Source organism: Rhizobium leguminosarum, assembly GCF_001679785.1.
Classification (GTDB): Bacteria; Pseudomonadota; Alphaproteobacteria; order Rhizobiales; family Rhizobiaceae; genus Rhizobium; species Rhizobium leguminosarum_R.
Genome location: NZ_CP016286.1, coordinates 3,590,001 through 3,814,012, shown reverse-complemented (window position 1 = coordinate 3,814,012; position 224,012 = coordinate 3,590,001). Strand labels below are relative to the sequence as shown.

Genomic DNA, 224,012 nt, shown 5'->3' with positions numbered 1-224,012 from the left:
CCGGAATGGTCAGCGGCAGCACGAGGATCGAGACCAGCAGGCCGCCGCGGGGCAGCGCCACGGCAACGGCAGCACCCACGGCGCCGATGAAGGTGATGGCGGGCGAGCCGACCAGCAGCGTCAGCATGGTCGCGCCGATCGCCGTCTCGTCCATGTTCATGAAGAGGCCGAGCAGCGGCGAGGCGATGACCAGCGGCAGGCTGGTGGCCGTCCAATGGGCGAAGCATTTGACCAGCACGGTGAGGACGAGCGGCGATTCCTGTATCAGCATCAAGTCGAGCGATCCGTCGTCGCGCTCGGCCTGGAACAGCCGGTCGAGGCCGAGAAGGGCGGCAAGCAGCGCGCCGATCCAGACGATGGCGGGGCCGATGCGCGACAGCAGTTTGAGATCGGGACCGACGCCGAAGGGAATGACGGCGACGATGGTCAGGAAGAACAGAACGCCGATCAGCGCACCGCCGCCGGTGCGAATCGAGAGTTTCAGGTCGCGGAGGAAGAGGGCGGTCATGCGGGGCGGCTCTCTGCATGTGCGGTGGACGAGGCACCCCCTCTGCCCTGCCGGGCATCTCCCCCACAAGGGGGGAGATCGGCTGGATGCTCTCGCTTCCCCAAGCAATCGGCCATCCAAATCGGCAATCCGGTTGCGAGGCGGGAAAGCTAAGCAGCTTGTGATCTCCCCCCTGTGGGGGAGATGCCCGGCAGGGCAGAGGGGGGTAGCCACACCGAGATACATCACCCCCACACCCCCGCATCGACTCCGGCAAAGCCCGTCATCTTCAATTCCTGCGCATTCCTCAGCCCCAAGGGCTGATGCGTTGCCGCCAGCACGATGCCGCCCTTTTCCAGATGCGTCATGATCAAATCGGCAAACAGCCGGTCGGCGCTGGCGTCGAGTGCGGCGGTCGGTTCGTCGAGGATCCAGACGGGGCGGTGGGCGACGAGCAGTTTGGCGAAAGCTATCCGGCGCTGCTGGCCGGCGGAGAGATAACCGAAGGGAAGGTGGGTGATGCCGGAAAGACCGACGGCGTCAGTGGCGTCCTCGACGGAGAGGGCGGCGGAGCCTGTATTGCCGAGAAAGGTGCGCCAGAAATCGAGATTTTCTGCAACCGTAAGTTCATTCTTCATCGCATTTCGGTGGCCAAGGTAGTGGCTGACCTCGCCGGGGTGCCTGCCTCCCGGGCTCTCTTCGCCGTGAAATATGACAGTGCCTTTTTCCGGCCTGAGGAGGCCGGCGACGACACGCAGCAAAGTGGACTTTCCCGATCCATTTTTTCCGGTCAGGACAAGCGCCTCGCCGGCCGCCAAGTGAAAGGAAATGTTAACGAAAATGAGATCCTCACCGCGCCTTGCAGCCAGATTTTCGGCGGTGAGATGCATGCGTCGGCTCTTTCTTGGTTTCGGCTTGCGGCGGGGTCAAAAAATGTCCGATTTTGACTGTGCTCGGGTATGGCAAGTTTTTAGGAAATTATCTATAAGACCTGCAACCACGCCAGCGGTCGGCGTGAATTTCATCCTTGCGCCGAACTTGGAGCGTCTGTTCCACGTGCGGACAGCGGAAATGGCCGTACCCGCATCCTGATGTGCATTAAGTGCATAGGCGTTCGCACGACTGTGTTGGCTATCAGAAACGGGGTATCTCGTGTCTAAATCTCTTGACAGTTTCAATTGTCGTTCCACGCTTTCCGTCAACGGGAAGGACTATGTCTATTACAGCCTGCCCAAGGCTGAGGCAAACGGTCTGGCCGGCGTGTCGAAGCTTCCCTATTCGATGAAGGTGCTGCTCGAAAACCTGCTGCGCTTCGAAGACGGCCAGTCGGTCACCAAGGAGCACATCCTGGCCGTTGCCGAATGGCTGAACAATAAGGGTGCGGTCGAAAACGAAATCGCCTATCGCCCGGCGCGCGTGCTGATGCAGGACTTCACCGGCGTTCCCGCCGTCGTCGATCTTGCCGCGATGCGCGACGCGATGGTGTCGCTCGGCGGCGATCCGGAGAAGATCAACCCGCTCGTTCCCGTCGACCTCGTCATCGACCACTCCGTCATCGTCGACGAATTCGGCACGCCGCAGGCTTTCGCCAGGAATGTGGAGCTGGAATACCAGCGCAACGGCGAGCGCTACCGCTTCCTGAAGTGGGGCCAGCAGGCTTTCAAGAATTTCCGCGTCGTGCCTCCCGGCACCGGCATCTGTCATCAGGTCAATCTCGAATATCTCGGCCAGACCGTCTGGACCAAGGAAGAGGACGGCGAGACGATCGCCTATCCGGATACCTGCGTCGGCACCGACAGCCACACGACGATGATCAACGGTCTCGGCGTTCTCGGCTGGGGTGTGGGCGGTATCGAAGCGGAAGCTGCGATGCTCGGCCAGCCGGTCTCGATGCTGCTTCCCGAAGTCATCGGCTTCAAGCTGACCGGTAAGCTCAAGGAAGGCGTCACGGCGACCGACCTCGTTCTCACCGTCGTGCAGATGCTGCGCAAGAAGGGCGTCGTTTCGAAGTTCGTCGAATTCTTCGGCCCCGGCATGGACAACATGCCGCTCGCCGACCGCGCGACGATCGGCAACATGGGTCCGGAATATGGCGCGACCTGCGGCTTCTTCCCGGTCGACGGCGAAACCATCAATTACCTCACCATGTCCGGCCGCACGCATGACCGGATCGCGCTCGTCGAAGCCTATTCGAAGGCGCAAGGCATGTGGCGCGAGGGCGATGGTTCCGAGCTCGTCTTCACCGACACGCTGGAACTCGATCTTAACGACGTCGTGCCGTCAATGGCCGGCCCGAAGCGTCCGGAAGGCCGCATTTCGCTCGAGAACATCGCGACCGGCTTCGCCGGCTCGATGGATGCCGACTACAAGAAGCCCGGCCAGCTGAACAATCGCTATGCGGTTGAAGGCACCGACTTCGATCTCGGCCACGGCGACGTGGCGATCGCTGCCATCACGTCGTGCACCAACACCTCCAACCCGTCAGTGCTGATCGCCGCCGGCCTTCTTGCCCGCAACGCTGTTGCCAAGGGCCTGAAGACGAAGCCGTGGGTGAAGACCTCGCTGGCACCGGGAAGCCAAGTCGTCGGCGAATATCTCGCCAAATCGGGCCTGCAGGCCGATCTCGACAAGCTCGGCTTCAACCTCGTCGGCTTCGGCTGCACCACCTGCATCGGCAATTCCGGCCCGCTGCCGGCGCCGATCTCGAAGACGATCAACGACAAGGGCCTTATCGTTTCCGGCGTTCTCTCCGGCAACCGTAACTTCGAAGGCCGCATCTCGCCCGACGTGCAGGCGAACTACCTCGCATCTCCGCCGCTCGTCGTCGCTTATGCGCTTGCCGGTACGGTGCAGATGGATCTGACCAAGGAGCCGATCGGCGAGGACCCGAGCGGCAATCCTGTTTATCTCAAGGACATCTGGCCGACCTCTAAGGAAGTCCAGGAATTCATCCTGAAATACGTGACCCGCGAACTCTACGAAAGCAAATATGCCGATGTCTTCAAGGGCGACGTCAACTGGCAGGCCGTTCAGGTCCCGCCGGGCCAGACCTATGCCTGGGACGACAATTCGACCTATGTGCAGAACCCGCCCTACTTCGTCGGCATGGGCAAGAAGGGCACCGGCGTCTCCGACATCAAGAGCGCCCGCGTTCTCGGCCTGTTCGGCGACAAGATCACCACCGACCACATCTCGCCGGCTGGTTCGATCAAGGCGGCATCGCCGGCCGGCGCCTACCTCATCGGCCATGACGTTGCCGTTGCCGACTTCAACCAGTACGGCACGCGCCGCGGTAACCATGAAGTGATGATGCGCGGCACCTTCGCCAATATCCGCATCCGCAACCACATGCTCGGCCCGAACGGCAAGGAAGGTGGCTACACCATCCATTATCCGTCGAAGGAAGAGACCTCGATCTACGACGCCGCGATGCAGTACAAGCAGGAAGGCGTGCCGCTCGTCATCTTCGCCGGTGTCGAATACGGCAACGGCTCCTCGCGCGACTGGGCTGCCAAGGGCACCAACCTGCTCGGCGTCAAGGCGGTGGTCGCCCAGTCCTTCGAGCGCATCCATCGCTCGAATTTGGTCGGCATGGGCATCATTCCCTTCGTCTTCGAAGAGGGCACGACCTGGCAGAGCCTCGGCCTCAAGGGCGACGAACTCGTCACCATCGAAGGTCTGGAAAAAATCAAGCCGCGCGAGAGGAAGATTGCCAGGATCACCTATGGCGACGGCACCGTGAAAGAGGTTCCGCTGCTGTCGCGCGTCGATACGCTCGACGAGGTGATCTACCTCAACAATGGCGGCATCCTGCAGACGGTTCTGCGCGATCTCGCCGCCTGATTTTTAAGAAACTCGCATGATAATGGCCGCCGGAGAGCAGTTTCCGGCGGCTTTTTCTTTGCGGCGGCAGTATTCAAACGGGGCTCACGATGATTTGTTTCACGCAAGTTCCTGTCGAGCTTCGTCTCACCCGTTCGTGACTTTTCGTTTGGACCTGGAAGGATTATTCGTACGTTCATATGTCAGGGCCGCCGGTTCAAACATGCCGTCGGCGCTGAAAAAGAGGTGCAGGTGAATGTCCCCCCGTTTTTTGCTTCCGCTAATCGCCAGCGTTGTTCTGTCGGGCCCGCTGCAGGCCGACGACGGCACGCCGAAAGGTGTTGTCGAACTCTTCACGTCGCAGGGCTGCTCCTCCTGTCCTCCCGCTGATGCCGCTTTTCGCAAGCTGGTGAACCAGGGCGATGTCATCGCGCTCGCCTATCATGTCGATTACTGGAACTATCTCGGCTGGGCCGATACGCTGAGCTCCAAGGAAAATACCGAGCGACAGTATGGCTATGCCAAGACGATGGGCCGCAGCAACGTCTACACGCCGCAAGCCATCGTCAACGGACGTGACCATTTGGCCGGCGCCGATCTGAATGGCATCAACAGCAAGATCGATACCTATAGCAGCGAAGGCAACGGGCTGACCGTTCCGATCAGTGCCGCGATGCGCGGCGACGAGTTGGAGATCAAGATCGGCGCGGGACAGGGCAGAGCCAATGTCGTGATGGTCTATTTCGATAAGGAAAAGACGATCGACGTCGAAAAGGGCGAGAACAGCGGCCAGAAGATCTCCTATCTGCACAGCGTCACCAATGTCGAAACCGTCGGCATGTGGGACGGTAAGGCAACCAGTCTGACGCTGCCGGCCAGCGTCCTGCAGCGGCCGCAGCTCGAGGGCTGCGCCATCCTGCTGCAATCGGCAACCGCAGACGGCGATCCGGCTGCGATCCTTGGCGCGACCGTGGTGATGGCTGGCAAAAATATATGAGATTCCATCCGGTTCCGGATGAAGTGCCGGGCGGCCCGGCCGAGCGTATTCGGGGCTGGGGTTAAGGTCGATACGCTCCGCCGGGCCCTTTGGCGCGCTGGCGCCAAACCGGAATTCATAAATCTCCTGCAAATGAGGCGCTGTTTTGACTGAAATGCGGCGCTGCGGAGAAAGCGTGGACCTGTCCAACGTATCATGCTTTCCGAAAATCGAACCCAACTTTCGGAAGGCATGATGCACTAACTCAAAGTGCTACAGCGTCCTTGCGCGAGAGACGTGCGGCGCTGCAGTGCGGCGGAATGTGACGGCTGGCACTCTTGCAATTTGCGGCGGCTCGGGCAAACTGTCACCCTCCTGTCACAAGCGGAGGCCTCGGGAGACTGATGACAGATCAGCCGGATTTGCGACACGGCGAAAGCCGCTCCGTCGACAATAGTTCCTCAGTCGTCGTCGATCTCAGGGAATACAAACAAAGCAAGGACCCGCTTCCGGTGACCTTCCACCGGCGCGAACTGGACGCGATCCTCTGGATCTACGGCCGCATGGTCGGTGACGGTGAGTGGCGCGACTACGCCATCGATCACCTGAAGGACAGGGCGGTCTTTTCCGTTTTCAAGCGTTCCGGCGAAATGCCGCTCTTCCGCATCGAGAAAAACCCGAAGCTCGCCGCCAAGCAGGGCGCCTATTCCGTGATCAGCGTCAACGGCACGATCCTGAAGCGCGGTCACGAGCTGAACCAGGTGCTGAAGGTCTTCGACAAGGCCCTGAAGCTCGTCGACAGATAAGCCATATCAGCCGTTAAACAGCACGCCGGGATAGGTCGACGGGTCCGGATCGGTGCTCATGCCGTCACCGAGGGCGCGCTGCATGAACATCGTATCCAGCCAGCGGCCGTGCTTGTAGCCGGTGCCCTTCATCAGTCCGACCTCCTCGAAGCCGGCCGTGCGATGGAGCGCGATCGATGCGGGGCTGGCGCCGCCGATGACGGCCGCCATCTGCCGAAAGCCGAGGGTGGTGCAACGGATGATCAGTTCGGCGAGCAGCGCCTTGCCGATGCCGCGGCCACGGGCTTCAGGCGCCAGATAGATCGAATCCTCGACCAGCCAGCGATAGGCGGGACGCGTGCGGAAGGCCGAGGCATAGGCGTAGCCGAGGAGAGTCCCGTCCGCGCCGATGGCTGCGATATAGGGATATTGCTGGCCGACGATCGCCGAAAAACGCAGTGCCATCTCGGCCTCGGAGGGCGGGACGATCTCATAGCTCGCTACGCCGTTCAGGACCGATTCGCGATAGATATCGGCAATGGCGGGAATATCGGCATTCGAAGCATCGCGCAGGAGGAAGGACATTTCAGCAGCAGATCCATAAGGGCGGCAAGGTTTTTTTAAAACCATTCCGTGGAAGCCTACGCAACAAAAAAGGCGGCCGAAGCCGCCTTTTCGATCTCAGTCGGTCCTGCTTATTTACGGTTGCCCATGAACTGCAGCAGGAACATGAAGAGGTTGATGAAGTCGAGATAGAGCGTCAGCGCACCCATGATCGCCTTGCGGCCGGCGACGGCGACGTCATCGGCTTCCAGGTACAATTCCTTGATCCGCTGCGTATCGTAGGCGGTGAGGCCTGCGAAGATCAGCACGCCGAGTACCGAGATCGCGAACTGCACGGCGGACGACGCCAGGAAGATGTTGACCAGCGAAGCGATGATCAGGCCGAAGACACCCATCATCAGGAACGAGCCCATCGCCGACAGGTCACGCTTCGTCGTGTAGCCGTAAAGCGACAGCGCGCCGAAGGAGGCGGCGGTGACGAAGAAGGTCTGAACGACGCTCTGGCCCGTGTAGATCAGGAAGATCGACGAGAGCGACAGGCCGACGAGCGCGGCGTAGACCGCAAAGGTCGTCTGGGCGGCGGCCACCGTCATGGTATTGATCCGGAAGCTCAGGAAGAACACCAGAGCCAGCGGCGCCAGAATGACCACCCACTTCAGCGGGCTGACATAGATCGCCTGACCGAAAGCGGTCAGCTCGCCATTGGCGAAGGCGAATTGGAACGACAGATATGCGGCCACACCGGTGATCGCCAGGCCCAGCGCCATCAGGTTGTAGACCTTGAGCATATAAGTGCGCAGGCCTTGATCAATCATCTCGCCGGTCTGAGCGCGGCTTTGATAGTTACGAAGATCAGCCATAGTTTCCTCTTACAAGCTCCGATGGAAATACGGTGTCGGGGTTTTCGACCCGGGCGCCGCTGCGGAGCTCCAGCATGCCTGCGGATAATATGAGGCTTTCGCCCTTTGCAAACAAGAGGCTTGCATAGGCTCGGTCGGTTAAATCGCCGTAAGGTGAAGGGTTTGGGTGCCGCTGCCCGGTCAAAGCTCGCGCAAGACGGGGGCTGCCTTCTGCCCAAGTATGCGCCAGGTGCCGATGAGGCCGATGCCGACGGTCAGGACGAGCGCGGTCACAAGCGTCAGTCCCGCCACGTCGGGCAGAAAGGCCGAGGGCAGACGCATGATGCGGGCGACGATGAACCAGGCGGCGGCGCTGCCAGCGATCAGCGCGAAGATCGCAGTCGCGAGGCCGAGGATCAGATATTCGTAGCTGAAGGCGCGGATCAGCATGGCGCGCGTGGCACCGAGCGTCTTCAGCACCACCGCGTCGTGGGTGCGCGCCCGGTTTCCGGCGGCAAGCGCGCCGGCAAGGACGAGGATCGAGGCGATCAGGGCGACCGAGGCCGCAGCGCGGATTGCGGTCGCCAGCTGTGCGACCAGCTGGTTGACGATATCGATCGCGTCCTTGACGCGCACACTGGTGATCGTCGGATAGGTGTTGGTGACCGATTTCAGGATCGCCGCATCTTCGGCCGGTGTCGAGGAGGGATCGGTCAGCGTCGCCAGCCACGCATGTGGGGCGCCGCGGAAGGTATTCGGCGAGAAAACCATGACGAAATTGATCGACAGCGATTCCCACTCGACGCGGCGCAGATTGGCGATCTTCGCCGTGATGTTGCGGCCGAGCACGTTGACGGTCACCTTATCGCCGATCTTGAGGCCGAGTTCATGCGCCTCTTCCGAGGAGAAGGAGACGAGCGGCTCGCCGCTGTAATCCGTGCCCCACCATTTGCCTTCGGTGAGGGCAGCGTTCTCCGGCAGGGTTTCGGCATAGGTGATGCCGCGATCGCCGTTCAGCACCCAGCGGCCGGCCGCCGGCACGTTCATCTTGGTGACGTCCTCGCCGTTGAAGGCGATGATCCGGCCGCGCAGCATCGGCACTTCGACGAGTTTGCCCTTCGGTGCCTGGCCTTGGACGAGATTGCGGAAGGCGCCGACCTCGGCGCTCTGGATATCGACGAAGAAGAAGTTCGGCGCACCCTCGTTCATGCGGCCGGTCAGCTGCTGGCGCAGGTTCCCGTCGATCAAGGTCAGCGTCACCAGCAATGCCAGGCCAAGGCCGAGCGAGAGCACGACCGAGGGCGTCAGTGCGCCGGGACGATGGATGTTGCCGATCGCAAGCCGCAATGCCGGCGAATTGACGCGTGGGCTGCGGCGCGCGAGCCAGGCGATCAGCGCGGCGACCAGGCGCAGGACGACGAAGGCGAAGACGATCGCGCCGACGAAGACGACGGCGATAAAGCGGTCATAGGCGGTGAGAATGGCAAGCCCGGCAAGGGCGGCCATGAAGAGCGCGGCAAGCAGGATATAGGGCCAGGAGGGCAGGTGGCGGGCCTCGAAGCCTTGCTCGCGGAAGAGTGCGGTCGCCGGCACTTCGCGGGCATGGCCGAGCGGCAGGATGGCGAAGGCGAGCGTCGTCAGGATGCCGAAGAGCGTGGCGAGCAGCAGGGCGCCGGGATAGAGGGTCGGCGCGGTCGAGACCGGCAGGAATTGCGCCAGGAACTGCGCGGCAAGCATCGGCGACAGGGCGCCGATGACGAGGCCGATCAGGATGCCGCCGAGAGCGATGATGGCGATCTGGAAGAGATAGATCAGAACGACGACCTGCGCCGGCGCGCCGAGACATTTGAAGGTGGCGATGGTGGTGCGCTTGGAATCGAGGAAGGCGCGCACCGCATTGGCGACGCCGACGCCGCCGACGATCAGCGCGGTGAGGCCGACCAGCGTCAGGAACTGCGAGAAGCGGGTGATGTTTTCGGTGAGCGAGGGCGCGGCGCGGTCGCTTGTGCGGATCGCCCAGCCGGCGGAGGGGAACTCCTTGGAGGCGCGCGCCTGGATGCCCGACATCGCGCCCTTGTCGTCCAGCCGGATCTTGTAGGCATGCTCGACCAGGCTTCCGGTCTGGATCAGCCCGGAGGCTTGGAGCGCCTGGCGGCTGAGCAGCAGACGCGGCGCAAAGCCGAAACCTTCCGACAGCGCATCCGGCTCGGTTTTCACCGTGCCGGTGATGCTGAGCTTGACGTTGCCGAGCAGCAATTCGTCGCCGACCGCAAGCCCGAGCCGATCGAGAAGCAGTGGCGCTGCGACCGCGCCATAGGTGCCGCCTTGGCCCGAAAGCAGTGCTGCAAGCGGATAGTCCGGCTCGGCCACGAACTTGCCGAAGAGTGGGTAGGCGTCGTCGACGGCCTTGACCTCGACCAGCGCCTGATCGGAACCGTCAGGCTTGCGGGCCATCGAGCGCAGGCCTGTCGACACCGAAACGGTGCCGAGGCCTTCGAGGAAACCGATTTCCTGAGGCGTGGCTTCGCGGTTGTTGAGTTCGAAGCGGACGTCGCCGGCCAGCAGTTCCTGCCCCTGCGAGGCGATCGTGTCGGTGATCGACTGCGACACGGAATTGACGGCGGCAATCGCGCCGGTGCCGAGCGCGATGCAGGCAAGGAAGATGTAGAAGCCGCGGACGCCGCCGCGCAGCTCGCGCAACGCCAGGCGAAAAGCGAGCGAGACGCGTGGGGTGATGATCCTCATGCGATCGCCGCTTCGCTGCGGCGGGCGGCGCTGTCGCCTTCGATCCGGCCGGAGCGGACGCGAATCTGGCGCGAGCATCGGTTTGCGAGCGAGACGTCATGGGTGACGAGAAGCAGGGTCGTGCCACGTTCGGCCTGCTTGGAGAACAGAAGGTCGGCGATCTGGCGGCCTGTCTCGGTGTCGAGATTGCCGGTCGGCTCGTCGGCGATCAGCAGGGCGGGCGAGGGGGCGAGCGCCCTGGCGATCGCCACGCGCTGCTGTTCACCGCCGGAAAGCTGACCGGGATAGTGGTTCAGCCGTTCGCCGAGGCCGACCGATTTCAGCTCGCGATGAGCGATCTCGAAGGCGTTGCCGACATTGGCGAGTTCGAGCGGCACGGCGACGTTTTCCAGCGCCGTCATGTTGGCGATCAGATGGAAGGACTGGAAGACGATGCCGATGTTGCGGCCGCGGAAATCGGCGACCTGGTCCTCGGTGAGGCTGTGGAGCGGCGTGTCATTGATGTTGATCTCGCCGCTATCGAGCTTCTCCAGCCCGGCAAGCACCATCAGCAGGGTGGATTTGCCGGAACCGGAAGGGCCGACGATGCCGACGGATTCGCCGGCCGCGATATCGAGATCGATGCCCTTCAGCACATGGACGGAGGCGGCTGCGCTGCCGAGGGTCAGATCGGCGCCCTTCAACTCGATAATGGTTTTTGCCAACAGAAATCGCCCTATATAAGTCGGTAATCGAATGGCCGCATAACGGCACTTCGCCAATCTAGGGAAGCTGGAATGAGATTTAAAGTTGCCGCCCTTCAATTCACCGTCATCGCCGTCTCGCTGATCCTTGCCACTGCAGCCAATGCCCGGACAATCAACCTCGTCGGTTTTGGGGACAGTTTGATGGCGGGTTATCAGTTGCCGCCCGGCGACGGCTTTCCAGAAAAGCTGCAGGCGGCCCTGAAAGCGAAGGGCCTCGACGTAACCATTGCCAATGCCGGGGTCTCCGGCGACACGACGGCAGGGGGCCTTGCGCGCATCGACTGGTCGGTACCCGACGGCACTGATGGCGTCATTCTCGAGCTTGGCGCCAATGATGCGCTGCGCGGTATCCCGCCGGAACAAAGCGAGAAAAATCTCGATCAGATGATTACCCGGCTAAAGGAGCGTGGCATTGCCGTGCTGCTCGCCGGTATCATAGCGCCGCCGAATATGGGGGCGGATTATGCCGCACGATTCAACCCGATCTACCAGAAACTTTCTGAAAAACATGGGCTTCCCCTCTATGCCTTCTTCCTCGACGGCGTTGCGCTGGAGGCGGGGTTGAAGCTCGACGACGGCATGCATCCAAATGCGAGAGGGATCGACGTCATGGTCGAAAAGATGGAGCCTGCTGTCACAAATTTCGTCGAAACGATTTCTTCTGTGAAGAATTAGGGGCTTGCGCGGTTGTTGATTGCATGATTCCGTGTGAGCACCTGCAAAAGATTCGGGGAGTGCTCGTGATGCCGAGACTGTTTACCGCCCTCGAAATTCCGCGCAATGCGGCGATGAGTCTTTCATTGCTGCGCGGTGGCCTCCCCGGAGCACGATGGATCGATGTGGAAAATTACCACATCACTCTGCGCTTCATCGGTGATGTCGACGGCCGGACGGCCGATGAAATCGTTGAACGCCTCGACCGCATCGACCGGCCGGAATTCCAGTTCCGGCTTGAAGGCATCGGTTCGTTCGGCTCGAAGAAACCGCATTCGGTCTGGGCCGGCGTCTCGCAATCGCCTGAAATGCATGCCCTGCAGGGCGAGATAGAGCGCATCTGCCAGCGCATCGGCCTGCCGCCGGATCCCCGCAAATTCATGCCGCATGTGACGCTGGCGCGGCTCAAATCCTCGCGGCTCGACGATGTCGTGCAATATCTGGCCGGACGCGGCAACTTCCACACCGCAACCTTCACCGCACCGCGCTTCGTGCTGCTTTCGTCACGCGAATCGGTCGGCGGCGGGCCTTACCTCACCGAGGAAGTGTTCCCGCTTCACGAGGTGCGCTCGGCGCCCAGCGTTTCGAGCAGCCTGCAGCAGCCGGTCAAGAGCCTGGTGTAGACCAGCTCGAAACCATCAGGGCCGCCATAATAGGGATCGGGAATATCCTCTCCCGTTCCCAGCGCAGCATCACCGAAAAGGTGGATATTCGCCCCATGCGGCGCGCTCTTTTCGAGCGCCGCTAAGTTGTCGCGGTCCATGGTAAGGATCAGATCGAAATCCCCGAAATCTCCCGGGCGGACGCGCCGGGCGCGCTGTCCCGATATGTCGATTCCGTGGCTTTTCGCGGCGGCGATCGAACGCCGGTCTGGCGGCTCGCCCTCATGCCAGCCGCCGGTGCCGGCGGAATCGATCGTAAAATCGCCGGTCAAGCCTGCCTCGGCGACGAGATGGCCAAAAATTCCCTCCGCGAGCGGAGAACGGCATATATTGCCCATGCAAACGAAGAGGATGCTGATGCGTTTCATCGGTAACCTGTCGACAGAGAAGAGGAGCATGGCATGAAACGGGAAAGACTGGAACGGGCGGCGGCCGAGGCGGAACTGGCCGAGCTTGCAGGCTGGGCGCTCAATGATGCGGGCTCTTCGATATCGAAGACGTTCAAGTTCGCAAATTTCATCGAGGCTTTCGGCTTCATGACGCAGGCAGCGCTCGCGGCCGAGAAGCTCAACCACCATCCCGAATGGTTCAATGTCTATTCCAAGGTGGATGTGACGCTGAACACGCATGATGCCGGCGGGCTGACGGAGCTGGATTTCAAGCTCGCCAGAGCCATGGAGAAGGCTGCGGCGCGCCGTATGGATTGAAAGCCGGGCCGATTGAAAGGGGCCGATTGAAAGACTGGGCGCCATCACCATATGTTCGCTTGGACGAAAGGGATGCAGGGATGGACGAGGTCAAATTCGGGGAAATCCTGTTGCCGGGCGACGAGGACACCCAGAGCCGGCGCGAGAAAACCGTAAGGCAGAAATTCTGGCCGACTTTCCGGCGGGCGGTGCGGCAGATCCCGTTCTCGCGCGATGTCGTTGCCGGTTTCTATTGCGCGCTCGATCCGCAGACGCCGACGAAGGTGCGCGGCGTGCTGCTTGCAGCACTCGCCTATTTCGTCATGCCGGTCGACATGATCCCGGACATTTTCGCCGTCATCGGCTTTTCCGACGACATCGCCGTGCTCTCGGCGGCCTTTGCCATGGTGCGCGGCCACATCCGGCCGGGCCACTACGAAGCGGCCGACCGCGTTCTCGCCGATCGGCCGGAAGAAGCAATGAAGACGATCTAAAGCGCGTCCGCTGCACACTTTTGGGCGACATGCGTCAGGCGATTTCGCGTTCCAGCACCTTGCGGAGCTTGCCGAAGGCAAGCCGGATACGTGACTTCACCGTGCCGAGCGGCAGACCGGTCGCTTCGGCGATCTCCGAATGCGATTGACCGAGGAAGAAGGCGGCGCGCAGCATGTCGCGCTGTTCCTCCGGCAATTGGCCGACGGCGGCGCGTATCTTGGCGTCGCGATCGTCATTGGCGATGATTTCTTCCGCGCCGATATCGGCCGGCGGCTGTAGGGCCGGATCAGTCTCATCGAAGATGCGGGTATTGGCGCGGCGCTGGATGTCGATGCGGCGGTTGCGGGCAATACGGAAAAGCCAGGTCGAGAGGGAAGATCGCGTGGCATCGTAGAGCTCTGCCTTGTGCCAGAGCACGATCATGATCTCCTGGACCAGTTCCTCAGCCTCGCCTGATGTCATCCTCTGGCGCATCAGCCAGGCCTTCAGGCGGGGTGCGAAATAGTCGAACAGGATGGAGAAAGCCTGCTGGTCGCGATCGTCCGCGACGGCCTTCGCGAGGGCAGCGAAACGCTGTCTTTCCTCGGCATCCATATCTCCTCACCAGCCCCCTGCGACAATAATTTCGTCCCGGATTTCCAAGTCTTACTGAGGTACAACGGATTTGGGAAAGGTCAAACTCTTGCCTGAATCTTTGTGTCTTAAATTCAGCCGAACGGAGGGCCAGTGCCATTGGGGCACGGTGTCGCGGCCGATACCGTCAAAGGGACGAAAATTGACACCCGAGCTGAAATGACACAGGCAGATACAAATCGCAGCTATTGTTGACCATTTGGTAACCTGAATTAAGTCAAAATAAAGCAGATCGTGATTATGCGGCGCCCGCTATGATCGCTTCGGGCCTTGAATCGCAAGAACCGGCAGGAATCCATGTTTGTAAAAAGTATCGTATCCGCTCTCGCACTCACCCTTGTTATGGCCGGAGTTGCGACAGCGCAGCAGGCCGCGCCGAACCGCATCCAGCAGTTCCAGGCATGGGGCGCCTACTCCTACAAGTCGGGCAACAGCACCGTCTGCTACGTGCTGTCCGTTCCGACGGCAAAGCAGCCGGCAAGCGTCGACCATGGCGACAATTTCTTCATCGTCTCCCAGCGTCCGGGCCAGAACATCTCCTACGAACCGCAGGCGATGATGGGCTACACGGTCAAGGAAAATTCGAAGATCAACGTCGTCATCGACAGCAAGACCTTTGTGATGTTCACCAAGGACAAGGCCGGCTGGGTCGAGAACGCGGCGCAGGAGCCGGCCCTCGTCGCCGCGATGAAGACCGGTCATTCGATGACGGTCAATGCCGTTTCGCGCAAGGGCACCGGCACCTCCTACAGCTATTCGCTCTCGGGTATCTCGGCTGCGCTGAAGCAGATCGAAACCTGCAAGTAAGCGGTCCTTTAGGCCGAAGAATTTCATGGGCCGGCCTTGCGCCGGCCCATGCCGTTTCCATCTATGGTGACGCGCGGGCAAAATGATGCTAAAGCCGGCGCCAACAGCGGACAGATCGCGATTTCAGTCGCCGTTCCGCCATTCAACTTCTGCCGATGTGCTGTCATGCGCCCGCAGGTCTTCCGGCTCACCGCTGAAGTCCACGGGGTTGCGAGGAGCAGCCACATGTTTGAATTCGGGATGAATGCCTATGTCCGTCATGGATGCGATAGATGTGACCAAGCCGCTGATGCGCGCGCCATCCGGCGCCGAGAAGCCGTCGTTGATCGGCATGTCGCGCGAGGAGATGGGGGCGGCACTCCGCGAAAAGGGTGTGGCTGAGAAGCAGATCAAGATGCGCGTCTCGCAGCTCTGGAACTGGATCTATGTGCGCGGGGTCTCCGACTTCGACCATATGACGAATGTTGCCAAGGACATGCGGGAGATGCTGAAGCAGCATTTCACCATCGAACGTCCCGAGATCGTCGAGGAGCAGGTCTCCAACGACGGCACGCGCAAGTGGCTGCTGCGCTTTCCCCCGCGCGGCGCCGGGCGTCCCGTCGAGATCGAGGCCGTCTACATTCCGGAAGAGGGCCGCGGCACGCTGTGTATCTCGAGCCAGGTCGGCTGCACGCTCAACTGTTCCTTCTGTCATACCGGGACACAGCGTCTGGTGCGCAACCTGACTGCGGAGGAAATTCTTTCGCAGTTGCTGCTTGCCCGCGACCGGCTTGGGGACTTCCCGGACCGTGAAGCGCCGCAGGGTACGATCATGCCTGCCGAGGGCCGCAAGGTCAGCAACATCGTCATGATGGGCATGGGTGAGCCGCTTTATAACTTCGATGCCGTCAAGCAGGCATTGCTGATCGCAACGGATGGTGACGGCCTGTCACTGTCTAGGCGCCGCGTGACGCTTTCCACTTCTGGCGTCGTGCCGGAGATCTTCCGCACTGGCGAGGAAATCGGCGTCATGCTGGCGATTTCGCTGCATGCGGTGCGTGACGATCTGCGCGACCTTCTGGTGCCGATCAACAAGAAGTATCCGCTGAAGGAGCTGATCGAGGCCTGCCGGTCCTATCCTGGTCTTTCGAACGCGCGGCGCATCACCTTCGAATATGTGATGCTGAAGGATGTCAACGACAGCCTGGAAGACGCCAAGGGGCTGATCAAGCTCCTGAAGGGCGTGCCGGCGAAGATCAACCTCATTCCGTTCAACCCCTGGCCCGGCACCAATTATCAGTGTTCCGACTGGGAGCAGATCGAGAAGTTCGCCGATTTCATCAATTCGGCAGGTTATGCTTCGCCGATCCGCACGCCGCGCGGCCGCGACATTCTTGCCGCCTGCGGCCAGCTGAAATCGGAATCCGAACGCATGCGCAAGACCGAGCGGCTCGCCTTCGAGGCGATGATGATCGCCAATCACGGCGCCGACGACTGATCAGCAAGTTTGATCCTCGCTACAATTCTCCGCGATTGATTTCAGGGGGCGCTTTTCCTAAAAGTGCCCCCAAAATCATTCAGGAGGATCCCCATGCGCCCGATTTTGCTCGCTCTTGCCGCCAGTTTGGCCCTTTCCCTGCCCGCAAAGGCCGATGACGTCACCGTTGCCGTGACGGCGATCGTCGAACATCCGGCGCTGGATGCGGCGCGCAAGGGTGTTCTCGATGCGCTGACGGCTGCGGGCTACAAGGAAGGCGAGAACCTGAAATTCGTGTTCGAATCGGCGCAGGGCAATCCGGCGACGGCGGCCCAGATCGCCCGCCAGTTCGCCGGCGACGAGCCCAATGTCATCGTGCCGATCTCGACGCCCTCGGCCCAGGCCGTCGTTTCCTCGACGCGTGACATTCCCGTCGTCTTCACGGCCGTGTCCGATCCGCTTGGCGCCCAGCTCGTCAAGAACATGGACAAGCCCGGCGGCAACGTCACCGGCCTCTCCGATATGTCGCCGGTCGCCGAGCACTTGGCGCTGATCAAGGAAATCCTGCCTGATGTGAAAACCATCGGCTATCTCTACAATTCCGGCGAGGCGAATTCCGTTTCGCTGCTCGCCGTGCTGAGGGCCGAAGCCGAAAAGGCTGGCCTGAAGGTAGTCGAATCGGCCGCCACCAAATCGGCCGAGGTCCAGGGAGCTGCACGCGCACTCGTCGGCCGCGCCGATGCGATCTACATTCCGACCGACAACACGATCATTTCCGCGCTTGAAGGCGCTGTCGCGGTTGCCGAGGAGAGCAAGCTGCCGCTCTTTACCGCCGATACGGATTCGGTTTCGCGCGGCTCGATCGCCGCCCTCGGCTTCAACTATTATGATGTCGGCAAGCAGACCGGCGACATTGTCGTTCGTGTGCTGAAGGGCGAGAACCCGGGCGACATCGCCGTCAAGACTGCCGCCGGCAGCGATCTCGTCGTCAACAAGGCGGCGGCCGAGAAGATGGGGGTCACCCTGCCGCAGAGCGTGCTTTCCCGCGCTACCAAAGTCATCGAATAAACAAGGCGACTGCCGTCGCTGATCGAGTTTGCAGCCGCTCCCGTTCCACACGGGAGCGGCTGATGGTATTAAAAGCCTGATGTTTCGCGCAAGGCGCGGAGCGGAAACGGACAGAAGAGGGGCGGAAGCCTTGAGCCAAATCGCATTCTGGGGGGCCGTCGAACTCGGACTGGTCTATTCCTTCGTCGCCCTTGGGGTCTATCTCGCCTTCCGTGTTCTGGATTTCCCCGACCTGACGGTCGATGGCTCCTTTCCGCTTGGCGCGGCGGTGACGGCCGTGCTGATTATTGCCGGCGTCAATGCTTGGCTTGCAGCGCTGATCGCTATGGCGGCCGGTGCCGCCGCAGGCATGGTGACGGCGCTGCTCAACGTGCGCTTCAAGATCCTCAATTTGCTCGCCTCGATCCTGACGATGATCGCACTGTTTTCCGTCAATCTGCGCGTGATGGGCAAACCCAATGTCGCGCTCATCAATGCCGACACGATGATCAGCCCGTTCTTCGGCCATGGCCTTCGCGATTTCTACGTGCGGCCACTCTTCGTCGGTGTTCTCGTCGTCATCGCGCTCATCCTGGTCTGGCGTTTCCTGGAAAGCGATGCCGGGCTGGCAATGCGGGCGACCGGCGCCAATGCAAGGATGGCGCGGGCGCAGGGCGTCGATACCAGCCGGCAGATCTATCTCGGCATGGCGATCTCCAATGCGCTGGTGGCGCTCGGCGGCGCGCTGTTTGCCCAGACGAACGGCTTTGCCGACGTCACCTCAGGCGTCGGCACGATCGTCGTCGGTCTCGCTGCCGTCATCATCGGCGAGACGCTGCTCGGGCGCCGCGGTCTGCTGATCGCGCTTGTTGGATGCGTGCTCGGCTCGATCCTTTATCGCATCGCGATCCAGCTGGCGCTTTCGAGCGACGTCATCGGCCTGCAGGCGTCCGATCTCAATTTCGTGACGGCCGTGCTGGTGACCGTGGCGCTCATCCTTCCCCGTTTGCGTGGAGGTGCCGCGTCGTGATCAACCTCAAGAACATCAAGGTCGTTTTCGGGCGCGGTACGCCGCTGCAGAAGCAGGCGCTTTCGGGTGTCAGCCTGACGATCGAGGAAGGCTCCTTCGTTACCGTCATCGGCTCGAACGGCGCCGGCAAATCGACGCTGCTCGGCGTGCTCGCCGGCGATGTGCTGGCGAGCGAAGGGCAGGTGCTGATCGGCAATGCCGACGTCACACGCAAGACGACGGCGGCGCGCGCCGGGCTCGTCGCCCGTGTCTTTCAGGACCCGCTGACCGGAAGCTGCGGTGCGCTGTCGATCGAGGAGAACCTGGCGCTTGCGGCGCGACGCGGCGAGCGGCGCGGACTTGTTTCGGCGCTTGGCGCAAAACGGCGCGACCATTTTCGCGCGAGGATCGCCGAGCTCAATCTCGGGCTGGAGAACCGCATGAAGGACCGCATGGACCTGCTTTCCGGCGGCCAGCGCCAAGCGGTCTCGCTCGTCATGGCGACGCTGGCCGGCTCGGAGGTGCTGCTGCTCGACGAACATACGGCGGCGCTTGACCCCGGCATGGCAGAATTCATCATGGGCCTGACCCAGAAAATCGTTTCCGAGCGCAAGCTGACGACGCTGATGGTGACGCATTCGATGCGCCAGGCGCTCGATTATGGCCACCGAACGGTGATGCTGCATGGCGGCGAGATCGTGCTCGATGTCGCCGGCGACAGCCGCAAGACATTGCAGGTCGAGGATCTGATCGCAATGTTCCGCAAGATGCGCGGCCAGACGCTGGATGACGATGCGTTGCTGATCGGTTAGCGGACAGCTGATCGTTTCACGACTCCTCAGAGGCCAGGGGGACCGTCATCAAGAGCAGACTTCCACCAGAACGCGATGGCCGTACTGGTTGAGCCATTCCGGCTGGCACTGTTGCGGGTCATAGTCGTCATCGCCGAAGAACAGACGATTTCTATCATGGAAGGCGAAACGGCCGTCGCGGTGTCCGCCAAAATGGCCGGCTCCGCCGAAATAATGCGCTCCGAAGCCGCGATCGGCGAAATTGCCGCCGCCCATATTCGCACCACCGCCGAAGTGGCCGCCGTCACGCGAGAAGCCGCCACCGCCATGGCCTCCGCCGCCGTGAGCTAAGGCAGGTGTTGTCGCTGTAAGGGACGTGGCGGCAAACGTCAGCGCAACAACTCCTGCCGTTATGATATTGCGGAACCTAATCATGGACTTATCATTTCAAGGTAGCTCTTCGTGAGCCGTAAAGGATATGTGGGCAGCGAAGGTGGCGTGGCCTAGCCACAATTGCCGACTTACGATCATATGTTGATCACAAGTAATCGCGCGAAAGGCATGGAATAATTTTGGAAGACGACGAAATTCGCGGTCACCGCCTGCTCCGGCGTGGCGTCCCGCGAATGTTGTGTCGTTGGCGGCGGCGGATCGTTTCACGACCGCGAGCGGATCGATCAACCGACCGCGGGCGGATTGCTGCGCAACCGCGGGATTGCTGCGCAACTGCGGCTATCTCGCCTGGGTGAGCAGGATCTTTGCGGCGAAGACCGAGAAGACGCCGGCGAAGGTGTAGTCCATGCCGCGCAGCACTTTCTTGTTGTTCTGCAGCCATGAGGCCAGCCAGTCGGCGGCAAAGACGACACTGGCATTGACCGGCATGCCGATCAGGATGAAGCAGAAGCCGAAAAAGAGCAGCTTGTGGGTGACGGCTGGATCGCCGGCGCTGACGAATTGCGGCAGGAAGGTCATGAAGAAGATGATGACCTTGGGGTTCAGAAGATTGACCCAGAAGCCTGACGAGATGTTCGAAAGGGCGGTGCCCTTCTGCTCCTCGACCTTGGCGACGGTGAGCTTCGAGCCGAAACGGATCGCCTGTACCGCCAGCCAGAGCAGATAGGCGGCACCCCCGGTCTTCAGGATCAGGAAGGCGGTCGGCGAGGCGGTGATCAGCGCCGAAATGCCGAAAGCGACCAGCATGGTGTGGACGACGATGCCGAGGCTGGTGCCGACGACAACGAAGAGCGCCGCCTTCTTGCCCTGGGCCAGCGCACGGCTGATCGACAGCGTCATATCGGGGCCTGGGGTTGCCGCAAGCAGCAGCGTCGCGGCGGCAAAGGCGAGAAGGGTCGGCAGGCTGGGCAGGAAATCCATGACACACTCTGAAGCCGGGAAAGGATCTGCGGATCTCTTACCCGGCTTTCAGAAAATTACCAATCAAACTTCCAGATTCGAATGATCTTAGGCCTGATCGGCCTAAAACAATTCGAATCCAAGTCAAAGAAGTAGAGCATGATGTCATCCGAAAACCGCGCACACTTTTCGGCATCATGCTCTGGCGCCGATTACTTCTGTTCGAGGAAGGCCTTGAACTTGTCGGCATAATCCTTGTGCCAGCGTGACAGCGGCGGGCGGTTCTCGATGATATCGCCGGCCGCCCAGGCCATGCGGCGTTCGTCGACCGGACGCGCCACATCATTGTCGGGGCAGAGAATATAGAAATCGCCGCGTTCCAGGCTCTCGACCATGAAATCGACGGTCTGTTCCGGCGTCCAGGCGGCAGCCGGTTTTTCCGCGCTGTCGCCCTTGGTGAGGCCGGTGAAGACGAAGCCGGGGATCAGAAGATGGGCGGAGATCTTTCCGCCTTCGGTGTTGCGAAGCTCATGCTGCAAGGCTTCGGTGAAGACTTTCACGCCTGATTTGGAGATGTTGTAGGCGGGGTTGCCGGGCGGCGTGGTGATGCCCTGCTTGGAGCCGGTGTTGATGATCAGGCCGGGCTCGCCATGCGACAGCATCTTCGGGCCGAAGGTGCGCGTGCCGTTGATCACGCCCATCAGGTTGACGGCGAAGATATTGTCCCAGTTCGCCTGCGGGCTGAAGATCGATGTTTCCGGGCCGATGCCGGCATTGTTCATCAGCACGTGCACACGGCCGAAACGCTGGAGCACGGCGCGCTCGAGCGCTTCCAGCGATTCTCTGCTGGCGACGTCGGTCTCGACCGCCATCACATTTTCCTCGCCGGCGATGGCCTTGAGTTCGTTGGCGGCGTCGGCCAGCCGATCGCCGCCGAGATCGGCGATGGCGACGCTCATGCCGCGTCCGGCGAAATATTTCGCCGCGGCAAGGCCGATGCCGGAGGCGCCGCCGGTGATGACGGCAACATTCGATTTCTTGAAAATGTCCTGAATATTCGTCACGGGACTGGCCTCTCTTCGGAGCATTGTTCGGACGCTGCCGAATATGGTAGTTTCGCAGTGCAAGCCAAACCTGCGAGGTACCCGCGCGTGGCCAAGGTCGTGTCCATCAGAATCGATGACCACATGGAGGAATTTATCGGCAATCAACTCGATCAGGGAGCCTATGGCTCCGCAGACGAGGTGATCGACGCCGGCTTGAGGCTTCTGCAGCGCGAGGCAGAGCTTGCGGCAATCGAGGCAGCCATTATCGAAGGTGAGAAATCTGGCAAACCACGGCCTTTTGATTTTGATGCTTTTATCGAGGGAAAGCGAGCGCGACGCGGCCGCCAATGAAAGCGCTTGTTCTCTCGCCAGCCGCTGTCGATGATATCGACAGGATTTATGACTATACCGAAGAGAAATGGGGCCAAGGTCAAGCGGAGGACTATATCGTTGCGCTCCGGGGTTACTGCGAGGCGCTTGCAGCACAGACAAAGCATGGCCGCAAAATCATTGGATTGAGGAGCGGCTACACCGCCCTGGCGTTTCGCTCGCATTTCGTCATTTACGCTGAGACCGAAAAAGTGTTGACGGTTATTCGCATCCTGCATCGGCGCATGAATATCGCGGCTCATCTCTAAACTGGGCTTGTGCGGTCCGGCTTGCCCTTGCGTCACGCGCCAATCTCGCTAAAAGTGCCGCGACACCGGGTTTTGCCGGCCTTTTATGCAACGGACCTCATCATCATGGCATCATACAAAGACGTGAAGAAAGTCGTTCTCGCCTATTCCGGCGGCCTCGACACCTCGATCATCCTGAAGTGGCTGCAGACGGAGCTCGGCGCCGAAGTCGTCACCTTCACCGCCGATCTCGGCCAGGGCGAAGAGCTGGAGCCGGCGCGCAAGAAGGCCGAAATGCTCGGCATCAAGGAGATCTATATCGAGGATGTGCGCGAGGAATTCGTGCGCGATTTCGTCTTCCCGATGTTCCGTGCCAATGCCGTCTACGAGGGCGTCTACCTGCTCGGCACCTCGATTGCCCGTCCGTTGATTTCCAAGCATCTGATCGACATCGCCCGCAAGACGGGTGCTGATGCGATCGCCCACGGCGCGACCGGCAAGGGCAACGACCAAGTCCGTTTCGAACTGTCCGCCTATGCCCTGAACCCCGACATCAAGATCATCGCGCCTTGGCGCGACTGGGCGTTCAAGAGCCGCACCGATCTGCTGGCCTTTGCCGAACAGCATCAGATCCCGGTTGCCAAGGACAAGATGGGCGAGGCGCCATTCTCTGTCGATGCCAACCTTCTGCATTCCTCTTCCGAAGGCAAGGTTCTCGAAGACCCCTCCCAGGAGGCGCCTGAATATGTGCATATGCGCACCATTTCGCCTGAGGCTGCACCCGACAAGGCAACGACCATCAAGGTCGGCTTCGAAAAGGGTGATGCGGTTTCGATCAACGGCGTGCGCATGAGCCCGGCAACACTGCTCGCGACACTCAACAATTACGGCCGCGACAACGGTATCGGCCGTCTCGACCTCGTCGAGAACCGCTTCGTCGGCATGAAGTCGCGCGGCGTCTACGAGACACCAGGCGGCACGATCCTGCTTACGGCGCATCGCGCCATCGAATCGATCACGCTTGACCGCGGTGCTGCCCATCTCAAGGACGACATCATGCCGCGTTACGCCGAGCTGATCTATTACGGCTTCTGGTTCTCGCCGGAGCGCGAGATGCTGCAGGCGCTGATCGACAAGAGCCAGGAGCATGTCGAAGGCGAAGTGACGCTGAAGCTCTACAAGGGCAATGTCATGGTCATCGGCCGCGAAAGCGAAAAGTCGCTCTATTCCGACAAGCTCGTCACCTTCGAGGACGATCAGGGCGCCTACGACCAGAAGGATGCGGCCGGCTTCATCAAGCTCAATGCGCTGCGCCTGCGCACGCTCGCCAAGCGCAACCTCGTGAAATAATCACGGTTCGCCTTCGAACCGGATGTGAGCCCGCCGGCATTGCCGCGCGGGCTTTTTCGTGGAGTGAGGTAGCAAACGCCACCAAACTCTAGAGCGTTCTGGATGGCCGGATTGCAACAACAACGGACGTCGGCTCGGCTTGGATAGACGACCGCTACGGGGCCCGATAGCCGACCGTCCGCGGCGAGGACGCCCGACACAAAAAACGGACATTAGAGTTCTTGCCGCCAAGGTCAGGGTTTGGCCCAAATCGGACGGCGTTTTATAAATTATGAAGGCCCGCAATGACATAACGGGAGGCAAGTTCGAATATCGCGAAACTTGCGGAAATGGACTTGGTCTAAAGCTAGGTTAGTGCCCGTCCACAAACGGTAAACCACTGAAATTATTGGAGGAATAGCGATATTGCGACGGGCAAAGCCCGGCGGTTTCAGGTATACTTTAGATCAAGCCATTGATTCTAAAGACAAACCCGCAACCGCCGGAGCCGACAATGCGCCAAGAACGCACCGTCCAAGCCAATATATTCGATCTTTTCGCCGAACACGAGATCGGCCGCGAGCTGAAAGCCATGTCGCAATGGCTGGATGAGCATCGTGATCTGCTCGGGCTGGTAGCGCAGGACCTGCGCCGCCACGGCGTCAAGGAGACCGGCCGCGAGGGCCTGCCGGCGGAGGCCGTGCTGCGTTGCGCCCTGCTCAAACAACACCGTCAGTTGAGTTATGAGGAGTTGGCCTTTCATCTGGAAGATTCCGCCTCGTTCCGGGCCTTTGCCCGGCTGCCGTGGGGGTGGAACCCGAAGAAGTCGGTCTTGCACAAGACGATCAGCGCGATCCGGGCCGGGACCTTTGAAGCGATCAATCGCGTGCTGTTGACGAGCGCCCGGCAGGACAAGGTGGAACGCGGCAAGGTCGTGCGCATCGACAGCACCGTCACTTCGGCGCTGATGCACGAACCGAGCGACAGTAGTCTTTTGTGGGACTGCGTGCGGGTGATGGTGCGGCTGTTGCAGCAGGCGGCTTCCTTGGGCAGCGCCATCTCATGGCACGATCACTGCCGCGCGGCGAAGAAGCGATCCCGGGCGATCCAATTTACCCGCGGTCGTCCGAAACGAGTTCAGCACTATCGCGCGCTGCTCAGGATCACGCGCACCACCTTGAGCTATCTCGAACAGGCGGCGGCGCAACTGCCCTTGGCGGCGGGCCCGGCGGTCGAACTCTGGCAGGCCCAACTCCGCCACTATAAGCCGCTGATCGAACGGATCATCGCCCAGACCGAGCGGCGGGTCCTGGCCGGCGAGGCGGTGCCGGCTGGCGACAAGCTGGTCAGTTTGTTCGAGCCGCATGCCGACATCATCGTCAAAGGCAGCCGCGACGTCGAGTATGGCCATAAGATCAATTTGACCACCGGCACAAGCGGGCTGATCCTCGACCTCGTCGTCGAAACCGGCAACCCGGCCGACAGCGAGCGCTTGCTGCCGATGCTGGAACGCCACATCGGCATCTGGGGCGAGGCGCCGCGTCAGGCGGCGGCCGACGGCGGCTATGCCAGCCGCGATAATTTGAGCCGAGCCAAAGCCTGGGGCATCTGCGACATGGCCTTCCACAAGAAGTGCGGCCTCAGGATCGAAGACATGGTCAAGAGCCGCTGGGTCTATCGCAAGCTGCGCAACTTCCGCGCCGGCATCGAGGCCGGCATCTCCTGCCTCAAACGCGCCTACGGCTTGGGGCGCTGCACCTGGCGTGGGCTCGACCACTTCAAGGCTTATGTCTGGTCCTCGGTGGTCGCATACAATCTCGCCCTCTTCGCCCGCCTCAGGCCGACCTGACATCCCATGTCGCCAGCCAAAACCGGACCGGCGTGACGCCGGCAGTTGCCAATGCGCGCATGTCCACCAGAAATCCTGGCCGCCGCAATTAGCACCCATGAGCCACACCGCATGGCTTCAAAGCGGCCACCAAGCGGAACCCAAGTGCGCTGCAAGCTCAAGAAAACCAGCGTTTATGGACGGAAACTAGGTTATGCGCCGCTTCGCCGCCCACTCCGGACAGTGGGGCTGCGTTCGACGCCGGCCCTCACATTGCTGCGGTAGGCACACGAACAATCGGGCGGGCATTCCACACCGAGGGACAGCCTGCGGCGTGCAGTGGAAGTGTTGGATGAAACGCGGGTTCCCCTGAAGCGCTGTTGAGGTCGGTCGTTTCATTTACGTGCGACCAGTCCTATAATAGGGCGGGTGAGGCCGAACCAATGGACCGCAAGCTTTCCGCCATCCTCGCTGCTGATGTCGTGGGCTATTCCGCGCTGATGGAGCGCGACGAGGCTGGTACATTCGAGCGCCTTCGTGCGGGACGCAAGGAACTGTTTGAGCCGGATATTGCTCGTCATCACGGCCAGATTTTCAAGCTGATGGGCGACGGGATGCTCGCCGAATTTGGCAGCGTGGTGGACGCGGTGGAATGCGCCGTCTCGCTGCAGCGCGGGCTGGCGGAACGGAATGCCGCCGTTCCCGAGGACCAGCGGATCAGGGTCAGGATCGGGATCAATCTCGGCGAGGTGATCGTTGAGGGCGAGGACCGGTATGGCGAGGGCGTCAACGTCGCGGCCAGGCTTCAGCAGTTGGCAGACCCTGGCGGCATCTGTGTCTCGGGAAAGGTCGCCAGGGAGGTTGAGAAGAAGCTGGCTTTCGGTTTCGAGCCGATGGGCGAGCAGAAGGTGAAGAATATCGCCGAACCGGTACAGGCCTTCCGCGTCCTCCTTGAGGGACAAGCCCCACGCCAACCAGGGCGGTCATCGCCTTCGCGCTGGGTTTGGGCAGCAGCAGCCGTGCCAGTCCTTATTCTGGTCTTGGCCGGGACGGTCTGGCAATTCTGGCCGACCGCGACAGTAAGCGGCAAGCCGTCGGTAGCGGTGCTGCCGTTCGACAACTATGGCGGCGACGAGGCGACCGGACGCCTCGCCGATGGCCTCACTGAGGACATCATCACCGATCTGGCGGGGTTTCCTGAATTCCACGTGATCGCCCGTAACTCGACTGAACAATACCGGGACAAACCAGCCGTGCCGAGTGAAGTGGGTAAGGCGCTCGGTGCGGGATTTGTGGTCGAGGGTTCCATCCAGCGTCAGTCTGACCGCGTTAGAATTACGGCGCAGCTCATCGACGCCAAAACGGGCAAACATCTTTGGACGCAGCGCTGGGACCGGCCGGACGAGAATTTGTTCGCAATCCAGATTGAAATTTCCGAGCAGATTTCGAACCGCCTCGGCGGCGGCGCAGGTTTGGTCCAGGAGGCAGGCCGCATCACCGCCCACCGAAAGCCACCCGAGAATCTCAACGCCTACGAACTTTATCTGCTCGGCACCGAAAAACTCGAGCAAGTCAATCAGGCGGATGTCGAAGAGGCCGTCAGGCTGCTCACCCGGGCGGTTGAACTGGACCCCGGCCTTGCCCGCGCCTGGGTCGAACTTAGCCATTCCCATGGTGTCTTGATCGGTTTTGGGGTTGAAGCCGACAAGAACCGGGCTCTGTCTGCCGAGGCTGCCGAGCGCGCCGTCCAGCTCGACCCGAGCGATGCCGAAGCGCATGCTGTTTATGCCATGATTTTAGGCGATAGAGGCGAATTCGAACGCGCCAAGGCAGAGTTCGACACCGCGCTGCGCCTCGCTCCCGGCCAGTTCGAAGTTCTGACTTTCTATATCGATGGGGCCTCGACCTTCGGCGAGCCAGAGCGCACCGCGGAACTGGTCGACAAGGCGGTCAGTCTCAACCCCGGTTTCCCGATGTGGAGTGCCAGGATTTTCACTCATGCCTATTTCATGGCGGGCCGGTATGAGGATGCCCTGCGGATGCTGGACCGCTTGACGCCGGAAAACTATGGAAGGAAACACTGGGTTATGCGTTCTGGCGCGCTTGCGGCTCTTGGCCGAACTGAAGAGGCGAAGGTCTCGGTAACGGACGCACTCAGGCGGTTTCCCAATTTGACCGTCGAGGGATTTGTCAATATTCCCGGATTCAACGAAGCGGAGCGCCAGCGGTTGATCGAAACCATGCAGCTCGTCGGCTTTCCTGATTGCGCCAAAGCGGAAGAGCTCACGACGCTAAAGAAGCCGTTGCGCCTGCCGGAGTGTGCTTCGCCGCAATCGCGTTGACGAGCAGCCACAGATGACAAACGCTTCGAAGGGTCCGAGACGCGACCTTCGTTTCACCGACCGCGAAAGCCCAGATGCGGCGCTCGGCGCTCGTTGTTCGTTCCGGCCGGTGCAGGTCTGCACCGGAGATGGTAGGGGCTGGCGCGAGGGAAGGCTCCTCGAAACAGAACGTCCCTTTGCATGGCGCTTGTGGGAGTACATGTGGACCCCTGAAAAAGTGGGGCGATATATGCTGCGATGTCGCGCAATCGATGGGGCGGGGTGCGTGCAGCCCGACCTCCAGCGTTCCGACTGCGAGAGCTATGCGGCCAATTGGATCGTTCCAGTGGAGGTTACGGTCGTTCCCGAGCCACATACGTACCAGGAGGAATTCGTGATCTAGAGCCTTTCCGGGTTAGATTGAAGCATTCTGTTGGCTCAAACGGAGTCGGATGGCCGGTCGATCAGCCGGCCCGTTTCAGCCAACCCGAAGGGCCGGGCATCTTTTCGCCAGGACAAAGGCGATCGGCTCGGACGTACCTTGGGGTATGCCCGTCGCCAATCGCCTTTGTCCTGACGAAAATCTGCTCCGGCAGAATGCTTCAATCTAACCCGGAAAGGCTCTAGTCACCCGCATGGGCGGAATGGCGGCTTTTGGCGCAACTGCGAGCCGCGTTGTCACTGCGTCATGTCCGCTTTGCAGCTACAGCGACGGGGTGGCTCGATGACCATTATGAGGCGCATTGCTGCCGTGGTAGAGGTCGCATATCGGCCCAAAGCGCACACGAGGTTGCTCTGTCGTCCCTGCTGGCGGGGCTCGTCCATTCGAATTCTGGACGTCAAACGACCCACCTAGTCTAGTGCCCGTCCACAAACGGTAAACCACTGAAATTATTGGAGGAATAGCGATATTGCGACGGGCAAAGCCCGGCGGTTTCAGGTATACTTTAGATCAAGCCATTGATTCTAAAGACAAACCCGCAACCGCCGGAGCCGACAATGCGCCAAGAACGCACCGTCCAAGCCAATATATTCGATCTTTTCGCCGAACACGAGATCGGCCGCGAGCTGAAAGCCATGTCGCAATGGCTGGATGAGCATCGTGATCTGCTCGGGCTGGTAGCGCAGGACCTGCGCCGCCACGGCGTCAAGGAGACCGGCCGCGAGGGCCTGCCGGCGGAGGCCGTGCTGCGTTGCGCCCTGCTCAAACAACACCGTCAGTTGAGTTATGAGGAGTTGGCCTTTCATCTGGAAGATTCCGCCTCGTTCCGGGCCTTTGCCCGGCTGCCGTGGGGGTGGAACCCGAAGAAGTCGGTCTTGCACAAGACGATCAGCGCGATCCGGGCCGGGACCTTTGAAGCGATCAATCGCGTGCTGTTGACGAGCGCCCGGCAGGACAAGGTGGAACGCGGCAAGGTCGTGCGCATCGACAGCACCGTCACTTCGGCGCTGATGCACGAACCGAGCGACAGTAGTCTTTTGTGGGACTGCGTGCGGGTGATGGTGCGGCTGTTGCAGCAGGCGGCTTCCTTGGGCAGCGCCATCTCATGGCACGATCACTGCCGCGCGGCGAAGAAGCGATCCCGGGCGATCCAATTTACCCGCGGTCGTCCGAAACGAGTTCAGCACTATCGCGCGCTGGTCAGGATCACGCGCACCACCTTGAGCTATCTCGAACAGGCGGCGGCGCAACTGCCCTTGGCGGCGGGCCCGGCGGTCGAACTCTGGCAGGCCCAACTCCGCCACTATAAGCCGCTGATCGAACGGATCATCGCCCAGACCGAGCGGCGGGTCCTGGCCGGCGAGGCGGTGCCGGCTGGCGACAAGCTGGTCAGTTTGTTCGAGCCGCATGCCGACATCATCGTCAAAGGCAGCCGCGACGTCGAGTATGGCCATAAGATCAATTTGACCACCGGCACAAGCGGGCTGATCCTCGACCTCGTCGTCGAAACCGGCAACCCGGCCGACAGCGAGCGCTTGCTGCCGATGCTGGAACGCCACATCGGCATCTGGGGCGAGGCGCCGCGTCAGGCGGCGGCCGACGGCGGCTATGCCAGCCGCGATAATTTGAGCCGAGCCAAAGCCTGGGGCATCTGCGACATGGCCTTCCACAAGAAGTGCGGCCTCAGGATCGAAGACATGGTCAAGAGCCGCTGGGTCTATCGCAAGCTGCGCAACTTCCGCGCCGGCATCGAGGCCGGCATCTCCTGCCTCAAACGCGCCTACGGCTTGGGGCGCTGCACCTGGCGTGGGCTCGACCACTTCAAGGCTTATGTCTGGTCCTCGGTGGTCGCATACAATCTCGCCCTCTTCGCCCGCCTCAGGCCGACCTGACATCCCATGTCGCCAGCCAAAACCGGACCGGCGTGACGCCGGCAGTTGCCAATGCGCGCATGTCCACCAGAAATCCTGGCCGCCGCAATTAGCACCCATGAGCCACACCGCATGGCTTCAAAGCGGCCACCAAGCGGAACCCAAGTGCGCTGCAAGCTCAAGAAAACCAGCGTTTATGGACGGAAACTAGTCTATGATTCCGCGGAGTTCGTCGTTGCGCCAGGCGCTAGAAAATCTTCTCGGTGGGAAGTCCGAGCGCGAATGAACCCGCGTATTGCGCCTGGGCTCCGGGCTGCATCGGATGATAGCGAGCGCCCTGTATGTCACGGAAGCAGCGCTCCAGCCCGTTCTCTCGATAGAATGCCGCGCCGCCTGCGACCTCCATTGCAAGCTCCGTCACCTCGATAGCGTGCCGTGCGACCAAGGAGCGGCCGATCATAACCTCGTTGACGGTTTCCGCGGACGGTTCGTTTCGAGCAACTACCTCTAACATCCAGCGATGCGCGATCTGTGCGGCCCTCAGAGAGGTTTCCATGCGCCCGACCAACCCGATCACATGATCGCTGTTGGCCTTGCTACGGACCATCTTGACTGCGATGTCGCGGGCGCTCTCGGCGACGCCAAGATAGACCGCGTAGATCAGAGGAAACGCGATCATGGCGATGACTTGAAATACTGGATGCCATTGCCCCGCGCTTCTGGAAAATGCGACACTGGCATCCGGCACGAAGAGGTTTTCGATGATGATATCGTTTGACCCGGTTCCCCTCATTCCAAGTGTTCGCCACGTATCTTCTATCGAAACCTCTGGCGATGCCATCGGAACGCCGAAATGAATGACGGAGCGCGCGCCGTCCTGTTCTTCATAAACAGCACCGGTCATCAGGATGTTTCCTGCCGCCGCGCCGGAAGTGAAGCGTTTACGCGCGGTGATCCGGTATCCGCCATCAACTTTCATGGCCTTGCCCGATCCGCCGATCCAGTCCGATCCGCCGCTCGAGAGCAATATGATTTGCTCCGATGCAACACGTCTCAGGAGCGGCTCCACCGCGGCCACCTTTTGATGCCGCCAGCGCCAGGCGGGGATGGCGACTTGATGGGTATGCATGGAAAAGGCAAGCGCAGTGGACCCACATGCACGAGCAATGGATTTGAGCATCTCAGAAAGTTCGGGCACTTCCGCGCCCAGCCCGCCCAATTCGATTGGGACGCCTACCCGCACGAGTCCAGATTCCTTTAGAAGCGCGTAATTCTCGCCGACGAAGGTGTCGCTCTCGTCGATCGATGCGGCGCGTTGCGCGATGGTGGGCAGGACCGAATTGGTTAGTTCGATAATGGTCCGACCGCCGGCAAGGTTCTGTTTTGGTTCTGTAAGCCCGAGCATATCAATGCCTCCTATCTCGTGAGGATTGAGACTCTGCGCTCGTTTCACAATTGCGGCTAGTACACGAACTGTACTGAACCCCGCCGCCGTATGGCCAGGCAAGGAGCATTTGGCGGGCCGGTTGTTTTGCAATATTGTGCCTGATCCAGACCGGTGGAGGTCCTTATGGTAGAGCGTGACGGCTACGGGCAATTCTGTCCAGTATCAATGGCGTCGGAAATCCTCTGCTCGCGGTGGACGACCTTGGTCGTCCGCGAATTCCTTTGCGGATCGACGCGCTTTAATGAGTTGCGTCGCGGTCTACCAAAAATGTCTCCGGCACTCCTATCAAAACGACTGAAAGAACTGGAACAATCGGGCGTCATCACGGTGACAAGGAGTGCGAACGGCATTACCGATTACCAACTCACGGTAGCGGGCGAAGAATTGAGACCTCTGATCATAGGTCTCGGAAATTGGGCTCAACGGTGGATGGAATCGCGACTTTCCTTGAAGAATCTCGACCCTTCTCTGCTCATGTGGGACATGCGGCGGAGCCTCGATACAAGAAGACTTCCGACCCGCCGTTGTACGATACGGTTTCTGTACCCGGAACTTTCGGCCGCGCAAAAGAGCTGGTGGCTTGTGGTCGAAAACGGAAAAGTCGATCTCTGCAACTTCGATCCGGGCTATGATGTAGACCTTCTCGTTGAAGGGTCGCTCCGTTCGATGACCGCAATTTGGATGGGCCTCACGACCATACGTCAGGAAACCGATGCAGAAACGCTGAAACTTGAAGGGGACAGGGTCCTCGCGCGCGACATGCAGGAATGGCTCGGTCTTAGTGTGTTTGCCAAAACCCCCCGGATGAGGGCTTGAACCATCGAAGGCGAGTGGTTCTGACGGATACAGCCCAGCAACGAAGACTCGTCACCCAGCCGGAAAATTGGCACGCACTCCTGCAGAAGCCGATGCCCGCTCTTGGCGCATAGCCGCTCAATCGAACTGCTAAAACCGGAAATGTTTTCCCTAAGAGGCACGGCCCCGCACTCTGTCAAATCTCTGCATGCTCCGCTAGTTCCAACGCATCCTCGATGTCCACACCAAGATACCTGACCGTGTTCTCGATCTTGGTATGTCCGAGCAGGATCCGGATTGCTCGAAGATTGCCCGTCGCTTTGTAGATCATCGCGGCAGCCGCATCCTTCAACAACGAACAGATGTCCGCCTCGGCCCGAAAGCCGCCCCCGGTAGCGTTTGCTACCTGATCCCACTCTTCATGACAGTGCACCACCCTTGACGGATGGCCGTGATCGCCTAGTCTGCAACATCATCCTTCGGAGCATTTCCATGACGCAGTCTTTGCTCTTCGGCGCCTTTCTGGCGGCGCTCTTCTACGTGCTCATTCCAGGACCCGCCTTCCTGCAGCTGCTCGGCATCGGCGCCGGGCAGGGGCGCAAGGCCGGCGCCTTCTTCATGATGGGGCATCTGGTCGGGGACCTCATCTGGTCGTCTCTGGCGCTGATCGCGATCGTCGGGGCAAAGACGATCGGAACCTTCGTCTTCGACCTGCTCGGCCTTGCCTGCGGCTTCTACCTCGCCTGGATCGGCTGGAGCGCCGTCAATGCAAAGCCGAAAGCGGAGGGGCAGGCGCTTGTTATGGTCGAGCGGCCGTTTCGGCGCGGTCTGATCTTCGGCGTCACCAATCCGAAGGGTTATCCGGTGGCGCTCGCCACCTTCACCGCACTCGTTGCGGGCTCGGCCGGCGCGCTCGATTTCGAGGCGTTGCCGGTGCTGCTCGTCGTGTCGTTCGTCGGTTTCGTCACTGCCGACATCATCCTGATCGGCATCATCGGCGCCGGTACGGTGCGGCGCTTCTATCGTGCCCATGAGCGGCTGATCGTGCGCTGCTCTGGTGTGCTTTTCATGGGATTTGCCGCTCAGGCGCTCTGGCACGCAACGCCCGGCCTGCTCGGCTGGCGCAAGGCCTGACCTAGAATTTCGGGCATCATGGTCCGATCAGCCATCCAGAAAATTGACGATCGATTTCAGCGTCTGGACCTCATTGGGTTCGCCGATCGACATGGCGATCTGTAGCTGGTTCTTGTAATAGTCGAGGAAATTGAAGCTGGTGCCGTCGGTGACGCTGGAGAGATCGATGATGTTGCCGAGCGGATCGATCGCATGCATCGGCAGCGGTTCGGAGATCGCGGCATAGGTGTTCTGGTCGATCAGGCCACTGTCGAAACCCTGGCGCGCGTAATTACGCAGTTCTCCAGGGCTGACCGCGGTGAAATCCGGGCCTTCGCCAACATCGTCTTCGATCTGGAACGAGGCCGGGGCGGGAGCTCTGGTCTCGATTTGAATATCAGAGGTCTTCGAACTTTTTGCGTTATTAGGATCGTTTTTAAAAAGAAGACTCTGAGAAGACCGCACAGAAAAAATTTCCATGGCGCATGTCCCCTTACAAGAAGAACATCGGAAAACTAGCGCCTGCGCGTGATTCGCGTCAATCGTTAACGATTGGTTAATTTTCACGTATCAATTGTTGTCCACCAGATTTGGCAGGCGCCCGCAAAATTTGGCAGGCGGGGCAAAAGGTCCTTCCCGGCAACATACCAATTCTACGACAGCCCTCCTATATTGACGATCCATCTGCATGCCAAAAGGAATTCTCCGATGCCTTCTCCACATGATTTCAATCCGGCGCTGGTGACCTGGGACGGTCTTCACGGCCTGCCGCGTTTCGATGCTGTTGATGACGGCGATTTCGCCGCTGCCTTCGAAGCCGCACTTGCCGCGCATGAAAAGGAGATCGACGAAATCGCCGGAAACGGCGATGCGCCGACATTCGACAATACGGTCGTGGCGCTGGAGATTGCCGGTGACGCGCTGTCGCGCGTTTCGGCGCTGTTCTGGAACAAGGCAGGCGCCCATACCAATGACCTGATCCAGGCTCTGGAGCGGGAGATCTCGCCGAAGATGTCGCGCCACTATTCGAAGATCGGGATGAATGCAGCGCTTTTTGCCCGCATCGACACGCTCTGGGAGAACCGCGAGAGCCTTGGCCTGACGCTCGAACAGACACGCGTGCTGGAACGCCACTGGAAAGGCTTCGTCAAATCGGGCGCCAAGCTTGATAAGGCCGAGCAGGAAAAACTCGCCGTGATCGATGAAAAGCTCGCCGGCCTCGGGACGCAGTTCGGCCAGAACGTCCTGGCCGACGAAAAGGCCTGGGCACTGGTCCTTTCTGATAGGGCCGAGCTCGAGGGCCTGCCGGAATTCCTTCGCGACGCGATGGCGGGGGCAGCGCGCGAACGCGGCGAGGAGGGCAAATATGCGGTGACGCTGTCACGCTCGATCATCGAGCCCTTCCTCACATTCTCGGAGCGCCGCGATCTGCGCGAGCAGGCTTTCAAGGCGTGGGTGGCGCGCGGCGAAAATGACGGTGAGACGGACAACCGCGCTGTCATCAAGGAAACGCTGGCGCTGCGCCACCAAGTGGCGACGCTGCTTGGCTACGGCAATTTCGCCGAGCTGAAACTCGACAACACGATGGCGAAGACGGCGGATGCGGTGAACGGCCTGCTGAAGGCCGTCTGGGCGCGGGCGGTGAAACGCGCCGGCGAGGAGGAGATCGATATCGCGGCGCTGATTGCCGAGGAAGGCCGGAACCACGAGGTGATGCCCTGGGACTGGCGCCACTATGCCGAAAAGATTCGGGCGCGGAAGTTCGATTTCTCCGAGGCCGAGCTCAAGCCTTATCTGCAGCTCGAGAAGATCATCGAGGCCTGCTTCGACGTCGCCGGCCGGCTGTTCGGCATTCGGGCCGTCGAGAAGAAGGGCGTGGCCGCCTATCACCCTGACGTTAGGGTGTTCGAAATCAGGGACCGCGAAGACAAGCTCGTCGCCCTCTTCCTCGGCGATTATTTCGCCCGCAGTTCGAAACGATCAGGCGCCTGGATGAGCTCGCTGCAATCGCAGCACAGGCTGAAGCTGAAGAACGGCCGCCACGGCGAATTGCCGATCATCTATAATGTCTGCAACTTCGCCAAGCCGGCGGAAGGCAAGCCGGCGCTGCTGTCGCTCGACGATGCCCGCACGCTATTCCACGAATTCGGCCATGCGCTGCACGGCATGCTTTCGAACGTCACCTATCCCTCGGTTGCGGGAACCGGCGTTTCGCGCGATTTCGTCGAGCTGCCGTCGCAGCTCTATGAGCACTGGCTGACGGTGCCCGATATTCTGAAGCGCTATGCCGTGCATGTCGAAACCGGCGAGCCGATGCCGCAGGCCCTGCTCGACAAGGTGCTTGCCGCCCGCACCTTCAATGCCGGCTTCAATACCGTCGAGTTCACCTCGTCGGCGCTGGTCGACATGGCGTTTCACACGAGAACGGCCGTCGAGGATCCGATGGCGGTGCAGGCCGAGGTGCTGGCCGAAATCGGCATGCCGAAGTCAATCGTCATGCGCCATGCGACGCCGCACTTCCAGCACATCTTTTCCGGCGGCTATTCGGCCGGCTATTACTCCTACATGTGGTCGGAGGTGCTCGACGCCGACGCCTTTGCCGCCTTCGAGGAGACGGGAGACGCCTTCAACAGCGAGATGGCGCGCAAGCTCAAGGACAATATCTATTCCGTCGGCGGTTCGGTCGATCCGGAAGACGCCTACAAGGCCTTCCGCGGCAAGCTGCCGAGCCCGGATGCGATGCTCGTCAAAAAGGGACTTTCGACCTTCGAGGAATTGACAGGCAGCGACGCCTAAGACAATTTGATGACACGCTATGATGCGGCGGGGCGACAGCCTTGCCGCAGCTTTTGCGCGTTCCCCCCCTTTCGCAAACGCAAAAAAAACTGTATGGACGCCCCAAACTAATAGGCGCGTCCTCTAGAGCGTGCGCCCCAGCTTCAGAGATTTCACATATGTCACTTCGCAATATCGCGATCATCGCGCACGTTGACCATGGCAAAACGACCCTGGTGGATGAGCTTCTCAAGCAGTCCGGCTCGTTCCGCGAAAATCAGCGTGTCGCTGAACGCGTGATGGACTCGAACGATCTCGAAAAAGAACGCGGCATCACCATTCTCGCCAAGGCGACCTCGGTGGAATGGAAGGGTGTCCGCATCAACATCGTCGACACCCCCGGCCACGCCGACTTTGGCGGTGAGGTCGAGCGCATTCTCTCGATGGTGGATGGCGCGATCGTTCTCGTCGACTCCTCTGAAGGCCCGATGCCGCAGACGAAGTTCGTTGTCTCCAAGGCGTTGAAGGTCGGTCTTCGTCCGATCGTCGCGATCAACAAGATCGACCGTCCTGATGGCCGCCACGAAGAAGTCATCAACGAAGTCTTCGATCTTTTCGCCAATCTCGACGCGACCGACGAGCAGCTCGACTTCCCGATCCTCTACGGTTCCGGCCGCGACGGCTGGATGAACGTCAATCCGGAAGGTCCGAAGGATCAGGGTCTTACGCCGCTTCTCGACCTGGTGCTGAAGCATGTTCCGGAGCCGACCGTCCACGAAGGTCCGTTCACGATGATCGGCACGATCCTCGAAGCCAACCCCTTCCTCGGCCGCATCATCACCGGTCGTATCAATTCCGGTTCCATCAAGCCGAACCAGGCCGTGAAGGTTCTCCACGCCGACGGCAAGACGATCGAAACCGGCCGTATTTCGAAAATTCTCGCTTTCCGCGGCATCGAGCGCACGGCAATCGACGAAGCGCATCAGGGCGATATTATCGCGATTGCCGGCCTTTCCAAGGGCACGGTCGCCGACACCTTCTGCGATCCTTCGATCACAATACCGCTGCCGGCGCAGCCGATCGATCCGCCGACCGTCACCATGTCCTTCATCGTCAACGATAGCCCGCTGGCCGGCACCGAAGGCGACAAGGTGACTTCACGCGTCATCCGCGACCGTCTCTTCAAGGAAGCAGAAGGCAACGTCGCCCTGAAGATCGAAGAAGCCGAAGGCAAGGATTCGTTCTACGTGTCCGGCCGCGGCGAACTTCAGCTCGCCGTTCTCATCGAAACCATGCGTCGCGAAGGCTTCGAGCTTGCCGTGTCGCGTCCGCGCGTCGTGATGCACAAGGATGAAAACGGCCAGCTTCTGGAGCCGATCGAGGAGGTCGTCGTCGACGTCGACGAAGAACATTCCGGTGTCGTCGTGCAGAAGATGTCCGAGCGCAAAGCCGAAATGGTCGAGTTGCGTCCGTCGGGCGGCAACCGTCTCCGCCTGCGTTTCTACGCGCCGACCCGTGGCCTGATCGGCTACCAGTCGGAGCTACTGACGGATACACGCGGCACGGCGATCATGAACCGCCTGTTCCACGACTACCAGCCCTACAAGGGTGTGATCGGTGGCCGCGTCAACGGCGTGCTGCTCGCCAACGCCCCCGGCGAAGCCGTCGCCTATGCGATGTTCAACTTGGAAGATCGCGGCCCGATGATCATCGAGCCGGGCGAAAAGGTCTATGCCGGCATGATCATCGGCATCCATTCGCGCGACAACGACCTTGAAGTCAACGTCCTGAAGGGCAAGCAACTCACCAACATCCGCGCCGCCGGCAAGGATGAAGCGGTGAAGCTGACACCGCCGATCCGCATGACGCTTGATCGCGCGCTCTCCTGGATCCAGGATGACGAGTTGATGGAAGTGACACCGAAGAATATTCGTCTGCGCAAGATGTATCTCGACGCAAACGATCGCAAGCGTTTCGAAAAGACCAAGGCGGCGCTCTGAGCGCCATTCAAAGTGCTGCAGCGTCTTGGGTCTCTCGAAAAGAGGCGCGGCGCTGGAGAGAAATCCTTCAAAACCCCGGCCCTCGCGCCGGGGTTTTTTATTGTGCGCCGCGTCGATTCCGTCTTGTGACAATCGTTAAAAAAGCGTTAACTTTTGATCGTCGTCCACATATCAAGTCTGTGGGCAATCGATCACAATGCCTCTGTGCATATGGTTAGTTGCCTTCGGCGGGACCAGAGTAAACGTTATGAAGACGTTGTCGATCGATGTCCGGCGGGCCGAGCCGCAAGATGCCCGAGCCATATCGGAAACACACAGACTTGCCTGGCAACACACTTATGCGGGCATCATTCCGCATCGCGCGCTGACGCAGATGATCGAGCGGCGCGGCGAAAGCTGGTGGCGCAAGGCGACGCGCGGACCGGCAACGCTGCTGGTTCTCGATGTTGCCGGAACAGTTGCCGGCTATGCGACGCTCGGCCTCAACCGCGCCCGCGCTCTGCCGCAGGAAGGCGAAATTTACGAGCTCTATCTTCGGCCTGAGTATCAGGGCATCGGCCTCGGCAGGATGCTGTTCGGCGAAGCGCGCCGGCTCTTGAAGTCGCTCGGCTGCAACGGGCTGGTCGTCTGGTGCCTCGAGGATAACGAGACCGCCAGCCACTTCTACCGCAATCATGGCGGCGTCGATTTCTGCGAAGGCATGGAAAGTTTCGACCACAGGCAATTGAAGAAGATCGGCTTCATCTGGAGCTGAACGGCCGTTCAAGGTGCCACAGTGCGCTCGGCGTCTGAAAAGACGCCGCGGCGCTGGAGTCGATGTTCGCCTATCTCCTATTGGAAACTTTTGATGTGAATGTGGGCCGGTGCAGTCAAGCATTGGCGCTGTGCGATGTTGCGTTGCCACATGAAACTGATTATCTGGCTGCCAGCACATTCAACCTCGCGGGAGTTTCTTATGCGCATCGACGCCATTTCAATCGGCAACAATCCACCTGAGGACGTCAACGTTATCGTTGAGGTTCCGGTCGGCGGTCATCCCATCAAGTATGAGATGGACAAGGAAGCCGGCACGCTGGTGGTCGACCGTTTCCTCTATACGCCGATGACCTATCCGGGCAATTATGGTTTCGTGCCGCACACGCTGTCGGAAGATGGCGACCCGATCGACGTGCTGATCGCCAGCACCCGCCCGCTGGTTCCAGGCTGCGTCATCAACGTGCGCCCGATCGGCGTCCTGAAGATGGAAGACAATTCCGGCAAGGACGAGAAGATCATCGCCGTGCCGTCGCCGAAGCTGACGCTGCGCTATGAGAAGGTGAAGGACTACACCGATCTTCCCGAGATCACGCTGAAGCAGATCGAGCACTTCTTCGAGCACTACAAGGATCTGGAACCCGGCAAGTGGGTGAAGATCTTCGGCTGGGGCGACTCCAAGGAAGCAGGCGAACTCATCCTCGAAGCCGTCGAGCGCGCCAAGAAGAAAGGCTGATCGCTCAGCCTAAAAATATCTCGAGCTTTTTTACCAAATCCTCCGAATCGCCGTCGATCCGGAGGATTTTTTTGCACGCGGTCTCACCCGAGACGAGGCTGACGCTGGATTTGGGAATGCGCAGGGATTTTGCGATCAAAAGGATGAGTGCCTTGTTGGCCTTGCCTTTCTCGGGCACGGCAGCGACGCGTGCCTTCAGGAAGGCTTCACCTTCGCCGTCGGCCTCGATGCCATCGATCGCGTCACGCCCGCCATTCGGCGTCAGCCGGACGGCGAGGCGCAGATGGTCATCGAAAAGGCTCCAGGGACGGCTCAAGCGACCAGCGGGTACAGCGTGGTCCAAAGCAGGGTGCGCAGGAAGAAGATGATCAGCAGCAGGATGATCGGCGAAATGTCGATGCCGCCAAGGTTCGGCAGCCGGCTGCGGATCGGCTTCAGCACCGGTTCGGTGACATTATAAAGGAATGTGCCGACCGAATTGACGAACTGATTGCTGGAATTGATAACATTGAAGGCATAGAGCCAGGAAAAAATGGCACTGGCAATCAGGATCCAGGTGTAAATATTCAAAGCCAAATCAATGGTTTGAAACAGCGCAAACATCATCGTCTCCAATTCGTTGTTGACAGACATGTAGACATTGGCGACTAAACGGGCAAGTGCCGTGTGGAAACGCACGGTGAATCATGTTTAACGGGCGGCTTTGCCGCTATTCCGGCGCCCGTCTCCTCGGAAAACATCCATGTCGTTTTCGCCCACCGGAGACCGTTTTGCCGCGTTCCGGCATTCGTCCTACACGCGGTTCTTCTTCGCACGCTTCCTGCTTTCCTTCTCCCAGCAGATCGTCAGCGTCGCGGTCGGCTGGCAGATGTACGACCAAACGGGCAGCGCGATCTATCTCGGCTTGATCGGTCTCGTGCAGTTCCTGCCGTCGCTGCTGCTCATCCTCGTCACCGGTTCGGTGGCCGACCGATACAATCGCCGGGCGATCGCCGCCCTCTGCTCGCTGGTGAGCGCGCTCTGCACGCTGGCGCTGCTTGTCATGACTTTGATGGGAAGCTTTACGCCGCTGCCTGTCTTCGCGGTGCTTTTGATCTTCGGCATCGAGCGCGCCTTCATGTCGCCGGCAGTGCAGTCGCTGGCGCCCAATCTCGTGCCGGAGGAGGCACTCTCCAACGCCATCGCTTGGAATTCGTCGTCCTGGCAGCTCGCAGCAATTACCGGGCCGGTGTTCGGCGGCCTGCTCTACGGTGTCAGTGCGCCGACTGCCTATACGGTGGCGGTGATCTTTTCCGTGCTCGGTGCCGCCCTTCTCTACATGATCCCGAAACCGGTGCAGAAGACGACGGGCGAGACCAAGAGCTGGGCGATGATCCTCGGCGGCTTCAGTTTCATCCGCACCGAAAAGGTGGTGCTCGGGGCGATCTCGCTCGATCTCTTCGCCGTGCTGCTCGGCGGGGCCACGGCGCTGATGCCGATCTTCGCACGTGATATCCTCACCCTCGGTCCCTGGGGCCTCGGATTGCTGCGCGCCGCACCGGGACTTGGCGCCATCGTCATGGCGATCTTCCTTGCCGCCTATCCGCTCAGACATCGCGCCGGCATCTACATGTTCATCGGTGTCGCCCTGTTCGGCGTCGGAACGATCATCTTCGGCGTCTCGACCAACACCGAGGTCTCGATCGCGGCGCTGGCGCTGATGGGGGCGGCCGACATGGTGTCGGTCTATGTGCGCGAGAGCCTGATTGCGCTCTGGACGCCGGATCATCTGCGCGGCCGCGTCAATGCGGTCAACATGGTCTTCGTCGGCGCTTCGAACGAACTCGGGGAATTCAGGGCGGGCACGATGGCCGCGCTCTTCGGCGCGGTGCCGGCGGTCGTCATCGGCGGAGTCGGGACGCTTGTCGTGGCGGCGATCTGGGCGTCGAGTTTCCCCAAACTGCGTGGGATCGATACGCTCGACGCGCCTACCCCAGCGCAATCGATTTAGGGATTAAGCGCGAAGAGCGATGGAAGACGTCGCCTTCGCCGTCTTTCCCTCAAAGACGATGTCGAGAAATTCGGTCAGCCAGGCTTTCAGCGGCGCGTCGAACAGCATGCGGCCTTCGAGATGTTCGCGGCCCTGCTGGGCGTTCGGCAGGATGAAGCGATGGGCGCCATGCACGACCCAGCGATGCATCATCACCCGGGTCAGTTCGGCATGGAACTGCAGGCCCCAGGCGTTGCCCTCGTAGCGGAAGGCCTGGTTCGGATAGGCATCGCCTTCGGCCAGCAGGTCGGCGCCGTGCGGCAGCTCGAATCCCTCGCGGTGGAAATGATAGACCATCTTCGGCCAGTGCATCAGCAGGCGGCCCTTCTCGGTCGGGTGCAGCGGATACCAGCCGATCTCCGTCGAGCCGTCGGCATTCGACTGCACCTTGCCGCCGAGATGACGCACCAGCATCTGCGCGCCGAGGCAGATACCGAGGTAGGGGCGTTTTTCCCGGAGCGGAATGTCGATCCAGTCGATCTCCTTCTTGACGAAGTCATCGGGATCATTGGCGCTCATCGGCCCGCCGAAGACGACGGCGCCGGCATGGTCTTCAAGTGTTGTCGGAAGCGGCTTGCCGAGAACCGGGCGACGGATATCGAGACGGTAGCCCTTTTCGACGAGCAATTGGCCGACACGGCCGGGGCTCGACCGCTCCTGATGCAGGACGATGAGGATCGGGCGGCCGTCGCGGTTCGGGTTTTGCTCAGTCGGCATCATCTTGCGCAACCTGGACATCTGTCACCCTGGCGGCGGCCTCCTGCCGCTTCTGGATGCGCTCGCGCGAGGAGACGCCGAGCAGATCGGCGATACGCCAGATCACATGGTCTTCCATCTCGCTGCGTTCGCCATCCGCATAGACGATGTCCCAGAGGATGCCGATCAGCTCCAGCCGTTGCTCGGTATTGAGATGGCGCTTCAGGTCGGCGGTGAAGCGATAATAGTCGACGGCGGAGCTTTCGGCCTCGAGACCGGCGGCCATCAAAGCATCGAGCTGCTTGCCGTCGAGCGCATACTGCTCCTTCAGAAGCTTGCGGAGCCGCTTCTTCTCGCTGGCTTTGATCTGACCGTCGGCCTCCATGACTTGCATGCAGAGCGCTGCCACTGTGATGCGAGGATCATCAGGGGCGAAACCTTTCTTCGAGTTGTCGGCGGTGAGCTTCTGGAAGAATGCCTGAAAGCGTTCGAACATGCGGGTTTCGTTCCATTTCAGAAAAGGCGGAGCCGTGTCTTGGGTTCCGGTTCCACCCTGGGATCGCGAACGCCGGGATCATCAGGCAGTCCGCCAAAGAAAGGCTTCGCCTCGCTCGGCGCCGGCGCTTTGTCGCTCACGGGTTCGGCGGGTTTCGGTTTTGCTGGTGCCGGCGTGGGGCGCACAGCCTCGGCAATCGTCGCGGCGCGTTCCAGCTCAATGATGCGATGATCGTTGACCGGGCTTTCCGGCCTGACGTCACGCAGCGGCGGCAATGTCTTCAAAGCCGTTTCGATCGAGGCCGGGGCCGAACCATCTTCGAGCGCACCCTCGATCTGGCCGAAGGGCGCCTTCCATTCGAAGGCGTCGAGACGGCCGGTCACGGGCGATACCGGCAGCCATTTGTCCGACACGAAGCCGTCTGCCACCCAGGCCGGATCGCGCGGCGCCTTGAGCGCCTGGGCCAGCCAGTGGCGCACGCGGCCCTGGTCTCCGGTCTCGGCTTCTTCGATGTCGGCCAGCAGCAGGTAGGCGGCTTCACGCGGCTGCATGCGGGCCGCTGCTTCCGCTTTGGCGCGAGCCTTGGCGAATTCCTGCGCGTCGAGGGCTGCCTGGGCGACGACGAGAAGGGATTCGACGTTGTTCGGGCGCTGCCCTTCCAGCCGCTCGGCGCGCTTCAGCCGGTCGAGCGTCGAATCGCCGCTGCGAGCCCTGACATAGGCTTGGCCGATCTCGGGATGAGGTGCCGATTTCCACGCCTGTTCAAGGATCGAGGCGGCCTTGCGGACGCCGCCTTCGCGGAACAGCGCCTTTGCGGCGATGAGGGCTGCCGGAATGAAATCGGCGGCAAGCTTCAACGCCTGCAGGGCGTCGTCGCGGGCACCCGTCGGGTTGCTTTCCAGCTTCTCGCCGGCGCGCGCCGTCAGAAGGACGGCGTGCAGACGGTTGGCTTCGGCCTTTTCGACGACGCGGGCGGCCTTTTGCTGTTCGAGCAGGCGAATTGCATCATCCCAGCGGCCGGCCTGGCTGCGATATTCGAGCGTCGCCTGTGCGGCCCAGGGCAGATATGGCGCGTTGTCGGCAGCCTTTTCGGCATATTGGCGGGCGGCCTCGTTGGCCCCGAGACGGCGGGCTTCCAGATAGAGGCCGCGCAGACCGAGCTCGCGCGTCTCGGGATCGTTGGCCATGGCCTCGAACTTGGCGCGCGCCTCATCATGGCGACCTTCGATCAGGGCGGCCTGGGCCTCGAGCAGGTTGATCAGCGGTTCCTGATCGGCGCGGATCAGACCACGCGAGCGGGCGGCCATCTTGCGGGCAAGCAGCGCATTGCCGGCGCCGGCGGCGATCAGGCCGGTCGACAGCGCCTGATAACCGCGGTCCCGCTTGCGGGCGCGGAAATAACGCGTCACCGAATGCGGCGAGGTCCACACCAGGCGGACGAACCACCAGGCGATCATCACGGCGGCGACCAGCGCGATGATCGCGCTGGCGGCGACGATCAGCTTCGTCTGGTAGATCTGGCCCTCCCAGATCAGCGAGAGGTCACCGGGACGGTCGGCGAGCCAGGAGAAGCCATAGGCAAGAAGCAGCACGAAGAGGGCGAAGACGACAAGGCGGATCAGCATGGTCTCATCCTTCCTTGCCGGTGCCGGAGACCGCTTTCGACAGCGCCCCGCCGACCAGTTCCTCGACGCGAATGCGGGCTTCGAGCGATTGCTTGAAGGCGGCGGACGCCTGTTTGCCGAGGGCGGGCAGGCTGTTCCATTCGGCGGAAGCGCCGGGCAGGTCGCCGTTCTTCACCTTTTCCTCAATGCGGGCGGCGATGGCTTCGACGCTTTCACCCTCGATATTGCCGACGGGACGAACGGTCACCAGCGATTTGGCGCTCGACATCAGCCGGTCAGACCAGCTCTGGTTCGGATCCGGCTGGTTGACGGCTTCGACGATCGCGGTGGCGACATCGGGAACCTCGCCCACCAGCTCGGTGCGTGAGGGAATGCCGGTCTCGGCAAAGGCTCTAAGGTCGGCGACGGCTGGATCGTCGGGGGCGACGCCGGCGAAGGTGTCGAGTTCGGCCAGGAACGGGCCACCGCGATCGATCGCCGCCTTCAGGGCGGCAGCGGCGATCGCCCGGGCAACGGCGACGTCCTCGCGCGGCTCGTTCAGCTTCTTTTCGGCCTCTTCGAGGCGCTTGGCGATATCGGCGCGGTTCGTCGTTTGCTGCTCGGATGACTGGGCAAGCGTCGAGCGCAGCTGGTCGACCTGACTGGTCAGTTCCGCAATCTTCTGGTTGAGTGCCTCGACGTTACCAGAATCCGTCGGTGCGGCGACTGCGGGGGCCTTGGCAGCCGTTTCCAGCGCAGCGACGCGTTTCGCAAGCTCGCCGTCATCCGCGCTTGCCGGATTGGCAGCAAGGTTGGCGACGGCCTGTTTCAGGCCGTCGATCTCACCGGCAAGATCGGCCGTCTCCGGTGAGGTCTGCGGCGTGGAGGAGCCAGGGAGGTAACCCGCATACTGGATGGCGCCGGCGCCAAGCAGCGCTACGAGGCCGCCGAAGATGCCGGCGGCAATGAGACCGGAGGTGCCGGCGCTCTTCGGCGCAGGCTGTTCGGGAGGAGGGGTGAAGGAAGGTTCTGGAGCTGCCGGATCCTCCTCCGGCGCATCCATCAGAGGCTTCTCTTCATCTTCGGCATGCGACGCAGTCTCGGTTTCGGGCGGCAGGTCGACATCGGCAGCGGCGGTGCCGTCGGCGTCGGCAGTTTCATTGTCTACCGGTTTTTCTGTGTCTGCTGCAGCGGCGAATTCCTGTGCATCGAGGTCGATCGTGACCGGCTCGTCGGCGCTCTTCGAATGGCGTGGCGGGTTTCCCGATACCATGAGGTCCTCTTTATTCTGCATTGCAACGAAACTAGACAGTGATGCCAGTTAAGGGAAGAGGTTAGATCAAATTTGGGCGGTTAGAGCCTTCAAAGGAGCGACAAAAGGCTTTTCTCATCCGGCATCGGCGAAATCACTACGCTTTTTCGGAGTGCCGCCGGAACGCCCTCCGTCACCGCCTCGCTGAGGCAGAAAAGGCGGATTTCGCTGTGTTCCGGCACAGCGGATCGCAGTTCCCGCACGCGAAAGAAATCCTCGGCCGTCTGCCGGGAATAGAAGAGAATGGCCTCAGGGCGAGAGCTAGAGAAAATCGCTTCGATCTCAGCCGGGCCGGGAACGACCGGCTGCATACGATAACATTCGACGACGGAAAAATGGATGCCGAGTTCGCGCAATCTTGCTTCAAAAGTCTCGGCGCGCGGGGTGCCAGCGAGGTAGAGCAGCATGCCCGGTTTGTCCGCCGCGACGAGATCGGCGAGATGACGGCCGTTGCCATGGGATGAGGCGACCGATCGGAAGCCGAGGCTGCGCGCCTCTTCCGCCGTCGTTTCGCCGACCGCAAAAAGCGGACGGGCAAGATGCGGGGGAAGTTTCTCGCCGAGCGCGGAGAGGACCCTGATGGCTTCGGCGCTGGTCACCGCGATTGCGCCACTGGTGATGGCGAGCGCGTCTGCGGCGGCATTGCTGTCGTGCAGCGGCTGACGCAGCGGGAGCAGTAGGGGCTCGTGGCCCATATCGCGCAGACGTTGTGCGGTTCTAGTCGCCGAATGCGCGGGGCGGGTGACGAGCACGCGCATGGCCGCTTCAGCGCCAGTCGTCGAAAAAGGCGCTGCCGGCCCTGGCGCGTACGTCCTGGCCGGCGCGGGTGCCGAGGGCCGCGGCATCCCGGCGGTGGCCGTCGGTCGTCACCGCATGCTGGCTGCGGCCGTCGGGGGTGATGATGAGGCCGGAGAACCGGATCAGGTCGCCTTCGCAGACGGCATAACCGCCGATCGGCGTGCGGCAGGAGCCGTCGAGCGCGGCGAGGAAGGCACGTTCGCAGGAGACGGTGTCGAAGGTCGGGCCATCGTTAACAGGCGCCAGCAGATCGTCGACCCGGGCGTCGCCGATGCGGCTTTCGATGCAGATTGCTCCTTGCGCCGGCGCCGGCGGGAAGGTGTCGGGGTCGAGGATATCGGTCAGAACGTCGACCTTGCCGAGACGCTTCAGGCCGGCAAGCGCCAGCAGGGTCGCATCCACCTCGCCCGCTTCGAGCTTGCGCAGGCGCGTTTCGACGAGGCCGCGGAAGGTGACGACGTTGATATCCGGCCGCATGCGGCGGATCAGCGCCTGGCGGCGGAGCGACGAGGAACCGACGGTGGCGCCATGCGGCAGGTCGATCAGCTTTCGGGCGGTGCGGCCGATGACGGCGTCGCGGATATCCTCGCGCGGCAGGTAGGCGGAGAGATAAAGCCCCTCGGGCAGCTTCGTCGCCATGTCCTTGGCGGAATGCACGGCGAAATCCAGCTCGCCGGCGGCAAGCTTCTGTTCGAGCTCTTCGGTGAACAGGCCCTTGCCGCCGATCTCGGCCAGCGACCGGTCGGTGATGCGGTCGCCCTTGGTGGTCAGCACGACGATCTCGAACATGTCCTCGGGCAGATGATGCGCCGCCATCAGCCTGTCGCGGGCCTCATGCGCCTGGGCAAGCGCCAGCGGGCTGCCCCGAGTGCCGATCCGGAAAGGTTTTGTTTGCATCCGCTCTATTCCGTTGTTACCGGAGTTCTCGTAAACGGGTTTCCATCCCATCGCAATCAACGAACAGGCTTCATGGTTCCCTTTCTGCGCATCCTTGGCATCGAAACGAGCTGCGACGAGACCGCCGCCGCGGTCGTCGAGCGCGATGCGGAGGGGCATTCCAACGTGCTGTCGGACGTGGTGCTTTCCCAGCTCGACGAACATAGCGCCTATGGCGGCGTGGTGCCAGAGATTGCCGCACGCGCCCATGTCGAAGCGCTGGACGAGCTGATCGAGGAAGCGCTGAAGCGCGCCAATGTGTCGCTCGACGATGTCGACGCCATCGCCGCCACGTCGGGGCCGGGGCTGATCGGCGGGCTGCTGGTGGGCTTGATGACCGGCAAGGCGATCGCGAGAGCCGCCGGCAAGCCGCTCTATGCGATCAACCATCTCGAAGGCCATGCGCTGACTGCGCGGCTGACGGACGGGCTTTCCTTTCCCTATCTGATGCTGCTTGTCTCCGGCGGCCATACCCAGCTCATCCTGGTGCGTGGTGTCGGGCAGTACGAACGCTGGGGCACCACGATCGACGATGCGCTGGGCGAAGCCTTCGACAAGACGGCAAAGCTGCTCGGCCTGCCCTATCCCGGCGGCCCGGCGGTCGAGCGGATGGCGCGGGACGGCAATCCCGATCGCTTCGATTTTCCGCGGCCGCTGGTCGGCGAGGCAAGGCTCGATTTTTCCTTCTCCGGCCTGAAGACGGCGGTGCGGCAGGCGGCGCAGGATATCGCGCCGCTTAGCGATCAGGACGTGGCGGATATCTGCGCCTCGTTCCAGAAGGCGGTTTCGCGGACGCTGAGGGACCGTATCGGCCGCGGCCTGCAGCGGTTCAAGACGGAATTTCCGGCGCCATTCCCTGCTACTGGCCCAGCGACTGGCGAAAAGCCGGCGCTCGTCGTAGCCGGCGGTGTCGCCGCCAATCTCGAACTGCGCGGCACGCTGCAGGCACTGTGCGACAAGAACGGCTTCCGCTTCGTCGCGCCGCCGCTCAGACTCTGCACCGACAATGCCGTGATGATCGCCTGGGCGGGACTGGAGCGGATGGCGACCGGCGCTGCGCCGGATGCGCTCGACGTGCAGCCACGCTCGCGCTGGCCGCTCGATTCCAATGCGGAAACGCTGATCGGTTTCGGAAAACGAGGGGCCAAGGCATGAGCGAAAACATCGCCGTCGTCGGATCGGGGGCTTTCGGCACGGCGCTTGCCGCCGTTATCGCGCTTGCCGGCCGCAGCACTGTGACACTCGTCGGGCGTGATCCGTCACTGATTGCCGATCTGAAGGCCGAACGGCTGCATGATGCGGTGCTGCCCGGCATTCTCCTGCCCGATACGCTGGAATTTTCCGCCGAGGCGGATGCGATCACCGGTGCCTCCATCGTGCTGTTTGCGATGCCGTCGCAGGCGCAGGCCGATGCGGCGCGGCAATACGGCCCTTATCTCTCCAAGGATGCTGTGGTCGTCACCTGCGCCAAGGGCATCGAACGGGCGACCGGCAATCTTTTGACCGACATGCTGGAACGGGAACTGCCGGACCATTCCGTCGCCGTGCTCTCCGGTCCCGGTTTTGCCGCCGATATCGCCAAGGGCCTGCCGACCGCGATGGCGATTGCTGCAGCCGACATGGAGACCGCGGAGCGGCTCGCTCAGGCCATATCGGGTCGAACCTTCCGGCTCTACGCCTCCAACGACCGGATCGGCGTGCAGCTCGGCGGCGCTCTGAAGAATGTGCTGGCGATCGCCTGCGGCATCGTCGAAGGCGGTGGCATCGGCGATTCCGCGCGTGCGGCGCTGATTGCGCGCGGGCTTGCCGAAATGTCGCGTTTCGTCGTCGCCCAGGGCGGGCAGGCGGATACGGTGCGTGGGCTTTCCGGCCTCGGCGATCTGGTGCTGACGGCAACGAGCCATCAATCGCGAAACCTGCGCTTCGGCATCGCGCTCGGGCGCGGCGAAAAGACCGATCCCCTGCAGGGTGCGCTGGTGGAAGGCGCGTTTGCCGCCTCTGTCGCCTCGCGGCTTGCAGCAGAGTTGAAGGTCAGCATGCCGATCACCGATGCCATTTCCGCCATCATCGATGGCAAGCTCGATATATCAGAGGCGATAGAGCAGCTGATGACGCGTCCGATCACCACCGAATAGGAGACAGACATGCTTTTCGCCCTTCTCTGCAAGGACAAACCGGGACATCTGAACGTGCGCATGGAGACGCGTCCGACGCATATCGAGCATCTGAACAAGCTGAATGCCGAGGGCACGCTGAAGATCGCCGGGCCGTTTCTCGATGACGACGGCAAGCCCTGCGGCAGCCTGATCATCGTCGAAGCGGAATCGAAAGAGGCGGCGCGTGCGCTTGCCGATGCCGATCCCTATGCCAAGGCCGGACTATTCGAAAGCGTCGACGTCAAGGCCTACAACTGGGTCTTCAACAAACCGGAGGCGTGAGCATGGCGCATTGGCTCTATAAATCCGAACCCGCTTCCTGGTCCTGGGAGCAGCAGAAGGCTGCCGGCGAAAAGGGTACGGAATGGACCGGTGTCCGCAACTATCTGGCGCGCAACAACATGCGGGCGATGCAGATCGGCGACAAAGGCTTCTTCTATCATTCCAATGACGGGCTGGAGATCGTCGGCATCGTCGAAGTCTGCGCCCTGTCGCATCCCGATTCTTCCGCCAAGGGCGATCCGAAGTGGGATTGCGTCGATATCCGCGCCGTCATGGACGTGCCGAAGCCGGTGACGCTGAAGGCTGTCAAGGCGAGCGAGAAGCTCGCCAAGATGGCGCTCGTCACCTCGATGCGGCTTTCGGTGCAGCCGGTGACCGAGGAAGAATATCTCGAAGTCTGCCGGATGGGCGGATTGGACAATCCGCCGCGTTGAAGACCGATCCACAAGCCTTCATCCGAGCCAATACCAGCCTGATGCCGCCGCCGCATGTGCCGGAGATTTCTCTCCATCTGGCGAGCGAGGCGCATGAGCTCTGGCTGAAGACCGAGGAGGAGCTGGAAGCAATCGGCCTGCCGCCGCCCTTCTGGGCTTTTGCCTGGGCAGGCGGGCAGGGACTGGCGCGCTACGTTCTCGATCATCCGGAAACGGTGCGCGGCAAGCGCGTGCTTGATTTCGCCAGCGGTTCCGGCCTTGTCGGCATTGCGGCGATGATCGCCGGTGCCCGGGAAGTCACGGCCGCCGATATCGATCCCTGGGCGGAAGCCGCAGTCCGGCTGAATGCCGAGGCCAACCGCGTTTCGCTCGGATTTACCGGCGCCGATCTGATCGGGCAAGCCGTCGATGCGGATATCGTGCTTGCCGGCGACGTCTTCTACGACCGCGCTTTCGCCGACGCGCTCGTTCCCTGGTTCGCCAAGCTGGCAGCCGACGGCAAGCCGGTGCTGGTCGGCGATCCCGGGCGCAGCTATCTGCCTCGGGATCGGCTGGAATTCTGCGCGGTTTATGAGGTGCCGGTAACGCGGGCGCTGGAGGACAGCGAAATCAAGAAGACGACAGTGTGGCGCTTCGGTTCCTAGGTCGGATCGACTTCAGGACTCGATCATTCGCGATCACGACCCTTCTCAAGTAAAGCAAGGCATGCTGTGGCCTCAGCCGGAAGCGACCGGGTGAGCCCGCATGATCATGATATTGAGTTCTAACATGTTGCCCTCTTTGTCATTGCTATGACCAAGAGTATGTTCGGCCTTTCTCGGGTTCAGTCGGTAAAGCAACGGCTTCGATCAGGAAGCGTTATGTTGCCATATCAGATCGTTATGCTGCGTCACTTGCCACGCAACTGTCCCAAATTAACCCATTAATTAGCATTCACTTGCATGCGCGGACTGCGATGCTACCGTCGCCGGCATCGTGGGGGATCGCGTATGACGATTGAAGAGCTGATCGATCTGCAGGAAGCGGGCTCAAGGGCGCGGGTGCTCGGCCTGAAGGCTCACGAAAACCCATTCCTCGCCGCCCATAGGATGCCTACTGGTGATACCAGCGCCCTCGGGGATTGGCTTGCGCGTCACGACGCGTGGAAGTTCGGTTGGGAAGCGGAGGACGCTAGCCGCGAAGGTAGGATTGCTGCGCACTTCAAGGAACTGATCTCGATTGCCAAAAGAGGTGCGCTCGATGCCTAACGTTATTGATGGTGGTTCGCTAGCGACGAGCTCGGTTTTCTTGCCCCGTCACGGCGAAGGATCGGCACCTCTTTCACCATCAGATTGCCAGCGTTCAGGCCTTTTCGAAGAGCGGCGAGATCACCATTTCCGGCACCAGCACCAGGCCCTTGTCGGTTATCCGGATTTCCGGGATGACTGATAGCGGAATAAGGTTGAAGCCCATATAGGCGATGGTGCAGCCTGCCTTTTCCCATTCGAGCTTCAAGGCCTTTACCTCGTCCGCGACCTGGTGCACGCGCTTGTCGGACAAAAGCCCGGCGACCGGCAGTGGCACCATGGCCGTCACCTTGCCGTCCATGACGACACAGACGCCACCCTGCTTTTCCTCGATCGCGTCGAGCGCCACCTGCATGTCCGCGGCGTTCGTGCCGGCGACGATGACGTTGTGGCTGTCGTGGCCGACCGAGGATGCGACAGCGCCTTGTCTGAGCCCGAAGCCGTTGAGCAGTCCGTGGGCGACATTGCCGGCAGACTTGCCGTGGCGTTCCACCACCGTCACGAAGCAGAGGTCGTGCTTGTCGAAATGGGCTTGCCAGTCATTGGCCGGCTCCAGCGTGACGGTGACATGGCCGAGGGTAATGCCAGGCAGCTCTGTCTTGATCGTATGAGCGACGACCGTCTCCGTCGGCAGGTCCGGTGTCAGCTTGAGATTTTTTGGCAGCTTGACCGTGTGGTAGGCGGCATCCGGATAGCGGTACGGTTTCGACAGGGCTTCGTCGAGGATCGGCGTGATCTTCTTGCCGTCGACGACGAGTTCGCCGCCATACCAGGTGCTGACCGGCGTAAGGTCGTCGCTGAGAAGCACCAGGTCGGCGCGCCGTCCGCCGCCCAGACCGCCGATTTCGCCTTCCATGCCGAACCGCGTCGCGCCGTGCAGCGAACCCATCGCCCAGGCCTCTTCCGGCCTCATGCCGTATTTCACGGCTTCGCGCGTTACCCAGTCCAGGCCGAAGGCGAGCAGATCTTCCGCATCACGGTCGTCGGTGCAGACGGCGACGCGCTTGTGGGAAGCGCCGAGTTCGGTGATCGTCTTGATCGCCTGCGGCAGCGAATGCCAGGGTGTCGTCGGCGGGCCGCCGCGCAGGAAGATCCACACGCCGGCTTCCAGCAGGTCGTCGGCAATGTCGCGGTCGATGGCCTCATGCGTGTCGGTAACGCCGGATGCGGCATAGGCGGCAACGAACTCTCGTCCGTAGACATGGCCCGACACCGGCCTGCCACGCCCGAGCGCCGCAGCCAGGATCGCATGGCTGCGCTCGTCGCCCATCGCAACGGGGACAAAATCCATTTTCTCACCGAGAGCCACGGCTTCCGGCCATTTGTCGAACAGGGCGGCGATCTTGTCCGGCGTCAGGTCGCCGCCGGCTGTTTCCAGATCCGGCGTCGTCGCCGGCACGGTGCTCGGCACGGTCAGGAAGATCGACAGTGGCGCCTGCCGTGCATCCCCGAGCATGGCCTCGACGCCGGCGACGTCCATGACATTGCCGATCTCGTGGCTGTCGCAGAAGATCGTCGTCGTGCCGTTGAGGAGCGCCGCTTCGGCATAGGCGCAGGCCGTCACCATCGAGGATTCGATATGGATATGCGGATCGACCAAGCCCGGGGCGATGATGCCGCCCCTTGCGTCGTAGAGCTTGGCGTTCCCGCCTCTGTAGCTGCCGGCCGGCTTCACGGCTGCAATGCGGCCCCCCGAAATCCAGACTTCGCGTCCGTCGAGAAGGCGCTCCGAATAGGTGGACAAGACGCGTGCGCCCTGGATAACCAGGTCGGGTTCGCGACGAGCGGAGGCGACATCCGCAAGACGGCGAGTCATGGTCGAGAGCGGCTGAACGGAGAAGCGGGTAAGCGTGCTCATGTAAACCTCATTTCCAAGGCTCGGGGGAGGACTGGCGAGATTGTAGGGAACGCCGTCGGGGGAAGGAAGCACGAATAGTTGTTGTCTCTGGCGCAGGGCGACAGGCGCGTTCCGATCATTCGCGATCGCCCGGACCAGAAGACGTCAGCCGGCGATCAAAGCGGCTTCATACACCATCGTCGCGGCGGCAAGATCAGCCAATGCGGTTCCGACGGCCTTGTAGAGAGTGATCTCATCGTTGGACGTCCGCGCTGGAACATCCCGACGACACAGCTCGTCAAGTGTCGCACGCACCGCATCTGTAGAAATGACGCCGGCCCTGATCGGCTGAACCAGATCGCCTGCTTCGTGAAGGGCTTCGTGGGTGTCGATATAGACCGAGGAACGCCGAAGCGCCTCGTCATCGGCCTCGCGCATCGCCGGTGTGAAGCCGCCGATCAGATCGACATGGGTGCCCGGCCGCAGCCATTCGCCGCGGATAAGCGGTGCTGTCGCCAGCGTCGCTGCGCTGACGATATCGGCTTGCCGCACCGCGGCTTCCAGATCCGTGACGGCAGCGGCCTGGAGCCCCTGTTGCCGGAGGCTCTGCGCCAGCCGTTCGGCGCTGGCTGGATCGATATCCCAGATATCGACATGCGCGATCGGCCGGACGGCGCGGTAGGCATCGGGTATGAGGCTCGCGACGCGGCCTGCGCCGATCACCAGCAGACGGCGTGCGTCTTCTCGAGCAAGATAATCCGCGGCAAGGGCCGATGCCGCTACCGTACGGCGCGCTGTGATCGTGTTTCCGTCAAGGAGCGCAAGCTGCATCCCGGTCCGACCATCATAGAGCATGTAAGTCGAGGTCAAACCGGGAATGCCGCGCAGCGTGTTGCCGGGAAAGACGGTAACGATCTTGATACCAAGGTAGCGCTCCGACCGGTGCGTTTCATGCCAGGCCGGCATCAGAAGCAGCGTCGCATCTGGTTCGCCGCTATTGGCTATCGTGTGGTGATGCCGTACCGGCACGACACAGCCTTCGGCAAATGCTTGCCGCAGGGTCGCGACCAGCGGGCCGAAAGGGAGGAGCTCGCCCGTTGTCCGGGCATCGAGAATACGGATTTGTGTGTCGGTCATTGAAGCGATCTCTCAGTAAGGTCTGACTGCTGGATAAAGCGAATTCTCTGTGATTGAACGAGAGCCGCGTCGCCGCTGCGTGGCGCACCAGCTTTTCAACCGGCATCGGCCCTTTGGACACTTCGTTGCGATCGGAATGCGGAGCATTGAGCACCGCTCAGCCAAACGCCGCTTTCTTCTCCAGAAATCTGGCGTATTGCGTCAGCGGATAGCACAGGGCGAAGAAGATCACCGCGACGAGACCGTAGACCTTGAAAGGTTCGAAGGTCGCGTTGTTGATGGCGTTCGCGGTTTTCAGCAGTTCGTCGAAGCCGAGGATCGAGGCCAGTGCGGTGCTCTTGATCAACTGGACCAAGAACCCGACAGTTGGCGCGCGCGTGATCCGGAAAGCCTGCGGCAGGATGATAAGGCGAAGTTCGAGGAGACGATGCAAGCCCAGGCTGGATGCGGCGTCCCATTGCCCGCGCGGCACCGCCTCGACGCCGCTCCGCCAGATTTCGGCAAGATAAGCGCTGGCGTAGAACGTCAGGCCGCAGACGGCGGCGGTCCATGACCCGATCCGGAAGCCGAGCATCGGCAGGCCGAAGAACATCAGAAATAGCTGCATCAGGAGCGGCGTTCCCTGAAACAGGGCAATGTAGCCGGACGCGAAGCTGCGCGGCCAGCGCGTTTTCGATATCCGCGCAGACAGGATCGCCAGGCCAACGATGGCGCCGCCGGCAAAAGCTGCGAGCGAAAGCAGCAGGGTCCAGCGTGTCGCGAAGACAAGATTGCGCAGAATGTCCCAGAAGGTGAACTCAATCATGCCAGACCGGCTCCCAGAAAACGGCGTTTCCCGGCGAAAAGGAGCCGGCGAAGTGCGGCGGACATCGAAAGGTAGATCAACGTCGCCACCAGATAGGTCTCGAAGGAGCGGAAGGTGCGTGATTGAAGCAGATCGGCCTCCTGCGCCAGCTCGCGGACGGATATTTGCGAAACCACCGCCGATTCCAGCATCATGATGATGATCTGGCTCGTCAGCGCCGGAAAAATGATGGCGATCGCTTGCGGCAGGATGATCTTGAAGAACACCAGCCGAGGCCTGAGGCCGAGTGCCTGCGCCGCCTCTTTCTGGCCTCTCGGTATGGCATCGAGCCCGGCCCCGACCACCTCGATCGTGTAGGCCGCCATGTTGAGGGTCATGGCAAGGACGGCGGCAGTGATCGGATCGAGGCGAATGCCGAGGCTAGGCAAGCCAAAGAAGATGAAGAACAGCTGCACCAGGAATGGCGTGTTGCGCATGATTTCCACATACAGGCCGACGACCTTGCGCAACCATGGATAAGGTCCCCGGCGCGCAGCCGCGCCGAGAATGCTGAGAACGATCCCGAGGACCGATGTGGAGACCGTCAGTGCAAGCGTCGTGCCTGCGCCATAAGCCAGAGCTCCCATTCCGTCCCAAAGCCAATTGAAATCGAGGCTGTATCTCATCGCTTGTCCTTTGGAGCCGGATGAGCCGGGCCGGGTCGCCCCGAAATCCCGATCCGCCTCTCAACCAAAGAATTGAAGCATGATGCCACTGCAATCGCCTGCAGTTTTCGGCATCACGCTCAGGTGAGTGGGAGGCCGCCCTCGTCAGTCCTTCAGGTTTTCAGGGTTGAGCGGCGCTTTCAGCCAGCTCTTCGAGCTAGCGTCGAGCGAACCATCGGCGATCATTGCGGCGACGCTGTCGTTGACAACCTTCTTCAGGCCTTCCTCGCCCTTGCGGAGCGCGATGTGCGAAGGGGAGCTGAGGAGCTGGAACTTCTGCTCCGGCTTCAGCTCGTCCTGTCGTGCCAGAACCTGCGCACCGACATCGTTGCCGACGACCATCAACTGGGTCTGGCCGGATATGAAGGCCTGGATGACCGAATTATAGTTCTCGAAACGCTGGATCGCAGCCGAGCCGGGGGCGACTGCCGTCAGCGACGTGTCTTCGAGCGTCCCACGATTGACGGCAACGGTCTTGTCGGCGAGGTCTTCCTTGCCTCTCACCTTCAGCGCAGCCGGACCGATGACGGCGATATAGTAGGGGGCGTACGGGGCGGCAAAATCGATAACCTCGGCGCGCTCCTTCGAATAGCCGACGCTCATCAGCAGGTCGACGCGGTCGTCGTTCAGGTAGGCGATCCTGTTCTGGCCAGTAACGCTGACGAGATTGAGTTTCACGCCGAGCCCGTCGGCGATCTTCTGGGCGACGTCTACGTCATAGCCCTTGATGCTCATATCGGCGCTTGCCGAAGAGAAGGGCGGGAAATCGGAGAAGATGCCAATGTTGATCTCGCCTGCGGCTTTGATATCGGCAAGTTCGTCGGCCTGCGCGGCCCCTGCCAGGATGCCGAATACGGCAATTGCCGCGGTGGCAGTGTAGCGTAATTTCATAAGAGCAGTCATGTCGTTCCCCTTTTTGAGACGTGTTGTGCGACAGGTGATGGATGGCAGCGGGCACGAGGCACGCTGCCGTTGTGGAGCTGGTTCTCAGGTCAGCTTTGTCCTGACCGCGGGACTGAACATCGCGAGGCACAGGAGTTCGAACAGGACCTGCGCGGCGATCTGCGCGGTGTTGGTGGTGTTGTCGTATTGCGGCGCGATTTCCACGACGTCGCCGCCGACGAGGTTGATGCCCTTGAAGCCGCGCAGCAGGGTCAGGGCCTCCCTCGGCTGAAGCCCGCCGACTTCCGGCGTGCCGGTTCCCGGGGCGAAGGCCGGATCGAGGCTGTCCACGTCGAAACTGAGATAGGTCGGACCGGCGCCGACGACCTCCAGAGCCTTTGCGATCACGGCCTTGAGGCCCATCTCCGCCACCTCTTCGGCGTGAATGACGGTCATGCCGGAGGCAACGGAGAACTCCCAGAGATATTCGCCGCCGCCGCGGATGCCGATCTGGATCGTACGCTTCGGATCGAGCACGCCCGCCAGAACCGCCTCGCGGAAGGGCGCGCCGTGATGGAACTTCGAGCCCTCATACGGACCGGCGGTGTCGCAATGAGCGTCGATGTGGATCATGCCTACCGGCTGGCTGGCCGCCAGGCCCTTGAGGATGGCGCCGGAGATCGAATGGTCACCGCCGACCGACAGCGGGATAACCCCGGTTGCCGCGATCATCCGGTAGCAGGCCTCGATGTCGGCATGGCACTCGGCCAGGCCGAACCGGCTGCGCATCGGCACGTCGCCGACATCGGCGACCGTTAGCCCTCCCATCGGCGCGACACGCAGAACATGTTCGTAGGGACCGATACGCTCGATCGCCCGGACGGCCCGCGGCCCCAGCCGCGCGCCGGCGCGATTTGTGACGCCGAGATCCATCGGCACGCCGATCAGAGCCACGTCAAGCGCCTCAAGCACCTCGTGCCGCAAGCCGTTCTCGATGAAACGGGCGTCCAGAAAGGTCGCAGGATCGGCGAAGGGCCATTTGCGGCTGTCGCCGTCCTTGAATACGCTCGCCGCCACGGCGCGGAAGTGCGGATCTTCCATCTCCCCGCCTGCAGCGCTGCCGAAGCGCTTTCTCAAGTCCTCCAGAAAATCCTGGTCAATGGTCAAGGCAGGCTCCCACGGTATTGATGCTGCCATCATCATCGGCGCCGCCCGCTTTTCTTGGAACCGCGAAAATTCGAGAGGGGATATAACGATTCTTGATAGCTTGGATCCGCCGATGCTCCGCGATGCGGGTGGTGCGTCCATCGGTATGTTCAGAAAACTTTATAACTCGGCGAGAATTTTCGAGATCTGCGTGAGGCCGGAAAGCGTCGAGATATCGTCCGACGCTCCGGGTGTCGGAGCCATGCCCGGACGGGTTGCCGACGTCGTGACACTCGGTGCCTTCAGGCATGTCGTTCTGACCATCGCCAGTGGCGACCGGATAATCTCGGCTTGCCCGAACCGCCCAGACATAGCCTTCGTTCGTGGGCAGGAGATCAGCGTTTCCATTCCGCCCGAGGCATGCGTTCTGTTCGCGCGATAAGCTGGCATTGACGTGGCGCAGCTTGTATTGCGCCCCGGCTAAGGATCGCCAGTTGCGGGAAGAACATGGTTCGTCCAGTATCCGCTTAGAGGCAGAGAGGCCCTCGGCTCTCGAGCGCCACAAAGTATGGAATGCGGCTTCTGATGCTTGATCTTGATTCCTATCTGCTTCGTGCATTTCTGACCGTCGCGGAGATCGGCACCGTCAATGGGGCAGCCGTCAAGCTGAACAGAACGCAGGCGGCCGTGAGCATGCAGATCCGCAAGCTGGAGGAGCTTGTCGGCGTTACGCTGTTTTCGCGTTCGTCAAAAGGCCTCGAGTTGACGAGCCATGGGCAGATCATGCTGGCCTATGCCCGTGAAATGGTCGCCCTCAGCGACGAGGTCGGGAAAAGGCTGACAGGCAAGATGATCGAGGACCGCATTCGCCTCGGCGTCGTTGAGGACTTCGCAGCCGGCCACCTGATCGACATTCTTAGTGCCTTCAGAGCCCAGAACCCGAAGGTCGAGATCGACATCATTGTCGAACCGAATCGCCGCCTCGCCAAACTGTTTGAAGACAGGAAGCTGGATCTCGTGGTTTGCGACATCACCTGCCTCTCGCGAAAACCGACCCTGATCTGGACCGAATATTTGATGTGGACGGTCAGATCCGACTTTGTGGCGGATACGGGAAAACCGCTTCCGATCATCATGTTCGAGGAGGAGTGTCCCTGGACGCTCCCGACGATTGCGGCTCTGTCCCAGCGGAACGTCAAATGGAAGACGGCGTGTGTCGCATCGACCCTGGTCGCTATGGCGACCGCGGTTCGCGTCGGTATCGGTATCGCGCCAATGATGCTCACCACGAAACCGGAGGGCTGCCGGACGCTTGACAGATCGGCGGATCTGCCCGGTCCGGTGCGCATCGAGATCGGTCTCTATGCTCAGTCCGAGACGGCCGAAGGCGCGCGCTACCTTGTGGACTTTATTTCGCGGCATACGGCCATATTGTCCAGCTAGAACATGATGGCGAAAAGCGTGATCGGTTTTCGGACGACATCATGCTCCAACTCTCTAATGTAGAACAGGATTCAGACTTTAGGCCGACCGGACCTAAAATCTGAATCCTGTTCTAGGAGCGTTCAGCTTCCATTATATCGGGTCAATTTAATTCCCTCTACCGGAATGGCGAGCGAAGCCCCACAGTGATCCATGAAGGGTCGACGGCCCAATCTCAAGCATTCATGGAAGTCTGCGAATACGATGATGGGGCAAGCCAAAGTTGACGAAACTCTCCTTGCGGATGCCGCCTATCTGCCCGGCCAGGTCGCAAACCTCACGAGGGGAGCGAGCGTGATGGCGCAAACCAACGAAATACTGGAGCGCATCGATGACATGCTGCTGCGCGAAGGTACCGACAAGTCAGAGATCATTCTCGCCAACATCTGGCTCAGGGACCTTGCCTCATTCGAGGAAATGAACAGAGCCTGGGATGCTTGGATGCCGGAGAGCGGAACGCCACGGCGGGCGACGTTTGAGGACAAGAGTCTCCCGCCGATGTGCGCCATCCGTATTGACGTAGCAGCGTCGCGAAAGAGTAGGGCCGGGCACATTTGAGCCGCCTGCGTTCGTCATCCTGCTCTAAAGCGCGTCGCGATCTTTCAGATTCGCTCCTGGCGCTTTAGGCCTTTGTTTTTTACGCATGTCGTTGTCGCAAAACCGCGGCACAGTTTTGCGCGACATGCTTTAAGGCCGGATGACGCAGACATTGGCCTCATAGGCGCAGGGATCGTCCTGCACTGCAATATCGATGACTTTCGCTTTCGGGGCCAGCGGCTCATGCCGTGCGCGGGGATAGAAGCCATAGCCGTCGCCGCCGACATAGGTTCCGCCATCGGCCTGATAGACGTAAGACGTGCCGGCATAGGTGTCGCCGACGTCACGCTGCGCCTGGGGTACGACGACAACGATATTGTTGCGGATGACGCGGTTGGTCGTCGGCGAGGAAAACTGTTTCAGGAACGGCATCCGTTCTTTGCGGTTCCGAGATCGATAAGCGTTGTCGAAACGGATGCCGCGATCGCGCCAGGTCACACGTTCGCCGAGAAGCAGTCCGCCATGAAAAGCATGGCGGTGGTCGGAAAAGCGACGATCATGACGGCGGTCGCCGGCTTCGGCGGGAAGTGCAGCAAGTGCGGACAGGGCAATCAGGGCGACTGCGGACAGACTGCGAAACATGGGTGGCCGGCCTCCGGAATTCCGATCCCTAACAAATCGTTAACGCCAGATTGCGCCAAAAGCCGGAGCTTGTCCATTCAGGTCGGACAACCGGCACAAAATTTGAGCGGAAAAAACCAGTTTCCTTAGCCTGCAAACTTCCCGGTAACGCGAATCGATTAAATTAAAAGCAGACAGCGATTGTGCTTGTCGTCGGCGGTTCCGGTGATTAAACGTCGCAATTGATGCAACGCACACAGAGAATTTTGTCATTCGTGTGGTTGACTGAGCATGCTCCGAAATCCGGGAGCGCAGAGAAGCCGCCGCGAGGTTCTGATGGCGAACGTGACAAATAACCGGCCCCTATCGCCGCATCTGCAAATCTACAAACCTATTCCCACCATGGTCATGTCCATCGTTCACCGTATTACCGGTAGCGCGCTTTACGTCGGCACGCTGCTCGTCGCCTGGTGGCTGATCGCGGCGGCAAGCGGCCAGGGCTCCTATGACTGGGCCAACTGGGTGCTCGGCAGCCTTCTCGGCAAGCTCGTGCTTCTCGGCTACACCTGGGCGCTGCTGCACCATATGCTCGGCGGCTTCCGCCACTTCATGTGGGATCTCGGCTATGGCTTCGGGAAAGAGTTCTCGACCAAGCTCGCCATCGCCAACATCATCGGGTCGCTCTGTCTGACCGCGCTGGTCTGGGTGATCGGCTTCCTCATTCGCTTCTGAAGGTCCTCTCATGGATATGCGCACCCCCCTCGGCAAGGTTCGCGGGCTCGGCTCCGCCAAGGACGGCACGGATCATTTCTGGCGTCAGCGGCTAACGGCCGTCGCCAATGTTCCGCTCATCCTGTTCTTCGTCATCTTCATGCTCGCCTATGCCGGCGCGCCCTATGCGGATGTGGTCCGCGCGCTGTCGAATCCCTTCGTCGCCGTCGTCATGGGCCTGATGGTGATCTCGGGTGTCATTCACATGAAGCTCGGCATGCAGGTCATCATCGAGGATTACGTGCACGGCGAATTCGGCAAGATCGCTCTCCTGATGCTGAACACGTTCTTTGCGATCCTGATTGCCGGCCTCTGTCTCTTCGCCATTCTGAAAATCGCATTCGTAGGATAAGCTGATATGGCACCGACTTCACCCGCCCAGAATGGCAAAGCCTACAAGTATGTCGATCACTCCTACGACGTGATCGTCGTCGGCGCCGGTGGCGCCGGGCTGCGCGCCACGCTCGGCATGGCCGAGCAGGGCTTCCGCACGGCCTGCATCACCAAGGTATTCCCGACCCGCTCGCATACGGTCGCGGCCCAGGGCGGCATCGCCGCCTCGCTGCGGAACATGACGCCGGATAGCTGGCAGTGGCACCTCTACGACACCGTCAAGGGTTCCGACTGGCTCGGCGACGTCGACGCCATGCAGTATCTCACCATGGAAGCGCCGAAGGCGGTCTATGAGCTCGAGCACTACGGCGTGCCGTTCTCGCGCAACGAGGAAGGCAAGATCTATCAGCGCCCGTTCGGCGGCCACATGCAGAATTACGGCGAAGGCCCGCCGGTACAGCGCACCTGCGCCGTTGCCGACCGTACCGGCCACGCCATCCTGCACACACTCTACGGCCAGTCGCTGCGCAACAATGCCGAATTCTTCATCGAATACTTTGCGCTTGACCTGATCATGTCGGAAGACGGCAGCCGCTGCACCGGCGTCGTCGCCTGGTGCCTCGATGACGGCACGATCCATCGCTTCGCCGCCAAGATGGTGGTGCTGGCGACCGGCGGCTACGGCCGCGCCTATTTCTCGGCAACATCTGCCCATACCTGCACCGGCGACGGCGGCGGCATGGTGGCGCGTGCCGGCCTGCCGCTGCAGGACATGGAATTCGTCCAGTTTCACCCGACCGGCATCTACGGTTCGGGCTGTCTGATCACCGAAGGCGCGCGCGGCGAAGGCGGCTATCTCGTCAACTCCGAGGGCGAGCGCTTCATGGAGCGTTATGCGCCTTCGGCCAAGGACCTTGCCTCGCGCGACGTCGTTTCGCGCTGCATGACGCTGGAAATCCGTGAGGGCCGCGGTGTCGGCAAGGCGAAGGACCACATTTTCCTGCATCTCGACCACCTCGATCCGGCCGTTCTGCATGAGCGCCTACCGGGGATTTCCGAGAGCGCCAAGATCTTCGCCGGCGTCGACGTCACGCGCGAGCCGATCCCGGTTCTGCCGACCGTTCATTACAATATGGGCGGTATTCCCACGAATTATTGGGGTGAAGTGCTGAACGCCGACGGTGCCAATCCGGAACGGATCATCCCCGGCCTGATGGCTGTCGGTGAAGCCGGCTGTGCCTCGGTGCACGGCGCCAACCGCCTCGGCTCCAACTCGCTGATCGACCTCGTGGTCTTCGGCCGGGCCGCTGCGATCCGCGCCGGCGAGGTCATCGACCGCGCAGCGCCGATCCCGCATCTCAATGTCGCAGCCTGTGACAAGATCATGGACCGCTTCGACGGTCTGCGTCATGCCAGCGGCGGCACGCCGACAGCGGAACTGCGCGAGAAGATGCAGCGCGCAATGCAGGAAGACGCCGCCGTCTTCCGCACGCAGGAATCGCTGGAATCCGGTTGCCGGCGCATCTCGGCAATCTGGGGCGAGATGAAGGACATCAAGGTCACCGACCGCTCGATGATCTGGAACTCGGACCTGGTCGAGACGCTGGAGCTGCAGAACCTGATGGCCAACGCCATCACGACGATCTACGGCGCCGAGGCCCGCAAGGAGAGCCGCGGTTCGCATGCACGCGAGGATTATACCGAGGGTGCATTCGCCGGCCGCGACGACGTCAACTGGCGCAAACACACGCTCGCCTGGGTCAACGAGGCCGGCGACGTCAAGCTCGACTACCGGCCGGTTCACACCGAGCTCATTGCCGAAGGCATCGATCCGCATAAGATCGAGCCGAAGGCTCGCGTGTACTGATCTCAAGAGGAACCGGACATGGTTGAACTCGCTCTCCCCAAGAATTCTCAGATGCGCGAAGGCAAGGTCTGGCCGAAGCCGGCGGGTGCCAAGAACACCCGTGAATTCCGCGTCTACCGCTGGAGCCCGGATGATGGTCAGAACCCGTCGATCGATACCTTCTATATCGATGTCGACGATTGCGGACCGATGGTGCTAGACGGTCTGCTCTACATCAAGAACAAGATCGATCCGACGCTGACGCTGCGCCGCTCCTGTCGCGAGGGCATCTGCGGCTCCTGCGCGATGAATATCGACGGCACGAACACGCTCGCCTGCACCAAGGGCCTCGACGATATCAAGGGCGCGGTGAAGATCTATCCGCTGCCGCATCTGCCCGTCGTCAAGGATCTGGTTCCCGACCTCACCAATTTCTATGCCCAGCATCGTTCGATCGAGCCATGGCTGAAGACGGTGTCGCCGGCGCCGGCCAAGGAATGGAAGCAGAGCCACGAGGACCGGCAGAAGCTCGACGGCCTCTATGAGTGCATCCTTTGCGCCTGCTGCTCGACCTCCTGTCCGAGCTACTGGTGGAACGGCGACCGCTATCTCGGTCCGGCCGTTCTGCTGCAGGCCTATCGCTGGCTAATCGATTCCAGAGACGAGGCGACCGGCGAGCGCCTTGACAATCTCGAGGACCCGTTCCGCCTCTACCGCTGTCACACGATCATGAACTGTGCGCAGACCTGCCCGAAGGGCCTCAATCCGGCCAAGGCGATCGCCGAAATCAAGAAGATGATGGTCGAGCGCCGGGTTTGATCAGCCTCGGTACCGATGGCGGAATAGACGGCTTCGATCCCGAAGCCGTCACCGAGATCAGGTCGCGGCTTACCTCGGTGCGCGAACAGGGCCTCCGCATCGGTGCTGGTGCAATCCTTCTGCGGGGTTCGCCGGAGCGCTGTTCCGAGACATTGCGCGCGTTCGACAGGGATCCTGACAGAGATGAACGCGCGCAACACCTTGCTGACAAATTCTATGTGCAGGAAGTTTTGCAGCGGGACAGTTGAACTGTATCGTTTTTCGGTTAGTTGTTGTCACGGGCAATTTATGCTGCCCGACTTGATTAACCAAAGCGAATTACGATAATCGGACTTGCCTCACGCCCGTTTCTCTACGGCGATGGCCGAATTCAGGAGTATGATGATGCAGTTGCGATATGCGATGACAGGTCTGGTGGTGGTTCTGTCGCTAGCCGGTTGTCAGCGTACGGCATATGATTATAGCTCCAACGCCAGTGCCGGCCCGGCGCCGTTGACGGCGCAGCCGGTTCCCTCGGTACAGGGTGGGCAGCTTCCGCCGCCGACCGGCAGCTCGCAGTTTCCGGCCGCGCCGACGACGACGGCGCCGATGCCGGGCGCTGAGCCTGGTGCAATGGCCGCGAATGCGCTCGATATCACCAAGGAATCGATGGTCGGAAGCTGGCGTGTCAACGGCAGCTGCGACATGTTCCTGACGTTGACCAATCTCGGCAGCGGTTCGCGCGGCGGAACGCGTGGCTGCGTCGGCGAACTGACGGCGATGGGCTCCTGGGAGGTCGCCGGCAAGCAGGTGCTGCTCAAGGACCGCTCGGGCAACCAGCTCGGCAGCGTCTACAAGACGGCCGACAACCGCTTCCAGGGACAGACGAGCACAGGCCAGTCGATCAGTCTCAGCCGGTAAATGTTCCGGCGGGTCTCCGCCGTTGACTGACAGGCGGATATGCCCTCATGCAACCAATGCCGGATTATGCGCTCAGCGTCTGCGAACAGCTTAAAGCGCTGACCGCATCGGGTGCGCTTCAGGTCGATTCCGCCCAGATGGACGTGGCAAAGAGCCTCGACCGGGTGCTTGCCGGGCTGAAGCAGCGGCGGCCGGCGGCAAAGTCGAGCGCGCTCGGCTGGCTGTTTGCCGCCAAGAAGAAATCCGGCGACGGCATCAAGGGGCTTTATATCCACGGCAGCGTCGGGCGCGGCAAGACCATGCTGATGGACATGTTTTTCGCGATGGCGCCGTGCCGGAAGAAACGCCGGGCGCATTTCCACGAATTCATGGCGGATGTGCATAATCGCATCGCGGCGCATCGGCTGAAGCTCAAGAACGGCGACACGAGACAGGCCGATCCGATGCCGCCGGTCGCCGCAGCGCTCTACGACGAGGCAGAACTGCTCTGCTTCGATGAGTTCACGGTCACCGACATCGCCGATGCGATGATCCTGTCGCGGCTGTTCTCCGAGCTTTTCGCGCGTGGATGCGTGCTGGTCGCGACCTCGAACGTCGAGCCCGACAATCTCTACACCGATGGTCTCAATCGCGGCCTGTTCCTGCCCTTCGTTGCTTTGCTCAAGCAGCATGTCGATGTCGTCACCCTGGATTCGTCGACCGACTACCGGATGGAGAAGCTGAGCAGCCAGCCGGTCTATCTGGTGCCGATCAACGAGCATAACGACATGGCGATGGATGCGTCCTGGACGCAGGCGCTGCATGGGCGCAAGGCTCAGCCGCTGGATATTCCGATGAAGGGGCGCCACATCCATGTGCCGCTCGCCGTCGACCGCATGGCGCGGTTCTCTTTCGCCGATCTCTGCGAAAAGCCGCTCGGGGCGGTCGACTTCCTGGCGATCGCCGAACGTTTCGATACGGTCTTCGTCGATCACATTCCCTTGCTCGGGCCGGAAAAGCGGAACCAGATCAAGCGTTTCATCATTCTGGTCGATACGTTTTACGATCATGCCGTGCGGCTTTACATTTCCGCGGCGGCCATGCCGGAGGAACTGCTGCTGCATCGCCGGGGCACCGAGGGCTTCGAATTCGACCGCACGGCATCGCGCCTGTTCGAGATGCGCAGTGCGGAATATCTTGCGCTGCACCATGAAAAACGCGCCGCAGAGTAACAATTTGGTGACAGAATACCTTACGTTTACGTAAGATTTTTTGTATCTAAACGATTGAAAACGCTGCATCAAAATTAATGGATTGCCATTTTTGGGCTTTGGGTCTATGCGATTGCGTCATTGGGCGGTGCCTTGCGCGTCCGTCGACGAATTTGATCGCAAAGGAAACAGCGAAAATGGCGCGTAACAAGATCGCACTCATTGGTTCTGGCATGATTGGTGGCACGCTGGCGCACCTCGCCGGCCTGAAGGAACTGGGCGACATCGTTCTCTTCGACATCGCGGACGGCATTCCCCAGGGCAAGGGTCTCGATATTTCCCAATCGTCGCCGGTCGAAGGCTTCGACGTCAATCTGACGGGCGCCAGCGACTATTCCGCGATCGAAGGCGCGGACGTCTGCATCGTCACGGCGGGCGTCGCCCGCAAGCCCGGCATGAGCCGCGATGACCTTCTCGGCATCAACCTCAAGGTCATGGAGCAGGTCGGCGCCGGCATCAAGAAATATGCCCCCAACGCCTTCGTGATCTGCATCACCAATCCGCTCGACGCCATGGTCTGGGCGCTGCAGAAGTTTTCCGGCCTCCCCGCCAACAAGGTCGTCGGCATGGCCGGCGTTCTCGACTCCTCGCGCTTCCGTCTTTTCCTCGCCAAGGAATTCAACGTGTCCGTCCAGGACGTCACGGCCTTCGTTCTCGGCGGCCACGGCGACACGATGGTGCCGCTCGCCCGCTACTCGACGGTTGGCGGCATTCCGCTCACCGATCTCGTCACCATGGGCTGGGTTACCAAGGAGCGCCTCGAAGAGATCATCCAGCGCACCCGTGATGGCGGCGCCGAAATCGTCGGCCTGCTGAAGACCGGCTCGGCTTATTACGCGCCGGCCGCCTCGGCGATCGAGATGGCCGAATCCTACCTCAAGGACAAGAAGCGCGTTCTGCCCTGCGCGGCCCACCTCTCCGGTCAGTACGGCGTCAAGGACATGTATGTCGGCGTTCCCACCGTCATCGGCGCCGGCGGCGTCGAGCGCATCATCGAGATCGATCTCAACAAGACCGAGAAGGAAGCCTTCGACAAGTCCGTCGGCGCCGTCGCCGGTCTCTGCGAAGCCTGCATCAACATCGCGCCTGCCCTCAAGTAGTCGATGGGCTGAAGTAATCGAAACAGGGATACACCCATGAACATTCATGAATATCAGGCCAAGGCTCTGCTGAAGGGCTATGGCGCGCCGGTTGCCGAAGGTGTGGCTATTCTCAAGGTTGAAGAAGCCGAGGCTGCCGCCAAGTCGCTTCCCGGTCCGCTTTACGTGGTCAAGAGCCAGATCCATGCCGGCGGCCGCGGCAAGGGCAAGTTCAAGGAACTGTCGCCGGAAGCCAAGGGCGGCGTGCGTCTCGCCAAGTCGATCGACGAAGTGGTCGCCCACGCCAAGGAAATGCTCGGCAACACGCTGGTGACGGCGCAGACCGGCGAAGCCGGCAAGCAGGTCAACCGCCTTTACATCGAAGACGGCGCCGACATCGCTCGCGAGCTCTATTGCTCGCTGCTGGTCGACCGCTCGGTTGGTCGCGTGGCTTTCGTGGTCTCCACCGAAGGCGGCATGGACATCGAAGCTGTCGCCCACGACACGCCTGAGAAGATCCAGACGATCGCCATCGATCCGCAAGCCGGCGTGACGGCTGCCGACGTTGCTGCGATCTCCAAGGCTTTTGAGCTCGAGGGTGCTGCCGCCGACGACGCCAAGACGCTTTTCCCGATGCTCTACAAGGCCTTCGGCGAGAAGGACATGGCTCTGCTGGAGATCAATCCGCTGATCGTCATGAAGGACGGCCACCTGCGCGTCCTCGATGCCAAGATGTCTTTCGATGGCAATGCGCTCTTCCGTCACGACGACGTCAAGGTGCTGCGCGACGAGACCGAAGAAGACGCCAAGGAAATCGAGGCCTCGAAGTGGGACCTCGCCTATGTCGCGCTCGACGGCAATATCGGCTGCATGGTCAACGGTGCAGGCCTTGCCATGGCGACGATGGACATCATCAAGCTTTACGGCAAGGAGCCGGCTAACTTCTGTGACGTCGGCGGCGGCGCCGGCAAGGAGAAGGTTGCTGCGGCTTTCAAGATCATCACCGCAGACCCCAAGGTCGAAGGCATTCTCGTCAACATTTTCGGCGGCATCATGAAGTGCGACGTCATTGCCGAGGGCGTGATTGCCGCGGTCAAGGAAGTCGGCCTCAAGGTTCCGCTCGTCGTGCGCCTTGAAGGCACCAATGTCGAGCTCGGCAAGAAGATCCTGAACGAGTCGGGTCTGGCGATCACGGCGGCTGACGACTTGGACGATGCGGCCAAGAAGATCGTCGCGGCGATCAACGGCTAATTTTGAAGGATCTGAAAGAATGTCTATTCTCGTCAATAAAGACACCAAGGTCCTCGTTCAGGGTCTGACCGGCAAGACCGGCACGTTCCACACCGAACAGGCGCTTGCTTACTACGGCACCCAGATGGTCGGCGGTATCCATCCGAAGAAGGGTGGCGAAACCTGGACCGGCGCCAAGGGCGAAAGCCTGCCGATCTTTGCAACCGTTGCCGAGGGCAAGGAAAAGACCGGCGCCAACGCGACCGTCATTTATGTTCCGCCGGCAGGAGCCGCCGATGCGATCATCGAGGCGATCGACGCCGAGATCCCGTTCATCACCTGCATCACCGAAGGCATCCCGGTCATGGACATGGTGCGGGTCAAGGCTCGCCTCGACCGCTCCAAGTCGCGCCTGCTCGGTCCGAACTGCCCGGGTATCATGACGCCGGAAGAATGCAAGATCGGCATCATGCCGGGCTCGATCTTCCGCAAGGGTTCGGTCGGTATCGTTTCCCGCTCGGGCACGCTGACCTATGAAGCCGTGTTCCAGACCTCCAACGAAGGTCTCGGCCAGACGACGGCCGTCGGCATCGGCGGCGACCCGGTCAAGGGCACCGAGTTCATCGACGTCCTGGAAATGTTCCTGGCCGACGAAGCCACCCAGTCGATCATCATGATCGGCGAAATCGGTGGTGCGGCTGAAGAAGACGCAGCCCAGTTCCTCAAGGACGAAGCCAAGAAGGGCCGCAAGAAGCCGATGGCTGGCTTCATTGCCGGCCGTACGGCGCCAAAGGGCCGCACCATGGGCCATGCCGGCGCTGTGGTTTCCGGCGGCAAGGGCGATGCGGAATCGAAGATCGCGGCGATGGAATCGGCGGGCATCAAGGTATCGCCCTCTCCGGCCCGCCTCGGCAAGACGCTGGTTGAAGTCCTCAAGGGCTAAGCCACCTATAGACCGGGCGGAGGAACGGCATCTGCGCCTTCCGCCCGGCCTCGACAACACGAGACCAGCAGATGCGCCGCGGACAGGCGGCAATCGGAATGCGGCAGCCGGCCATCAAGCCGGCAATTCATCAAAGTCAGGAGGCGGACGGAAGCGTCCGCATATCACCATGGCACGGCAAGAAGCCAACGAGCAGTTTCAGATCACCTCGTTTCTGGATGGCGCCAACGCTGCCTATATCGAGCAGCTCTACGCGCGGTACGAAGAAGATCCGGCATCGGTCGACGATCAGTGGCGGTCCTTCTTCAAGGCGCTGGAGGAGGATCCCAGCGATGTGAAAAGGGCAGCCAAGGGCGCTTCCTGGCGCAAGAAGAACTGGCCGCTTCAGGCAAGCGGCGATCTGGTATCGGCTCTCGATGGCGACTGGGGCATCGTCGAGAAGGTGATCGAGACCAAGGTCAAGGCCAAGGCCGAAGCTCAGGGCAAGCCTGCCGACAGCACCGAAGTGCTGCAGGCGACGCGCGATTCTGTGCGCGCCATCATGATGATCCGCGCCTACCGCATGCGCGGCCACCTGCATGCCAAGCTCGACCCGCTCGGCATCGCCGCTTCCGTCGACGACTATCACGAACTCTCGGCGGAGAATTACGGTTTCACGGCCGCTGATTACGATCGCAAGATCTTCATCGACAACGTGCTCGGCCTCGAATACGCGACGATCCGCGAGATGATCGAAATCCTCGAGCGCACCTATTGCTCGACGCTCGGCGTCGAATTTATGCATATCTCCAATCCGGAGGAGAAGGCGTGGATCCAGGAGCGCATCGAAGGACCGGACAAGGGTGTGGCCTTCACGCCGGAAGGCAAAAAGGCGATCCTTGCCAAGCTCGTCGAAGCCGAAGGCTACGAACAGTTTCTCGACGTCAAGTTCAAGGGCACGAAGCGTTTCGGTCTCGACGGCGGCGAATCGCTGATCCCGGCGCTAGAGCAGATCCTCAAGCGCGGCGGCCATCTTGGCCTCAAGGAAGCCGTGTTCGGCATGGCCCATCGCGGCCGCCTGAACGTGCTCTCCCAGGTCATGGGCAAGCCGCACCGGGCGATCTTCCACGAGTTCAAGGGCGGCTCGGCCGCTCCTGACGAGGTCGAGGGCTCGGGTGACGTCAAGTACCATCTCGGCGCCTCCTCCGACCGCGAATTCGACGGCAACAAGATCCACGTTTCGCTGACGGCGAACCCGTCGCATCTCGAAATCGTCGATCCCGTCGTCATGGGCAAGGCCCGCGCCAAGCAGGATATGAACGCCACCGTCTGGGACGGCGACATCATCCCGCTTTCCGAACGCGCCAAGGTTCTGCCGCTGCTGATCCACGGCGACGCGGCCTTTGCCGGCCAGGGTGTCATTGCCGAAATCCTCGGCCTTTCCGGTCTGCGCGGCCACCGCGTCGCCGGCACCATGCATGTGATCATCAACAACCAGATCGGCTTCACGACCAACCCGGCCTTCTCGCGCTCGTCGCCTTATCCGTCCGACGTCGCCAAGATGATCGAGGCGCCGATCCTGCACGTCAACGGCGACGATCCGGAAGCGGTGGTCTATGGGGCGAAGATCGCCACCGAATTCCGCATGAAGTTCCACAAGCCTGTGGTGCTCGACCTGTTCTGCTACCGCCGCTACGGCCACAATGAAGGCGACGAACCGTCCTTCACGCAGCCGAAGATGTACAAGGTGATCCGCGCCCACAAGACCGTGCTGCAGCTCTACGCGGCCCGCCTCGTCGCCGAGGGCCTGCTCACCGACGGTGAAGTCGAGAAGATGAAGGCCGATTGGCGCGCCCATCTCGAGCAGGAGTTCGAGGCCGGCCAGCACTACAAGCCGAACAAGGCCGACTGGTTGGACGGCGAGTGGTCGGGCCTGCGCACGGCCGACAATGCCGACGAGCAGCGCCGCGGCAAGACCGCCGTGCCGATGAAGACGCTGAAGGAGATCGGCCGCAAGCTCTCTGAGATCCCGGCGGGCTTCAACGCGCACCGCACGATCCAGCGCTTCATGGAAAACCGCGCCAACATGATCGCCACCGGCGAGGGTATCGACTGGGCGATGGCCGAAGCGCTCTCCTTCGGTGCGCTCTGCGTCGAAGGCAGCAAGATCCGCCTGTCCGGCCAGGATTGTGAACGCGGCACCTTCTCGCAGCGTCACTCGGTTCTCTACGATCAGGAAACCGAAGAGCGTTACATCCCGCTCGCCAATCTTTCGCCGACGCAGGGACGCTACGAAGTCATCAATTCGATGCTTTCGGAAGAGGCCGTGCTCGGTTTCGAATATGGCTATTCGCTCGCCCGCCCGAATGCGCTGACGCTCTGGGAAGCGCAGTTCGGCGATTTCGCCAACGGCGCGCAGGTGGTCTTCGACCAGTTCATCTCGTCGGGCGAACGCAAGTGGCTGCGCATGTCGGGCCTCGTCTGCCTGCTGCCGCACGGCTATGAAGGCCAGGGTCCCGAACACTCCTCGGCCCGCCTCGAGCGTTTCCTGCAGCTTTGCGCGGAAGACAACATGCAGGTCGCCAATGTCACGACGCCGGCGAACTACTTCCACATCCTGCGCCGGCAGCTGAAGCGCGACTTCCGCAAGCCGCTGATCCTGATGACGCCGAAGTCGCTGCTGCGCCACAAGCGGGCGGTCTCGACGCTTGCCGAAATGGCCGGCGAATCCGCCTTCCATCGCCTGCTCTGGGACGATGCCGAGGTGATCAAGGATGGCCCGATCAAGCTGCAGAAGGACAACAAGATCCGCCGCGTCGTTATGTGCTCCGGCAAGGTCTATTACGATCTTCTCGAAGAGCGTGAAAAGCGCGGCATTGACGACATCTATCTCTTACGTGTCGAGCAGCTCTATCCGTTCCCGGCAAAGGCGCTGATCAACGAGCTGTCGCGCTTCCGTAATGCCGAGATGGTCTGGTGTCAGGAAGAGCCGAAGAACATGGGCGCATGGTCGTTCATCGACCCCTTCCTCGAATGGGTGCTCGCCCATATCGACGCGAAGTACCAGCGCGTCCGTTATACCGGCCGTCCGGCCGCCGCCTCGCCGGCGACGGGCCTGATGTCCAAGCATCTGTCGCAGCTCGCCGCATTCCTCGAGGATGCTTTGGGCGGTTAAAACAAGAGGGGCGCAATGGCTTATTTCTTTTTAAGACTGCAGCCGCCGCGCCCCACTTTCCCGCATGACGGGACCGGGGAGGAAATGGCGGCGATGAAACGCCATGCCGAATACTGGCATCGGAACGCTCTTGCGGGATCGGCGATCATCGTCGGCCCCGTCTTCGAGGGTGAAGGCGCCTGGGGCATGGCGATCGTCGAGGTCGAGGATCAGGCAGCGGCGCAGGTTCTTGCCGACGGCGATCCGATCATCGCTTCCGGTTTCGGTTTCCGCTTCGATATCCTGCCGATGCCCTCGATCATCTCGCGGCCACCTGCCGTCTGAAACGCATAAACGAAAACACACGAAATCAGGATCTGAACAATGGCCACAGAAATCCGCGTTCCAACTCTCGGTGAATCCGTCAGCGAGGCAACCGTCGGCACCTGGTTCAAGAAGGTCGGCGACGCCATCAAGGCCGACGAGCCGATTCTCGAGCTTGAAACCGACAAGGTGACCATCGAAGTTCCAGCACCCGCCTCCGGCACGCTTTCGGAAATCGTCGTCGCCGCCGGCGAGACCGTCGGCCTCGGCGCGCTGCTCGGCCAGATCGCCGAAGGTGCTGCCGCTGCTGCCGCGCCTGCTGCTCCTGCACCGGCCGCCGCGCCTGCTGCTCCGGCTCCCGCCCAACCGGCCGCTGCTGCTCCGGCCCAACCGGCGGTTGCCGCCGCTGCTGCGTCGTCCTCGAGCGCCTCCGTCTCCACCATGCCGCCGGCACCGGCAGCTTCGAAGATGCTTGCCGAAAACAACCTTTCCGCCGATCAGGTCGACGGTAGCGGCAAGCGCGGCCAGGTGCTGAAAGGCGACGTCATCGCCGCCGTCGCCAAGGGCATTTCCGCTCCGGCGGCCGCACCGGCGGCGACGCCTGCCGCCGCGCGCGGCCCGTCGACGGTCGAGGATGCCTCGCGCGAAGAGCGCGTGAAGATGACGCGCCTGCGCCAGACGATCGCCAAGCGCCTCAAGGATGCGCAGAATACTGCCGCCATGCTGACCACCTACAATGAGGTGGACATGAAGGCGGTCATGGACCTGCGCAACAAGTACAAGGACATTTTCGAGAAGAAGCACGGCGTCAAGCTTGGCTTCATGGGCTTCTTCACCAAGGCGGTGACGCATGCGCTGAAGGAACTGCCGGCCGTCAACGCCGAAATCGACGGCACCGACGTCATCTACAAGAACTACTGCCATGTCGGCATGGCCGTCGGCACGGACAAAGGTCTTGTCGTTCCCGTCATCCGCGACGCCGACCAGATGTCGATCGCCGAAATCGAGAAGGAGCTCGGCCGTCTTGCCAAGGCGGCGCGCGATGGCTCGCTCTCCATGGCCGACATGCAGGGCGGCACCTTCACCATCACCAATGGCGGCGTCTACGGTTCGCTGATGTCTTCGCCGATCCTCAACGCACCGCAGTCCGGCATTCTCGGCATGCACAAGATCCAGGAGCGGCCGGTTGCGATCGGCGGCCAGGTGGTCATCCGTCCGATGATGTATCTGGCGCTGTCCTACGATCACCGCATGGTCGACGGCAAGGAAGCGGTCACCTTCCTCGTGCGCGTCAAGGAAAGCCTGGAAGATCCGGAACGTCTGGTTCTCGATCTCTAAGGGAGCGCTTTCGATGCGGAACCGGATCATGCGAGCGGCGCGCCTTCTTTTTTGCGCTGCCGCCGCGCATATTCCGGTCGCCGCATCGGCTGCCGGCTGGGACATCAGCAAGGCAAGCAGCAATTTCGAGCTGGTGGCACTCAGCGATGCCCAACTCTCCGGCCGGTCGATCGGCGCGATCCATATGGGCAATGTCGAGCTGACCTCGGGGCGCATCGTTGCCGCCGATCCGCTCGCCCAGCCCGACCGTCCGGCGCTCGCAAGAACGGTTGCGCCGGGCGACTATCCGGTGACGCTCTACCAGGCCTTCGGGCGCATCGCCGCTGCCAGCATGCGGTTTGCCGAGGGCAAGCCGGATCGTTGGGAGCTTGCGGTCCTGCCAGGGCAGGACCCGGCGACGCTGAAGGACGGCGAGATCTTCGGCTACCCCGTCGATGCCGGCCTCGGCTGCTACATGGATGCCGATACGCTTGATCTGATCAGAGAACGCGAAGAGCAGGTGCAAGCGCAGAAACCGAATTCCGACGTCAACTATTACGACGACGTGCTGGCGTCGGACCTCGACGCCAACAAGGGCATCTATGCGCTGCACCGGCCGGTCGCTGGCAGGCGAGGCAATGTCGCGGTGTTCTGGAGCGGCTGGGGCGACGGTTTCTATCCGGTCTTCTGGGGGCTCGACAGGGATGGCCGCGCGCTGGTGCTGCTGACGGATTTCAGCGTTGTCGAGAATGCCGACGGGCGCAAGGAGCCGAAGCTGCAATGAGAGGAAGGATCAGGATCACGGCGAGACGGACAGGCGTGGCTGCAATCGCAGCCGCCGCGTTTTTCGTCGTTCCGGCGTCCACCTTCGCTGCCGCATGCAAGCAGGAACAGGCCGTCTACGCCGATCGCGACGGTGCCTATGAATTGCGCTTTGCACCGCTGAATTCTCCATCGGCTGCCGCCAGCAACCAGTTCAAGGTCAGCGCACTGAAGACACCAGTCGTGATGGACGGTTATGTCATGCCATCGGAAGATCCGGTGCGCGCCATCGGCATCCTGATGTTCAACTGTCCCGAAGGTGATGCGACCGGCGCCGATCTCGATGCCTGCACCGTCTGGCAGGGCGCCGTCTACGGCATGGATGCCGAGGGCGAGATGGACAACCTGCAGCCCGAAGGCGCTGAGGCGGCGGAAAAGCTCGTGCTTCCCGGCCTTGGTCCCGCCATCCGCGAATCCAGCGCCTGGGGCGAGGGCAAGGCCGTGGTGGCACCGTGGGACGTGCTGGTTTTCAAGGAGTGTGCGACATGAGCGATACACCTGTTGTTCTCATTACCGGCGGAAGCCGAGGCATCGGCGCTGCGGCTTCACGGCTCGCAGCGCGCCAGGGCTGGCGTGTCGCGGTGAACTACGCCGCCAACCGTCAAGCCGCGGATGCCGTCGTCGCTGCGATCGTCGAGGATGGCGGCGAGGCCGTGGCGATCCAGGGCGATGTCGGCAAGGCTGCGGATATCGTCTCGATGTTCACGGCAGTCGATCGGCATTTCGGCCGGCTCGACGGGCTCGTCAACAATGCCGGCATCGTCGATTATCCCCAGCGCGTCGACGAGATGTCGGTAGAGCGGATCGAGCGCATGCTGCGCGTCAATGTGACCGGGTCGATACTCTGCGCGGCAGAGGCCATACGCCGCATGTCGAGCCGGCACGGCGGCAAGGGCGGGGCGATCGTCAACATCTCGTCGATGGCGGCGGTCCTCGGTTCTGCGACGCAGTATGTCGACTATGCCGCCTCGAAGGCGGCGATCGACACGTTCACCGTCGGGCTGGCGCGTGAGGTCGCAGCCGAGGGTATCCGCGTGAATGCGATAAGGCCCGGCGTCATCGAAACCGACCTTCATGCCTCCGGCGGCCTGCCGGATCGGCCACGCGAGCTGGCGCCGTCGATCCCGATGCAGCGCGCGGGCACGCCCGAGGAGGTGGCCGATGCGATCCTCTATCTTCTGTCACCTTCGGCCTCCTATATCACCGGCGCGATCCTCAATGTGAGCGGCGGCCGCTAGAACAACGGGCGAAAAACAGCTGCAATATATTATCGAATTCCTCGGCCTGATATCGCGCGGCCGATTAAACAAAAATCCAAAGGGAAAGAAGCAATGTCCTACGATGTGATCATTATCGGAACCGGTCCGGGCGGCTATGTCTGCGCCGTCAAGGCGGCCCAGCTTGGCCTTAAGGTCGCCGTCGTCGAAAGGCGGGCGACCTATGGCGGCACCTGCCTGAACGTCGGCTGCATTCCGTCGAAGGCGCTGCTGCATGCCTCCGAAATGTTCCATCAGGCCGGCCACGGGATGAGCGCCCTCGGTATCGACGTCCCGGCGCCGACGCTCAATCTCGGCAATATGATGGCCCACAAGGATGCGACGGTGAAGTCGAATGTCGATGGCGTCGCCTTCCTCTTCAAGAAGAACAAGATCGATGCCTTCCAGGGCACCGGCAAGATCGTCTCTGCCGGCAAGGTCTCCGTCACCGCCGATGACGGCAACGTGCAGGAAATCGAAGGCAAGAACATCGTCATCGCCACCGGCTCCGACGTCGCCGGCATTCCCGGCGTGCAGGTCGAAATCGACGAAAAGACGATCATCTCGTCCACCGGCGGCATTGCGCTGGAGAAGGTGCCGGAAACGCTGATCGTCGTCGGCGGCGGCGTCATCGGGCTCGAGCTCGGTTCCGTCTGGTCGCGCCTCGGCGCCAAAGTCACCGTCGTCGAATATCTCGATACCATCCTTGGCGGCATGGATGGCGAAGTCTCCAAGCAGTTCCAGCGTATGCTGGCCAAGCAGGGCATCGATTTCAATCTCAGCGCCAAGGTCACCGGCGTCGAAAAGGGCGACAAGGGCGCCAAGGTCACCTTCGAATCGGTCAAGGGCGGCGACAAGGTGACGCTCGACGCGGAGGTCGTGCTGATCGCCACCGGCCGCAAGCCCTATACGGTGGGTCTCGGCCTCGAAGAGGCGGGTGTTACGCTCGACAATCGCGGCCGCGTCGAGATCGACGGTCACTACAAGACCAATGTCGACGGCATCTATGCGATCGGCGATGTGGTCAAGGGTCCGATGCTGGCGCACAAGGCGGAAGACGAGGGCGTGGCGCTTGCCGAAATCCTCGCCGGGCAGCATGGCCATGTGAACTACGAGGTCATTCCGAGCGTCGTCTACACCCAGCCGGAAATCGCTTCCGTCGGCAAGACCGAGGAAGAGCTGAAGGCGGCAGGCGTCGCCTACAAGGTCGGCAAGTTCCCGTTCACGGCGAACGGCCGGGCGCGTGCGATGCTGGCGACGGACGGTTTCGTCAAGATCCTTGCCGACAAGGAAACCGACCGGGTGCTCGGCGGCCATATCGTCGGCTTCGGCGCCGGCGAGATGATCCACGAGATCACCGTGCTGATGGAGTTCGGCGGTTCGTCGGAAGATCTCGGCCGTACCTGCCACGCGCATCCCACAATGTCGGAAGCGGTGAAAGAGGCTGCGCTCGCAACCTTCTTCAAGCCGATCCATATGTGATCTTACCTATTCGTAATAACGCATACAGCCGCTTGCCGTGAGGCAGGCGGCTGTTTTATTGGGTGCGTATCGGCGCTGTTGGAAAGCAGCGTGCCTGGTCGAATGACCGCCGGCGGGCTCAGTTCACCGCAGTGACGGTGAAGCCCTGCTGGCGCAGCAGTTCGATGACGCCGTCCTTGCCGGGCAGATGCAGGGCGCCGACGGCCATGAAGACGTTGCCGCTGTTGAGGATGGGCGCTGCGCGCTCGGCCATCACCTTGTTGCGGTCAAGGATGACGCGCTGCTCGAAGGCGGCATAATCGCTGTTTTCGCCTTCCTCCTCCGGTGTCACGGTTTTCAGTATCGGCATGGTCATGCCGATGTCGCCGGAGAGGTAGAGGTCGGTCATCGTCTCGACGACGTCGCTCATCTTGTCGCCGAGTTCCAGCGTCTGGATCAGCGATTTCAGATGGAATTCGACCGGCAGATCGGCCATGGCCTGGATCTGCTCGGCAAGGGTTTCCAGCCCCTTGACCTGCTTGCCTTCGGCAATGGCATCGGTGGCGATCTTCTGGTCGAGGAATTGCGCGCCTTTTGCCTTGCGGGCGATTTCGCAGGCCGGCAGGGCGACGGCGCTCGAAATCATCCAGGGCCGCATCCGGGAAACGGCGCTGATCGGGATACCGCGCTGCTTGAGGCCGGTTTCGAGACGCTTGTAGTCCTCGGGGGAAAGCAGCTTGTCGATCGTCGTGCCGTCGGTGAACATCGTCAGTTCCGGCTTTGCGAGCAGGGCGGCGGTCGCCTTCCGCTCATCGAGGATCTCGTCGGATTCGATAATGATCGTGTCGGCGGTGTCGTGGGCTGCCTGGGCGCGCGGCGGCAGGGCCAGCACGCGCGGATCGGTGACATGCATGCTGCCGAGCAGCCACGAGGGTGCCAATCCCGGCTTCTCGATCCTCCAGAAGATGCCCTTGCCGTTCGGTGTGGCGTCGGCTTCTTTCAGCGCCTCGGCATAGCGGGCGGGGTCGTTCTGCTGCAGCTCGACCATCAGATTGCGGCCGGTGCAGGCGACGTCTTCGGCCGCTGCCGGCCTTGCCGTCAGGAAGGCGGCAAACAGGGCGGCAAGAAGCAGCATGTGAAAGGCTGCGATCAGCCAGAGCAACAGATTGGCCGGCACTGCGAGGTAAGACGTCCGGCGGCCGATTGATGTCGTCATGATGGGTGTTCCGATCACATGCCTTGTGCGTTCATGCTCTACGCCCGGCTTGCGCATATTCCTTTAAGAGAATGCCTTAACGAAACTTAAAGTGCATTACATCAAATCGGATTCATGGCGATGCACTTTAAGTCAACGCATCGTGCTTTCCAAAAATCGATTCCGATCTCCGGGCCGAATGCGCTAGGCGCGCGGATGCGCCCGATCATACACCTCGAGCAGCCGCGATGCATCGACGCCGGTATAGACCTGCGTTGTGGAAAGGCTGGCATGGCCGAGCAATTCCTGGATGGTCCGCAGATCACCGCCGCCGGCAAGCAGATGGGTGGCGAAGGAGTGGCGCAATGCATGCGGTGTCGCCGTCTCCGGCAGGCCGAAGGCGCTGCGCATCTTCTGCATGGTGCGCTGGATGATCGCCGCTTGCAGCTTGCCGCCGCGGGCGCCGCGAAACAGTGGTTCTGCGCTTTCCAGATGGTATGGGCAGAGCGCTCGGTATCTCTCGACGGCATCGAAGACCACAGACAGCAGCGGCACCAGCCGCGTCTTGTTGCCCTTGCCGGTGATGCGGAGAGTCGTCGCGCCCTTCTGCAGGTCGGCGGGAGTAAGATCCAGCGCTTCGGAGATGCGCAGGCCGCAGCCGTAGAGCAGCGTCATAACCGCCGCATCGCGCGCCGCAATCCAGGGTTCGTCATGGAGCTGGGCGTCGTCGCTGACGACGGTGATCGCCTGGGTGTCCGACAGCGGCTTGGGCAGCGATTTCGGCTGTTTCGGCGAGCGCACCGCAGCAGCACCGGCGGCATTGACCAGGCCCTTCTTTTCGAGATGGCGCAGCAGCGAGCGAAGACCGGCGAGATTGCGGCCGAGCGATCGGGCGCCGGACCCCTGCTTGCGCCGGGCCGCCAGGAAGGCGCGGAAATCGGCGGAGCGCAACTCCCTGATATCGCCAAGCGTCACCGGGCCGGCGAGATGGCCGGTCAGAAAGGTCAGAAACTGGCGGGTATCGCGCTCGTAGGCGTCAAGCGTGTGCTCGGAAAGACGGCGCTCACTGGCGAGGTTTTCGAGCCATGCGGCCCGTTCCGTCATCAGGCGCTGATCGGCGATAACAAGCAGTTCGTTCACGTTGCGGGCCTTGATTTTGCCTTCAAGTCCGCCAATTTGGAGCAGGAACAGTTATGGAATTGCTAATGCCGGCCAAGCCTTTGTCATCCTTCGATCATATTCTATTGCGATAGCTTATACCCCATAGACAGGATCTTTCATGGCACGGCGCGATTCCATGACGGCTTTCGGACAGCTCGCGGAAGCGATCGCTCTCGTTTCACAGGGAAAGCCCGGTCATATCGTCGATACGCTGATTGCCGAACGCGGCCAGAGGATCGTGAAAAATCCGCTCTGGCCGGTCATGCGGCCGTTCCTCTACACGCTGCTGCGTTACAACAAGGCGCTCGAATTTGCCAATGCGGTCGCCAAAATGCCGGGCTTCCAGTCGTTCGAATATCTGAGCGCCGTGCTGAAACTCGATATCGGCATCACCAATGGCGAACGCATTCCCGATACCGGCGGCTTCATCCTCGTCAGCAACCATCCGACCGGCATTGCCGACGGCGTTGCCGTGTTCGATCTCTTGAAAACGCGCCGGCCGGACATGATGTTCTTCGCCAATCGCGATGCCATCCGCGTCAATCCGCGGTTTGCCGAGATGATCATCCCCGTGGAATGGCGGGAGGAGCACAAGAGCAAGCTGAAAGCGCGTGAGACACTGCAGCTGACCAACCATGCGGTGAAGGAAGGCAAGGCGACAGTGCTCTTTCCCTCAGGCCGTATCGCCTATTGGGCGAACGGCCGTCTGAATGAACGTCCGTGGAAGACCTCGGCCGTCGGGCTGGCGCGCAAATACAATCTGCCGATCCTGCCCGTTCATATGACGGCACGCAATTCCGGCCTGTTCTACTGGCTGGCGAAATGGTCGACCGAGCTTCGCGACATGACCGTGTTCCACGAACTGCTGAACAAACGCGGCGACCGCTTCGATTTCATCATCGGCAACCTAATTCCGGCCGAGCAGCTGGACGGCGACCTCAACGAGGTGACGAAAGCGCTGGAGAAACATACGGTGCACGACATGGCTAGGGATGGCGACGCGAGTTTCATGCCGGTCGGCCTGCCGATTGCGGCGACGCGCCGCGAGATTCCGGTTCCTGCAATCTAACCACCGGCATTGCCATGACGATCGATATCCGCCGGATCTGCGATCGGTTGCCGCAGGAGATCGCAGATCTTGAAAGCGAGGCCCGGCGGGAGGGCCATCGCCATGTCGCCCGCCTTATCGACGAATGGTCGACCGGCGCCGTCAGGTTCGATCGTGACGGCGAAAGGCTGCTTGGCGCCTATGCCGATGGGGAGCTCGCCGGCATCGGCGGCATGACCGTCGACCCCGCCATGTCAGGGGCGCTGCGGATGCGGCGTTTCTACATTCGTCCTGCAATGCGCGGGCGCGGCATCGGCCGGATGCTTGCTCTGGCTCTGCTCGACTATGCGTGGTCCTGCTGCACCGTCGTCACCGTTCATGCGGGAAACGATGGTGCGGTGAGGTTCTGGGAGACGCTCGGGTTTCAGCCTGACGAACGAGATGGACATACGCATCTGCTCGCGCTGCAGCACCATAGCGATGATCCAGCGGCTTCGGATTTGCGCCGGCGTGTTACGCACCGATCTCCTTGAGGCGGATGGCCTGGCGCGCCAGCAAGCGCTCGACATCGGCAATATCGAGCGCCGAGAGCTTGGCGCCCGGCTTGCGCAGGGTGGCGGACTTGATCACACCGCGCTTGGCAAGCACATATTTGCGCGAGGCAAGACCGATGCCCTGCTGCTGTTCGTAGCGGGCGAGCGGCAGATAGGCGTCGAAGATCTCATGGGCGCGATCCGCATTTCCGGCTGTATAGGCCTCGACGACGCCGACCATCATCTCAGGATAGCAAAATCCGGTCATTGCGCCATCGGCGCCGCGGCCCATCTCTTCGGGCAGGAAAAGCCCGCCATTGCCGCAAAGGATGGAGATGCGCCGCATGGCGCCCTTGTCGCTGGCGGCGCGAAGTGCCGAGATCTTCGAGAGACCCGGCCAATCTTCATGTTTGAGCATGACGCAGTTCGGTACCTCGTTGACGATGCGCTCGATGACCTTGGGCGCGATCGTCACATTGGTGGTGAGCGGATAATCCTGCAGCACGAAGGGCGTATCGCCCAGGGCCTCGCCGACCGACTGGTAGAAGGCGAAAGCCTGATCGTCGGTCTTGACGGTCCAAGGTGGCGCGACCATGACGCCGGCCGCACCCTCACCCATGACGGCTTCGGCGAGTTCGCTCATCGGCGCAAGCCCCGGCGCCGAAACGCCGACGACGACGGGGAGCCGCCCGTCGAGGCGCTTCAACACCCGTTCGACGACTGTCCGCGATTCCTCGGCGGTCAGCTTCGGAGCCTCGCCGAGCTGACCAAGCACCGTCAGGCCGGTGACGCCGGCGCCTTCGTAGAAATCGACCATGCTGTCGATACTGGCGAGATCGAGGGCGCCGTCATCGGTGAAGGGGGTTACGGCGATCACATAGACGCCCTTGGCATCTTCGGTCAGTCTGGCCATTGGTGCTCTCCAATTCAGCGGCCGAAGAACAGCGCTTCGGCATTTCGAACAAAAAACTTTTCGGCAATCGTGCGATCGTCGATGGCGGCATGCATGGTCTCAACCAGCTCGGCGTCATCGGGCATGCCGTGCGCTTGTGATCGCATACTCCATTTGTGATCGCGTGGTCATCATGCGCAAGGGCGTGACCGTAGAGAGCTGAGGCAAATTCGCCACCACCGTAACCGGGCTCGATCTTCAAATCGTCGCGACGACCCGGAACGTGTCGCTCCGTCTTTGCGGTTCCAATTCCATCGATTTGCGGGCATGGTCTCGCGCGATGAGCACAGATTCGTCCGATCTCTTTGGCGCGCTTTTTGAGGCACCGCCCGCGAACCGAACGGTTCCCGTGCTGGTGCCGATGCCGGCGCCGAAACCCTATTCCTATTCGGTGCCGGATGGCATGGCGGTCGAGCCCGGCTCGGTCGTGCAGGTGCCGCTCGGTCCGCGGCAGGTGATCGGCGTCGTCTGGGACGGCGGCGAGGACGGCATCGATCCGAAGAAGCTTCGGCCGATCAGCCATGTCTTCGACTGCCCGCCGCTTGCCAGGGAGATGCGGGACTTTATCGATTGGGTGGCGACCTATACGCTCTCGCCGCCCGGCCTCGTCGCCCGCATGGCGCTTCGGGCGCCGAACGCCTTCGAGCCGGAACCGATGGTGGAGGGGTTGAAGCTCGTCGGCGGCGAACCGGAGCGGATGACGCCGGCACGCGCCCGGGTGCTCGATACCGCCTCCGACGGCTTTTCCTGGACACGCAGCGGTCTTGCGCATGCGGCAGGTGTCTCGACGAGTGTTGTCGACGGGCTGATCACGCTCGGCATTTTTGAGGCGATATTCCTGCCGCCGCCGCCGGTCGTTGCGATGCCGGATCCGGATTTTGCCGCAGCACGTCTCGAAGGGCCGCAAAAGCAGGCGGCTGAAGAGATCGTTTCCGATGTCCGCAAGGGTGAATTTTCGGTGTCGCTGATCGACGGGGTAACCGGCTCCGGCAAGACGGAGGTTTATTTCGAGGCGATTGCCGAGACTCTGAAACGCGGCAAGCAGGTGCTGATCCTGCTGCCGGAGATCGCGCTGACGGCCAGTTTCATGGAGCGCTTCCAGGACCGTTTCGGGGCAAAGCCTGCCGAATGGCATTCTGATCTTGCGCCGCGCATGCGCGAAAAGGTCTGGCGCCAGGCGGTGACCGGCGAAGTGCGGGTCGTGGCGGGCGCCCGCTCTGCGCTCTTCCTGCCCTTCGAGGATCTCGGCCTGATCATCGTCGACGAAGAACATGATCCCGCCTACAAGCAGGAGGATCGCGTCTTCTACAATGCTCGCGACATGGCCGTCGTGCGCGGCCGCATCGGCGATTTCCCCGTCATCCTGGTGTCGGCGACGCCGTCGGTCGAAAGCCAGGTCAACGGCCAGAGCGGACGCTACAGCACCGTCCACCTGCCGACGCGTTTCGGCGATGCGGCGATGCCGGACCTGCATCTGGTCGATATGCGCCGGCACGCGCCCGAGCGGGGCGGCTTCCTGTCGCCGGTGCTGATCCGGGCGATCGGTAAGACCGTGGAAAAGCGCGAACAGGCGCTGCTCTTTCTCAATCGGCGCGGTTATGCGCCGCTGACGCTCTGCCGGGTTTGCGGCCACCGGTTCCAATGCCCGCAATGTTCGAGCTGGCTGGTGGAGCATCGTTTCCGCAAGCAGCTGCAATGCCACCAATGCGGCCATGCCGAGCGCACGCCGGAGGCGTGCCCGGAATGCGGCACGCTCGACCATCTCGTCGCCTGCGGGCCAGGCGTCGAGCGCATCGCCGAGGAGGTGGAACGGCATTTTCCGGAGGCGCGGACGATCGTTCTCTCCTCGGATATCATGGGCGGAGTGAAGCGGCTGCGGCTGGAGCTGGAAGCGATCGCCAAGGGCGAGGCCGATATCGTCATCGGCACCCAGCTTGTCGCCAAGGGCCACAATTTTCCGCTGATGACGCTGGTCGGCATCGTCGATGCCGATCTCGGCCTTGCCAATGGCGACCCGCGCGCGGCCGAGCGCACCTTCCAGCTGTTGTCGCAGGTGACCGGCCGGGCCGGGCGCACTGGCCTCAAGAGCCATGGGTTGCTGCAGACCTATCAGCCCCAGCATCCTGTCATGCAGGCAATCGTTTCCGGCGATTCTGACGCCTTCTACGAGCGCGAGATCACCGAACGCGAACGCGCCCTATTGCCGCCCTTCGGCAGGCTCGCCTCGATCATCGTTTCGGCTGAAACCCGCCACGACGCCGAAAACCATGCGCGCGGCATGCGCAACGCCGCGCCGCAGGTGTCGGGCATCTCGGTGCTCGGCCCGGCCGAAGCGCCGCTCGCGCTGGTGCGCGGCCGCCACCGTTTCCGTCTTTTGGTGCACGGCCGGCGGAACTCGGACATGCAGGGGTTCCTCCGGGCGATGCTGTCGCAATCGCCCAAAGAGCGCGGATCGGTGCAGGTGCAGCTGGATATCGATCCGCAGAGTTTTCTCTAAATCAAATAAGGCCGCCATTCCCTCCGTTTTCGGCCCATGCCATAAAACACTGATTCATCCGGGTGATTTGGGGCTGAGGCATGGAGTTTTACTTTCCGACCGAGTTTGGCGAGCAGCTTGCCTTTTGCTCCGCCGCTTTCACGGCGCTCGCCGGCTTCATCATGATGTTCGCGCCGGGCCAGACTTTCCGTCTTCTCGGTCTGCAGGCGCAGGAGGGGCGGCCGGAAGGCTTCGGCGAGGGGCGCTCGATGGGCGGTTTCTATCTCGGCTTCGGGCTGTCGGCGATCATGCTCGCCCAGGACTGGATCTATATGGCGCTCGGCGCCTCCTTCGCGATGGCTGCCTTTGCCCGCGTCATCTCGATCCTGTCCGATAAGGGGAGTAATCTCGTCAACTATTTACTCCTGGTTGTGCAAATCGCTTTGGCCGCGCTACCGCTGTTCTATGTCTTCGGCTTCACCCAGACGTGACTCTCGCTCCTGTCAGGTGGCTTCTTTGGCCTGCTTTCAGGCCATTGCGCGATTTTGCAGACAGAAATTCATGTGAAAGGCGTATTCGGGCATTACGCGTGTTGCGAGTCCGAACATCCTATGTTAGACGGACCCCGAATTTCGGAAGAAGCAAGAGGCTTCTCTTGTGATTTCTGGGGGAAATCAAAACGAATTCAAGATCATAGGTTCGGCGCCCGCCGAGAGCCGGATTTTGGGTTGAAATCAGGGAAATTTGTGCCAGTGGCAGACACGTCCCAGCTTACTTCTGGTGTTGCAGAACGCTATGCCTCGTCGCTTTTCGAACTGGCGCTCGAGCAGGGCGCCGTCGACAGCGTCACCGCCGATCTTGACCATTTCCAGGCGATGCTGGATGAGAGCGCCGATCTGAAGCGTTTCGTCGCAAGCCCGGTTTTTTCCGCTGAAGACCAGCTGAAGGCGATCGTCGCCATCAGCGAGAAGGCCGGCATCAGCGGTTTCTTCGCCAATTTCCTGAAGGTCGTGGCGCGTAACCGCCGCCTGTTCGCCCTGCCGGGCATGATCAAGGCCTTCCGCATCATCGCCGCGAACCATCGTGGTGAAATCTCCGCCGAGGTCACCTCGGCGCATGCGCTTTCACAAGCGCAGGAAACCGAATTGAAGGTGGCACTCAAGAGCGTTACCGGCAAGGACGTGACGATTGCCGTCACGGTTGATCCGTCAATTCTTGGTGGTCTGATCGTGAAGGTCGGGTCTCGTCAGATTGATACGTCTCTTCGTACCAAACTCTCTACCCTTAAGCTCGCATTGAAAGAGGTTGGCTGATGGATATCCGCGCCGCGGAAATTTCCGCAATTCTCAAAGACCAGATTAAAAATTTCGGCAAAGAGGCAGAAGTCTCGGAAGTCGGCCAGGTTCTCTCCGTCGGTGACGGTATCGCTCGTGTCTATGGTCTGGACAATGTCCAGGCCGGTGAAATGGTCGAGTTCCCGGGCGGCATCCGCGGCATGGCGCTGAACCTCGAATCCGACAATGTCGGCGTCGTCATCTTCGGCTCCGACCGCGACATCAAGGAAGGCGACATCGTCAAGCGGACCGGCGCCATCGTTGACGTTCCGGTCGGTCCGGAACTGCTCGGCCGCGTCGTCGACGCGCTCGGCAATCCGATCGACGGCAAGGGCCCGATCAACGCGACGCGCCGTTCGCGCGTCGACGTCAAGGCTCCCGGCATCATTCCGCGCAAGTCGGTTCATGAGCCGATGTCGACCGGCCTCAAGGCCATCGACGCGCTGATCCCGGTCGGCCGCGGCCAGCGCGAGCTGGTCATCGGTGACCGCCAGACCGGCAAGACCGCGATCCTTCTCGATGCCTTCCTCAACCAGAAGGCCATTCACGACAACGGTCCGGAAGGCGAAAAGCTTTACTGCGTCTACGTCGCCGTCGGCCAGAAGCGTTCGACCGTTGCCCAGTTCGTCAAAGTGCTCGAAGAGCGCGGCGCGCTGAAGTATTCGATCATCGTTGCCGCCACCGCTTCCGATCCGGCGCCGATGCAGTTCCTGGCTCCGTTTGCCGGCTGCGCCATGGGCGAATATTTCCGCGACAACGGCATGCATGCGCTCATCGGTTACGACGACCTGTCCAAGCAGGCCGTCTCCTACCGCCAGATGTCGCTGCTGCTGCGCCGCCCGCCGGGCCGCGAAGCCTATCCGGGCGACGTTTTCTATCTGCACTCGCGCCTGCTCGAGCGCGCTGCGAAGATGAACGACGACAAGGGCGCCGGTTCGCTGACCGCTCTGCCGGTCATCGAAACGCAGGGCAACGACGTGTCGGCCTTCATTCCGACCAACGTCATCTCGATCACCGACGGCCAGATCTTCCTTGAAACCGACCTGTTCTATCAGGGTATCCGCCCAGCCGTGAACGTCGGTCTGTCGGTTTCCCGCGTCGGCTCGTCGGCACAGATCAAGGCGATGAAGCAGGTTGCCGGCTCGATCAAGGGCGAACTCGCCCAGTATCGCGAAATGGCCGCCTTCGCCCAGTTCGGTTCGGACCTCGACGCTGCGACGCAGCGCCTGCTGAACCGCGGCGCACGCCTGACCGAACTCCTGAAGCAGCCGCAGTTCTCGCCGCTGAAGACGGAAGAGCAGGTCGCCGTGATCTTTGCAGGCGTCAACGGCTATCTCGACAAGCTGCCGGTCGCTTCGGTTGGCAAGTTCGAGCAGGGCTTCCTCTCATATCTGCGTTCGGAAGGCTCCGCCATCCTCGACGCGATCCGCACGGAAAAGGCAATCAGCGACGATACCAAGGGCAAGCTCACCGCTGCTCTCGATAGCTTCGCAAAGTCTTTCTCGTAATCAGGCCCTAAGTTAGGACGGATCACGGATGCCTTCACTTAAGGATCTGAAAAACCGGATCGCCTCCGTCAAGGCGACGCAGAAGATCACCAAGGCGATGAAAATGGTCGCCGCGGCGAAGCTTCGGCGTGCGCAGGAGGCGGCCGAGGCCGCCCGGCCTTATTCGCAGCGCATGGGTGCGGTTCTGGCGAACATCGCCAAGGCCGTCACCGATGCCGACGGCGCACCGACGCTGATGACCGGCACCGGCCAGGACAAGATCCATCTGCTGGTGGTCTGCACGGCCGAACGTGGTCTTTGCGGCGGTTTCAATTCGCAGATCGCACGCTTTGCACGCGAACATGTCCGCAAGCTGCTTGCCGAAGGCAAGACGGTGAAGATCTTCACCGTCGGCAAGAAGGGTCACGACATCCTTCGCCGCGAATTCGCCTCGCTCATCATCGAGCGCAAGGAATTGCGCGACGTCAAGCGCGTCGGCTTCGAGAATGCGGACCAGATCGGCAAGCGCATCATCGAGATGTATGCTGCCGGAGAGTTCGACGTCTGCACGCTGTTCTATTCCGAGTTCAAGTCGGTGATCAGCCAGATCCCGACGGCGCAGCAGCTCATCCCGGCTTCAACGGGAGCTGTGCAGACCGAAGATGCCGCACATGCAGGCGCCGTCTACGAATACGAGCCGGATCCGGCATCGATCCTCGAAGATCTGATCCCGCGCAACATCTCCGTCCAGGTCTTCCGCGCGCTCCTTGAGAACGTCGCGGGCGAGATGGGCGCCAAGATGAGCGCTATGGACAATGCGACGCGTAATGCCGGTGAGATGATCAACAAGCTGACGCTGAGCTACAACCGCCAGCGTCAGGCGCAGATCACCAAGGAACTCATTGAAATCATTTCGGGCGCGGAAGCGCTCTGAGGCTAGGAAAAGAGGGTCAGAAAATGGCTGAGGCAGCTACCCCCAAGATCGGCTCTGTCGGCAGAGTCACCCAGGTTATTGGCGCCGTCGTCGACGTTGCGTTCGAAGGCGAACTGCCGAAGATCCTGAACGCGCTGGAAACCACCAACCACGGCAACCGCCTGGTTCTCGAAGTTGCGCAGCACCTTGGCGAAAACGTCGTCCGTACCATCGCGATGGACTCGAGCGAAGGTCTCGTCCGCGGCCAGGAAGTCGCCGATACCGGCGCTCCGATCATGGTTCCGGTCGGTAACGAGACGCTCGGCCGCATCATGAACGTCATCGGCGAGCCGGTCGACGAAGCCGGTCCGCTGGTCACCGCTCACAAGCGCGCCATCCACCAGGATGCACCGTCCTATGTCGAGCAGTCGACGGAATCGCAGATCCTCGTCACCGGCATCAAGGTCGTCGATCTTCTGGCTCCCTATGCACGCGGCGGCAAGATCGGCCTCTTCGGCGGCGCCGGCGTCGGCAAGACCGTTCTGATCATGGAACTGATCAACAACGTCGCCAAGGCGCATGGTGGTTACTCGGTTTTCGCAGGCGTCGGTGAACGCACCCGCGAAGGCAACGACCTCTACCACGAAATGATCGAATCGAACGTCAACAAGCACGGCGGCGGCGAAGGCTCGAAGGCGGCACTTGTTTACGGTCAGATGAACGAACCGCCGGGCGCCCGCGCCCGCGTCGCCCTGACCGGCCTGACTGTCGCCGAACACTTCCGCGACCAGGGTCAGGACGTTCTGTTCTTCGTCGACAACATCTTCCGCTTCACGCAGGCAGGTTCCGAAGTGTCGGCTCTGCTCGGCCGCATCCCGTCGGCCGTTGGTTATCAGCCGACGCTCGCAACCGACATGGGCCAGATGCAGGAGCGCATCACCACGACGACAACTGGGTCGATCACCTCGGTTCAGGCCATCTACGTTCCGGCCGACGACTTGACCGACCCGGCGCCGGCGACCTCGTTTGCTCACCTTGACGCAACGACGGTTCTGTCGCGCTCGATCGCTGAAAAGGGCATCTACCCGGCGGTCGATCCACTCGACTCGACGTCGCGCATGCTCGACCCGATGGTCGTCGGCGAAGAACATTACGACGTCGCCCGTAAGGTGCAGTCTACGCTGCAGCGCTACAAGGCCCTGCAGGACATCATCGCGATCCTTGGCATGGACGAACTGTCCGAAGAGGACAAGATTGCTGTCGCCCGCGCCCGCAAGATCGAGCGTTTCCTGTCGCAGCCGTTCTTCGTCGCCGAAGTCTTCACCGGCTCGCCGGGCAAGCTGGTTGCTCTCGAAGACACGATCAAGGGCTTCAAGGGCCTCGTCAACGGCGAATACGATCATCTGCCGGAAGCTGCCTTCTACATGGTCGGCTCGATGGAAGAAGCGGTCGAAAAGGCCAAGAAGCTCGCAGCTGCTTAATGAGCGATGCGCTAGACGAGATATTCTGCTGCGACTCCTTGAAAGGGGTCGTGGCGGATCTTCCGGAACCAGCAGCGCCAACCGTCTACCGCGCCGATAATGGCGTGCTGATGATGGTGGTAGGTCTGGTCCAGAGCGAGGAAGGCCTCGGTTATCTCGATCAAGCGATAATGCACTGCCCGTTCTGCGGGACTAAATTGCAAGATGCGAAAGCCATAGCCGAGAAGGTAAGTCACTGATGGCTGACAATTTCAACTTTGAGCTCGTTTCGCCGGAGCGTTTGCTGCTGTCGGAGATGGTGACCGAGGTCGTCATCCCCGCGACTGAAGGCGAGATGACGGTCATGGCAAACCATGCGCCGACGATGACGACGATCAAGCCGGGTGTCGTGAGCGTGCGTTCGGCTTCCGGCAAGAAGCAGGACTACGTGGTGTTCGGCGGTTTTGCCGATATCCTGCCGACCGGCTGCACATTGCTTGCCGAATCCGCGGTTCCGGTCGAGGAACTCCATAAGGACGAACTGACGCGCCGCATCGAGGCCGCCCGCAAGGAACTCGAACACGCCGAACTGCACGAGCACAAGTCGAAGCTCGAGCACTTCATCATGGAACTGACGCATCTGCGCGGCGTCGTTCAACAAGACTGATCGCAACCGGTTGCGACGATGAAAGGCAGCTGCGACAGCCGCCTTTTTTGTGTCTGTTTCTCCGGCTTGAAATGAAATGAAGAAGCGGCCGATAGGCCGCTTTTGTCGACGTGCCGGGTCGTCTCAGAAGCCGGTGCCGCCGCGCAGCTCGATAACGACCGTCTTGAACAGGATCTTCAGGTCGAGCAGCAGGCTGAAATTCCTGACATAATAAATATCGCAGGCAATGCGAGCGCGCGCTTCCAGCGGCCGTGCCGTCGGGCCGCGCCAGCCGCGTGTCTGCGCAAGACCGGTGATGCCGGGGCGCATGATGTGGCGGTGGTGGTAGTCCGGCACCAGCTCCTCGTAGAGCCGGCCGGCCGCCCGCATATTGATGGCGTGGCAGCGCGGGCCGACCAACGACATCTCACCCCTAAGGACGTTGAAAAGCTGCGGCAGCTCGTCGATATTGGTCTTGCGGAGCAGCGCGCCGATGCCGGTCACCCGGCTGTCGCCCTTGACGGTCTGTTGAATGCCGCTGGGATCACACGCTTCCGCGCGCATCGACCGGAACTTGAAGACCGTGATCTTCCGACCGTTCAGCCCCCAGCGGATCTGGCGGAAAAATACCGGACCACCATCGTCGAGTTTGATGAAAAGAGCGATTGCCAGAAAAAGCGGCGCCAGCACGATGAGAGCGCTGACTGAGGCGACGATGTCGATCAACCGCTTTATGCCCAGCCGCACGGCCATTTTTCTTTCGACGAGGGAAAAGCTATCCGGCTGGCGAATGTTGGAGTTCGCTATAACCAGGGTCTTGATCTTGTCCTGACGCTGAGACGGATCGAAGCGTGGATTCGTCTTCGAAGTAAAAGCATTCATTACGCAAGGTCCACAAGCTTAGATGCGATACTGAACAACAAGGAGACAAATACATGGTCACGTATCGTTTGTCATCGGTATAAATAAGAATTTGATAACCCTAAAGACGCCAAAAATGGGAGTATTCCGCGTTAACCTTAATGCGTGTAGTTGCGCTTATGCGTAACTTATACTTTGAAAGGAGTAGCCCGATTGGATTGACGCGATGTCAGCCGGTTTCCGAAATCGATCGCCGGTCTTTCCAGCAGGTGGTAGCTGAGGCTTGCGACCAGAAGGATGAGTGCTGCCGCCAATCCGCAAGACTGCAGCCAGCCGGTGACGACATTTTCCGAGGAAACGCCGAACGAACTCGGATCGAGCCTCTGGATCAATATCAGGATGATCTCCTGCCAGATGTAGATGCCGAAGGAGATCTTCGCGATATAGCGGACCGGAGCATTGTCGAGCAGCCTGCCCAGGTGTTGCGAATGACTGAGCGAAACGAGCGCCGTTGCGACCGCCAGCGGAAAGACCGGAAAACCGTAGGGGATTTCGAGCCAGCCGTAAGCTTCGGCGGAGCCGCCGGGCGATATGACGAGGCGGTAGCCGGCAATGGCGAGGGCCAGGACCGCTGCGGCATCGAACCAGGAGGAGCGCCTTCTTGGGAGCATGACCTCGACGCCGGCGGCAAGCGCGCCGAGCGCGAAGACGGCGAAGAAGCCGATCGGATTATATCTCGGCATCCACTCCTTCGCCCCGCCCTGCAGACCGTACTGCCAGCCGCGTTCGATGTCGTCGAGCGGAAAGAGGGTCAGGATCAGCACATGGGCGAGGAGTACGCCCGTGATGACGCAAAGCCATGCGAAGCGAGCGAGGAACGGGCGACGCCTCAGGAGAGGCAAACGAAACAGCAGGAGAAAGCAGACCGGCAGGAGCACATAGCTGGTGACCTCGAAGGGAATGGACCAGAGCGGCCCGTCGGCTTCGACAGGAAAAAAGGTGCGCCAGTGCCACTGGCTCATGAACAGCAGCCCGGAGACGTAGCGGAGCACAAACTCAGGCGTCAGCGGCAAGGCAAGCAGCGTCACGCTGAGCGCGAAGCCGACGGTGGCGGCGAACCAGAAGCCCGGAGCGATGCGCGCCATCCTGCGGATCGTGTAGTGCCGCAGGCTCGGCATGTCGCTGCCCGCGTCGAGCGCGCGCCAGAAGGGATGGGCAAGAAGAAAGCCGCTGAGCACGAAGAAGACGGCAACGCCGAAATTGCCGAAGCGGAGGACGTTTGCGGTCGGTCCGAGTTCGTCGGGGATTCTGCGCATATCCAGCCGCAGCGCGAAGTGGTGGGCGAGCACCAGCAGACAGGCCGTCGCGCGCAGAAAGTCCGCTCCGGCCAGTCTCTCCTGTTGTCGCATCCTGCCTCCCCACCTTGCCCAGAGCATGATGCCGAAAAGTGTGAGCGGTTTTCGGACGACATCATGCTCTGGGGTCTCGGACTTTGCAGCGGAAAGCCGCGACGGGCAAGGCAGGCGTTGGGCTCAGTCGAGAAGTTCGTTGGTATAATAGGTGGAAAAGTCCGGCTTCTCCTTGAGTGCGGCGCCATTGGCATCGACCAGAATACCGTTCTCCATCAGGAAGCTGCCGAGGGCCTCGGCTTTTGCCGGGTCGAGCTTGCCGATCACACCGGCCTCGGATTTCAGAAAGTGCCCCTCGATCAATGCCTTCTGAGAAGCCTTTACCAGTTCCGTATTCATCAGTGCGCCGTTGCTTTCAGAGATCAGCAGGTCGCAGGCTTCGTCGGGATGGTCGACGGAGTAGGTATAACCCTTTCGTGTCGCCTGGATGAAGGCGCGGGCGTGTTCCCGGCTTGCGGAGAGATAGGCGTCGCTGGAGACGATGACCGTCGTCTGCTCGTCGGGAATGCCATAATCGGAATAGTGGAAGCGGCCGATCTTCCGGTTTTCCAGTTCGGCAGCGATGCCTTCCCAGGTGTAGATCTCCAGCGTGAAATCGATCGAGCCATTGTCCAGCGCCTCGTAAGCGGAGGTGCCGAGGGTGACGGTCTTGACGTCGCCTTTGCCGCCGTCATTGCGGATCATCGCGGAGATCAGCGCGCTCTCCCAGGTGCCGCCAAAGCCGCCATAGGTCTTGCCGTCGAGGTCTTTCGGGCTCTTGATGTCGTCGCGTCCGCCCTTGAAGATCAGGCGTGCGGTTTCCGTCTGGACGACGCCGTAGACCATCTTCACGTCACCGCCGCCAGCGCGCTGCGTCAGGGTCTCGATCTCGCTGCTGATGCCGAAATCGGCAACGCCGTTCGACACCAGCGTTCCGGCGCTGGTATCGGTGAAGGGAAGAATCTCGACATCGAGCCCGGCATCGGCATAAAAGCCCTTCGCCTTGGCGACATAGATGCCGATATGGTTGGTGTTGGGCGTCCAGTCGAGCGCGATGCGAACCTTTGCGGGCGCCGATTGGGCGAAGGCGGGGTGGCCGGCGAGGCTTGCCGCGATGGCGGCGAAGATCGTCTGGCGACGGGTGAGAAGCAGCATGGTGACCTCCTCAGGTCTCTAGAGCAGGATGCCGAAAAGTGTGAGTGGTTTTCGGACGACATCATGCTCTAACTCTTAGAACAGGATTCAGATTTTAGGCCGACCGGCCTAAAATCATCCTGTTCTTGCGGATGAAGCAGGGTTTGCAGGATTTCGGTTTCGATCGCCTGGGCCGCCGGCGAGCCTAGATCGGCAATGCTTCTCGGACGGGGCAGGGGAACGCGGAATTCGCGGATAATACGCGCCGGACGGGCCGAAAGCACGTAGATCCGGTCGGAGAGGAACACGGCCTCGCGAACATCATGGGTGATCAGTAGCGCCGTCCAGCGGTGTTCCGTCCACATGCCCTGCAGCCATTCCTGGATCTGCGTGCGCGTCAGCGCGTCCAGCGCGCCGAAAGGCTCGTCGAGCAGCAGCATGTCCTGGGTCTGGACGACGGTGCGCAGCAGCGCGGCGCGCTGGCGCATGCCGCCTGACAGTTCGGAGGGATAGTGATGCTCGAAGCCTGCGAGGCCGAAGCGCTCGAACAAAGGCGCGACGGCGGCGCGGGCCGCGCGGCGGCTCATGCCGCGCACCTCGAGACCGAGTGCGGCATTGTCGATGATCCGGCGCCAGGGCATCAGCGCATCGCGCTGCGGCATGAAGGCGAAGGAATGTGGCGCCTGTTCCAGCGGCGCGCCGTTGAAAAGCATGGTGCCGGAATCGGGCCGAAGCGCCTGTGTCAGCAATCTCAGTACCGTCGATTTTCCGGAGCCGGATGGGCCGACGATCGAAACGAACTCGCCGTCTGCGACAGCGAGCGAGATGTCGCCCAGCACCTTCATGCCGTCGAAGGACTTCGAGATGTTGCGCAGCTCAATCATTGCATCGCTCATCGGCGCTGCTCCCCGGATTGTTGCCAGGGCATGACGAGGCGCTGGATCATCAGCGTCAGCCCGAAGAGGCAGAGCGTCAGCACGGCGCTGACGACGACGGCGGCGAGTACGAGATCGGGGCGGAAGTTGTTCTTGGCGTTGAGGATATAGATGCCGAGACCGCGGGCGGCGCCGGCATATTCGGCAAAGATCGCGCCGACGACAGCATAGGTGATCGAGATCCGCAGGCCGGCGAAGAAATAGGGCAGCGAGGAGGGAAGCCGTGCCAGACGGAAAATGCGCCAGCGGCTCGCCTTCATCGAATTCAGCAATTCGGCGATGTCGCGGTCGGTCGATTCATAGCCCTGCAGCAGGGCGACGAGCAGCGGGAAGAAGGTGACGAGCGCCACCAGCAGGATCTTCGGCAACAGGCCGAAGCCGAACCAGAGGACGACGAGGGGAGCGATCGCCACCAGCGGCAGGGTCTGGCTGGCGATGAAGATCGGCAGCAATGCCCGGCGCATGAAGGGCACGAAATCCATGAGGATCGAGGCGGCAAAGGCGAAGGCCAGCGACAGGGCGAAACCTCCGAGTGTCGCGCCGAGCGTGGGCCAGGTATTGGCAATCAGTCCCTCGCGGTTCAGCCAGCCCTGGATGACGATGCGCGAAGGCGCCGGCAGGATGGACGGTTTGATGCCGGAGAGATCGACATAGAGCTCCCATGCCGCCAAAAAGGCGCAGCCGGCGAGCAAGGCGGGTATGCCCCGGTAGAGAGCGGTGCGGAGCGCGGCAAGGCGCGATTCCGATGGGTTTGACGGTATCATCAGCGTTCGATTTCAAGCTTTCGTCGGGCACTGCATAATCCCTTAAATCGGAATCGATTTAAGGATAAATTATGCAGCAATTTAAAGTGTTACAGCGTCCTTTGCGCGTCTGAAAAGACGCGCGGCGCTGTATTGGCGGACACCGTGATGTCGAGGGTCACATGTCCCTCGGGGTCGCCGAAGCGAAGGAAGGCCTCACGAATGGTAGCAAAGACGGCACCGGCGTCGCCAGAGAGCCTGCTGCAGAAATTCTTGGCGCGGTCGAAGGTGCCGGAGCGCTTCAGGAAGTCGATGCAGCCGTAGATCTCGTCCATATGGGTACCGGTTCCCATGACGTAGAGCGAGAATTGCGCGGCGGTCGGCTGTCCGGTCTCGGTGGTGATGTCAACGGCGGCAAGTGCGGCTGTTATGCGCTCGGCAAGCGGCTCCGCCTGGCCGAGGGAGGGGTTGATGCCGCAGATGGCGTCGTCGGGCTCGCCGGGGCAGCCGCGTGAAACGGCAGCGGACAGCACGCAATGCTCGCCGGTCTTTGCTGCGGCGACGAAAAGATCATGCATGGCGGCGAAGAGAATGTCAGGCGGGCCGACCAGCAGTGTGGAGATGTCATCGGTCTCGATACGCAGCCGGTCGCGATAGGGATCCAGCGCCTTGACGACATCGAGAATGATGCCGACGAAATTGTCGGACATCGGATAGAGTGACACTTGTGCGCCTGAGAACATCTGAACCTCGCTCCGCTGGCATTACCCAGATCAGCTTTGAAGGGTCCAGAGGCTTGCGCCTCACATCTCAGCCCCGGCAATACGGAGCTCCCCTGTTATTTGCGCGGAAACTATCACCGGGGTTTTCTCCCCGCAACCGCAAAATTGCGAACCCGTCCGTGCGGTCGGAATGAGCAGAACGTGATGGAAAACACCCGGGCGGAGGATTTGCCCGGGTGTGCCCAATGGTTCCGTACCTGCCGGGAACGGAACCGGAGCCATCTGGCTCAGGCGGCTAGCGCATAACCCCGAAAATCGGAATCGATTTTCGGAAAGGACTATGCGCAGATTCAAAGCGATAGAGCGTCCTTAGCGCATCTGAAAAGACGCGCAGCGCTCTATTTCGGCATAGGGACGATTGCTGCGGGCGGTGACGAGCGCCTGCGTCCACCATTCCGCCTCGCCATCATCCGATCGAGCAACCGCATTGTATCGGCGGGATTATCGAGTCGTCCGTCTGGATCGAAGCGGTTCCAAGGTGCGGCAAAGCTCACCGAATCGCGGATGGTGACGGCGTGGAGTTCGGCAAAGACCAGCCGCAGCTGTTCGACGGCGCGCAGGCCGCCGGATATGCCGCCATAGGAAACAAAGGCGACCGGCTTGCCCTGCCAGGGCTCGAAGAAGAAATCGATGATCGACTTCAACGAGGCGGTGAAGCTGTGATTGTATTCCGGCGTGACGGTGATGAAGGCGTCGGCCATGCCAAGCCGGCTGGCGAGCCTGGCGATTTCGGGGTGCGCCATGTCACGGTTGGCCGGCAGCGCGAAATCCAATGGATCGATGATATCGATATCAAATTGCGGGAAGCGGACGAGTTCCTGCGTCAGCCATTTGACCACCCGGTCGCAGATGCGGCCCTCTCTCGTACTTCCATAGATGACAGCCAGCCTGGTGGGTGTTTGCATGCGTCGCTCCTTATTGCGATTGGACTTTACGATTGCAGGAGCAAGGGTTATAAAACCTCAACTAATCTTGAGGTCAAGAGGCGATGGATACAATCCCGGCAGCGCCGCTCGGCAAGCTCCTGACGGTCGGCGAAGTGGCGGAGCGCAGCGGCCTCGCCGTCTCGGCGCTGCATTTTTACGAGACCAAGGGGCTGATCTCGAGCATCCGCTCCCGCGGCAATCAGCGGCGCTATGGGCGCGATGTGCTTCGTCGGCTCGGCATCATCAAGGTGGCGCAGCGTGTCGGCATTCCGCTTTCGGAAATCCAGGCAGCGTTCGAGTCCCTGCCGCAAGGACGCACGCCGACCGTCGCCGACTGGCAGACGCTGTCGGCGCTGTGGAAGGATGATCTCGACGCGCGAATCAGGCGGCTTAGCCTGCTGCGCGACCGTCTGACCGGCTGCATCGGCTGCGGCTGCCTGTCGATCGAAAGCTGTCCGTTGCGCAATCCCTGCGACCGGCTCGGCAAGGAAGGGCCGGGCGCGCGGCTTCTGGAGACCGAAAACTAACCCCGGTCCTCCCCAGGAAAGATCGATACGCGCCTTTCTTTCAGTCGGCGCGCTCATATGTTAAGGGCGAATGACACAACCGGCGGCACTGTCCGCGAGGAGGACGGCTTCGTGTTCCATCCCAGACTGTTCGAAAATCGCAATGTCGTGGTGACCGGCGCCGGACGCGGCATCGGCCTTGAAGTGGCCCGGCAGTTCCTGGACTGCGGCGCGAAGGTGATCGTCCATACCGGGCGCAAGCCGGGACGTGACCTGCCGGATTTCCTGCTGACGGCTGAATCCGAAAGACGGGCGCTGCTGCTTAATGCCGATTTCTCTGCAGTCGGTGGGGCAGCGCAATTCGCCGAGGATGTTCTCGCCTTCTTCGATAAGGTCGATGTGCTCGTCAACAATGCCGGCACCATGCTTGGTCGTTTTCCCGCCACCACGCTCACCGATGCAGAATATGAGGCGGTCGTGCGGCTTAACCAGACATCGGTGGTGGCGCTGACGCGGGCGCTGCTGCCGGCATTGAAGGCCGCTAGTGGTGCTGCCATCGTCAACACCGTTTCGATTTCGGCGCTGACCGGCGGCAGCCCTGGCTCGTCGATTTATTCGGCTTCGAAAGCCTTCGTTGCGACCTATTCCAAGGCGCTTGCCCGTGAGCTTGCACCGGACCGAATCCGCGTCAATTGCGTATCGCCGGGAACGATCGAGACGGATTTCCATGAGCGCTATTCCTCGCGCGAAAAGCTGGAGCAAACGAGGAAATCCATCCCCCTGCAGCGGCTCGGCACGGCGGAGGATTGTGCTCCCGCCTATCTGTTCCTGGCGGCTCCCTCGCTCTCGGGCTACATCACCGGACAGGTGATCGAGATCAATGGAGGTCAGCTTATCTGCTGATTTGTTTGGACCTTTTTTGACATTTCATCACTTTTGACCAATTCGCTTGTGCGAATATGCTATTGTGCTGATCTGCCTCATTGCCTCATTGCCTCATTGCCTCATTGCCTCATTGCCTCATTGCCTCATTGCCTCATTGCCTCATTGCCTCATTGCCTCATTGCCTCATTGCCTCATTGCCTCATTGCCTCATTGCCTCATTGCCTCATTGCCTCCCTTCCGAGATACCGAATGCCGTTGCCCAAACCCGAGCCGGGGATGTCCGGCCAGGAATTGCACAAACTCGCTGGAAAAGCCCATGAAGCGAGCGATCTGCTGAAAGCGTTAGCGCACCAGACCCGACTTCTGATCCTCTGCATATTGGCGAATGAGGAGCGGACGGTGGGTGAGATCGAAAATATCCTCGGCATCCAGCAGGCAATGGTCTCGCAGCAGCTGGCGCGATTAAGGCTAGAAGGCCTGGTCTATACGCGCCGCCAGGGCAGGCTGGTCTATTACAGCATCGGCAATGTCAGCGTGCTTGCCTTCCTCGAATCTCTGTTCGATCTTTTCCCGGCTGCAGAAAACAGTTAGAGCATGATGCCGAAAAGTGTGCGCGGTTTTCGGACGACATCATGCTCTATTTCTTTGATTTAGATCAGGATTCAGATTTTAGGCCGATCGGGCCTAAAACCATCCTGATCTAGAGATCGCCCTTGCGGAGCACGGCTGCTGCGTCAAAGATGAACTGACCCGGATGATGTCACGCCGGATCGGGAGACCGGATGATCGACAAGCTGGAATTCTTCATCGCCCTTGCCAATGAAAAGCATTTTGGCCGTGCCGCGGAGGAGTGCGGGATCTCGCAGCCGACGCTTTCGGCGGCCATCCGGCAGCTCGAAGATCAGCTTGGTGTCATGCTGGTGCAGCGCGGTTCGCGGTTCCAGGGACTGACGCCGGAGGGACAGCGCGTGCTCGAATGGGCCCGGCGCATCGTCGGGGATGCCCGCACCATGCGCGAGGAGATGCGCGCCGCGCGCCGCGGCCTTTCCGGCCACATCCGCCTCGCCGCCATTCCGACCGCGCTTGCCATGTTGTCGCGCATCACCACGCCCTTTCAGGAGCGGCATCCCGGCGTGACTTTCTCGATCGTCTCGCGGAATTCGCTGCAGGTGCTGAGCATGCTCGAAAACCTCGAAATCGATGCAGGCATCACCTATCTCGAAAACGAGCCGCTCGGCCGCGTTACGACCGTTCCCCTTTATGCCGAGCGCTATAATCTGATCACGGCTGCCGGCAGCCCGCTATCCGATCGCGACAACGTGACCTGGCGGGAGATCGGCGACCTTCGGCTTTGTCTATTGACTGCCGACATGCAGAACCGCCGGATCATCAACCGCCACTTGACGGAAGCAGGCGCCACGGCGCATCCGACACTCGAATCCAACTCGATGATCGTGCTGTTCTCGCATGTCAGGACCGGACGCTGGGCGAGCATCATGCCGCGCAACGTCGCCAAATCCTTCGGATTTCCTGTGGAAATCCGCATGATCCCGATCGTTGAGCCGGAGGCGCATCATCTGGTCGGTCTTGTTGCGCCTTATCGTGAGCCGTTCACGCCGCTTGTCTCGGCCTTGCTGCATGAAGCGAGAGTGCTCGTGCAAGATGAAGAGCTTTGATAGAAAAAACCTATCAAGCAACAAGATAGCTTTATTGATCGCCGGCTGCTTCCCTGAGATGGTGATGACGGAATAGCACTCGGCTGGGGAGGCCCGCTATTTCGCAACGAGCAAGCCGCTGGGAGGGCTGCCTTATGACCATTCATATCGCCGAAGGCGATATTGCAGCACGCACCCGAGCCATCGTCGCCGATCTTCGCTTTCTCGAAGGGCCGCTGCTTCCCATTCTGCACGAGGTTCAGCAGGAATTCGGCTATGTGCCGCAGGAAGCCATGCCTGTTATCGCGGAGGAATTGAACCTCTCCCGCGCCGAGGTTCATGGCGTGGTGACCTTCTATCACGATTATCGCGACCATCCCGCCGGCCGGCATGTGCTGAAGCTCTGTCGCGCCGAGGCCTGTCAGTCGATGGGCGGCGATGCGCTGGCCGAACGCGTCAAGGCGCTGCTCGGCATCGATTTTCATCAGACGACGCTCGATGGCGGCGTGACGCTGGAGCCGGTCTACTGTCTGGGGCTCTGCGCCTGCGCGCCGGCGGCGATGCTCGACGGCGAGGTCTATGGCCGGGTCGACGATCAGACGGCGGCGGAACTCGTCGCGGAGGCACGCCGATGACGGTCAGGATATATGTTCCGCGCGATGCCGCAGCGCTGGCGCTCGGAGCCGAAAAGGTGGCAAAGGCGATTGCCCAGGAGATCGCCGCCCGCGGCTTCGATGCCGAGATCGTGCGCAACGGCTCGCGCGGAATGTTCTGGCTGGAGCCGTTGGTCGAGGTCGAGGTTGCCGGCAAGCGCATCGGCTACGGGTCGGTGAAGGCGAAGGATGTGCCTGATCTGTTCGACGCCGGGATGATTGATGGAGGCGAGCATCGGCTCTGTCTCGGGGAGGTTGAAGACCTCCCGTTCCTCAAGGAACAAACCCGCCTGACCTTCGCCCGCTGCGGTGTCACCGATCCGCTTTCGCTTGGCGATTACGAGGCGCATGGCGGTCTTGCCGGCCTTCGTCGCGCCATTTCGATGACACCAGTCGATATCGTCAAGGAAATCACCGATTCCGGCTTGCGCGGCCGCGGCGGTGCCGGCTTTCCCACCGGCATCAAGTGGAAGACCGTTCTCGAGGCCGCCGGCGAACGCAAATATATCGTCTGCAATGCCGATGAGGGCGACAGCGGCACCTTTGCCGACCGGATGATCATGGAGGGTGATCCCTTCGTGTTGATCGAGGGCATGGCGATATCAGGGCTCGCGACCGGGGCGACCAAGGGTTTCATCTATACGCGTTCGGAATATCCGCATGCGATCTCTGTCATGACCGAGGCCGTCGGCATTGCGCGCCAGGCCGGTATTCTCGGACCATCGGTGCTCGGCTCTGGCCGCGCCTTCGATATCGAAGTGCGCACCGGCGCCGGCGCCTATGTCTGCGGCGAGGAGACGGCGCTGCTCAACAGCCTCGAAGGCAAGCGCGGCATCGTGCGTGCCAAGCCGCCGCTGCCGGCGCATAAGGGGCTGTTTAACTGTCCGACCGTCATCAACAATGTGATCTCGCTGGCTTCGGTGCCCGTCATCATGGAAAAGGGCGCGGCCTTCTATCGCGATTTCGGCATGGGCCGCTCACGCGGCACCATCCCGCTGCAGATTGCCGGCAATGTCAGATATGGCGGCCTCTTTGAGACGGCCTTCGGTCTTTCGCTCGGAGATATCGTCGACAGGATCGGTGGCGGTACAGTGACGGGACGGCCGGTCAAGGCCGTGCAGGTCGGCGGACCGCTCGGCGCCTATTTCCCGCGGGCGCTGTTCGACACGCCGTTCGAATATGAATCCTTCGCCGCCAAAGACGGACTGATCGGCCATGCCGGCATCGTCGTCTTCGACGACACGGCCGATATGCTGAAGCAGGCGCGTTTCGCCATGGAATTCTGCGCCGTCGAAAGCTGCGGCAAGTGCACGCCCTGCCGCATCGGCTCGACGCGCGGCGTGGAGACGGCCGACAAGATCGCTCGCGGCATCGAGCCGGAAAAGAACCGGGTGCTGCTTGCCGATCTCTGCAACACGATGAAGTTCGGCTCGCTCTGTGCGCTGGGTGGGTTCACGCCCTATCCTGTGATGAGCGCCATGACGCATTTCCCAGAGGATTTTTCGCCGGCACCTCTGGTGGAGGCGGCGGAATGACGCGTTTTTCATGGAACGCCTGCGCTGACCTCACCATCTCAAGCAAGGAGACCCATCATGTCTCTCATCCATGAAATCGACTACGGTACCCCGGCTTCGAAATCTGAGGCCATTGTGACGCTCACCATCGACGGACAGCAGATCAGCGTGCCGGAGGGCACCTCGATCATGCGCGCCTCGATGGAGGCCGGTATCAAGGTGCCGAAGCTCTGTGCCACAGATATGGTCGATGCTTTCGGCTCCTGCCGGCTCTGCCTCGTCGAGATCGAGGGCCGCAACGGCACGCCCTCCTCCTGCACGACACCGGTGGCGGCAAACATGGTGGTGCACACGCAGACGGGGCGATTGAAGGATATCCGCCGCGGCGTGATGGAACTTTATATCTCCGACCATCCGCTCGACTGTCTCACCTGCGCGGCCAACGGCGATTGCGAATTGCAGGACATGGCGGGTGCCGTCGGCCTGCGCGATGTGCGCTACGGCTATGAGGGCGACAACCACGTCAAGGCGCGCAGCAATGGCGACATCAATCTGAAATGGATGCCGAAGGACGAGTCCAATCCCTATTTCACCTATGATCCCTCGAAATGCATCGTCTGTTCGCGCTGCGTGCGCGCCTGCGAGGAAGTGCAGGGGACCTTCGCGCTGACGATCGAGGGCCGTGGTTTCGGCTCGCGCGTTTCGCCCGGCATGCACGAGCATTTCATCGATTCCGAATGCGTCTCTTGCGGCGCCTGCGTCCAGGCCTGCCCGACGGCGACGCTGACGGAGAAGTCGGTGATCCAGATCGGCCAGCCCGAGCATTCGGCTGTCACCACCTGCGCCTATTGCGGCGTCGGCTGTTCCTTCAAGGCGGAAATGCGCGGCGAGGAACTGGTGCGCATGGTGCCGTGGAAGGACGGCCAGGCCAATCGCGGCCATTCCTGCGTCAAGGGCCGCTTCGCTTACGGCTATTCCACCCACAAGGACCGCATCCTCAATCCGATGATCCGCGAAAAGCTCAGCGATCCCTGGCGGGAAGTGAGCTGGGACGAGGCCTTCGCGCATGTGGCGTTGGAGTTCCGCCGCATCCAGTATCAATACGGCCGCGAGGCGATTGGCGGCATCACCTCGTCGCGCTGCACCAATGAGGAAACGTATCTGGTGCAGAAGCTGATCCGGGCCGGCTTCGGCAACAACAATGTCGATACCTGCGCCCGCGTCTGCCATTCGCCGACCGGCTACGGCCTCGGCCAGACCTTCGGCACGTCGGCGGGCACGCAGGATTTCGACAGCGTCGAGCATTCCGACGTCGTCATCGTCATCGGCGCCAATCCGACCGACGGGCATCCGGTGTTCGGCTCGCGGCTGAAGAAGCGGCTGCGCCAGGGCGCCAAGCTCATCGTCATCGATCCGCGCCGCACCGATATCGTCCGCTCGCCGCATATCGAGGCTTCCTATCACCTGCCGCTGAAGCCCGGCACCAATGTCGCGGTCATGACGGCGCTGGCGCATGTGATCGTCACCGAAGGGCTCTTTGACGAGGCGTTCATCCGCGAGCGTTGCGATTGGTCGGAGTTCGAGGACTGGGCCGCCTTCGTCGCCGAACCGCAGCACAGTCCCGAAGAGACCGAGATCTTCACCGGCGTGTCGGCGGCGGATCTGCGCGGCGCGGCAAGGCTCTATGCCAAGGGCGGCAATGGCGCGATCTATTATGGCCTCGGCGTTACCGAACACAGCCAGGGCTCGACCACGGTCATCGCGATCGCCAACCTGGCGATGGCGACCGGCAATATCGGCCGTCCCGGCGTCGGCGTGAATCCGCTGCGCGGCCAGAACAATGTGCAGGGCTCCTGCGACATGGGTTCCTTCCCGCACGAACTGCCGGGCTACCGGCACATTTCCGACGATGCGACGCGCGATATCTTCGAAAAGCTCTGGGGCGTGAAGCTCAACAACGAGCCGGGCCTGCGTATTCCGAACATGCTGGATGCAGCAGTCGACGGCTCCTTCAAGGGCATCTACATCCAGGGCGAAGACATCCTTCAGTCCGATCCCGATACCAAACATGTCGCGGCCGGGCTTGCGGCGATGGAATCTGTCGTCGTGCAGGATCTGTTCCTCAACGAGACCGCCAATTACGCCCATGTCTTCCTGCCGGGCTCGACCTTCCTCGAGAAGGACGGCACCTTCACCAATGCCGAGCGACGCATCAACCGCGTGCGCAAGGTGATGTCGCCGCGCAACGGCTATGGCGACTGGGAAGTGACGCAGAAGCTTGCCCAGGCGATGGGTCTCGACTGGAATTACACCCATCCGTCGGAGATCATGGACGAGATCGCCGCGACGACGCCGAGTTTCGCGATGGTCTCCTACGACTATCTCGACAAAATGGGCTCGGTGCAGTGGCCCTGCAACGAGAAGAACCCGCTCGGCTCGCCGATCATGCATGTCAACGGCTTCGTGCGCGGCAAGGGCAAGTTCATCCGCACCGAATATGTGGCGACCGACGAGCGCACCGGTCCGCGCTTCCCGCTGCTGCTGACAACCGGCCGCATCCTCAGCCAGTACAATGTCGGGGCGCAGACGCGGCGGACCGAGAATGTCGTCTGGCATGCGGAAGACCGGCTGGAAATCCATCCGCACGATGCCGAGCAGCGCGGCGTTCGCGACGGCGACTGGGTCAGGCTCGGCAGCCGCTCCGGCGACACCACGCTCAGGGCGCTGATCACCGATCGCGTCGCGCCGGGTGTCGTCTATACGACCTTCCATCATCCCACGACGCAGGCGAACGTCATCACCACCGATTTCTCCGACTGGGCGACGAACTGCCCGGAATATAAGGTGACGGCGGTGCAGGTCTCGCCCTCCAACGGGCCGAGCGAATGGCAACTGGAATATGACGAGCAGGCGCGGCAATCGCGCCGCATCGCCAGCAAGCTCGAGGCTGCGGAGTGACGATGCGGGGTCGGTCTGGCGTGGCTTCCCCTTCTCCCCTCGGGGAGAAGGTGCCCGAAGGGTGGATGAGGGGGCGGCTCGGCAAATGCGACCTGGCTTTCGCTCGTTCGTTCGCTCCTATTGTCGCTCACCCCCTCATCTGCCCTGACGGGCATCTTCTCCCCGCTGGGGAGAAGGGGGAGTTTGCATCATGACCTTCACCGTCACCGCCCGTGCGCCCGAAACCGCCCGCCGCAACGGCATCCTCCAAGCCGGTTCGCGCATCGTGCCGGAAGAGGTGCCGATCGCCTTTTCCTATGGCGGCAGTTCGCATGCGGTAATGATGGCAACGCCTGATGATCTCGAGGATTTTGCCGTCGGATTCAGCCTGACCGAAGGGATCATCACCGGGCCGGCAGAGATATCGGGCATCGAGGTCATCGAGGGTGAGCAGGGGATCGATGTGCAGGTGAGCCTGGTCGACGACGTCGCCGATCGGCTGCGGGCACGACGCCGCAGCATGGCGGGACCGGTCGGCTGCGGGCTTTGCGGCATCGAATCGATCGAACAGGCGGTACGGCCGGTGCCTGACGTTTCGACATCGCCGCTGGCGCTGTCGCATGCTGATATCGTCCGCGCCGTTTCGCTTCTGAACGAGGCACAGCCGCTGCATCGTGAGACGCGGGCGGTGCATGGCGCCGGGTTCTATCTTCCCGGCAGGGGGCTGATTGCCGTGCGCGAAGATGTCGGTCGGCACAACGCTCTGGACAAGCTCTGCGGCGCCGTCATCGGCGCCAGTGAAAGAGGCGGGGACGGCGCCGTCGTCGTCACCAGCCGGCTCTCCGTCGAGATGGTGCAGAAGGCAGCGATCCTCGGTAGCCCGGTGCTCATCGCCATATCCGCGCCGACGGCTCTCGCCATCCGAACGGCCGAAGAAGCCGGCATGACGCTCGTCGCGCTGGTGCGTGGCGAGGATTTCGAGATCTTCACCCACCCGCACCGCATCTCGCCCGGAAGCATTGCCGATGTCGCATGATACCAAGACCAAGCTCGTCTATATGGCAAACCAGATCGCCACCTTCTTCAAGAGCCAGCCGCAAAGCGAGGCTGCGCAGGGGGTCGCCACCCATATCAATAAATTCTGGGACCCGCGCATGCGGCGGCAATTGTTTGAAATTCTGGAGAATGAGGAGAATGGCCTGGACGCGCTCGTGCTTCAGGCCGTCCCTCTGATTAGAAAGCCGGAGCCGGTGACACACCGGGTCCCATAGCCAGCATCCAGCATTGGGCCCATGCGGGAGGGGAGGCAGGAACACGCTGCCTGCGTATGTGCCGGTCACACTAAGTCTGAATCAAGCCAGGTCTGAATCAAGAAGGAGTTGTTCATGACAGCAGCGGGAACACGTACAGACGGGGCGTTGGCGGGGGCGGCCTGCTCGATCGTGAAAGGATCGTCGCAAGGCCCGGGTTCAATCGGTGGCTGGTGCCGCCGGCGGCGCTCGCCATTCATCTCTGCATCGGCATGGCTATGGTTTCAGCGTGTTCTGGCTGCCGCTTTCCAAGTCGCTCGGGATCACGGCCTCGACGGCCTGCCCCGATCTGACACTTGCCTCGGCGTTGTTCACCACGACCTGCGACTGGCGCGTTGCCGACCTCGGCTGGATCTATACGCTGTTCTTCGTTCTGCTTGGTTCGTCCGCCGCCATCTGGGGCGGCTGGCTCGAGCGGGCCGGTCCGCGCAAGGCGGGCGTCGTTTCCGCCTGCTGCTGGTGCGGCGGCATCATTCTTGCCGCGATCGGCGTCATCACGCATCAGCTCTGGATGATGTGGCTGGGCGCCGGCGTCATCGGCGGCATCGGTCTCGGCCTCGGTTACATCTCGCCGGTCTCGACGCTGATCAAGTGGTTTCCCGACCGGCGCGGAATGGCGACCGGCATGGCGATCATGGGCTTCGGCGGCGGTGCGATGATCGGCGCCCCATTAGCCAACCTGTTGATGAATACCTTCAAGACCGACAGTTCGGTCGGCGTCTGGCAGACCTTCATCGTCATGGCTGTGATCTATTTCGTCTTCATGATGGGCGGCGCCTTCGGCTATCGCATTCCGCCGGCCGGCTGGCGTCCCGAGGGTTGGACACCGCCTGCAGCCAAGAGCACGATGATCACCACCAAACATGTGCACCTGCGCAATGCCCACAGGACAAAACAGTTCTGGCTGATCTGGGCGGTGCTTTGCCTCAACGTTTCGGCCGGTATCGGCGTTATCGGCATGGCCTCGCCAATGCTACAGGAAATCTTCGCCGGTTCGCTGATCGGTCTGCCGGATGTCGGCTTCGCCCAGCTCGACGCCGGGCAGAAGGCATCGATCGCCACGATCGCCGCCGGTTTCGCCGGTTTGCTGTCGCTCTTCAACATCGGCGGACGGTTCTTCTGGGCGTCGCTGTCCGACAAGATCGGCCGCAAGAATACCTATTATTGCTTCTTCGTCCTCGGCATCGTGCTCTATGCACTGGCGCCCACTTTCGCAGGCATGGGCAACAAGGCGCTGTTCGTTCTCTCCTTCGGCATCATCCTGTCGATGTACGGCGGCGGCTTTGCGACGATCCCGGCCTATCTTGCCGATATTTTCGGTACGCAGTTCGTCGGCGCCATCCACGGCCGGCTGCTGACGGCCTGGGCAACGGCCGGCATCGTCGGGCCCGTCGTCGTCAACTATATCCGCGAAGCACAGATCGCCGCCGGCGTTGCGCCCGGGCCAACCCTCTATACCGGCACCATGTATATCCTCGCCGGCATGCTGGCGCTCGGGCTCATCGCCAATGCGCTGATCAGGCCGCTTTCGGACAAATGGTTCATGTCGGATGACGAGGTCGCTGCGCTGCAGGCGAAGTCGGCGGCCGTCAATGCCGGGCCGACCGGTTCCTTCGGCATCGGCACAGGCGGGCTGGACGCCAAGGCGATGCTTGCCTGGGCCGTCGTCGGCATTCCGCTGCTGTGGGGTGTCTGGGTGACGCTGAGGGCGACTTTCGCGCTGTTCGGATAAGCAAAAGTGCCGCCTCGCGGCGGCACAACCAGTCCAGTGAGGCTGCCGTTTTCCTGCAGCCTGCTGCTTGTTCCGCAATAAAAAACCGCCCGTTGCCGGGCGGTTTTCGAATATCCGAATTGTGCAAATGTCCAGATCATATTGGCCGGATCAGGCGGCCAGTTCGTCCGTTTCGTTTTCCTTGAACATCTTGGCAAGGTTCAGGAAGCAGATCATGCCATTTTCCGAGGCGATGATACCTTCGCAATAGGCGCGGTCGAAGGAGGCGGTCACTTCAGGCACCGGCTGGACCTGGCTGGACGAGATGGTGAGGATATCCGAGACACGGTCGACCAGCATGCCGATGACCATGCTGTGAACCTCGGCGACGACGATAGCGCTGCGCTCGTTGGCGACCGTGCTCTTCATGCCGAGCTTGAAAGCCAGATCGATAATCGGGATCACCGAGCCGCGCAGGTTCATGACACCGATGACATCGGCCGGCGCATGCGGGATCGGCGTCGATGGTGCCCAGCCACGGATTTCGCGGATGGTCGTGGTCTTGACGCAGAATTCCTGATCATGCAGGCGGAAGGCAATAATTTCGAGCGTATCGCCGCTGAAGTTAGTCGAATTGATCGTGGCCATTAGAATTCTTCCCAACTATCGTAAGCCAGGGCAGAAGCGGATGCGCCACCATTGGCGCGGACAAGCTTTGCCTTCATACCACGCGATGGCTTTGCGCTCGGCGAAGCATCGTTACGGTTATCGATGACTTTAGCGAAAGAGTGTTGCCCAAATCTAAATTGAAAGACGAGATTGAGAAGGTTTTTAAGCTCGGATGAAGGCGAGGCGGTTTTGCTGCCGATCTCCTCCAGCCGATATTTTCGCAGTCAGGGTATTCCAGGCTTATTCGGGATACCAAAGAAGAATTGCGCCGATTTACTCAGCTTATCGTCTTTCCAATCTGCGAGACCGCCCAATCGACCTGCTCTCTTGATATGACCAGTGGCGGAGCGAGGCGAATCGTGTGGTCGTGGGTGTCCTTGGCGAGAAGACCGCGCTCCTTCAGCGCATGGCAATATTGCCGTGCGCCGCCGGCTTCGGGTTCCAGCTCGATGGCCATCATCAGGCCGCGGCCGCGCACGTCCCTGACGATGTTCGAGCGGATCGACCTCAAGCCTTCGAGGAAGTAGTCGCCCATAACAGCGGCGTTCTCGACCATGCCCTCTTCCGTCAGCACCTTGAGTGCTGCGCGCGCCACTGCACAGGCGAGCGGATTGCCGCCAAAGGTCGAGCCGTGCTGGCCGGGCTGCAGCACGCCCAGAACTTCGGAATTCGAAAGCACGGCCGACACCGGATAGAAGCCGCCGGACAGCGCCTTGCCGATCAGCGTCACGTCGGCCTCGATGCCTTCGTGCTCCTCGGCCAGCAGTTTGCCGGTACGACCGAGGCCGGTCTGGATTTCGTCGAGGATGAGGGTGACGTTGTTTGCCGTACAAAGCTCGCGGATGCGGGTGAAATAGCCCGCCGGCGGGATGATGACGCCGGCTTCGCCCTGGATCGGCTCGATCAGGGCCGCCACCGTGTTCTCGTTGATTGCGGCGGCGAAAGCCTCGGCATCGCCGAAGGGAATGATACGGAAGCCTGATGTGTAGGGGCCGAAACCGCTGCGGGCATCGGGATCTGTGGAGAAGCTGATGATGCTCAGCGTCCGGCCATGGAAATTATCGGCGCAGACGATGATCTCCGCCTTGCCCTCCGGCACGCCCTTGACCTCATATCCCCATTTGCGCACCGCCTTGATGGCGGTCTCCACCGCTTCGGCACCGGAATTCATCGGCAGGATCTTGTGCGATCCGGTGAGAGCCGCGAGCTCTTCGTAGAGATAGGCGAGCTGATCGTTGCGGAAGGCGCGGGAGGTGAGCGTCAGCCTGCCCGCCTGCTCGACCATGGCGGCGAGGATCTTCGGATGGCAATGGCCCTGGTTGACGGCGGAATAGGCCGAGAGGCAATCGAGATAACGGTTGCCGTCGGTATCCCAGACATAAACACCTTCGCCACGCGTCAGCACCACGTCGAGCGGCTTGTAGTTATGGGCGCCGAGCCGCTGTTCCGTGGCGATCAGTTTTTCCGAAGTGTTCATGGCCGTTCTCCCTCTAATCTTATTTCAACGCATGTCGTTATCGCAAAACCGCTGCACACTTTTGCTCGACATGCTCTTATGCGGCGCGTGTCGGGCGATCGAAGATGCGGCGGCCAAACAGGCTTGCCGTCAGCTCCACCAGGATGCGGGCGCTCTTGCCGCGATCGTCGAGAAACGGATTGAGCTCGACGAGATCGAGCGAAGAGACGAGGCCGCTGTCCGAAAGCATTTCCATGACCAGATGCGCCTCGCGGAAAGTCGCACCGCCAGGCACCGTCGTGCCGACGCCGGGGGCAATCTCGGGATCGAGGAAATCGAGGTCGAGGCTGACATGCAGCAGGCCGTTCGCCTTGGTGATGACATCGAGGATCTCACGCATGATGGCGCCGATGCCCTGCTCGTCGATCGCGCGCATGTCGAAGACGTTGACGCCGTGTTCGTGGATTTCCTCGCGCTCGCGCGCATCGACAGAACGGATGCCGACCTGGAAGACATTCTTCGGATCGACGAACGGACGGTCCTTCGGCAGGATGTCGGCGAACTCAGCCTCGCCGCAGAAGAAGGCGACCGGCATGCCGTGAATATTGCCGGAGGGCGAGGTGGCCGGAGAATTGAAATCGGCATGGGCATCGAGCCAGAGCACGAAGAGCGGGCGGCCCTTGCCGGCGGCATAGCGGGCCATGCCGGAGACGCTGCCCATGGAAAGGCTGTGGTCGCCGCCGAGAATGAGCGGGAAACGGCCGGAGGCGGCGACGTCGTGGACGCTGCTTTCGAGCGCGCGGGTGAAGGCGCCGACGATCCTCAGATTATGGGCCTTCGGGTGGCTCGGCAGATCCATCGCCGGCACGATCCTGAGATCGCCGATATCGGCGACGTCATGGCCGAGCTCGATCAGCGTCTGGTCGACGCCGGCAATGCGCAGGGCCGCGGGGCCCATGGCAGCCCCTCTGCGGCCGGAGCCTTCTTCCAGCGGCGCGCCGATGAGGGTGACAGATCGCGATTGCGCATTCATTTGGGAGGGCTCCGTGTTGAGGCCTGTTTTCGGCCGATAGTGGGATAAAGGGTCGGCGGCAAAAAGATGGAAAAGTGTCAGAAATGGACTATGATTGCTCAAATTGATAAACCTATTTTGACAAAGTGATCAGCGTGGACGATCTCGACACCGAACTTCTGAGCGCACTTCGCCATAACGCCCGGATTTCCGTCTCCTCGCTTGCGGCGATGACCGGTGCATCGCGGGCAACGGTTGCCGCCCGTATCGATCGGCTGGTGGCCAGCGGCACCATCGTCGGCTTCACTATCCGCACCGGCCATGAGACGCGCTCCGCCGGCGTGCGCGCCATCGTCATGATCGAGGTGCTCGGCAAGCTCGCCGACAGGGTGGCCGATCAGTTGAGGGGCCTGCCGCAGGTGCGCGCGCTTCACAGCACCAACGGCAAATGGGATTTCGTCGCCGAACTCGAGGACCGCGACCTTGCCGCCTTCGACGAGACGCTGCGCCGCATCCGGCTGATCAACGGCATCAATTCGACCGAGACCAACATCCTTCTCAAGACCAGCAAAACCGGTTTCTAAACCGGCTTAAAGCCTGTGCATGCTGTCCTCAAACTGCTGCACAGCTTCGAGCGAGATGCATCAGTATTCCCGTTCGTAGACAATGCCGGCTTCGCCCTCACCGTTGCCGCCGGCCCCTCCGCGCAGCTTGACGCCGCGGCCGACATCGAGGTTGATCACAGCCTTGGCGCCGGCCGAGCCGCCCTGCTGCAATTCGAAATAGGTGCGGTCGTTGAGGTAGCGGCCGACGCTGACGCTCGTTTGGCCCTTGGAATCGGTGCTGACGTCGAAATCGTCGACGCCGAGCTGGTTGCGCAGGCCTTCGAAAAGCGAGGTGGAGCGGTTGCCGGCCAGCTGACTGACGGCGTCGGCGAGCTGGGCGATCTGCACTGGCGAGAGCTTCGACATCGACTGGCCGAAGATCAGCTGCGCCAGTACTTCGTCCTGCGGCAGTTCGGGCGAGGAGGAAAAGGTGATCGCGGGGTCGGTGGCGAGGCCGGCGACGTCGACGGTCAGGGTCGTCGAGCCGGAGGCCGAGGTCGCTTCCATATCGAGCGCCGGCGTCAGGTCGCCGACAAAGGTGATCCTGCTCTTATCGGAGAAATCCAGGCGGCGGTTGAGAATTGTCATGCGGCCGCGGCGCATGGTGAAGCCGCCGGTCACGATGGGTGCAGCCGCCGTTCCGCGGATCGTCACCAGGCCGCCGAGTTCGGCGTCGATGCCGCGGCCGCGCACGAAGATATGCGAGGGCGCGTCGATTTCGAGATCCAGCGTGATCACGGAGGACTTCTCGCCGGGTTTGCGCTCGCCGCCATCGCGCAGCTGTGCAAGCACCGCCCGCGGCGCATTCTTATGCCGGATGTCGACTTCTCTCAGCGAAGTCGGCAATTTTGCCGGGACCGTGATCGAGGTCTTGTCCAGCCGAAGCTTGCCGCTCAGCGTCGCATTGGTGATCGGCCCGCGCAGGCCGACCGTGCCATTGACGGTCGAGACGACAAGCGTTCCATCGACATAGACCGCCTTGTCGAGCTTGATCGAAATGTCAGCGGGAAAACCGCCGGCCGGCTGGATGCCGATGGTGCCGCTGGCCGAAATCGTGCCGCCGCCGCCAAGGCTGCCGCTGAGGCGCGATATCACCGCCTGCTTGCCATTGAAGGTCACGGTCGCCGTCAGATTGTTGACGGCCATATTGCGCCGGACGTCGACGAGCTTTGCGCCATTGGTCGAGACAGTGCCGTTGATGACGGGTGCCGCGGCCGTTCCGCCGATCTGAAGATTGACGGTGGCGACGCCGTCCGCGACAAAGCCCTGTTGCGCAAGCGGGGCGCCGAGCACGGCGAAGGGAAGATTGCCTGTGAAGCGCATGTCGATGGCGCGAGCGCCGGTGATGACGACGCTGCCGCCGCCCTTCAGCGACATGCCGGCGTCACCGGCAAGGCTGGTGTCGACCGTCAGCCTGTTTTCGGCAAGTTTGCCTGATGCGCCGATGGTGAGTGGTGAAAGACCAGCGCCTTTCGTCTGGCTCGTCGCGGCGTTCTTCCAGTCGACCTTGAAGTCGACGACGGGCGAGGACAGCGCGCCAGTCGCTTTGGCCGTCGCCGAGATCGTGCCTTCGGTTCCGATACCCGGAACAAAGCCGTTGGCGATGGCAGCCGGAACATTGGCGGCGTTCGCCGTGACGTCGATCGATCGGATCGTTGTGCCTGCGATGGAAAGATTACCGGCGGCTTTCAGCGAAATGCCGCCGCTGCCGCTGAGGTCGGCATCGAAATCCAGCCTGGCGCCAGCGTATTTTCCCGTCGCCGCCAGCGCAAGGCGGGACAGGCCGGCAGCCTTGGTGTGGCTGGTCGCAGCATCCTTCCAGTCGAGCTTGAAATCCACGATCGGATTTGCCGGCGTTCCCGACGTCACGGCGCTTGCCGAAAGCGTGCCTTCGGCACCGAGACCGGGAACGAAGGCATTTGCGATATTTGCCGGCAGTGCCGGGATATCGGCATTGATCGAAAGGTCCCGGATGGCTGTTCCGGCGATCGTCACGCCGCCCGTCGCCTTGGCCAGCACGCCGTCCCTGCCGGCGAGATTGGCATCGAAATCGACCCTGTCATTGGCGAATTTGCCGGAGGCCGCAGCACTCAGGCCCGAAAGGCCGCTGCTCCTGGTCTGGGCGGTCGCGGCGTTCTTCCAGTCGAGCTTGAAATCGACCGCCGGCTTCGGAAGCGCGCCGGAAGCGGATGCCGTTCCCGAGACTGTGCCTTCGGCCGCAAGACCCGGAACGAAGCCGTTGGCGAGGCCTGCCGGGAGGTTGGCGAGATCGGCCTTGACGTCAAGATTGCGGACCGACGTGCCTGAAATCGCGACGTTGCCGGCGGCCTTCAGCGAGAGGCCGTCCTTGCCGGCGAGATTGGCATCGAAATCGAGCCGGTTGTCGGCGAAGCGTCCCGATGCGGCAAGTGCGAGGCCCGAGAGGCGAGCGCTTCTGGTCTGGCTGGTCGCAGCATCCGTCCAGTCGAGCTTGAAGTCGGCTTTCGGTGCGGCGGGTGTTCCGGCGGCGGACACAGTGCCGGATATCGTGCCGCCGGCCGCCAGATCGGGAACGAAGGCATTTGCAAGACTGGCGGGAAGCTTGGCAATCTCGGCATCGACTTTGATGCTGTCGATCGCCCGCCCGGCCAATGCGACATTGCCCGTGGCTTTCAGTGAGAGCTCTTTGTCGCCGCTGACTGCCGCGTTGAAATCAAGCTTGTTTTCGGCAAATTTACCCGACGCGGTCACGCCAAGTGCTGCAAGGCCGGCACGTTTCGTGTGGCTCGTCGCAGCATCTTTCCAATTGAGATCGAAATCGGCGGTGGGGGCGGAAAGCGACCCGGCGGCCGCAATCTTTCCCGAGATCGTGCCTTCGGCGGCGAGATCGGCGACGAAGCTGTTTGCAATGTTTGCCGGGATGTTTGCCAGCGCCGCATCGACCTTGACGTTGCCGAGCGTCGTGCCCGTGATGGCGACATTGCCGTTTGCCGTCAGCGAGAGGCTGTTGGCGCCGACGATCCCCGTGTCGAAATCGAGCTTGTTATCCGCAAATTTACCCGACGCGGTCACGCTGATCGCGGCAAGGCCGGCACGTTTCGTGTGGCTCGTCGCAGCATCTTTCCAAACGAGATCGAAATTGGCAGTGGGGGCGGAAAGCGACCCGGCGGCCGAGATCTTTCCGGAGATCGCGCCTTCGGCGGCGAGATCGGGTACAAAGCTGTTTGCGATATTTGCCGGAACATTCGCCAGTGCGGCGTCGACCGCGACGTTGCCGAGCGCCGTGCCCGTGATGGCGACATTGCCGTTTGCCTTCAGCGAGAGGCTGTTGGCGCCGCCGATCACCGTGTCGAAATCGAGTTTGCTGTCGGCGAATTTTCCTGATGCCTTGACGGCGAGCTCGGCAAGGCCGGCACGCTTCGTCTGGCTCGTCGCAGCGCTTTTCCAATCGAGATCGAAATTGGCGGTGGGATTAGCGAGCGAGCCGGAGGCCGCCAGTTTTCCTGTGATCGTGCCTTCGGCGGCGAGATCGGGAACGAAACCGTTGGCGATGCGGGCAGGCAGATTGAGGATATCGGCGTCGACATCAAGCACCGGCGCTTTCGGGTCAGCGAGCGCGACATTGCCGACAGCCCTGAGCGACAGGCCGTCATTGCTGCCGACCGTCGTGTCGAAATCGAGCTTGTTGTCGGCGAATTTGCCGCCGGCGGTGATGCCGAGCGGTGCCAGACCCGCCCCCTTGGTCTGGCCCGTCGTCGCATCTTTCCAGTCGAGCTTGAAATCGGCAACCGGTGCTGCCGGCGTTCCGGTCACGGCAATGGTTCCGGAGATCGTGCCGCCGGCTGACAGGTTGGGCACGAAACCGTTGGCAAGCGCTGCCGGCAGCTCGCGGATGTCTGCATCGATCTTCAGCGTTTCGCCGGCGGAACCGGTGACGGTCACCGAGCCGGTGCCGGTCTTCAGCGTCACCCCGTTCAGATTGGCGGCGCCGCCGCCGATGGTGACCTGCGTCGGTGCGGCAAGCTCGATCGGGATATTGCGGGGGCTTGCCGAGAAGCGATCGAGGTTCAGGTGCATCGTGCCGCCGGCCGCTTCGATATTGCCGGCCGCCAGAACGGGATTGCCGTCATAGGCAGCATCGAGATCGAAATCGGTATGGTCTTGCTGCTTGGTAAAATCGAGCGAAAGGCCGGCGAGCCTGTTCGTTCCGGCACTCACCTCCTCGGCCTTGACCGTGCCGTTTGCCGCAAGGGCTTTGAGATCGCTGACCGTGACATCGATATCCGGCTTGACGATCGCAAGCGTATCACGGCGGATCGAGCCGCCGGTCGCAAGCAGCTTGAGCGCAATCCTGCCGCCATCGCTGCTGACGCCGAGCGACCCTTTGAGATCGCCTTCGGCCTTCTGTCCGCCGAGTGCGGCGAGCAGGCCGATATTGGGGAAATCGAAGGTCAGCGCGCCTGTCGGCTCAAGGGAAGACGAGAATTCCACATTGCCGGTCAGCCGGTTGCCACCAATATCGGCGGTCAGCGCCGGAATGCTCGTCTTGCCGCCCTGCGAGCGGATGTCGCCGTTGATGCCGATCGGCTGTCCGTCGATCGTGCCGGTGGCGGCGATCCTGCCCTGTGGCGCCTTGGGATCGGCGAGACCCGACAGGTCGATATTGAGGTTGCCGAGCACGCGGTCGGCCATTTCAAGCCTGGGCGCCTTGAGATTGGCCGTGACGGAAATTGCCGGGAGCTCACCTCCCACTCTCAACGCATAACCCGCCCCGCCGCTGGCCCCGGGGATGAGCTTGCCGATGTCAGGCAACCGGCCGGAGAGATCTGCGTTCAAGATCCCGCCGTCGAGCGCGACATTGCCGGCGGCTTCGAGCGTACCGGACTTCAGGACGAGGTTGGACAGCGCGAATTTCGACGGAATGGTGCCGACCACCTGGCTTTCGAGCGAGATCGGTCCGTCGAACCTGTCTGTTGCCGCAGCCGGCAGGGCTGCCGGGTTGATGGTGAGCTTGAGGTTGCCGGTCAGCGCTTGGTCTGCCAGCCGATAGGAGCCGTTGAGGCCGCCGTTGATATTGGCGCTTTCGACGGTGGTGCCGTTGAAGCCGATACCACTGGGCGAGATCTGCAGCGGCGAGGCGATGGTGATCGGGCCTTGGACCGCACGATTGAGGTTCGGCTCGGCAAAGGTCGCGTCGCCGGCAACAAGGCGCAGCTGAACGCTGCCGGAACGGGCGGCGAGATTGAAGGCGTCGCTCTTTGCCGTCAGCTTGATATTGCCGATATTGGCCTGCGGAAGGGTTGCGGTGTCGAGCGAGCCGCTGACGTTCAGTCGGGCGGCCTGCGCATCGCCTGTTAGTGCCAGGTTGAGACCTGATATAAGGAAGCGCGCTTCGCCTTCGGCGAGTGGCCAGCGGAAATCGACAGGCCCCGACGTGCCGAGCAGATTGGCGTTCAGGCTGTTGTTGCCGGCCGGATCGAGGGTGCCCGAGGCGGCGACCACCACGCTGCCGGTGGCGATGTTGCCGGTCTGGATATCGATCTTGCCGTGATTGTCGAAGGTGGTGGCAAGATCGATATTGGTCTGGCCGGCAAAAAGCGGCCGGAATGCCGATGGAAGCAGCGAGCTCAGGTCACCGCCGCCCTTGAGGTCGAGGTGGTGCAGCCCGTCTTCCGTAATCTGATGCCGAGCCTCGATTGCGGCGCGCTGCTGCCCGTCGAGGGCAGCCTGCAATTTGCCTTTCCAATCGGATATCGGCCCCTGGCCATCGAGATCGATGTTGACGGCCGGGCTGTCCGGCAGGCCGAGAAAGCCCGCCAGCAGTCCGCCCTTCGGCTCGGACAGCTGCGCCTTCAAGCGCAGCCGGTTTTCGGTTGGGGCAAAAGCGATGTCGGCGACAAGCCGCGCATCCGGAACCGCGTGACGGCTGACATTGACGACGGCCTCACCACCATCGCTGTTCGCCGAAAGGCTGCCTTCGGCGGCGAGCGCAAAGGCGCGGCCGGCAAGGGGGGCGGCAAGTTTGATATCGGGCAGCGCGATGCGGTCTACATCGACTCTAATCGGAAGGCTGAATCCGCCGGAATTTTCAGCCTCGGGCCGCGAGGGCAGGGTGCGTACCGGCTTGCGCAGCACGTTGATCGCTTCGATCTCGAAGCGTTTGGCATGGAAGGTTCCGGTCAGCAGCGCAAGCGGATTCCAGTCGATCGCGACGCCATGAATTTCCGCAAAGACGCCCCTGGTATCGGAGATCGAGATCTCGGCGGCGCGAAGCCCGCCGGTCAAAAGGCCTTGCGGTTCGCGAACCTCGATCGTCATGTCGCGATTGGAAAGCGTGGAGGCTATCTTTTCGGTGACGATACGGGCGCCAAAACTGGTGAAGCCGAAGATCGCCAGTGCCACGACCGCGAGAATCAAGATAGCGCCGACGACATAGCCGGTGAGCCGTACGACCCAGTTGACGATTTTTGTCAGCGTTTGCATCGGCGCGGACACTACCCCGTTTTCATGACGGCCTACAGATCGGAAAACACGAGCGGAATCGGCAATCCTAGAAGGATTGGCCGATGCCGGCGTAGATTCCGTAATCTGTGCCATCTTCGTACTTGTTCAGCGGCACGGCAAAATCAAGCCGCAGCGGGCCGAAAGGCGTTGCATATCGTATTCCGGCGCCGGCGCCGGCGCGGATATCGGAAAAACCCGGAATGGTGCTGTCCGATACGGTGCCGACGTCGATGAAGGGCACGATGCCGATCGTATCGGTGATCTTGATGCGGGCCTCCAGCGAACCGGTCACATAGGAGCGGCCGCCGGTGGGATCGCCATTGTCGTTATAGGGCGAGATTTCCTGATAGCTGTATCCGCGCACGGAGCCGCCACCACCGGCAAAGAAGCGCTGCGTGGCGGGAATGTCCCCAATGCTGTCGCCGCCGATCAGGACGCCGGCGGCAACCTTGCCGGCAAGCACCACGCCGTCTTCCTGGCCGAACGGCAGATAGCCGGAGATCGAGCCCTCGAATGCTGCATAGGGCGTGGCGTTGAAGATCTCGTAGCCGGGCTTTGCCGAAAGCGTCGCGCGATAACCCTCCGTCGGGTTGAATTTGTCGTCGCGTGCGTCGCGATCATATTGGATCGGCAAGGTGAAGGTCAGATAGTCGTTCGTGCCGAAGGCGTCGTCGTCGCGCTCCCAGCTGACTTCGCCGCTCGCGGAGATCGTGTCCTGGTCGGTCAGTTCGTAGGAAAGGCCGAGCGAGGCGGTGACGAGTGTGGCGTTATAGGCATCCGGATTTTCGGTCTTGGCGACGATGCCGGCCTTCAGGGTGGCGGCGGGGAAGAAGGCGCCGGGCTTGGTGAAGAGGATGCCGGCGGAATAGTCGAGGCTGCCGACATCCGTCGTTTCGCCAAGCCTGGAGACCGATCCCTCGATCCTCAGCGTTTCGGCTTCGCCGAACAGGTTGCGGTGGCCCCAATAGCCCTGAACACCGAAGCCGTCGGTGGTGGAATATTGCGCGCCGACGCCGAAGTAGCGCCTCTTGCCTTCGGAAACCTCGATCGTCATCGGCAGCGTGCCATCGGATGCCAGCGCATCGCCTTGGTGGATGGTGACGCTTGAAAAGACGCCGAGGGCGCGAAGGCGCTCGCCGGCCTTCTTCAGCGTTTCCGGGGAATAGGCCTCGCCTTTGTTCAGCCGGGAATAACGCTGGATGAAAGCCGGCTTGACGGTCTTTTCGCCGGTGACGCCGACTTCGCCGATCGGGGCGACGGGACCGCCCTCGGCAGCAAGGACGATATCGACGGTATCGCTGTTGTGATCGGCAACGACCTTGCGTTCGGTCAACTTCGCGAAGGGCCGGCCTTCGCTCTTCAATTGTTCGACTATTCTGTCGCCGGCCTTGATGATGGCGAGCGAGCCGGCCTCAGCGCCCGGGGCGAGATCGTAATCGGCGGGATTATGGTTTGCGGCATCGCCGCCGAACTGGACCTCCCTGACCTTGAAAACCGGGCCGGGAGCAATGTCGACGGTGACGGGGATCGGCCCTGACCGGTCGAATGTCGGATTGGGCGGCAGGTCGTCGATATTCTTGCCGTCGATGGTGATCGTCACCAGGCCGCCATAACGGGCCTTTTCATACAGAGTGGCGATCAGCCGCTCCCGGTCGTCGCGCGCCTTGACGACGATGCCAAGATCGCCGGAAACCGGCTGCTTCTGGTCGCTGACGAGACGGGAACTGTTTTCCAGCGCTTCTTTGAGGTCGGGATCGGCGGTATCGGATTTGAGATCGACCTGATAGCGCACCGGATCGGGCACCTGTTCGCCTTCGTCTTCCTCTTTGCCGAAAATGGTAATGCCGAAAAGCTTGAAGGCGTAAGCGTCGCCGATCAGGACCGGTGAGAACGCAGCTGCCGCTGCGACCACCATCATGGTGCCTGTTCGCCGATACGCAGTACCTGTTTTCGGACCTGTCCCTCTAATCCGCATCCGCCGCTTTTGGTTACGCCTACTATGAAGCTTCGTTGCCCAGCCGTGAACAGCTTAGCGACAAAATCGCGCGGGGTGTACCATTTTAAATTGCCAACGCACTAATTTAGCACAAAAAATCCCGGAACTGTGTCCGGGATTTCCTGAATCTGCCGGTTCCTGAACGTTCTCAGCGCGGGCAGGTATCGATGTAGCGGCGACCGTAACGATCGCGATAGTAGCACTGGCCGGGCTGTTCGGCGACGCTGCCGATGAGGGCGCCGGACACGCCGCCGATAGCGGCGCCGACTGCCGCGCCACGGACGTTGCCGGTGACTGCGCCGCCGATGACGGCGCCTGATGCAGCGCCGATGCCGGCGCCCTGCTGCGTCGGTGTGCAGCTTGCGATCGACAGGCCGATCAATGCGAGTATGACAACTTTCTTCATCTTTTCTCTCCGAGGTTGTTGCCCAACGGGCAAAGGCCGTCCCTTTTATTTTTTGTCAGGCTAGACCGAAAACTATGTCGGAAGAAAGGGTTGTCCACCGCCGCGCCGATTTTTTTGCGATCAGGCCGTCGTCGCCTTTTGCGCGGTCCGCAAACTCGGCTGCCTTCTGCGGCATCAATTTCGCTGATCGCGGCTCGCATATTTTTTATCTGGAATCATTCAAAAATCTGGGCCTTTTGCCGCAGTTGATGTTAAAGCAAAGGGTAAGCATTGACGCGCGGACGTCCATTCATCAAGAACATCCGCGCGATACTGGAGCATATGATGGATTTCGAAGCGTTTTTCAAAAACGAGCTGAACGGGCTTCATACCGAGGGCCGTTACCGCGTTTTTGCCGATCTCGAACGTCACCGCGGCAATTTCCCCCGCGCGACGCGTTACACCGCGGATGGCCAAAAGGAAGTCACGGTCTGGTGCTCCAACGACTATCTCGGCATGGGCCAGCATCCGAAGGTGATCGAGGCGATGAAGAACGCCATCGACCACTGTGGCGCGGGTGCGGGAGGCACCCGGAATATTTCTGGCACCAACCACCATCACGTCATGCTCGAGCGTGAGCTCGCTGACCTGCATGGCAAGGAAGCAGCGCTGATCTTCACCTCGGGTTATGTTTCCAACTGGGCGGCGCTCGGCACGCTCGGCGCCAAGATCCCCGGCCTGATCATCTTCTCCGACGCACTGAACCATGCCTCGATGATCGAGGGCATCCGTTATGCCAAGTGCGACAAGGTGATCTGGAAGCACAATGACGTGGCCGATCTCGAAGCCAAGCTCAAGGCCGCCGATCCGAAGGCGCCGAAGCTGATCGCCTTCGAAAGCGTCTATTCGATGGATGGCGATATCGCCCCGATCCAGGAGATCTGCGACCTCGCCGACAAATATGGCGCGATGACCTATCTCGACGAAGTGCATGGCGTCGGCATGTACGGCCCGCGCGGCGGCGGCATCGCCGAGCGCGAAGGGCTGATGGATCGGCTGACCGTCATCGAAGGAACGCTCGGCAAGGCTTTCGGGGTGATGGGCGGTTATATCGCCGCTTCGACGGCGCTTTGCGATTTCATCCGCTCGTTTGCCTCCGGCTTCATCTTCACCACGGCGCTGCCGCCGGCACTTGCCGCCGGCGCCGTCGCCTCGATCCAGCACCTGAAGGTCAGCCAGTTCGAGCGCGCCCGCCATCAGGATCGTGTCCGCAAGCTGAGAGCGCTGCTCGATCAGCGTGGCATTCCCCATATGCCCAATCCGAGCCATATCGTGCCGGTGCTGGTCGGCGATGCGGCGAAATGCAAATGGATCTCCGATCTGCTGCTCGACAATTGCGGCGTCTATGTCCAGCCGATCAACTATCCCACTGTACCGAAGAAGACGGAGCGCCTGCGCATCACACCGACACCGCTGCATTCCGACGCCGATATCGCCCATCTGGTCGAGGCGCTGCATTCGCTCTGGTCGCGCTGCGCGCTCGCAAGGCATGTCGCCTGATTTTTCGATGATCGCTCGGTTCGAACCGTAATTCAGGGCCTCCACTGGAGGCTCTGACAGCGATCGGTCCTGCTCCCGCAAGGCGCTCTGCAAACCTCCCTTGCCCGCCCAGGATCATCGGCTCTGCGCTTGGTCCTAGCACCGATGACACATCCCAATCGGCCTGACCGATGCGCATGGATCTTTTCCCTGTGCTTGCCTCCTGCCGCAACTGTGTTGCCGATCCGAGCTTTAGTGTCGCATGAGAAAACCTTTTCTCACTTGACATAAGGATTGGTAAAAGCTTTTCTCAGATCACTTCAGAAGGAGGACGTTCTGAATATCTCGGGAGGAAAAAGAGGCAGGATCACCATCCACGAGGTGGCGGCGGCTGCCGCGGTGAGCATCTCGACGGCGTCGAAGGCTCTCAATGATACCGGCCGGATGGGGTTGGAAACACGCGAACGGGTGAAACGGATAGCCACCGAGATCGGATACCGGCCGAATGCGCTGGCGAGAGGTCTTCTCAGCAAGCGCAGCTTCACCATCGGGCTGCTGACGAACGATACTTACGGCCGTTTCACGCTGCCTGTCATGGCGGGCATCTCGGATGCTCTCGTCGACCACGGCGTTTCGGTCTTCCTGTGCGCCATCGAAGACGATCCGGCGCTCGCCCAGATCCACGTCGACGCGATGCTGGACAAACAGGTCGACGGCATTATCGCGACGGGAAAACGCCTGGATCGGCGCCTGCCTGTCGATCTGTCGAATTTGCATGTGCCTGTCGTCTACGCATTCACGGAGGGGACGCAGAACAGCGTCACCTTCCGGTCGGACGACGAACAGGGTGCGAGACTGGCGGTGGAATGGCTCGTGAAGATCGGACGGCGGCGGATTGCGCACATCACCGGGCCGGAGGAGTTCTTCTCGGTGCGGGAACGTGCCGGCGCCTATCACGAGGTGGCCGGTCACCGCGAGCCGGTGCTCTACGGCGTCTGGGCGGAAAGCTGGGGGCATGAGGCGGTCGATCAGCTTTGGAAGAGACCGGGAGAAAAACCGGATGCGCTCTTCTGCGGCAACGACCAGATCGCCCGCGGTGCGGTGGATGCGTTGCGCGAGCGCGGCGTCAAGGTGCCGCAGGACGTCTCGGTCATCGGCTTCGACAATTGGGAGATTGTCGCGGCCCAGACGCGGCCGCCGCTGACGACGGTGGACATGGAACTGAAGGAGCTCGGGCGGCAAGCCGGATTGACGGTGCTTGCGCTTGCGGAAGGACGGCCTGTCGAACCGGGAGTGAGGAAATTGCCGTGCCGGCTGATCGTCCGGCAGTCATGCGGGGGTAAAGCCCCCAAGGAATGAGACCAAGAGAATGAGCAAAGGCGCGAGGAGATGCGCCATATCGGGAGGAGTGTCATGATCAAGCGTCTATTGGCTGCGACCAGCATCGCTACCTTATGTCTGGTGTCGGCCGCGTCGGCTGCCGAAAATGTCGAAATGTGGGTGCGCACGGGGATCGGCGACGCCTTCAAGAAGGTCGTCGAAGCCTATAATTCCGGTCACGAGAACAAGGTCGTGATGACCGAGGTGCCGTTCTCCGAACTCGTGCAGAAATACGCGACGGCAATCGCCGGCGGACAGGCGCCGGACGCCCTGTCGATGGATCTCATCTATAATCCGGCCTTTGCCGCGGCCGGTCAGCTCGAAGACCTGACGGACTGGGCAAAGTCTCTGCCCTATTTCAACTCGCTTTCGCCATCGCATGTTCGCCTCGGCACCTATCAGGACCGGATCTACGGCCTGCCGCTGTCGGTCGAGACCTCCGTCTTTGCCTGGAACAAGGATCTCTACAAGAAGGCCGGTCTCGACCCGGAAAAGGCACCGGCGAGCTGGGACGAAATTACCGCCAATGCCGAGAAGATCCGGGCGCTGGGTGAGGACACCTACGGCTTTTATTTCTCCGGCGGCGGCTGCGGCGGCTGCATGATCTTCACCTTCACGCCGCTCGTCTGGGGTGCGGGCGCGGATATCCTGTCGGCCGACAGCAAGACGGCGACGCTCGATACGCCTCAGATGCGCAAGGCCGTCGATATCTACCGCAACATGATCAAGAAGGACCTCGTGCCGGCGGGAGCCGCCAGCGACAACGGCGCGAACTTCCTGACCTTCACCAACGGCAAGATCGGCCAGCAGAGCCTTGGCGCCTTTGCCATCGGCACGCTGGTGACCGAGCATCCTGATATCAACTTCGGCGTGACGCTCATTCCTGGCGTCGACGGGAAGCCTTCGTCCTTTGCCGGCGGCGACAACTTCGTCATCACCAAGGGCACGAAGAAGATCGACGCGGTGAAGGAGTTCCTCGAATATGTGTATTCGATGGACGGCCAGAAGATCATGGCGAAGTATGGCAGCCTGCCGACGCGCGGCGATATCGCCGACAAGGTGCTTGAGGGCCTCGATCCACGCATGCAGGTCGGCCTGAAAGCCATCGGTGTGGCCAAGACCCCCTATACGCTGCAATTCAACGACCTGATCAACAGCGCAAACGGGCCATGGGCCAGCTTCACCAACGCCGCGATCTTCGGCGACGACGTCGACGGCGCGTTTTCGAGTGCGCAATCGGAAATGCAATCGATCATCGATAGCGGCCAGTAAACTCTCCCTCGGCCGCGGCCGGGGAGCGGTGGCAGCTTCCCGGCCAATCCCACTCGACAGATGCGGAGCGTTTTGATGACCGGTTCCGGTTCAGAGATTCTATTGCCTCGGCGCAGGCGACGGCGCAGATCGAACTGGCGCGGCCTCGTCTACATCGCGCCGGCCATGGCGCTGGTCATCGTCTTCTTCATCATGCCGGTTCTCTTCACCGGATGGATGAGCCTTCACAACTGGCCGCTGATGGGGGCGTCACGCTGGATCGGCTTCAACAATTATTTCCGCATGGCCAACGATACCCGTTTCATGACGGCGCTGAATTTCACGGCCTATTACACCGTGATGGTCACCATCGCGATCTTCGCGATCGCCTTTCCGCTGGCGATCTTCGTCGAAAAGGAACGGCAGTTCGTCGGCGCCTACCGGACGATCATCTTCCTGCCCGTCGTGGTCGGTCTTGCCACAGCCTCGCTGCTGTGGGTCTGGCTCGCCAATGTCGATAGCGGCTTCATCGGCCCGGCCTTGAAGGCGCTCGGCCTCGTCGAAAAGAGCCCCAATCTGCTTGCGACCTTCGACACCGCCTTTCTGACGATCGTGGTGATGGTCGTCTGGAAGATCGCCGGCTTCACCATGATCATTCTTTTGACCGGGCTTCAGGCCATTCCGTCCGAGCTGACGGAGGCCGCCCGCATCGACGGCGCCGGCCGCTGGCAGCGTTTCCGGCATCTGACGCTGCCGCTGATGCGCAAGACGATCGCGCTGGCGCTGATCGTCTCCGTCACCGGTTCGATCCTCGCCTTCGACCAGTTCTACATCATGACGTCGGGCGGGCCGCAGAACAAGATGATCTCGGTGGTCTATTACATCTTCAATCAGTCCTTCGTGTCGTTCAATCTCGGTTATGGCGCAGCACTCTCGATCGTACTTCTCGCCATCCTGGTGGCGATCAGTATCGTGCAGCTCTGGCTGCTTCGTGTCGGGGAGGAGCGCCCATGACCACCTCAAGGGAACGCCGCGCGCGCAAGGCCATCCGGACGAAGTCGGCCTATCATCTGACCGGCATCGCTATCTCGATCTTCTTTCTCGCCCCCTTCGTGATCACGCTGTTGTCGTCCTTCCGGCATGGCACGGAGGCCAGCCTGCCGCCCTTGCCGCCATGGCCGATATCCGGCGTCAGCATCGATTCCTACGCGCTGCTCGATACGTTCGGCGCCGGCATCTGGCGGCACATGATCAATTCGCTGTTCGTTTCGGTCGCCACCGTGGTGCTCACCGTCGCCGTCAGCCTGCTCGCCGGTTACGGCTTCTCGCGCTATCGATTCCCGATGAAGAATGCGCTCTTCGTGCTGATCATCGCGACGCTGATGATCCCGTTCCAATCGATCCTGACGCCGCTCTTCATCATCCTTGCAAAGCTCGGCCTCAACAATTCGCTGCTTGGGCTGACGCTCGTCTATGTGACGCTGCAACTGCCCTTCTCGGTCTTCATGATGCGCAATGCCTTCGATGCCGTGCCGAAGGAGATCGAAGAGGCCGCGCGCATCGACGGGGCGCGCGACCTCAGGCTCCTGGTCCGCGTTCTCCTGCCGCTGGTGCTTCCGGGCGTCGCCACGGTTGCGATCTTTGCCTTCCTCAATGCCTGGAACGAGTTTCTCGCCGCACTCGTGCTGCTCTCCAGCAATGAGAAATACACCCTGCCGGTGCTGATGACGGCGGTTCGCGCCGGACGGCTCGGCGCCATCAATTGGGGAGCGGTCCAGGCCGGTGTCGTCGTCATGACGATCCCCTGCCTGATCGTCTTCCTGCTCCTGCAACGCTACTACATGCGCGGGCTGATGGCCGGCGCGGTGAAATGATCTTAGAGAAAGTGGACCCCATGAACAAACCAAGCAATGACCGCCAGTTTCGTCCCGTCGCCGTTCCCGATGTGGAGCTCGGCGGCTTTTGGGGCAAATGGCAGGACGCCGTCTGCAATTCCACTGCCGAGACCCTGCTCGACCGCTGCGTCGAGGCCGGCATGCTCAAGGCGATCGACGTCGACCAGCCGAGCCCCGGGGTCGTCATTCCCATTCAGCCATGGGGCGGGACGACGCAGATGTTCTGGGATTCCGACCTCGGCAAGTCGATCGAGACGATCGCCTATTCGCTCTATCGCCGGCCAAACCCGAAGCTTGAGGCGCGCGCCGACGAGATCATCGACATGTATGAGAAGCTGCAGGACGAGGATGGTTATCTGAACGCCTGGTTCCAGCGCGTCGAGCCGAACCGCCGCTGGACCAACCTGCGCGACCATCACGAACTCTATTGCGCGGGCCACTTGATGGAAGCTGCCGTCGCCTATTTTCAGGCGACCGGCAAACGCAAGCTGCTCGACATCATGTGCCGCTATGCCGACTACATGATCAAGATTTTCGGCCATGGCGAAGGCCAGATTTCAGGCTATTGCGGCCATGAGGAAGTCGAGCTGGCGCTGGTCAAGCTCGCCCGCGTGACGGATGAGAAGAAATATCTCGAGCTGTCGAAATACTTCATCGACGAACGCGGCACCGAACCGCATTTCTTCACCGCCGAGGCAAGGCGCGATGGGCGCGATGTCTCCGAGTACCACCAGAAGACCTATGAATATGCGCAGGCGCACCAGCCGGTGCGCGCGCAGACAAAGGTCGTCGGCCACGCCGTGCGCGCCATGTACCTCTATTCGGGCATGGCCGACATCGCCACCGAATACAAGGACGACGGCCTGACGGCAGCGCTGGAAACGCTCTGGGACGATCTGACGACCAAGCAGATGTACATCACCGGCGGCATCGGGCCGGCTGCCTCCAACGAAGGCTTTACCGATTACTTCGATTTGCCGAACGATACCGCTTATGCGGAGACCTGCGCCTCGGTCGGGCTGGTGTTCTGGGCGAGCCGCATGCTCGGCCGCGGTCCGGATCGGCGCTATGCCGACATCATGGAGCAGGCGCTTTACAACGGCGCGCTGCCGGGGCTTTCGACGGACGGCAAGACCTTCTTCTATGATAATCCGCTCGAAAGTGCCGGCAAGCACCACCGGTGGAAGTGGCACCATTGCCCCTGCTGCCCGCCCAACATCGCCCGGCTGGTGACCTCGATCGGCTCCTACATGTACGCCGTTTCGGACAATGAGATCGCCGTGCACCTCTATGGCGAGAGCACCGCGCGGCTGAAGCTTGCCAACGGCGCCGAGGTGGAAGTCGAGCAGACCACCAACTATCCGTGGGAAGGTGCGGTCGCCTTTACCACCAGGCTGGAAAAACCGGCGCGGTTTGCGCTGTCGCTACGCATTCCGGACTGGGCTGAAGGCGCAACCCTCAGCGTCAATGGAGAGATGCTCGATCTCAACGCCAATATGCACGACGGATATGCCAGGATCGATCGTGAGTGGGCCGCAGGCGACCGTGTCGCCCTTTACCTGCCTTTGGCGCTTCGCCCGCAATATGCCAACCCGAAGGTGCGCCAGGATGCCGGCCGCGTCGCATTGATGCGCGGCCCGCTGGTCTATTGTCTGGAAACGACGGACAATGGCGAAGACCTCAATGCCATCGTCCTGCCGCGTGAGCTCTCCACGGGCGAAACTGTCGTGCTGAAGGATCTCAATGATGCCGTCGCCCTCGATCTTAAGGTCGAGCGCGAGGAGACATCGAACTGGGGAACAGCGCTCTACCGCAAGACGCCGGCCGAAAGGCAGGTCGCCACCGCGCGTTTCGTGCCCTATCATCTCTGGGACAACCGCGCGCCCGGAGAGATGCTCGTCTGGGTCCAGTCGGACAGATAGGTCTTTTTGGGGATGACGAACGGTATGGGTAACAAGAGCGTCGTGCTCCAGGGCGTGCGAAAAAGCTATGGCAATCTGCAGGTGGTCCACGGGATCGACCTGACGATCGCGGAGGGTGAATTCGTCGTCTTCGTCGGCCCTTCCGGCTGCGGAAAATCGACGCTTCTGCGCATGATCGCCGGCCTGGAAGACGTGACCGACGGGGAGGTCGAGATCAAGGGACGTGTTGTCACCGATCTCGATCCATCCGAGCGCGGCATCGCCATGGTCTTCCAGTCCTACGCTCTCTATCCGCATATGAGCGTGCGCGACAATCTGGCCTTCGGCTTGAAGATGGCGCGCACCAATGCTGCGGAGATAGAGACGCGCGTCAAGGCCGCCTCCGCAATCCTGAAGATCGACCATCTTCTCGACCGGCGGCCGGGACAGCTTTCCGGCGGCCAGCGGCAACGTGTGGCGATCGGCCGGGCGATCGTGCGCAAGCCTGATGTCTTCCTGTTCGACGAGCCGCTGTCCAATCTCGATGCGGAACTGCGCGTTTCGATGCGCATCGAGATCGCCCGCCTTCACCGCGAACTCGGCAACACGATGATCTATGTCACGCACGACCAGACGGAGGCGATGACGCTCGCCGACAAGATCGTCGTGCTGCGCGACGGCCGCGTCGAACAGGCGGGAACGCCGCGGGAAATCTACGAGAATCCCTCGAATACCTTCGTGGCGGGCTTCATCGGCTCGCCAAGGATGAATCTGCTCAACGCCCGCTGGGGTGAGGGCGTCCTGGTCGAAGTCGCCGGCCGGCAGATCGAAAGCGGCCTGCCGCCGGCGGACAGGCCGGTTGGTGGCGCGGTGACGCTCGGCCTGCGGCCGGAGCATCTGAAGGTGGCATCCGATCTATCGGGCAGCCTGACGGCCAGGGTGGATTTTTCGGAGTATCTCGGGGGAACGCAATATCTCTATTGCCAGCTTGCCGATGGCCAGTCGCTGACCGTCGAGCATCGGTCACCGATCAGTATTGCAGCGGGCGAGCAGGTGAGCCTGCTGTTTGAACCGTCGGATTGCCGGTTGTTCGACGAGGGTGGGAACCGGTTGCGCTAATCGCGGCAGTCACGCTCACAAGCGGACGACCACTCGGCGGCCCGTCCGAACTTCACTCAGCAATCGCTAGTGTCATGAGCTCCGCCGCCCTTTGCCGGGCTTCCCTGTCGGCGGCGAAGACATCGTCCATGCCGGAAGCCGGCGGCAGGCCGGCCAGATCGTCCATGACCCTTTCGGTGACCTCGGCCATGGCGAGGAAGGAGAGCTGCCCTTCGATGAAGGCTTCGAGCGCCACTTCCTTGGCGCCGTTCAGCACCGCGCCCTGGACACCGCCGCGCGTCATCGCCAGGCGCGCGAGCCGCAGCGCCGGAAACCGCACCTCATCCGGCGCCTCGAAATCCAACCTGGCGAGCTTGGCGAAATCCAGCCGCTCGACCGGCAGGTTCGGCCGGCGCGGAAAGGACAGGGCGTAACCGATGGCGGTGCGCATATCGGGCGCGCCGAGCTGCGCCAGCACCGACCCATCTGTATAGCCGACCATAGAGTGGATGATCGATTGCGGATGGAAGATGACCTCGATCTGTTCGGGTCTGAGGCTGAAAAGGTGCCGGGCTTCGATCATCTCCAGCGCCTTGTTGAACATCGAGGCGCTGTCGATCGAGATCTTCAATCCCATCGACCAATTCGGGTGGGCGCGCGCGGTTTCCACCGTCACATTAGCCATGTCACGCAGCGAGGCGGTGCGGAAGGGGCCGCCCGACGCCGTGAGGATGACACGCTCGACGGCGTGGCGCTGGTTCTCTTCCAACACCTGGAAAATCGCGTTGTGTTCGCTGTCGACCGGAAGCAGCTTGCCGCCGCCCGCCCGGATCGCTGCGATAAAGAGATCGCCGGCCGAGACCAGGCATTCCTTGTTGGCAAGGGCGATATCGGCGCCGCGGCGGGCGGCGGCAAGGGTCGGCGCCAGGCCCGCAGTGCCGACGATGGCCGCCATGACCCAGTCGGCTTCGCGGTCGGCGGCTTCCATCAGGCCGGATTTTCCCGAAGCGACCGCGATGCCGCTGCCGGAAAGTTCGCTCTTCAGTGATTCGTAATGGCGGTCATTTGCCGTCACTGCCAGCCGCGCGCCGGATAATTTCGCCTGTCGAGCCAGCAATTCGACATTGCTGTTGCCTGTCAGTACGGAGATTTCGAAGTTCTCCCGTCCGCCCAGGTGATCGACGACATTGAGTGTATTCTGGCCGATGGAACCCGTCGAACCGAAGATGCTGAGGCGCCGCGGCGCGCTTTTGCCGGTTATCATGTGGTATTTCGCGAAAATTTCTCTCGTAGGCTCAGGCTCTACTAGGCTTTGGAGGGGGCGGCAAGTGTGCGGTGCAGCAGATTTCAACCCTTGAGGGGTTTACAGAGCGGCCGCCGGATGTGATCCTTATAACATTGCTGACGGAATCGCTTCCGCTGCGGCCGGTCACGGTCGCATGGCAAGTCGGGGCGCTGTGGCGTCCATCGAAGAACAGGCACTCGGTGCCGCCGGCCTTTGGGCCATACATTAAATCGAGGATGAAACCGGGATGGACGGCTTGGCCGTGATCTCTATCGCGGCTTGGCCGTGATCTCATTGCTGCGTTCGTCGCGAACGCTTTCATATGCGCTGCTGCGTCCACTCCGCGCCGCAGCCCTGTGACAGGTCAAAACGTTCTGAACTTCATGACGACATTCAAATTAGTATGCATCTTTTTCGCCATCCTACCCTCGCTCACAGCCGCAGCGAAGGCGGACGACCTGTTGATCTGGTCGCCTGCCAAGCTTTCGGACCGGTCCTACAAGGCGACGGTGGGTTTTCGCCTGCCGGCGGAATGGGAAACGAGCGCTGGCGCCGACATCGCGCTGGCCTCGACCAAAGGCGGAGCGCTGCTGCCCGATTCCGAACAGGCAATGCTTTGGGGCAGGATCACCAGGACGAGCGTTACCCCGGCAGGCCGGTCAGAGCGGGGTGCCAGCGTCAGCGTCGATACGCTGCGCGGCAGCGGCGCGCTGACCCTCAGCCGCTCGCGCAGCTGGATCCTGTCCGATTCGCTCGACATGCAATCGAGCCGATCCATCAGCGTGCAATATGACGCGGTCGAGGCCCGGCAGGCTTCGGTAACGGCATCGCAGGCGCTGAAGCTGATTCATCCCTGGACGGGAACCGCGCTTTCGGCAGGGACAGGCGTCAGCAATGCGAGCGGCGACTTCTCGAGCACGGTGGGGGTCAGCCAGGCCATTCTGCCGAACCTCAATCTCGATGCGTCGGTGAGCAATCCATTTTCAGGAGGTGAGGCGGGCAGCGTCAATCTCCGCTATCGCGTCAACTGGTAGCGGTGGTGAACCAAAGTCCGCTGAGCAGCGTTTCCTACGAGGTTTTCACGGAGGAACGGATCATGGTTTTCAAGGAGCAGACATTTCACGGGCTCGAACCCGAGATGGAGATCGAGATCGCCAATCGCGCATCGGTCGAAGCGGCCGTTGCCAATGCCCTGGCGATCGCCGGCGGCATCGACGCCTCCGATGTCGAGGTGACGATGGAGAACGATCAGATCGTGTTGAGCGGCACCGTCGGCACGGTAGGCGAAATCGAACGGGCAACTGCGGTCGCCAAGGCGGTCGAGGGTGTGCATGCAGTGCAGAACCGGATCCTGCTCGGCGGATCGTCGCTCGACGGTACGCATTAACCAGCGGCGGGCCGCTCCGAGCCCGGAGCTTGCCGGGCGAGAACTGTTTCCACATTGTCGCCTATAAGCCGCCGATCAACCGGCGAACCGTTCGACGAGGAAGGACGAGCCGGCCAGACGATCCGTTTTCTGCGCCGCGACCGACCCCTGCGGCTGGTAGGCGATGGCGAGCAGCAGGACACTGACGGCGACATAGGCGATTGTCAAAAGAGTCATCTTGAGACGCATGATGAATACTCCTGTTTCGCGGTAAACGCGGCTGATATGGCGAAGTTCCTCATGTCGAAATCAGATGAAAAGTCCGGCCGATCAGCCAGGCTTTTCCTGCATCGATTGCCTTATTGGCAGACCTGGGTTTCCTTGATGACCGTGTGGCCGTGGCGGCGGATCTTTTCCGTCTTGGTGAAGCACTCGCGGGAAACGTGGCGCCCTCATGTGATGGCGGTAGTAGGGCCGTTCCAAATGACGATAATAGGGACGCGCATCATCCGTGGTGATGGTCACACTTGCCGCCTGGGACGGCATTGCGGAAAAGATGGACGCAGCAGCGAGCGTGCAGGCCAGGACAAACCGTTTCATGACGAGCGCCTCTATTTTCTGAGTTGGTCACGGCATCAACTCGCCGGAAGCCGTCGGTTCAATCACATAGGCTTATCGATTATGTCGAAGGCAGAAACCTTTGGTGCGCCGGATCGTTAGCGCAAGGGGATAGCCGGAGGCATCGATCATGGGACCGATTGCAAGGATCATCACCATCGTCGCCGGGCTTGCCGGCGGCGCGGTGTTTTCGCAGGCACCGGAATTTGCGCAGCAATACCGCCAGCGGATCGGAGGCGCGATCGACGAATTGCGCGTTATCGTCGAGGATTTCAACCGCCAAGCCGCCGAGCACCATCTCGATCGCCAGCAGGCGCTGAACACCTATGCGCAATCATCCGACGATTTCCTGCGTGACCGCGGCGTCTCGATGCAGAGTACGATCTCGCGTTACGAAACGCTGCTGTCGCAGCAACTCCACTTCAGCACCGCCGCCCCCGTGGCCAAGCCGTTCGTGCTGCTACGGAATGCGGATGACGTCGTTTTCGCCAATACCTGGCGCGACTTCGTGCCCGGCGTGCCCGTCAGTTTTGCGGGTCTTGTCTGGGGCGCGATTGGTTTTGTCAGTGGCTGGGTCGTGGCGGCGCTGCTGGGATTGGGTGCGCGGCGGGTCACGAGGACGCGGCGAGTCCATCGTCAGGTGCGGTGAACCAATCGGTGGCGAACGTGGTACTGGCCCCGGAACGTAATGATATCAGCCAAGCTTTGCGCTGAAATGACCCCGCCAAACTTCGGCGGGGGTCATCGATCCCCTCAGGGAACCGATCGTCACCAGGAGATGGCGAGGGCAGCAATTGAAGTCGGAGTAGAGCAGCCCGGTAGTTCGCTTGGCTCGTAGCCAAGAGGCCTAAGGTTCAAATCGTCCCTCCGCAACCAACTACAACCCGTCACCTTAACCGGTCGGCGGGGTTTTCCATCTCGCCTCGCTTGTCCTCACGCGGTTGCGCCTCTTATATGCTCCCGAAGAGCGAACAGAGGGCATCTAATGAACGACAACGAAGAGGCGGTAACGGTTCTTAAGCTCGATATCGAACTGAACTTGACCGGCCCAATGCAGGCCTTGGTGAACAAGCAGGCGGCTGCTCTGCTCCGATCCGTGGCTGACCGGCTTGAAAAGGATGACTTCCAGGACGGATTTGAAGAGATCAACGACGAGAACGGCAACCAGATCGGAGAGATCTACGTCGACTACTCGGACATGATCACATACTAGTCGCAATTCAGCACAGGCTGGCCAAAGCGACGGCTCATGACCGGCAAGAACGCTGCGGCCAACCACGCTAATGCTCCTCGCCGTCCATTGGCTTCTCGATTATCCCCTGCAGGGCCAGTTCCTCTCCGACGCCAAACAATCAGGCCCGCTGCGCGTTTATCACCTGATCGCTCACTCCGGCATTCAAGGCGCCGGCGTCGCAGTGGTCACGGGTAACATGTGGCTAGGTCTTCTCGAATGGCTGGCACACACGACGATCGACGAGGCGAAGGTGAGGGGGAAGACGACTTTCGCCCAAGACCAGGCCTTAGACATCACCTGCAAGGCCATCTGGCTCGCCTACCTCATCTTGTTCGCAACGCTCTCGCATGGTGCGTCTATCTCGCTCTGGTGGCGCTAACGTTCGGTCTGGCATCTCTACCAGGATGGTGGCGGTTATGAGCGGGAAGATCGAGCGCGGCACGCTGCTGGTCATTTGCGTCTGCGTTGTACTCGCGATGATATGGATGTTCTGGCCGTGACCTGCCGCCTGACGACATGATCGAAGGAGAGGAGCGCGCATATCAAGTACCGCGCTCTTCATCCTCGCTGGTCATCACTTACAGGCATTTGGAAATCTCAAGGCAAACTCACGCCCACCAACGTGCCGGCCCACTTCAACACTTCGTACCCCTCTTTCAGCTTAGGCATCATGCTGAGAGCATCCCCCAAGCCAGAAACCAGCGATCTTAGTTTGAAAGGGTTCGGCTTCTCTTTCGCCAATTCCGACTGAGCGTCCGCCACAAGCTCCAACACATCGTTGCGCTGCGGGCTATCGTCCTGCGTTGCCAGAGCATGGATCTTTGAGAGGGCTGCAGTGAGGGCTTCCGACGCACCTTGATCAATGTGCTGATTCGCGATGCCAAAGCTACCAGCACCAGTTTGCACAACGCCGACCTGGCCATTGAAAACCATGTTATAACTTTGTTGATCTGGCTTCTCTCGGCCTTGAGAGGCGGCGATCAATGAAATTTCGCCAGCGATCCGTCGAATTTCGAGATCGCCCGCCTCATCGATCTCTTTGAGGAAACTCTCGCTTTGAGCAGAATTCGCGCGCATTGGTGCCGTTATACTGACGACACGCTTCAGCTGCAGCAAACGCTCTTCGGTCCATGCTCGGAGTATCGCTGTTACGGCGTCCTTGTTGCTTTGATCGACCTTGACCCCGTGAGCTGATAGCGTTCTCAAAAGCAGAGTGAAGGCCGTTTGGCAATGCATTGGGATGGTGCCTGCGGCATCTCGAGTAACCTTGATCATTCCGCCAGAGCTATTTAGGTTTCCTCTTGCCGCAAGGAATGAGATCGATGCACGGTGCGCCTCCGCGATGGCTCGGTCTATCTTCGCAGTCTCGACCGCTAGCAGTTCGCGAAAATCATTCAGAGCATTTTCCATGTGTGCCTCCAGCAAAAGGAAGCTGACAGAGGCACAGCTGAGTCGCAACATGATGCATGGAATGTTGCACGGATTGGCCGTGTCCTCAGGGGAGCACCGGGACATGCAGGGAATCCCAATGCAACACGGAGGCACGCAATTAAGTAATTAAAAATATTGGTGATCCCGGCGCGATTCGAACGCGCGACCCCCAGATTAGGAATCTGGTGCTCTATCCTGCTGAGCTACGGGACCACTTGCACGCCATGCATACAAAAGGCTTGGCGGGAAGCCAAGCCTTAATTGTTGTCAGAGGCCGAGGCGCTGTTCGGCGAGGCAGACCCAATAGGAGATGCCGTGGGTGATGGCTTCGTCGTTGAAGTCGTAGGCCGGGTTGTGGAGGCCGGCGCTGTCGCCGTTGCCGATGAAGATGAAGGCGCCGGGCCGGGCGTTCAGCATGTAGGAGAAATCCTCGCCACCCATCATCGGATCGATCTCGGCGTTGACGTTCGCCTCGCCGGCGATGGCGCTGGCGGTGGCGACCGCATGCTCGGTCTCATCGGGGTGGTTGACGGTGACGGGATAGTTGCGATGGAAGCTGATTTCGGCCTCGGCGCCGTGGGCCGCGACCAGACCCTCGATGATCTGCCGGAACCGCGTTTCGGCGAGCGTGCGAACCTCGGGGTCGAGGGTGCGGACCGTGCCGGCGAAGGTCGCATCGTTCGGAATGACGTTATGGGCGAAACCGGCATTGAACTTGGTCACCGAGACGACGACCGAGCGCAGCGGATCGGCGGTGCGCGAGGCGATCATCTGCAGATTGGCGATGATCTGGGCGCCAATGGCGATCGGGTCGATCGTCTTATGCGGCTGGGCGGCGTGGCCGCCGCGGCCCTTGATGGTGACGGTGAATTCGTCGGTCGCCGCCATGATGGCGCCCTTGCGGGTGGCGAACTGGCCGACCGGCAGGCCCGGCAGATTGTGCATGCCGTAGACCTCTTCGATATCGAAGCGCTCCATCATGCCGTCCTTGACCATCAGATTGCCGCCGCCGCCGCCTTCTTCTGCGGGCTGGAAGATGACGGCGACATTGCCGTTGAAGTTGCGGGTCTCGGCCAGGTATTTCGCAGCACCGAGCAGCATGGCGGTGTGGCCGTCATGGCCGCAGGCATGCATCTTGCCCGGCGTCTTCGAAGCCCAGGGCTTGCCGGTGATTTCGGTGAGCGGCAGGGCGTCCATGTCGGCGCGCAGGCCGACCGTGCGGCGGCCTTCGCCCTTGCCCTTGATCAGGCCGACGACACCGGTGCGGCCGATGCCGGTGACGATCTCGTCGACGCCGAATTCCTTGAGCTTTTCGGCGACGAAGGCAGCCGTATTTTCCACCGCGAAGAGGAGTTCCGGCCGGGCGTGGATGTGGCGGCGCCATTCGGCGACCTCGTCCTGCAACTCCGCGGCTCTGTTCAAAATCGGCATATCGGCGTTCCTGTTATGAAATCTCGACAATCTTTCATCGCATCACAAGGGTGTGAGGCTGTGGAAATTACTTAGTCAATGACCTTTGCCATGTCATAGCCATATAGGCTAAATAGGGGAAGATTTCGAGATTTTCCTGATATCCGAAGGACGAACCGTGTCGACGAGCCACTTCCGTTTGTTTGCTGCCTTGCGGCCGCTTTCTTTCGTATCAGCGGCGACTGCCGTTTTCCTGGCCTCGGTTCCGCTCGCCCAGGCCAATCCGCACATTCTCGTCGATGTGCAGACCGGCCGTGTGCTCGAGCATGAAGAAGCCTTCCGCAAATGGTATCCGGCCTCGCTGACCAAACTGATGACCGTCTATACCGTGTTCGACGCGATCCGCGCCGGTCAGATCAGCCTCGATACGCCCATCGTCATCAGCAAACGCGCCGCCGCGCAGCCGGCCGCCAAGATGTATTTCAAGCCGGGCCAGAAACTCACGCTCGACAGCGCATTGAAGATCCTGCTGGTGAAGTCCGCCAACGATGTGACGGTCGCGGTCGCCGAAGCCATCGGCGGCACGCAGGAAGGCTTCGTGACGCGGATGAACGGCGAGGCGTTGAAGCTCGGCATGACGGATTCGCACTTCGTCAATCCGAACGGTCTCCCCGGCAAGGGCCAGTATACGACGGCACGCGACCTTGCGGTGCTGACGGTGGCGCTGCGCCGCGATTTTCCGCAATATGCCGGTTATTTCGCACTGGAGGGCTTTACCACCGGCCAGCAGAACGTGCCGAGCCTCAACATGCTGATCGGCCGTTTCGCCGGTGCAGACGGCATGAAGACCGGCTTCATCTGCGCTTCGGGCTTCAACCAGATCGGGTCAGCGACGCGCAACGGCCGCACGCTGGTCTCCGTCGTGCTCGGCACCGACAGCCTTGCAGCCCGCGCCGATGCGACGGCAAATCTTTTGCAGAAGGGTTTCACCACCCAACCTGCCAGCAACGACACATTAGGTTCGCTGAGACCCTATGGGTCGGGGCAGGACCAGGTGACCGACATCAGCGCCGATATCTGCAGCGCCAAGGGCGCCAAGGTGCGCAGCGAAACGCGCGACGAAGTCGGCCGCATGAAGGTGCAGTCACCCTATATCCAGCCGATGGACCACGATCCGCAATTCGTCTTTGCAGGCCTCATTCCGGGCCAGGATCCGCAGCCGGCCGCGCAGCCCGAAAAAATGGCGCGCGGCGATACGGCAGGCGCGATCGCCAACGTGCCGGTGCCGATGCCGCGCCCGACATCCTTTTAAGCTTTAAGGTAAAATAACATGAGCGCGCTCAACGACAGGATTCCGGTCACCATCCTGACCGGCTTTCTCGGCGCCGGCAAATCGACGCTGCTCAACCGCATCCTCAAAGATCCTGTCATGAAGGATGCGGCCGTCATCATCAACGAGTTCGGCGATGTCGGCATCGATCATCTTCTGGTCGAAAGTTCCGGCGATTCGATCATCGAGCTGTCCGACGGCTGCCTCTGCTGCACCGTGCGCGGCGAGCTTGTCGATACGCTGGCGAACCTGATGGACGCCGTGCAGACGGGCCGCGTCAAACCGGTCAAGCGCGTCGTCATCGAAACGACCGGGCTTGCCGATCCTTCGCCGGTCATGCAGGCGATCATGGGCAATCCCGTCATCGCCACGAATTTCGAACTCGACGGCGTCGTTACCGTCGTCGACGCGGTGAACGGGCTGCAGACGCTCGACAATCACGAGGAAGCGCGCAAGCAGGCGGCGGTCGCAGACCGGCTGATCGTCTCGAAAAAGTCGATGACCGGGGCAACGGACGGGCTGGAAAAGCGGCTGCGGGCGCTCAATCCGCGCGCCGTGATGATGGATGCCGACAGCGCCGAGGCGGGCAGTGCCGCGGTGCTGGCCAACGGGCTCTACGATCCGGCGACGAAGGTCGCCGATGTCGGCCGCTGGCTGCAAGACGAGGATGCACACGAGGCGCATCACCATCACCATGATGATTGTGATCACCACGGTCACCATCATCACAGTCATGATCATGATGGTCACGCGCATCAGGACCCGCACGACGTCAACCGCCACGATGCCTCGATTCGCTCTTTCTCGATCATCGAAGAGAAGCCGATCGATCCGATGGCGCTCGAGATGTTCATCGATCTGCTGCGCTCGGCCCATGGCGAGAAGCTGCTGAGGATGAAGGCGATCGTGTCCGTTTCCGACCGGCCGGATCGGCCGCTGGTGCTGCATGGCGTGCAGAGTATCTTCCACCCGCCGGTGCGGCTTGCCGCCTGGCCGGGGGAAGACCGGCGCACGCGCATGGTGCTGATCACCCGGGATCTGCCGGAAGCCTTCGTGAAGGATCTCCTCGACGCCTTCCTCGGCAAGCCGCGCATCGATATGCCCGATCGCGCGGCGCTGTCGGACAATCCGCTCGCCATTCCCGGCATGCGGATTTAAACCGTTGATTTGTTGTTTACGCGATCTTCTTCAGGTCTTGCGTTTCAGAATGCTTGACATCCACTTGGCCTGCTGGCCGCTGAGAAGGGTGCGATAGCGCTCCTGGCTTGCCGCCAGATGGGCGCGCATGGCGGCGCGGGCGGCTTCCGCGTCACCGGCAGAAATCGCCTTCAAAATCGCCAAATGCTCGCGCTGCAGGCCTTCCTGATACTCACGCGACAGCGTGCTGTCTGTACCCCAAGGCGAGGCAACGTCGCAGGGGATGGCCCGCATGCCAAGCGCATCAAGAACTTCGACATAATATGAATTATTGGTGGCAGCCGCGATTTCTCGGTGGAAAGCGAAGTCGCTCTTGCCGGTTGCTTCGCCGCGCTTGAGCAGCCGGTCGAATTCGAAGAATGCTTCCTGAATCTGCGCTTCCTGAGCCGCATTGCGCCGTAGCGCCGCAAGCCCTGCGCTCTCGATTTCCAGTCCCATGCGCACCTCGATAATGTTGAGCGCATGGGAAACTTTGTTGCCGACATCGGCGCTGATCGAACCGAAGGCTATCGTCGGATGGTTCTTGACGAAGACGCCGGCGCCTTGCCGCGCCTCGACGAGGCCGTCGGCGGCAAGGGTTGCAATCGCCTCACGGACAACGGTGCGGCTGACGCCGAAAAGTTCGCCCATCCGGGTCTCCGTCGGCAGCTTTTGGCCGGGCGCGTACACTCCGGACACGACCTGAGCGCGGATGGCTGAAACGACGCCTTCAGAGAGTTTCGGCCTTCGCTCGACCCTGAAATCTGCGGCTGTGTCGGTCGCCATGTCGCACTCCTATTTGAACACGCTCGGCAGCCACAGCGAGATCGCCGGGATGTAAGTGACCAGCCCGAGCACCACGATGCCCGCACCGTAGAACGGCCAGATCGAGCGCATGGCCTCCCAGACCGAGATCTTGCCGACTGCACAAGCCACGAATTGCACCGCACCGACTGGAGGCGTGTTCAGCCCGATGCCGAAATTCAGGATCATGATCACGCCGAAATGCACCGGGTCGACGCCGTAAGCCTGTGCAACCGGCAGGAAGATCGGCGTGCAGATAATGATGGTCGGCCCCATGTCCATAAAAGTGCCGAGCACAAGCATGAGGACATTGAGCAGGAGCAGCACCGTCAGCGGATCGTCGGCGACGCTCTTCATCCAGATCACCAGCGAGGCAGGCACCTTGAGGAAGGCCATCAACCACGAGAAGGCGGCGGCTGTGCCGATAATCAAAAGCACCATTGCCGTCGTGCGCACGGCGCCCTGCGTGGCGTGAACGAAGTCTCTCCAGCTCATCTGCCGGTAGACCAGGAGGGTTACCAGCAGCGCGTAGAGCACTGCGATGCAAGAGCTTTCCGTCGCCGTGAAGACGCCGGACCTCACCCCGCCGAAGATGATGGCGATCAGCAGCAGCCCGGGGAGTGCGACAGCGAACAAATTTGCCACCATGACAAAGCCGGGAAAGGGCTCCGTCGGATAGCCGCGCGAGCGTGCGACGATGTAGGCGGTCACCATGAGCGCAACCGCGAGCAAAAGTCCGGGCAACACGCCGGCGGTGAACAGGTCGGCGATCGAGATCTTGCCGCCGGCGGAGATCGAATAGATGATCATGTTGTGGGAGGGCGGCAGGAGCAGCGCGATCAGCGCTGCCATTGAAGTGACGTTCACCGCATAATCGGCGCCATAGCCGCGCTGCTTCATCTGCGGGATCATCAGGCCGCCGACGGCTGCGGCTTCTGCCACCGCCGAACCGGAGATGCCGCCGAACAGTGTGGCGGTGACGATGTTGACCTGGCCGAGGCCGCCGCGCACGTGGCCGACCAGGGATGCGGCGAAAGCGACGATGCGGCTGGCGATGCCGCCGCGCACCATCAGGTCGCCGGCGTAGATGAAGAAGGGAATGGCGAGGAGCGAAAATACGCTCATCCCCGAATTCAGCCGCTGGAAGATGACCAGTGGCGGCAGGCCCATGTAGAGCACCGTGGCGAAGCTCGCGACGCCGAGGCAGAAGGCGATCGGCGTGCCTATCAGCATCAAGGTGGTGAAAACACCGAACAGGATCCAGAGTTCCATCGCGCTAGACTTTCAATTTGACGTTCGGATCGGCATTGATGTTTTCGATCTCGACGGCGATTTCCGCCGGCAGAACCTCATCCAGCGCATCGTCGATCGGTTCGCCGGCGAGGCGGAGCACGATGCGCTCCAGCGAGAAGATCACGGCAAGCACGCCGCCGCCTGCAAGCGGCAGATAGTCGAACGCGCCTGAGATACCCAGCGACGGCAAGGTTGTGTTCCAGGTCAGGCTCATGAGCGCGCCGCCGTACCAGACCATGCCGGCGCCAAAGGCGAGAATGACGACGTCCGAGATCATGCGCAGGACGCGCTTGCCGGATTTCGGCAGCACATAAAGCAGCACGTCGAAACCAAGATGATTATTCTCACGGATGCCGACGGCGGCGCCGAGGAAGATGAACCAGCTCATCAGCATGACCGAGCCCGGCTCCGTCCAACTCGGCGAGTCATTCAGCACATAGCGGCAAAATACCTGCCAGGCGACAAAGACCGTCATCAGCACCAAGCCGGTGCCCGCAAGCCAAAGGGCGGCGTTGCTCAGGCGCGTCAGAAAATTGACGACGGGTGTCAGGTTGTTCGACATAGGGACCTCGTCGAATTTGGGCGCTCACTATCCCTTGTCGGGAGGAGAGGAGAAAGGTGTGCATGCACGGTGAACCGGGGTGGAGATAACTTTCCACCCCGATAACCGATGCCGCTTTCGGCGACAAAGAAGGCAGGCAAGGCTACTGCACAGCCTTTACATCCTCGACCATCTTCTTCAGCATGTCGTCTTTCACGTGCTTTTCATAAACCGGGGCCACGGCGTCGATGAACCCCTGCTTGTCCGGCATGGTGATCTGAGCGCCGAGCTTTTCGACATTGGCGCGCGATTCAGCGGCCTTGGCTGACCACAGCTCGCGCTGCTTGGCGACGCTGTCCTTGGCTGCCTGTTTGAAGACCGCCTGATCCTCCGGCGTCAGTTTGTCGAACGCCGCCTTGTTCATGACGAACACTTCCGGCAGGATCGTATGCTCGTCGAGCGAGTAGTTCTTCGCCACTTCGGCGTGCTTGGCGGTGTCGTAGCTCGGAAAGTTGTTCTCCGCGCCGTCGATGACGCCTGTTTCGATCGCCGAATAGACCTCTCCATAGGGCATCGGCGTGGCATTGGCGCCGAGTGCCGCCACCATGTCGACGAAGATGTCGGACTGGATAACGCGGAACTTCAGGCCTTTCATGTCGGCAACCGAATTGATCGGCTTCGTCTTGTTGTAAAACGAGCGCGCGCCGGCATCGTAGAAGGCAAGCACCACGAGACCGGCCGGTTCGAACGCCTTCTTGATCTGGTCGCCGATGGCGCCGTCCATGACCTTGTGCATGTGATCTTCCGAACGGAAGATATAGGGCAGAGCCGGAACGACCGATTCCTTCACAGTGCCGTTGAAGGGCGCCATTGACACACGATTGAGCTCGATTACGCCGGAGCGCACCTGTTCGATCGTGTCTTTCTCCTCGCCGAGCTGGGCGGAATGATAGACTTCGAGGGAATAGCGGCCCTGCGTGCGCTCCTTCAACAGCTCACCGAAATACTTGACGCCCTCGACTGTCGGATAGCCGTCCGGATGGGTATCGGACGATTTCAGCACCGTTTGAGCGCTGGCCGCGCCGCTCATGAATGAAGCGGCAACCATAAGACCGGCCGCCAGTTTAACAAAGTTTTTCATGCTCTCCTCCCGTTTGCATGACGATTAATTCTCAGAGTCGGTATCCCGGCTTTGCGACTTAGAGGAAGGTCCTCTGCGCGCTTTGCCTTCCAGCGATACTTCCAGTACCGGGCACTGCGGGTCCGGCCCGAAAGGTTGCGCGCGTTCGAAGATTTCATAGAGACATACCAACACGGCTCAACGTGCCATCGCGTCCGATGGAGCAGTTGCTTACCTCTGCACGCGCACACTGTCGCTCTTCTCGTGGAAACAGAAGACTTGGGTCGATAGCCTCCTCTATTCTTGCCGTTCCTCCGATCGGCTCACTATGGCTAGAACCTGTAAAGTATAATGTCAACATACAAAAGCTGTGTAGTTGTATGACGAATTTTCGCCGTTGCTTGCTCTCCTATCGACAGCTGTGAAAGCGCGAGAGGCAAGGTCGGAGGCGCGGACGGCAGCCGACGGTGAAGCCTGTCGTACGAACCGTCAGGCTCGTTCAATTACGCTGGTTTTTCCCGACGGTTTGCTGGTCCCATGCTTCGGCAAGATATGCGCCGCAAAGAGCATAGGTCAGATACCCAACCGCGTGGCTCTTTTAGATCTGCTTACTGGTTTGGGAGACGCGCTTCAGCGCTTGCGGATCAGGAAACGGTGGCCGCTTTCGGTCTTTTCCGTTTCGACCAGCTCGTGGCCGTCCTCATTGCAGAAGTGCGGCATATCGATCACGGCTAGCGGATCGGTGGTGTCGACGCGAATGAGCGTGCCGCTCGCCAAGGCGGCGAGCTTCTTGCGTGTCTTGATCACGGGGAGTGGGCATTTCAGGCCGCGAAGATCGTAGAGAACGGGGTTCAAGCCGTTCAGTTCCTCGCCCAGAATTTCCAGAACGGCTTCTTTGCCGTGGCGTCTGCCGTTTCCTGCGGTTCGGGCGCGGTAAAGGCCAGCGGATTCTGCATCGGCACCGGCACGACCGCGGGCGTCGCGGCAGCGACGGCCGTTGCCTGCGGCTGGGCGGGTGCTGCAGGCGTGGCGCCTGGCGCGGTCTTGGCGGCGAGGCCCTGCGCGGTGCGCTTGGCCATCAGGTCTTCGAGTTCGGCGACCTTGACCATGCGGCCGGCTTCCAGAGACGTGCCGGTCGGAGCGTAAGCAAGTTCGCGGCCCTTGCGCAGCTTGGCGACCACGGCCTTACGCTCGGCTTCCGTGGGATCGTACCAGGCCATGCCGTCAAATTTTCTCATCGCCTTGGCATAATCGGCATCGTAGGTCTTGCCGTAGGAGGCGAGAGCTGCCGTCAGTGCCGGCGGCGTCGACATAACAGGGCACTTGCCGGCGGCATTGAAGGCGCCGCCGTCGGTTGCCTGCTGATTGAAGACGTATTTCTTCTCGCAGACATTCACCTCGGGCGGGCGCTTCGTCACTTCGAAATTGTCGTAGCCGACCTTCAGCATCTTCCAGAAGTCGTAATTGCTGTCGAGGCGATGCTTGACCATGTTTTCCGCCGTCATGCGGAAGGGGAAGGCCTGCAGCTGCACGGTCGACTGGCCGCCCTTGAAGGCGTCGCGGGCGAAGGCGTAGATCTCCAGCACCTGCTGGTCGGTCATCGAATAGCAGCCGGAAGACGAGCAGGCGCCGTGGATCATCAGATCGGAGCCGGTACGGCCGTTCGCCGCGTCGTAGCGGTTCGGGAAGCCGGTGTTGATCGCCAGATAATATTTCGAATTGGGGTTCAGGTTGGCGCGCGTCAGGTCGTAGAAACCTTCCGGCGCCTGCCGGTCGCCGGTCTTTACCTTCGGGCCGAGACGGCCGGACCAGGCGCAGATCTTATAGTCGGCGATCTTGTCGAAACGGTTGTCGGTCTTCGCCTTCCAGATCTCCATGGCACCTTCTTCCTTGAAGATGCGGATCATGATCGGCGAATTGCGGTCCATGCCCTTGGCGGACATCTGCGCGAGGATATGGCTGGGAAGCGGCTGCTCGACCTTGTTCTTGACCTTGGAAAGATCGACCTGCGCGGTTTCCAACGCGTCATTGCAGCCGGACAGAGCCAGCGCTATGAGGGAAATATAGGCAAAATGACGTATGCGCATCCCAACTAGCCCATAAAGATAATGCGACCCGGTCCGCCCATGGAGTCCGGCATCAAACGGAATCATAGACGGCTTATACTTTATAAGTCCTTACCAGCCTATGACGTGCCTGGAACATCCCCGCAAGCGCGAATGCTACAGATAACATCAATGTGGCCAAGATTTGGCCCCAATCGGCGAAGAGCCGAATGTCCATTAGAGATTGCGGCCCATGGCGAGGAATTTCTGGCGGCGATCGTTGCGCAGCTGCTCGCCCGAGCGGGACGCCATTTCGGCCAGAGCACTGGCGATCACGTCACCGGTTGCTGCTATCACGCTGTCGGGATCGCGATGTGCGCCGCCGAGCGGCTCGGAAATGATGCCGTCGATGACGCCGAGCGATTTCAGGTCCTCGGCGGTGATCTTCATGTTGGTCGCCGCTTCCCGGGCGCGGGTGGAATCGCGCCAGAGGATGGAGGCGGCCCCTTCCGGCGAGATGACGCTGTAGATCGAATGCTCGAGCATGTAGACCTTGTTGCCGGTGGCGATGGCGATGGCGCCGCCCGAGCCGCCTTCGCCGATGACGACGGAGACCAGTGGAACCTTGACGCCGAGACACATTTCCGTCGAGCGGGCGATCGCCTCGGCCTGGCCGCGCTCTTCGGCGCCGACGCCGGGATAGGCGCCTGCCGTATCCACCAGCGAAATCACCGGCAGGCCGAAACGATCGGCCATTTCAAGGATGCGGATCGCCTTTCGGTAGCCTTCCGGACGGGGGCTGCCGAAATTGTGCTTGATGCGGCTCTTGGTGTCGCTGCCCTTTTCCTGGCCGATGACGGCGACGGGTTGGCCGCGGAAACGGGCAAGGCCCGCCTGGATCGCGGCATCCTCGGAAAATTTGCGGTCGCCGGCAAGCGGCGTGAATTCCTGGAACAGGGTCTTGGCGTAATCGATGAAATGCGGTCGCTGCGGATGGCGGGCGACCTGCGTCTTCTGCCAGGGATTGAGCTTGGAATAGATTTCGACGATCGCGTCGCGGACGCGAACCTCCAGCCTGCCGATCTCATCGGTGGTGTCGATGCTCTCGTCTTCCGTTGCGAGCTTCTTCAGCTCGATGATCTTGCCTTCGAGGTCGGAGATCGGCTTTTCGAAGTCGAGATAATTGTGCATGAGGTGCGTTTCCGTTCCTTGTGCCCGGGGCGTTTTCCTGGCTCCGCCCCTTGTCGCCGGTCCTATTCGTGCTTTTTCGCCTGTTTGGCAAGGGGGTGATGCGTCTGGACAAGCTGCTGCAGCCTCTCTTCGAGGACATGTGTGTAGATCTGTGTGGTCGAAATGTCCGAATGGCCGAGGAGTTCCTGTACGACGCGCAGATCGGCGCCGTTGGCCAGCAGGTGGCTGGCAAAGGCGTGGCGCATGACATGCGGCGAGATCAGCGACGGCGTCAGGCCGGCGCGGATCGCCAGGTTCTTGAGGTCGCGGGCGAAGACCTGCCGGGGCAGGTATCCCTCCTTCGAGGCGGAGGGAAACAGCCATGGGCTTTCCTGCTGTTCCTTCACGGCTGCATTTTCGGCCGCCAGCAGGCGGCCATAGGATTTCAGGGCTGATATCGCCGAATGCGACAGCGGCACCAGCCGCTCCTTGTTGCCCTTGCCGCGGATCATCAGGAAACGGCCTTCCTGATCGAGCACGCGGGCGGGAAGCGAGACGAGTTCGCTGACCCGCATTCCGGTGGCATAGAGCAGTTCCAGCAGTGCCAGCATGCGCAGGCGCTGCAGCTGGCCCGGGCTTGCATCCTCCGCCTCGGCCTCTGCCTGCGAAAGCAGCCTGCCGACCTCTTCGACGCCCATCGTCTTCGGCAGCGGACGGCCCTTCTTCGGCGCGTCGAGTATGCCGGTGGGGTCGTCGGTCCTAAGTCCCTCGGCGTAGAGGAACTTGTAGAATTGCCGCATGGCGGCAAGCCGGCGCGCCTGGGACGAGGGTTTGAAGCCCTTTCGGGCGAGCGAGGAGAGATAGGCGGCGAGATCGGCGGAGGCGGCTTCGGTGAGCCGTATGCTGCGCTCCTTCAGGAAGGTGCGGACGTCGTCGAGATCGCTTTCATAGGATTGCAGCGTATTGGCGGCAGCACCCCGCTCGGCGCTCATCATCTCCAGGAAGGATTCCACATGGACGCGGCCGAGATCCACCATGCCGGTCACTTCCTGGTCGTGTCGATTGCGCCCGTGGCGGGCGGATTGACCCTCTCGGACGGAATGCGGATCGTCACGTCGCGCTGCTGCGGCTCCACGAAGGTAACAAGCGCCAGCATCGCTCCGTAGACCGTCCCGGCGAGGATCGCGCAGACGAACAGGAAACGGAACAGGGTCGGCATCAGGTAACTCCTCCATGCTCGCTTCTGTTATAAGAAGCCTATCTGCAAGTGCAAGAAGCGGTATTCAAGCCATGATTCCCTTGCCTGCGACTTGACGCTACACCTGCATTTGTCGATACGGTTTGCAAACAAAGTGTGAATGGACCGATGAGTGAACCACTGCTGACCGTTGCTGACAGCTTGAAAGACAGAGCTCGCGCCGCGCTCGGTTCACGCAATCTCATCCTTGTCGGCCTGATGGGCGCCGGCAAATCCTCTGTCGGGCGCATCGTCGCCAGCCAGCTCGCCATTCCCTTCATCGACAGTGATCTCGAGATCGAGCGGGTTTCGCGCATGACGATCGCCGAGCTTTTCGCCGCCTATGGCGAGCAGGAGTTCCGGGCGCTGGAAGCGCGGGTGATCAAGCGGCTGCTGAAGAGCGGGCCGCGCGTCGTCTCCACCGGAGGCGGCGCCTTCATCAACGACCGGACGCGCAAGCATATCAAGAAGGGCGGCCTTTCCGTCTGGCTGAAGGCCGATCTCGACGTGCTCTGGGACCGGGTCGCCAAGCGCGATACGCGGCCGCTGCTCAAGACCGAAAATCCGAAGCAGACGCTCGAGGGCCTGATGAATGCGCGTTATCCGATCTATGCGCAGGCCGATCTGACCGTGCTCTCGCGCGACGTGCGCAAGGAAATCATGGCCGACGAGGTCTTAAAGGCCGTGATCGAAGCTCAGAAGGAAAGTGCAGCGTCATGAATGCGATAACCTCCGCCCCCGCCATCCGAACGGTGCATGTGCCGCTCGGCGAGCGCGCCTACGACATCCTGATCGGGCCGGGGTTGATTGCGCGGGCCGGCGCCGAGATCGCCTCCCGGCTAAAGGGCCGCAAGGCGGCTGTCGTCACCGACGAAAATGTCGCTCCGCTTTATCTCAAGGCGCTCGTCGCAAGTCTGGATGAAGCAGGCATCGTCTCGGCTGAGGTCGTCCTGCCGGCCGGCGAGAAGACCAAGAGCTTCGAACATCTGATGACGGCCTGCGACAAGGTGCTCGAAGCCCGCGTCGAGCGCAACGATTACGTCATCGCGCTCGGTGGCGGCGTCATCGGCGATCTTTCGGGATTTGCGGCCGGCATCGTCCGCCGCGGCGTGCGCTTCGTCCAAGTGCCGACCTCGCTTCTGTCGCAGGTCGATTCCTCCGTCGGCGGCAAGACCGGAATCAATTCCCGCCACGGCAAGAATCTGATCGGCGTCTTCCATCAGCCGGACCTGGTTCTGGCCGACACGGATGTGCTGAATTCGCTGAGCGCGCGCGAATTCCGCGCAGGTTACGCCGAGGTCGCGAAATACGGGCTGATCGACAAGCCGGATTTCTTCGCCTGGCTGGAAGCGAACTGGAAGGCGGTTTTTACAGGCGGCTCCGCGCGCATCGAGGCGATTGCCGCAAGCTGCCAGGCGAAGGCCGATGTCGTCGTTGCCGACGAGCGCGAGAATGGTCAGCGGGCGCTGCTCAATCTCGGCCATACCTTCGGCCACGCACTGGAAGCGGCGACCGCCTATGACAGCTCCCGCCTCGTGCATGGCGAGGGCGTTTCGATCGGCATGGTGCTGGCGCATGAATTCTCCGCACGGATGAACCTTGCAAGTCCCGACGATGCGCGGCGCGTCGAGCGGCATCTGAAGGAGGTCGGCCTGCCGACCCGCATGTCCGACATTCCAGGCGACCTGCCGCCGGCCGAAACGCTGATGGACGCGATCGCCCAGGACAAGAAGGTCAAGAGCGGCAAGCTCACCTTCATCCTGACGCGCGGCGTCGGCCAGTCTTTCGTCGCCGACGATGTTCCGGCGTCCGAAGTGATCAGCTTTCTCCGGGAAAAACACGCCTGATGTCGGTCCAAGGCGCTCTGGCATTTCTTTCGACATATTGGCCGGAGATCCTTTCGATCACGGCGCTGGTGCTCATGTCCGCCTTCTTTTCCGGCTCCGAGACCGCGCTGACCGCCGTTTCGCGCAGCCGTATTCATACGCTCGAGGTCAATGGCGACGAACGTGCCGGCTTCGTCCGGCAGTTGATCGAGCGGCGCGACCGGCTGATCGGCGCGCTGCTCATCGGCAACAATCTCGCCAATATCCTGTCCTCCTCGATCGCCACCAGCCTCTTCCTCGGGCTGTTCGGCAGTTCCGGCGTGGCGCTGGCGACGCTGGCGATGACCGTCATCCTGGTCATCTTCGCCGAAGTGCTGCCGAAGAGCTGGGCGATTTCGGCGCCCGAGCGCTTCGCACTCGCCATAGCGCTGCCGGCCAAGCTCTTCGTTGCCGTCGTCGGCCCGGTTTCCTCCTTCGTCAATGCGATCGTGCGGCAGATTCTTTCGCTGATCGGCATCAATCTCTCACGCGAGACATCGATGCTGACGGCGCATGAGGAGCTGCGCGGCGCCGTGGATCTGCTGCACCGCGAGGGATCGGTGGTGAAGGCCGACCGTGACCGCCTCGGCGGCGTGCTCGATCTCAGCGAGCTCGAATTGTCCGACATCATGGTCCACCGCACCGCGATGCGGGCGATCAACGCCGACGATCCGCCGGAAGCGGTGGTGCGCGTCATCCTCGAAAGCCCCTATACGCGCATGCCGTTGTGGCGCGGCACGATCGACAACATCATCGGCGTCGTCCACGCCAAGGATCTGCTGCGGGCGCTCGCCGAGCCGAACATGGAGCCGCGGAACCTCGATATCGTCAAGATCGCGCAGAAGCCGTGGTTCGTGCCCGACAGCACCAATCTCGAGGACCAGCTCAACACTTTCCTGCGCCGCAAGCAGCATTTCGCCGTCGTCGTCGACGAATATGGCGAGGTGCAGGGCATCGTCACGCTGGAGGACATTCTCGAGGAAATCGTCGGCGACATCTCCGACGAGCACGATATCGAGATACAGGGTGTGCGTCAGGAGGCCGACGGTTCCGTCGTCGTCGACGGCGGCGTGCCGATCCGCGACCTGAACCGGGCGCTCGACTGGAACCTGCCCGATGAGGAGGCGACGACGATCGCCGGCCTCGTCATCCACGAATCGATGACCATCCCGGAAGAGCGCCAGGCCTTCACTTTTTATGGCAAGCGTTTCGTCGTCATGAAGCGGGAGAAGAACCGCATCACCAAGCTGCGCATCCGCCCGGCCGGGGAAGACGGCGCAAAGCCAGGCTGATCCCGCTTGGGTTTCAGGCGGCGAATATCCATATAGGCTTCGGTGCCGCTACCAGCGGGTCGGTTCATCAGGTGCAGCCGGTTCGACGGCCAGCGCATGCAGGCCGGCATCGAGCTCCGGTTTCAACAGGTCGGTGATGGCCCGGTGGCGCGCCAGCCGCGACATGCCGGCGAATTTTCCGGAAACGATCCTCACCCGCATATGGGTTTCGCCGGTGCCTGACATATCAGGCTGGTGGCCGGCATGCAGATGGCTTTCGTCGATGACGCTCAGGCGTTCCGGCGCGAAGGCTTCGACAAGTTTTTCTTCGATGCGTGTTCGCAGGGTCATCATCCGGTCTTGCTGGTTCGCGAAAAGGGTTCCTACCAAGCCTGCAACATTCCCATTTGTCAATTCTTGTTGTCGCTTCGCGACAGCCCCATAATTAGCGCCGTCATGAGACTTGATTCCAAATATTTCGATCGCATCCGAACACGCCGCAAACGCGAGCCGGAGACAGAGCAGGCGCCGCCTACCTGTCAATGGGACGGGTGCGACAAGAAGGGGGCGCATCGCGCTCCCGTCGGCCGCAATGCGGAAGGCCAGTTCTTCTTATTCTGCTTCGAGCACGTCAAGGAATACAACAAGGGCTACAATTATTTCTCCGGTCTTTCGGACGGCGAGATCGCGCGTTACCAGAAAGAGGCGATCACCGGCCATCGGCCGACATGGACGGTCGGCGTCAACAAGGCGGCGAAGGACAGTCCGCTGCATTCGGAGATCCGCTCCGGCGCCTATACCCGCGTTCGCGATCCCTTCGGCTTCGTCAAGGAAGGCGGCAAGGGCAGCGGACCGCGTTTTCCCCAGGCGCGCAAGCTGAAATCGCTTGAAACCAAGGCCTTCGAAACGATGGGCCTCGATGCCAATGCGACATCGGCGGAGATCAAGAGCCGCTACAAGGAACTGGTGAAGAAACACCATCCGGATGCCAATGGCGGCGACCGCGGCTCGGAGGAGCGTTTCCGTGCGGTCATCCAGGCCTATCAATTGTTGAAGCAGAACGGTTTTTGTTAATTCCCGTCCTTGCTCTTGGGCTTCAATCGGGTATGGTCCCAATCGGCTGAGGCCGCAGGCAAACGCGGCTCATATTTGTGCGTTTTCCCGACATCGCCTCCGCCGACCTTCCGGACGCGGCGTTTCTTGTCCGGGACTCTTTCAAGAATGCTCGCACGCGGTCATTATCCCGCCGAGGTTTCGTTTCAGTCCCGGAGAAGTATCGCCGACGTTCCGACCTGGACGGGCGCGGAATAAAAAACGCGGCGTCACGGTTGCGACATGGCCTGAGACAGTATGGCCGGGTGGCATCACCCGCCTTGGAGACATGATGAGCAAGATCGACCTTGATATATCAGAACTGCCCGATACCACCGTTTCGGTTCGCGAGGCCTTCGGCATCGATTCCGACATCCGCGTTCCCGCCTACAGCAAGGGCGACGCCTATGTGCCGGATCTCGATACCGACTACCTGTTCGACCGCGACACGACGCTCGCCATTCTCGCAGGCTTCGCCCATAACCGCCGCGTGATGATTTCCGGCTATCACGGCACGGGCAAATCCTCGCATATCGAGCAGGTGGCGGCGCGCCTCAACTGGCCCTGCGTGCGCATCAACCTCGACAGCCATGTCAGCCGTATCGATCTCGTCGGCAAGGATGCGATCGTCGTCAAGGACGGGCTGCAGGTCACCGAATTCAAGGACGGCATCCTGCCCTGGGCGTATCAGCACAATGTTGCGCTCGTCTTCGACGAATATGATGCCGGCCGTCCCGATGTGATGTTCGTCATCCAGCGCGTGCTTGAATCCTCCGGCCGCCTGACGCTGCTCGACCAGAGCCGCGTCATTCGGCCGCACCCGGCCTTCCGTCTGTTTGCGACTGCGAACACGATCGGCCTCGGTGACACGACCGGCCTCTATCACGGCACGCAGCAGATCAACCAGGCGCAGATGGACCGCTGGTCGATCGTCACCACGCTGAACTATCTGCCGCATGATCATGAAGTGAATATCGTTTCCGCCAAGGTGAAGAGCTTCGGCAAGGACAAGGGCGGCCGCGAGACCGTCTCGAAGATGGTGCGCGTCGCCGACCTGACGCGCGCTGCCTTCATGAACGGTGATCTCTCGACCGTCATGAGCCCGCGCACGGTCATCACCTGGGCCGAAAACGCCGAGATCTTCGGCGATCTCGCCTTCGCCTTCCGCGTCACATTCCTCAACAAGTGCGACGAGCTGGAGCGTCCGCTGGTCGCCGAGCACTATCAGCGGGCCTTCGGCGTCGAGCTGAAGGAAAGTGCCGCCAATATCGTTCTCGGAGCTTGAGACCGACCGATCATGGCAGCTCGCGGTGACAATTCGAAAGCAAAGCCCGGCGCGCCTGTCGACGTCGAGCCATTGCGCCGGGCGATAACCGGCTGCGTGCGCTCGATCGCCGGCGATGGCGACGTCGAGGTGACCTTCGCCAATGAACGGCCGGGGATGACCGGCGAGCGCATTCGGCTGCCGGAACTTTCCAAGCGGCCGACGGCGCATGAGCTGGCGGTCACTCGTGGTCTCGGCGATTCGATGGCGCTGCGGCTCGCCTGCCATGACGAGAAGGTGCATGCGACGATGGCGCCACAGGGCTCGGATGCCCGGGCGATCTTCGATGTGGTCGAGCAGGCGCGTGTCGAATCGATCGGCGCGCTGCGCATGGAGGGCATGGCCTCGAACCTGCGCTCCATGACGGATGAGAAATATTCGAAGGCGAATTTTACCGGCATCGAGCGCCAGGAAGACGCGCCGGTCGGCGAAGCGGTTGCGATGATGGTGCGCGAGAAGCTGACCGGCCAGCGCCCGCCGGCCTCCGCCGGCAAGGTGCTCGACCTTTGGCGCGACTTTATCGAGGACAAGGCAGGGTCCGAACTCGACAATCTGTCGAGCGCGATCAACGACCAGCAGGCCTTCGCCAAGGTCATCCGCAACATGCTGTCGGCCATGGAAATGGCCGAGGAATACGGCGACGATGACAGCGACGCCGACAATGACGACCAGTCGGAGCAGGAAGACCAGCCGAGCGGCGACGAACAGGACCAGGACGAGGTCGACGAGGATGCCGGCACCGATGCCGCCCCCGTCGAGGACAGTGAAGTTGCCGACGAGCAGATGGAGGATGGCGAGACCGAAGGCGCCGAAATCTCTGACGACGACATGATGGAAGAAGGTGAGGACGATTCGGAAACGCCGGGCGAGACCCGCCGGCCGAATACGCCTTTCGCCGATTTCAACGAGAAGGTCGATTATCACGTCTTTACCGAAGAGTTCGACGAGATCATCACCGCCGAGGAACTTTGCGACGCCGCCGAGCTGGAGCGCCTGCGCGCCTTCCTCGACAAGCAGCTGGCGCATCTGCAAGGCGCGGTCGGACGTCTCGCCAACCGGCTGCAGCGCCGCCTGATGGCGCAGCAGAACCGCTCCTGGGATTTCGACCTGGAAGAGGGTTATCTCGATCCGGCGCGGCTGCAGCGTATCATCATCGATCCGATGCAGGCGCTCTCCTTCAAGATGGAGCGCGACACCCAGTTCCGCGATACCGTCGTTACCCTGCTCATCGACAATTCCGGCTCGATGCGCGGCCGGCCGATCACGGTTGCCGCCACCTGCGCCGACATTCTCGCCCGCACGCTGGAGCGCTGCGGCGTCAAGGTCGAGATCCTGGGCTTTACGACCAAGGCCTGGAAGGGCGGGCAGGCGCGTGAAAACTGGCTTGCCGGCGGCAAGCCGCAGACGCCAGGCCGTCTCAACGACCTGCGTCATATCATCTACAAGTCGGCCGACGCGCCGTGGCGGCGCGCGCGCGCCAATCTCGGGCTGATGATGCGCGAGGGCCTGCTCAAGGAAAATATCGACGGAGAGGCGCTGATCTGGGCGCATAATCGCCTGCTCGCGCGCCGCGAGCAGCGCCGCATCCTGATGATGATCTCGGACGGCGCGCCGGTGGACGATTCGACGCTCTCGGTCAATCCGGGCAATTATCTCGAGCGGCACCTGCGCGCCGTCATCGAACAGATCGAGACGCGCTCGCCTGTCGAACTGCTGGCGATCGGCATCGGCCACGACGTGACGCGCTATTATCGCCGCGCCGTGACCATCGTCGATGCGGACGAGCTTGCAGGTGCGATGACCGAGCAGCTTGCTTCATTGTTCGAGGACCAATCCGTCCAGCCGCGCGGCGGCCGGATACGCCGTGCCGGCTGACATCGCGGGAAGAATGACGGTCAAGCGCCTCTGCCGTGCGGCGTCGATCGCGCTCTGTATCGCAGCCGGCGCTTCCTCGTCATGGGCCGGCGACGACCTGCCTGTCATTAGCCGGCAAATCTCCGATTTCAGGATCGGCTCTTCGGAGACGCAATTCGGATCGCTGGAATTTCTCGGCGGGCTGGAGATGGTCTCCAGCAGAGCGCTATTCGGCTCGCTCTCCTCCATCCGTTTCCGGCCGGACCAAAAACATTTCGTCGTCGTGCTCGATACCGGCCAGTGGCTGACCGGCAGCATCGCGCGCGACGTCAAGGGCAGGCTTTCCGGCCTTTCGGATGTCGAGATCACGCCGATGAAGAACAGCGCCGGGCGCAGCTTCGAAGGCAAGGGACATATGGATGCCGAGGGACTGGCGCTTGACGGCGACCGGATCCTGGTCTCCTTTGAGCAGGCTCATCGCGTCGATGTCTATCCCGATCCCGGCTTTGCCGGCTCGGGAGCGATCGCCACTTTGCCGATCCTGATCCCGCGAAAGATGCTGGACGACAACCGCGGCATCGAAACCATCACCGTGGCGCCGGCATCCAGCCCGCTGCGGGCGGCGTGGTCATCGTCTCCGAACGCGGTCTCGACAGTGACGGCAATCGGTTGGCGGCCATTCTCAGCGGGCCGCTGAAAGGGCGTTTCTCGGTTAAGCGGGACGGCAGCTTCGACATCACCGACGGTGCCTTCCTGCCGAACGGCGACCTGCTGCTGCTGGAGCGCCGCTTCAACATGGCCGAAGGCATCGGCATGCGTCTTCGGCGCATCAAGGGCGCCGACATCAGGCCCGACGCTGTCGTCGACGGTGAATTGCTGCTGGAAGGCAATTTCAACTCCCAGATCGACAATATGGAAGGGCTCGATGCTTTCCAGGCCGCTGACGGCACGACCCATATCATCCTGGTGTCGGACGACAATCATTCGATCCTGCAGCGCAATCTGATGCTGGAATTTCGGCTTTCTGAAGAGGCCACGTGGTCAGCGCCGAATTTCCGGAAGCTGAATTGATCCTAGCCATCGGCCCGAAAATCGGAATCAATTTTCGGAAAGCACGATGCGTAGATTCAAAACGTTAGAGCGTTGCCATATGCCTCGGCTATCCCCCGCGGCATCGGGAAAGCAGTCTTCGGAGGGAGTTCGTGGTGCACATTCATGTCATGGGCGCGTCCGGTTCCGGCACGACATCACTCGGCCGCGCGCTTGGCGAAAAGCTCGATATCGCCCATCTCGACACCGACGATTTCTTCTGGTTACCGACCGATCCGCCGTTCACGACGCCGAGGGATGCTGACGAGCGCATCGGGCTGCTCCTCGATGAGGTGGCGCGGCATGAAGGCTGGGTCCTCTCCGGATCGGCGCTGAAATGGGGAAGACCGCTCGAGCCGCTTTACGATCTGATCGTGTTCCTCAGGACCGACCCGGAGCTTAGAATGGCGCGCATCCTTGCGCGGGAGATTGCCCGATACGGCAACAGAATCAGGCCGGGCGGCGACATGGCCGTAAAAAGCGGGGAATTCCTGGAATGGGCGGCCAGCTACGATACGGCCGGTCCCGAACGCCGCAGCCTTGCGGCACATGAGCAATGGCTGAAAACACAGACAGCGCCGGTGCTGCGGCTCGATTCATCGCTAGGTATCGACGATCTGACGGCAGAGGTGCTGCTGCATCCGGCCCTCGCCGCCGGTGCGGTCCGGCGGCGTTCGTAACTTCAATTAGCTGGCGCGAGCGGCCTGCATCGGTCGCAGCACGTTCATCAGTGCGCCATAAGGCAGCAGCATGACGAGGCCGACGATCATCTTCACGGCGAAATCACCGATCGCCCAGGAAATCCAGCGTGGAGCCTCGGTGGCGAAGACGCCGAGGACGGGGGCTGCTTCCAGCGCGAAGGGATCGTTCGGGCCGAGGAAGACGAAAAAGGCGGCGAAGGACAGCGAGAAGAACATCACCGTATCGAGCGCCGAGCCGATCAGCGAACCGACCAGCGGCGCGCGCCACCAGGCCTGGCGGCGGAGGCGGTTGAAGACGGCGATATCGAGCAGCTGGCCGGCGAGATAGGCCGAGCCGGAGGCAATGGCGATACGCGGCACCGAGGTGAAGAAGGAGAGCGTCACGCCGACGACGAAGCCGGCAAAGACGACCCTGCGGGCTGCCTGCGGGCCGAACTGGCGGTTGGTCAGATCGGTGATGAGGAAAGCGATCGGATAGGAGAAGGCGCCCCAGGTCAGGATGTCGGCAAGGTTGATGCCGGCGACTTCGGCGTTCAGCGGAAACTGGACGAGGAAGTTGGAGGCGACGACGACGAGCGTCATCAGTGCGACATAGGCGATGGTATAGCGGGTCTTCAGCATTTTTTTATCCTGGGTGATGCCACCAGTTGGAGGAGCAAACCGGCAAAGCAAAAGGCTTGTCCGGTATTATCCGTTCAAGCCTTTTGAAGCCGTATGAAAGAAGGGCAGAAGCTTACGCAGCAGCAGCGGCTTCAGCGGTCTTCTTGGCGATCTGACGGCGCAGCAGGCGAGCGCGCATCGACAGTTCGTTTTCGCTGGCCTTCAGCAGGAAGGCATCGAGGCCGCCACGATGCTCGACGGAGCGAAGAGCAGCAGCCGAAACGCGAAGACGATAACGCTGGTTGAGAGCGTCGGAAATCAGCGTTACCTGGCACAGGTTCGGCAGGAACCGGCGCTTGGTCTTGTTGTTGGCATGGCTGACATTGTTACCAGTCAGGACGGCCTTGCCGGTCAATTCGCACACGCGGGACATGGAACACCTATTCTTGTTTTTCTCGGGCCATCGAATTGCCATTCCCGGCAAAGCCAGGCGCGCAATCCAACGGGCATGATTGGAAAGTTGCGGTTCTATAGTCAGACAGGCTGCTCGCGTCAAGCCAAACCTTGGCCTTTCCCGCAATTCTGTCAAAAAGCTGCTGTTTTCTTCCCTTCGCGGCAGGAGTATAGAGCGCTCAGCAAGGGGCTGCCAGCGCGCAGCAAGACAAGGCTTTTTCCATGGCTCATTCGGGCAGACGGATTTTCATTTCGGCCATCGCCGCACTTCTTGCCATACCGGCATCGGCGGCCGAAATTCAGCATCGGACGGAATACCGGGTGGCGCTCGCCGGCCTGCCGATCGCGCGCGCCGCGTTTCTGACGCAGATCGAGGACGATCACAGCTACAAGATCGCCGGCGACATCAATTCTGCCGGTCTTGCCGATCTCGTCACGACGATTTCGGCCAAGACCAGCGTCACCGGCGTCGTGCGCAATGACAGATTGCAGGCGCAAAAATACTCTCTCTACTACAAGAGCGGCAAGAGGAAGGCCCGCGTCTACGAGGTCAGCTACCGCAACGGCAACATCATCTCGGCGACGACGACACCGATGCCGAAGCGTCCGAAGAACTGGATCGACGTCACGCCGCGCGACATGCGCTCGGTGCTCGATCCGATCTCCGGCCTGGTCTTCACCGGCGATACCAAGGTCTGCTCGCAGACGCTGCCGATCTTCGACGGCGAGACGCGCATGGATCTAGTGCTGTCGCCGAAGGGCGACGAGGATTTTTCCACCAATGGCTTCAAGGGCAAGGCGATCGTCTGCGGTGTGCGCTTCGTGCCGCGCTCGGGTTACAAGAAGGGCCGCAAGGACATCGACTATCTCAGCAAGAGCAACCGCATGGAGATCTGGTTTGCCAAGTCGGACGCGGCAAATGTATACGCTCCTGTCTATGTGCGCATTCCAACCGAATATGGAATGGTGACGATTACTGCCGTCAAATACGGCAGCAACAGCTGACGGGGCTTCTGCCTCCGTGAAGGGGATGACGGGTGAAGCTTCGCGCGACGTTGATCGGTTTTGCGGCCATTCTGATGTGGTCGTTCCTGGCGTTGTTCACGGCCGCCTCCGGCAAGATGCCGCCATTCCAGCTTTCGGCCGTCTGCTTTGCGATCGGCAGCATTCCCGGCCTCGTCGTGCTTACCCTCGATCCCTCGCGGCTGGCGCTGCTGAAGCAGCCGGCCAAGGTCTGGATAACAGGCATTGCGGGGCTGTTCGGCTATCATTTCCTCTATTTTACCGCGCTCCGGAACGCGCCGGCGGTGGAGGCGGGACTGGTCGCCTATCTCTGGCCGCTGTTGATCGTCGTCGGTTCGGCACTGCTGCCGGGCGAACGGCTGCGCTGGTATCATGTGGCAGGTGCGCTTGCCGGACTTTGCGGCACCTTCCTGATCGTCGGCCGCAACGGCATTGATTTCGACGGCGCCTATGCCGTCGGTTACGGTGCTGCCTTTCTCTGCGCCTTCACATGGTCCGGCTATTCGCTGCTGACGCGGCGTTTTGACGCCGTCTCCACGGATGTCGTCACCGGCTTCTGCCTTGCGACCTCCATCCTGTCGCTCTTCTGCCATCTCGGCCTTGAGACGACCGTCTGGCCGGAAACGGTTTTCGAATGGGTCGCCGTTGCCGGGCTCGGGCTCTTTCCGGTCGGTGCCGCCTTCTACGCCTGGGATTACGGCGTGAAGAACGGCGATATCCAGATCCTCGGCGCGGCAAGTTATGCAGCACCTCTGCTTTCGACGCTTATTCTGGTGCTGTTCGGATTTGCCGAGCCGAGCTGGCGCATTGCTCTCGCCTGCCTGCTCGTCACCGGCGGGGCGGTGCTCGCCGCCCAGGACATGTTCCGCCGCAAAACTCCGGCGCAGTCTGCGGCTGTTCTAAATTAGATAGTTGGAGCATGATGTCGCCCGAAAACCGCTCACACTTTTCGGCATCATGCTCTAGCCGCCTGGCTTCCAATCGGGTGGCGCCATCTCGAAGCTCGAAAATTCGAAGCCGGGCGAGACGGTGCAGCCGACCAAGCTGAAATCGCCAAGGGTTTCGGCCGATTGCCACCAATTGGCGGGAATGATTGCCTGCGGCCGCTCGCCGGCAGGGAGATTCGTTCCGAGCGTCAGGGTCTCGCTTGCCGTTCCGTCTTCCGACCGGTGCAGCGAGAGCGGCGCGCCGGCGTAATAATGCCAGACCTCGGCCGCATCATGGACGCGATGCCAGTGCGAACGCTGCCCTCTGGTCAGCAGATAATAGATCGCTGTCGAATGGCCGCGTTCTCCGCCCGCCGTATCGCGGAATGTCTGCACGTACCAGCCACCTTCGGGATGCGGCTGCAGGCCGAGTTCGCGGATGATGTCATCGGGCGACATCAGAAATGGTCCTTGCGCTTGCGGATCTCTGCAAAGACTTCCTCGTTCGTCTTGCCTTCCATCACCAGATTGCGGCGGATCGCCGGATCGGCGGCGCGCAGGAACGGGTTGGTTTCCTTTTCCAGCCCCAATGTCGTCGGGATGGTGAATTTGCCGTCGGCGCGCAAGGTCTCGATCTCGGCGGCACGGCTCTTGAGGCGCTCATTGTCGGGATCAACGGTCAGCGCGAAGCGGGCATTGGACAACGTGTATTCATGGCCGAAATAGACGGCGGTCTCATCGGGCAGCACGGCGAGTTTCTGGAGGGAATGCCACATATCGGCGGCCGGGCGTTCGAACAGCCGGCCGCAGCCGAGCGCAAACAGCGTGTCGGCGGCAAACAGCAGCTTATCGTCGACAAAGTGATAGCAGATGTGGCCGGCGGTGTGGCCGGGCGTTTCGATGACGTTGACCGTGTGATCGCCGAAAAGGAAGCTGTCGCCATCGGCCATCGCCCGATCGAGGCCAGGAATGGCGACGGCCTCGTTGATCGGGCCGATGATCTCGCAGCCGAACTGCTCCTTCAGCGCCAGGTTGGCGGTGACATGGTCGGTGTGATGATGAGTAGTGAAGATATGGGTGATTTTCCAGCCGCGACGTGTCGCCGCTTCCACGATCGGCGCCTCCTCCGGTGCATCGATCGCCGCGGTAAAGCCTGTCTCCGGATCGTGCACGAGAACGCCGAAATTGTCGGTGCGGCAGAGAAAAACGTCTAATTCCAAAGGTTTCATCGTTCAATAATCCCTTATCCCAGGAGTCTCGCGGAAATGTAGAGGTTCCGGCCTTGAAGTCCAACCGCCCGCTGATAACATTTATCGCAATGCACGCCGATATCGTCGACTTACGCCAGTTTTATCATTCCGAGCTCGGACGTCTTGCCGAGCAGTCGATCGCCATGGCGCTGTCCTCGCTCTGGGTGCGGCTGCCGCAGGAGCGTCTGGTCGGCCTCGGTTATGCCGTGCCCTTCCTCGATCGCTTCCAGGCCGATACCGAGCGCACCTTCGCCTTCATGCCGGCCGGGCAGGGCGCGGTGAACTGGCCGATGGGCTCGCTTTCGACGACGGCGCTGATTTTCGACGAGGAACTGCCGCTGCCGGATTCCTCGATCGACCGGGTGCTGATGGTGCATTCGCTGGAATTCGCCGAAAGCCCGCGTGAGACGCTGAAGGAGCTCTGGCGGGTGCTGGCGCCGGGCGGACGGCTGGTCATCGTCGTGCCGAACCGGCGCGGCGTCTGGGCACGCATGGAGCATACGCCCTTCGGTTCGGGCCGGCCCTATTCCCGCGGTCAGTTGACAAATCTGCTGCGCGAGACGAACTTCACGCCGGGCGCGACGGCTGAAGCGCTATTCTTCCCGCCCTCCAAGCTCAGAACCATCCTGCGCCTGCGGCGCGCCTTCGAGCGGATCGGCCGAACGCTTTGGCCGGCCTTCTCGGGCGTCATCATCGTCGAAGCGCAGAAGCGCCTCTATCAGGGGCTGCCGGTTGCGGCACGGGCCTCCCGCCGTGTCTTCGTGCCGGTTCTCGCGCCTCATGGCGTGCCGACCACACGTAGTAGATGACGTCGCTCCCGGTGGTCTCCACTGCTTGTGTCACGCCCATAGCTCTCGACAACAATCGCATTCCGCTTTAATGCCACTTGGTGTTTTTCAGCCCGGATTTCCGGCAATTCCAAGGTCGAACCCATGAGCGTTGAGATGAGCAAGCCCGTTCCGCGTCCCGGTATTCTCGATATCGCAGCCTATGTGCCGGGCAAGGAACATGCGCCGGGCGTCGCCCGCGTCTACAAGCTTTCCTCCAACGAAACGCCGCTCGGCGCCAGCCCGAAGGCAGTCGAGGCCTTCAAGGCGGTTGCCGACAATCTGGGGCGTTATCCCGACGGGCAGGCGATCGAACTGCGCGAGGCGATCGCCGCCGTGCACGGCCTCAATCCGGCAAACATCCTCTGCGGCAACGGTTCCGACGAGTTGCTCGGCCTGCTCTGCCATGTCTATCTCGGCGCCGGCGACGAGGGCATCATCACCGAGCACGGCTTTCTCGTCTACAAGATCCAGATCCTGGGCGCGGGCGCCACGCCTGTCGTCGTCAAGGAGAAAGACTATACCGTCGATGTCGATGCGATCCTTGCCGCGGTGACGGAGAAGACGAAGATCGTCTTCATCGCCAATCCCGGCAATCCCACAGGCACCTATGTTTCCGTCAGCGAAATCCGCCGCCTGCAGGCCGGACTGCCGAAACATGTCGTCCTGGTGCTCGATGCCGCCTATGCAGAATATGTGCGCCGCAACGATTATGAAGCCGGCATCGAGGTCGTGTCCTCCAATGCCAATGTGGTGATGACCCGCACCTTCTCGAAGGCCTATGGTCTCGCGGCGCTGCGCGTCGGCTGGATGTATGCGCCCGCCGAGATCGTCGACGCGCTGAACCGCGTGCGCGCGCCGTTCAACTTGAACGCACCGGCGATCGCCGCTGCCGCCGCCGCCATCCGCGACCAGGCCTTCATCCAGCAGGCGGTCTCCTTCAACCAGATGTGGGTGGAGACGCTGACCCAGGCGCTCGAAGCGATCGGCCTGAAGGTGACGCCGTCCGTCGCCAATTTCGTCCTCATCCATTTCCCCGAGATCGACGGCAAGCGCGCTGCGGATGCCGACGATTTGCTGACGAGCCGAGGCTACATCCTGCGCGCCGTGCGCGGTTATGGCTTCGCCAATGCGCTGCGCATGAGCATCGGGCCTGAGGAGGCCAATCGCGGCGTGATTGCCGCGCTCACCGAATTCATGGGTCATCAGCCATGAGCGTGCAGTTCGATCGTATCGCGCTGATCGGCATCGGCCTGATCGGCTCTTCGCTCGCCTATGACATCAGGCGGCTTGGCCTTGCGAGGGAGATCGTCGTCGCCACACGCAGCCCCGATACGCTGAAACGCGCCGAAGAACTCGGCCTCGGCGATCGCTACACGACGTCGTCGCAGGATGCCGTCAAGGGTGCCGATCTGGTGATCGTCTCGGTGCCGGTCGGCGCTTCGGAAAGTGTGGCGAAGGAGATCTCGGCAAACCTGAAGCCCGGGGCTATCGTTACCGACGTCGGTTCGACAAAGGCCTCGGTCATCGCGCAGATGCTGCCGCATATGCCTGATAATGTGCACTTCATCCCCGGCCATCCGCTGGCAGGTACGGAGAAATCGGGGCCGGATGCCGGCTTTCCCGGCCTTTTCGAAGGCCGCTGGTGCATTTTCACGCCGGTCGCCGGCACCGATGAGGTGGCGTTAAAGCGGCTCCGCAGCTTCTGGGAAGCGCTGGGCTCGAAGGTCGACGAGATGGATGCCGAGCATCACGACAAGGTGCTCGCCATCGTCTCGCACCTGCCGCATATCATCGCCTACAATATCGTCGGTACGGCCGACGATCTGGAGACGGTGACGGAATCGGAAGTCATCAAATATTCCGCCTCGGGCTTTCGCGATTTCACCCGCCTTGCTGCGTCCGACCCGACGATGTGGCGCGACGTCTGCCTGCATAATCGCGATGCGATCCTCGAAATGCTGGCGCGTTTCTCGGAGGATCTCGCCTATCTGCAACGCGCCATCCGCTGGGGTGAGGGCGACAAGATTTTCGAACTCTTCACCCGCACACGCGCCATCCGCCGTTCGATCGTCCAGGCCGGCCAGGATGTCGACGCGCCGGATTTCGGCCGCCACGCGCTGGATAAGAAGTAGCAGCCCGCGATGGTTGAGGTGGCAAGCGCTGGCCAGGCCGATATCGACTGGCTGGTGCGCGAGGATGCCAGCGCCGGTGAAGCGTGGGTATCGCGCTGCGTCGCGCTCGGCGAATATCTGGTTGCCAGGGAGGCCGGCGAGATCGTCGGCTTCCTGCGCTTCTCCCGCTTCTGGGGCAGGGTTCCCTATATGGAAATGATCCGCGTCCTGTCCGGCCACCGCCGGTCGGGCGTCGGAACGGCGCTGTTTCTCGCCTGGGAAGACGCCATGCGCGACGACGGCGCCCGCCTGCTGATGACGTCGAGCGAATGCGACGAAAGCCGGCCTCAGGACTGGCATCGCCGCAACGGATTTTCCGAAACGGGTGCGATCGAACTGCCCGGCCTGCAATCGGTGCCGGAAGTCTTCTTCATCAAGCGCATCGCCTGAAGCGCATCGCGTCGAATGAATCATGCGACGCGCTTCAGGCCTTTTCCATTTCCTATGCATCCCGTTGTCCCAAAACCACTGGACACGTTTGGGCGAGATGCATCAGATCGGCGGAATCCGGCCGAGCGGGATGAAACCGCTGACGGTGGCATTGCCGCGATCGACGACGAGATCGACGGAGACTTTGTCGCCGCCGCCGGCAAGCGCCTTCAAGAGCTTGGTTGCCGTGCTGACGGTCGAGGCGATATCCGGAAAGGCCTGTTTCAGACTGTCCCCCCACGGGCCGAGCTGTTCGATCTCCAGCTTGAATTTTCCCGAGAGGAAGCCCTGCTCGTCGAAGGAGAAGGGGCCGGTGAGCGTCATCACCTTGCCGTCGCCGATGTCGGCGACGATGCGGCGCAGGTCGCCGGTGGCACCATTGAGGCCGTTCCGGTCACTGCCGTCGATCAGGCCGGCCTTGCCGGCGACGGTCAGGTCGATGCTGGCAGACAATTTCGGGAAGATCTGCGGCCAGTCCTTGATCGCCGTATTGGCGTCCTGCACGGAGATCGCTCCGTCGAGATCGGCGCCGTTCTGGCGCAGATGGATTTCGGTGCGAGCGGCGTCGAAGCTCATGGTCTGGCCGCTGTAGGAGGAGACGGCCATCGCCTTCAGACCCTCGATGACGGTCGAGCTGCGGTCGACGCCCTGCAGCCTGGTCGCAAGGCTCGCCTGCAGGTTCGTCCATTGGGCCGAGATCGAAAGGCCGTTGCTGGTGCGGATTTCGGCCGGCGAATCGAGTTCCCAGACAATATCGCCGGGCGCATAGACCTGCGCTGCCGAGCGCAGCGCGCCGAAGGTGGCGGAGACGCCGTTGACATTGTCGTCGACGTCGATCCTGGAGCAGAACAGGCCGATACGGAAGGGATAGCCGCGGAATTCGATATCGGAGCATTCACCGCTGACGCCTGCCTGATCGCGCGGCGCGATCGCCTTCAGCACCGTGGTCTTCAACGCCGACGCCGCATAGAACCAGCCGCCGGTATAAAGCGCGATCGCCAGGAGGACGCCTCCACCCAGCAACCAGAATTTCTTGCCGCTGCCTGATTGGCTGCTGCCGGATCGGCTTGACGCTGCCATGATGTTCTCCAATGGTGAATCGCAAATGTGATTCCGGTCTGGCGTGCGATATGGACGAATTTTGGGTATTTGGCTACGGTTCGCTGATGTGGAATCCGGGCTTCGAGTTCATGGAGCGGGCAGAGGCCCTGGTCTATGGCTACAGGCGTTCGCTCTGCGTCCGCTCCTTTGTCCATCGTGGCACACGCGACAATCCGGGCCTGGTTCTCGGCCTCGACAGGGGTGGTGCCTGCCGCGGCATGGCTTTCCGAATTTCGCCTGAAAAATGGGATGAGGTGATCGATTATCTCCGCGCCCGCGAGCTGGTGACCAATGTCTACCTGGAGCGCCGGGTGCGGCTGCAGCTTGCCGGCCGGCGCCGGGTGGAAGCGGTCGCCTACATCATCGACCGCGAGCATGAGCAATATGCCGGCGCACTCGATGCGCTTGCGGCGGCACGCGTGGTGAACGAAGCAAAAGGCCAGTCTGGTCCGAATGACGCCTATGTCTTCAACACGCTGACGCATCTGAAGCAGATGGGCATTCGCGACCATTGGCTGGAGCAGGTCGTCAACGAAGTGGAGCGGCTCCGCGCCGCCTGATCTCAGCCAGTTGCCGCGTTCAGCTTGCGCAGCTCGACCAGTCTTTCGACGGCCGTCGGCGGGAGCGGCAGATGCGGATTTTGCGCCACGGTTTCGAGCAGAAGCTCGTCGCTTGCTCGCTCCGATACCTCGATCAGATGGGCAAAAAAGGCGCCCGGATCCATTCCGGGCGCGATCGGCGGCAGGATCTTCACCTTGAAATGGCCGGGATAACGACGAATGCTCCGCCGCGGCCAGAAGAGGCCGGGATGCATGGCGACCGGCACGACGGGGAGGTTAAGGTCGCGGTACATGCGGGCGATGCCGTATTTATAGAGCGGTTCTGCGCCCGGCGGGCGGCGAGTACCCTCGGGATAGATGATGAGCTGGCGGCCGGTCGACAGCTCTTCCTTCGTGCGTTTCAACACTTCCACCATCACCTTGCCGCGGGCGCCGCGATCGACCGGGATCATGCGCTGTTTCTTCGCATACCAGCCGAAGAGCGGAATCCACATCAGTTCGCGCTTCAGGATGTAGACCGGATCCTTCAGCCAAGGCAGCAGTGCGTAGGTATCCCAGAAGGACTGATGCTTCGGCGCCAGGATGTAACTGCCATCAGGCAGGTTCTCTAGGCCCTCGATCTCGAAGGTGGTGCCGACGATCACCCGCATCAGCCAGTGGTTGGAACGCGCCCAGTTCTTCGGAATCGCATAGGCGATCTTGCGCGGCACCACGAAATAGTAGGGCGAGAGCACGATCATCCGGATGATGAGGTTGGCATAGAAGATCGTGTTGAAGAGAACGGAACGCAGGGCGATCATGAAACTTTCCCGAGGCATGCTCACGCGACCGGCCTACACGATATTGCCCGTCATAAAAAGCGTTTGATGCTGCCCTGATGTAAAAGCTCAGTCTGTGGCGGATACGCCTGCCGAGCGCAGCCCGGTGTGGCGGCCGAAGCCGGTGATGTTGCGGGCGCCGGTCAGCAGCACTTTCACATATTCGGCCAGCATGACGCGCATCGCATTCGGGTCGGTGAACCAGTTGCGGCTCTTCAAATCCGAGTTGACCACGGGATAAGCGATGAACTCGATGTCGGGATCGACATAAGAGAGCTCGGCGAGGCTTCGCGGCATGTGGTAGTTGTTGGTGACGATCAGAACGCTGCGGTATCCCTTGGCGTGGATCCAGTTCGAAGCTTCCTCGGCATTGCCGATCGTGTCGATCGCATCGTAACCGATATCGACACAGCAGGAGAAGAGATCGGCCGAACCCTGCGTCATCTTGCGGATCTGTGCCGGCGTCGTCGTCGGGTGGGCGCCGGAAATGAGCAAGCGCTTGCCGGCACCCTTCTGCAGCAGCTCCACGGCCTGGTCGATGCGCTGGTAACCACCCGTCAGCACCACGATGGCATCCGCCTTCGGTTCGGCCGGGGGCTTCAGCGTCGTCACGGAATCGGCAAAACGCAAAAACCCCCCGAATACCAAGGCGATTGCCAGCAAGCAGGCAAAGCCGCCCCAGCGCAGCAGGCGGCGGATCGGCCCGCGCCGCGGCAGCAAAGCTGTCGGGCGATCAAGCTCCGGGTCCTGATGAATCGGGTTGGGTGTCGTGTGTCCCATCGTCATGAATCGTGATTATACGCTGATTGCGGCGCGGAACAGACGCTTTCATGGCAAAACGGCACGGTCACGATCAACTTCCGATGCCGTCGGTGCGCGTCGGGTCCGAGCGTAGCGTATCGATTTCGTAGATCGTCCGCATGACGGTCAGCCGCGCGGTGAAGGTGGTCAGGAGCGCGATGACGATCATCGTTGCGAAGATGCCGGCATAACCGAGCACACCGACGGAGAAGGTGCCGAAGAGCGCGGTCGCCTGGTCCGTTTCCGGAGTGGCAAGGGTGCGGCTTTGCCAGAAACCGGCGGTGGCGAAGAAGAGAGCGGCAAGCGCGCTGCCGATCGCCGAGCCTTTGAGGCTGATCTTCAGGAAATGCTTCTGGAATTCAGTGGCGACGAAGGAGCTTTCGGCGCCGACGAAATGCAGCACTTCGACAACGTGACGGTTGCCCGACAACGCGCCGCGCGTGGCGAAGACGACGGTGAGCACCATTGCGGTGAAAACCAGGAGCAGGATGCCGGTGCCGATCATGACCGTCGTGTGCGCCATGGACACCAGCCGGTCGACCCAGGTGCGGTGATCGTCGAGGGTGGCCTGCGGGATACTGTCCTTCAGCAGCGCCCGCATCGAACCGAAATCCGGCGGATTGCTCTCGTCGATGGTGATGATGACGAGACGGGGAACGGGCAGATCCTTGAGATCGAGACCCGGGCCGAGCCACGGTTCGAGCAGGCGAGCGGTCGCCGCCTCGTCGACGATCTGGCCGCTCTTGGTGCCGACGAAGGTCAGCGCCAGGTCGCGCGCCTGGGCCAGCGCCTTTTCCATGTCGAGATTGTCGTCCGGCTTGATCTGAATGGTGATCTCGCGGGAGATCTGGCTCTCCCAGCTTGCCGCCGTCGAGCGCACCATGCTGACGCCGCCGAGCGTCAGGCAGGCGAGAAAGGCCATGATCGATATCACCACCATCAAGGCGCTGCCCTGGATGTTGGAAGGCGGCAGGATCGGCGCGGTCGGGCGCACGCGCAATTCCGGCCGCTTCTGCTGGGTCTTGGCAGACGCCTTCTCGGGGTTTCTGGACGGGGGCTCAGTCATAAATATCGAGATGCCCCTCTGAGAGGATCATGCGGCGGGCTTCCACCTGCTCCATCAGCGCCAGATCATGGGTGGCGATCACGACTGCCGTGCCGAGGCGGTTCAGCTCGAGGAAAAGGTTGAGCAGGCGCCTGGCCATCGGCGGGTCGACATTGCCGGTCGGCTCGTCGGCCAGCAGCACTTCCGGCCGATCCATCAGCGCCCGGGCGATTGCCGCGCGCTGCTTCTCGCCGCCGGAGAGTACGGGCGGCAGCACGTTGATGCGTTCGCCGAGGCCGACCCATTTCAAAAGTTCGAGGACGTCGGTCTTGTAGGAGCTCTCATCCTTGCCACGCACCCGCAAGGGCAAAGCGACATTCTCATAGGTGGTGAGATGGTCAAGGAGGCGGAAATCCTGGAAGACGATGCCGACGCGGCGGCGCAAAAGCGGCAGTTCGGGGCGGGGGATTTCGGAAATGTCGCGCCCGAACATGCGGATCAGGCCGCGCGTCGGCTGCAGCGACATGAAAAGCATCCGCAGCAGCGACGTCTTGCCGGCGCCCGATGGACCCGTCAGGAACTGAAAGGATTTCTTCGGAATGTCAAAAGTCAGGTCCCGGAGGATTTCCGGGCCCATGCCATATCGCAAACCGACATTCTCGAAGTGGATCAACGGGCAGCTCAGTCTGTTGTGGGTTTCACCGCACGACTTGTTAACCAACACCGTTAACAGCCGGTAAATTTTGCTGGAAAGACGCCCGTTTGATGGCGATCTTTGCGAAGCATTAACCATTAAAATTTACGACTGAGCAGGATTCGTTTCAATGCCAGATTTCTCCTGGCAACGAAACCATGTGGACATCTGCGAGGCAGCCACCATGGAAGCATCCTTCTTCAGTCGCCGGACGCCGGGCCAGGCCTATGATTTCCTGCCGCCGGAACCCGCCAACCGCCAGTACCGCCCGGCGCGCCCTGCCGATATCTCCGACGCCGAATTCGTTACCCTCGGCAAAGTGCGGCCCAGGGAATTCAGTGCAAGGACCTATAACGACAACCGCAAGCGCATGGCTGCGACACACGCCGCACCGCCGCCGCGCATGCCGGCAATGGCTGCTTCCGTTCTGCAGACCGTGGAATCCTGGCTGCAGCGCGCGTCGATGCGGAGTTTCGCAGCGCTGGTGCTGGCGCTGGTCGTGCTCGTCTTCGGACTTGCGGGTGGCTTCTCCGGCCTTTCCGGCGAGCGAACCAGTTCCGGAGCGTCGCTGCATTTCACCCATGTCACGGTGACGCCGCGCGATGCGAACGGCATGCGCGTGCTCGTCATCAACGGCATCATCGAAAACGAGAGCGGCACGACGCAGACGGTGCATCCGATCCGTGCCGATCTCGTGACCGACGAACGGCTGACCGCAAGCATCGTCATCAACCCGCCCGCCGATGTGATCTATGGCGGCCAGAGCCGGGGCTTCTCGGCTCGTGTCCAGCATGCCGGCGGAAAAATGCCGGAAGTCCGGCTTTCCTTCCTGCCACAGACGTAACCGGACATGGATTGCCGATTTTCGCGTCGCAGGTCGCGCCAATCGCGTTAATTTCGTAGCCGGCGAGGCTGTTTCAGGCTCGCATATGTGCTAACGGCTTACCCTTCTTTTCATGGAGCAAGCCCTTATGCCTGTCGTGCGCGGAAAAAACATCGAGCCGCTCTTCACTGCCGAGCAGATCGCCGAGCGCAATCATTCGATGGCGCGGGAGATCGCCAATGGTCCGACCAAGGACCTGCTCGTCATCGCCGTGCTGAAGGGTTCCTTCATCTTCGCCGCCGACCTGATTCGCGCCCTGCATGATAGCGGGCTTGCCCCGGAGGTCGAGTTCATCACGCTGTCGAGTTACGGCATCGGCACGGTTTCGCAGGGCGTTCGCATCGTCAAGGACATAGACAGCGACGTGCATGGCCGCGACGTCCTGCTGATCGATGATATCCTCGAATCCGGCCGGACGCTGCTCTTTGCCAAGGAGCTGCTCTTCGAACGTGGCGCGCGCAACGTCACGATCGCCGTGCTGCTCGATAAGCGCGTCAAGCGCAAGGAAAAGCTGGAGGCTGATTATGTCGGCTTCGAATGCCCCGACTATTTTGTCGTCGGCTACGGCATGGATGTCGCCTATGCCTTTCGCGAACTGCCCTTCGTCGGCGTGGTGACCGGGGACGCCTGAGCTGTTGCCTTCGAGACGGGTTGTTAACCATCTCGTCCATCGCTTCCTCATCTTTACCGATCGAAAAGGAAAGTCTGGTGATTTCCGTCGCGGGGCTGATACGGAGCGATGCACATATGGCAAGAATTCTGATTACGGAAGACGAGGACTCCCTGCGGTCCTTCGTAGCCCGGGCCCTGCGGCTTGATGGCCACGAGACCGATGAAGCGGCCGACGGGGCCGAGGGCCTGGAGAAGCTCAAGGACGGGGTCTACGATCTGCTGCTTTCAGATATACGCATGCCCGTGATGGACGGCATTGAGCTTGCCCATCAGGCAAAAGACGCTTTTCCGGGTCTGAAGATCCTGCTGATGACCGGTTATGCCGAACAGCGCGAACGAGCCGACGATCTTGCCGAAAAGATCATCGATGTCGTCGCCAAGCCATTCGCCCTTCCCGATATCCGCAAGGCAGTCGCCCGGGCGCTCGTCGCTTAGAGATGCCGAAAGCTGTGAGCGGTTTTCGGACGACATGCGGCTCATCTTCCTCGATTGAGATCCGGATTTAGACTTTAGGCCGATCCGGCCTAAAGTCATTCTGTTGGAGCGACTGCGATCTATTGTGCGGTGGCGACGCAGGTTAGTGGATGTCCAGCAGCCGCTCGAGATAGCGCCGTTCCATTTCCTGCGGTGGATTGTTGCCGAGTTTCTCGCGAATCGCGTCGAGAATTTCTCGCGCCCGCTGAACGTCGATTTCGTCAGGCACCTTCACGTTATCGCCGAACTCAGGTCCCTGGGTCCGGCGTGGCCGGCCGAGCGGGTCGCGGCCGTTCTGGTCTCCTTGACCCACCTGGCCGTTCGGGCCTTGACCTTGCTGGCCCTGCTGCGCCTGCATCATCTGGTTCATCATGTCGCGGGCGCCCTGGCGAAGCGCTTCCAACGCGCGGCCCTGGCCCTCAACGGCCGGTTGGCCGCGGCCCTGGCCGAGTTCACGGCCGGCGCCTTCCATTTCGCGCTGCGCCTGGCCAAAGCCCGGGCCAGGCTTCATGCCCATCTCGCCAAGGCTCTTCTGCAATTCGCCGAGCTGCTTGCCGAGCGCATCCTGCTGGGCGCGCAGCTGTTTCAGCGCCTCGCGCAGCTGCTCGGCCGTCATCTGGTCGGAGGGCTGCTGGCCTTCCTTGCCTTGCTGGCCCTGCTGCTGGTCCTGTGGCTCGCCGTTCTCTCCGGGATTCATATCGTCGAGCAGCGGATCGTTTTCGCCCATGTCATTCTCGCCGCGCTGCATGCGGTCCCTGAGCTGCTGGTCTAACCGGAAGGTCTGTTCCATCAGCTTCTGCTGGTCGCGCAGGATCTCGCCGAGCTTGTCGATCTGTTTGCGGGCTTCGCTGTTTTCCTGGCCCTGCTGACCGCGCTGCGGGCGGCCCGCCTGCAGGTTGTTCATCATCCGCTGCAATTCCGACAGCATCTGCTGGGCCGCGTCACGATTGCCGGAGCGGGCGAGATTCTCGATCTGGTCCATCATCCGTTCCAGATCCTGCTGACGAAGGATATTCTGCGCATTCTGGTTCGGCTGCATCGGCGCGTTCTGCATGCGCTCTGCAAGCTCGGTCATATAGTCCTGCATCGCCTTGCGCAGCTCGTCCATCAGCTTCTTGATCTCCGCGTCCGGAGCGTTGCGGTCCAACGCGTCGGCAAGCTTCTGCTGAGCTTCGCGCAGCTTGCGCTCGGCGAGCGAAAGATCGCCGTCCTCCATACCGAGGGCGATCTCCCAGAGATATTGGGCCGTATCCTTCAGCGCATCGTCGCCCCTTGCGAGCTTCATGCGCGCCAAGGCGGATTCGAGCAGCAGGTAGTTGGTGAGCTTGGGGATCGTCTCTTCGGGACGGATGGTCAGTGCCTCGTTCAGGGCGATCGCCTGCGGCATCTTGCGGGTATCGAGCGCAAAAACCTGCCGCTCCTCGGCGACGGCCGCGGCAAGCGGCTCGTTGAAGGGCCGCGACGGCAGCACCATCTCATGCGGCGGGCTGCGGCCGGTCTGGCCGGCGGCATCCTTGGCGACCAGCGTGACGCGTACGCGCTTACCGGCAAGCGGATGTTCGGTCAGGTTCCGGCTGGTCACGCCTTTGGCATCGCGGGCGTTGCGGCGGGGGATATCCAGCCGGTACTCCGGCAGCGGATAGAGCGGCGTTGCCGTCGGGTCTATTTCGACGGGAACGATCTCCGCATGCGCCTCTTGGACGCCGTAATCGTCCTTGACGGTGAAACCGATTTCGAGTGCTCCGTTGACGCTGGGCTTCGGCAGGCCGTCGAAGGCAATCTCCGGCGCCTTATCGGGGAGAACGTCGAAGCTCCAGCGGCGGCCGTTGACCTCGAGTGCACCGTTCTCCTGGAGCTTCATCATATGCGTCTGCGCGACGAGAGCCTGGCTGGCCGGTGCCGCCGTCGGCTGCTCACTGCTAGATGCTGCCGTCTGCTGCGGCTTGGTATCGGCCTGCACGGCGATATCCTGCGCCTCGCCGTTCGCCTTGCGGAACACGACTTTTTCCGCCGTCTTTCCGCCGCTGACGCGCACAGTGAGGCCTGAAAACTGCGGAATGCCGATCGGCGCCTGCTCGCTGCCGTCAGCCGTCAGGTAAATCGGGGCGCGGCCGGTATAGGAAGGCGGCGTCACCCAGGCGTCGATGCGCACCGCCGGATCGCTGACCACCTGCTCTGGTGCTGCCTGCAACGCGTCGCGGATCGAGCCGCCGTTGATCGACAGCGAATAACCGAAGGCAGTGACAAGCAGCAGCGCCGGGACGGCGCGCAGCGCGAAACGGTCATGCGGGGCAATATCAGGCCGCGGCAGTCCGGCATCGAGCGCTGCGATCTTTTCGGCCATGCGCGTCTGGTGCTCGCGCCAGAGCGCCCGGCCGAAGGGGGTATCGAAGGCCGGCTCGTCTTCCTGGACGGTGACCGGCTGGTGCGGCAGGCCGTTGCGCTCTTCCAGCATGCGGTCGGCTTCTGCGACCCTCGGCCAGCGAAGGGTGCGGAAGGGGAGGAGCGAGACGAGAAAAGCGGCGGCAAAGGCAATCAGCAGCAGGATGCGCAGCCAGTCCGGCACGCTGCGGAAGAGGCCGAACCAGGAAGCGCAGAGATAAAAGGCGATGACGGATAGGACCGGCATCAAAGGCGGCAGCAGCTGCTCGAAAAAGAGCACGATGCGCGCCAGCAGGCGTTTCGTCGTCACCAGCCGGGCAAGCGAGGGACGGAACGCAAATGCACCTTTCTTCTGCCGAGAGGGGCTTGTCATCGGTCCGGTCTCCGCGATCTGGCGTTCTGGAACAGAGGGCGCTTCCGGCGATTGCAGGGCAATACGCTCATGAACGAAAGGATAACACTCTTTGTGGCGAAGGCGAGGGCGAGCGACCGGTATTACCGGCTTTTCACGTTAATTCGCCAAAAAGTGATGGCTTGTTCAGTCGAGCCAGGCCGGAACGGAGTCAAGGCTGATCAGTTCGGCATAGGTTCTGCGTGGGCGAATCGTATGAAAATCGCTGCCTCTGACCATAACTTCGGCCACCAGCAGGCGGCTGTTATAAGTGCCGGCCTGGACCGCGCCGTAGGCGCCGGCAGTGCTGACGGCCATGAGGTCGCCGGGCTTCGGCATCGCCATCTCGCGGTCAAGTGCCAGATAATCGCCTGTCTCGCAGACGGGGCCGACGACATCGGCGCGGATGCGCGGCGCGTTGGCCGCCGAAATCGTTACCGGGCGGATTTCGTGATAGGCCTCGTAAAGCGTCGGGCGAATGAGATCGTTCATGGCGGCGTCGACGATGACGAAGGTCTTTTCGCCGCCATCCTTCACATAAAGGACTTCGGTCACGAGGATGCCGGCATTGCCGACGATCAGGCGGCCGGGCTCGGTGATGATCTTGCAGTCCAGGCCGCGCAGCTGGTTCTTGACGATTGCCGCATAGGCATCCGGCAGCGGCGGCGGATTGTTGTCGTCCTTGTAGGGGATGCCGAGGCCGCCGCCGATATCGACGTGATGGATGGTGTGGCCGTCGGCGCGCAGCGTCGCGACAAGGTCGTGCAGCAGTTTGAAGGCGTCGTCGAAAGGCTGCAACTCGGTGATCTGGCTGCCGATATGCATGTCGATGCCGGTGACCTCGATGCCCGGCAGCTTGGCGGCATGGGCATAGATGGCGCGGGCGCGCTCCCAGGAGATGCCGAACTTGTTTTCCTTCTTGCCGGTCGAGATCTTGGAATGCGTCTTCGCATCGACATCAGGGTTGATGCGGAAGGAGACCGGCGCTTTCTTGCCCGCGCTGACGGCGCGCTGGTTGAGGATCTCGAGCTCGGGCTCGGATTCGACGTTGAAGCAGTAGATGCCGGCTTCAAGAGCGAAATCCATCTCCGATGGCGTCTTGCCGACACCTGAGAACATGATGCGGTCTGGCGGAATGCCGGCGGCAAGCGCGCGGCGCAGCTCGCCCTCCGAGACGACGTCGATGCCGGCGCCGAGGCGGCCCAGCGTCTTCAGCACCGCCTGGTTCGAATTCGCCTTCATCGCATAGCAGACCATGGAGTCCATGTCGGCGAAAGCTTCCGAAAAGACGCGGTAGTGGCGCTCCAGCGTTGCGGTGGAATAGACGTAGAACGGCGTGCCGACCGCCTTGGCGATCTCGGGAACGGGGACGTTCTCGGCATGAAGGACGCCGTCGCGGTACTCGAAATGGTTCACGGGCTTATGCCTTAAAGAAGGGGATCGAGAAGGAAGGGCTTGTCGACGGTTCCCGGCTGTTTCGTCGGCTTGGAAACGTCGCCTCCCTTGGTTGCCGCAGCGCTCGGCGGATCGAGGTCGCCCTTGCGCCCGCATCCGGCAACGGCAAGGCCGATGACGGCGAGAACCGCCGTCAGGCGGACGAGGTGCGGCAAGCTCTTCTGCATGGATATCCTCTTCTGCGGCATATGGTGGCATCATTCATATCGAACGATGGACATCTTCATAGCGAAGTTTATCCGCCTTGTGCACCCTGATTGTTGGGCGGTCTTTCCGCGCCTACAGGAAGGGCGCGGCGGCCTTTCGCCACGCCTTGTATCTCTTAGTTGCGGGCGCGCCAGAAGGCGATTTGCCTCCGCACTTCGGACGGCGCGGTGCCGCCGAAGCTCTTGCGGCTGGCGACCGAGGCTTCGACCGTCAGCACGTCGTAGACCTTGTCGGTGATGTCGGCATGGATCGCCTGCAGGTCGGAGAGCGGCAGCTCGGCAAGGTCACAGCCCTTGCTTTCGGCGAGTGCTACGGCGCGGCCGGTGACGTGATGGGCGTCGCGGAAGGGGAGGCCCGCTTCGCGCACCAGCCAGTCGGCAAGATCGGTCGCGGTCGAATAGCCGGAGCCGGCCGCCGCCTTCATGCGCGCGGTGTTGACGGTCATGTCGCGCACCATGCCGGTCATGGCGGCAATTGCCAGTTCCAGGCTCTCGGCGGCGTCGAAGACCTGTTCCTTGTCTTCCTGCATGTCCTTGGAATAGGCGAGCGGCAGCCCCTTCATGATCGTCAGCAGCGCCACCAGCGAACCATTGATGCGGCCGGTCTTGGCGCGTACCAGTTCGGCGGCATCCGGGTTCTTCTTCTGGGGCATGATCGATGAGCCGGTCGAGAAGGCGTCGGAGAGGCGCACGAAACCGAATTGCGGGGTTGACCAGATGACGATCTCTTCTGCCAGACGCGACAGGTGCATGCCCGCAATCGCTGCGATCGACAGGAATTCGATGGCGAAATCGCGGTCGGAGACCGTATCGATGGAGTTGCGGGTCGGCTCGCGGAAACCGAGCGCCTTGGCCGTCATGTGGCGGTCGATCGGATAGCCGGTGCCGGCAAGTGCGGCGGCACCGATCGGACTTTCATCCAGATGCTCGATGGCGTGGCGCACGCGCGAGCGATCGCGGCCGAACATTTCGACATAGGCCATGCAGTGATGGCCGAAGGTAACGGGCTGGGCTGTCTGCAGATGGGTGAAGCCCGGCATGACGCTTTCGGCATGTTCTTCGGCGCGGTCGAGGAAAGCCGCGATCAGGCCGGTCAGCATCTGCTCGGTCTTCTGCAGCTCTTCCTTCACCCAGAGACGGAAGTCGAGCGCCACCTGATCGTTGCGCGAGCGGGCGGTGTGCAGCCGGCCGGCCGCCGGGCCGATCAGCGTCGCCAAGCGTGCCTCGATATTCATATGGATGTCTTCGAGCTGACGCGAGAATTCGAAATTGCCGCCTTCGATTTCTGACAGGATCGTGTTTAGCCCGTGAACGATCTTGTCCTTATCGTTCCCGGAAATAATCCCCTGGTGGGCGAGCATCGTCGCATGGGCGATGGAACCGCGGATATCCTGCGCGAATAGCTTCTTGTCGAAACCGATCGAGGCATTTATCTCCTCCATGATCGCGTCCGGGCCGGAGGCGAAGCGGCCGCCCCACATCTGGTTGGAAGATTTGGTGTCCGTGGTGTCGTCGGCCATGAAGGTGCCCGCCTTGAAATGCATGTCCTGGAGAATGAAATGACGACAAGAAAACCCCTCGGGCTGCCATCCCTGAAATGGATCGCGATGGCCGCCGTTGCGGGTGTCGTTGCCGGTGCGGCAGCGGTATACGTGAAGGAGACGGGGATTGGCAATGGCGGCGATGAAACGGCGTCGGCCGAATGCAAGCTCGCCAAAGACCGCATCGCCGGCATTACGCCGCTGATGAAAGGCCAGGTGGCCGCCATGGTCGCCGCCAATGAGCCGCGCAAGCTGACCGCCATTTCTTTCAACGGGCCGGACGGCAAGCCGCTGACGCTCGATCATTTCGCCGGCAAGACCGTGCTTCTCAATCTCTGGGCGACATGGTGCGTCCCCTGCCGCGAGGAGATGCCGGCGCTGAACGCGCTCGAGAAGGAGATGGGCAGCGACCGATTCCAGGTCGTGCCGGTCAATATCGATACCGGCGACGACGAGAAGCCGAGGACCTTCCTCGCGGACACCGGCGTCGATGCGCTGCTGCTCTATCGCGACAATACGATTTCGGTATTCAACAGCCTGAAGAAGGAAGGCCTCGCTTTCGGGCTACCGGTGACGCTGCTGATCGATGACAAGGGATGCCTGATTTCGGCGATGAACGGGCCGGCTGCCTGGGACAGCGAGGATGCCAAGGCGCTGATCAAGGGCGCGATCGGGTCGTAGAGCCGCGAGCGTCTACCGCGTCGGGACCGGTACTTCACCGCGATAGTCATAGAAGCCGCGGCCGGACTTGCGTCCGAGCCAGCCGGCTTCGACATATTTCACCAGCAGCGGGCAAGGACGATATTTCGAGTCCGCCAGGCCGTCATGCAGCACCTGCATGATCGAGAGGCAGGTGTCGAGGCCGATGAAATCGGCAAGCTGCAGCGGTCCCATCGGATGATTGGCGCCGAGCTTCATCGCCGTATCGATGGCGTCGACCGTGCCGACGCCTTCATAGAGCGTGTAGATCGCTTCGTTGATCATCGGCAGCAGGATGCGGTTGACGATGAAGGCCGGGAAATCCTCGGCGACGGTGATGGTCTTTTCCAGCGTGCCGACGAATTCCTTGGCGGCGGAAAAGGTCTTCTCGTCGGTCGCGATGCCGCGCACCAGTTCGACCAGCTTCATGACAGGCACCGGGTTCATGAAATGTATGCCCATGAAGCGTTCGGGGCGGTCGGTGGCGGCAGCAAGCCGGGTGATGGAAAGGGAAGACGTGTTGGTGGCAAGCAGCGCTTCCGGCTTCAGGACCGGACAGACCTGGGTATAGATCTTGCGCTTAACCGTTTCATCCTCGGTGGCGGCCTCGATGACGAGATCGGAAGGGGCGAGGTCATTGACATCGGACGAGCCTGATATGAGCGACAAGGTCGACTTGCGTTCCTCTTCGGTCATCTTGCCGTTCGTCACCAGGCGGGCCAGGTTGCCGTTGATGGTGGCAAGGCCGGATTCGATGCGGTCCTGCGAGAGATCGTAGATGTGAACCCTGTAACCTGCGGCGGCCGAAACATGCGCGATGCCGCAGCCCATCTGACCTGCACCGATAATACCAATATTCTTCAACACCGCATTCATCTCCAAACCCCCGCACGGCATTCGCCCCCGCGCCGCCGCATTTTTCTAGCAATGCTGCCGGACGAAGGATCGCCCGGCAGCAGTAGTAGCCCGATAAAAGATAATTTTCCAGTCATTCGCAAGTGCGAAAGAAAAGCATTTGACGCGGTCAGAGCGCCTTTTGCAATTCCGGCAGGGCGTCGAAGAGATCGGCAACCAATCCGTAGTCGGCGACCTGGAAGATCGGCGCCTCTTCGTCCTTGTTGATGGCGACGATGACCTTCGAATCCTTCATGCCGGCCAGATGCTGGATGGCGCCTGATATGCCGCAGGCAATGTAGAGCTGCGGAGCGACGACTTTGCCGGTCTGGCCGACCTGCCAGTCGTTCGGCGCATAACCGGCATCGACGGCAGCTCTGGATGCACCGACGGCGGCCCCGAGCTTGTCGGCAAGCGGCAGGATGACCTCCTTAAACTTTTCCGCCGAGCCGAGTGCCCGGCCGCCGGAGATGATGATCTTGGCAGAGGTCAGCTCCGGACGGTCGGAGGCCGACAGCGCATCGCCGACGAAGGTCGACAGTCCCGGATCGGAAACCGCCGGGATTGCCTCGATCGTTGCCGAGCCTCCCTCCGGCGTAGAGGCAAAGGAAGCGGTGCGCACGGTGATCACCTTCTTGGCATCGCTCGCCTGTACCGTCTGAATGGCATTGCCGGCATAGATCGGCCGCTTGAAGGTGTCGGACGAGATCACCTCGATGATCTCCGAGACCTGGGCGACGTCGAGCAGGGCAGCGACGCGCGGCAGCACATTCTTGCCGACCGAGGTGGCGGCAGACAGGATCGTGTCGTAGCTGCCGGCCAGCGAGACGATCAGGTCGGCCAGCGGTTCGGCCAGATTGTTGGCGAGTTCGTCGCTCTCGGCCAGCAGCACCTTGGAGACGCCGGAAAGCTTGGCGGCGGCATCGGCAGCGGGCTTGGCAGCCTTGCCGGCAACCAGCACATGCACGTCGCCGCCAATTTTTGCGGCTGCCGTCAGCGCCTTGGCGGTCTGGTCGGACAGGCTGGCATTGTCGTGGTCAGCCAGAAGAAGAATGGTCATGATGATGGCTCCTGTTCCAACTGATTACAGCACGCCGGCTTCGTTTTTGAGCTTGTCGATCAGTTCGGCGACCGACTTGACCTTGACGCCGGCCTTGCGGCCGGACGGCTCCTCGGTCTTCAACACCTTGAGGCGCGGCGTGGTGTCGACGCCGAAATCGCTTGGCGTCTTCTTGTCGAGCGGCTTCTTCTTCGCCTTCATGATATTCGGCAGCGAGGCATAACGCGGTTCGTTCAAGCGCAGATCCGTGGTGACGACCGCCGGCAGCTTGATCTCGATCGTCTGCAGGCCGCCATCGACTTCGCGGGTGACCTGAGCCTTGCCATCCCCGATCTCGATCTTCGAGGCGAAGGTCGCCTGGGCAATTCCCATCAGTGCCGCCAGCATCTGGCCGGTCTGGTTGCTGTCGTCATCGATCGCCTGCTTGCCTGATATGATCAGCCCCGGCTGTTCGGCATCGGCCACAGCCTTCAAGATCTTGGCGACGGTGAGCGGCTCGATCTGATCGTCTGTCTCGACCAGGATCGCCCGGTCGGCGCCCATGGCAAGTGCAGTGCGCAGCGTTTCCTCGGCCTTGGCCGGGCCGATCGAGACGACCACCACTTCCTCGCACTTGCCGGCTTCCTTCAGCCGCAGCGCCTCTTCCACCGAGATCTCGTCGAACGGGTTCATCGACATCTTCACATTGGCAAGCTCGACACCCGTGCCATCCGGCTTTACCCGGATCTTCACGTTGTAGTCGACAACCCGTTTGACTGGGACGAGAATTTTCATGGGGTCCTTCCTTCAGGAGAAACTGGCTTCAGAGACTTTTTTAGAAAATGCGCGTTCGAGCGCCGCTCCGATTGTCGAATGGCGACATGGATACGCGCTTTTCCTCCAAATTCCACGCTTCCATGACGGCGGCAGGCGATTTGCCTCGGCAATATATGGATGTTTACGTTCACGTCAATATTGTCGTCAGCGGCGGCCCCAGGGAAATCGCTGCGCCGTCCGCCCGTCCGTGCCGGCCGCGATGGCCTGGCCGGCGCCCGGGTCGTTTCTGACGGCGCGGGGCGTGACGATCTGCCGGTCGAAGAGCGGCACACCAGGCCGGCGCAACGCCAGGATCAGGAAAGCCCCGGCAAGGATGCCGCCGACATGCGCACCCCAGGAAACGTCGCCGTCAGGTGCGATCGCCAGCATGAAGAACTGCTGTCCGATCCATAAAAGCAGCGGCACGAAGGCCGGCAGGGGTAGCGGCACACGGAAGAACACCAGCACCCAGACCCGGACGCGCGGATGCAGCATGACATAGGCGGCAACGACGCCGGAGACCGCCCCCGATGCGCCGACCAGCGGCGCTTCCGAGGTCATCGTCAGCAGGCCGTGGCAGAGCGCGCCGGCGGCCGCGCAAACGAAATAGAAGATCAGGAAGCGCAGATGCCCCATGGCATCCTCGACATTGTCGCCGAAGACCCAGAGGAAGATCATGTTGCCGGCGAGATGCCAGAAGCCGGTATGGACGAAGGCATAGGTTAGGTAGGTCAGCGGCTCCGGCACGATTTCCAGCCCCTGCGCCAGCACCGCGTGGCCGAAGGCGATTGCCGGGATGTAGCCGAGCCCGACGGTCGTCGCCTGGGCTGCCTGCTCGCTCTCCAGGCTGGTCAAAAGCCAGACCGCGAAGTTCAGCGCGATCAGTGCGAGCGTTACCCACTGAACCTTGATATGTTTCAGCGTATTGGCATCGTGAAGTGGTATGAACATAAAGGCCCCTCGGCGATCGTGATCGCGACAAGCCTATCTGTTTTTTCCCGGAACCCAAAGCACATCCGCATGGCCCCGGTCATTTGCATGACGTGCGGCGACGAAGAGGAAATCGGAGAGCCGGTTGACATATTTCATCGCCGGCTCGCCGACGATTTCGCCGTCGGTGCGGGCAAGCGACACCATCAGACGTTCGGCGCGGCGCGCAATCGTGCGGGCAAGATGCAGATGGGCGGCAGCTAGGCTGCCGCCTGGCAGGATGAAGGATTTGAGCGGCTCCAGGCCGGAGTTCAACTGGTCGATATCACGCTCGACGCGGTCGACTTGCGTCTCGACGATCCGCAGCGGCTCATAGGCCGGCGGCTCACCAGTGTCGGGGGTGGCGAGATCGGCGCCGAGATCGAAGAGGTCGTTCTGGATCGACATCAGCATGGCGTCGAGTTCAGGCAAGCCGGCCGTGTGCAGCCGCGCCATGCCGATCGCGGAATTGGCCTCGTCGATCGTGCCGTAGGCCTCGACGCGCAGATCGTCTTTGAGCCGACGCGGGCCGGACACCAGCCCGGTCGTGCCGTCATCGCCTGTTTTCGTGTAGATCTTGTTGAGTTTCACCATACGGCACCGCCAGTCGATGGAAGGGCGACCACGTCATTCCACCCTCCCTCATTCCTGTGCTTGTCACAGGAATCCAGCGCGACCAAGTCCTTGGGCGCGGGAGACTCTTTTGAAGGTTGTATCTGGTTATTCACCGCGCGGACGCGCGATGGCTGGATTCCTGTGACAAGCACAGGAATGAGGGAGTTCGAGGAGGCGATAGTACCCATATTTACCCCTCTATCGTTAGGTTAGCCCCCGTCAGGTCGGGCGGCCGCCGCCGGTCACCCAGAGCGTCAGCATGATCAGGATGACGGCGACCGCCTGCAACAGCACACGAAGCTGCATCAGCTTGTTGGAACGGTTGGCATCGCCGCCCTTCATCATGTTGAAGAGACCGCGGATCAGGACGAGGGCGACGAGGCCCATGACGATGATCGCGAGGATATAGGTGACCGTGGACATGGCGTTCAGCTTTCTCAGTCAGTCCGTCCAGCGCATCAGGCGGTAGAAGAGGTCTGCCGGAAGCAGCCGCTTCAGGAACATGCCCTGCTTAGCCGGAGTCGTTACGGGATAATGTGGCCTCGGATTTTTCGAGTTCAATGCGTGTTTCAATACGGAATAGACCGCTTCCGGGCCGAGTTTATGGCGGTTGACCGGCCCCGATCCGTCGAGTCTCGCCAATTGCCTGATGTAATCGACCGCGTGCGGCGAATTCTCGAGGTCGATATGCTCCTTGATCTTTGCCAGCGCATTGGCAGTAAAACGTGTGGCGATCGGACCCGGCTCGATCAGGCTCACATGGATGCCGCTGCCCTGCAGTTCCATGCGCAGAGTGACGCTGAGGCCTTCGACTGCGAATTTGGACGCGGTGTAGGCGCCGCGATAGCGATAGGGGACGACGCCGAGGATCGACGAGCATTGCACGATCCGCCCTTGGCCACGTTTGCGCATCGGCGGAATGACCTGCCGCGTCAGCTCATGCCAGCCGAAGAAATTCGCCTCGAACTGCGCGCGCAGCGTTGCCGTTGATAGATCCTCGACGGCGCCCGGCTGGCCATAGGCGCCGTTATTGAAGAGCGCGTCGATGCGACCGCCGCTGCGTTCCAGAACCGCGCCGACCAGGTCGGAAATCGTCTCGGTCCTGGCATAGTCCATTAGGAAGGTTTCGATGCCGTCGGTTTCCAGCCCCGGCAAATCTTCCGGCTTGCGCACCGTCGCGAAGACACGCCAGCCGTCGGCTTTCAGCGCCCGCGCGCAATGAGCGCCGATACCGGATGAACATCCGGTCACGACGATGGTGCGCTGCTCCGCCATGGAATGATTCCTGTACAAAATGGGACTCGTTTCCCATATTCGGCCAGAGGATACAATCTGGAAAGCCGGAAACGGAATGCCGAAGGTGCTGCGCACGATCTATGACGTGGTCTATGACGCGATCTGTCATATGGTCGAGGACGACGGCTTTGCGATGGCGAGCCACGTGGCGCTGTCGAGCCTGCTTGCGGTTTTCCCCTTCCTGATCTTCGGCACGGCGCTCGCAAGCTTCCTTGGCGCCGATCAATTTTCCTCGACGGCCATCCATCTGATCTTCGACACCTGGCCCGAGGCGATCGCCAAACCGCTCGCCGACCAGGTGCTGCAGGTGCTGACCATTCCGCGCGGCGGGCTGCTGACGATCTCGGTGCTGGCGGCCGCATATTTCGCCTCGAACGGTGTCGAGGCGCTGCGCATTTCGCTCAACCGCGCCTACCGGGTGCAGGAAACGCGACCCTGGTATTTCACGCGTCTCGCCAGCCTGGGCTACGTGCTGATCGCGGTCATTATCTTCACGGCGATCAGCATCCTGCTGGTCGCCCTGCCGCTGGCGCTCGATTATGCGCGCGGCTGGTTTCCGCTGTTTGCCGATACGCTCGACATCGTCTTCAGCTGGCGCATCTACGGCACGCTGGTGGTTCTGACCGTCGGACTGCTGGTCATGCATCTCTGGCTGCCGGCCGGCAAGCGGCGGGTCTTCGACGTCATTCCCGGGGTGCTGCTGACGCTGCTTCTCTGGCTCGCCGGCGCGCTGATCTTTGCCTATTATCTCGCGACCTTCGCCAATTATACGGCAACCTATGCCGGTCTCGCCTCTGTCATGATCGTGCTGATCTTCCTCTACATGGTCGGCGTCATCTTCATCATCGGGGCGGAGATCAATGCAGCGCTGATCAAGTTCCGCGTGTTCCGGATGTTCTCCCGCACGCTGTCGATCGTCGGCAGAGAGCGCGTCGAAAGGCAGTCAGAGCCCGACAAGGCGGCGAATATCCGCCCCTGACATGCCCTGGGCGCGCAATTCGCCAAGCCCGCTGTCGCCTTGGCTTTTCGAAAGCTTGCGGCCATCCGCGCCAAGAATGAGACGGTGATGGTGATAGACCGGCGGCGGCAGGCCGAGCAGCACCTGCAACAGCCGGTGCACCGATGTGGCGTGGAAGAGGTCGAGCCCGCGCACGATATGGGTGACGCCCTGCAGCGCATCGTCGACGACCACGGAAAGATGATAGCTCGATGGCGCATCCGAGCGCGACAGGATGACGTCGCCCCAGACGTTGGGCTCGGCGGCGATCTCCCCTGTTCTGCCGTCGCCGGTTTCCGTCCAGAACAGCAGTTCGCCGATCAGGTCGAGCGCCTTGCGCATATCGAGCCGCCAGGCATGTTTCTTCCCCGAGGTCAGCATGTCCCGCCATTCGTCTGCCGGACGCTCGCGATCATTTGCGGGATAATGCGGGGTGCCGTCGGGATCGCGCGGCCAGGATTCACCCGCTGCCTCGTAGGCGACGACGCGCACCTTCACCTCGCCGCGCGTTAGGAAGGCCGGGTAGACCAGCCGGCGCTCGATCAGCGCATGCAACGCCGCCTGATATTCGGGAAAATGCTCCGACTGGCGCCGCACCGGGCTTTCCCAGCCGATATTAAGCCATTCGAGATCCCTGAGGATGCCGGCCTCGAACTCGGGCGTGCAGCGCGTCTGGTCAATATCCTCGATACGCAGCAGCAAGCGCGCTTGTTCGGCCTCCGCCATGTCACGGTTCAAGAGGGCCGAGAGGGCATGGCCGAGATGCAACGGTCCGTTCGGGCTCGGCGCAAAACGAAAGACAGGTTTTTGACGCTCACTCGTGGTCATGCTTTCTTCTGCCATGGATTCGGCTTTTGAACCACTGTGAGGCAATTGTGCAGATCATCCGCAACGACGATGACGTCAGACAGGGGCTCGAAGCGCTGCTTCGCCTCGATCCGCGTCTTGCGCCGATCGTCGCCGACGCCGGACCCGTTCCGCTGCGATTGCGCGAACCCGGCTTTGAAGGGCTTGCCCATATCATCGTCTCGCAGATGGTATCGCGCGCCAGCGCCGAGGCGATCTGGCGGCGCATGCTGGCGGCGGACGGTTTGCTGACGGCCGAAGGTTACGCGCTTGTTCACGCCGAGGCATGGCGCGAATTCGGCCTGTCGCGCGCCAAGGCGGAGACGCTGTCGCGGATCGCCGAAGCGGTCGCTTCCGGCCGTCTCGATCTCTCCGGCCTCTGCCTGAAGCCGCCGGGCGAGGCGCTTGGCGAACTGACCGCGCTGAAGGGTGTCGGGCCGTGGACGGCAGAGGTCTATCTGATGTTTTGCGGCGGCCATGCCGATGTTTTCCCGGCCGGCGATGTCGCGCTGCAGAATGCCGTCGGGGCGGCATTCTGTCTTGCAGCACGGCCGCAGGCGAAGACGCTTGCCGAGCTTTCGGCAGTCTGGTCGCCGTGGCGCTCGGTGGCGGCACGGCTTTTCTGGGCCTACTACGCCACGAAGATGCGCCGTGACATGGTGCCGATCGGCTGATCGGCAACACTCTTCAAAATGCCTTTATCCTCTGAATTTATTGGACTTCACAATCCTGTAACAACCGGCCTAATATACAGGTGCAGATGCCGAATCGATCAGGAGAGTCCCTTGACGATTGCAGTCTCCCCACAGGCCCTGCCGGCGCTCGTCCTGAACGCTGACTACCGGCCACTGAGTTATTACCCCTTGTCGTTGTGGTCCTGGCAGGACGCGATCAAGGCGGTATTTCTCGACCGTGTGAACATCATTGCAGAATATGAACATTCGGTTTCCTCGCCAAGCTTTTCGATGCGGCTTCCGAGCGTCGTGTGCCTGAAGACTTACGTTCAGCCGTCCCGCAATCCCGCTTTCACCCGGTTCAACGTCTTCCTGCGCGACCGGTTCGAATGCCAGTATTGCGGCGCCCATGACGACCTGACCTTCGACCACGTCATCCCGCGCGCCCATGGCGGCGAGACGACCTGGGAGAATGTCGTGGCAGCCTGCTCGCCCTGCAATCTGCGCAAGGGCAGCAAGCTTCCGAAGCAAGCAGCCATGTTCCCGGCGCAGAAGCCCTACCAGCCGACGGTGCAGGATCTGCACAATAACGGCCGGCTGTTCCCGCCGAACTATCTGCATGAAAGCTGGCTCGACTATCTCTATTGGGATACCGAACTGCAGCCCTGATCGAACGGCCTGCAGCGCCGCAAAGGACGCTGCAGCCCTTCGAATGCTGCATAATTTTACGAGGCGGCCTTGCGAACGCCGACAAAGGCGAAGGCTGCGAGCAGGATTCCCGCAATCACGTTCCAGCCCGCAAAAGACAGGCCGAGCACGCGCAACGCCGCATCGGTGCAGGACGGTCCCTTGATGGTGTTGAGCTCACCGAGCAGATCGCCGGCATTGGTCGTCATGCTGCTTGCCGTCGTCGAGCAGGTGGCCGGGCCGGGCCAGAAATGCCATTCGACACCGGCGTGATAGGCACCCATGCCTGCCGTCACCAGCATCAGCATGCCGGCCGCGAGAATGAGCGCCCGGGTGATCCAGTTCGGCAGTCCGACGAGCTCGGAGATTGCGGCCAGAATCGCGATCGGGATAGCGTAATAATAGGGCTGCCGCTGCAACAGGCAGAGCGCACAGGGAATATAGCCGCCGATATACTGGAAGCCGAGCGCCGTGCCGACCGCCGCCGCCATGCCGATGGCGAGCAATATGGAATAGACAAAGCCGGGGCGGGCGAGCGGCGAGGAAATGGCAGGCATGGCGGAACTCCGCGAAGTTTGGCTTAGTGCAATTCCAGCAAAAGTGTGAAGCGGTTTTGCGTCCGGAATTGCGTAATATATAGTGAGAGAGCGTCTTCGTTATTCGAAGAAAAACGAAAATGCTCTAGTGAGCGAAAGAGCGGTAGCCGACATATAGCACGATCACCGTAGCGGCACCGATGCCAACGATCTGGCCGAGGCGCTTCTCGATGAAGTCACGGATCGGCTCGCCGTAGTGGCGCAGCAGCCATGCGAGGAAGAGGAAACGCGCGCCGCGTGCAATAATCGCCGAAACAATGAAAAGGCCCAGATTGACGTGAATGACGCCGGACAGGATCGTCACGATCTTGATCGGCGGCAAATGCGCAAGACCTGATGTGACAAGCAGCAGCAGGATCCACTCGTAGGTGACATAGGCCTTCATCTGCTCGAAGGCATCGAGCTTGCCGTAAAATTCGAGCACCGGCCGCGCCACTGTCTCATAGGCGTAAAAGCCGAGCGCCCAGCCGGCGATGCCGCCGAGTACGGAAGCGACGGTCGCGACCAGCGCGTAGCGATAGGAGCGTTCCGGCCTGGCAAGCGCCATTGGCAGGAACAGCACATCGGCGGGAACGAGAAAGACGGAGCTTTCGACGAAGGCGATGACGGCGAGCCAGATTTCGGCCGATTTGCGTGCGGCCAGAGACATGGTCCAGTCGTAAAGTCTGCGGAGCATTCCGTTTCCTTCCTGTTGCAGTGCAAAACAGCTTTAGGGGCCGTGCGCGGCGCTGTAAATGCTCGGCCGTGTCCTTCCTGCCACCGCCGTCGAAAAATTTTCGTGATGCGGGGCGGCTGCGCCTCTCCCAAGATTTCACGGGATTGCGAATCGGCCATTCTGCGGCAAGCTGATTTAGGGGCGACGTGCAGGGTGGCATGAGAATGTTCAAAGTGATCGAAGGCGGCCGTGGGCGGGCCGTGCAAATGGATGACCGGTCCGAGAAGGGGCGGGGACCGAGCAGAGACGACGTGCGCCGGGAAGCCGCGCGGCGGATCGACGAGAGCGGTTATCATCTGTCCCGCATCCGGGAATTCGCGACCGGCGTGCCGATGCTGGCGTCTCTCAAACACTTGTCGCTGCAGATCGACTTCGCAGCCGAGGCGTTGTCGCAGCTCGACCCGATCCCGGAAGATTTCCGCGCCGACGGTTATTGGCCGGCGGGTTGAGGCAATCCCGCGACAGCGCCGCGCGTCTGGGGATCAATCCCTAGGCCTGTCGGAACAACGACTTTCGCGCATGGTTTCTTTCTCATGATCAACAAAATCCCGAGGAGGATATTCCCATGCGGATGAAACTTGCTTCAGTCTCGCTGCTCGCCCTTGGCATGGCGACGGCAGCTTTCGCACAGAGCAACCCGCCGCAGGCTCCGACCAACAGCGGCGCCAATACGCCGAGCAGCTCAGAATATAACAGCACCGGCAACAGCGGCAGCGGCACGACGGTACCACTGGATCCGAATGCGACGAACAGCACGACGAACAATGGCTCCGGCAGTTCGATGAACATGCCGATGAACAAGGCGAATTGCCCGGACCAGCCGACCGGTGAGTCGCTTCAGACGCAAGGCGGCAACAGTGGTACCACGACCAGCGAAGCCTGCCCTGACAAGTAGTCCACTATTTGCCGAAACGCTGCAGCTCCGTCGGGAGCTGCAGCTTCCGTTTCAGGATAGGTCCATCGACTTTTCCCATTGCTGACGCAGGACGTTCATTTCCGTCCGCTTCTGGGCCATTTCGCTGACGGCGGCGCGCAGATGTGGGTGGTGCGACATGAACATGTTGAAGTCGCGCCGTTCTAGAACCTCGAACTGGCAGAAATCGACGGCAATGACGTCGGCGGTGCGCCGTGCGCCGGTCAGCAGCGCCATTTCCCCAAAGAAAGCTCCCGGCTCCAGGCGGATCGCGCCGCTGGCGAGCCGCACTTCCACCGCACCCGAAGAGATGAAATACATGCTGTCGCCGCGGTCGCCGCGGCGGATGACTCGTTCGCCGGGCGGCGCCGATTTCGCCTTAAAGAGCAGCAGCAACTCCTCCTGCGCGTCCTCGTCGACCTCGGAGAACAACGGAAAAGTCTCGATCAGCTGCTGCATCTTCAGTTGATGCTGGCGCTCGCGCTCTTCGCCGAGCGCCCTGATCTTGTCCAGTTCTTTGCCGAGCGCCTTTTGCCTGCTTCTGCCGTAGCTTTCCCAGAGGGAGGGCCAATTCGAATGAATAACTTTCTTCAGGCCGTCGGTTGCGAGGATCACGATCGGGTTGAGTGTGATCGACAGGATCGCGGCAGCGAGGATCAGATCCTGGCCCTCATGCGGCAGGAGCCCGAGTGAGACGCCAAGACCGGCGAGGATGAAGGAAAACTCGCCGATCTGGGCGAGGCCGCCGGCCAATGTCAGTCCCATGCTGATCGGATATCGCAGCAGCATGACGATCACGAAGGTGATGATGCCCTTGCCGAGGATGACGAGCGCCAGCGCGCCGATCACGGCCAGCGGCTGGCGCACCAGAATCGAGGGGTCGAAGAGCATGCCGACGGAGACGAAGAACAACACGGAGAAGGCATTCTGCAACGGCAGCGAGTCGGCCGCCGCCCTGTGGCTGAGCTGGGATTCGCTCATGACGACGCCGGCGAAAAATGCGCCGAGCGCAAAGGAGACGCCGAAGATCGCCGCCGAGCCGAAGGCGATGCCGAGTGCGATCGCCAACACCGTCAGCGTAAAGAGTTCGCGCGAGCCGGTGCGGGCGATCATCGTCAGCAGCCAGGGCACGATGCGAGGGCCGAGGAAGATCGCCATGGCGGCGAAGGCCGCAACCTTCAGCAGCGTCAGGCCGATCGTCAGCGCCAGCGGCAGGTCGCCGAGGCCGTGGTTGGTCGTAGTGCTGGCGTTGCCGCCCAGAAGCTCTGCGAGCGCCGGCAACAGCACCAGTGCCAGCACCATCACCAGGTCCTCGACGATCAGCCAGCCGACGGCGACGCGTCCGCTTGCGGCGTTGACAAGGTTGCGCTCCTCCAGCGCCTTCAAGAGTACGACGGTGCTCGCCACCGACAGGCTGAGACCCAGGACGATGCCGGCGCCGAGGCTCCAGCCCCAGAGTTTGCAAAGGCCAATGCCCAACAGGGTCGCGAGGATAATTCGACCGATCGCGCCAGGCACGGCGATGCCGCGCACGGCGAGCAGGTCGGAGGCGGAAAAATGCAGGCCGACGCCGAACATCAAAAGAATGACGCCCATTTCGGCGAGCTGGCCGGCAAGGGCGGTATCGGCGACGAAGCCCGGCGTGAACGGGCCCATCAGGATGCCCGCCATCAAATAACCGACGAGTGGCGGCAGCCGAAGCCGGTCGGCGCCATAGCCCAGGATCGCCGCGAAAACGAAACTGACGGCGACCGTCGCGATAAGTCCTACTTCCTGATGCACGTCCGCCCTCTCTTGTGATAGCGGCGGCCACTTTGGACGAAGCGCAAACAAAATTAAACAGATGATTTGGGATGGCGCTGTTCTGGCCCTTTGTTCTCAGTCCTGGCTGGTGCGGTGCAGACGTCGTCCACGGCACCGTCCGGCCGTCACCGATGTTGGAACCACCTACGTCTTGCCTCGTTGCCCTTTCATCAAGAAAGGAGAAACGACATGCGGAAGATCATCCTGAACTGTACTGTGGCGGCCCTTGCCGCCTGCTCGTTTGCAGCGCCTGTTCTTGCCGACAGCGTCTATGTCAGGGAGCGTTCCTATGACGATGGCTATCGCCACGAGCGGGTCCGGCCCGGCATCACCATCAGCGAGCGTGGCGTCACTTTCGGTGCCGTGCGCGAACGTGAGCACCGCCGCTATCGCGATAATGGCTGCGAAACCAGGAGCGTCACCCGACAGACCGACGAAGGCGAGGTCACCAGGACGGTCCGACGCTGCAATTGACGAAAAAATATGCGATAAGGACGAAGCCCGGTTCCAGCGAGCCGGGTTTTCGCCTTTTGTGGCACGAATATCTCAATGCGGTGGTGAAAGTCGTCTGTCGGTGTTATGAGCACGCCTTTGGTAACAGCGCGTTCCCAGCGCAAACACCGCCCGCACAGGATCTTTTAGTATGATTGAGCTTACGCCGTCCCAGATCGCCGCACTTAAACTCGCCAGGGATGGAGACCTTTATCCTCAGCCAGCCAATAAATGGACGCACGAGAACGCGACAGTGACTTACGCAAAAACTGACCGGTGGAAAGAGCGGCCTCAGAAAATAAAGTCAGTCACTGCCAAGACGTTGGGCGAGTTGAAGGAGCCGGGTTTTCTCGAAAGGCGGCACCTGGATGACGACGCATCAAAAGACGTCTACGGCATCACGATGGCCGGCAAGATGTGGCTGCTGAAGAATAAGTAAGCTTTGTTTAGATGCGAAATTCGTTCCGTCGGGCCATCGGCTCTTTGGGCCAGGCTAGGCATTTGAGATGATGGTGCAGCTAACCGGAGCATTATAGAACCGGTCCGCCTTCGTTCCTGACGGAACTACGGCGCGACAGCCTCCGCTTAGCTGCTCTCTTCGGCTTGCCCAGCCGAAGCTCACAGAGCGTAGGCTGGTGCCCCATGCCGGAGTCGAACCAGCACTTCTTTCGAAACTCGATTTTGAGTCGAGCGCGTCTACCAATTCCGCCAATGGGGCAACGGATATGAACGGGCGGCTGTCTAACATGCGAGCACCCGCACGCGCAAGACGGGCAAACGAAGTTATCGGACTGATCCGGTAGAGAGATCCGGCCTCGCTTCAAGGCCGGATCCCGTCTGATATCAATGGGCGGCGGCCGGGGCCGAGTTGCTCAGGCCGGACTTCTTCAGCGTGATCGCCAGGATCGAGGCCAGCAGGCAGAAGGCGCCGGCGACGAAGAAGGCGGGCAGGTAGCTCGAAAGCTCCGTGCGCGAGAGGCCGGCGCCATAGGCGGCGGTGGCGGCTCCCAGCTGATGGCCGGCAAAGACCCAGCCGAAGACGAGGCCGACCTTTTCAGGGCCGAAGCGGTCGGCGGCGATCTTGACGGTCGGCGGTACGGTGGCGATCCAGTCGAGGCCGTAGAAGACGGCAAAGATGGAGAGGCCGTAAAAGCTGAAATCGCTGAAGGGCAGGTAGAGCAGCGACAGGCCGCGCAGGCCGTAATACCAGAATAGCAGCCAGCGATTATCGAAGCGATCGGACAGCCAGCCGGAACCGATAGTGCCGAAGAAATCGAAGATGCCCATGACAGCCAGCACGCTGGCTGCGGCCACCGGCACGATGCCGAAATCGCCGCAAAGGGTGACGAAATGGGTCTGGATCAGGCCGTTGGTGCTGAGACCGCAGATGAAAAAGGTGGCAAAGAGGATCCAGAAGGTCGAGGTCTTCGAGATTTCCCTGAGGACGGTGATGGGCGTCATCAGCGCGACGCCAAGCGAGGTGCTTGCCGGCGGCGGCGTTACCTGCGTTTCGCCGAAGGAGGGCAGGTTGAGGTCGGCCGGGCGGTCGCGCATGAAAGCCAGCACGGCAAGGGCTGCGACCATGATCATGGCGCAGACGAAAAACACCGTCGAGCGCCAGCCGTAGCGTTCTGTCAGCTCCGCCATCAGCGGCAGGAAGACGAGCTGGCCGGTGGCCGAGCTTGCCGAGAGCATGCCGACGACGAGGCCGCGGTGCTTGGTAAACCAGCGGGAAGAGACGGTCGCGGCGAGCACCATCGCCGTCAGGCCCGTGCCGAAGCCGACGACGATGCCCCAGAGCAATAGCAACTGCCACAGCGTCGTCATGAACAACGAACCGACGAAGCCCGCGCCAATCAGAGCCAGTGCGAAGACGATGACCTTGCGCACGCCGAAATAATTCATGAAGGCGGCGGCGAACGGACCCATGAAGCCGAACAGGATCAGGCGGATCGCAAGGGCCGAGGAAATCTGCGAGGTCTCCCAGCCGAATTCGTCCTGCAGCGGTTTGATCAGCACGCCAGGTGCGCCCATGGCACCGGCCGTGACCAGCATGGTGAGGAAGGTCGCGGCAACGACGACCCAGCCATAGTGGATGTTGCGCCGGGCGAGGGTGGAGGCGAGGGCGGTGGAAACCATGGGCAAGATTCCGGTTGAATTCAGATTCGGGAAATACAGGATCGATTTACATGATGGCCATCATATTTCTTGCGTATTGATGATGGACGTCATATATTTTGTCAAGCGACTATTTCTGGAGACGACAAATGCGGGTCAGCCGCGAAAAATTTGCCGAGAACCGCGAAAAGATCCTGAGCGTTGCCGGCGTGCTTTTCCGCGAAAACGGTTTCGACGGGGTCGGCGTCGCCGACATCATGAAGGCGGCGGGGCTGACGCATGGCGGCTTCTACGGTCATTTCGGTTCGAAGGATGACCTGGCGCTTGAGGTCAGCCGCAAGCTGATCGACAAGGTCGAAACGCGCTGGAAGGAGCATATCGCCGAATCGCCGGACCGGCCGCTGGCAGCGCTTCTCGACCACTATATCCACTGGCGCACGGTTGACGATCCGGGCGGCAGCTGTGTCTTCGCAACGCTGATCCAGGAAGTCAGCCGCAGCCGCGGCGCGGTCCGCGCGGTCTTCAGCGACGGGCTGTCCGTGTTGGTCGACACGCTTGCCGATATCGTTCCCGGCGAGACGGAAGAGGAGCGCCGCGCCAATGCGACGACGACACTCTCATCGATGATGGGTGCCGTCATTCTTGCCCGTGCTGTCGAAGACAGAGCGCTTGCCGAGCAGTTTCTGGTGACGATGCGCCGGCAGCTCGATCCTGAAAGCGAGACATAAACTCAGTCGCGAAAGGCGATGGTTTCGATCTCCCTCTCCGTGCGGAGAGGGATCTACCTTGCACATGCCTGAGGATCGGGACGTCGGTCGGCGACTATTTGAAGCCGGCGACGGTGTGCGGGATGTAGGGTGCTTCCAGTGCCGCGATTTCCTCGGCGGTGAGCTTGACCGAGAGCGAGGCAACGGCGTCCGTGAGGTGGTTCGGTTTGGACGCGCCGATGATCGGGGCGGTCACCGCACTCTTCTGCAGGATCCAGGCAGTTGCGACCTGGGCGCGGGAGATGTTGCGGGCCTTGGCGATTTCGGCCACGGCCCCGACGATCTTGCGGTCGGCATCGATGGACTGCGTGTAGAGCGTCTTGCCGAATTCGTCGGTCTCGCTGCGGGCCGTCGTCTCGTCCCAGTCGCGGGTCAGGCGGCCGCGGGCAAGCGGGCTCCAGGGGATGACGGCGATCTTCTGATCCTCGCAGAGCGGCAGCATTTCGCGCTCTTCCTCACGGTAGAGCAGGTTCAGGTGATCCTGCATGCTGACGAATTCGGTCCAGCCGTTCAGCCTGGAGACGTAAAGCGCCTTGGCGAATTGCCAGGCATACATGGAGGAGGCGCCGATATAACGCGCCTTGCCCGATTTGACGACGTCGTGCAGCGCTTCCAGCGTTTCCTCGATCGGCGTCGTGTAGTCGAAGCGGTGGATCTGGTAGAGATCCACGTAGTCGGTGCCGAGGCGACGCAGGCTGTTGTCGATCTCGTCGAAGATCGCCTTGCGCGACAGGCCGGCGCCGTTCGGGCCCGGTCGCATGCGGTTGAACACCTTGGTCGCCAGCACGATGTCCTCGCGTTTGGCGAAATCTTTTATGGCCCGGCCGACGATCTCCTCCGAGGAACCATTGGAATAGGTGTTGGCGGTGTCGAGGAAATTGATGCCGAGGTCGATCGCCTGCTTGATCATCGTCCGGCTTTCTTCTTCCCGCAGGCTCCAGGCATGATTGCCGCGGCCGGGATCGCCGAAGGTCATGCAGCCCAAGCAGATTTTCGACACTTCGAGACCGGTCTTGCCAAATTTTGCGTATTCCATGAAACGACTCCGTGATGAATTTGATAATCCCCAGGCGGCTTTCCATGATTTAGCGCGAGATGGCCAAAGTCGCAGGGCGGCAAATGAAGAATCTATGCTGCATGCGCACAATGATCCGTGATCGAGACTTCTGAGCCGCGCTCATTGCTGTCGATTCCGGCTGCAGCTTGCACATCCGCGCCGCAAGATGTTAGCTGATGCAGCATTTTACCGGAATCCGACCATGCAACTGCCATTCCACGATCGCTATGACGATCTCTATCGCGATTTCTCCTGGCGGATTCCGGAGGATTTCAATATCGGCCGCGCCGTCAGCGACGACTGGGCCGCGAGAGATCCGGAGCGCGTCTGCCTTGAGCACTTCAGCCCCGACGGCGATCATCGCGCGATGACCTATCGCGCGCTCGCCGATCGTTCCTCGGCCTTCGCAAATGCGCTCGTCTCACTGGATATCAAACGCGGCGATCGCGTCGCTTTGCTGTTGCCGCAATCCTTCGAAACGGTGATCGCACATGTGGCGATCTATAAGACCGGCGCGATCGCGCTGCCACTGGCGCTGCTCTTCGGCGTCGAGGCGCTGGAATACCGGCTGAAGGCGGCAGGTGCCGCGGCCGTCATCACCAACGGCTTCGGTCTCGAACGCATCCGGCAGATCCGCGGACGCCTGCCAGCGTTGAAGCATATCGTCAGCATCGACGGGGCGAGTGCCGATGCGACTGCTTTCGCCGAGCTGGTGGATGGCCATCCCCCTGCCTTCGACATCGCCAAAACTGGTCCGGACGATCCGGCGCTGATGATCTTCACGTCGGGAACGACGGGGCCGCCCAAAGGCGCGTTGCATGGCCACCGGGTCCTGCCCGGCCATATTCCCGGCATGCAGTTCGCCCATGAGGGTTTTCCGCGGCCGGGCGACAAGGTCTGGACGCCGTCCGACTGGGCCTGGGCCGGCGGGCTGCTCAACGCGTTGCTGCCGAGCCTTCTGCTCGGTATTCCCGTCGTTTCGTCGCCGGCGCAGAAATTCGATGCCGGCATGGCCTATCGCATCATGGCCGAGATGAAGGTGCGCAATGCCTTCATTCCACCGACGGCGCTAAGGCTGATGAGATCCGTTGCCGATCCGCGCACGAAATATGATCTGGTGCTGCGCACCATCGGCTCGGCCGGGGAGGCGCTCGGGCGCGAGACCTATGAATGGGCGCGGCATACGCTCGGCATCACCGTCAACGAATTCTACGGCCAGACGGAGTGCAATTTCGTGCTTGCGTCGAGCGCTGCCTATGGCGTCACCAAGGCGGGCGCCATAGGACGGGCGGTGCCCGGGCACCGCGTTGCGATCGTCAGCGAGACGGGCGACGAGTTGCCCGTCGGCGAACCGGGCCAGATCGCCATCGCCAGTCCAGATCCCGTCATGTTCCTCGGCTACTGGGACGATACGGCAGCAACGGAACGAAAATTCGTCAAAGGCTGGCTGCTCACCGGAGATATCGGCCGGCAGGACACCGAGGGCTATGTCACCTTCGAAGGCCGCGACGACGACGTCATCACCTCGTCGGGATATCGCATCGGCCCGGCCGAGATCGAGGACTGCCTGATCGGCCATCCCGCCGTGCAGCTCGCCGCCGCCGTCGGCAAGCCCGATGCCGTGCGCACCGAAATCGTCAAGGCCTATATCGTGCTTTCACCTGGCCATCATCCAAGCGAGGCGCTGGCTGCCGACATAAGGGAATGGGTGAAGACGCGGCTTTCGATGCACGAATATCCGCGCGAAGTGGAATTCATCGATGCATTGCCGCTGACCACCACCGGCAAGGTGATCCGCCGGCTGCTGCGCGAAAGGGCCGCCAGCGAGGGGTAGAGCATTTCCGGACGCAAAAACACTAGGCACTTTTACCGGAATTGCTTTAGCCCCGGCCGGCAAGCGACATGATCTTTTCGCGCAGCATCTTCGCCATGTTGCGGGTGCTGCGGTACATGTGGAGCTGGGCGGTGACCTGGCGCATGTCGCGGTCGCTGTTCTGCGTCAGCCCGATCACCAGCGTTCCCATCTCCTCGCGCTCCTGCCAGAAACGGCTCATGATCGGATGATCCGAGACGGCGCAGGAATCGGAGCGGACGATATTGGCGTCGTCGAGATGCCATTCGGTGAGTTCGCTCATCAGCAGCTTGCCCGGCGAATAGCGGGCATAGTTTTCGTCGTAGGCGGTCTTCCACGTATAGGCCTCGCCGCCCATCATCAGCACGACGATGGCGGCGATCGCCTTGCCGTTGAGATCGATCGTGTGAATACGCACGGCATCGACGGCGGCAAGGTTCGACACCGCCTCGCGGGCGAAAGCCGTGTGATAACGATCGGTGACGAGAGCGCTTCGCCGCTTGCCTTTCCAGCCACCGGCTTCCATTGCCAGGAATTCCTCGAAGCGGATATGGATTTCGCGCGGTTGCCGGGCGACGGTATAGACCGCCGTTCCCTGTTCCTCCAGCAGGCGCCATTGGCGGCGCATCTCGCGCATATGCGAGGAGGAGATGGTTTTGCCGAGATAGGCCGGCGCCTCTTCCTCGCTCTGCAGCATCGGGCGCAGGTAGGGATTGGTAACGGTGACGGGAAGATTGCGGCTGAGCGCCACGGCCTTGACCATGCGCACGAAGATACCGTTCAGTCTGAGATCCGGCAGAACCAATATGCCGGGCAGATTGAGATCACGCGCGGTCAGCCCCTCGAAGAGGTTGTCTAGGGTTTCGGCGGCATCCTCGCCATCAACGAGCGGCGTGCCAAGCGGACCGAAACTGTTCGACCAGCCGCGGATGATCGACGGGCCGACGGCAAAGCCCGGCTTGTCGACCGAAAACGGCAAGAGGAAGCGCATGCGGCTGCGACCGGCATTGTGGTCGCGGATCAGGGCGAAGTTCACCTGCCGGTCTTCGAGCCGCGGCATGGCGGGGGCGAGGAAACGGCCCGAGAAAAAGACGTTCGGTTCCATCGCCCGGTTGGAAAGGAAATCGAGCTCATCCTGAAGCTCATAGCCGAGCTTGCCCGGATAGAGGCAGAGCTCGCGTCCCGGCCGGCCGATCTCCGCGCGAGCCTCGGCCTGCGGCGCTTCGAAATGCAGGGCTGCGAGATCATGCACCATGCGGTTTGCGGCGCTGTCGGTGCTTTCGGTAACGGGGGGAACACGCACCATCTATCGAACTCTCATTTCTGGCGTTGCGGCGGAGGGGCTGGCGAAGGCGAAAAGAACGATGCCAAGCGTGCGGCGCACGGCGACATGCAGCAGGATTGCCTCGACGGCCATGGCCGAAGCCGTGGCGATCGCCGTGCCTTCGATGCCGTAATGCGGGATCAAAGCGAGGTTGAGGCCGACATTGGCCGTTAGTGCGCCGGCATAGAGCGCGACGCAGAGGTTCTGCTTGCCAGCCATCATCAGCAAAGTTTCGGCCGGTCCGACCAGCGATTTGGCGAGGATGCCGGCGAGCAGGATCGCCATGACCAGATAACCTGATGTGAAGGCGCCGCCGAAGAGCGACAGCAGCAGATGACCCGCCGCAAGCACGACAAGGCCGACCCCGAGCGCCGGCCAGAAGGTCCAGCGAGCGGCGTCAATGGCAGCGGCTGCCAGCTGGGCGTGGTCGCCTTCGGCAATGATCGAGGAAAAGCGAGGGCCGGAGGCCGCCTTGACCGAGAAATTGATGAAATGCACCAGCGCCATCGTTTTGGCGGCGGCGAAGTAGATGGCGACGTCATGCGGCTCGAGGAAGATGCCGACGACGACGACGTCGGAATTGGTGAGCAGGAAGCTCACGCCCTCGATCAGGAAAATCGGAAAGGCGACGCTGAGCCAGGCGAGGAAGTCGACCTTGCGCGGGCCGTCGTCATAATGCCGGCGAAGGCGGTAGAGCGTTGCGGCATACTGGCCGAGGGCGGTGACGTAGGTGGCGGCGAGCGCTGCCTGCATCGCGGTGACGGCTGTGTGCTCGGCGCCGATGGCAATCGCGATCAGCATGAAGAGGATGATGAGGATCGGCCGGACGACATAGACAGGGCTCAGCGCCATCACCGGCCAATGGTTCGCCCGCGACGTGCCTTCCAGAATGTCGCCGAGCGCGATCATCGGCATGGCGAGCAGGCCGATGAAGATCGGGACGAGATAGTAGACCTGTATCATATCGCCTAAGAAATGCAGCCCGAGCATGCCGGCGGCGAGCACCGCCGTGCCGGACAGCAGCGCAAAGATGCGCGCCGTGCCGGTCAGGCCGCGGATTTCCTCGAAGGCGCCGGCAGCCCTGTATTGCGGCAGGAAGCGGACGATCGCGGTGTGGAAACCAAGGCATGAGAGATCGCCGAAGACGACGACCAGCACCCAGACGAAAACGAAGATGCCGTATTCATATTCGCCCATCAGCCGGGCGAGCACGATCTGGGAGACGAAGGCGAGGGCTGCGCTGAGGACACGGATCGAAAAGGCCGTCAGCGCCATGCGTTGGGCGGCCGCCCTCTCACCGCGTTCGGTGAGCACGGCAGCAAGCAAACGCAGCGTGCGGCCGCCGATCGGGCGCAGGCCCGCGGGCAGCATCTTCTCCGCTGTTTCTATGACCGCCATGATGAACACGCAAAACTCTGAGGTCAGGCAAATCGCCCCTGAAGTCTTGACAGAACAGGGTTAAGAAACGGTTCCGGATCGGGTCTGCCACCCAACGCTGAAATTCAGGCTTTCCGGCGTTGCCGCAGAAAAAAAATGCCGCCCGGAGGCGGCATTTTTTCGGATCTTTGCCGGCTTGCCTCAGACCTGCTCGAAGGCGCCGTGGCAATGCTTGTATTTCTTGCCAGAGCCGCAGGGGCAGGTCTCGTTGCGGCCGACCTTGCCCCAGGTGGCCGGGTCAGCCGGGTTGCGGTTTTCAGGAGAAACGATGACTTCCGATGCCTGGTAGATCGCCGGGGCGAAATCGTCCTCGCCGGTCGTCGGATCCAGGTGATGGGCCTGCATCAGCGGCGGTTCAGGCTCGGCAGGGGCCTGCTGCACCAGTTCGACGCGCATCAGCTGGGCGGTGACGGCCTCGCGCAGATTGTTGAGCAGCGCCGTGAAGAGCTCGAAGGCCTCCGACTTGTATTCCTGCAGCGGATCGCGCTGGGCATAGCCGCGGAAGCCGATGACGGAGCGCAGATGGTCGAGGTTGACGATGTGCTCGCGCCAGAGATGATCGAGCGTCTGCATGACGATCGAGCGTTCGACATAATGCATGATGTCGTCGCCGAAACGCTCGGCCTTTTCCGTAAAGGCCGCATTGGCGGCTTCCGTCAGGCGCTCGCGGATGTCGTCCTCGCCGATGCCTTCTTCCTTCACCCAGTCCTCGATCGGCAGGTCGAGATTGAGGATGTTCAAAGCGCCGGCCTTCAGGCCGGCGGCATCCCATTGTTCGGCATAGGCGCGCTCGGGAATATGCTTTTCGACCATGTCCTCGATCACCTCACGGCGCATGTCGGAAACGGTCTCGGAAATATTGGTCGATTCCATCAGTTCGAGGCGTTGCTCGAAGACCACCTTGCGCTGATCGTTGAGAACGTCGTCATACTTCAAGAGGTTCTTGCGGATATCGAAGTTGCGGGCTTCGACCTTCTTCTGGGCGCGCTCCAGGGCCTTATTGATCCAGGGATGGACGATCGCCTCGCCCTCCTTGAGGCCGAGCTTGGTCAGCATGCTGTCCATGCGGTCGGAGCCGAAGATGCGCATCAGGTCGTCCTGAAGCGAGAGGTAGAACTTCGAGCGGCCGGGGTCGCCCTGGCGGCCGGAGCGGCCACGCAGCTGGTTGTCGATGCGGCGGCTTTCATGGCGTTCGGTGGCGATGACGTAGAGACCGCCGGCTTCAAGCGCCTTCTGCTTAAGCTGCTTGATCTCCTCGATGATCGCCTGGATCCGGGCATCACGCTCCGGTCCGGCTTCGACTTCGCCTAGTTCGCGTTCGATGCGCATGTCGAGATTGCCGCCGAGCTGGATGTCTGTGCCGCGGCCGGCCATGTTGGTGGCGATGGTGATGGCACCCGGCACGCCGGCCTGGGCGACGATGTAGGCTTCCTGCTCGTGGTAGCGGGCGTTCAGCACCTTGAACTCGTCGAAGCCCTGCTTGCGCAGGCGCTCGGCGAGCAGTTCCGATTTCTCGATCGAGGTTGTGCCGACCAGCACCGGCTGGCCGCGCTTGTGGGCGTCGAGGATCTCCTCGATGATCGCCTTGAACTTCTCGTCGAAGGTCCGGTAGACCTCGTCGTCCTCGTCGAGGCGCTTGATCGGCAGGTTGGTCGGTACCTCGATGACATCGAGATTGTAGATGTTGGCGAATTCTTCCGCTTCCGTCTGCGCCGTACCGGTCATGCCGGCGAGCTTGTCGTACATGCGGAAGTAGTTCTGGAAGGTGATCGAGGCCAGCGTCTGGTTTTCCGGCTGGATCTGCACCTTTTCCTTGGCTTCGAGCGCCTGGTGCTGGCCTTCCGAATAGCGGCGGCCCGGCATCATGCGGCCGGTGAACTCGTCGATGATGACGACTTCGTCGTTGCGGACGATATAGTCCTTGTCGCGCTGGAAGAGCTTGTGGGCCTTCAGCGCGTTGTTGACGTGGTGGACGATCGCGACATTCTCGATGTCGTAAAGCGCGTTGCCCTTCAGGAGACCGGCCTGGCGGAGCAGGTTTTCCAGCTTCTCGGTGCCCTCTTCGGAGAAGTTGGCGGAGCGCTGCTTCTCGTCAATCTCGTAATCGCTGGGCTCCAACAGCGGAATGTAGGCGTCGATCGTATTATAGAGTTCGGAGCGGTCGTCGAGCGGACCGGAGATGATCAGCGGCGTGCGCGCCTCGTCGACCAGGATCGAGTCCACTTCGTCGACGATCGCGAAGTTGTGGCCGCGCTGGACCATCTGGTTCTTCTCGTACTTCATGTTATCGCGCAGATAATCGAAGCCGAGTTCGTTGTTGGTGGCGTAGGTGACGTCGCAGGCATAGGCCGCGTGGCGTTCCTCGTCGGAAAGGCCGTGGACGATGACGCCGGTGGTCATGCCGAGGAAGCCGTAGACGCGGCCCATGGTGGCGGCATCGCGCTGGGCGAGGTAATCGTTGACGGTGACGACGTGCACGCCCTTGCCGGAAAGCGCGTTCAGATAGACCGGCAGGGTGGCGACGAGGGTCTTGCCTTCGCCGGTCTTCATCTCGGCGATCGCATTCGAATGCAGGATCATGCCGCCGACCAGCTGTACGTCAAAAGGTCGCAGGCCGAGAACGCGGCGCGAGGCTTCGCGCACGACGGCAAAGGCCGGGATCAGAATGTCGTCGAGCGTCTTGCCCTCGGCGAGCATGGCGCGAAACTCCACGGTCTTTGCCGCGAGCTGCTCGTCCGTCAGCGCCTTCGTCTTCTCTTCGATCGAGTTGATGGCAGTGACGTTCGGCTGGAAGGACCGCACGCGGCGGTCGTTGGAAGACCCAAATAACTTGCGGGCTATACCGCCAAAGCTGACCATATGACTGGCCCTTTCTCAATATTCATCCCCGGCGTTTCTTGTTCGCGGCCCAGCCGAAAATCAGGCGCGCGCCTTAAAACGCCCGGAAACTGTTCTAGACGCGAGGTTGCGTGACAGATAAGAGGGGGGTCGAATGATGTCAACGGATTTGGCGGATACAGAAAGGCCACAATCCGGTGTTGATGGCTATTTTGGGCTGGATTCAGGGGATGCTGAAACCGGCAATGTAACTGTGAAGGGTATTTCATGTTGAGCACCAACAAACTTGCCGTTCTGGCGTTTGCAACCTTTGTTGCGCTCCAGGCCCCGGCCTATGCCGATGACGCCGTCATCGCCAAGGTCGGTACCCTGGAGATCCACCAGTCGGAACTCGACCTTGCCGTCGCCAATCTCGACCCCCAGCTGGCGCAGCTTCCCGATGACCAGAAGAAGGTCGCAGCCCTTTCCGCCGCCATTGACGTGAAGCTGCTTGCCGCCGACGCTGCGGCCGAGAAGCTCGATCAGACCGACGAATTCAAGAAGCGCATGCAGTATCTCTCCGACCGCGAGCTGCACAATGCCTATTTCAAGAAGCATGTCGTCGACATCGTGACGCCTGACGAAGTCAAGGCCCGTTACGACAAGGAAGTCGCCGCCCTGCCGAAGCAGGAGGAAGTCCACGCCCGTCATATCCTCGTCAAGACCGAGGACGAAGCCAAGGACATCATCAAGCAGCTCGACGCCGGCAAGGATTTCGCCGAACTCGCCAAGGAAAAGTCCACCGATCCGAACAAGTCGGAAGGCGGCGACCTCGGTTATTTCTCGCGCGGCCGCATGGTCAAGGAATTCGAAGACGCAGCCTTCGCGCTTGAGAAGGGCACCTATTCCAAGACGCCGGTCAAGACCGATTTCGGCTTCCACGTCATCAAGGTCGAAGATAAGCGCGATGCCCCGCCGCCGCCTTTCGAGCAGGTGCAGGATCAGGTTCGTCAGCTCGTCATGCGCGACAAGTATCTTGCGCTTCTGAACCAGGCAAAGGCGTCCGCCAAGATCGAGATCACGGACGAGACGCTGCGCAAGGGTTACGACCAGGCCAACAAACAGCCGGAGCCGGGCAGCGAGCCCGTCGCGCCTGCACCGCAGCAGTAATAATCGCATCAGGGCCCGGTTCTTCCGGGCCCTTCATTAGATCCGGATGATCTTGGGCCTGATCGACCTGAAATCTGAATCCGGATCTAAATCAAATAGCAGAGCATGATGCTCTGGCATCGTTTGTTGTCGCATTTCCGGACGGCGAACCGGTTTCCATTTCGCCTGGAAATGCTCATTGGCAGGTCTCATCATGTCCGGTTCCGTCTCTCCGCTTGCTCCGAAATCCTTCGTCTCGATGCCACCGCTGCGCGGCGTGCGCATGGCGACGGCTTCCGCTGGCATCAAGTACAAGAACCGTACCGACGTGCTGATGATGGTCTTCGACAGACCGGCGACCGTTGCGGGCGTTTTTACCCGCTCGAAGTGCCCGTCGGCGCCGGTCGATTTCTGCCGGGCCAATCTCCCCCATGGCAGCGCCCGCGCCGTCGTCGTCAATTCTGGCAATGCCAATGCTTTCACTGGCCTGAAGGGCCGCCAGGCGACCGCGCTGACGGCGAAGTCGGCTGCCGCTGCCGTCGGCTGCGCCGAAAACGAGGTCTACCTGGCCTCGACCGGCGTTATCGGCGAGCCGCTGGATGCGACCAAATTCGCAGGCGTTCTGGATCGCATGCAGGTCGAAGCGACCGGCGATTTCTGGTTCGAGGCCGCCAAGGCGATCATGACGACCGACACCTATCCGAAGGTTTCCACCCGCAGCGCCGAGATCGGCGGCGTGGCCGTGACGATCAACGGCATCGCCAAGGGCGCCGGCATGATCGCGCCTGACATGGCGACGATGCTTTCTTTCGTCGTCACCGATGCCGACATTGCGCCTGCCGCGCTGCAGGCGCTTCTGTCCGACGGCGTCGGCCCGACCTTCAATTCCATGACCGTCGACAGCGACACCTCCACTTCCGACACACTGATGCTGTTTGCAACGGGCGCCGCGGCCGAGGACGGCCAGACCCGCATCGAACGCGCCGACGACCCGCGCCTTGCCGCCTTCCGGGCCGCACTCAACGAAGTGCTGAAGGATCTGTCGCTGCAGGTGGTCCGGGACGGCGAAGGTGCCACCAAGATGCTCGAAATCACCGTGACGGGTGCCGAGAGCGATGCCGCCGCCAAGCGCATCGCGCTGTCGATCGCCAATTCGCCGCTGGTCAAGACCGCGGCCGCCGGCGAAGACGCCAATTGGGGCCGTATCGTCATGGCCGTTGGCAAATCCGGCGAGATGGCCGACCGCGACAGGCTCGCCATCTGGTTTGGCGATATCAGGGTCGCCGTCAATGGCGAGCGTGATCCCGATTATTCCGAGGCGGCCGCCTCGGACGTCATGAAGGCGCAGGATATCCCCGTCAAAGTCGATATCGGGCTGGGTGCCGGCACGGCAACGGTCTGGACCTGCGACCTCACCAAGGAATATGTTGCGATCAATGGCGACTATCGGAGCTGATCGTTCATTGGAGCAGGCATCCATTTCCTCACACAATCTGCCGCTGGTGCGCAGGCTGGAGGCCGTCGGCTTCCGCGCCTGGCCGGCGGCTTCCGTGCAATATGACGGCAGCTGGCAGGTGCGGCTGACGGCCGGTCACCCGTCCAACCGGCTGAACTCGATCGTGCCGCTCGATCCCTCGGATCATCGCGACGTCGAAATCCGCCTCGAAAAGGCGCGCCGGAAGTTCGAGGCCTATGGCCGCGCCGCGGTGGTCCGCCAGACGCCGCTTGCCTCGCCGGTGTTGATCGAACTTCTGCGCGCGCAGAACTGGACGCGCTTCGACGATACGGTGGTGATGACCTGCGACCTTGCCGAGGCGGAGCTGCCGGATACGCTCGATCACCTGCCGACCCATGATGTCGGCCGTTTCGTCGACGCTAACCTCGCCGTCGATCAGGCGCCACTGAGGCTGAAGCCGGCGCTTGCCGAAATCATCTCGGCAATCAAGCCGCCATCCGGCCTGTTCATGATCGAGAACGCGGCGGACGGTCCGCTTGCGACCGTGCTCTGTGTCCAGGACAACGACCTCGCCGGCATCATGTCGCTTTCGGTCTCCGAGGCGCGGCGGCGCGAAGGGCTCGGCACCGAGATCCTCACCTCGGCGCTGCGCTGGGCGCGCATGCGCAGCGCCCGTTCGGCCTGGCTGCAGGTGAAGCTGTCCAACCGCCCGGCCATCGCACTTTATGAGCGCCTCGGTTTTCGCGACGCCTATCATTATTGCTATTGGCAAAAGGAGCCGCGATGAGCGAGGCGGGCCGGAAGATATTGCTGGTTGCTGCCTGTGCGCTGATCGATGCCGATGGGCGTATCCTGTTGGCGCAGCGCCCCGAGGGAAAGTCGCTCGCCGGGCTCTGGGAGTTTCCCGGCGGCAAGGTCGAGCCGGGTGAGACGCCGGAGGAAACGCTGGTGCGCGAGCTCGAGGAAGAACTCGGTATACACACTAAGATCGCCTGTCTCGCGCCGCTTACCTTTGCCAGCCACTCCTACGAGACCTTCCACCTTTTGATGCCGCTTTATATCTGCAGGCGCTATGAGGGCATTCCCCAGGGCCGCGAGGGCCAGGCGCTGAAATGGGTGCGCCCGCAGGCGCTGCGCGATTACCCGATGCCGCCGGCCGACGAGCCGCTCATCCCGATGTTGCAGGATTTACTTTAGCATTATCTGATTATTATTGTGCCACACCATTTTCGGCTGTGGATATTAATGGATCGTTTAACACCTTCTGCCAAAGATCGGCCTCAATCAAGCATCTGGCGTGCGTGTATTAAAAGGCTTGACCTCATGGACGATGATTTCTGGAAAGCTGTCCGGGAAAAGGAACGGGCCTCATCTGCCTCGCGCAGGACGGGTGCGCTGAATATCGCCCTCCTGTTCGGCACGGCTGTGGTCGCGCTGACGCTTATCCTGACGCCCATGCTTGCGGATTCCTCGAAGAAAAGCGTCTTTGCCAGTGCTCCGGCGGATTTCGATACGATCACGACAGGATCGATCCCCAAGAGCGAAAGCGGCAAGCGTTATACGATCCGCCGCAGTGTCCTCCAGGATACGCCCGGCTCGGTCTGCGTCGTCCAGGGCTACGGCGTCGGCGCCGGTTGCTGAAAAATACCGGCCGTCGCCCGATGGCCGCGGAATTGGTCGTTTGCCGTCGGTTTCGCTCAGAGGGTCGCGAAATAATGCGTATTTTGAAAGCATTTCTTGCAGATAACAGAGGTGCGACGGCAATTGAGTATGGCTTGATCGCCGCCCTCATTTGTGGCGCGCTCGTCTCCGGTCTCGGGGTCTTCACCGGCGCCTTGCAAGGCGTCTTCAACGTGATCAATAACAATATGACGGTGAATTGAAGAAGCCGCCGGCCCTCACTGCTTGAGCTTGTGTTCGTCCACCTTCAGTGCATCGGCAAGGCGCGCCTTGGCCGAACCCGGCTTGAGCGGCTTTTGCTGGCTCTCGTGGGCAGCCCATCCCGAGACATAGATGATCGAGAAGGTGGCGCGGATACGTCCGTCGGGATCGGCATAACGTTCGGCGTAGATCTCCGCTGCGCGCAGGAAGAAGGCGCGCGTCAGTGGCATGCGGGCGCGGGCTGCAAGCGGATTGCTCATGCCCATCGCTCTCAGATCCCGCATCAGCGGAAAGAGCGAATCATAGCGCACCGTATAATTCTCCGCATCGATCACCGGCAACGTGAAGCCGGCGCGCTGCATGAGGCTGCCGACATCGCGCACATCGGCGAAGGGAATGACACGCGGGCTTGCGCCACCTGTCATCTCGACCTCGGCGGTCAGCAGCACGTCGCGCAGTTCCTGAAGGGTGCTGGCGCCGGGGATCGCGGCCAGGAAAAGGCCGTCCGGCTTCAGGGCGCGGCGGATCTGGATGAAGACACCCGGCGTATCGTTGGTCAGATGCAGGCTGAGCGGCGCAAGGATGAGATTGGCCGATTGCGGTTCGAGCGGCACGTCCTCGAGCGGCGCCTCGATCAAGATTTCGTCCGGCCGGGCATAAGCCTTCTCGCTTTCGACGCGGATCATCGCGCCGATTTTGCCTGTTGCCAGCGCGGCCCGGGCGACAGCACCGGTCGCGCCATGCAGTTCGACGGCGGTCCCGAAAGTCCGCTCGACCACGGAAAGCCTTTCGCCCATTTCCTCAGCGGCGATGTCGAGCAGGAAGGCGGCTTTCGGATCGTTGTTTACAAGCGCGCGATGGCGATGTGCGGCGATCAGGGCTCTGTCGAAGATCGTATCCATGGCGATGTCCTTAGTCCCGCGCCGTCTGTGCGGCAAGACGATTTTCCTTTCGTGGAGAACACGCTAGTCTCGACGGCATGGTGCCAATCGAATTGACAAGACCGGCAGAATTCTTGCGGGCGCATCTCTTGCGGCCGTTTTCGGCGCTTGCCGATTTCTTTTATCCGCCGGCCTGTTCCGTCTGCGGCATTTCGACCGGCGGCCATCGTGGGCTCTGCGCGAAATGCTGGTCCGGCATCCGCTTCATCGAACGACCCTATTGCGAGGTGCTTGGCATTCCCTTCTCGCACGATCTCGGTGCCGGCATCCTCAGCGCCGAGGCGATCGCCAACCCGCCGCCCTTCGACCGGCTGCGGTCGGCTGCGACCCACGACCATGCAGTCCGTGATCTTGTCCATGGGCTGAAATATCGCGATCGCACCGATCTGGCGCCGATGATGGCAGCCTGGATGCTGCGCGCTTCCGATGGGGCGGTCGAAAGCTGCGATGCGCTGATCCCGGTGCCGCTGCACCGCACGCGCATGCTGTCACGCAAGTTCAATCAGGCCGCCGAACTTGCCCGCCATATGGCAAGGCTTTCGGACAAACCGCTGCTTGCCGCCACACTCGTTCGCGTCAAGCGCACCAGCCAGCAGGTCGGCCTTGGCGCGAAGGCGCGCGAAGACAATGTCAGGGGCGCTTTCGCGATCGCCAAGGGTTGCGAAAACGAAATTTTCGGCAAGCGCATCGTCCTTATCGACGACGTCTATACAACAGGGGCGACGGTCGCTGCGGCAAGCCGGACGCTGCGCAAGGCGGGTGCGGCCGACATAACGGTTTTGACCTTTGCAAGGGCTCTCTCCGAGCCTATATGACAGAAATACCCGGCATCGGTCTGGAGAGATTATGGTACCCGTCACAATCTATACACGGCAGTTCTGCGGCTATTGCAGCCGCGCCAAGTCCCTTCTCGAAGAAAAGGGCGTCGAATATGTCGAGCACGACGCGACCTTTTCGCCGGATCTTCGCCAGGAGATGATCGGCAAGTCGAACGGGCGTACCACTTTTCCGCAGATCTTCATCGGCGCCGATCATGTCGGCGGTTGCGACGATCTCTTTGCGCTCGATCGGGCCGGCAAGCTCGACCCGATGCTGGCAGCCTGAGGAAGAACCGATGAGCTTCAAGGCCGCCGCCGTCCAGATGTGCTCCGGGGTTGATCCGGTGAAGAATGCCGCCGCCATGGCACGGCTGGTGCGCGAGGCCGCTGGCCAGGGCGCGACCTATGTGCAGACGCCCGAAATGACTGGCATGCTGCAGCGAGATCGTGCGGCCGCACGCGCCGTGCTTGCCGACGAGGCGCATGACATTATCGTCAAGACCGGCTCAGAGCTCGCTAGGGAACTCGGCATCCACATGCATGTTGGTTCGACGGCGATCGCCCTTGCCGACGGCAAGATCGCCAATCGCGGTTTTCTGTTCGGTCCCGACGGCAGGATTCTCAATCGCTACGACAAGATCCATATGTTCGACGTCGACCTCGACAATGGCGAGAGCTGGCGTGAAAGTGCCGCCTATACAGCCGGCTCGGAGGCTCGCGTCCTGTCGCTGCCCTTTGCCGAAATGGGCTTTGCGATCTGCTACGACGTGCGGTTTCCCGCACTCTTCCGCGCCCAGGCGGTTGCCGGCGCCGAGGTGATGACAGTTCCTGCCGCCTTCACCAAGCAGACCGGCGAGGCGCATTGGGAGATCCTGCTCAGGGCACGCGCGATCGAGAACGGGGTCTTCGTCATCGCCGCCGCGCAGGCGGGCAGGCATGAGGATGGGCGCGAGACTTTCGGCCATTCGATGATCGTCGATCCCTGGGGCACGGTGCTGGCGTCGGCCGGCGCCACCGGCGAGGCGGTTATCGTCGCCGAGATCGATCCGAGTGCGGTCAAGGCTGCGCATGACAAGATCCCGAACCTGAGGAATGGGCGGGAATTCTCGGTGGAGAGGATTGCGGGGGCAATCGCCGGGGGCGTCGCCGCTTGATCCGCTATTCCCTCACCTGTGACAATGCCCATGAATTCGAAGGCTGGTTTTCGGAAAGCGCCGATTTCGACCGTCAGGTCGAAACCGGTTTCCTGACCTGCCCGGTCTGTCATTCCGCCGCCATTTCCAAGCTGTTGATGGCGCCGTCGGTATCGACCGCGCGTGGGAAGGACAAGATGCAGACGCTGGCGATGGATGCCATGCGTCGCGAGGCCCTGCAAAAGCTCAAGGAGGCCGTTGCGGCGGTCAAGGCCAATTCCGAGGATGTCGGCACGAAGTTTCCCGAAGAAGCCCGCAAGATCCACTATGGTGAGGCGGATGCCCGCGGCATCATCGGCCAGGCGACGGTCGACGAGGCGCAGGCGCTCTTGGAAGAGGGCATCGAGATCGCAGCCATTCCGGTTTTGCCGGAAGACGTAAACTGACATGCACTCGGCGCGTCTGGCCGTCTCCAATTTCGGCCTGCATGTCGCACTGCTGAAAGTGTAGCCGGCTTACTGCCGGCGGGTGCTATGCCGGCCGCTTCGCCAGCAGCATATAATTCACGTCCATATCCTTGGACAGGTTCCACTGGTTCGACAGCGGATTGAAGAAGACGCCGATGCGGTCGGTGATCTCAAGGCCGCTTGCCACCAGCGGCTTTTCCAGCTCTTCCGGGCGTACCAGCTTTTCATACTGATGCGTGCCGCGCGGCAGCCAGCGCAGAATGTTCTCGGCGGCGAAAATCGCAAGCGCTGCCGCCTTCATCGTGCGGTTGATGGTGGCAATGAAGATCAAGCCGCCGGGGCGGACCATTTTCGCGCAAGTCGTCATGAAGAATTCGACATCGGCGACGTGTTCCACCACCTCCATGTTCAAGACGATATCGAAGGTCTCGCCAGCCTCAGTAAGTTCCTCGGCGGTGACGGCGCGATAGTCGACCGAAACGCCGGAGGCCTGCGCATGGGTCGAGGCGATGCCAATGTTCTTCTCGGACGGATCGGCGCCGACGACGGAAGCGCCCATGCGGGCGACAGGTTCTGACAACAGGCCGCCACCGCAGCCGATATCGAGCACGCGCAGCCCCTCCAGCGGGCGCGCGCTTTTCGGATCACGGCTGAAATTCTCGCAGGCCTTGTCGCGGATATAGGCGAGCCGGACGGGATTGAACTTGTGCAGTGGTTTGAACTTGCCGGTCGGGCTCCACCACTCCGCCGCCATCGCCGAGAAGCGGTCCACTTCGCCCTGGTCGATCGTGCTTTTGGCGGTTTCCGTCATCGTCCTCTCCTTCATTCGTGACATGTGAAGTCGGACGATCGGGGGCATAAGTCAAGGGGCGCAGATCAGTGGACTGGCGAGCCCGGAACCGCTCGCCAATAGCTTTTATCGCGTGCGCTTGCCTCCCCCCGCCAAACTCGCTAAGAGACGCCGCAACTTGGGGCCTTTGGGGCCTGGGCTTTTAGAGCGGTTCCGAAAGTTGGAATCCGGCTCTCTGGCCCAAGCGGTCTGCCCCAGAGCTTTCGTGATGCCGGGTCCGGTTTTCCGCTTTCCCGGCGCCAGTCGTGGTAGAGGCATATGGCACGCATCGTAATGAAATTCGGCGGCACGTCCGTCGCTGACCTAGACCGCATCAAGAACGTTGCCCGCCACGTAAAACGCGAAGTCGATGCCGGGCACGAGGTGGCGGTGGTGGTGTCGGCCATGTCCGGCAAGACCAATGAACTGGTCGGCTGGGTCCAGGGCACGCCGAAGGTGATCGGCGCCAATTCTCCGTTTTACGATGCGCGGGAATATGACGCGGTGGTCGCATCCGGCGAGCAGGTGACCTCGGGGCTGCTGGCGATCGCATTGCAGGCGATGGATATCAATGCGCGTTCCTGGCAAGGATGGCAGATCCCGATCCGCACCGACAACGCGCACGGCGCGGCACGGATCATGGAGATCGACGGCTCCGACATTGTCAAACGGATGGGCGAGGGGCAGGTCGCCGTCATCTCCGGCTTCCAGGGGTTGGGACCCGACAACCGTATCGCGACGCTGGGGCGCGGCGGATCGGACACTTCGGCCGTTGCAATCGCGGCAGCTGTCAAGGCGGATCGCTGCGATATCTATACCGATGTCGACGGCGTCTACACGACCGACCCGCGCATCGTGCCGAAGGCGCGCAGGCTGAGGAAGATCGCCTTCGAGGAAATGCTGGAAATGGCCTCGCTCGGCGCCAAGGTACTGCAGGTGCGCTCGGTCGAGCTTGCCATGGTACACAAGGTGCGCACCTTCGTGCGCTCATCATTCGAAGATCCCGATGCTCCGGGCATGGGCGATCTGCTGAACCCGCCCGGAACGCTGATTTGTGACGAGGATGAAATCGTGGAACAGGAAGTAGTCACCGGCATCGCCTATGCCAAGGATGAGGCTCAGATCTCGCTTCGCCGTCTTGCCGACCGGCCGGGCGTTTCCGCGGCGATCTTCGGGCCGCTCGCCGAATCCCATATCAATGTCGACATGATCGTCCAGAATATTTCCGAGGACGGGTCGAAGACCGACATGACCTTCACCGTACCGTCAGGCGACGTCGAGAAGGCGATCAAGGTGCTCGGCGACCATAAGGAGAAGATCGGCTACGATGTCGTGCAGAACGAATCGGGGCTGGTGAAAGTGTCGGTCATCGGCATCGGCATGCGCAGCCATGCGGGCGTTGCCGCTACCGCATTTCGTGCACTTGCCGAAAAAGGCATCAACATCAAGGCGATCACCACCTCCGAGATCAAGATTTCCATCCTGATCGACGGTCCCTATGCAGAACTCGCTGTCAGGACTTTGCATTCCTGCTACGGTCTGGATAAGAATTGATTCCCAGCGGGCGGCCTGCCCCTTCAGGTTGAGGAGATGAGGCCGGCCCGCCGGGGACTAAGTGCGTTGTTTCGGGAGCTTGAGACGCCATGAGAGACCTTTCCGGCGGTCCGCGCGTGCTGCTCAGGCGGCTGCGCGAGTTGATGGCGGAGCCGCTGGAGCCGCAGGATCGTCTTGACCGGATCGTCCGCCAGATCGCCGGCAATATGGTGGCGGAGGTTTGCTCCGTCTATGTGCTGCGCGCCGACGGTGTCCTCGAACTCTATGCGACCGAAGGGCTCAACCGCGAGGCCGTGCATCTGGCGCAACTGAAGATGGGGCAGGGCCTAGTCGGCACGATCGCGGCCTCGGCCCAGCCGTTGAACCTTTCCGACGCGCAGTCGCACCCTGCCTTCCGCTATCTGCCGGAGACGGGCGAAGAGATCTACCATTCCTTCCTCGGCGTGCCGATCCTCAGGACCGGGCGCTCGCTGGGCGTTCTCGTCGTGCAGAACAAGGCGAGCCGTAACTATCGCGAGGAAGAGGTGGAAGCGCTCGAGACGACGGCGATGGTGCTTGCAGAGATGATCGCCACCGGCGAGCTCAAGAAGATCACCAAGCCGGGCCTCGAACTCGACCTGACGCGTTCGGTGACAGTTGATGGCGACACTTATAATGACGGCATCGGCCTGGGTTATGTCGTGCTGCACGAGCCGCGCATCGTCGTCACCAATCTGCTGAACGAGGATGCCGAGAAGGAAATCCGGCGGCTGGCCGAAGCCATGGGCTCGCTCAGGATTTCGATCGACGACATGCTGTCGCGTCGCGACGTGTCGATGGAGGGTGAACACCGCGAGGTGCTCGAGACCTATCGTATGTTTGCGCATGACCAGGGCTGGGTGCGCAAGCTCGAGGAGGCGATCCGCAACGGCCTGACGGCGGAAGCGGCGGTCGAGAAGGTGCAGAGCGACACCAAGGCGCGGATGATGCGGTTGACCGACCCGTATCTGCGCGAACGCATGCATGACTTCGAGGATCTGGCGAACCGGCTGCTCAGACAGTTAACCGGTTATACCGGCCGGACGACCGGCGAAGGTTTCCCCAGCGATGCGATCATCCTGGCGCGCGCCATGGGAGCAGCCGAACTGCTCGATTATCCGCGTTCTAATGTCCGCGGGCTGGTGCTGGAAGAAGGGGCGGTAACGAGCCATGTGGTGATCGTCGCGCGTGCCATGGGCATTCCTGTCATCGGCCAGGCAGCGGGGGTGGTGGCGCTCGCCGAGAACGGCGATGCCGTGATCATCGACGCCGACGAGGGACATGTGCATCTGCGGCCGATGGCCGATCACCGGCGTTCCTACGAGGAGAAGGTCCGCTTCCGCGCCAGGCGGCAGGAGCAGTTCCGGGCGCTGCGCGCCGTCGAGCCGGTGACCAAGGATGGGCAGCGGATCGCGCTGATGATGAATGCCGGTCTGCTGGTCGACCTGCCGCAGCTTTCGGAATCGGGTGCCGAGGGCATCGGCCTGTTCCGCACCGAGCTGCAGTTCATGATCGCCTCCACCATGCCGAAGGCGGAGGAGCAGGAGCAGTTCTATCGCAATGTGATTAAGCAGGCGGCGGGCCGCACCGTCACCTTCCGTACGCTCGATATCGGCGGCGACAAGGTCGTGCCGTATTTCCGTGGCCATGAGGAAGAAAATCCCGCCCTCGGCTGGCGCGCCATCCGGCTATCGCTCGACCGGCCGGGGCTGCTGCGCACCCAGTTGCGCGCTCTGCTGAAGGCATCGGCCGACACCGAGCTGAAACTGATGGTGCCGATGGTGACCGAGGTTTCCGAGCTGAAGATGGTGCGCGAGCTGTTGCAGAAAGAAGTGCAGCATCTCTCGCGTTTCGGTCACGGGCTGCCGCGCAAGCTGCAATTCGGGGCGATGCTGGAGGTGCCGGCACTGCTCTGGCAGCTCGACGAACTGATGGAGGCGGTCGATTTCGTTTCGGTCGGTTCGAACGATCTCTTCCAGTTCGCGATGGCGGTCGATCGCGGCAATGCGCGGGTCTCGGACCGCTTCGATCCGCTCGGCAAGCCGTTCTTGCGCATCCTTCGCGATATCGTACGCGGCGCGGACCGTAACAAGACACCGGTGACGCTCTGCGGCGAACTCGCCAGCAAACCGATCTCGGCGATGGCGCTGCTCGGCATCGGTTTCCGCTCGATCTCGATGTCGCCGGCCTCGATCGGACCGGTGAAGGCGATGCTGCTCGGGCTCGATGTCGGGGCACTGACGAAGGCGATGGACGAGGTGCTGGACGATCACCACGCCTTGACGCCGATGCGCGAGGTGCTTGCCCGCTTCGCCGAGAGCCACAATATTCCCCTTTAGACAGAGATTAAGAAGAATCGGAGTGAAGGGTGGCGAAGCTTCCCGTTGAAAAGATGCGCGAGCTGGAACGTCGTTTCGGCGAGATCGAGGCGCGCATGTCGGCTGGCCCGGCTGCCGATGTCTATGTGAAGCTCGCTTCCGAATATTCCGAGCTGCAGCCTGTCGTGGCGAAGATCCGCGTCTATGAGAAGGCGGTCGCCGAGCTTGCCGATCTCGAAACGCTGCTCGAGGACAGGTCGGTCGATCGCGAGATGCGCGACCTCGCCGAGTTGGAACTGCCCGAGGTGAAGGAGCAGATCGAGGCGCTCGAGCAGGAGATGCAGATCCTGCTTCTGCCGAAGGATGCAGCGGACGAAAAGAGCGCGATCCTCGAAATCCGCGCCGGTACGGGCGGCTCGGAAGCGGCCCTTTTCGCCGGCGATCTCTTTCGCATGTATGAGCGCTTTGCGGCGGAAAAGGGCTGGAAGGTGGAGGTGCTCTCGGCGAGCGAGGGCGAAGCCGGCGGCTATAAGGAAATCATCGCGACGATCACCGGCAGGGGTGTCTTTGCCAAGCTGAAATTCGAATCCGGCGTGCATCGCGTGCAGCGCGTGCCGGAAACCGAGGCGGGCGGGCGTATCCATACGTCGGCCGCAACGGTGGCGGTGCTGCCGGAGACCGAGGAGATCGACATCGAGATCCGGGCTGAAGATATCCGCATCGATACGATGCGCTCTTCAGGTGCGGGCGGCCAGCACGTCAATACGACGGACTCGGCGGTGCGCATCACCCACCTGCCGAGCGGCATCGTCGTCACCAGTTCGGAAAAATCGCAACACCAAAATCGCGCCAAGGCGATGCAGGTGCTGCGCTCCAGGCTCTACGATGCCGAACGGCAGAGAGCCGACAGCGAGCGCTCTGCCGATCGCAAGAGTCAGGTCGGTTCCGGCGACCGCTCGGAACGTATCCGCACCTATAATTTCCCGCAGGGGCGGGTAACGGACCATCGCATCAATCTGACGCTCTATAAGCTCGACCGGATGATGGAAGGCGAGATCGAGGAGGTCGTCGACGCGCTGATGGCCGATTACCAAGCCAGCCAGCTGGCGCAGCTCGGCGAGCAACAATGAGTTCGACGGTCGCCGATATGCTTGCCGAAGCGCGTCGCCGCTTCACCGAAGCCGGCATCGTCGACCCGGCGACCGATGCGCGGCTGCTTGTCGCGGGCCTTCTGAAACTGTCGCCGACCGAGCTGTTGACGCGATCGGCCGAGAGGCTTTCTGCTGAACAGGCCGAAGTGATTTTCAAGGCGCTGGAGCGGCGGCTCGGTCATGAGCCGGTGCATCGCATTCTCGGCGAGCGGGAATTCTATGGCCTGCCGCTCCGGCTCTCGGCGGAAACGCTGGAGCCGCGGCCGGATACGGAAATCCTGGTCGATACGGTTCTCATCTATCTCAAAGACCTTGCAAAGGCGCAAAGCCGTCTCCATATCCTTGACATGGGAACCGGGACCGGGGCGATATGCCTTGCGCTTTTGAGCGAATGTCCTGATGCGTCAGGTGTCGGCAGCGACATATCGGCGGATGCACTTTTGACGGCAAGATCGAATGCAGAAAGAAACGGGTTGCAGGATCGTTTTGAGGCCGTACAGTCGAATTGGTTCGAGCACATCCAGGGATCCTTTCACGCGATTGTCTCAAATCCGCCCTATATTGCTTCCAATGTCATTCATGATCTCGCTCCCGAAGTGACCAAATTTGATCCGGCTGCGGCTCTGGATGGCGGCCCGGATGGGCTTGACGCTTACAAAGCCATAGCCAAGGATGCGGCAAGGTTCATCAGGCCCGATGGGGTCGTCGGACTGGAGATCGGCTACGATCAGCGTAACGACGTGACGGCGATCTTTGAAGCGAAAGGCTTCAGGTGCCTCAAATCCGTGAAAGATTATGGTCAGAACGACAGGGTGCTCGTGTTCGCGCTCGCGTGAGAGACGATAATGCGGCATTGAACAGGACATTATTGTTATTGCGAAGAAAAGGCTTGGATTTCCCGGTGAAGCAATATAGGTTGCGGTCACGTGTTGGGCAGATAGGAATGAACGAGATTCGTTCGGTACTTGGTTTGCCTCGGGGGTCCGCTCTTTTAAACGAGAGTTTCAACGGTTGAACATGACCCAATGCGTGAATCAGTCAAACTGACTTGAGAACCAAGCGGCAGGTCGGCGCAAAGGCGCAGTATGCTCGCGGCACAAAGGTCCTGACCCGGTTTCCGGTCATGGCGGTTGGTGCCATGTATCCATCACAAACAGAGAATTCAGGTGAACGATCTATGAGGCCAGGACAGCAGAACAAGCGCGGTCGAGGGCGTGGTAACAATAGCGGCGGCGGTGGCGGCGGCGGTGGAAATAACAATAACAACAATTTCAACCGCAAGGGCGGCAATCCGCTCACCCGGAGCTATGACAGCTCCGGCCCCGATGTGAAGATTCGCGGTACGGCGCAGCATATCGCCGAAAAATACGCGCAGCTGGCCCGCGACGCCCATAGCTCCGGTGATCGTGTGATGGCCGAGAACTATCTCCAGCACGCCGAACATTATAATCGTATCATCGCCAGCGCCCAGGCGCAGATGCAGGAACGCTTCCAGCGCGACGACCGCGGCGAGTACAATGATCGCGACGGTGCGGACCGCGACGGCGACGATATGGACAACAATGAGAATGACAATGACAATGACGGCGACGATGTCGTTATCGTCCAGCCGCCGCAGAGCAGGCCGCACCAGCCACAGCAGAGCAGACAGCACCAGCCGCAGGCACAGCCGAAGCCGGTAGCCGCTCAGGCGCCTGCACCGGCACCCCAGTCCGAGGTCATCGATGGAACCGGCCCCCAGCCGGAGATCGAAGGCATTCCGGCCGAAGTCGCGATGGACGAGGAAGGTGCCGGCGGCCAGCCGCGCGAACGCCAGCCCCGCCGCCGCAGCACCGGCAGCCGTCCCCGGCGCCCGCGTCGCGGTGCTGAGGGCGAAGAAGCCGCCGCTGAAGGCGAGGGTGCCTCTGCCGAGGCGCCAGTGCTGGCTGACATCGCATCGGAATGAGGATTTCGCTTTCCCTTCAGGGGAGAGCGTGACGTTCATGCCATCTACTCGAATTAGCTTGAAAATCCCCGGCCTTGTGCCGGGGATTTTCATTTTAAGGGCTCTTTAAACTCGCAGAACAGGCTACCATATTCTCTTCGAACTGCTTCGCCCGAATCCCAGCCGGGCCAAGCGCGACCTGCCTTTTCAGGGGGTCGATCTCAATCATCGGTCTGCGCCTCGTCAGGGCAGGGCGATCCATGGAGGTAGAATATGAATATCGAGAAATATTCGGAGCGGGTGCGCGGTTTCATCCAGTCCGCCCAGACCTATGCGCTGGCGCAGGGTCACCAGCAATTTACGCCGGAACATGTGCTGAAAGTCCTGCTCGACGACGATCAGGGCATGGCGGCGTCGCTGATCGAGCGCGCCGGCGGTGATGCCAAGGCCGCCCGCCTTGCTAATGACGCGGCTCTCGCCAAATTGCCGAAGATCTCCGGCGGCAACGGCAATATCTATCTGGCACAACCGCTCGCCAAGGTCCTTTCGACCGCCGAAGAAGCGGCGAAGAAGGCCGGCGACAGTTTCGTCACGGTGGAACGCCTGCTGCAGGCGCTGGCGATCGAATCCTCGGCCTCGACCTTTTCGACGCTGAAAAACGCAGGCGTGACGGCCCAGGGCCTCAACCAGGTCATCAACGACATCCGCAAGGGTCGGACGGCGGATTCCTCCAATGCCGAGCAGGGTTTCGACTCGCTGAAAAAGTTCGCACGCGATCTCACCGCCGAAGCCCGCGAGGGCAAGCTCGACCCGGTGATCGGCCGCGACGACGAAATCCGCCGCACCATCCAGGTGCTTTCGCGCCGCACCAAGAACAATCCTGTGCTGATCGGCGAACCTGGCGTCGGCAAGACGGCGATCGTCGAGGGCCTGGCGCTGCGCATCGTCAACGGTGACGTGCCGGAATCGCTCAAGGACAAGAAACTGATGGCGCTCGACATGGGCGCGCTGATTGCCGGTGCGAAATATCGCGGCGAATTCGAGGAGCGCCTGAAGGCCGTGCTCAATGAAGTCCAGGCGGAAAACGGCGAGATCATCCTGTTCATCGACGAGATGCATACGCTGGTCGGCGCTGGCAAGGCGGATGGAGCGATGGATGCCTCGAACCTCCTGAAGCCCGCCCTTGCCCGCGGTGAGCTGCATTGCGTCGGCGCGACCACGCTCGATGAATATCGCAAACATGTCGAGAAGGACCCGGCTCTTGCCCGCCGCTTCCAGCCCGTCGTTGTCGACGAACCGACGGTCGAAGATACGATCTCTATCCTGCGCGGCCTGAAGGAAAAATACGAGCAGCATCACAAGGTGCGCATCGCCGATGCGGCGCTGGTGGCGGCTGCGACGCTTTCCAACCGCTATATCACCGACCGTTTCCTGCCCGACAAGGCGATCGACCTGATGGACGAGGCGGCGGCGCGGTTGCGCATGCAGGTTGATTCCAAGCCGGAAGAGCTCGACGAACTCGACCGTCGCATCATGCAGCTGAAGATCGAGCGCGAAGCGCTGAAAAAGGAAACGGACGTCGCGTCTGCCGACCGTCTGAAGCGGCTTGAAACCGAAGTGACCGATCTCGAGGAACAGGCCGATGCGCTGACTGCCCGCTGGCAGGCGGAAAAGCAGAAACTCGGCCTTGCCGCCGATCTCAAGAAGCAGCTCGATGATGCCCGCAACGAACTGGCGATCGCCCAGCGCAAAGGCGAATTCCAGCGTGCCGGCGAGCTGACCTACGGCGTCATTCCCGACCTTGAAAAGCAGCTCGTCGATGCCGAGAAGCAGGATGGCGACCGCGGCGCTATGGTGCAGGAGGTGGTCATCCCCGACAATATCGCCCATGTCGTGTCCCGCTGGACCGGCATTCCGGTCGACAGGATGCTGGAGGGCGAGCGCGACAAGCTGCTTCGGATGGAAGACGAGCTGGCGAAATCGGTGATCGGTCAGGGCGATGCGGTGCAGGCCGTGTCGCGCGCCGTCCGCCGCGCGCGTGCCGGCCTGCAGGACCCGAACCGGCCGATTGGGTCGTTCATTTTCCTCGGCCCCACCGGCGTCGGCAAGACGGAGCTCACCAAGGCGCTCGCCCGCTTCCTCTTCGACGACGAAACGGCGATGGTGCGCATGGATATGTCGGAATATATGGAGAAACACTCCGTTGCCCGGCTGATCGGAGCACCTCCCGGCTATGTCGGTTATGACGAAGGCGGAGCGCTGACGGAAGCCGTGCGCCGCAGGCCCTATCAGGTCGTGCTGTTCGACGAGATCGAAAAGGCGCATCCCGACGTCTTCAACATATTGCTGCAGGTGCTGGACGATGGACGCCTGACGGACGGCCAGGGCCGGACGGTCGATTTCCGCAACACGATGATCATCATGACCTCGAACCTCGGCGCCGAATATCTGACGCAGCTGAGGGACGGCGATGACAGCGACACGGTTCGCGAGCAGGTGATGGAGGTCGTGCGCGGACATTTCCGGCCGGAATTCCTGAACCGCATCGACGAGATCATCCTCTTCCATCGCCTGAAGCGCGAGGAGATGGGCGCGATCGTCGATATCCAGCTGAAGCGGCTGGTGGCTCTGCTGTCCGAGCGCAAGATCGTCATCGACCTCGACGAGGAAGCCCGCCACTGGCTGGCAAACAAGGGTTACGATCCGGTTTACGGTGCAAGGCCGCTGAAGCGGGTGATCCAGAAGTTCGTGCAGGATCCGCTGGCCGAGCAGATCCTGTCCGGCCAGGTGCCGGATGGATCGACGGTGACGGTGACGAGCGGTTCGGACCGGCTGCAGTTCAGGACGAGGCAGACGGTGAGCGAAGCGGCGTAAACCCAGTTTGCCGGATGAATGAGAAATGGCGGCTTCGGTCGCCATTTTTCGTTGGGTGGCCGGGGCGTCCGTCGGAGGCGAAGCAGCGTAGATAGACGCTACTTGCTCGCCACCTGGTCCGGCGTCTGGTTGTTCAGCAGCGTATCGATGCGCTTGCGCTCGTCTTCGAATTTCGCCAGCGCCTCGCCCTGAAGCGATTTGCCGCCCGGCAGGCGGATGCGCAGCGGATCGACCTTGGTGCCGTTGACGATCAGCTCGTAATGCAGGTGCGGGCCGGTGGATTCGCCCGTCGTGCCAACCCAACCGATCACCTGGCCCTGGCGGATCTTGGCACCGGGGACGACGCCCTTGGCAATGGCGCTCTGGTGATTGTAAGACGATTCATAGCCGTTGGCATGGCGCACGATCGTCTGGTTGCCATAACCGCCGGAATCCCAGCCGGCTTTTTCGACCGTGCCGTTGCCGGCGGCGATGATCGCCGTGCCGCGGGGTGCAGCCCAATCGACGCCGGTGTGCATGCGGGCGAAACCGAGGATCGGGTGGCGGCGCATGCCGAAGCCCGATTTGAAGATGCCGTTCGGCACCGGGTTGCGCAGCAGGAACTGGCGGATGCTCTTGCCGTTCTCGTCGAAATAATCGACCGTGCCGTCTTCGGGGTCCTGGAAGCGGTAAAAGCGCGTCTGCGTATCGCCGAAACGGGCGTTGACATAGAGCAGTTCGGAATCCTCGGTCGCCTGACCGGCGCTGTCGGCGACGGAGAAGAAGGCTTCGAGACTGTCGGTCGGCCTCAGCTGCGCCTGGAAATCGACATTGCTGGCGAGCAGCTTGATGATCAGCGCCGTCATATCCTTGGTCATGCCGTAGGAAAGGGCAGCACGATAGATGCCGTCATAGACGCGCGGCAGGTTCTGGCCGGGGGGCGGTGCGAAGGAATTGTCATCGAAGG

Annotated in this window: 215 protein-coding genes, 2 tRNA genes, 6 pseudogenes and 1 riboswitch (2 of these 224 cut by a window edge); of the genes and pseudogenes, 130 read left to right on the top strand and 93 right to left on the bottom strand. The window is 61.6% G+C overall.

Annotation, left to right across the window (positions count from 1 at the left end):
- Together ccmB and ccmA are read right to left on the bottom strand one after the other, a co-directional pair.
- Positions 1-508 carry the 5' portion of a heme exporter protein CcmB gene (gene ccmB, locus BA011_RS18695; RefSeq protein WP_065281553.1) on the bottom strand. It extends 152 nt beyond the left edge of the window, so the window shows 508 of its 660 coding nt (coding positions 1-508); its start codon is at positions 506-508; its stop codon lies beyond the left edge, outside the window.
- Positions 509-732: 224 nt separating this feature from the next.
- Entirely contained in the window at positions 733-1,377 is a 645-nt protein-coding gene (gene ccmA / locus BA011_RS18690) for a heme ABC exporter ATP-binding protein CcmA (protein ID WP_065281552.1), read from the bottom strand.
- A gap of 262 nt (positions 1,378-1,639) precedes the next feature.
- Between ccmA and acnA the strand changes: the two genes are divergently transcribed.
- From acnA to BA011_RS18675, 3 genes are all read left to right on the top strand, one after another.
- The gene (gene acnA / locus BA011_RS18685; protein WP_065281551.1) at positions 1,640-4,330 is read left to right on the top strand and encodes an aconitate hydratase AcnA; all 2,691 of its coding nucleotides are present in this window, start codon (positions 1,640-1,642) and stop codon (positions 4,328-4,330) included.
- Positions 4,331-4,565: 235 nt separating this feature from the next.
- Complete coding sequence (locus BA011_RS18680) at positions 4,566-5,306, top strand: DUF1223 domain-containing protein (protein ID WP_065281550.1); 741 nt, start codon at positions 4,566-4,568, stop codon at positions 5,304-5,306.
- A 383-nt stretch (positions 5,307-5,689) separates the two neighbouring features.
- Positions 5,690-6,091, top strand: a complete 402-nt coding sequence (locus tag BA011_RS18675; RefSeq protein ID WP_025396340.1) for a DUF2794 domain-containing protein — start codon at positions 5,690-5,692, stop codon at positions 6,089-6,091.
- A 6-nt stretch (positions 6,092-6,097) separates the two neighbouring features.
- On the opposite strand, the gene BA011_RS18670 is transcribed toward BA011_RS18675, so the two are convergent.
- The 4 genes from BA011_RS18670 to BA011_RS18655 all read right to left on the bottom strand — a co-directional run bounded on the left by BA011_RS18670 (position 6,098) and on the right by BA011_RS18655 (position 10,922).
- Complete coding sequence (locus BA011_RS18670; RefSeq protein WP_065281549.1) at positions 6,098-6,655, bottom strand: GNAT family N-acetyltransferase; 558 nt, start codon at positions 6,653-6,655, stop codon at positions 6,098-6,100.
- A 110-nt stretch (positions 6,656-6,765) separates the two neighbouring features.
- Positions 6,766-7,494 carry a Bax inhibitor-1/YccA family protein gene (locus tag BA011_RS18665; RefSeq protein ID WP_065281548.1) on the bottom strand — a complete coding sequence of 243 codons (729 nt, stop codon included), beginning with the start codon at positions 7,492-7,494 and terminating at the stop codon, positions 6,766-6,768.
- A 180-nt stretch (positions 7,495-7,674) separates the two neighbouring features.
- Complete coding sequence (locus BA011_RS18660) at positions 7,675-10,218, bottom strand: ABC transporter permease (protein ID WP_065281547.1); 2,544 nt, start codon at positions 10,216-10,218, stop codon at positions 7,675-7,677.
- Positions 10,215-10,922, bottom strand: a complete 708-nt coding sequence (locus BA011_RS18655) for an ABC transporter ATP-binding protein (protein ID WP_065281546.1) — start codon at positions 10,920-10,922, stop codon at positions 10,215-10,217. Before BA011_RS18655 ends, BA011_RS18660 begins: the two co-directional genes overlap by 4 nt.
- A 72-nt stretch (positions 10,923-10,994) precedes the next feature.
- Here BA011_RS18655 and BA011_RS18650 point away from each other — a divergent pair, with 72 nt between their 5' ends.
- Positions 10,995-11,639 carry an arylesterase gene (locus BA011_RS18650; protein ID WP_065281545.1) on the top strand — a complete coding sequence of 215 codons (645 nt, stop codon included), beginning with the start codon at positions 10,995-10,997 and terminating at the stop codon, positions 11,637-11,639.
- 68 nt (positions 11,640-11,707) lie between these two features.
- The gene (gene thpR, locus BA011_RS18645) at positions 11,708-12,301 is read left to right on the top strand and encodes an RNA 2',3'-cyclic phosphodiesterase (RefSeq protein WP_065281544.1); all 594 of its coding nucleotides are present in this window, start codon (positions 11,708-11,710) and stop codon (positions 12,299-12,301) included.
- On the opposite strand, the gene BA011_RS18640 is transcribed toward thpR, so the two are convergent.
- Positions 12,235-12,708 (bottom strand): low molecular weight protein-tyrosine-phosphatase, encoded by a 474-nt coding sequence (locus tag BA011_RS18640; protein WP_065281543.1) that lies wholly within the window; start codon positions 12,706-12,708, stop codon positions 12,235-12,237. The genes thpR and BA011_RS18640 overlap by 67 nt on opposite strands.
- Before the next feature lie 33 nt (positions 12,709-12,741).
- Between BA011_RS18640 and BA011_RS18635 the strand changes: the two genes are divergently transcribed.
- The gene (locus tag BA011_RS18635) at positions 12,742-13,047 is read left to right on the top strand and encodes a 4a-hydroxytetrahydrobiopterin dehydratase (RefSeq protein WP_065281542.1); all 306 of its coding nucleotides are present in this window, start codon (positions 12,742-12,744) and stop codon (positions 13,045-13,047) included.
- 80 nt (positions 13,048-13,127) lie between these two features.
- The gene (locus tag BA011_RS18630) at positions 13,128-13,520 is read left to right on the top strand and encodes a YkvA family protein (protein WP_003543641.1); all 393 of its coding nucleotides are present in this window, start codon (positions 13,128-13,130) and stop codon (positions 13,518-13,520) included.
- Between the two features lie 34 nt (positions 13,521-13,554).
- Here the strand turns inward: BA011_RS18630 and BA011_RS18625 are convergent, their stop codons facing one another.
- On the bottom strand, positions 13,555-14,115 hold the full coding sequence (locus BA011_RS18625) for a sigma-70 family RNA polymerase sigma factor (RefSeq protein WP_065281541.1): 561 nt from the start codon (positions 14,113-14,115) through the stop codon (positions 13,555-13,557).
- Positions 14,116-14,451: 336 nt separating this feature from the next.
- Here BA011_RS18625 and BA011_RS18620 point away from each other — a divergent pair, with 336 nt between their 5' ends.
- The 6 genes from BA011_RS18620 (at position 14,452) to BA011_RS46550 (ending at position 19,615) form a co-directional block, all read left to right on the top strand.
- Entirely contained in the window at positions 14,452-14,961 is a 510-nt protein-coding gene (locus BA011_RS18620) for an invasion associated locus B family protein (protein WP_065281540.1), read from the top strand.
- 250 nt (positions 14,962-15,211) lie between these two features.
- Positions 15,212-16,438 carry a 23S rRNA (adenine(2503)-C(2))-methyltransferase RlmN gene (gene rlmN / locus BA011_RS18615; RefSeq protein WP_065281539.1) on the top strand — a complete coding sequence of 409 codons (1,227 nt, stop codon included), beginning with the start codon at positions 15,212-15,214 and terminating at the stop codon, positions 16,436-16,438.
- A gap of 93 nt (positions 16,439-16,531) precedes the next feature.
- Complete coding sequence (locus BA011_RS18610; RefSeq protein WP_065281538.1) at positions 16,532-17,485, top strand: ABC transporter substrate-binding protein; 954 nt, start codon at positions 16,532-16,534, stop codon at positions 17,483-17,485.
- A gap of 130 nt (positions 17,486-17,615) precedes the next feature.
- Positions 17,616-18,494 carry an ABC transporter permease gene (locus tag BA011_RS18605; RefSeq protein WP_017989717.1) on the top strand — a complete coding sequence of 293 codons (879 nt, stop codon included), beginning with the start codon at positions 17,616-17,618 and terminating at the stop codon, positions 18,492-18,494.
- Positions 18,491-19,285 (top strand): ABC transporter ATP-binding protein, encoded by a 795-nt coding sequence (locus BA011_RS18600; protein WP_018072069.1) that lies wholly within the window; start codon positions 18,491-18,493, stop codon positions 19,283-19,285. The genes BA011_RS18605 and BA011_RS18600 overlap by 4 nt, the downstream gene beginning before the upstream one ends.
- A gap of 75 nt (positions 19,286-19,360) precedes the next feature.
- On the top strand, positions 19,361-19,615 hold the full coding sequence (locus tag BA011_RS46550) for a hypothetical protein (protein ID WP_065281537.1): 255 nt from the start codon (positions 19,361-19,363) through the stop codon (positions 19,613-19,615).
- Positions 19,616-19,996: 381 nt separating this feature from the next.
- On the opposite strand, the gene BA011_RS18590 is transcribed toward BA011_RS46550, so the two are convergent.
- Both BA011_RS18590 and BA011_RS18585 read right to left on the bottom strand, forming a co-directional pair.
- A complete protein-coding gene (locus BA011_RS18590) occupies positions 19,997-20,638 on the bottom strand; it encodes a LysE family translocator (protein WP_065281536.1) in 642 nt (213 codons plus the stop codon).
- A gap of 191 nt (positions 20,639-20,829) precedes the next feature.
- Positions 20,830-21,681 carry an SDR family NAD(P)-dependent oxidoreductase gene (locus BA011_RS18585; RefSeq protein ID WP_065281535.1) on the bottom strand — a complete coding sequence of 284 codons (852 nt, stop codon included), beginning with the start codon at positions 21,679-21,681 and terminating at the stop codon, positions 20,830-20,832.
- Between the two features lie 87 nt (positions 21,682-21,768).
- On the opposite strand from BA011_RS18585, the gene BA011_RS18580 reads away from it, so the two are divergent.
- From BA011_RS18580 to BA011_RS18555, 6 genes are all read left to right on the top strand, one after another.
- Complete coding sequence (locus BA011_RS18580) at positions 21,769-22,014, top strand: type II toxin-antitoxin system ParD family antitoxin (protein WP_020052017.1); 246 nt, start codon at positions 21,769-21,771, stop codon at positions 22,012-22,014.
- The gene (locus BA011_RS18575; protein ID WP_065281534.1) at positions 22,011-22,301 is read left to right on the top strand and encodes a type II toxin-antitoxin system RelE/ParE family toxin; all 291 of its coding nucleotides are present in this window, start codon (positions 22,011-22,013) and stop codon (positions 22,299-22,301) included. The genes BA011_RS18580 and BA011_RS18575 overlap by 4 nt, the downstream gene beginning before the upstream one ends.
- Before the next feature lie 105 nt (positions 22,302-22,406).
- Positions 22,407-23,630, top strand: coding sequence for an argininosuccinate synthase (locus BA011_RS18570; RefSeq protein WP_065282593.1), 1,224 nt, complete (start codon positions 22,407-22,409; stop codon positions 23,628-23,630).
- A 493-nt stretch (positions 23,631-24,123) separates the two neighbouring features.
- Positions 24,124-25,458 carry an ISNCY family transposase gene (locus BA011_RS18565; RefSeq protein WP_065279157.1) on the top strand — a complete coding sequence of 445 codons (1,335 nt, stop codon included), beginning with the start codon at positions 24,124-24,126 and terminating at the stop codon, positions 25,456-25,458.
- A gap of 422 nt (positions 25,459-25,880) precedes the next feature.
- A complete protein-coding gene (locus BA011_RS18560; RefSeq protein ID WP_065281533.1) occupies positions 25,881-27,779 on the top strand; it encodes an adenylate/guanylate cyclase domain-containing protein in 1,899 nt (632 codons plus the stop codon).
- 978 nt (positions 27,780-28,757) lie between these two features.
- Complete coding sequence (locus BA011_RS18555) at positions 28,758-30,092, top strand: ISNCY family transposase (protein WP_065280293.1); 1,335 nt, start codon at positions 28,758-28,760, stop codon at positions 30,090-30,092.
- Positions 30,093-30,318: 226 nt separating this feature from the next.
- Here BA011_RS18555 and BA011_RS18550 read toward each other — a convergent pair whose 3' ends face one another.
- The gene (locus BA011_RS18550; RefSeq protein ID WP_065281532.1) at positions 30,319-31,476 is read right to left on the bottom strand and encodes an acyl-CoA dehydrogenase family protein; all 1,158 of its coding nucleotides are present in this window, start codon (positions 31,474-31,476) and stop codon (positions 30,319-30,321) included.
- Between the two features lie 165 nt (positions 31,477-31,641).
- Between BA011_RS18550 and BA011_RS18545 the strand changes: the two genes are divergently transcribed.
- The gene (locus BA011_RS18545) at positions 31,642-32,334 is read left to right on the top strand and encodes a winged helix-turn-helix transcriptional regulator (RefSeq protein WP_065281531.1); all 693 of its coding nucleotides are present in this window, start codon (positions 31,642-31,644) and stop codon (positions 32,332-32,334) included.
- Between the two features lie 175 nt (positions 32,335-32,509).
- On the opposite strand, the gene BA011_RS41770 is transcribed toward BA011_RS18545, so the two are convergent.
- Complete coding sequence (locus tag BA011_RS41770; protein WP_208642159.1) at positions 32,510-32,668, bottom strand: hypothetical protein; 159 nt, start codon at positions 32,666-32,668, stop codon at positions 32,510-32,512.
- Positions 32,669-32,805: 137 nt separating this feature from the next.
- Here BA011_RS41770 and BA011_RS18535 point away from each other — a divergent pair, with 137 nt between their 5' ends.
- Entirely contained in the window at positions 32,806-33,447 is a 642-nt protein-coding gene (locus BA011_RS18535) for a LysE family translocator (protein WP_065281529.1), read from the top strand.
- Between the two features lie 27 nt (positions 33,448-33,474).
- Here the strand turns inward: BA011_RS18535 and BA011_RS18530 are convergent, their stop codons facing one another.
- Positions 33,475-33,906, bottom strand: coding sequence for a hypothetical protein (locus BA011_RS18530; RefSeq protein ID WP_065281528.1), 432 nt, complete (start codon positions 33,904-33,906; stop codon positions 33,475-33,477).
- Positions 33,907-34,134: 228 nt separating this feature from the next.
- Between BA011_RS18530 and BA011_RS18525 the strand changes: the two genes are divergently transcribed.
- The 4 genes from BA011_RS18525 (at position 34,135) to ppa (ending at position 39,690) form a co-directional block, all read left to right on the top strand.
- Positions 34,135-36,222: a M3 family metallopeptidase gene (locus BA011_RS18525; protein WP_065281527.1), complete on the top strand. Its 2,088-nt coding sequence runs from the start codon at positions 34,135-34,137 to the stop codon at positions 36,220-36,222.
- A gap of 158 nt (positions 36,223-36,380) precedes the next feature.
- Positions 36,381-38,201 (top strand): translational GTPase TypA, encoded by a 1,821-nt coding sequence (gene typA, locus BA011_RS18520; protein ID WP_027666911.1) that lies wholly within the window; start codon positions 36,381-36,383, stop codon positions 38,199-38,201.
- A gap of 247 nt (positions 38,202-38,448) precedes the next feature.
- Entirely contained in the window at positions 38,449-38,955 is a 507-nt protein-coding gene (locus tag BA011_RS18515) for a GNAT family N-acetyltransferase (RefSeq protein WP_003543622.1), read from the top strand.
- 201 nt (positions 38,956-39,156) lie between these two features.
- Complete coding sequence (ppa, locus tag BA011_RS18510; RefSeq protein ID WP_011653868.1) at positions 39,157-39,690, top strand: inorganic diphosphatase; 534 nt, start codon at positions 39,157-39,159, stop codon at positions 39,688-39,690.
- A gap of 4 nt (positions 39,691-39,694) precedes the next feature.
- Here the strand turns inward: ppa and BA011_RS18505 are convergent, their stop codons facing one another.
- The gene (locus tag BA011_RS18505) at positions 39,695-40,006 is read right to left on the bottom strand and encodes a DUF167 domain-containing protein (protein WP_065281526.1); all 312 of its coding nucleotides are present in this window, start codon (positions 40,004-40,006) and stop codon (positions 39,695-39,697) included.
- On the bottom strand, positions 40,003-40,293 hold the full coding sequence (locus BA011_RS18500; protein ID WP_003543619.1) for a YggT family protein: 291 nt from the start codon (positions 40,291-40,293) through the stop codon (positions 40,003-40,005). The genes BA011_RS18505 and BA011_RS18500 overlap by 4 nt, the downstream gene beginning before the upstream one ends.
- A gap of 139 nt (positions 40,294-40,432) precedes the next feature.
- On the opposite strand from BA011_RS18500, the gene BA011_RS18495 reads away from it, so the two are divergent.
- A complete protein-coding gene (locus BA011_RS18495; protein WP_065281525.1) occupies positions 40,433-41,680 on the top strand; it encodes an MFS transporter in 1,248 nt (415 codons plus the stop codon).
- 3 nt (positions 41,681-41,683) lie between these two features.
- On the opposite strand, the gene BA011_RS18490 is transcribed toward BA011_RS18495, so the two are convergent.
- The 6 genes from BA011_RS18490 to hemC form a co-directional block, all read right to left on the bottom strand.
- The gene (locus tag BA011_RS18490; RefSeq protein ID WP_065281524.1) at positions 41,684-42,457 is read right to left on the bottom strand and encodes a glutamine amidotransferase; all 774 of its coding nucleotides are present in this window, start codon (positions 42,455-42,457) and stop codon (positions 41,684-41,686) included.
- Positions 42,426-42,911: a TerB family tellurite resistance protein gene (locus BA011_RS18485; protein ID WP_065281523.1), complete on the bottom strand. Its 486-nt coding sequence runs from the start codon at positions 42,909-42,911 to the stop codon at positions 42,426-42,428. The genes BA011_RS18490 and BA011_RS18485 overlap by 32 nt, the downstream gene beginning before the upstream one ends.
- Positions 42,912-42,928: 17 nt before the next feature.
- The gene (locus tag BA011_RS18480) at positions 42,929-44,536 is read right to left on the bottom strand and encodes a heme biosynthesis protein HemY (RefSeq protein WP_065281522.1); all 1,608 of its coding nucleotides are present in this window, start codon (positions 44,534-44,536) and stop codon (positions 42,929-42,931) included.
- Positions 44,537-44,540: 4 nt separating this feature from the next.
- Positions 44,541-45,809 carry a COG4223 family protein gene (locus BA011_RS18475; protein WP_186806459.1) on the bottom strand — a complete coding sequence of 423 codons (1,269 nt, stop codon included), beginning with the start codon at positions 45,807-45,809 and terminating at the stop codon, positions 44,541-44,543.
- A gap of 68 nt (positions 45,810-45,877) precedes the next feature.
- Positions 45,878-46,585 carry a uroporphyrinogen-III synthase gene (locus BA011_RS18470; RefSeq protein WP_065281520.1) on the bottom strand — a complete coding sequence of 236 codons (708 nt, stop codon included), beginning with the start codon at positions 46,583-46,585 and terminating at the stop codon, positions 45,878-45,880.
- Between the two features lie 7 nt (positions 46,586-46,592).
- A complete protein-coding gene (hemC, locus tag BA011_RS18465; protein WP_065281519.1) occupies positions 46,593-47,522 on the bottom strand; it encodes a hydroxymethylbilane synthase in 930 nt (309 codons plus the stop codon).
- A 72-nt stretch (positions 47,523-47,594) separates the two neighbouring features.
- Between hemC and tsaD the strand changes: the two genes are divergently transcribed.
- From tsaD to BA011_RS18435, 6 genes are all read left to right on the top strand, one after another.
- Positions 47,595-48,716 carry a tRNA (adenosine(37)-N6)-threonylcarbamoyltransferase complex transferase subunit TsaD gene (gene tsaD / locus BA011_RS18460; RefSeq protein WP_065281518.1) on the top strand — a complete coding sequence of 374 codons (1,122 nt, stop codon included), beginning with the start codon at positions 47,595-47,597 and terminating at the stop codon, positions 48,714-48,716.
- Positions 48,713-49,696 (top strand): NAD(P)H-dependent glycerol-3-phosphate dehydrogenase, encoded by a 984-nt coding sequence (locus BA011_RS18455; protein WP_065281517.1) that lies wholly within the window; start codon positions 48,713-48,715, stop codon positions 49,694-49,696. The genes tsaD and BA011_RS18455 overlap by 4 nt, the downstream gene beginning before the upstream one ends.
- Before the next feature lie 9 nt (positions 49,697-49,705).
- A complete protein-coding gene (locus BA011_RS18450; protein ID WP_065281516.1) occupies positions 49,706-49,999 on the top strand; it encodes a YciI-like protein in 294 nt (97 codons plus the stop codon).
- Between the two features lie 2 nt (positions 50,000-50,001).
- The gene (locus BA011_RS18445) at positions 50,002-50,433 is read left to right on the top strand and encodes an EVE domain-containing protein (protein WP_065281515.1); all 432 of its coding nucleotides are present in this window, start codon (positions 50,002-50,004) and stop codon (positions 50,431-50,433) included.
- Positions 50,430-51,077, top strand: a complete 648-nt coding sequence (locus BA011_RS18440) for a class I SAM-dependent methyltransferase (protein ID WP_065281514.1) — start codon at positions 50,430-50,432, stop codon at positions 51,075-51,077. The genes BA011_RS18445 and BA011_RS18440 overlap by 4 nt, the downstream gene beginning before the upstream one ends.
- A 345-nt stretch (positions 51,078-51,422) precedes the next feature.
- The gene (locus BA011_RS18435) at positions 51,423-51,680 is read left to right on the top strand and encodes a CrpP-related protein (RefSeq protein ID WP_065281513.1); all 258 of its coding nucleotides are present in this window, start codon (positions 51,423-51,425) and stop codon (positions 51,678-51,680) included.
- A 94-nt stretch (positions 51,681-51,774) separates the two neighbouring features.
- Here the strand turns inward: BA011_RS18435 and BA011_RS18430 are convergent, their stop codons facing one another.
- The 6 genes from BA011_RS18430 to speB all read right to left on the bottom strand — a co-directional run bounded on the left by BA011_RS18430 (position 51,775) and on the right by speB (position 58,251).
- On the bottom strand, positions 51,775-53,577 hold the full coding sequence (locus BA011_RS18430) for an adenine deaminase (protein WP_065281512.1): 1,803 nt from the start codon (positions 53,575-53,577) through the stop codon (positions 51,775-51,777).
- A 144-nt stretch (positions 53,578-53,721) separates the two neighbouring features.
- The gene (locus BA011_RS18425) at positions 53,722-54,693 is read right to left on the bottom strand and encodes an ornithine cyclodeaminase family protein (RefSeq protein WP_065281511.1); all 972 of its coding nucleotides are present in this window, start codon (positions 54,691-54,693) and stop codon (positions 53,722-53,724) included.
- Positions 54,694-54,850: 157 nt separating this feature from the next.
- Positions 54,851-55,498 carry an amino acid ABC transporter permease gene (locus tag BA011_RS18420; RefSeq protein WP_065281510.1) on the bottom strand — a complete coding sequence of 216 codons (648 nt, stop codon included), beginning with the start codon at positions 55,496-55,498 and terminating at the stop codon, positions 54,851-54,853.
- The gene (locus tag BA011_RS18415) at positions 55,495-56,163 is read right to left on the bottom strand and encodes an amino acid ABC transporter permease (RefSeq protein WP_017989675.1); all 669 of its coding nucleotides are present in this window, start codon (positions 56,161-56,163) and stop codon (positions 55,495-55,497) included. The genes BA011_RS18420 and BA011_RS18415 overlap by 4 nt, the downstream gene beginning before the upstream one ends.
- Positions 56,164-56,307: 144 nt before the next feature.
- Positions 56,308-57,105: a transporter substrate-binding domain-containing protein gene (locus tag BA011_RS18410; RefSeq protein ID WP_065281509.1), complete on the bottom strand. Its 798-nt coding sequence runs from the start codon at positions 57,103-57,105 to the stop codon at positions 56,308-56,310.
- Positions 57,106-57,189: 84 nt separating this feature from the next.
- On the bottom strand, positions 57,190-58,251 hold the full coding sequence (speB, locus tag BA011_RS18405; RefSeq protein ID WP_186806458.1) for an agmatinase: 1,062 nt from the start codon (positions 58,249-58,251) through the stop codon (positions 57,190-57,192).
- Between the two features lie 181 nt (positions 58,252-58,432).
- Between speB and BA011_RS18400 the strand changes: the two are divergent.
- The 3 genes and pseudogenes from BA011_RS18400 to BA011_RS18390 form a co-directional block, all read left to right on the top strand.
- Positions 58,433-58,672 (top strand): annotated as a pseudogene (locus BA011_RS18400) (TOBE domain-containing protein); the annotation flags it as partial.
- A 131-nt stretch (positions 58,673-58,803) separates the two neighbouring features.
- Positions 58,804-59,673 (top strand): LysR substrate-binding domain-containing protein, encoded by an 870-nt coding sequence (locus BA011_RS18395; protein WP_186806457.1) that lies wholly within the window; start codon positions 58,804-58,806, stop codon positions 59,671-59,673.
- Between the two features lie 243 nt (positions 59,674-59,916).
- Positions 59,917-60,270 (top strand): RidA family protein, encoded by a 354-nt coding sequence (locus tag BA011_RS18390; protein WP_065281506.1) that lies wholly within the window; start codon positions 59,917-59,919, stop codon positions 60,268-60,270.
- Between the two features lie 129 nt (positions 60,271-60,399).
- On the opposite strand, the gene BA011_RS18385 is transcribed toward BA011_RS18390, so the two are convergent.
- A complete protein-coding gene (locus tag BA011_RS18385) occupies positions 60,400-60,891 on the bottom strand; it encodes a hypothetical protein (RefSeq protein ID WP_065281505.1) in 492 nt (163 codons plus the stop codon).
- A 315-nt stretch (positions 60,892-61,206) separates the two neighbouring features.
- On the opposite strand from BA011_RS18385, the gene sdhC reads away from it, so the two are divergent.
- The 16 genes from sdhC (at position 61,207) to lpdA (ending at position 78,375) form a co-directional block, all read left to right on the top strand.
- A complete protein-coding gene (gene sdhC, locus BA011_RS18380) occupies positions 61,207-61,602 on the top strand; it encodes a succinate dehydrogenase, cytochrome b556 subunit (protein WP_065281504.1) in 396 nt (131 codons plus the stop codon).
- A 10-nt stretch (positions 61,603-61,612) separates the two neighbouring features.
- Positions 61,613-61,993, top strand: a complete 381-nt coding sequence (sdhD, locus tag BA011_RS18375) for a succinate dehydrogenase, hydrophobic membrane anchor protein (protein WP_065281503.1) — start codon at positions 61,613-61,615, stop codon at positions 61,991-61,993.
- Positions 61,994-61,999: 6 nt separating this feature from the next.
- Complete coding sequence (sdhA, locus tag BA011_RS18370; protein WP_065281502.1) at positions 62,000-63,841, top strand: succinate dehydrogenase flavoprotein subunit; 1,842 nt, start codon at positions 62,000-62,002, stop codon at positions 63,839-63,841.
- A gap of 18 nt (positions 63,842-63,859) precedes the next feature.
- Positions 63,860-64,639: a succinate dehydrogenase iron-sulfur subunit gene (locus BA011_RS18365; RefSeq protein WP_003567268.1), complete on the top strand. Its 780-nt coding sequence runs from the start codon at positions 63,860-63,862 to the stop codon at positions 64,637-64,639.
- 384 nt (positions 64,640-65,023) lie between these two features.
- Positions 65,024-65,539, top strand: coding sequence for a protease inhibitor Inh/omp19 family protein (locus BA011_RS18355; protein ID WP_065282591.1), 516 nt, complete (start codon positions 65,024-65,026; stop codon positions 65,537-65,539).
- A gap of 47 nt (positions 65,540-65,586) precedes the next feature.
- The gene (zapE, locus tag BA011_RS18350; protein WP_065281500.1) at positions 65,587-66,750 is read left to right on the top strand and encodes a cell division protein ZapE; all 1,164 of its coding nucleotides are present in this window, start codon (positions 65,587-65,589) and stop codon (positions 66,748-66,750) included.
- Between the two features lie 176 nt (positions 66,751-66,926).
- Positions 66,927-67,889: a malate dehydrogenase gene (gene mdh, locus BA011_RS18345; RefSeq protein WP_003543522.1), complete on the top strand. Its 963-nt coding sequence runs from the start codon at positions 66,927-66,929 to the stop codon at positions 67,887-67,889.
- A gap of 36 nt (positions 67,890-67,925) precedes the next feature.
- Positions 67,926-69,119, top strand: a complete 1,194-nt coding sequence (gene sucC / locus BA011_RS18340) for an ADP-forming succinate--CoA ligase subunit beta (RefSeq protein ID WP_065281499.1) — start codon at positions 67,926-67,928, stop codon at positions 69,117-69,119.
- Between the two features lie 19 nt (positions 69,120-69,138).
- On the top strand, positions 69,139-70,041 hold the full coding sequence (gene sucD, locus BA011_RS18335; protein WP_065281498.1) for a succinate--CoA ligase subunit alpha: 903 nt from the start codon (positions 69,139-69,141) through the stop codon (positions 70,039-70,041).
- A 169-nt stretch (positions 70,042-70,210) separates the two neighbouring features.
- Positions 70,211-73,195, top strand: a complete 2,985-nt coding sequence (locus tag BA011_RS18330) for a 2-oxoglutarate dehydrogenase E1 component (RefSeq protein ID WP_065281497.1) — start codon at positions 70,211-70,213, stop codon at positions 73,193-73,195.
- A 15-nt stretch (positions 73,196-73,210) separates the two neighbouring features.
- Positions 73,211-73,519 carry a YciI family protein gene (locus BA011_RS18325; protein WP_011653809.1) on the top strand — a complete coding sequence of 103 codons (309 nt, stop codon included), beginning with the start codon at positions 73,211-73,213 and terminating at the stop codon, positions 73,517-73,519.
- A gap of 39 nt (positions 73,520-73,558) precedes the next feature.
- A complete protein-coding gene (gene odhB, locus BA011_RS18320) occupies positions 73,559-74,836 on the top strand; it encodes a 2-oxoglutarate dehydrogenase complex dihydrolipoyllysine-residue succinyltransferase (protein ID WP_065281496.1) in 1,278 nt (425 codons plus the stop codon).
- 13 nt (positions 74,837-74,849) lie between these two features.
- A complete protein-coding gene (locus BA011_RS18315; protein WP_065281495.1) occupies positions 74,850-75,599 on the top strand; it encodes a DUF4241 domain-containing protein in 750 nt (249 codons plus the stop codon).
- Complete coding sequence (locus BA011_RS18310) at positions 75,596-76,126, top strand: hypothetical protein (RefSeq protein WP_065281494.1); 531 nt, start codon at positions 75,596-75,598, stop codon at positions 76,124-76,126. The genes BA011_RS18315 and BA011_RS18310 overlap by 4 nt, the downstream gene beginning before the upstream one ends.
- Positions 76,123-76,875, top strand: coding sequence for an SDR family oxidoreductase (locus BA011_RS18305; RefSeq protein WP_065281493.1), 753 nt, complete (start codon positions 76,123-76,125; stop codon positions 76,873-76,875). The genes BA011_RS18310 and BA011_RS18305 overlap by 4 nt, the downstream gene beginning before the upstream one ends.
- Before the next feature lie 93 nt (positions 76,876-76,968).
- Complete coding sequence (lpdA, locus tag BA011_RS18300; RefSeq protein ID WP_065281492.1) at positions 76,969-78,375, top strand: dihydrolipoyl dehydrogenase; 1,407 nt, start codon at positions 76,969-76,971, stop codon at positions 78,373-78,375.
- Between the two features lie 118 nt (positions 78,376-78,493).
- Here the strand turns inward: lpdA and BA011_RS18295 are convergent, their stop codons facing one another.
- Positions 78,494-79,570, bottom strand: coding sequence for a TraB/GumN family protein (locus BA011_RS18295; protein WP_065281491.1), 1,077 nt, complete (start codon positions 79,568-79,570; stop codon positions 78,494-78,496).
- Between the two features lie 183 nt (positions 79,571-79,753).
- Positions 79,754-80,689, bottom strand: a complete 936-nt coding sequence (locus BA011_RS18290) for a tyrosine recombinase XerC (RefSeq protein WP_065281490.1) — start codon at positions 80,687-80,689, stop codon at positions 79,754-79,756.
- Between the two features lie 139 nt (positions 80,690-80,828).
- Between BA011_RS18290 and BA011_RS18285 the strand changes: the two genes are divergently transcribed.
- Entirely contained in the window at positions 80,829-81,779 is a 951-nt protein-coding gene (locus BA011_RS18285) for a GNAT family N-acetyltransferase (RefSeq protein ID WP_065281489.1), read from the top strand.
- 14 nt (positions 81,780-81,793) lie between these two features.
- The gene (locus BA011_RS18280) at positions 81,794-82,291 is read left to right on the top strand and encodes a GNAT family N-acetyltransferase (RefSeq protein ID WP_065281488.1); all 498 of its coding nucleotides are present in this window, start codon (positions 81,794-81,796) and stop codon (positions 82,289-82,291) included.
- Here the strand turns inward: BA011_RS18280 and BA011_RS18275 are convergent.
- Positions 82,272-83,204, bottom strand: a complete 933-nt coding sequence (locus BA011_RS18275) for a dihydrodipicolinate synthase family protein (protein WP_065281487.1) — start codon at positions 83,202-83,204, stop codon at positions 82,272-82,274. The two genes, BA011_RS18280 and BA011_RS18275, sit on opposite strands and share 20 nt — an antisense overlap.
- A 319-nt stretch (positions 83,205-83,523) precedes the next feature.
- On the opposite strand from BA011_RS18275, the gene BA011_RS18270 reads away from it, so the two are divergent.
- The 8 genes from BA011_RS18270 to BA011_RS18235 all read left to right on the top strand — a co-directional run bounded on the left by BA011_RS18270 (position 83,524) and on the right by BA011_RS18235 (position 91,580).
- Positions 83,524-85,740 carry a primosomal protein N' gene (locus BA011_RS18270; protein ID WP_065281486.1) on the top strand — a complete coding sequence of 739 codons (2,217 nt, stop codon included), beginning with the start codon at positions 83,524-83,526 and terminating at the stop codon, positions 85,738-85,740.
- Positions 85,741-85,820: 80 nt separating this feature from the next.
- Complete coding sequence (locus BA011_RS18265; protein WP_065281485.1) at positions 85,821-86,210, top strand: DUF4345 family protein; 390 nt, start codon at positions 85,821-85,823, stop codon at positions 86,208-86,210.
- 255 nt (positions 86,211-86,465) lie between these two features.
- Positions 86,466-87,032 carry a F0F1 ATP synthase subunit delta gene (locus BA011_RS18260; RefSeq protein ID WP_012759251.1) on the top strand — a complete coding sequence of 189 codons (567 nt, stop codon included), beginning with the start codon at positions 86,466-86,468 and terminating at the stop codon, positions 87,030-87,032.
- Entirely contained in the window at positions 87,032-88,561 is a 1,530-nt protein-coding gene (gene atpA, locus BA011_RS18255) for a F0F1 ATP synthase subunit alpha (RefSeq protein ID WP_027666860.1), read from the top strand. Before BA011_RS18260 ends, atpA begins: the two co-directional genes overlap by 1 nt.
- Positions 88,562-88,589: 28 nt before the next feature.
- The gene (locus tag BA011_RS18250) at positions 88,590-89,474 is read left to right on the top strand and encodes a F0F1 ATP synthase subunit gamma (protein WP_065281484.1); all 885 of its coding nucleotides are present in this window, start codon (positions 88,590-88,592) and stop codon (positions 89,472-89,474) included.
- Between the two features lie 23 nt (positions 89,475-89,497).
- On the top strand, positions 89,498-90,934 hold the full coding sequence (atpD, locus tag BA011_RS18245; RefSeq protein WP_017962360.1) for a F0F1 ATP synthase subunit beta: 1,437 nt from the start codon (positions 89,498-89,500) through the stop codon (positions 90,932-90,934).
- Positions 90,934-91,173, top strand: coding sequence for a hypothetical protein (locus tag BA011_RS18240; RefSeq protein ID WP_003543462.1), 240 nt, complete (start codon positions 90,934-90,936; stop codon positions 91,171-91,173). The genes atpD and BA011_RS18240 overlap by 1 nt, the downstream gene beginning before the upstream one ends.
- Positions 91,173-91,580 carry a F0F1 ATP synthase subunit epsilon gene (locus tag BA011_RS18235; protein WP_012759246.1) on the top strand — a complete coding sequence of 136 codons (408 nt, stop codon included), beginning with the start codon at positions 91,173-91,175 and terminating at the stop codon, positions 91,578-91,580. Before BA011_RS18240 ends, BA011_RS18235 begins: the two co-directional genes overlap by 1 nt.
- Positions 91,581-91,703: 123 nt before the next feature.
- Here the strand turns inward: BA011_RS18235 and BA011_RS18230 are convergent, their stop codons facing one another.
- The 7 genes and pseudogenes from BA011_RS18230 to BA011_RS18200 all read right to left on the bottom strand — a co-directional run bounded on the left by BA011_RS18230 (position 91,704) and on the right by BA011_RS18200 (position 98,307).
- Complete coding sequence (locus BA011_RS18230) at positions 91,704-92,441, bottom strand: sugar transferase (protein WP_065281483.1); 738 nt, start codon at positions 92,439-92,441, stop codon at positions 91,704-91,706.
- Between the two features lie 167 nt (positions 92,442-92,608).
- Complete coding sequence (locus tag BA011_RS18225) at positions 92,609-93,829, bottom strand: acyltransferase family protein (protein WP_065281482.1); 1,221 nt, start codon at positions 93,827-93,829, stop codon at positions 92,609-92,611.
- Positions 93,830-93,952: 123 nt separating this feature from the next.
- Positions 93,953-94,963 carry an ABC transporter substrate-binding protein gene (locus tag BA011_RS18220; protein ID WP_065281481.1) on the bottom strand — a complete coding sequence of 337 codons (1,011 nt, stop codon included), beginning with the start codon at positions 94,961-94,963 and terminating at the stop codon, positions 93,953-93,955.
- Between the two features lie 68 nt (positions 94,964-95,031).
- Positions 95,032-95,838 carry an ABC transporter ATP-binding protein gene (locus BA011_RS18215; protein WP_065281480.1) on the bottom strand — a complete coding sequence of 269 codons (807 nt, stop codon included), beginning with the start codon at positions 95,836-95,838 and terminating at the stop codon, positions 95,032-95,034.
- A complete protein-coding gene (locus tag BA011_RS18210) occupies positions 95,835-96,641 on the bottom strand; it encodes an ABC transporter permease (protein WP_065281479.1) in 807 nt (268 codons plus the stop codon). The genes BA011_RS18215 and BA011_RS18210 overlap by 4 nt, the downstream gene beginning before the upstream one ends.
- 89 nt (positions 96,642-96,730) lie before the next feature.
- Positions 96,731-97,363 (bottom strand): YkoF family thiamine/hydroxymethylpyrimidine-binding protein, encoded by a 633-nt coding sequence (locus BA011_RS18205; protein ID WP_065281478.1) that lies wholly within the window; start codon positions 97,361-97,363, stop codon positions 96,731-96,733.
- Positions 97,354-97,467, bottom strand: a riboswitch (TPP riboswitch). Its footprint overlaps the gene before it by 10 nt.
- Before the next feature lie 244 nt (positions 97,468-97,711).
- A pseudogene (locus BA011_RS18200) lies at positions 97,712-98,307 on the bottom strand (NADPH-dependent FMN reductase).
- Between the two features lie 83 nt (positions 98,308-98,390).
- Here BA011_RS18200 and soxR point away from each other — a divergent pair.
- The 10 genes and pseudogenes from soxR (at position 98,391) to BA011_RS18150 (ending at position 109,520) form a co-directional block, all read left to right on the top strand.
- The gene (soxR, locus tag BA011_RS18195) at positions 98,391-98,855 is read left to right on the top strand and encodes a redox-sensitive transcriptional activator SoxR (RefSeq protein WP_017962353.1); all 465 of its coding nucleotides are present in this window, start codon (positions 98,391-98,393) and stop codon (positions 98,853-98,855) included.
- Positions 98,856-98,966: 111 nt separating this feature from the next.
- The gene (locus tag BA011_RS18190; RefSeq protein ID WP_065282590.1) at positions 98,967-99,737 is read left to right on the top strand and encodes an SDR family NAD(P)-dependent oxidoreductase; all 771 of its coding nucleotides are present in this window, start codon (positions 98,967-98,969) and stop codon (positions 99,735-99,737) included.
- A 231-nt stretch (positions 99,738-99,968) separates the two neighbouring features.
- Entirely contained in the window at positions 99,969-100,310 is a 342-nt protein-coding gene (locus tag BA011_RS18185) for an ArsR/SmtB family transcription factor (RefSeq protein ID WP_065281477.1), read from the top strand.
- A 191-nt stretch (positions 100,311-100,501) separates the two neighbouring features.
- The gene (locus BA011_RS18180) at positions 100,502-101,395 is read left to right on the top strand and encodes a LysR family transcriptional regulator (RefSeq protein ID WP_003543441.1); all 894 of its coding nucleotides are present in this window, start codon (positions 100,502-100,504) and stop codon (positions 101,393-101,395) included.
- 134 nt (positions 101,396-101,529) lie between these two features.
- On the top strand, positions 101,530-102,009 hold the full coding sequence (locus tag BA011_RS18175; RefSeq protein WP_018069026.1) for a formate dehydrogenase subunit gamma: 480 nt from the start codon (positions 101,530-101,532) through the stop codon (positions 102,007-102,009).
- Positions 102,006-103,562: a formate dehydrogenase beta subunit gene (locus BA011_RS18170; protein WP_065281476.1), complete on the top strand. Its 1,557-nt coding sequence runs from the start codon at positions 102,006-102,008 to the stop codon at positions 103,560-103,562. The genes BA011_RS18175 and BA011_RS18170 overlap by 4 nt, the downstream gene beginning before the upstream one ends.
- 57 nt (positions 103,563-103,619) lie before the next feature.
- Complete coding sequence (fdhF, locus tag BA011_RS18165; protein ID WP_065281475.1) at positions 103,620-106,499, top strand: formate dehydrogenase subunit alpha; 2,880 nt, start codon at positions 103,620-103,622, stop codon at positions 106,497-106,499.
- A 190-nt stretch (positions 106,500-106,689) separates the two neighbouring features.
- Positions 106,690-107,514, top strand: coding sequence for a formate dehydrogenase accessory sulfurtransferase FdhD (gene fdhD / locus BA011_RS18160; protein WP_065281474.1), 825 nt, complete (start codon positions 106,690-106,692; stop codon positions 107,512-107,514).
- On the top strand, positions 107,504-107,749 hold the full coding sequence (locus BA011_RS18155) for a formate dehydrogenase subunit delta (protein WP_065281473.1): 246 nt from the start codon (positions 107,504-107,506) through the stop codon (positions 107,747-107,749). Before fdhD ends, BA011_RS18155 begins: the two co-directional genes overlap by 11 nt.
- 114 nt (positions 107,750-107,863) lie before the next feature.
- Positions 107,864-109,520: pseudogene (locus tag BA011_RS18150) on the top strand (OFA family MFS transporter).
- A gap of 150 nt (positions 109,521-109,670) precedes the next feature.
- On the opposite strand, the gene BA011_RS18145 reads toward BA011_RS18150, so the two are convergent.
- The 3 genes from BA011_RS18145 to rocF form a co-directional block, all read right to left on the bottom strand.
- Positions 109,671-110,147 (bottom strand): chemotaxis protein CheW, encoded by a 477-nt coding sequence (locus BA011_RS18145; RefSeq protein ID WP_003543427.1) that lies wholly within the window; start codon positions 110,145-110,147, stop codon positions 109,671-109,673.
- 298 nt (positions 110,148-110,445) lie between these two features.
- Positions 110,446-111,645, bottom strand: coding sequence for an ornithine--oxo-acid transaminase (rocD, locus tag BA011_RS18140; RefSeq protein WP_065281472.1), 1,200 nt, complete (start codon positions 111,643-111,645; stop codon positions 110,446-110,448).
- 76 nt (positions 111,646-111,721) lie between these two features.
- Complete coding sequence (rocF, locus tag BA011_RS18135) at positions 111,722-112,657, bottom strand: arginase (RefSeq protein WP_065281471.1); 936 nt, start codon at positions 112,655-112,657, stop codon at positions 111,722-111,724.
- Between the two features lie 125 nt (positions 112,658-112,782).
- Here rocF and BA011_RS18130 point away from each other — a divergent pair, with 125 nt between their 5' ends.
- A complete protein-coding gene (locus BA011_RS18130; RefSeq protein ID WP_171376692.1) occupies positions 112,783-113,220 on the top strand; it encodes an Lrp/AsnC family transcriptional regulator in 438 nt (145 codons plus the stop codon).
- 60 nt (positions 113,221-113,280) lie between these two features.
- Here the strand turns inward: BA011_RS18130 and BA011_RS18125 are convergent, their stop codons facing one another.
- The 3 genes from BA011_RS18125 to BA011_RS18115 form a co-directional block, all read right to left on the bottom strand.
- Positions 113,281-119,703 (bottom strand): translocation/assembly module TamB domain-containing protein, encoded by a 6,423-nt coding sequence (locus BA011_RS18125; RefSeq protein ID WP_065281470.1) that lies wholly within the window; start codon positions 119,701-119,703, stop codon positions 113,281-113,283.
- A gap of 67 nt (positions 119,704-119,770) precedes the next feature.
- A complete protein-coding gene (locus tag BA011_RS18120) occupies positions 119,771-121,699 on the bottom strand; it encodes an autotransporter assembly complex protein TamA (protein ID WP_186806456.1) in 1,929 nt (642 codons plus the stop codon).
- Between the two features lie 169 nt (positions 121,700-121,868).
- Positions 121,869-122,126 carry a YMGG-like glycine zipper-containing protein gene (locus BA011_RS18115; protein WP_065281468.1) on the bottom strand — a complete coding sequence of 86 codons (258 nt, stop codon included), beginning with the start codon at positions 122,124-122,126 and terminating at the stop codon, positions 121,869-121,871.
- A gap of 324 nt (positions 122,127-122,450) precedes the next feature.
- Between BA011_RS18115 and hemA the strand changes: the two genes are divergently transcribed.
- The 7 genes from hemA (at position 122,451) to BA011_RS18080 (ending at position 131,190) form a co-directional block, all read left to right on the top strand.
- Positions 122,451-123,665 carry a 5-aminolevulinate synthase gene (hemA, locus tag BA011_RS18110; RefSeq protein ID WP_065282589.1) on the top strand — a complete coding sequence of 405 codons (1,215 nt, stop codon included), beginning with the start codon at positions 122,451-122,453 and terminating at the stop codon, positions 123,663-123,665.
- A gap of 360 nt (positions 123,666-124,025) precedes the next feature.
- Positions 124,026-125,003 (top strand): LacI family DNA-binding transcriptional regulator, encoded by a 978-nt coding sequence (locus BA011_RS18105; protein ID WP_065282588.1) that lies wholly within the window; start codon positions 124,026-124,028, stop codon positions 125,001-125,003.
- Between the two features lie 54 nt (positions 125,004-125,057).
- Complete coding sequence (locus tag BA011_RS18100) at positions 125,058-126,296, top strand: ABC transporter substrate-binding protein (protein WP_065281467.1); 1,239 nt, start codon at positions 125,058-125,060, stop codon at positions 126,294-126,296.
- 75 nt (positions 126,297-126,371) lie between these two features.
- Positions 126,372-127,289: a carbohydrate ABC transporter permease gene (locus BA011_RS18095; protein ID WP_065281466.1), complete on the top strand. Its 918-nt coding sequence runs from the start codon at positions 126,372-126,374 to the stop codon at positions 127,287-127,289.
- Positions 127,286-128,149, top strand: a complete 864-nt coding sequence (locus tag BA011_RS18090; protein ID WP_011653757.1) for a carbohydrate ABC transporter permease — start codon at positions 127,286-127,288, stop codon at positions 128,147-128,149. The genes BA011_RS18095 and BA011_RS18090 overlap by 4 nt, the downstream gene beginning before the upstream one ends.
- A gap of 20 nt (positions 128,150-128,169) precedes the next feature.
- Positions 128,170-130,092, top strand: a complete 1,923-nt coding sequence (locus BA011_RS18085) for a glycoside hydrolase family 127 protein (RefSeq protein WP_065281465.1) — start codon at positions 128,170-128,172, stop codon at positions 130,090-130,092.
- A 24-nt stretch (positions 130,093-130,116) separates the two neighbouring features.
- A complete protein-coding gene (locus tag BA011_RS18080; RefSeq protein WP_186806455.1) occupies positions 130,117-131,190 on the top strand; it encodes an ABC transporter ATP-binding protein in 1,074 nt (357 codons plus the stop codon).
- A gap of 52 nt (positions 131,191-131,242) precedes the next feature.
- Here BA011_RS18080 and dxr read toward each other — a convergent pair whose 3' ends face one another.
- Positions 131,243-132,433, bottom strand: coding sequence for a 1-deoxy-D-xylulose-5-phosphate reductoisomerase (gene dxr, locus BA011_RS18075; RefSeq protein WP_065281463.1), 1,191 nt, complete (start codon positions 132,431-132,433; stop codon positions 131,243-131,245).
- A gap of 343 nt (positions 132,434-132,776) precedes the next feature.
- Here dxr and BA011_RS18070 point away from each other — a divergent pair.
- Both BA011_RS18070 and BA011_RS18065 read left to right on the top strand, forming a co-directional pair.
- A pseudogene (locus BA011_RS18070) lies at positions 132,777-133,488 on the top strand (hypothetical protein).
- Between the two features lie 62 nt (positions 133,489-133,550).
- A complete protein-coding gene (locus tag BA011_RS18065; protein ID WP_026265482.1) occupies positions 133,551-133,841 on the top strand; it encodes a BON domain-containing protein in 291 nt (96 codons plus the stop codon).
- 75 nt (positions 133,842-133,916) lie between these two features.
- On the opposite strand, the gene BA011_RS44360 is transcribed toward BA011_RS18065, so the two are convergent.
- Positions 133,917-134,069, bottom strand: a complete 153-nt coding sequence (locus BA011_RS44360) for a hypothetical protein (protein WP_167378978.1) — start codon at positions 134,067-134,069, stop codon at positions 133,917-133,919.
- A gap of 110 nt (positions 134,070-134,179) precedes the next feature.
- Positions 134,180-134,420 (bottom strand): annotated as a pseudogene (locus tag BA011_RS45125) (hypothetical protein).
- A gap of 148 nt (positions 134,421-134,568) precedes the next feature.
- On the opposite strand from BA011_RS45125, the gene BA011_RS18060 reads away from it, so the two are divergent.
- From BA011_RS18060 to BA011_RS18045, 3 genes are all read left to right on the top strand, one after another.
- Positions 134,569-135,087, top strand: a complete 519-nt coding sequence (locus BA011_RS18060) for a DUF2937 family protein (RefSeq protein WP_065281461.1) — start codon at positions 134,569-134,571, stop codon at positions 135,085-135,087.
- Positions 135,088-135,423: 336 nt separating this feature from the next.
- Entirely contained in the window at positions 135,424-135,651 is a 228-nt protein-coding gene (locus BA011_RS18050) for a hypothetical protein (protein WP_065281460.1), read from the top strand.
- 70 nt (positions 135,652-135,721) lie between these two features.
- Positions 135,722-136,051, top strand: coding sequence for a DUF3307 domain-containing protein (locus BA011_RS18045; protein ID WP_065281459.1), 330 nt, complete (start codon positions 135,722-135,724; stop codon positions 136,049-136,051).
- Positions 136,052-136,269: 218 nt separating this feature from the next.
- On the opposite strand, the gene BA011_RS18040 is transcribed toward BA011_RS18045, so the two are convergent.
- The 3 genes from BA011_RS18040 to BA011_RS18030 form a co-directional block, all read right to left on the bottom strand.
- Entirely contained in the window at positions 136,270-137,082 is an 813-nt protein-coding gene (locus BA011_RS18040; RefSeq protein ID WP_151343495.1) for a hypothetical protein, read from the bottom strand.
- A 157-nt stretch (positions 137,083-137,239) separates the two neighbouring features.
- Positions 137,240-137,316, bottom strand: a tRNA-Arg gene (locus BA011_RS18035).
- Between the two features lie 54 nt (positions 137,317-137,370).
- On the bottom strand, positions 137,371-138,534 hold the full coding sequence (locus BA011_RS18030; RefSeq protein WP_065281457.1) for a M20 aminoacylase family protein: 1,164 nt from the start codon (positions 138,532-138,534) through the stop codon (positions 137,371-137,373).
- 157 nt (positions 138,535-138,691) lie between these two features.
- On the opposite strand from BA011_RS18030, the gene BA011_RS18025 reads away from it, so the two are divergent.
- Together BA011_RS18025 and BA011_RS18020 are read left to right on the top strand one after the other, a co-directional pair.
- On the top strand, positions 138,692-139,825 hold the full coding sequence (locus BA011_RS18025; protein WP_065281456.1) for a D-alanyl-D-alanine carboxypeptidase family protein: 1,134 nt from the start codon (positions 138,692-138,694) through the stop codon (positions 139,823-139,825).
- 18 nt (positions 139,826-139,843) lie between these two features.
- On the top strand, positions 139,844-141,001 hold the full coding sequence (locus BA011_RS18020; protein ID WP_065281455.1) for a CobW family GTP-binding protein: 1,158 nt from the start codon (positions 139,844-139,846) through the stop codon (positions 140,999-141,001).
- A gap of 30 nt (positions 141,002-141,031) precedes the next feature.
- On the opposite strand, the gene BA011_RS18015 is transcribed toward BA011_RS18020, so the two are convergent.
- From BA011_RS18015 to BA011_RS41750, 9 genes are all read right to left on the bottom strand, one after another.
- Complete coding sequence (locus tag BA011_RS18015) at positions 141,032-141,805, bottom strand: FadR/GntR family transcriptional regulator (RefSeq protein WP_065281454.1); 774 nt, start codon at positions 141,803-141,805, stop codon at positions 141,032-141,034.
- 9 nt (positions 141,806-141,814) lie between these two features.
- Positions 141,815-143,095: a TRAP transporter large permease gene (locus BA011_RS18010; protein WP_065281453.1), complete on the bottom strand. Its 1,281-nt coding sequence runs from the start codon at positions 143,093-143,095 to the stop codon at positions 141,815-141,817.
- Positions 143,096-143,099: 4 nt separating this feature from the next.
- Positions 143,100-143,678 carry a TRAP transporter small permease gene (locus tag BA011_RS18005; RefSeq protein ID WP_065281452.1) on the bottom strand — a complete coding sequence of 193 codons (579 nt, stop codon included), beginning with the start codon at positions 143,676-143,678 and terminating at the stop codon, positions 143,100-143,102.
- Between the two features lie 142 nt (positions 143,679-143,820).
- Positions 143,821-144,798, bottom strand: a complete 978-nt coding sequence (locus BA011_RS18000) for a TRAP transporter substrate-binding protein (protein WP_065281451.1) — start codon at positions 144,796-144,798, stop codon at positions 143,821-143,823.
- Positions 144,799-145,407: 609 nt separating this feature from the next.
- Complete coding sequence (locus tag BA011_RS17995) at positions 145,408-145,632, bottom strand: sulfurtransferase TusA family protein (RefSeq protein ID WP_065281450.1); 225 nt, start codon at positions 145,630-145,632, stop codon at positions 145,408-145,410.
- A 5-nt stretch (positions 145,633-145,637) separates the two neighbouring features.
- On the bottom strand, positions 145,638-146,864 hold the full coding sequence (locus tag BA011_RS17990) for a L,D-transpeptidase family protein (RefSeq protein WP_065281449.1): 1,227 nt from the start codon (positions 146,862-146,864) through the stop codon (positions 145,638-145,640).
- Positions 146,865-147,059: 195 nt separating this feature from the next.
- Positions 147,060-148,013 (bottom strand): acetyl-CoA carboxylase carboxyltransferase subunit alpha, encoded by a 954-nt coding sequence (locus BA011_RS17985; RefSeq protein ID WP_065281448.1) that lies wholly within the window; start codon positions 148,011-148,013, stop codon positions 147,060-147,062.
- A gap of 62 nt (positions 148,014-148,075) precedes the next feature.
- On the bottom strand, positions 148,076-149,029 hold the full coding sequence (gene xerD / locus BA011_RS17980) for a site-specific tyrosine recombinase XerD (protein ID WP_065281447.1): 954 nt from the start codon (positions 149,027-149,029) through the stop codon (positions 148,076-148,078).
- Positions 149,030-149,034: 5 nt separating this feature from the next.
- Complete coding sequence (locus BA011_RS41750; protein WP_012759201.1) at positions 149,035-149,211, bottom strand: hypothetical protein; 177 nt, start codon at positions 149,209-149,211, stop codon at positions 149,035-149,037.
- Positions 149,212-149,358: 147 nt separating this feature from the next.
- Here BA011_RS41750 and BA011_RS17975 point away from each other — a divergent pair, with 147 nt between their 5' ends.
- The 3 genes from BA011_RS17975 to BA011_RS17965 are packed head-to-tail and all read left to right on the top strand — an operon-like array spanning position 149,359 to position 152,386.
- Positions 149,359-149,949, top strand: a complete 591-nt coding sequence (locus BA011_RS17975) for a shikimate kinase (protein WP_065281446.1) — start codon at positions 149,359-149,361, stop codon at positions 149,947-149,949.
- Positions 149,946-151,076 carry a 3-dehydroquinate synthase gene (gene aroB / locus BA011_RS17970; protein WP_065281445.1) on the top strand — a complete coding sequence of 377 codons (1,131 nt, stop codon included), beginning with the start codon at positions 149,946-149,948 and terminating at the stop codon, positions 151,074-151,076. Before BA011_RS17975 ends, aroB begins: the two co-directional genes overlap by 4 nt.
- Positions 151,076-152,386: an HlyC/CorC family transporter gene (locus tag BA011_RS17965; protein ID WP_065281444.1), complete on the top strand. Its 1,311-nt coding sequence runs from the start codon at positions 151,076-151,078 to the stop codon at positions 152,384-152,386. Before aroB ends, BA011_RS17965 begins: the two co-directional genes overlap by 1 nt.
- A gap of 48 nt (positions 152,387-152,434) precedes the next feature.
- Here BA011_RS17965 and BA011_RS17960 read toward each other — a convergent pair whose 3' ends face one another.
- On the bottom strand, positions 152,435-152,719 hold the full coding sequence (locus BA011_RS17960; RefSeq protein WP_186806453.1) for a BolA family protein: 285 nt from the start codon (positions 152,717-152,719) through the stop codon (positions 152,435-152,437).
- 102 nt (positions 152,720-152,821) lie between these two features.
- Here BA011_RS17960 and BA011_RS17955 point away from each other — a divergent pair, with 102 nt between their 5' ends.
- The 5 genes and pseudogenes from BA011_RS17955 (at position 152,822) to BA011_RS17935 (ending at position 158,404) form a co-directional block, all read left to right on the top strand.
- Positions 152,822-153,439, top strand: coding sequence for a J domain-containing protein (locus BA011_RS17955; protein WP_011653732.1), 618 nt, complete (start codon positions 152,822-152,824; stop codon positions 153,437-153,439).
- Positions 153,440-153,749: 310 nt separating this feature from the next.
- On the top strand, positions 153,750-154,742 hold the full coding sequence (gene cobS / locus BA011_RS17950) for a cobaltochelatase subunit CobS (protein WP_003543345.1): 993 nt from the start codon (positions 153,750-153,752) through the stop codon (positions 154,740-154,742).
- Positions 154,743-154,754: 12 nt separating this feature from the next.
- Positions 154,755-156,656, top strand: a complete 1,902-nt coding sequence (gene cobT / locus BA011_RS17945) for a cobaltochelatase subunit CobT (RefSeq protein WP_020051849.1) — start codon at positions 154,755-154,757, stop codon at positions 156,654-156,656.
- Between the two features lie 13 nt (positions 156,657-156,669).
- Positions 156,670-157,706: pseudogene (locus BA011_RS17940) on the top strand (esterase-like activity of phytase family protein).
- A 131-nt stretch (positions 157,707-157,837) separates the two neighbouring features.
- On the top strand, positions 157,838-158,404 hold the full coding sequence (locus tag BA011_RS17935; protein WP_065281443.1) for an AAA family ATPase: 567 nt from the start codon (positions 157,838-157,840) through the stop codon (positions 158,402-158,404).
- A gap of 6 nt (positions 158,405-158,410) precedes the next feature.
- On the opposite strand, the gene BA011_RS17930 is transcribed toward BA011_RS17935, so the two are convergent.
- Both BA011_RS17930 and rpmB read right to left on the bottom strand, forming a co-directional pair.
- The gene (locus tag BA011_RS17930) at positions 158,411-159,046 is read right to left on the bottom strand and encodes a VUT family protein (RefSeq protein ID WP_065281442.1); all 636 of its coding nucleotides are present in this window, start codon (positions 159,044-159,046) and stop codon (positions 158,411-158,413) included.
- 112 nt (positions 159,047-159,158) lie between these two features.
- Positions 159,159-159,458: a 50S ribosomal protein L28 gene (gene rpmB / locus BA011_RS17925; protein ID WP_027666808.1), complete on the bottom strand. Its 300-nt coding sequence runs from the start codon at positions 159,456-159,458 to the stop codon at positions 159,159-159,161.
- Positions 159,459-159,700: 242 nt separating this feature from the next.
- Here rpmB and BA011_RS17920 point away from each other — a divergent pair, with 242 nt between their 5' ends.
- Positions 159,701-160,483 (top strand): DUF3108 domain-containing protein, encoded by a 783-nt coding sequence (locus BA011_RS17920; protein WP_065281441.1) that lies wholly within the window; start codon positions 159,701-159,703, stop codon positions 160,481-160,483.
- Positions 160,484-160,515: 32 nt separating this feature from the next.
- The gene (locus BA011_RS17915; RefSeq protein ID WP_065281440.1) at positions 160,516-161,409 is read left to right on the top strand and encodes a DMT family transporter; all 894 of its coding nucleotides are present in this window, start codon (positions 160,516-160,518) and stop codon (positions 161,407-161,409) included.
- A 54-nt stretch (positions 161,410-161,463) separates the two neighbouring features.
- Here BA011_RS17915 and BA011_RS17910 read toward each other — a convergent pair whose 3' ends face one another.
- Complete coding sequence (locus BA011_RS17910) at positions 161,464-161,886, bottom strand: cupin domain-containing protein (protein ID WP_017962307.1); 423 nt, start codon at positions 161,884-161,886, stop codon at positions 161,464-161,466.
- Positions 161,886-162,656, bottom strand: coding sequence for a hydroxyacylglutathione hydrolase (gene gloB, locus BA011_RS17905; RefSeq protein ID WP_065281439.1), 771 nt, complete (start codon positions 162,654-162,656; stop codon positions 161,886-161,888). Before gloB ends, BA011_RS17910 begins: the two co-directional genes overlap by 1 nt.
- A 53-nt stretch (positions 162,657-162,709) precedes the next feature.
- Between gloB and BA011_RS17900 the strand changes: the two genes are divergently transcribed.
- The 4 genes from BA011_RS17900 (at position 162,710) to BA011_RS17885 (ending at position 166,068) form a co-directional block, all read left to right on the top strand.
- Complete coding sequence (locus BA011_RS17900) at positions 162,710-163,486, top strand: class I SAM-dependent methyltransferase (protein ID WP_065281438.1); 777 nt, start codon at positions 162,710-162,712, stop codon at positions 163,484-163,486.
- A gap of 135 nt (positions 163,487-163,621) precedes the next feature.
- The gene (gene hisC / locus BA011_RS17895) at positions 163,622-164,719 is read left to right on the top strand and encodes a histidinol-phosphate transaminase (RefSeq protein ID WP_186806452.1); all 1,098 of its coding nucleotides are present in this window, start codon (positions 163,622-163,624) and stop codon (positions 164,717-164,719) included.
- Complete coding sequence (locus BA011_RS17890) at positions 164,716-165,639, top strand: prephenate/arogenate dehydrogenase family protein (protein ID WP_065281436.1); 924 nt, start codon at positions 164,716-164,718, stop codon at positions 165,637-165,639. The genes hisC and BA011_RS17890 overlap by 4 nt, the downstream gene beginning before the upstream one ends.
- 9 nt (positions 165,640-165,648) lie before the next feature.
- Positions 165,649-166,068 (top strand): GNAT family N-acetyltransferase, encoded by a 420-nt coding sequence (locus BA011_RS17885; protein WP_065281435.1) that lies wholly within the window; start codon positions 165,649-165,651, stop codon positions 166,066-166,068.
- A gap of 102 nt (positions 166,069-166,170) precedes the next feature.
- On the opposite strand, the gene BA011_RS17880 is transcribed toward BA011_RS17885, so the two are convergent.
- Positions 166,171-167,187 (bottom strand): DUF2125 domain-containing protein, encoded by a 1,017-nt coding sequence (locus tag BA011_RS17880; protein WP_065281434.1) that lies wholly within the window; start codon positions 167,185-167,187, stop codon positions 166,171-166,173.
- Positions 167,188-167,237: 50 nt separating this feature from the next.
- On the opposite strand from BA011_RS17880, the gene BA011_RS17875 reads away from it, so the two are divergent.
- Positions 167,238-167,768 carry a gamma-glutamylcyclotransferase gene (locus BA011_RS17875; RefSeq protein ID WP_026158908.1) on the top strand — a complete coding sequence of 177 codons (531 nt, stop codon included), beginning with the start codon at positions 167,238-167,240 and terminating at the stop codon, positions 167,766-167,768.
- Positions 167,769-167,770: 2 nt separating this feature from the next.
- Here the strand turns inward: BA011_RS17875 and BA011_RS17870 are convergent, their stop codons facing one another.
- From BA011_RS17870 to ftsE, 4 genes are all read right to left on the bottom strand, one after another.
- A complete protein-coding gene (locus BA011_RS17870) occupies positions 167,771-168,568 on the bottom strand; it encodes a lysophospholipid acyltransferase family protein (RefSeq protein ID WP_065281433.1) in 798 nt (265 codons plus the stop codon).
- Between the two features lie 87 nt (positions 168,569-168,655).
- The gene (locus BA011_RS17865) at positions 168,656-169,366 is read right to left on the bottom strand and encodes a YdcF family protein (protein ID WP_151343494.1); all 711 of its coding nucleotides are present in this window, start codon (positions 169,364-169,366) and stop codon (positions 168,656-168,658) included.
- Positions 169,367-169,439: 73 nt separating this feature from the next.
- Positions 169,440-170,453, bottom strand: a complete 1,014-nt coding sequence (locus BA011_RS17860; RefSeq protein ID WP_017962297.1) for a cell division protein FtsX — start codon at positions 170,451-170,453, stop codon at positions 169,440-169,442.
- Positions 170,446-171,105 carry a cell division ATP-binding protein FtsE gene (ftsE, locus tag BA011_RS17855; protein WP_065281431.1) on the bottom strand — a complete coding sequence of 220 codons (660 nt, stop codon included), beginning with the start codon at positions 171,103-171,105 and terminating at the stop codon, positions 170,446-170,448. Before ftsE ends, BA011_RS17860 begins: the two co-directional genes overlap by 8 nt.
- 205 nt (positions 171,106-171,310) lie before the next feature.
- Between ftsE and BA011_RS17850 the strand changes: the two genes are divergently transcribed.
- The 3 genes from BA011_RS17850 to BA011_RS17840 all read left to right on the top strand — a co-directional run bounded on the left by BA011_RS17850 (position 171,311) and on the right by BA011_RS17840 (position 173,116).
- Positions 171,311-171,970, top strand: coding sequence for a hypothetical protein (locus BA011_RS17850; protein ID WP_065282586.1), 660 nt, complete (start codon positions 171,311-171,313; stop codon positions 171,968-171,970).
- A 127-nt stretch (positions 171,971-172,097) separates the two neighbouring features.
- Positions 172,098-172,640: a hypoxanthine phosphoribosyltransferase gene (hpt, locus tag BA011_RS17845; protein WP_003567049.1), complete on the top strand. Its 543-nt coding sequence runs from the start codon at positions 172,098-172,100 to the stop codon at positions 172,638-172,640.
- A gap of 116 nt (positions 172,641-172,756) precedes the next feature.
- Complete coding sequence (locus BA011_RS17840) at positions 172,757-173,116, top strand: response regulator (RefSeq protein ID WP_003543311.1); 360 nt, start codon at positions 172,757-172,759, stop codon at positions 173,114-173,116.
- 142 nt (positions 173,117-173,258) lie between these two features.
- Here BA011_RS17840 and BA011_RS17835 read toward each other — a convergent pair whose 3' ends face one another.
- The 4 genes from BA011_RS17835 to argH form a co-directional block, all read right to left on the bottom strand.
- Positions 173,259-175,910: a TIGR02302 family protein gene (locus tag BA011_RS17835; protein WP_065281430.1), complete on the bottom strand. Its 2,652-nt coding sequence runs from the start codon at positions 175,908-175,910 to the stop codon at positions 173,259-173,261.
- Positions 175,911-176,075: 165 nt separating this feature from the next.
- The gene (gene lysA / locus BA011_RS17830; protein WP_065281429.1) at positions 176,076-177,344 is read right to left on the bottom strand and encodes a diaminopimelate decarboxylase; all 1,269 of its coding nucleotides are present in this window, start codon (positions 177,342-177,344) and stop codon (positions 176,076-176,078) included.
- Positions 177,345-177,355: 11 nt separating this feature from the next.
- Positions 177,356-177,550: an LPS translocon maturation chaperone LptM gene (gene lptM, locus BA011_RS17825; RefSeq protein ID WP_065282585.1), complete on the bottom strand. Its 195-nt coding sequence runs from the start codon at positions 177,548-177,550 to the stop codon at positions 177,356-177,358.
- 155 nt (positions 177,551-177,705) lie between these two features.
- The gene (gene argH, locus BA011_RS17820) at positions 177,706-179,109 is read right to left on the bottom strand and encodes an argininosuccinate lyase (RefSeq protein WP_065282584.1); all 1,404 of its coding nucleotides are present in this window, start codon (positions 179,107-179,109) and stop codon (positions 177,706-177,708) included.
- A gap of 39 nt (positions 179,110-179,148) precedes the next feature.
- On the opposite strand from argH, the gene tlpA reads away from it, so the two are divergent.
- Positions 179,149-179,811 (top strand): thiol:disulfide interchange protein TlpA, encoded by a 663-nt coding sequence (gene tlpA, locus BA011_RS17815; RefSeq protein ID WP_065281428.1) that lies wholly within the window; start codon positions 179,149-179,151, stop codon positions 179,809-179,811.
- 12 nt (positions 179,812-179,823) lie between these two features.
- Here tlpA and BA011_RS17810 read toward each other — a convergent pair whose 3' ends face one another.
- From BA011_RS17810 to BA011_RS17780, 7 genes are all read right to left on the bottom strand, one after another.
- Positions 179,824-180,705 carry a 3-hydroxybutyryl-CoA dehydrogenase gene (locus BA011_RS17810; RefSeq protein WP_017966357.1) on the bottom strand — a complete coding sequence of 294 codons (882 nt, stop codon included), beginning with the start codon at positions 180,703-180,705 and terminating at the stop codon, positions 179,824-179,826.
- Between the two features lie 148 nt (positions 180,706-180,853).
- Complete coding sequence (locus tag BA011_RS17805; RefSeq protein ID WP_065281427.1) at positions 180,854-181,783, bottom strand: electron transfer flavoprotein subunit alpha/FixB family protein; 930 nt, start codon at positions 181,781-181,783, stop codon at positions 180,854-180,856.
- Between the two features lie 24 nt (positions 181,784-181,807).
- A complete protein-coding gene (locus BA011_RS17800) occupies positions 181,808-182,557 on the bottom strand; it encodes an electron transfer flavoprotein subunit beta/FixA family protein (protein ID WP_065281426.1) in 750 nt (249 codons plus the stop codon).
- Between the two features lie 186 nt (positions 182,558-182,743).
- Positions 182,744-183,529 (bottom strand): rhomboid family intramembrane serine protease, encoded by a 786-nt coding sequence (locus BA011_RS17795; protein WP_065281425.1) that lies wholly within the window; start codon positions 183,527-183,529, stop codon positions 182,744-182,746.
- A gap of 33 nt (positions 183,530-183,562) precedes the next feature.
- Complete coding sequence (locus BA011_RS17790) at positions 183,563-184,141, bottom strand: cob(I)yrinic acid a,c-diamide adenosyltransferase (protein ID WP_065281424.1); 579 nt, start codon at positions 184,139-184,141, stop codon at positions 183,563-183,565.
- Positions 184,142-184,381: 240 nt separating this feature from the next.
- On the bottom strand, positions 184,382-184,585 hold the full coding sequence (locus BA011_RS17785) for a twin transmembrane helix small protein (protein ID WP_017962283.1): 204 nt from the start codon (positions 184,583-184,585) through the stop codon (positions 184,382-184,384).
- Between the two features lie 18 nt (positions 184,586-184,603).
- Positions 184,604-185,437 (bottom strand): SDR family oxidoreductase, encoded by an 834-nt coding sequence (locus BA011_RS17780; protein ID WP_065281423.1) that lies wholly within the window; start codon positions 185,435-185,437, stop codon positions 184,604-184,606.
- Between the two features lie 76 nt (positions 185,438-185,513).
- Here BA011_RS17780 and BA011_RS17775 point away from each other — a divergent pair, with 76 nt between their 5' ends.
- Positions 185,514-186,437 carry a YihY/virulence factor BrkB family protein gene (locus BA011_RS17775; RefSeq protein ID WP_065281422.1) on the top strand — a complete coding sequence of 308 codons (924 nt, stop codon included), beginning with the start codon at positions 185,514-185,516 and terminating at the stop codon, positions 186,435-186,437.
- Here the strand turns inward: BA011_RS17775 and gluQRS are convergent.
- Positions 186,402-187,283: a tRNA glutamyl-Q(34) synthetase GluQRS gene (gene gluQRS, locus BA011_RS17770; RefSeq protein WP_065282583.1), complete on the bottom strand. Its 882-nt coding sequence runs from the start codon at positions 187,281-187,283 to the stop codon at positions 186,402-186,404. The genes BA011_RS17775 and gluQRS overlap by 36 nt on opposite strands.
- A gap of 47 nt (positions 187,284-187,330) precedes the next feature.
- Between gluQRS and BA011_RS17765 the strand changes: the two genes are divergently transcribed.
- Both BA011_RS17765 and BA011_RS17760 read left to right on the top strand, forming a co-directional pair.
- Positions 187,331-187,975, top strand: a complete 645-nt coding sequence (locus BA011_RS17765; protein ID WP_065281421.1) for a DNA-3-methyladenine glycosylase family protein — start codon at positions 187,331-187,333, stop codon at positions 187,973-187,975.
- Positions 187,976-188,086: 111 nt separating this feature from the next.
- Positions 188,087-188,644: an HNH endonuclease gene (locus BA011_RS17760; RefSeq protein WP_020051813.1), complete on the top strand. Its 558-nt coding sequence runs from the start codon at positions 188,087-188,089 to the stop codon at positions 188,642-188,644.
- 56 nt (positions 188,645-188,700) lie between these two features.
- Here the strand turns inward: BA011_RS17760 and BA011_RS17755 are convergent, their stop codons facing one another.
- Both BA011_RS17755 and BA011_RS17750 read right to left on the bottom strand, forming a co-directional pair.
- Entirely contained in the window at positions 188,701-189,219 is a 519-nt protein-coding gene (locus BA011_RS17755) for a disulfide bond formation protein B (RefSeq protein WP_065281420.1), read from the bottom strand.
- Between the two features lie 124 nt (positions 189,220-189,343).
- Complete coding sequence (locus tag BA011_RS17750) at positions 189,344-189,934, bottom strand: YqaA family protein (protein WP_065281419.1); 591 nt, start codon at positions 189,932-189,934, stop codon at positions 189,344-189,346.
- A 197-nt stretch (positions 189,935-190,131) separates the two neighbouring features.
- Here BA011_RS17750 and BA011_RS17745 point away from each other — a divergent pair, with 197 nt between their 5' ends.
- A complete protein-coding gene (locus tag BA011_RS17745; RefSeq protein WP_065281418.1) occupies positions 190,132-190,422 on the top strand; it encodes a hypothetical protein in 291 nt (96 codons plus the stop codon).
- A 122-nt stretch (positions 190,423-190,544) separates the two neighbouring features.
- Positions 190,545-190,868, top strand: a complete 324-nt coding sequence (locus BA011_RS17740; RefSeq protein ID WP_237352491.1) for a hypothetical protein — start codon at positions 190,545-190,547, stop codon at positions 190,866-190,868.
- A gap of 51 nt (positions 190,869-190,919) precedes the next feature.
- Here the strand turns inward: BA011_RS17740 and BA011_RS17735 are convergent, their stop codons facing one another.
- Positions 190,920-192,668, bottom strand: coding sequence for a cation:proton antiporter (locus BA011_RS17735; RefSeq protein WP_065281416.1), 1,749 nt, complete (start codon positions 192,666-192,668; stop codon positions 190,920-190,922).
- A 210-nt stretch (positions 192,669-192,878) separates the two neighbouring features.
- Between BA011_RS17735 and BA011_RS17730 the strand changes: the two genes are divergently transcribed.
- Both BA011_RS17730 and BA011_RS17725 read left to right on the top strand, forming a co-directional pair.
- Complete coding sequence (locus BA011_RS17730) at positions 192,879-193,163, top strand: hypothetical protein (RefSeq protein WP_003543270.1); 285 nt, start codon at positions 192,879-192,881, stop codon at positions 193,161-193,163.
- A 169-nt stretch (positions 193,164-193,332) separates the two neighbouring features.
- On the top strand, positions 193,333-193,620 hold the full coding sequence (locus BA011_RS17725; protein ID WP_003543268.1) for a hypothetical protein: 288 nt from the start codon (positions 193,333-193,335) through the stop codon (positions 193,618-193,620).
- 194 nt (positions 193,621-193,814) lie between these two features.
- Here the strand turns inward: BA011_RS17725 and BA011_RS17720 are convergent.
- Positions 193,815-193,899: transfer RNA gene (locus BA011_RS17720), tRNA-Leu, on the bottom strand.
- 125 nt (positions 193,900-194,024) lie between these two features.
- A complete protein-coding gene (locus BA011_RS17715) occupies positions 194,025-195,320 on the bottom strand; it encodes an MFS transporter (protein ID WP_065281415.1) in 1,296 nt (431 codons plus the stop codon).
- Between the two features lie 128 nt (positions 195,321-195,448).
- Here BA011_RS17715 and BA011_RS17710 point away from each other — a divergent pair, with 128 nt between their 5' ends.
- Complete coding sequence (locus tag BA011_RS17710; RefSeq protein WP_065281414.1) at positions 195,449-196,027, top strand: TetR/AcrR family transcriptional regulator; 579 nt, start codon at positions 195,449-195,451, stop codon at positions 196,025-196,027.
- A 94-nt stretch (positions 196,028-196,121) separates the two neighbouring features.
- Here BA011_RS17710 and BA011_RS17705 read toward each other — a convergent pair whose 3' ends face one another.
- Positions 196,122-197,102, bottom strand: a complete 981-nt coding sequence (locus tag BA011_RS17705; RefSeq protein ID WP_065281413.1) for an aldo/keto reductase — start codon at positions 197,100-197,102, stop codon at positions 196,122-196,124.
- Positions 197,103-197,325: 223 nt separating this feature from the next.
- Between BA011_RS17705 and BA011_RS17700 the strand changes: the two genes are divergently transcribed.
- Entirely contained in the window at positions 197,326-198,957 is a 1,632-nt protein-coding gene (locus BA011_RS17700; RefSeq protein ID WP_065281412.1) for an AMP-binding protein, read from the top strand.
- A gap of 46 nt (positions 198,958-199,003) precedes the next feature.
- On the opposite strand, the gene BA011_RS17695 is transcribed toward BA011_RS17700, so the two are convergent.
- The 3 genes from BA011_RS17695 to secA all read right to left on the bottom strand — a co-directional run bounded on the left by BA011_RS17695 (position 199,004) and on the right by secA (position 204,595).
- Positions 199,004-200,281, bottom strand: a complete 1,278-nt coding sequence (locus BA011_RS17695; protein WP_028744084.1) for a GNAT family N-acetyltransferase — start codon at positions 200,279-200,281, stop codon at positions 199,004-199,006.
- Positions 200,282-201,697 carry a lipopolysaccharide biosynthesis protein gene (locus BA011_RS17690; RefSeq protein ID WP_065282582.1) on the bottom strand — a complete coding sequence of 472 codons (1,416 nt, stop codon included), beginning with the start codon at positions 201,695-201,697 and terminating at the stop codon, positions 200,282-200,284. It lies immediately after the preceding gene.
- Between the two features lie 180 nt (positions 201,698-201,877).
- Positions 201,878-204,595: a preprotein translocase subunit SecA gene (gene secA / locus BA011_RS17685; protein ID WP_065281411.1), complete on the bottom strand. Its 2,718-nt coding sequence runs from the start codon at positions 204,593-204,595 to the stop codon at positions 201,878-201,880.
- A gap of 246 nt (positions 204,596-204,841) precedes the next feature.
- Here secA and BA011_RS17680 point away from each other — a divergent pair, with 246 nt between their 5' ends.
- The 6 genes from BA011_RS17680 to BA011_RS17655 all read left to right on the top strand — a co-directional run bounded on the left by BA011_RS17680 (position 204,842) and on the right by BA011_RS17655 (position 209,041).
- On the top strand, positions 204,842-205,723 hold the full coding sequence (locus BA011_RS17680; protein ID WP_065281410.1) for a peptidylprolyl isomerase: 882 nt from the start codon (positions 204,842-204,844) through the stop codon (positions 205,721-205,723).
- Between the two features lie 193 nt (positions 205,724-205,916).
- Positions 205,917-207,158, top strand: a complete 1,242-nt coding sequence (gene argJ, locus BA011_RS17675; RefSeq protein WP_065281409.1) for a bifunctional glutamate N-acetyltransferase/amino-acid acetyltransferase ArgJ — start codon at positions 205,917-205,919, stop codon at positions 207,156-207,158.
- Positions 207,139-207,945, top strand: coding sequence for a GNAT family N-acetyltransferase (locus tag BA011_RS17670; protein ID WP_065281408.1), 807 nt, complete (start codon positions 207,139-207,141; stop codon positions 207,943-207,945). The genes argJ and BA011_RS17670 overlap by 20 nt, the downstream gene beginning before the upstream one ends.
- The gene (mutT, locus tag BA011_RS17665; protein ID WP_011653687.1) at positions 207,942-208,355 is read left to right on the top strand and encodes an 8-oxo-dGTP diphosphatase MutT; all 414 of its coding nucleotides are present in this window, start codon (positions 207,942-207,944) and stop codon (positions 208,353-208,355) included. Before BA011_RS17670 ends, mutT begins: the two co-directional genes overlap by 4 nt.
- A 126-nt stretch (positions 208,356-208,481) precedes the next feature.
- On the top strand, positions 208,482-208,799 hold the full coding sequence (locus BA011_RS17660; RefSeq protein ID WP_003543245.1) for a hypothetical protein: 318 nt from the start codon (positions 208,482-208,484) through the stop codon (positions 208,797-208,799).
- Between the two features lie 74 nt (positions 208,800-208,873).
- Entirely contained in the window at positions 208,874-209,041 is a 168-nt protein-coding gene (locus BA011_RS17655; protein WP_026158900.1) for a Flp family type IVb pilin, read from the top strand.
- Positions 209,042-209,056: 15 nt separating this feature from the next.
- On the opposite strand, the gene BA011_RS17650 is transcribed toward BA011_RS17655, so the two are convergent.
- Complete coding sequence (locus BA011_RS17650) at positions 209,057-209,941, bottom strand: methyltransferase domain-containing protein (RefSeq protein WP_065282581.1); 885 nt, start codon at positions 209,939-209,941, stop codon at positions 209,057-209,059.
- A 77-nt stretch (positions 209,942-210,018) separates the two neighbouring features.
- Here BA011_RS17650 and BA011_RS17645 point away from each other — a divergent pair, with 77 nt between their 5' ends.
- The 4 genes from BA011_RS17645 to BA011_RS17630 are packed head-to-tail and all read left to right on the top strand — an operon-like array spanning position 210,019 to position 212,377.
- On the top strand, positions 210,019-210,795 hold the full coding sequence (locus tag BA011_RS17645) for a ComF family protein (protein WP_065281407.1): 777 nt from the start codon (positions 210,019-210,021) through the stop codon (positions 210,793-210,795).
- Positions 210,796-210,826: 31 nt separating this feature from the next.
- Positions 210,827-211,084, top strand: a complete 258-nt coding sequence (gene grxC / locus BA011_RS17640) for a glutaredoxin 3 (protein ID WP_025396171.1) — start codon at positions 210,827-210,829, stop codon at positions 211,082-211,084.
- 10 nt (positions 211,085-211,094) lie between these two features.
- Positions 211,095-211,952, top strand: coding sequence for a carbon-nitrogen hydrolase family protein (locus BA011_RS17635; protein WP_065281406.1), 858 nt, complete (start codon positions 211,095-211,097; stop codon positions 211,950-211,952).
- Positions 211,949-212,377 (top strand): DUF1178 family protein, encoded by a 429-nt coding sequence (locus BA011_RS17630; protein ID WP_027666760.1) that lies wholly within the window; start codon positions 211,949-211,951, stop codon positions 212,375-212,377. Before BA011_RS17635 ends, BA011_RS17630 begins: the two co-directional genes overlap by 4 nt.
- An 85-nt stretch (positions 212,378-212,462) precedes the next feature.
- On the opposite strand, the gene ubiG is transcribed toward BA011_RS17630, so the two are convergent.
- Complete coding sequence (ubiG, locus tag BA011_RS17625) at positions 212,463-213,209, bottom strand: bifunctional 2-polyprenyl-6-hydroxyphenol methylase/3-demethylubiquinol 3-O-methyltransferase UbiG (RefSeq protein WP_065281405.1); 747 nt, start codon at positions 213,207-213,209, stop codon at positions 212,463-212,465.
- 297 nt (positions 213,210-213,506) lie between these two features.
- Between ubiG and BA011_RS17620 the strand changes: the two genes are divergently transcribed.
- The 6 genes from BA011_RS17620 to clpB all read left to right on the top strand — a co-directional run bounded on the left by BA011_RS17620 (position 213,507) and on the right by clpB (position 223,066).
- Positions 213,507-214,781: an aspartate kinase gene (locus BA011_RS17620; RefSeq protein WP_065281404.1), complete on the top strand. Its 1,275-nt coding sequence runs from the start codon at positions 213,507-213,509 to the stop codon at positions 214,779-214,781.
- A gap of 89 nt (positions 214,782-214,870) precedes the next feature.
- The gene (gene ptsP / locus BA011_RS17615) at positions 214,871-217,138 is read left to right on the top strand and encodes a phosphoenolpyruvate--protein phosphotransferase (RefSeq protein WP_065281403.1); all 2,268 of its coding nucleotides are present in this window, start codon (positions 214,871-214,873) and stop codon (positions 217,136-217,138) included.
- A 29-nt stretch (positions 217,139-217,167) separates the two neighbouring features.
- The gene (gene prfA, locus BA011_RS17610) at positions 217,168-218,247 is read left to right on the top strand and encodes a peptide chain release factor 1 (RefSeq protein WP_065281402.1); all 1,080 of its coding nucleotides are present in this window, start codon (positions 217,168-217,170) and stop codon (positions 218,245-218,247) included.
- Positions 218,244-219,104 carry a peptide chain release factor N(5)-glutamine methyltransferase gene (prmC, locus tag BA011_RS17605; protein ID WP_065281401.1) on the top strand — a complete coding sequence of 287 codons (861 nt, stop codon included), beginning with the start codon at positions 218,244-218,246 and terminating at the stop codon, positions 219,102-219,104. Before prfA ends, prmC begins: the two co-directional genes overlap by 4 nt.
- Positions 219,105-219,445: 341 nt before the next feature.
- Positions 219,446-220,213 carry a DUF4167 domain-containing protein gene (locus BA011_RS17600; protein WP_065281400.1) on the top strand — a complete coding sequence of 256 codons (768 nt, stop codon included), beginning with the start codon at positions 219,446-219,448 and terminating at the stop codon, positions 220,211-220,213.
- A gap of 252 nt (positions 220,214-220,465) precedes the next feature.
- Complete coding sequence (clpB, locus tag BA011_RS17595) at positions 220,466-223,066, top strand: ATP-dependent chaperone ClpB (RefSeq protein ID WP_064647286.1); 2,601 nt, start codon at positions 220,466-220,468, stop codon at positions 223,064-223,066.
- A 98-nt stretch (positions 223,067-223,164) separates the two neighbouring features.
- Here the strand turns inward: clpB and BA011_RS17590 are convergent, their stop codons facing one another.
- Positions 223,165-224,012, bottom strand: the 3' end of a protein-coding gene (locus BA011_RS17590) for a M23 family metallopeptidase (RefSeq protein WP_065281399.1). The gene runs 1,093 nt beyond the window's last position; 848 of the gene's 1,941 nt are visible here — the last part of the coding sequence; the start codon falls outside the window, past its right edge — the gene reads right to left on this strand; it ends in the stop codon at positions 223,165-223,167.

What these genes read in the sequence shown, in the direction of transcription:
- BA011_RS17885 (WP_065281435.1), top strand. Translation starts at nt 165,649, where the DNA reads ATGGTTGAGGTGGCAAGCGCTGGCCAGGCCGATATCGACTGGCTGGTG.
- BA011_RS18065 (WP_026265482.1), top strand. Translation starts at nt 133,551, where the DNA reads ATGGTTTTCAAGGAGCAGACATTTCACGGGCTCGAACCCGAGATGGAG.
- lpdA (WP_065281492.1), top strand. Translation starts at nt 76,969, where the DNA reads ATGTCCTACGATGTGATCATTATCGGAACCGGTCCGGGCGGCTATGTC.
- BA011_RS17860 (WP_017962297.1), bottom strand. Translation starts at nt 170,453, where the DNA reads ATGACTGAGCCCCCGTCCAGAAACCCCGAGAAGGCGTCTGCCAAGACC.
- fdhF (WP_065281475.1), top strand. Translation starts at nt 103,620, where the DNA reads ATGTCTCTCATCCATGAAATCGACTACGGTACCCCGGCTTCGAAATCT.
- BA011_RS18145 (WP_003543427.1), bottom strand. Translation starts at nt 110,147, where the DNA reads ATGGCCACGATCAATTCGACTAACTTCAGCGGCGATACGCTCGAAATT.
- BA011_RS18240 (WP_003543462.1), top strand. Translation starts at nt 90,934, where the DNA reads ATGAGCGATGCGCTAGACGAGATATTCTGCTGCGACTCCTTGAAAGGG.
- BA011_RS18305 (WP_065281493.1), top strand. Translation starts at nt 76,123, where the DNA reads ATGAGCGATACACCTGTTGTTCTCATTACCGGCGGAAGCCGAGGCATC.
- grxC (WP_025396171.1), top strand. Translation starts at nt 210,827, where the DNA reads ATGGTACCCGTCACAATCTATACACGGCAGTTCTGCGGCTATTGCAGC.
- tsaD (WP_065281518.1), top strand. Translation starts at nt 47,595, where the DNA reads ATGGTTCCCTTTCTGCGCATCCTTGGCATCGAAACGAGCTGCGACGAG.
- BA011_RS18630 (WP_003543641.1), top strand. Translation starts at nt 13,128, where the DNA reads ATGGACGAGGTCAAATTCGGGGAAATCCTGTTGCCGGGCGACGAGGAC.
- cobT (WP_020051849.1), top strand. Translation starts at nt 154,755, where the DNA reads ATGGCAGCTCGCGGTGACAATTCGAAAGCAAAGCCCGGCGCGCCTGTC.
- rocF (WP_065281471.1), bottom strand. Translation starts at nt 112,657, where the DNA reads ATGAATGCGCAATCGCGATCTGTCACCCTCATCGGCGCGCCGCTGGAA.
- typA (WP_027666911.1), top strand. Translation starts at nt 36,381, where the DNA reads ATGTCACTTCGCAATATCGCGATCATCGCGCACGTTGACCATGGCAAA.
- BA011_RS18215 (WP_065281480.1), bottom strand. Translation starts at nt 95,838, where the DNA reads ATGAGCGATGCAATGATTGAGCTGCGCAACATCTCGAAGTCCTTCGAC.
- BA011_RS18315 (WP_065281495.1), top strand. Translation starts at nt 74,850, where the DNA reads ATGCGGAACCGGATCATGCGAGCGGCGCGCCTTCTTTTTTGCGCTGCC.
- BA011_RS18020 (WP_065281455.1), top strand. Translation starts at nt 139,844, where the DNA reads ATGAGCGCGCTCAACGACAGGATTCCGGTCACCATCCTGACCGGCTTT.
- mdh (WP_003543522.1), top strand. Translation starts at nt 66,927, where the DNA reads ATGGCGCGTAACAAGATCGCACTCATTGGTTCTGGCATGATTGGTGGC.
- BA011_RS17715 (WP_065281415.1), bottom strand. Translation starts at nt 195,320, where the DNA reads ATGGTTTCCACCGCCCTCGCCTCCACCCTCGCCCGGCGCAACATCCAC.
- BA011_RS17755 (WP_065281420.1), bottom strand. Translation starts at nt 189,219, where the DNA reads ATGCCTGCCATTTCCTCGCCGCTCGCCCGCCCCGGCTTTGTCTATTCC.
- ccmA (WP_065281552.1), bottom strand. Translation starts at nt 1,377, where the DNA reads ATGCATCTCACCGCCGAAAATCTGGCTGCAAGGCGCGGTGAGGATCTC.
- BA011_RS18310 (WP_065281494.1), top strand. Translation starts at nt 75,596, where the DNA reads ATGAGAGGAAGGATCAGGATCACGGCGAGACGGACAGGCGTGGCTGCA.
- rlmN (WP_065281539.1), top strand. Translation starts at nt 15,212, where the DNA reads ATGTCCGTCATGGATGCGATAGATGTGACCAAGCCGCTGATGCGCGCG.
- BA011_RS18475 (WP_186806459.1), bottom strand. Translation starts at nt 45,809, where the DNA reads ATGCAGAATAAAGAGGACCTCATGGTATCGGGAAACCCGCCACGCCAT.
- soxR (WP_017962353.1), top strand. Translation starts at nt 98,391, where the DNA reads ATGGATACAATCCCGGCAGCGCCGCTCGGCAAGCTCCTGACGGTCGGC.
- sucC (WP_065281499.1), top strand. Translation starts at nt 67,926, where the DNA reads ATGAACATTCATGAATATCAGGCCAAGGCTCTGCTGAAGGGCTATGGC.
- rpmB (WP_027666808.1), bottom strand. Translation starts at nt 159,458, where the DNA reads ATGTCCCGCGTGTGCGAATTGACCGGCAAGGCCGTCCTGACTGGTAAC.
- BA011_RS17620 (WP_065281404.1), top strand. Translation starts at nt 213,507, where the DNA reads ATGGCACGCATCGTAATGAAATTCGGCGGCACGTCCGTCGCTGACCTA.
- BA011_RS18530 (WP_065281528.1), bottom strand. Translation starts at nt 33,906, where the DNA reads ATGGAAATTTTTTCTGTGCGGTCTTCTCAGAGTCTTCTTTTTAAAAAC.
- tlpA (WP_065281428.1), top strand. Translation starts at nt 179,149, where the DNA reads ATGACGACAAGAAAACCCCTCGGGCTGCCATCCCTGAAATGGATCGCG.
- BA011_RS18225 (WP_065281482.1), bottom strand. Translation starts at nt 93,829, where the DNA reads ATGCGACAACAGGAGAGACTGGCCGGAGCGGACTTTCTGCGCGCGACG.
- BA011_RS18170 (WP_065281476.1), top strand. Translation starts at nt 102,006, where the DNA reads ATGACGGTCAGGATATATGTTCCGCGCGATGCCGCAGCGCTGGCGCTC.
- BA011_RS17725 (WP_003543268.1), top strand. Translation starts at nt 193,333, where the DNA reads ATGATTGAGCTTACGCCGTCCCAGATCGCCGCACTTAAACTCGCCAGG.
- BA011_RS18680 (WP_065281550.1), top strand. Translation starts at nt 4,566, where the DNA reads ATGTCCCCCCGTTTTTTGCTTCCGCTAATCGCCAGCGTTGTTCTGTCG.
- BA011_RS17790 (WP_065281424.1), bottom strand. Translation starts at nt 184,141, where the DNA reads ATGGTGAAACTCAACAAGATCTACACGAAAACAGGCGATGACGGCACG.
- BA011_RS17740 (WP_237352491.1), top strand. Translation starts at nt 190,545, where the DNA reads ATGAAACTTGCTTCAGTCTCGCTGCTCGCCCTTGGCATGGCGACGGCA.
- BA011_RS18435 (WP_065281513.1), top strand. Translation starts at nt 51,423, where the DNA reads ATGACGATTGAAGAGCTGATCGATCTGCAGGAAGCGGGCTCAAGGGCG.
- BA011_RS17800 (WP_065281426.1), bottom strand. Translation starts at nt 182,557, where the DNA reads ATGAAAATTCTCGTCCCAGTCAAACGGGTTGTCGACTACAACGTGAAG.
- BA011_RS18285 (WP_065281489.1), top strand. Translation starts at nt 80,829, where the DNA reads ATGGCACGGCGCGATTCCATGACGGCTTTCGGACAGCTCGCGGAAGCG.
- BA011_RS18470 (WP_065281520.1), bottom strand. Translation starts at nt 46,585, where the DNA reads ATGCGCGTGCTCGTCACCCGCCCCGCGCATTCGGCGACTAGAACCGCA.
- BA011_RS17660 (WP_003543245.1), top strand. Translation starts at nt 208,482, where the DNA reads ATGGACGATGATTTCTGGAAAGCTGTCCGGGAAAAGGAACGGGCCTCA.
- BA011_RS17880 (WP_065281434.1), bottom strand. Translation starts at nt 167,187, where the DNA reads ATGGCAGCGTCAAGCCGATCCGGCAGCAGCCAATCAGGCAGCGGCAAG.
- BA011_RS17700 (WP_065281412.1), top strand. Translation starts at nt 197,326, where the DNA reads ATGCAACTGCCATTCCACGATCGCTATGACGATCTCTATCGCGATTTC.
- BA011_RS18060 (WP_065281461.1), top strand. Translation starts at nt 134,569, where the DNA reads ATGGGACCGATTGCAAGGATCATCACCATCGTCGCCGGGCTTGCCGGC.
- BA011_RS18445 (WP_065281515.1), top strand. Translation starts at nt 50,002, where the DNA reads ATGGCGCATTGGCTCTATAAATCCGAACCCGCTTCCTGGTCCTGGGAG.
- BA011_RS18570 (WP_065282593.1), top strand. Translation starts at nt 22,407, where the DNA reads ATGGCATCATACAAAGACGTGAAGAAAGTCGTTCTCGCCTATTCCGGC.
- BA011_RS17870 (WP_065281433.1), bottom strand. Translation starts at nt 168,568, where the DNA reads ATGATCGCCCTGCGTTCCGTTCTCTTCAACACGATCTTCTATGCCAAC.
- sdhA (WP_065281502.1), top strand. Translation starts at nt 62,000, where the DNA reads ATGGCACCGACTTCACCCGCCCAGAATGGCAAAGCCTACAAGTATGTC.
- odhB (WP_065281496.1), top strand. Translation starts at nt 73,559, where the DNA reads ATGGCCACAGAAATCCGCGTTCCAACTCTCGGTGAATCCGTCAGCGAG.
- BA011_RS18620 (WP_065281540.1), top strand. Translation starts at nt 14,452, where the DNA reads ATGTTTGTAAAAAGTATCGTATCCGCTCTCGCACTCACCCTTGTTATG.
- sdhD (WP_065281503.1), top strand. Translation starts at nt 61,613, where the DNA reads ATGGATATGCGCACCCCCCTCGGCAAGGTTCGCGGGCTCGGCTCCGCC.
- BA011_RS17850 (WP_065282586.1), top strand. Translation starts at nt 171,311, where the DNA reads ATGGAAGCATCCTTCTTCAGTCGCCGGACGCCGGGCCAGGCCTATGAT.
- lptM (WP_065282585.1), bottom strand. Translation starts at nt 177,550, where the DNA reads ATGCAGAAGAGCTTGCCGCACCTCGTCCGCCTGACGGCGGTTCTCGCC.
- hpt (WP_003567049.1), top strand. Translation starts at nt 172,098, where the DNA reads ATGCCTGTCGTGCGCGGAAAAAACATCGAGCCGCTCTTCACTGCCGAG.
- BA011_RS17975 (WP_065281446.1), top strand. Translation starts at nt 149,359, where the DNA reads ATGAGTGAACCACTGCTGACCGTTGCTGACAGCTTGAAAGACAGAGCT.
- BA011_RS44360 (WP_167378978.1), bottom strand. Translation starts at nt 134,069, where the DNA reads ATGCGTCTCAAGATGACTCTTTTGACAATCGCCTATGTCGCCGTCAGT.
- BA011_RS18425 (WP_065281511.1), bottom strand. Translation starts at nt 54,693, where the DNA reads ATGACCGACACACAAATCCGTATTCTCGATGCCCGGACAACGGGCGAG.
- BA011_RS17655 (WP_026158900.1), top strand. Translation starts at nt 208,874, where the DNA reads ATGCGTATTTTGAAAGCATTTCTTGCAGATAACAGAGGTGCGACGGCA.
- atpA (WP_027666860.1), top strand. Translation starts at nt 87,032, where the DNA reads ATGGATATCCGCGCCGCGGAAATTTCCGCAATTCTCAAAGACCAGATT.
- BA011_RS41750 (WP_012759201.1), bottom strand. Translation starts at nt 149,211, where the DNA reads ATGCCGACCCTGTTCCGTTTCCTGTTCGTCTGCGCGATCCTCGCCGGG.
- BA011_RS18640 (WP_065281543.1), bottom strand. Translation starts at nt 12,708, where the DNA reads ATGAAACGCATCAGCATCCTCTTCGTTTGCATGGGCAATATATGCCGT.
- BA011_RS17600 (WP_065281400.1), top strand. Translation starts at nt 219,446, where the DNA reads ATGAGGCCAGGACAGCAGAACAAGCGCGGTCGAGGGCGTGGTAACAAT.
- zapE (WP_065281500.1), top strand. Translation starts at nt 65,587, where the DNA reads ATGCAACCAATGCCGGATTATGCGCTCAGCGTCTGCGAACAGCTTAAA.
- BA011_RS18410 (WP_065281509.1), bottom strand. Translation starts at nt 57,105, where the DNA reads ATGACTGCTCTTATGAAATTACGCTACACTGCCACCGCGGCAATTGCC.
- BA011_RS17795 (WP_065281425.1), bottom strand. Translation starts at nt 183,529, where the DNA reads ATGTTCATACCACTTCACGATGCCAATACGCTGAAACATATCAAGGTT.
- BA011_RS17840 (WP_003543311.1), top strand. Translation starts at nt 172,757, where the DNA reads ATGGCAAGAATTCTGATTACGGAAGACGAGGACTCCCTGCGGTCCTTC.
- BA011_RS17680 (WP_065281410.1), top strand. Translation starts at nt 204,842, where the DNA reads ATGTTGAGCACCAACAAACTTGCCGTTCTGGCGTTTGCAACCTTTGTT.
- BA011_RS18205 (WP_065281478.1), bottom strand. Translation starts at nt 97,363, where the DNA reads ATGTTCTCAGGCGCACAAGTGTCACTCTATCCGATGTCCGACAATTTC.
- gluQRS (WP_065282583.1), bottom strand. Translation starts at nt 187,283, where the DNA reads ATGACCACGAGTGAGCGTCAAAAACCTGTCTTTCGTTTTGCGCCGAGC.
- BA011_RS17865 (WP_151343494.1), bottom strand. Translation starts at nt 169,366, where the DNA reads ATGGGACACACGACACCCAACCCGATTCATCAGGACCCGGAGCTTGAT.
- ppa (WP_011653868.1), top strand. Translation starts at nt 39,157, where the DNA reads ATGCGCATCGACGCCATTTCAATCGGCAACAATCCACCTGAGGACGTC.
- BA011_RS17645 (WP_065281407.1), top strand. Translation starts at nt 210,019, where the DNA reads ATGGTGCCAATCGAATTGACAAGACCGGCAGAATTCTTGCGGGCGCAT.
- BA011_RS18005 (WP_065281452.1), bottom strand. Translation starts at nt 143,678, where the DNA reads ATGTCGAACAACCTGACACCCGTCGTCAATTTTCTGACGCGCCTGAGC.
- secA (WP_065281411.1), bottom strand. Translation starts at nt 204,595, where the DNA reads ATGGTCAGCTTTGGCGGTATAGCCCGCAAGTTATTTGGGTCTTCCAAC.
- BA011_RS17785 (WP_017962283.1), bottom strand. Translation starts at nt 184,585, where the DNA reads ATGTCCACGGTCACCTATATCCTCGCGATCATCGTCATGGGCCTCGTC.
- BA011_RS17805 (WP_065281427.1), bottom strand. Translation starts at nt 181,783, where the DNA reads ATGACCATTCTTCTTCTGGCTGACCACGACAATGCCAGCCTGTCCGAC.
- BA011_RS18610 (WP_065281538.1), top strand. Translation starts at nt 16,532, where the DNA reads ATGCGCCCGATTTTGCTCGCTCTTGCCGCCAGTTTGGCCCTTTCCCTG.
- BA011_RS18220 (WP_065281481.1), bottom strand. Translation starts at nt 94,963, where the DNA reads ATGCTGCTTCTCACCCGTCGCCAGACGATCTTCGCCGCCATCGCGGCA.
- sucD (WP_065281498.1), top strand. Translation starts at nt 69,139, where the DNA reads ATGTCTATTCTCGTCAATAAAGACACCAAGGTCCTCGTTCAGGGTCTG.
- BA011_RS18515 (WP_003543622.1), top strand. Translation starts at nt 38,449, where the DNA reads ATGAAGACGTTGTCGATCGATGTCCGGCGGGCCGAGCCGCAAGATGCC.
- BA011_RS18500 (WP_003543619.1), bottom strand. Translation starts at nt 40,293, where the DNA reads ATGTTTGCGCTGTTTCAAACCATTGATTTGGCTTTGAATATTTACACC.
- BA011_RS18280 (WP_065281488.1), top strand. Translation starts at nt 81,794, where the DNA reads ATGACGATCGATATCCGCCGGATCTGCGATCGGTTGCCGCAGGAGATC.
- BA011_RS17650 (WP_065282581.1), bottom strand. Translation starts at nt 209,941, where the DNA reads ATGGATACGATCTTCGACAGAGCCCTGATCGCCGCACATCGCCATCGC.
- ubiG (WP_065281405.1), bottom strand. Translation starts at nt 213,209, where the DNA reads ATGACGGAAACCGCCAAAAGCACGATCGACCAGGGCGAAGTGGACCGC.
- BA011_RS18490 (WP_065281524.1), bottom strand. Translation starts at nt 42,457, where the DNA reads ATGTCCAGGTTGCGCAAGATGATGCCGACTGAGCAAAACCCGAACCGC.
- BA011_RS17810 (WP_017966357.1), bottom strand. Translation starts at nt 180,705, where the DNA reads ATGAATGCGGTGTTGAAGAATATTGGTATTATCGGTGCAGGTCAGATG.
- atpD (WP_017962360.1), top strand. Translation starts at nt 89,498, where the DNA reads ATGGCTGAGGCAGCTACCCCCAAGATCGGCTCTGTCGGCAGAGTCACC.
- BA011_RS17920 (WP_065281441.1), top strand. Translation starts at nt 159,701, where the DNA reads ATGGCTCATTCGGGCAGACGGATTTTCATTTCGGCCATCGCCGCACTT.
- BA011_RS18270 (WP_065281486.1), top strand. Translation starts at nt 83,524, where the DNA reads ATGAGCACAGATTCGTCCGATCTCTTTGGCGCGCTTTTTGAGGCACCG.
- BA011_RS17775 (WP_065281422.1), top strand. Translation starts at nt 185,514, where the DNA reads ATGCCGAAGGTGCTGCGCACGATCTATGACGTGGTCTATGACGCGATC.
- BA011_RS18670 (WP_065281549.1), bottom strand. Translation starts at nt 6,655, where the DNA reads ATGTCCTTCCTCCTGCGCGATGCTTCGAATGCCGATATTCCCGCCATT.
- xerD (WP_065281447.1), bottom strand. Translation starts at nt 149,029, where the DNA reads ATGGTGGATCTCGGCCGCGTCCATGTGGAATCCTTCCTGGAGATGATG.
- BA011_RS17960 (WP_186806453.1), bottom strand. Translation starts at nt 152,719, where the DNA reads ATGATGACCCTGCGAACACGCATCGAAGAAAAACTTGTCGAAGCCTTC.
- BA011_RS17955 (WP_011653732.1), top strand. Translation starts at nt 152,822, where the DNA reads ATGAGACTTGATTCCAAATATTTCGATCGCATCCGAACACGCCGCAAA.
- sdhC (WP_065281504.1), top strand. Translation starts at nt 61,207, where the DNA reads ATGGCGAACGTGACAAATAACCGGCCCCTATCGCCGCATCTGCAAATC.
- BA011_RS18230 (WP_065281483.1), bottom strand. Translation starts at nt 92,441, where the DNA reads ATGAATGCTTTTACTTCGAAGACGAATCCACGCTTCGATCCGTCTCAG.
- BA011_RS18115 (WP_065281468.1), bottom strand. Translation starts at nt 122,126, where the DNA reads ATGAAGAAAGTTGTCATACTCGCATTGATCGGCCTGTCGATCGCAAGC.
- BA011_RS18010 (WP_065281453.1), bottom strand. Translation starts at nt 143,095, where the DNA reads ATGGAACTCTGGATCCTGTTCGGTGTTTTCACCACCTTGATGCTGATA.
- BA011_RS18415 (WP_017989675.1), bottom strand. Translation starts at nt 56,163, where the DNA reads ATGAGATACAGCCTCGATTTCAATTGGCTTTGGGACGGAATGGGAGCT.
- BA011_RS18675 (WP_025396340.1), top strand. Translation starts at nt 5,690, where the DNA reads ATGACAGATCAGCCGGATTTGCGACACGGCGAAAGCCGCTCCGTCGAC.
- BA011_RS18495 (WP_065281525.1), top strand. Translation starts at nt 40,433, where the DNA reads ATGTCGTTTTCGCCCACCGGAGACCGTTTTGCCGCGTTCCGGCATTCG.
- BA011_RS17690 (WP_065282582.1), bottom strand. Translation starts at nt 201,697, where the DNA reads ATGGCGGTCATAGAAACAGCGGAGAAGATGCTGCCCGCGGGCCTGCGC.
- BA011_RS18555 (WP_065280293.1), top strand. Translation starts at nt 28,758, where the DNA reads ATGCGCCAAGAACGCACCGTCCAAGCCAATATATTCGATCTTTTCGCC.
- BA011_RS18250 (WP_065281484.1), top strand. Translation starts at nt 88,590, where the DNA reads ATGCCTTCACTTAAGGATCTGAAAAACCGGATCGCCTCCGTCAAGGCG.
- BA011_RS18295 (WP_065281491.1), bottom strand. Translation starts at nt 79,570, where the DNA reads ATGACGACATCAATCGGCCGCCGGACGTCTTACCTCGCAGTGCCGGCC.
- argH (WP_065282584.1), bottom strand. Translation starts at nt 179,109, where the DNA reads ATGGCCGACGACACCACGGACACCAAATCTTCCAACCAGATGTGGGGC.
- BA011_RS18420 (WP_065281510.1), bottom strand. Translation starts at nt 55,498, where the DNA reads ATGATTGAGTTCACCTTCTGGGACATTCTGCGCAATCTTGTCTTCGCG.
- BA011_RS18000 (WP_065281451.1), bottom strand. Translation starts at nt 144,798, where the DNA reads ATGAAAAACTTTGTTAAACTGGCGGCCGGTCTTATGGTTGCCGCTTCA.
- BA011_RS17710 (WP_065281414.1), top strand. Translation starts at nt 195,449, where the DNA reads ATGCGGGTCAGCCGCGAAAAATTTGCCGAGAACCGCGAAAAGATCCTG.
- BA011_RS18450 (WP_065281516.1), top strand. Translation starts at nt 49,706, where the DNA reads ATGCTTTTCGCCCTTCTCTGCAAGGACAAACCGGGACATCTGAACGTG.
- BA011_RS18545 (WP_065281531.1), top strand. Translation starts at nt 31,642, where the DNA reads ATGGTAGAGCGTGACGGCTACGGGCAATTCTGTCCAGTATCAATGGCG.
- BA011_RS17875 (WP_026158908.1), top strand. Translation starts at nt 167,238, where the DNA reads ATGGACGAATTTTGGGTATTTGGCTACGGTTCGCTGATGTGGAATCCG.
- BA011_RS18365 (WP_003567268.1), top strand. Translation starts at nt 63,860, where the DNA reads ATGGTTGAACTCGCTCTCCCCAAGAATTCTCAGATGCGCGAAGGCAAG.
- hisC (WP_186806452.1), top strand. Translation starts at nt 163,622, where the DNA reads ATGAGCAAGCCCGTTCCGCGTCCCGGTATTCTCGATATCGCAGCCTAT.
- BA011_RS18635 (WP_065281542.1), top strand. Translation starts at nt 12,742, where the DNA reads ATGAAACGGGAAAGACTGGAACGGGCGGCGGCCGAGGCGGAACTGGCC.
- BA011_RS18665 (WP_065281548.1), bottom strand. Translation starts at nt 7,494, where the DNA reads ATGGCTGATCTTCGTAACTATCAAAGCCGCGCTCAGACCGGCGAGATG.
- BA011_RS18525 (WP_065281527.1), top strand. Translation starts at nt 34,135, where the DNA reads ATGCCTTCTCCACATGATTTCAATCCGGCGCTGGTGACCTGGGACGGT.
- BA011_RS17990 (WP_065281449.1), bottom strand. Translation starts at nt 146,864, where the DNA reads ATGCGCATACGTCATTTTGCCTATATTTCCCTCATAGCGCTGGCTCTG.
- BA011_RS18125 (WP_065281470.1), bottom strand. Translation starts at nt 119,703, where the DNA reads ATGCAAACGCTGACAAAAATCGTCAACTGGGTCGTACGGCTCACCGGC.
- hemA (WP_065282589.1), top strand. Translation starts at nt 122,451, where the DNA reads ATGGATTTCGAAGCGTTTTTCAAAAACGAGCTGAACGGGCTTCATACC.
- BA011_RS18235 (WP_012759246.1), top strand. Translation starts at nt 91,173, where the DNA reads ATGGCTGACAATTTCAACTTTGAGCTCGTTTCGCCGGAGCGTTTGCTG.
- thpR (WP_065281544.1), top strand. Translation starts at nt 11,708, where the DNA reads ATGCCGAGACTGTTTACCGCCCTCGAAATTCCGCGCAATGCGGCGATG.
- clpB (WP_064647286.1), top strand. Translation starts at nt 220,466, where the DNA reads ATGAATATCGAGAAATATTCGGAGCGGGTGCGCGGTTTCATCCAGTCC.
- BA011_RS18325 (WP_011653809.1), top strand. Translation starts at nt 73,211, where the DNA reads ATGGCTTATTTCTTTTTAAGACTGCAGCCGCCGCGCCCCACTTTCCCG.
- BA011_RS18575 (WP_065281534.1), top strand. Translation starts at nt 22,011, where the DNA reads ATGAAAGCGCTTGTTCTCTCGCCAGCCGCTGTCGATGATATCGACAGG.
- BA011_RS17635 (WP_065281406.1), top strand. Translation starts at nt 211,095, where the DNA reads ATGAGCTTCAAGGCCGCCGCCGTCCAGATGTGCTCCGGGGTTGATCCG.
- BA011_RS18275 (WP_065281487.1), bottom strand. Translation starts at nt 83,204, where the DNA reads ATGGCCAGACTGACCGAAGATGCCAAGGGCGTCTATGTGATCGCCGTA.
- BA011_RS18355 (WP_065282591.1), top strand. Translation starts at nt 65,024, where the DNA reads ATGCAGTTGCGATATGCGATGACAGGTCTGGTGGTGGTTCTGTCGCTA.
- BA011_RS18030 (WP_065281457.1), bottom strand. Translation starts at nt 138,534, where the DNA reads ATGCCGATTTTGAACAGAGCCGCGGAGTTGCAGGACGAGGTCGCCGAA.
- BA011_RS17965 (WP_065281444.1), top strand. Translation starts at nt 151,076, where the DNA reads ATGTCGGTCCAAGGCGCTCTGGCATTTCTTTCGACATATTGGCCGGAG.
- prmC (WP_065281401.1), top strand. Translation starts at nt 218,244, where the DNA reads ATGAGTTCGACGGTCGCCGATATGCTTGCCGAAGCGCGTCGCCGCTTC.
- BA011_RS18330 (WP_065281497.1), top strand. Translation starts at nt 70,211, where the DNA reads ATGGCACGGCAAGAAGCCAACGAGCAGTTTCAGATCACCTCGTTTCTG.
- BA011_RS18085 (WP_065281465.1), top strand. Translation starts at nt 128,170, where the DNA reads ATGAACAAACCAAGCAATGACCGCCAGTTTCGTCCCGTCGCCGTTCCC.
- BA011_RS18660 (WP_065281547.1), bottom strand. Translation starts at nt 10,218, where the DNA reads ATGAGGATCATCACCCCACGCGTCTCGCTCGCTTTTCGCCTGGCGTTG.
- BA011_RS18090 (WP_011653757.1), top strand. Translation starts at nt 127,286, where the DNA reads ATGACCACCTCAAGGGAACGCCGCGCGCGCAAGGCCATCCGGACGAAG.
- BA011_RS17835 (WP_065281430.1), bottom strand. Translation starts at nt 175,910, where the DNA reads ATGACAAGCCCCTCTCGGCAGAAGAAAGGTGCATTTGCGTTCCGTCCC.
- BA011_RS18185 (WP_065281477.1), top strand. Translation starts at nt 99,969, where the DNA reads ATGCCGTTGCCCAAACCCGAGCCGGGGATGTCCGGCCAGGAATTGCAC.
- BA011_RS18095 (WP_065281466.1), top strand. Translation starts at nt 126,372, where the DNA reads ATGACCGGTTCCGGTTCAGAGATTCTATTGCCTCGGCGCAGGCGACGG.
- BA011_RS17745 (WP_065281418.1), top strand. Translation starts at nt 190,132, where the DNA reads ATGAGAATGTTCAAAGTGATCGAAGGCGGCCGTGGGCGGGCCGTGCAA.
- cobS (WP_003543345.1), top strand. Translation starts at nt 153,750, where the DNA reads ATGAGCAAGATCGACCTTGATATATCAGAACTGCCCGATACCACCGTT.
- BA011_RS17890 (WP_065281436.1), top strand. Translation starts at nt 164,716, where the DNA reads ATGAGCGTGCAGTTCGATCGTATCGCGCTGATCGGCATCGGCCTGATC.
- hemC (WP_065281519.1), bottom strand. Translation starts at nt 47,522, where the DNA reads ATGCAAACAAAACCTTTCCGGATCGGCACTCGGGGCAGCCCGCTGGCG.
- BA011_RS18050 (WP_065281460.1), top strand. Translation starts at nt 135,424, where the DNA reads ATGAACGACAACGAAGAGGCGGTAACGGTTCTTAAGCTCGATATCGAA.
- BA011_RS17985 (WP_065281448.1), bottom strand. Translation starts at nt 148,013, where the DNA reads ATGCACAATTATCTCGACTTCGAAAAGCCGATCTCCGACCTCGAAGGC.
- BA011_RS18455 (WP_065281517.1), top strand. Translation starts at nt 48,713, where the DNA reads ATGAGCGAAAACATCGCCGTCGTCGGATCGGGGGCTTTCGGCACGGCG.
- BA011_RS17750 (WP_065281419.1), bottom strand. Translation starts at nt 189,934, where the DNA reads ATGCTCCGCAGACTTTACGACTGGACCATGTCTCTGGCCGCACGCAAA.
- gloB (WP_065281439.1), bottom strand. Translation starts at nt 162,656, where the DNA reads ATGAAACCTTTGGAATTAGACGTTTTTCTCTGCCGCACCGACAATTTC.
- BA011_RS18155 (WP_065281473.1), top strand. Translation starts at nt 107,504, where the DNA reads ATGTCGCATGATACCAAGACCAAGCTCGTCTATATGGCAAACCAGATC.
- BA011_RS17780 (WP_065281423.1), bottom strand. Translation starts at nt 185,437, where the DNA reads ATGGCGGAGCAGCGCACCATCGTCGTGACCGGATGTTCATCCGGTATC.
- BA011_RS18045 (WP_065281459.1), top strand. Translation starts at nt 135,722, where the DNA reads ATGCTCCTCGCCGTCCATTGGCTTCTCGATTATCCCCTGCAGGGCCAG.
- BA011_RS18175 (WP_018069026.1), top strand. Translation starts at nt 101,530, where the DNA reads ATGACCATTCATATCGCCGAAGGCGATATTGCAGCACGCACCCGAGCC.
- BA011_RS18550 (WP_065281532.1), bottom strand. Translation starts at nt 31,476, where the DNA reads ATGCTCGGGCTTACAGAACCAAAACAGAACCTTGCCGGCGGTCGGACC.
- BA011_RS18395 (WP_186806457.1), top strand. Translation starts at nt 58,804, where the DNA reads ATGCGGCTTCTGATGCTTGATCTTGATTCCTATCTGCTTCGTGCATTT.
- argJ (WP_065281409.1), top strand. Translation starts at nt 205,917, where the DNA reads ATGTCCGGTTCCGTCTCTCCGCTTGCTCCGAAATCCTTCGTCTCGATG.
- BA011_RS18560 (WP_065281533.1), top strand. Translation starts at nt 25,881, where the DNA reads ATGGACCGCAAGCTTTCCGCCATCCTCGCTGCTGATGTCGTGGGCTAT.
- BA011_RS17695 (WP_028744084.1), bottom strand. Translation starts at nt 200,281, where the DNA reads ATGGTGCGTGTTCCCCCCGTTACCGAAAGCACCGACAGCGCCGCAAAC.
- mutT (WP_011653687.1), top strand. Translation starts at nt 207,942, where the DNA reads ATGAGCGAGGCGGGCCGGAAGATATTGCTGGTTGCTGCCTGTGCGCTG.
- BA011_RS18625 (WP_065281541.1), bottom strand. Translation starts at nt 14,115, where the DNA reads ATGGATGCCGAGGAAAGACAGCGTTTCGCTGCCCTCGCGAAGGCCGTC.
- BA011_RS18385 (WP_065281505.1), bottom strand. Translation starts at nt 60,891, where the DNA reads ATGTTTCGCAGTCTGTCCGCAGTCGCCCTGATTGCCCTGTCCGCACTT.
- BA011_RS18100 (WP_065281467.1), top strand. Translation starts at nt 125,058, where the DNA reads ATGATCAAGCGTCTATTGGCTGCGACCAGCATCGCTACCTTATGTCTG.
- BA011_RS18265 (WP_065281485.1), top strand. Translation starts at nt 85,821, where the DNA reads ATGGAGTTTTACTTTCCGACCGAGTTTGGCGAGCAGCTTGCCTTTTGC.
- BA011_RS18080 (WP_186806455.1), top strand. Translation starts at nt 130,117, where the DNA reads ATGGGTAACAAGAGCGTCGTGCTCCAGGGCGTGCGAAAAAGCTATGGC.
- BA011_RS18485 (WP_065281523.1), bottom strand. Translation starts at nt 42,911, where the DNA reads ATGTTCGAACGCTTTCAGGCATTCTTCCAGAAGCTCACCGCCGACAAC.
- BA011_RS17705 (WP_065281413.1), bottom strand. Translation starts at nt 197,102, where the DNA reads ATGGAATACGCAAAATTTGGCAAGACCGGTCTCGAAGTGTCGAAAATC.
- BA011_RS18565 (WP_065279157.1), top strand. Translation starts at nt 24,124, where the DNA reads ATGCGCCAAGAACGCACCGTCCAAGCCAATATATTCGATCTTTTCGCC.
- BA011_RS18390 (WP_065281506.1), top strand. Translation starts at nt 59,917, where the DNA reads ATGATGGGGCAAGCCAAAGTTGACGAAACTCTCCTTGCGGATGCCGCC.
- BA011_RS18480 (WP_065281522.1), bottom strand. Translation starts at nt 44,536, where the DNA reads ATGCTGATCCGCCTTGTCGTCTTCGCCCTCTTCGTGCTGCTTCTTGCC.
- BA011_RS18210 (WP_065281479.1), bottom strand. Translation starts at nt 96,641, where the DNA reads ATGATACCGTCAAACCCATCGGAATCGCGCCTTGCCGCGCTCCGCACC.
- BA011_RS18590 (WP_065281536.1), bottom strand. Translation starts at nt 20,638, where the DNA reads ATGGATTTCCTGCCCAGCCTGCCGACCCTTCTCGCCTTTGCCGCCGCG.
- BA011_RS46550 (WP_065281537.1), top strand. Translation starts at nt 19,361, where the DNA reads ATGGCCGTACTGGTTGAGCCATTCCGGCTGGCACTGTTGCGGGTCATA.
- BA011_RS18015 (WP_065281454.1), bottom strand. Translation starts at nt 141,805, where the DNA reads ATGGCGACCGACACAGCCGCAGATTTCAGGGTCGAGCGAAGGCCGAAA.
- BA011_RS18120 (WP_186806456.1), bottom strand. Translation starts at nt 121,699, where the DNA reads ATGCGGATTAGAGGGACAGGTCCGAAAACAGGTACTGCGTATCGGCGA.
- BA011_RS17730 (WP_003543270.1), top strand. Translation starts at nt 192,879, where the DNA reads ATGCGGAAGATCATCCTGAACTGTACTGTGGCGGCCCTTGCCGCCTGC.
- BA011_RS18650 (WP_065281545.1), top strand. Translation starts at nt 10,995, where the DNA reads ATGAGATTTAAAGTTGCCGCCCTTCAATTCACCGTCATCGCCGTCTCG.
- ptsP (WP_065281403.1), top strand. Translation starts at nt 214,871, where the DNA reads ATGAGAGACCTTTCCGGCGGTCCGCGCGTGCTGCTCAGGCGGCTGCGC.
- BA011_RS17930 (WP_065281442.1), bottom strand. Translation starts at nt 159,046, where the DNA reads ATGCTGAAGACCCGCTATACCATCGCCTATGTCGCACTGATGACGCTC.
- dxr (WP_065281463.1), bottom strand. Translation starts at nt 132,433, where the DNA reads ATGATAACCGGCAAAAGCGCGCCGCGGCGCCTCAGCATCTTCGGTTCG.
- BA011_RS18040 (WP_151343495.1), bottom strand. Translation starts at nt 137,082, where the DNA reads ATGGAAAATGCTCTGAATGATTTTCGCGAACTGCTAGCGGTCGAGACT.
- rocD (WP_065281472.1), bottom strand. Translation starts at nt 111,645, where the DNA reads ATGAACACTTCGGAAAAACTGATCGCCACGGAACAGCGGCTCGGCGCC.
- BA011_RS17670 (WP_065281408.1), top strand. Translation starts at nt 207,139, where the DNA reads ATGGCGACTATCGGAGCTGATCGTTCATTGGAGCAGGCATCCATTTCC.
- fdhD (WP_065281474.1), top strand. Translation starts at nt 106,690, where the DNA reads ATGACCTTCACCGTCACCGCCCGTGCGCCCGAAACCGCCCGCCGCAAC.
- BA011_RS18180 (WP_003543441.1), top strand. Translation starts at nt 100,502, where the DNA reads ATGATCGACAAGCTGGAATTCTTCATCGCCCTTGCCAATGAAAAGCAT.
- aroB (WP_065281445.1), top strand. Translation starts at nt 149,946, where the DNA reads ATGAATGCGATAACCTCCGCCCCCGCCATCCGAACGGTGCATGTGCCG.
- BA011_RS18535 (WP_065281529.1), top strand. Translation starts at nt 32,806, where the DNA reads ATGACGCAGTCTTTGCTCTTCGGCGCCTTTCTGGCGGCGCTCTTCTAC.
- BA011_RS18430 (WP_065281512.1), bottom strand. Translation starts at nt 53,577, where the DNA reads ATGAGCACGCTTACCCGCTTCTCCGTTCAGCCGCTCTCGACCATGACT.
- BA011_RS17910 (WP_017962307.1), bottom strand. Translation starts at nt 161,886, where the DNA reads ATGTCGCCCGATGACATCATCCGCGAACTCGGCCTGCAGCCGCATCCC.